Genomic DNA, 170123 nt, shown 5'->3' on the forward strand with positions numbered 1-170123 from the left:
TGAGCCAAGGTAGCACCGCAACATTTTGGCCATTGGCCAAGCGTGCCCATCCCAGAATTTTTATTGCGTAGAGTTTTTCACGAGTCAGCGCATGGTGCGCGTATAGCAGACAAAGACCCTCGTATTCTGGTGAAATACGCAGGATTTGGTGCTGCTCTGTGCGTGAATAACGCAGAGGAAAGGGGATTATCTTCGCGGACGAAGGTTTGCCGTTGTTATGTGGAGCCATAAATCATTCCTCACGCAGCGGGCGGTACATTGCCGGCGGATATTGTGCTGAGTTTTCTCTTAAGCGCAAAATCTTTCAGGAAATGGCGTATTTGAAAGCCGAGTGACACTAAACCCAGTCGCGGCGATGTCTGTTTCTGTTAAAATTACTCCCTGTTTATTGATTTGCCAAGTGTTTGCTAATGACTTCTTGCTATTTTGCTTATGGCTCAAATATGAATCCGGCTCGTATGCGGGCGCGGGGCTTAGACTTTGTAAAGGCTGAGTCCGCCACCTTGCCGGGGTTTCGACTAGTTTTTAATAAGCAGTCGCACTGCCGGCCCAGCGTTGCCTACGCGAATGTTCAGCCCTCCAGTAATCGGCATGTCGAAGGTGTCTTATACACCTTGGCTAAGATCGATGAACTAGATTTGATGGATCACTATGAGGGGACCCCGGTGCGTTATAGCCGAGAGTGCCTCTATGTTGTGACCGCTGCTGGCTTGCGTTCAAGCTGGATCTATATGGCTAATCCTGCGTTTATCAACGATAGCTTATTGCCAGAAAGCAGTTATCTTAAGCATTTACTGGCAGGTCGCGATTTTTTGTCTGCGGATTATATGCAAATGCTGATGCGCCATGAGAGCATCTTGTCTGAGCCGATTGTTGGCGAAGAGGGTTTGTTGCGAAATGCCTGATGCGCTATTGGCAGCCCCGGATAAACGGGCTAACGTCGACATAATCTGCTCAGTCTTCGAATCTTGCTTTTGGCGTGATATGCAAACCCGCTTGATGGCTGGGGGCGACGAGCCTCTGTATCTCCCTGCCGATTCCCGTTGTGACTACCATCAAATCATTTTTCGGTCTGACTACGCGGCGAGCGCGCTGCACGAGGCCGCCCACTGGTGTATCGCCGGGGAGCAGCGGCGGCAGCAGGTCGATTATGGCTATTGGTATGAACCCGATGGTCGCGGTGTGGCGCAACAGCGCATATTTGAATCGGTGGAGGTCAAGCCGCAAGCTATCGAATGGTTATTTAGTGTCGCGGCTGGACGTCAATTCCGTGTTAGCCTCGACAACTTGGGTGGCGATGATATTGATCCATTTCCATTTCAGTTAGCGGTATGGCAAACCGTTCATTACTATCTTGCGAATGGACTGCCGCCGCGAGCGGTGTGCTTTTGGGACGCACTGCAAAAGCACTTCGGCTCAGGGCGCGCTACCGATCCATATTATTATACTCTTCAACGCATAAATTTTAATTAAATCATATTCTTAGTATTTATTGTTGATGCAGAACATAATACATTTTTTGCTTAACTATTGGAGGCGCGCAAGGCTTGAAAATCTTAGTTGATGAAAATATTCCCGCTGCCGTGGCGTGTTTTTCGCAGTTTGGCGACGTCCAGCAGGTAAGCGGTAGACAGTTATCAAACGCTGATATTGGCGATGCAGAGGTCCTTATTGTGCGCTCTGTCACCAAAGTCAACGAAACGTTGCTGGCCGGAACGGGCGTTCGATTTGTGGGTTCAACGACCATTGGAACTGATCATCTCGATCTATCCTATCTTGCGTCTGCAGGGGTTCGAGTTAGCAATGCGCCGGGCTCAAATGCGGAGTCAGTGGTGGATTATGTGATTAGTGCGATTTGCCGAATCGATAATCTACTCGAGCGCTTATTAATGGGTGAGTCGGTAGGCATTGTCGGCTTCGGCAATGTCGGGCAGCGCTTAAGTAGGCGCCTGAACGCGCTGGGGATAGCGTGGCGTGCCTATGACCCTTTGCTGGATCCTGCGAGCTTTCCTGGTCTGACAAGCTTGAATGGCGTTTTAAACAGTAGTCTGCTCTGCCTGCATGCGCCCTTGACGCGCGACGGGCCTTATCCAAGCTACCACATGCTCAACGCTGATCAGCTGGCTGCCATGCCCAAAGATGGCGTTTTGTTAAATGCCGGTCGTGGCGAGGTGATTGCCACCGAGGCCTTATTGGCATTGTGCGATAAACGAGCGGATATCAGTTTGGTTCTTGATGTTTGGGAGGACGAACCTGAATTCTCCGCAGCGCTGGCTTCATATTGTCGTATTGCCACCCCGCATATCGCGGGTTACAGCGCAGATGGCAAACTGACGGGGCTAAAAATGGTTGCCGCTGAATTGGCAGATTTTTTGGGTCTAAGCCTACGGCCGTTTGCTGTCTCCGCCAATATGTCAGAGGCAAGACCAGTAAGCTGCGATGGTGTCAATGTCGCCGACTTTATCCGGCATACCGTGACCTCGGTCTACGACGTCGAGTCTGATGCCGCGCGATTTCGTGGAATTATAGATGCCGTAGACCGCGCTCAGAAGTTTGATCTGTTGCGCAAGAATTACCCCGTTCGTCGTGAATTAGCATTTAGTGCCCTCACTGCGGCTAATCCGCAATTCTCAAACGTGCTTAGCGCCCTGCAGAGCGGGCGTTAAGAGATTAATTCGCTGTTTGCGTTGTTACTCAGATAGCTGCTTGCTAGCTGCTGATACCTAAGGGATGGAATGTTTAAACTTGGCTTAGTAGTAAATCCGCTTGCCGGCCTAGGTGGGCCTATCGCAATGAAGGGTAGTGACGGTCTTGATTTAAGCCGGGTTCAAGACGGTGATTTTGGTCGATCTACCGCCCGCGCATTGCGGTGTTTAGCGCGGATTGCCGCTGGTAATATCGGCGGTATTACTGTTTATGGGTTTTCAGGGCCTATGTCTGCTCAGGCTATAGATGCTTCGGATTTGAATATGGCGGCGTTGCCGTTCGTGTCCGTCGGTAATACTGCCAACCCAAATGAGACCACCGGTTCAGACACCAAAAATGCCGCTTTAGCACTGTTAGAGGCGGGCGTGGATCTACTGCTATTCGTTGGTGGCGATGGCACTGCGCGCGATATTTGCAGCGCCGTTGGGGCTGAGGTGCCATGTTTAGGCGTACCTGCGGGGGTCAAAATGCACTCGGGTGTGTATGCGGTAAGTCCAGAGAGCGCGGCAGATATAGTCTTGGCGCTGGTCGCTGGAGGCTTGGTTGAACTCGGTGAGCGAGAGGTGCGCGATATTGACGAAGACGCGTTCCGGGATGGGATTGTTCAAGCTAAGTATTTTGGCGAATTATTAGTGCCCAGTATTGGTGGATTTTTACAGCACGTAAAATCTGGGGGGCGAGAGCAAGAAGAGCTGGTGTTGGCCGATATCGCGGACCACATTGTTGAACTTATGGATTCAGAAACGCTATACATTATGGGGCCGGGCAGTACCGCTGCGGCCGTTATGTTGGCGTTGGGGCTCGAGAATACCCTGCTGGGTTTCGATGCAGTTTGTGATTCTACACTGCTTGGTTGCGACCTGAGTGCGTCGGCGATCATGGCGCTTATCGTTAGCCATAATGGGCCTGTAAAGGCGGTTATTACCGCAATTGGTGGCCAGGGGCATATTCTTGGTCGTGGTAATCAACAGCTTACGCCCGCCGTGATTCGGAAGATCGGTCGAGATAATTTCATTGTTATTGCCACTAAAACAAAAATAAGCCAATTACATTGCCGTCCGCTACTCGTTGATAGCAATGATGCAGCGCTAGATCTGGAGTGGCAGGGCTATATTCAAGTTGTCACGGGTTACCGCGACGTGGTGATGTATCGGGTGAGTGCCAGCGGTGATTGAGTTTAGCCACTTCAACAAAATAGCGGGCTTTGCTGAATGGCTGATATCGCCAGAAAAAGGCGCTCAACGCTTGTTCCACGGTCGCGGACAATGCTTCACAGGCTATGACTTTTTTACCGTAGACTACTTTGAGCCTGTGTTATGGCTTGTATTATATCGCGAGCCCGATGCGGATTTTTGGGGTCAATTTTGCGCCGCCTTGGAGCTTCAGTTTGCCGGTATTTGCAGTGCTGCCATTGTTCAGAATAGATATGATAAATCTCCTTCAACTTATTGTTTATGGGGTATTATTCCCAAAAAATTATATGCCGTTGAAGGCGTGAATAGGTTTGTACTGGATTTAAACAACAAGCAAAATATTGGCTATTTTATGGATATGCAGCCCACTCGCTTATGGCTCTCTGGGAGAGCGGCGGGGCAGCGGATTCTGAATTTATTTTCTTATACCTGCGCCTTTTCCGTGGCGGCCGAGCAGGCCGGTGCTGAGTCTGTTCTCAATATCGACACCAGCTGGCCGGCGCTGTCTCAGGGGCGGGAAAATCATAGGCTCAATCCGGTATTGAGGTCGGCAAAAGTGAAGTTTCTTGGCCACGATATTTTAAAGTCGTGGGGGCGTCTCAAAAAGCTGGGACCTTTTGATATTGTAGTTTGTGATCCACCGTCAAGACAGGAAGGTAGTTTTAATGCCTTTAAAGATTATCGCAAGTTGGTGCGTCAGTTTCCGGCTCTATTGCCTAGCGGTGGCGACGTGCTTGTATGCTTGAATGCGCCGTATTTAGGGCAAGGATTTTTAGAAGAAACTATGGCTACGTTCTGTCCATCAGCCACGTTTGTATCGCGGCTTGCGGGTCGACTAGATTTTCCTGAGGCAGATTCAGACTCTGCGCTAAAAGTGCTGCACTATCGACTTTAAGTTCAGTGGCGGAAGGGTGACCACAGCGAAGAGTTGCTGTGGTTTGATAACCTTTTAAGCTAGTCTTTTCGCTGCAAGCTGCTTGCGATAGGCGCCTAAAAACGCAGCAAAACGTTCAATGGCGTCGGCAAGATCCAGCTTATTTGGCAAAAATACAATCCTAAGATGGTCCGGCTGGGCCCAATTAAAACCACTACCATGCACTAGCAGTATTTTTTCCTGATTCAGTAAGTCTAATACCAGTTGCTCGTCATCGTGTATCGGGTACATCTCGGGATCTAGGCGCGGGAACATATAAATTGCCCCTGCCGGTTTGGTGCAGCTTACGCCGGGGATCTCATTGAGCATCTTATAAGCTAGATCGCGCTGCTCCAGCAAGCGGCCACCAGGCAGAATTAGCTCATTGATGCTTTGATAGCCGCCGAGCGCGGTCTGTACTGCGTGTTGCGCCGGCACGTTGGCGCATAGCCGCATAGACGAGAGGATATTAAGTCCTTCGATATAGTCTCCGGCGCGATCTTTGGCGCCGGAAACGATTAGCCAGCCGCTGCGGAAGCCCGCAAGTCGATACGCTTTCGATAAACCATTAAACGTTAAGCAAAGAACATCTGCCTTCAGGCTGCCTACGGGGATATGAACCGCGTCGTCATAGAGGATTTTGCTGTAAATTTCGTCGGCAAAAACAACTAAGCTGTGCGCTTCTGCTATCGCAACCAGTTGCTCTAGCATGTCACGGCTGTAGACCGCGCCCGTTGGATTGTTGGGATTTATAATGACTATCGCTTTAGTATTTGCGGTGATTTTGCCAACAATATCTTCGATAGAAGGCTGCCAGCCATTATCTTCCTCACAGATGTAGTGCACCGGAGTCGCACCAGAAAGCGATACTGCCGCAGTCCAGAGCGGGTAATCTGGCGCTGGAATAAGGACTTCGTCGCCTTGGTTAAGCAGGGCCTGAGTCGCCATGCTAATCAGCTCGCTGGCGCCATTACCAAGATAAATATCATTGACGCCGACACCGGGAATGCCGATCTTTTGACACTCTTGCATGATGGCCTTACGAGCACTGTAAAGACCCTTAGAATCGCTATAGCCTTCGCTGTCGGGCAGCATTCTAATTACGTCTTGAATGATTTCGTCGGGTGCATTAAATCCAAAGGCGGCGGGATTGCCAATATTCAGCTTGAGAATCCGGTAGCCTTCTTCTTCGAGTTCATTGGCGCGCTGAAGCACGGGCCCGCGAATGTCGTAGCAAACGTTGTTGAGTTTTTTTGATTTTAAATGATGGCCCATGTCCCGCCTTCTTGGCCGGCAGCAAACCGGCGTCTCAGTATTCAGGGCGCAGTATACCGTACTGCTAACCCGCGCAATTCATCTTGTGTGTTATTTACAGCGGTATAAACTAAGTTGGTGTATAACGCGTAAAATATAACCAGCGGACAAGTATACGTGCTTGAGGGCGACTAGGTGGAGAGGTATTCATGGAAAAGTTAGTGAAATCTGAACAGGAATGGCGCGCACATCTTACTGAAGATGAGTTTTATGTGTGTCGTCAAAAGGGGACTGAGCGCGCATTTACCGGCGAGTACTGCGACGAAAAAGCGGTGGGCAGCTATGTCTGTCGGTGTTGTGGCCAAGCGCTATTTGAATCTGAAACTAAGTATGACTCCGGATCTGGTTGGCCTAGTTTTTATAGTCCGGTTGCCGAGGAGGCTGTGGGTGTTAATCGCGACGCTAGTCACGGCATGGTTCGCGAAGAGGTTGTATGCGCTCGATGTGATGCCCATCTAGGCCATGTCTTCCCAGATGGTCCTCAGCCAACTGGGTTGCGCTACTGTATCAACTCACTTTCATTGCGACTTGATGACTCAGCTGAGTGAATAACGCTCGATCTGGCTGTTAAGTAGTCGATTTAAGTGGTTATTTTGCTTTTTTTGCACTAACTGTTAAAAGCGACTTGACGGCAGGCTCTAAGGTTTCTAAAATTCGCGCCACTTTCAGACGTCAAGTGACTCGGAGTCTGGAAGGTTTGCGGCGTCCCCTTCGTCTAGTGGCCTAGGACACTGCCCTTTCACGGCAGTAACAGGGGTTCGAGTCCCCTAGGGGACGCCATTATTTCACATTGTTGGGGTAGCCAGCAGTGTTAAAAGAGAAGCAGAAATGCTTCTCTTTTTTTTTGCTATTTTTCCATGATTTAGTGCCAAAATGGCCTTGACGGGGTGGGGGAGTCCCTCTAGAATTGCGCCCTCTTTCAGGGACAGCAATATTGCCCTGAGAGGCTCGCGGCGTCCCCTTCGTCTAGTGGCCTAGGACACTGCCCTTTCACGGCAGTAACAGGGGTTCGAGTCCCCTAGGGGACGCCAATTTCTGCGTTATAGCGCGTAGAAAACCGTCAGAAAATGCCAGCCACGGTGTTGTTGACAGTGTGAGGAAAACTTTCTAAGATGCAGCCCGGCTTGACAGGGCAAAATTAGAAAGTGTTTTTATTAAGACTGTACGTTGGTTTTGTCTATTTTTGAAATGACAAAATACCGGAATTTGCGGGAATAGCTCAGTTGGTAGAGCGCAACCTTGCCAAGGTTGAGGTCGGGAGTTCGAGCCTCCTTTCCCGCTCCAAATTCTAAAAAGCGAAGCGTTTGCTTCGCTTTTTTTTCGCCTGCTATTTAGTGAGTTCAGTTCATGAGATTGATTTTTAGATGCAGGTTTTAAGCGCGGTTTTTCCCTAAAGCTCTTGACCATGGGTCCCAGTCATAAGTCATAGCACCATTTGAGCAGACTAATCCGATTTAATGCATATTGAACGCCTGGGCTCGAAGGTTGCGGTAGCAAGTACTGCCATTATTATTGAGCTCGTAGTAACGTTCTTCTAAGTCCTGGTATTTTTGTATCTCTTCATCGCCTAAGAAATGCAGGCAATCGCCGCCGTAGAACCAAAGCAAGTCGCGGTGAACTTGAGGGGTAATGTCTGGGTAGTGGCTGATAATACGGGTAATAATTTGTTGGCCGATAAGGGCATAATCACCATTGCTATCGAAGCTACGCTCGAGCTCTAAAAACAAATCCAATAATTCTTTATTGCTTTCTTCGCTGTGCGTGGGGTGTTGATAGACCATCTTCATGCATAGTTCGTTAAGTGCGGTATTTAGTTGACGGTAGTAATCTAATCGCGTTGTCACTGTTGCTCCATTTCCTTTAGATTTCAGACTTTAGTGTATTCCACTGCGTGAGCGTGGCAAAATGAGCGGCTTAAAGCGGCTGTTTGCCAGTGCAAATAGTGCTCTCAGTATTGTTAGTCATCACAATTCTATGAAGGCTAACCGACCAAACTGGTTCCATATATTTAAGTAGCCATCATTCAGGCAGATACTGTTTCAGGCTAAGACTATTTTAGGCGAATACTATGGCAATTGCCCTGCAAATTAAAGGCTTGCGTAAAGTCTATGACAATGGCTTTGAAGCACTTAAAGGGATTGATCTCGAAGTAAACGAAGGTGATTTTTTTGCGCTACTTGGCCCTAACGGTGCAGGAAAGTCGACTACGATTGGGATTGTTTCGTCGCTAGTAAAAAAGACGGCGGGTGATGTCTTTGTTTTTGGTCATTCCATTCAATCGGATTTGGCTGCGGCGAAGCGCGAGATCGGTGTGGTCCCCCAGGAATTTAATTTCTCCAATTTTGAAACTGTGTGGGATATCGTCGTAAACCAAGCGGGCTACTATGGTTTAAATAGGGCTATTGCCGGAGAGCGGGCTGAAAAGTATCTTAAGAGGCTCAGTTTGTGGGATAAGCGCAACGTCGCTTCCAGGATGTTGTCAGGCGGTATGAAAAGACGCTTGATGATTGCTCGTGCCCTTGTCCACGAGCCACGGTTATTAATTCTTGATGAGCCAACAGCGGGTGTCGATATCGAGTTGCGGCGCTCAATGTGGGAGTTTTTGACTGAGATTAATCGCAGTGGCACAACGATTATCCTCACTACCCATTATTTGGAAGAAGCTGAGAGTTTATGTCGTCATATCGCCATTATTGATGACGGTCAGATTGTTGAAAATACCAGCATGAAAGCTCTGTTAAGACAGCTTCATAAAGAAGTTTTTATTTTTGATACCCGCGATGTGATTTCACCTGATATAGAAATAGAGGGATTTCAGGTCCGCTATGTCGACGAACATATGATGGAGTTCGTGTTGAAGAAGGGCACCTCACTAAATCAGGTGTTTGCCGCCTTAAATAAGCAGGGCCTAGTAATTACCAGTATGCGTAACAAGTCCAATCGCTTGGAGGAGTTATTTGTATCTTTGTTAGCGCCAAAGTAAGCCGAACATTTTTTTGCTAGCGCAGGCACTCGCCGGCGTTTAACAGACGGAGTATTCAATGACATTAGCAGAGCAGTGGGTTGCCTTTTACACCATTGTCCGCAAAGAAATTCGACGTTTCCTTCGTATATGGATGCAGACTTTGTTGCCGCCTGCCATTACGATGTCGTTGTATTTTGTGATCTTTGGCGCCCTGATAGGCTCGCGTATCGGCCAGATGGGCGGCTTTTCTTATATGGAATTTGTGGTGCCGGGCCTAATTATGATGTCGGTAATCACCAACGCCTATTCCAATGTGGTGTCCTCATTTTTTGGCGCCAAATTTCAGCGCTTTGTGGAAGAAATATTGGTGTCGCCGATGTCGAATAATACTGTGCTTTGGGGGTTTGTGCTTGGCGGAGTTACCCGCGGTTTACTCGTCGGTTTGATTGTAACGATGTTGTCGATGTTTTTTACCAGCCTACATATTGAGCATATATGGATAACCATCGCCATTGTATTGATGACTTCGATTATGTTCTCGCTCGCTGGTTTTATTAATGCCGTATTTGCGAATAATTTTGATGATGTATCCATTGTGCCGGTCTTTGTATTAACGCCTCTCACTTATCTTGGCGGAGTTTTTTATTCGATCGATTTATTACCCGATTTTTGGGCGGATGTATCACGTCTTAATCCCATGTTGTACATCGTCAACGCGTTTCGCTACGGCGTGCTAGGCGTGTCTGACGTTAATGTGACGACCGCATTTTTCATGGTTGGGGGTTTTACTTTGGCGGCATACGCTTACTGTATGTATCTATTGTCTAGCGGCACGCGCTTGCGTCAGTAGTGGGGGGTTCGGTGACTAAGAACAATGGCCATGGGCCTCTCGGGGAGAAAGTCAGGTATCCCGATCAGTACGATCCTTCCTGTTTACATGCCATTGCCAGGCAACAGGGACGCGATTGCTTGGGAGTGGCCGCGACATCGGCTCTGCCGTTTAGCGGGGTAGATATCTGGAATGCCTACGAATTATCTTGGCTTAGTAAATCTGGTAAGCCTAAAGTGGCGTGCGCGGAATTTCGCTTTCCCGCTGATAGTCCTAATATCATCGAATCAAAATCCTTTAAATTATATTTAAACTCGTTCAATCAGTCGCGGATTGACGATGCAGAGACGGTTAGGCAAACCCTTGCAAACGACCTGGGGCTGGCAAGCGGCGCGGATGTTGAGGTTGCCGTGCATACGCCAACACACTGGACTCAGGCCTATCGCGTCGCTGACCCCAAGGGTGAGTGTCTAGACGAATTGGATATCAGTCCGACCACCTATACTCCGGCGGCGCAACTACTGACTTTGGAAAGTGATAACGTTGTTAGCGAAGTACTGTACAGCCATTTATTGCGCTCACGCTGCCCAGTTACCTCACAGCCTGATTGGGCGCGTGTCGATATTCGGTATCGAGGGCCGAAGATCAACCGACAGCAATTACTGGCTTATATTATATCTTTTAGAGAGCATGATGATTTTCATGAGCACTGTGTTGAGCGGATGTTTAGTGATATTAGCAAATACTGCCAACCGCAATCATTAACAGTTTATGCTCGCTATACCCGAAGAGGCGGTTTGGATATCAATCCTTGGCGTAGCAACGACCACTCGCAGACCCCCTCCAATGAACGTGACGTGCGTCAATGAGCTGCTGAAGGCGATGCGTGCCTTAAGTCCGGTAGGTAAATTACCGGATGGTTTGGCCGCTATGTATGCTCATAATAGCCCTCATTAATGGATCTGAATGAGAGTTGTGATGTTGGTAGCAAGTTATTTAGTTGGTTTTGATAATCAAGACACGGTGAGACATCTCGCTGTCGACAATATCTTGCCTGAGCAACTGCAATGCCTTGAGATACACTTATGCTCGAGAGGGCATGATGCTGACGAGATATCGAACATTGTCGATCTCGCGCTGTTGTTTCCAAATGCCGATCCGTCCTGCCATATTATATGTCTGCCATCTATTCCGCCTAATGTCGTGAGTCATTTATTAGCCGGTAAATCTTTGCAGGTCATGGACTTCGCCAGCGGTCGAAAGGTCTCTTTGTTATACCCTGTTCAGCAGCAGCGGTGCGCTTAATATGAGTTATATGCAAAAGAGTCGACCCTTAGAATCTAGGTTCTACTCAGTGCATGGTCCCCAATCAACTATCCGTCTTTGCCTGCAAGATCGACGCTTAAGTTATGGTCCAAATTTTTTAGCGCAGATTCCCGATATTATCGGTGATCGGCTAGGAAATGATTGCCGAGAAGTCGTGAGCGCTGAATTACTGAATTACTTTATTGAGTTAGGTGAAAACCTGTCTAGCTAGACTCTTTGAACTAAAAATCCATCTAATTTATAAAGCGGCAAATAGTCGCTGCTTAATAGCTCCCCCTTGTTTATCATGTGCACTCAGATTTTAGATGGGTGGATGAAATAGTGTCTTATTCAATGCGTCGACCAGCATTTATTACTATGCTGGACCTGCAAAACCGTATGAATAGTAAAGTCCATAGCGATTGGATGAATCAAGGCAATGCTTGGTATCGCGCGGTTTGGATTGAGTGTGGCGAGCTTATGGATCACTACGGCTATAAGTGGTGGAAAAAGCAGCAGCCAGATATGGCGCAGGTTCAGCTTGAAGTTGTTGATATATGGCACTTCGGCATGAGCGCTTTATTTAAAGAGGGTGTCAAGATTGAGACGCTGGCGGATGACATACTCGCCGCTCTTGAAGGGCATCGCGGGGCGGGATTAGGCCTATTAGAAGCCACCGAGGCCTTAGCTGAACATTGCTTGCGAACTAAGGGATTTTCGGTGCCTATATTTTGGGACCTGATAACGGCGGCCGAACTCAGTTTTGACGATCTTTATAAACAGTATGTTGGCAAGAATGTGTTGAATTTTTTCCGCCAAGACCACGGTTATAAAGATGGCAGTTATATCAAAATATGGCAGGGCCAAGAAGATAATGTGCACTTGGTTGATATTTTAGCCAGCGCCGATGTCCAGTCACTCAAATTTGCCGATGATGTATACCAAGGTTTAGTCGAAAGATATCCAGCGTAGGTGAACCGATTATGTCGTCAGACCAGCTTTCTACTTCAGCGTTAGCCAAGCAGGGCGAAATTTCTGTTCAACAGCTATTTTCTGTTCTTAAGGATTATGGCTGGATACGCAAAATCGATGACGGCTGGGTACTAACCAGTAAGGGCGAGTTTGAGGGCGGGAGTTATTTAACCAGCAAGCGCTATGGTCGTTATATTGTCTGGCCTCCAAACTTGCTAGACCATCAGCTATTTAAGGCGATGGAAACTAATAAGCTGCTGTCTGCTACGGCGCTAGGTCGCGTGGAAGGACTCAGCGGGCGGCAGCTGAATCGGCTATTTGTTGAGCTTGGCTGGCTTCAAGCTAGTCTGCGTGGTTGGGAGCTGACGGCCGCGGGTAGTTCACTGGGTGGTCAGGTTTTTGAAAATCAGCAGAGCAGTTTGAGTTATGTCATGTGGCCGGAAGATATCCGCGGGCGTGAGGCATATATCCGCCTGCTGCGGCAGTGTCGGCTAGACGAGCAAGCTAGCGATGACTTGTTTGAAGGGAAGGTGTCTGGCTGGGTTGCCTTAGATGGTGTGGCATGTAAAAACCGTGAACACTGTTTTATCGCCCAATGGCTTTATCTCGCTGGGATTCGCTACCATATTTATCGCTCGCTGCCGGTTGATGAGTTACAAGTCAGTGATTTCTATTTGCCGGACAGTGCGGTTTGTCTTGAATACTGGGGAGCGAATGAGCATTCAGATGGTATTTCAGCGCGTATGCGGCGAGCCGAAATATATAAGCAGTTAGGCTTGGCGGTTTTAGATATCCACCCTGAAGATATCGCCACGCTCGACGATTATCTTAGTCGCCACCTGCAGCAGCTTGGTGTGGATTTTTATTAATCGCGACATTCAAAAAAGGGCTAAGCTATACCTTGCTAACGGCCAAACTCGATTTTTATGGCTTCTGCTAACGCTAGATCTTTAGCGGTAAGGCCGCCAGCATCATGAGTGGTTAAGGCGATAGATACCGTGCTATAGACATTACTCCACTCGGGATGATGATCAATTTTTTCAGCGCGAATTGCCACCCGAGTCATAAATGAGAATGCGCTGATAAAGTCGTCAAACTTATACACGCGGCATAATTTTCCGTCTGTCAGTTCCCAGTCCTGCAAATGCTTAAGTGCATGACTAATTTCTACGTCTGTTAACTTCACTGTCATGATTTGACCCTTCTCGTTAAAAATACACCTGATTCCATATGCTGAGTGTAGGGGAATTGATCGAAAAGAGCGAAGGCATCGACGTTATGTGTTTGAATTAATATTTGTAAATCTCGATACAGCGTTTCTGGGTTGCATGAGATATACAGGATATTCGCAAAGCCGGTAATGAGATGACGAGTATTGTCGTCCAAACCGGCGCGCGGCGGGTCTACCAATACGGTATTAATGTTATAGCTGTCTAAATCTATGTGCCGTAAACGATGGAAGGTACGCACCTTATTAAGCGCCGAGGTAAGTTCCTCACTCGACATTCGCAATACCTCAATATTGGTCGCCGCATTGAGTGCAAAATTTTCATGAGCGGCTTTAACCGATGTTTTTGAAATTTCGGTTGCTAGCACTTTTCGGAATTTCGTCGCTAGTGGAATTGTGAAATTACCATTGCCACAATAAAGCTCAAGTAAATCAGCGTGGGTATTTTCGCCGACCCTAGCCTTGGCCCAGCTAATCATTGTGGCGTTTAGTTTGCCGTTGGGCTGGGTAAACCCCCCCTCATATTGATGATAGAGATAGCGTTCACTGTCGATCTGTAATTCTTCAAGGACATAGTCGCGATCAAGAACCACTTTTTGCTTCTTGCTGCGGCCAATAATTTGAATTTTCAAAGCATTGGCAAGATCTCGAGCTAGTAATTCCCATTCCTCATCTAGGCGGCGGTGATATATCAGGCTTACTAGCATGTCGCCGCTTAGGGTGCTAAGAAATTCCACTTGGAAAAGCCGCTTACTCAAAGTCTGCTGGCTATTGAGCTTTTCCAGTAGCACTGGCATCAAGTCATATATGGCTTTAGAGGCTATGGCGAACTGGTCTACTCTAACCGGTATTTTGGGCTCTGCAGGGTCAAACATGGCGTAATAAGCGGAGCCTTTGTCGTGCCATAAGCGAAATTCAGCGCGCAGTCGGTAGTGTGCCGGTTCGGATGGGAAAACAGTTGGCGTCGGCAGCGCCAAATCGCTAAATAGCGCAGTAACCGCACTGGCTTTATTTTCTAGGATGGCTGGGTAATTACTAATCTCGACGGGATTTAAGCTCATAGCGGCTCCGGTAATAGTGGCGCTTTTCAGCGTGATGCGAGGCGCTTGCGATCTCGGTTTTGCCAGATACTCTCGGCGCGATCAAAACATTGTTGTTGGTCGAGGTCTGGTGCGCGTAATTGCAGCGTGATGGCGATGGTACCTAAAATAGCTAGCCGACCATAATGGGTCATATTGTCGTTCTGCCAAGCGTTAACAAGATCGTTGACATTGAGTGTCTCGTGTTTTTCCTGACGTCCGTCGAGCAGTTTTGGCCATTCGGTTTCGGACAGCACGCCATTGTGAGCCATCCTTACTTTACAGACGGCTTCCGGCTTGCGCTCGGCTTCACCGGCTTCGCCTTTAAATACGGCTGCGTGGGGCTGACCCAGCAACACGGCGGCCTGTTGATGGTTAGCGCCATATGCGGGATGAAAAATACTCTGCAGCGAATAGGGGGCAGCTAGCGGGTTGAGTAAACGCGATAGGGTGTGCACTGGCGAGCGCAGGCCAAATTGATTGCGCAGGTCTATCATCCGCTGCAGCATAGGCGAAAATTTTGCCAAGGGTAAATAGGCAAAGTTGGATGTTTCAAGTTTGTCACGCACTTGCTGCCAGTCGGTGGCGGGCGACTCACCAATAGCGTCAAGGACATGCTCGCTGTAGATGCGTTCCGCTGTGTGTCCGGCCGCACCATGCATAAAAACGCGTAAACCACTATCGGCTAAGGCAAGAGCCGCCAGTAAGTACCACGGCAATTGACGCCGTTTGCCTGCATAGCTAGACCAGTCTAGGTCGACCGCAATGGCAGGTGCCGATAGCGTATCTCTCACCGCATTAACAAATCCGGCAAGTTCTTCATGGCTCTCCTCTTTGACGCGAAGTAGCATAAGAAATGCGCCAAGTTGCACATCTTCAACTTCACCGCGCAGTATCATTCCCATGGCATCGCGGGCTTCGGCTTGCGTCAGCGAGCGTGAGCCGGTTTTACCTTTGCCAAGGATGCGCACGTATTGCGCGAAGGGATGTTCTTCCGTCATGATCTTACTCATAGAGATTTAAAGGCAGTTGTCAGGTCTCGGGAGACCTGCAATCTTACTGAGACTTTTTGCAGGGCTATCCGGAAAATACCGCAAGAAGTAGAGACTATTGCCCTTGTCGGCACCCAGTTCTAGTTTTGCGTATTTTATCAGCGGCCGCATCGCCGGGGATAGGCCAAATTGCTGGTAAAACCGCTGCACTAGTACAATGAGCTCCCAGTGTTGATCGCTTAGCGTGATGTTGCAAGTTGTCGCTAATGCGCTGGCAACATCGGGCGACCAATCACTAAGATTTTTTAGAAAGCCATCCTTGTCGGTGGCAATGTCTTGATTGAGTGCAGAAAAATTCACCATATTACCAACTTATGCAATGTGTATGTGCGGCACATAAATCGACGAATTGTAGGTAGTCTAAGGTTTTAACATTGCCAGGCGTCTTTATACCTCTGCGTTGAACGTCATCTAACAGTACATAGACCGCAGTGCTGGTGTCGATGGCACTATATATTGAGGGTAATAAAACCACAGCGTCTTCAATTAGTATCAATGAGTCTGCATTCGTAACGCCGCTTTTGCACCTTGGCAGGCTGTCTGGGCTATTTAGTATGTGTAAGCGCATTAAAAACTCTGTATTCGATCAGCGGTGGCCATTAATTCTTCGAGCGCGACAGGTGAAATAGCCGCCGCATGCGGCACCAACTCGATCTCTTTTATATGCCGCGCTTGCCGGTCCTGCTCTAAGTAATAGATACATTCGATATCGTATAGAGGCAGGGCGTTAATTACACCCATATGCGGTTTTGCCTCAACACGCGGTGCATCGTTAGCTGCCAAGAGTTGATATATCGCATCTTGTAAAAAGACAATACTAACTTTCTGATCAAAGGCCGCCGTTGCCAAGGCCATATCTAGCGCCTCCCGTGCAAAACTATGCCCGTAAGCTTGGCGAGTAAATAAATAGAGAAAGTGCATCTAATTTCCAAACCGTATTACGCGATCTGCGTGCATGCATGCATCAACCCACTGGCCAAGTCCACCAATATTGAATCCGCTGGCCATATTATGGCCGCTGACGTTGTAGCGCTCTGCTTCTTTTTGATCGATGACGCCGCGACGCAAGGCACTAGATACACAAACGACTAAATCTAGTTCATGTTCCTGCTGAAACGCTTGCCATTGGCTAGGGATGGATTTTTCGTCTTGCGGCGGGGTAATAAATTTATTTGCGCAATGCACACCATCGTTAAAAAAGAAGACACGATAAATACGGTGTTCACGTTCAATAATAGCTTTGCAAAATTGTAGGGCGGTTTTGCTCGACTGATCAGAGTAGGGCTGACCGGTCACTAAAATAGCAAAACAGAGGCTCATAAGAGCCTCTGTTTAATGAACTGCTTGCTGTTTTTAAGCTGGTGATTAGTCGTCACCACTAAAAATACCTAATAAATGCAGTAGATGAACGAACAAATTATATATATCTAGATATAGGGACACTGTGGCGCGAATATAATTTGTCTCGCCGCCATGAATAATACGGCTAGTATCAAATAAGATCAGTCCAGACATAATGAATACCGCTGCCGCTGATATCGCTAGTGAGGCTGCTGGTACTTGAAAGAATAAATTGGCGATGCTTGCGACGACAATGACCAGTAGGCCAATCATCAAAAAACCACCCAGAAATGAGAAGTCTTTACGGGTTGTCAGTACGTAAGCCGATAAGCCAAAGAATACCAAAGCCGTGCCACCAAGGGCCTGCATCACTAACTCGCCACCATTTGGCAGAGAGAGATACATTTTAAGCATGGGCCCTAAAGCCGCGCCTAAAAGGCCTGTAAAGACGAATATCGCCACAATGCCTTTACTTGAGTCTGCCGTTTTATTCACCACAAACAGCATTACAAAGCCGAGGATCATAAGAACAAGCCCAGTGCCGTGGCCGATATTCATTGCCATAGCTAGCCCAGCACACATTGCGCTAGTCACTAGGGTCATACCCAAAAGCATATAAGTGTTGCGAAGGACCTTGCTAGTTTCCAAGGCGGCCAACGGCTGTGCGTGTGCCTGAAAGACCGATTTATCTTGCATGTCTTACTCCGTTAATTGCCAAACAAAGATGATGTAAAAAAGGTGACGTAATCAACCCTTATCATACTGGGTGTGAAGTGACTTGCAAAGGAAGATTCGATGGTTTCGAAGGGGATTGAAAAATGGCGGAGGGGCAGGGATTCGAACCCTGGGTCGGGATAAACCGACGCCGGTTTTCAAGACCGGTGCAATCGACCACTCTGCCACCCCTCCGCGGAAGCGAGGATTATACATAGCTTGAGTTGTGAAACAAGCAGTAATATAAAAAAGACTTATAAATCAGATTGATGTGGGCTTAATTGAATAATTTTTAAGCAGTCAAGGCCCAGTTTTTAGCTGGGCTTTGATTTACTTGAGGGCAAACGTTTTCATCTAACTACGCGGATCATTCGCTGCTCGTGCCACCGACGGACGGTTTGGATCCGGCTGGGCGACAACGCTGGCGTCTAATGCCGGTGGCATTGGGTTGGCAGTGTTGATCTGCACGCTTTTAACGGGCTGCGGTGCTGTGCGTGGATCATTTGCTGCACGTCCGAGCGGCTTTGCTTGCTCGACAGTGGGGGCTGCAACTGCCTCAGCTGCTTTCGCAGGTGCAGGCTTTACTGCTGCGGGTGTATCGGTCGCTTCGCTTGCGGCATCTTTTACTTCCGCTTCAATAGCTGCGGGGGCTATTTCTGCTAGCTTTGGGGCTTGCTCCTCCGCTGCAGCGGGTTTAGCTGCGCTATCGTCAGTAGTTTCGATGGGCGCAGTGGCTTCTTCTGGGATTGCTACTTTCTCGACATTGGCGGTTTCGCTGGCTGGGCTTATTTCGGCCTCGGCTGGCGACGCTAACGTTTCTGCTGGCGAGGCCGCAGTTAGCTCAGGCTGCGGCGTTTTTATTTCTGCCGTTACTTCTGGGGCCTTGTTTTCAGGTGCTGGTGTGCTGGCTTCAGATGTGTCTTCGGCGACTTGTTTCGGCTCTGCATTGCCAGCCGTTGTTTCGCTGTTGTCGCGATCCCGGTTGCGGTTGGCTGAGCGAGAAGGTCTGTTATTTCCTTGCTCGGCTTTTACCGGTGCTTCGGCTTCATTGCTAGCTGCCTGCTCATCAGAATTGCTTGCTTCTGCGGTAGTGGTATCTTCTTCAGTAACCGGCACGGGAGTGCGTTTTCGCTCTTGAGAGTTGCGCGGTTTACGGTTGCCTGGGCGACGTTTCGGTCTATTGCTGTTTTCGCTGTTGGCGTCCTGCTCCGAGCTAGCTGTAGTCGTTTCAACTTTAACTTCCGCTTCAGCTGCTGGTTTCGCTGTGACGTCTGATTTGCTAGCACGGTTGTCTGTGACGCGATCGTCGTCACGTGGTGCGCGTTGATCTGGGTTGCGACGGTTTCTGCCGCCACGGTTGTTATTGCGATTCCCCGAGCGATTATTGCTATTGCGAGTATTGTTGCTACGCGGCCGGGGTGCTGGAGTTGGCTCTGGTTCTGGCTCTGGTTCCGTGGTCTTAAATAGGTTGCTAAAAGCCTTGCTCAATTTGCTGAAGAAGCTCTCGCCGCTTTCAACTGCCTTGGCTTTAGCCTCTACTTTTACAGTGCTGGTTTCGGCGGCAACCGGAGCCTTAGGTGCGAGGGTGCGAACGACTGCGGCGGGTACCGGGTTACTGGTAGCAACTTCGTCCAGCGCTTCAGCCTGAGCTTCAAGATCAGCAACTATTTTATAGCTGATTTCACTCTCGTCGCCAATATCGCTTTCACGTAAGCGCATAACTTCAAAGTGTGGGGTGTCTAGTGCTGGCGTTGGAATAACGACAACACGCACGCCGCTACGTTGTTCAACGTCATAAATCGCGGTGCGCTTCTCGTTTAATAGATAAGAGGCGACATTTACCGGCACGATTACCCGAATTTCAGCGCTCTTCTCTTTGTTTGCTTCTTCTTCAACCAGACGCAAAATGGAGAGGGCGAGTGAGTTAGTGTCGCGGATAGTACCTTGACCGCTGCAGCGCGGGCAGACCTTGGCGCTGGTTTCGCCAAGGGATGGGCGCAAACGTTGGCGTGACATTTCTAGCAAACCAAAGCGCGAGATGCGGCCAATTTGGATGCGGGCCCGGTCTGGCTCCATGGCATCACGTACGCGATTTTCTACTTCACGCTGGTTTTTTGCCGCCAGCATGTCAATAAAGTCGACAACAATCAGGCCGCCGATGTCGCGCAGACGCAGCTGGCGAGCGATTTCGTCAGCGGCTTCGAGATTGGTCTGCAGAGCGGTTTCTTCTATATCGCCGCCTTTGGTTGCGCGGGCAGAGTTAATGTCGATAGAAACCAATGCTTCAGTCGGATCGATAACGATTGAACCGCCCGAGGGCAATTGCACTTCGCGCTGGAAGGCGGATTCGATCTGGCTTTCAATTTGGTAGCGATTAAAGAGGGGGACTTGATCTTTATACAGTCGAATCTTGTTTTTAAAGTGCGGCATAACCTGTTCAACAAAGTGCATAGCTTCGTTGTAGGATTCTTCCTCATCAATGAGAACTTGGTCGATATCATCGCGTAAATAGTCACGAATAGCGCGGATAATGACGTTACTTTCCTGCAAGATCAGGATCGGTGCTTTGCGCTCTTCAGAGGCTTGTTTGATGGCAGACCAGAGATGCAGAAGGTAGTCTAGATCCCACTGTAGCTCTTCTGAGCTGCGGCCAACACCCGCGGTGCGAACAATCACGCCCATAGTGTCGGGTATGTTTATTGAGCTTAAGGCATCACGTAATTCGGTGCGTTCGTCACCTTCGATGCGACGAGAGATGCCACCCGCACGCGGATTGTTTGGCATTAGCACCATGTATCGGCCTGCAAGACTGATAAAGGTTGTTAATGCCGCGCCTTTATTGCCACGCTCTTCTTTTTCGACCTGGACAATGACTTGAGTGCCTTCTTTGACAAGATCTTTGATCTTGGCACGGCCGCCGCTGACATCGGAAGGATTGCGATAAAAGTATTCTTTAGAAATTTCTTTGAGGGGGAGGAAGCCGTGACGCTCAGCGCCAAAATCAACGAAGGCGGCCTCTAAGCTAGGTTCTACACGGGTAATTGTGCCCTTATAGACATTGGCTTTCTTCTGCACGCGTGTACGATTTTCTATGTCCAGATCAAATAAGCGTTGGCCGTCAACGAGGGCAACGCGCAACTCTTCTGGTTGAGTCGCGTTAATAAGCATTCTTTTCATGAGCTAAAAGTCCCAAAAGCCGGGATTTGTCGCGCCACTCGTGCGATCGAGCATCTTTAAGCGGTCTGATGTACGCTGCAGTACCTTGTGGGCTTAGCAGTATTTTATGCTGCGCTGCACGGATACATCAGTGTGGCCTGTAACCTGGCCTTTATGTTCCAGTTCGCTGGGGTTGGTGTTTTTACAGCCCCGCGCTGGGCGTCTTTCATCTATTACTGTTGGGCGCGTATTTACTGCGCCAGTATTGGTAACGTTCTTTACGTCGCTTTCTCAGAGTTCTTTCACAGCCGTGGTTTAAACAAATATCGGCAGTACTGTTAATTAATATACCGACACTGCGTTAGAATGCCGCCGGTACACTGCTGTTCACTGATGGAAATAAGGCTATGCGTGAAATCCGCAGTCTTTACCTTAGTAGATGGCCAGCGGTCTTCCCTCACGTCACAGCCATGCTGTGGCGGGAACCGGACCCGGTAACTACCGGGCGATCATACCAGTATTCAATAACTAACTCAATGAGTTACGGGAGTGTAAGTGAGTTCAGAAACTGTCATCAACCCAACGGTGCGCTTGGTGACTGTCGAAGCTGATTATGCCGGGCAGCGAATCGATAATTTTTTAATGCGCGAGTTAAAAGGTGTCCCTAAGTCGCGGATTTATAACCTTTTGCGTCGTGGTGAGGTCAGGCTCAACAAGTCTAGAGTTAAGCCTGATCAAAAATTGGCATTCGGCGATGTGGTGCGTGTTCCGCCGGTAAGAGTGGCCGTCCGGGAGGGGGTGGTAGTTCCCGGTGGCTTGGATTCGAGTTTGCGATCCGCAATTCTTTATGAGGATGACGGCTTATTAATCATTAACAAGCCATCTGGTTTGGCGGTTCACGGTGGTAGCGGTATCTCCCTTGGTTTAATTGAAGCCCTGCGGCAAATGTATCCTGAGCAGCGAAGGTTGGAATTGGTTCATCGCCTGGATCGCGATACCTCTGGCTGCGTGATGGTGGCCAAAAAGCGCAGCGTGTTAAAGCAGCTCCATGAGCTACTGAAGGCGCGTAAGGGTGTCGATAAACGTTATTTAGCCTTGGTTGGCGGTAAGTGGCCGGTGAGAAAGCAGCAAGTGAATGCGCCACTGCAAAAAAATGTCCTCAATTCCGGTGAGAGAATGGTGCGTGTCGAGCTGGAGGGGAAAAAGTCGCTTACCGAATTCACGTTGATAAAGCGGGTGGCCGGTGCAAGTTTAATTGAGGCTCGGCCGGTCTCAGGCAGAACTCACCAGATTAGGGTCCACTGTCAATATGCGGGTTACCCAATACTCGGTGACGAAAAGTACGGTGATGATGAGGCAAACGCTAATTTCAAGAGGTTGGGCTTAAAACGGCTTTTTCTCCATGCGCACTCCCTGTCTTTTATGCTGGATGGCCGGCGTATTAATGTGACGGCACCATTGCCAAAAGAGCTAGAAAGTATGTTAGATGTTGCTGGTAGTGAATTGTAATGCTTATAATTTTTGATTGGGATGGCACTATTTTAGACTCCAGCGATAAGATTGTTTTCTGTATGCAGCAGGGAGCGAGGGATTTTGGTGTCGCGTCACGCGATTCTGAGGAGATCCGCAATATCATTGGTCTCGAGTTGAGTCTGGCGATTGCGTATTTGTACCCAGAGCTTAATAAAGTGGCGGTTGAGGGGGTGCGGGCGTGCTACGTTCAGTGCTTCATAGAGGCAGATAAGCAGCCATGCCAATTGTTTCCAGGGGTAGAGTCAACACTTCATACGCTGAAGGGTGCGGGGCATGATTTGTGCGTGGCAACCGGTAAAAGTCGCAGGGGATTGGATAGGGTGTTTGCGGGGCTGGGAATCAGCGCACTGTTCAGCGGGAGCCGTTGCGCGGACGAAACCGCCTCGAAGCCAGATCCGCTGATGCTTCAACAGCTATGCGGCGAGCGCGGGATAAATCCCATTGATGCGGTCATGGTGGGGGATACTGAGTACGACTTAGAGATGGCGAGTCGAATCGCCATGCCTCGCATTGGTGTTTCTTATGGTGTCCACAGCGTGGAGCGATTGATGCGCTGGAAACCGCTGTCGGTAGTGGATGAGTTTTCGATGTTGCTGTCCGTACTTGAGGGGCATCAACGGTAGCGGTAAAGGTCCTATGGCTAGATTACTGATAGGCCCTCGTTGCGCAAAAACTCACAGAGCTTTATCAAAGGTAGGCCAATAAGTGAATTTGGGTCTTCGCTGCGTATACGTTTAAAAAGGCTGATGCCCAAGCCTTCCATTTTAAAACTGCCTGCGCAGTCAAATGCTGGCTCCTTCACTATATAGGTGTCGATTTCTTGAGAGCTCAGTGCGCGAAATTCTACTAGCACGCGCTCTGTGTAGATTTGCAGTTTATTATTTCTGGTGTTCAATACACATAGCCCGGTATGAAAGATCACTTCCCGGCCGGAGCACAGTGTTAATTGTTGCTTTGCCGTTTCCGCATCGCCTGGTTTGCCAAGGATGGCGCCGTCGAAGTCACACACTTGGTCACCGGCGATAATAATCGCATTATGGTGATCTTTAGCTACTGCGCGGGCTTTTCCCGCGCTCAATCGGCTTGCCAGTGCCTCGGCGTGTTCGAGTGGATTTGGTGTTTCATCAATGTCTGGCGCTATACAAAGCGGATGCAAGCCGATCTGATTAAGTAGCTTTAATCGGTATTTGGAGCTTGATGCTAATATCAGGGTGTTAGTTAATTGGTCGCTGGGCGGCATTTTCACAGTTCCTGCATTACTGGCTTGCATGTTTTGAATTGGTTTTACGCGGTGTTGCCGTTTCTCACCATGTTGCCCGTAGTATTTTGCGGCAAACACAAGGTGTAGTGCTTTTTGTCCCTAAGCCCCCAATAATACGGGTGTTTTTGCTTTGACAATAGTCTGCTAAGTCCCTATGATTGCGCGCCTATGCAAAGACAGCCCCTGCCCAAGTTTGTAGATGCTCGTAAATTTGTTGTTTCAGGTATGGAAATTCATGCCTATCGACAAGTTGAGGGACTCGATCGTTTCGTTGCCGGCCTCGCCAATAGCCGCGGCTCGGTAGACGTAGATCTGCGTTTTTTTCGAGATGAGCAGGGGTTTAAGTGTATACAAGGTAACGCGGCTGCGCAGGTTGAAGTTCTTTGTCAGCGCTGTTTAAACCCGATGCCTATATGCATTGAAGCTGAATTTAATTTAGCTATCGTGTGGACGGATGAGCAGGCCAAGGCGTTGCCAAAATCATTAGACCCTTTGATCTTGGAGGAGGAGAGTCTAGTGCTTGCTGATTTGTTGCAAGAAGAGCTAATCATAAATACTCCCTTCGTCAGTTTTCACAGCGAAGAGTGTCGTGATTTTGTACCTGAGCCGGAGCAGGTTGAGGTCGTTCGCGACGTAGAGGAAGGTGGTAAGCCGTTTGCTATTTTGGGGCAATTAAAGCCCCGCGATTAATCTTAAGTACGAGGAATTTTTAGGCCATGGCTGTTCAAAAAAGTAAAGTCACCCGTTCACGTCGCGGTCAGCGTCGTTCACATGATTCATTGACTGGCGCAACGCTATCTGTTGATCAAACTAGCGGCGAGAAGCACCTGCGCCACAATGTTACTGCGGATGGTTTTTTTCGCGGTCGCAAAGTTGTTGCCGGTAAAGACGACTAAGTATTTGCGTGGCATCGCTGCGATTAGCCGTTGATGCAATGAGCGGAGACCTCGGTCTTCGCTCATCTATTTCTGCCTCTTTAAATGCGCTGAACCAGAATTCAGCTCTTCATATATCTTTGGTTGGTGATGAGCCTGCCATTCGTCTTGCGCTCGCCGAAAAAACCTACGACGCTACTCGTCTCCAAATTTGTCATAGCCCCGACGTTGTGGCAATGGACGATATTCCGTCTAAAACTCTTAGATACAAGAAAAACTCCTCGATGTACCGCGCCCTTGAGCTATTGCGTGACGGTGACGTTGCGGCTGTGGTGAGTGCTGGCAATACCGGCGCTCTAGTCGCAATGAGCTGTATTATATTAAAACGCCTACCGGGTGTTCGTCGCCCAGCTATTTGTGCTCCGGTCCCCGCTCGTAATGGTTATACCTTTATGTTGGATCTCGGCGCTAATATTACTTGCGACGCCGAACAGCTTTATCAATTTGCGCTTATGGGGTCGGCTTTATCTAAGGCCTTAGACGGTCTTGAAACGCCGCGCTTGGCGTTGTTAAACGTCGGTGCTGAATTGTTGAAGGGTACGTCGGTTGTTAAAGAAGCCGCCGAGCTGATTTCTGCTGATTCACGGTTGAATTATGTTGGTTTCGCCGAGGGCAACGATATTTTTTCAGACCAGATTGATGTCATGGTTTGTGATGGCTTTGTCGGTAACGTGGCGCTTAAGGTCTGTGAAGGTACGGCTAATTTCATTCGCGATCAGCTAAAAACCAAATTCAAACAAAGCCTATATGGCAAATTGGCAGGGCTGCTGGTGAAACCCGTGTTAAGTGGCTTTCAGCAAGATATAAACCCGGAGCGTTATAACGGCGCGGTCTTGTTAGGGTTGAATGGCGTTGTTATTAAAAGTCATGGCGGCTCTGGTGTGGAGAGTTTTGAGTCGGCAATTCATCAAGCCGCAAGAGCTGTTCGCAGTGAGTTAACACAATTAATTGCAGCTCAAATAAATACTACTGAATCATAAAAACTCGATATTAATAAAGGAATAGCTAATGGATACTCAGCAACTTGCACTGGTTTTCCCCGGCCAGGGTTCTCAGAAAGTCGGTATGCTGGCCGAACTTGGCGAATCATTTAGTATTGTTAAAAACACATTCGCCGAAGCATCTGACGCCCTTGGTTATGATATGTGGGATTTGGTGCAGAATGGTGAGCAATCTCAGCTTAATCTTACTGAGACAACACAGCCCGTATTATTGACTGCAAGTGTGGCGGTCTGGCGTTTATGGTGTGAGCAGGGTGGTTTAAGGCCATCACTATTAGCGGGTCACAGCCTGGGTGAGTTTTCAGCCTTAGTGTGCGCCGGCGCTATCGAATTTGCTGATGCAGTGCGTTTAGTGCGCTCGCGCGGCCAATATATGCAAACAGCGGTGCCTGTTGGTGAAGGTGCGATGGCTGCGATACTGGGTTTGGATGACGCGCAAATTGTGCAGATATGTGCGGAGGCGGCGGCAGGCTCTGGCGTGGTAGAGGCGGTAAATTTTAACTCGCCTGGGCAGGTTGTTATTGCTGGTCAAGTTGCCGCCGTGGATAAGGCCATTGAACTATTAAAAGCGGCGGGGGCGAAACGCGCCATGTCCTTACCCGTGAGCGCACCTTTCCATACCTCATTGATGCGTCCAGCAGGCGAGAAATTAGCTTTGGCATTGGCTGATATTACTGTGCAGCAACCAAGTATTCCGGTGGTTCACAATGTCCACGGCAAAACAGAATCAGATCCTGCAGCAATTAAAGCGCTGTTGGTTGAGCAGATTTACAGTGCGGTTAAATGGGTAGATTGCGTTGAGACCATGGTTTCGGCAGGGATTAACACCACGATTGAGTGCGGCCCAGGAAAAGTTCTTAGCGGCTTGAATAAGCGCATTAATAAATCATTAAATGGCCTCAATATTGAATCGCCGGCGAGTTTAGTCGCGGCCTTGGATTCCATACGCTAATTTTTTTGGCGAAGTAGATTAATAAGGAGTTTCATTATGACTGCAAAAGTTGCATTAGTTACTGGCGCTAGCCGCGGGATAGGGCAGGCCATCGCTATAGCCGTTGGCGAATTGGGTTATCTGGTTGTTGGTACGGCGACATCGCAAGCGGGTGCGGATGCCATCACTGCACATTTCAGTGAAGCAGGTATCGAGGGTGTCGGTATGATGCTCAATGTGTCAGATACCGCCTCAGTAGATGTTGTGGTTAAATCTATTAATGAACAGTTTGGTGCGCCGTCGGTATTGATTAACAACGCCGGTATTACCAAAGATAATATTATGCTGCGCATGAAAGAGGAGGAGTGGTATGACGTTATCGATACCAATCTGAACTCGCTCTATCGCTTAAGTAAAGCGTGCTTGCGTGGTATGACAAAGGCGCGCTGGGGTCGTATCGTTAACGTCAGCTCTGTCGTCGGAGCGATGGGGAATGCGGGGCAAACTAACTACGCTGCCTCAAAGGCGGGTATGGATGGATTCACGCGAGCCTTGGCACGTGAAATCGGATCAAGGTCAATCACCGTTAATGGTGTCGCGCCCGGTTTTATTGATACCGATATGACCAAGAAATTGGGTGATGAGCAGCGCAATGCGTTAAAAGCACAGATTCCATTGCAGCGCCTTGGCAGTCCAGAAGAAATTGCCGCGGTTGTTGCATTCTTAGTTAGCGACGCTGCAGCCTACGTTACTGGCGAAACCATTCATGTTAACGGCGGCATGTATATGGCGTAAACATATGTTTAAGAAGGGATTACTCTTCTCAAACATGAATTTTTCATATTTTTCTATGCACAAGCGGTGTCAGTCGCGGTAGAATGTGCGCATAAGTGCTGGCAGTATGAAACACGGTTTCGGCGGCTGCGCTTTTGTACAGGGTTTTGTCCCTTGGCAAAATATAAAGCAGGCCCAAAATTTTAATTTTAATTAGGAGTCACCAACGACCATGAGTAGCATTGAAGAGCGCGTCAAAAAGATTGTTGCAGAGCAACTTGGTGTTAAAGAAGAAGATGTGTCAGAGTCTGCATCATTCGTAGAAGACCTGGGCGCGGATTCTTTGGATACTGTTGAACTGGTAATGGCACTTGAAGAGGAATTTGAAACTGAGATTCCTGATGAAGAAGCTGAAAAAATCACTACTGTGCGTTTAGCTATTGATTACATCAAAGAAAACCTACAGTAAGCAGTGAACTAACGGCCTAGCCGTTTAAAAAGCCGTTTCTACGTAATGTAGTGCGGCTTTTTTTATGCCTGAATGTGCCATCCGTAGTATGAACATTACGTGTATGGCGCATGAAAGGAGATCGGGAGGGGTTTATGTCTAAAAGAAGAGTCGTCGTCACCGGCATGGGTATCATCAGTCCGCTAGGGAATTCGGTGGCAGAGACCTGGCGAAATATTTTGGCGGGTAAAAGTGGTATTACAACCATAGACCGCTTTGATGTATCGCAGTTTGCCACGCGTATTGGTGGCGCTATCAAGAACTTTGATATTGCTGATTATATGGCGGCCAAAGAAGCCAAGCGCTTCGATCCTTTTATACATTATGGCGTTGCGGCGGCAGAGCAAGCTCTAGCTGATTCTGGCATAGAAGTGACAGACGCGAATGCCCACCGAATTGGCACCGCGATAGGTTCAGGTATTGGCGGCATTGGCTTAATTGAACATAGCCGAGTAGTCATTGATAAAAGTGGCCCGCGCAAGTTATCGCCGTTTACTGTGCCCGGCGCCATTATTAATATGGTGGCCGGTGTTCTGGCCATTAAACATAATCTGCAAGGCCCCAGTATTGCGATAAGCACCGCGTGTACCACCGGCACCCACAACATTGGTATGGCCGCGAGAATGATTGCCTACGGCGATGCTGACGCTATGTTGGCGGGCGGTGCCGAAATGGCTACCACTCCAGTTGGTATCGGTGGTTTTGCCGCAGCACGGGCGATGTCCACGCGCAATGATGATCCGCAAGGAGCGAGTCGCCCCTGGGACAGGCAGCGTGACGGCTTTGTCTTGGGCGATGGCGCCGGCATGCTGATGTTGGAAGAGTACGAATTCGCCAAGCGCCGTGGCGCTCATATTCATGCTGAATTACTCGGTTTCGGTATGAGTTGTGATGCTTTTCATATGACGTCGCCGCCTGAAGACGGGCGCGGTGCGCAGGCTGCTATGCAAAGTGCGCTCAATGACGCCGCTTTAAACGCAGATCAGATCGATTATATTAATGCCCATGGCACGTCAACGCAGGCGGGTGATGTTGCTGAAAGCAAAGCGATCGAGCAATTGCTGGGTTCGGCGGCCGCTAAAGTGGCCGTAAGTTCTACCAAGTCTATGGTCGGACATTTGCTGGGCGCCGCCGGCGCCGTCGAGGCGATATTCTCGATCTTGGCGCTTCGTGATCAAGTGGCTCCCCCCACCATAAATCTAGAAGAGCCTGATGAGGGCTGTAACCTCAATTACGTCGCCAATATTTCTCAGCCCCGAAAGATTGCTTGTGTGCTGTCCAATTCCTTCGGTTTTGGTGGTACTAATGGCAGCCTACTGTTCGGCAATTTGCAAAATTAATGGCAAATAATGCAGTTCTAAGCTTAGTAAATGGTCAGTTTTGCGATCTGGTTTCAGCCAGTAATCGCGGTTTAGCGTATGGTGATGGTGTATTTGAGACGATTCTTGTTCGTGCTTGCCAGCCATTATGGCTAGATGACCACCTTGCTAGGCTTGCCAGCGGAGCCGGACAGCTAAATATATCCTGCGACATTTCACAAATAAGGCGAGACTGTTCGCTGCTATTAGCTGATCTAAATACTAGTGCGGCTGTTTTGAAGGTAGTGCTCACACGCGGGGCTGTTGCGCGCGGTTATACGCCTTATGCTGCAGAGTCTGATCGTATCCTCAGCCTGTCTGCTTACACGCAAAGTTGTCAATCATGGGATGACGGTATAGCGTTGGGGCTTTGCCAGACCCAGCTTTCCGCTCAGAAGCGTTTAGCGGGGATTAAGCATTTAAATCGTTTAGAGCAAGTGCTAGCAGCAGAAGAGCTCCATAGGCGCGGCTATCATGAAGGCTTGATGATGCAGGACGGGTTAATTATTGAGGGCAGTCGCAGCAATGTTTTTTTAGTTCTTGACGGCAAGTTGTTCACGCCGTCTTTGAGCCGCTGTGGGGTCGACGGTGTTATGCGTCAGCATGTATTGGCGCGTGCAAATCAATTAGGAATTAGCATTAATATTAAAGAGTTTGGCGTTTCCTTATTGCAGCGCGCCGACGAGGTGTTTGTTTGTAATAGTGTTTTCGGAATTTGGCCGGTTAGTAAAGTTGAGTGCATGCATAAGCAGATTGGGCCGGTAAGCCGCCTATTCCAGCGGGAGTTCCACAGCTATTTCTATGTTTAAATTATTTAAGGCCGCTTTAGCGTTAATTGTTCCGATCATTATCACGGTCCTTGCTGGAACCTGGTACCTCGATGATTATTTAGATCGCGAGCTTCCGTTGGCTGAGCCAACTGTGGTGTTTGTCTTAGCGCCAGGTACTGGCTTTTCTACCATGGTCAACCAGTTTAAGGAGCGTGGCTGGATAGAAAACCCGCAAGTGCTCAAGCTGTATGGTCGTCTAAATCCGACTATCACGCATATTAAAGCGGGCGAATATCTATTTGAACACGGAGTGTCGCTGGCAGAGAGTTTAGAGTTATTGCGCAAGGGCGATGTTGTTCGTCATCAGCTAACCCTGCTAGAAGGGTGGACTGTGGATCAAGTGCTCTCATACTTGGCAAATCAACCCTTGCTGGAGAAGGAGGCGCTGCAGAACGACGCTAGCTTATGGCGGTCACTTAAAATTGATGAGCCGTTTTCGGTTTTACCAGAAGGTCTGTTCTTCCCGGATACCTACAATTATCATCGTGATGATTTACCGAGCAGTATTTTGCTGCGTGCTTATAAGCGTATGCAGCGTGTTTTAAAGGACGAATGGGAAGCTCGGGATGTCGGCTTACCCTACGAAAATGCATATCAAGCATTGATCATGGCCTCCATTATTGAAAAGGAGACCGGCGTGCCGGAAGAGCGCGCTGAGATCGCAGGGGTATTTGTACGCAGATTAAAACTCGGTATGCGCTTGCAAACTGACCCTACCGTGATTTATGGATTAGGCGCTGCTTACGACGGTAATTTACGGCGTTCACACTTGCGCGACGAGTCCAATATTTATAATACCTACCGTCAGGATGGTCTGCCACCAAGCCCAATTGCCTCGGCGGGACGCGAGGCAATTCACGCGGCCCTGCACCCAGCCGAAGGTTCAACAATCTTCTTTGTGGCGAAGGGCGATGGCAGTCATTATTTTTCAGTTACTCTCAAAGAACATGAGGCGGCGGTAAAGCGCTATCAACTTAGTCAGCGTCGAGCAGATTATCGCTCTGCGCCACCTGCCTCGGAGAAATAAATGAGTGAGCAAGTAAGAGGCCGTTTTATTACGGTTGAGGGTACCGAGGGCGTCGGTAAATCGACTAATATTGCCTTTATTCAAACTTTGCTTGATGACGCTAATATTCCCCACATTGTTAGTAGAGAGCCGGGCGGCACGCCCTTAGCAGAAGAAATTCGCAATGTGTTGGTGGTGCCGCGTGAAGAGGCGATGTGCGAACTCACCGAATTGTTACTGGTGTTCGCAGCGCGTGCTCAGCATTTAAAGAATCTGATAGAGCCGGCTTTAGAGCAAGGAATTTGGGTGCTATGTGATCGCTTTACCGATGCTACCTTTGCTTATCAGGGGGGCGGGCGAGGAATATCTGTAGATCTTATCAGTCAATTACAAGATCTGGTGCAGGGAGGTATGCGTCCCGACTGCACTCTGCTACTAGATGCGCCGGTTGATGTCGGTATGGCGCGGGCTGGAGCGCGGGGTGCGCTTGATCGTTTTGAACAAGAAAAGCAGGCCTTTTTTGATAAGGTCCGCGGTGCTTATTTAGACCGTGTCGAGCAAGAGCCTGGCCGCTTTGTGGTGGTGGATGCGAGTGCAGATTTAAACACCGTTCAGACCGACATAGAGCAGGCTTTAATTTCCCAAATTAATGAGTACAGCGGCGGTCGACATGGCTGAGCCGCTGGTTGCGTATTCTTGGCAAATGAGCCAGTGGCAGCATTTGCAGCAGTTAATAGAATCTGACCGTCTACCTCATGCCTTGTTATTGGTTGGGCCGGATTCGATAGGCAAGCTGCGCTTTGCCAAAGCCCTAGCGGGATATTTACTGTGTGAATCTCCCGGTCAATTGGCGGCCTGTGGTCACTGCCGGAGTTGCCATTTTCAAATAGACGCCAGTAATCCGGATTATCGTGAGATTTGTCCCGATGAAGGCAAGCGTCAGATAGGGATAGATCAAGTGCGCAGCTTGCTGCATTTTTCAGGACAACATGCGCACCGCGATAACGGTAAAAAAATCGTCGTTATTCATCCCGCAGAGGCGATGAATGTATATACCGCCAATGCACTGTTGAAAACCTTAGAAGAGCCCAATGCTGGCACAATTTTAATCTTGGTGAGTCACAGTAGTAGTCAGTTATTGCCAACAATAAGATCGCGCTGTGTTCAGCTGCGTTTTGGGGTGCCAGATACAGCGCTCGCACAATCATGGTTGCGTGATTATGTTGGCGACGGCGAGCTAAGTAAGACCTTGTTAAGAGAGGTTGGCGGCCGCCCCTTAGCGGCGCGGCAAACCTTTGATGATGACGGTTTGGCCGTTCGTCAAAGCTTCGACTCGGCGCTGACCGCACTGTTTGAAGGCCAGAAAACAGCGCTGCAAGTCGCTGAAGAGTTCCTTGATAAAGATACCCTGCAGGTGTTGGACTGGTGGTGTAGACGACTGATGGATTTATCACGTCATCAGCTGGCTTCTCATGCCTTATCGGCGGAAAGTTGGCAGAGATTTAAGACGCTGCCGCCTGCGTTGGTCATGCAAACATTGCAGCGCGGATTAGAATTGCGATCAGGGTTCAGCCGGGGTGTGGCATTAAATAAGCGCCTTGTGTTGGAAACTCTCTTTCTTGAATGGGTGGCGCTATGCCAGCGTAATGCGGCATCATAAGATAGCCTTGCTATATTGGGTAGCGTAGATGAAATTGGCTATAAGTAAATGGTTGTGAGTAAGGGGGGAATATATGAGCGGTGCGCAGGGTGCACGTAACGGTATTTTGTCTCTTACTATTAGAGATAAGGCCGTTCTTTATGCGGCGTATATGCCATTTATAGTCGACGGCGGCTTGTTTGTGCCTACTACTAAGACCTATCAAGTGGGTGATGAAGTGTTCATGCTGCTGACTTTAATGGACGAGCCAGAAAAACTCCCGATTGCAGGTAAAGTCGTATGGATAACTCCCCGCGGTGCGCAGAGCAACCGTGCGGCGGGTATTGGTGTTCAATTTATTGGTGGTGACGGCGTTGCCAATAAAAAAATCGAGTCCTATCTTGCTGGTATTCTTGAGTCAGATAAACCCACGCACACCATGTAAACCATCGCAGGCCGATTCAGACCTGTATTTAAATCACTAAATTTAAAACGGAAGCCCCATGCTTGTAGACAGCCATTGTCATCTTGATCGCATTGATCTGAAACCTTATGGTGGTGACTTAGATTTAGCCATTCAGGCGGCAACCGAGCGCGGCGTCTCGAAAATGCTGTGTATTGGTATCGACTTAAGTAATGCGCCTGCCGTGGTCGCGATCGCCGAACGATTCCCGCAAATATACGCCTCCGTGGGGGTGCACCCCCTCGATATTAGCGATGAGATCTGTTCACTGCAGACGCTGACGGAGCTGGCAGACCACCCCAAGGTCGTTGCCATCGGTGAAACGGGCTTAGATTATTATTATAGCAGTGAGCGTAAAGTCGATCAGCAGCGCAGTTTTGCCCAGCATTTGCAGGTGTCGGCTGCCTGCGGTAAGCCAACGATAGTTCATACCCGCGAGGCCCGTGAAGATACCTTGGCGATTATTGCCGAGCATGGCGACCCTCAAGTAGGTGGTGTTTTACATTGCTTTACTGAATCTTGGGAAATGGCGGAAGCCGCTATGGCAATGGGCTACTACATTTCCTTCTCCGGCATTATCACCTTTAAAAATGCCAACGAGCTTCGCGAAGTAGTTCGTCGTGTTCCCATTGAGCGCTTACTGGTCGAGACCGACTCCCCGTATCTTGCGCCGGTGCCTTACCGCGGCAAGAAAAATGAGCCTAAATATGTCGTTGAAGTGGCCGAGTGTGTTGCGGAGTTAAAGGGCTTGTCTTACCAAGATGTATTACGCCACACCACCCAAAACTTTGAGTGTCTGTTTCCATTAGCAAAATGATCCCACGCTAGGATAACCAGTCCTTTACGCCCTAGGAGATAGTGCATTGAGCACAGAAGATTTATTAATCACCCCGTTAAATGCGCTCCATCGCGAGCTTTCTGCAAAAATGGTGCCCTTTGCGGGCTACGATATGCCAGTGCAATACCCATTGGGTGTGCTTAAAGAACACTTGCATGTGCGCGCTGCAGCGGGTTTGTTTGACGTGTCCCACATGGGTCAAATTCGGGTGAGTGGCGAAAATGTCGCTGCTGAATTAGAAAAACTAATGCCGCAGGATGTCTTGGGTCTGCCCCTTAATCGGCAGCGCTATGGCCTGCTGACGAATGAGCAGGGCGGCATTCTAGATGATTTGATGTTTGCCAATTGTGGCGATTACTTTCTTTTAATTGTGAATGCTGCCTGCAAACATCAAGATTTTGAGTGGCTGCGCAAACATTTACCGACCAGTGTCAACATGCAGATGCTCGAGGATCAGGGCTTGCTGGCATTGCAGGGACCGAAGGCGCGCCAGGTATTATCGCGCTTAGCGGCTGAGACCGCGGCGATGGTGTTTATGGATACTGCACACTGCGCGATTGACGGTATTGAGTGTTGGCTAAGTTGCTCAGGCTACACTGGCGAAGACGGATTTGAAATTTCTGTGGCGCCGGAAAAGGCCGACGCGCTAGCGCGCATTCTGCTGGCTCAATCCGAAGTCGAATTTATTGGCCTGGGCGCAAGAGATTCACTGCGGCTAGAGGCCGGCTTGTGTCTTTACGGACACGACATGAATGACACCATCAGTCCTATTAGAGCTAATTTGCTGTGGTCTATTTCAAAAGCTCGGCGACCGGATGGCGCGCGCAGCGGCGGTTATCCTGGAGCAGAAGTCATCGCTAAGGAGTTAAAAGACGGCGTAGCAGAAAAACGGGTCCTGATTGACGTGGAGGGCAGGGCGCCGGTGCGCGAAGGCGCCGATATTGTCACCGCCAGTGGTGATATTGTCGGGCGGGTGAGCAGTGGCGGTTTTGGTCCCAGTGTTGGACGGCCAATTGTTATGGCCTATGTGTCGACTGCGACGCTTAAAGCACAGCAGCCGTTATTTGCCAGTGTGCGGGGCAAACAATTGCCGGTGATGTTTAGGCCTTCACCTTTTGTGGGGCAGCGCTATTATCGCGGTTAGCCATTGTGAGGGAGGTGCTGTGAGTAAACCTTTTACAACATCGATTATCGAAGGGTTTTATGGGCGTCAGTGGACTTGGGCGCAGCGGTTCAGCTTGCCGGCTCTAGTTGCGAAATGGCGGTACAGCAGCTACATCTACGCGCCAAAGGGCGACGCCAGCTTAAGGAATAACTGGTCGCAACCTTTTGAGGCAAGTCATAGAGTTAATTTAGAGACCCTTGGCGCAAGCTGCCATGCGTCTGGTTTAAACTGGGGTTTGGGTTTGTCTCCCGTCGGTTTGCAGGCAAGTTACGGCGCGAGTGAAAAGCAGTTATTGAAATGTAAAGTTAAGGAAATTCAAGAGCTTAATCCAGATATTTTATGGATTTTATTTGATGACCTGCCGGCGGGAAACCCGCAGTTAGCGCAGAATCAAATTTCCGTGGTTAACGATGTTAAGCAGCAATTGCCCGGTGTTCAGCTGGCAATGTGCCCAAGCTATTACAGTTTTGATCCGATACTTGAAGAGTTGTTTGGTAAGTGCCCGGACCATTACTTTAGTGATCTGAATGCCGGGCTTACTCAGGATGTTGACCTGCTGTGGACGGGTAATAAAGTTATCAGTGACGGCTATACTGGCGATGATTGCCAGCGCGCAGCAGAGTTACTGGGTAGAAAACCCCTGATTTGGGATAACTATCCTGTCAATGATGGCCGTAAAACCAGCCGTTTTCTGCATTTGGCGCCGTTTACTGGTCGGTCGCCAGAGATGGCTCAGTGGTGTCGCGGTCACGCCGCTAATCCCATGAATCAATTTCATTTATCCATGTTAGTCTTGCCAGCGCTGGGAGCCGTCTATACTAGCGGGGCCAGCTACAATCCTGATGAGGTGTTTAAGGCTGCGATTGCTGGATTGCCGGTGCAGTTGAGGGTGTTAATATTGCGAGATGCATTACTCTTTCAAGAAAAAGGCCTAGACGGCATCACTGCAGAAGAGAAGGCTGAGCTGATAAATAGTTACCGTAAAATAGCCCATCCTCTGGCCGCTGAAGTTTGCGATTGGATAGGTGAGGGCTATTGTTTTGACCCCGCTTGTTTGACTGATTAAATGGCGGAGGTGCTTGCCAATATTTTGCTAATACGGTAGTTTTAGCACCCAATGTTTACATGGTAAACATAAAAGTATGGCAAATACCGCCGCCACAACTCAATTTGAGGAAAAAAAATGATTTATCAAGGCAAGGCGTTAACTGCAAAGTACCTGGAAGAAGGCATTGCGGAACTCTGTTTCGACCTAGAGGGCGACTCAGTCAACAAATTTAATCGCGTTACTCTGCAAGAGTTAGGCGAAGCGACGGCAGCGTTAGCTGCTGAAACCAGTCTGAAGGGCGTGCTTGTTACCAGCGCTAAATCAGTATTTATTGTTGGCGCGGATATCACCGAGTTCACCGAACTCTTTAAGCTACCAGACGCTGAGATTCGCGAGTGGACCTCTAAGGCAAACGACATCTTTAATGCATTTGAAGATTTACCAGTGCCGACTGTGGTGGCAATTAATGGCGTCGCCTTGGGCGGCGGTTTTGAACTGTGCTTGGCTTGTGATTTCAGAGTCATGTCAACTGCAGCGATAGTGGGCTTGCCTGAAGTGAAGCTGGGGATTAATCCAGGTTTTGGTGGCACAGTAAGATTGCCGCGGGTTATCGGTTGCGATAACGCCATGATGTGGGTGGCAACCGGTCAGCAACAAAAGCCTGACGCAGCGCTTAAAGATGGTGGTGTAGACGCCGTCGTTGCGCCGGAGGCACTTGTTGACGCGTCTTTAGATTTGCTTAAAAACGTCATTGCGGGTGATTTTGATTACCAAGCACGCAGAACTGAGAAAACCTCGCCTGTTAAATTGAATGATATTGAGCGCATGATGTCATTCACCACAGGTAAAGCCATGGTTGCACAGCAGGCCGGACGTCATATGCCTGCGCCACTTACGGCGGCTAAATCAATGGAGCGCAGTGCCGGTTTGAATCGGGCCGAAGCCATTGAGGTTGAGATAGATCATTTTATTAAATTGGTACGTACGCCCCAGGCTAGCGCCCTTGTTGGGCTGTTTTTGAGTGAGCAATCGGTGAGTAAAGCCGCTCGCGGTTTCGCCAAAACCGGTGGTGATATCAAACAAGCTGCAGTCTTGGGTGCGGGTATTATGGGCGGTGGTATTGCTTACCAGTCGGCCTATAAAGGCACGCCTATTCTGATGAAGGATATCGCTGATGCTGGTCTTGCACTTGGGATGAAGGAGGCGGGTAAATTACTTGCCAAGCGCGTGTCTCGCGGTCGCATGACGGCCGATAAAATGTCAGCCGTGTTAGGCAGTATCCGACCATCGCTTAATTACGACGGTTTTGATAAAGCCGATGTGATTGTTGAAGCGGTAGTAGAGAACGCCAAGGTTAAGCAAGCGGTTCTCTCTGAGACTGAAAAGCACATCAGTAAAGACGCTGTGCTGGCCTCTAATACCTCAACAATTTCTATTACTCACCTTGCTGAAGCGCTCGAGAGACCAGAGAACTTCTGCGGCATGCACTTTTTTAACCCAGTGCATGCGATGCCTCTAGTTGAGGTTATTCGCGGTGAGAAGACGAGCGATCTAACTATTGCAAAAGTGGTCAAATACGCTTTGCAGATGGGTAAAACGCCGATTGTTGTTAATGATTGCCCTGGCTTTTACGTAAACCGTGTGTTGTTTCCGTATTTCGCCGGTTTTGACATGCTGATACGCGATGGTGGTGATTTCCGTAAGATCGACAAAGTGATGGAAGGTTTCGGTATGCCAATGGGGCCTGCTTACCTGATGGACGTTGTTGGTATTGACACCGGTTATCACGCAGCAGAGGTGATGGCGGCAGGTTTTCCAGACAGAATGCGTCACGAATTTACCGGCATTTCTCAGCTAATGTTTGAAGCCAAGCGTTATGGCCAGAAAAACGGTATTGGTTTTTATCGCTATGAGGAAGATGCCAAGGGCAAGCCTAAGAAATGCGAAGATGAAGCTGCGCTAGCGATGGCCGAATCCGCCAAGCAAGCATCTGTTGAATTATCCGACGATGATATTGTTGCGAGAATGATGATTCCTATGTGCATTGAAACGGTTCGCTGTCTTGATGAAAACATCGTGCGCGACCCTGCTGATGCAGATATGGGCTTGATTATGGGTATCGGTTTCCCAGTATTCCGTGGCGGTGCGCTGCGCTATATCGATCAAATGGGTGTGAAAGCCTTTTGTGAGATGGCAGATCAGTACGCGGATCTTGGGCCGCTATACCACCCAACAGAAAGCCTCCGTCAAATGGCGGCTAATGGCGAATCATTCTTTAAATAATCGGGCGGAGATATAACCATGACATACAAAGCAAATGATGTAGTAATCGTCGATTGCGCCCGTACTCCTATGGCGCGCTCAAAAAATGGCGTGTTTAGAAATGTGCGAGCGGAGAATATGTCGGCATCTTTGATCGACAGTTTGTTGGCGCGTAACCCCGGTATTGATCCGGCTCTTTTTGAAGATGTGATTTGGGGCTGTGTAAACCAGACCAATGAACAGGGCTGGAACATTGCGCGGATGATCTCAGTAATGACTAAACTTCCCCATGAAGTTGCTGGTCAGACTGTTAGCCGGTTGTGCGGCTCGTCAATGTCGGCTCTGCATACTGCGGCGCAGGCAATTATGAGCGGTTATGGCGATACCTTTATGGTTGGCGGTGTTGAGCATATGGGACATTTAGCTATGAGCCACGGCGTTGACCCTAATCCGCAAGCCAGTAAATACGTTGCTCGCGCTGCCGGCATGATGGGGATGACTGCAGAAGCCCTGGCGATGATGCACGGTATTGGTCGTGAGCAGCAGGATCAATTTGGCATGCGCTCTCATCTATTAGCGGCTGATGCACGGGCCAATGGTCGCTTTGATAAGGAAATCATTGCCATTGAAGGTCATGGCGAAGATGGTCGTAAACTATTGATCAAAGCTGATACCACAATCCGTCCGGAAACGACGCTTGAAAGTCTGGCGCAATTGCGTCCGGCCTTCGATCCGCGTAATGGCACCGTGACTGCTGGTACTAGCTCGCAGATTGCTGATGGCGCCTCGGCCATGATCATGATGTCTGGTCAGCGGGCAATGGACTTAGGTCTAACGCCACGTGCGAAAGTGGTCGGTATGGCAGTGGCGGGTGTTGATCCATCCATTATGGGTTACGGTCCTGTGCCGGCAACGCATAAGGCTTTAAAGCGTCTTGGCATGAGCATGGACGACATAGAAACCGTCGAGCTAAACGAAGCTTTTGCAGCGCAGGCATTGCCAGTGCTTAAAGATCTTAAGTTGCTAGACAAGATGGAAGATAAAGTAAATCTTAATGGCGGTGCTATAGCGCTTGGCCATCCGTTTGGTTGCTCTGGAACCCGGATTGTCACTACGCTTATTAACGTGATGGAACAGCGTGACACCTCTGTAGGTCTGGCTACCATGTGTATTGGTATGGGGCAGGGCATTAGTACAATTATTGAGCGGGTATAACCCGTCTTTAAAGGCCGCTATTGTATGAATTTCATGCAATAGTAGTGTTTAGAGATAATTGTTTGCAGGTCTGCTTGATCGCGCTCATGGCCTGTGGCACAATCTCGTTCCTCGCGCAGTCATGCTGCGCGATTTCATTTGTAAACCGTGATAATTCAATACCTTAAGACGGTTTTACAGGTGTGCGGATGTGGTGAAATTGGTATACACGCCAGATTTAGGTTCTGGTGCCGCAAGGCGTGAGAGTTCGAGTCTCTCCATCCGCACCATTTCATAGAATTCTTTTAAGTGGCCACTCTATTTATGATTGTGGCCATTTATGTTTAACAGCCCTGTTTTGAGGACCCCCCATGCAAGTCTCAGTTGAAACGACTTCTGGCCTAGAGCGTCGCCTGATTGTCGGCGTCCCCGCTGCACGCATTGAAAGTGCAGTTGATTCACGCCTGCAAAATGCTGCCCGCACTGTCAAGTTAGACGGCTTCCGCCCCGGTAAAGTACCTATGCGCGTTGTTCGCCAGCGTTTCGGCGAGTCTGTGCGTATGGAAGTGCTCGGCGAGGTTATGAACGAAAGCTTTTACGAGGCTATCCAGCAACAGGGCTTAAAGCCTGCTGGTCGTCCGAATATTGAGCCTAAAAGTTTAGAGCCAGGTAAAGACATTGAGTTTGTGGCAACGTTTGAAGTTTTCCCCGACGTGGAAGCCAAAGATTACAGTTCAATAGAAGTTAAAAAGCCAGTGACAAAAATTACTGCTGCCGATGTCGACAAGATGATTGAAAATCTCCGTCAGCAACGTGCGGACTGGCAGCCAACTGATCGCGCTGCGGTTAGCGGTGATAAAGCCAATATTGATTATCTTGGTACCAAAGATGGTGTCGAGTTTGATGGTGGCAAGGCTGATGGTAGTGATCTAGAGCTTGGTTCTGGGAGTATGATTCCTGGATTCGAAGACGGTATAGTTGGTATGAGTGCTGGTGAAGAGAAAGTGCTGTCATTGTCTTTCCCTGATGATTACCACAGCGAAGATCTTAAAGGTGCCGCGGTTGAATTCAAGATTACCTTGAATAGCGTTACTGAGAAAAAGCTTCCAGAAATGGACGAGACACTGTTTGAAGCCTTTGGCGTTAAAGAGGGTGGCGAAGAAGCATTTCGCGCAGAAGTTGAAAAAAATATGGCTAGGGAGTTGAAAAACGCCACTAAGTCCCGCATTAAGAATCAAGTGATGGAAGGTGTGCTTGCCGTCCATGCTGACTTACAGGTACCAAAAGCTTTGGTATTACAAGAAATTGAAGCGTTGCGTAATCAGCAAATGCAGCAATTTGGTGCAATGGCAGAAAAATTGAATGCCGCTGACATCCTGCCTGATGAGTTGTTCCGAGAAAATGCTGAGCGTCGCGTTAAGCTGGGCTTGGTCTTAAATGAACTGATTAGCGTAGAAGGTATAAAGGCTGAAGAAGTGAAGGTGCGTGCTGCTTTGGAAGAGATGGCGGCAAGCTATGAAGATAAAGAAGAAATCATAAATTGGTATATGAGCACCCCAGAACAGCTTCAACAAATCGAAGGTATGGTTATTGAAGAAGAAGTTGTTGAAAAATTGCTTGAAAAATCGAAGGTTAGCGAAGAAACTTTAAGCTACGAAGAGGTTATGTCGCCACCAGCGAAAGAGGCAGAAGAATCCTAATCTGAAAAGGGCACTCTGTTTTTTCCGGTCAAGCGACTGAACGTAAGTTCCGTCGCTTGATTTTTTTCTGCTGGCCGTAAATTTAACGCACTAATTACGTACGGAAGAGTATTCAATATGTCCCGCAATTCGTTCGATGGTATGAGCAATAATTCTGTAACCAATCTAGGTCTAGTGCCGATGGTTGTAGAGCAAACCGCACGTGGTGAGCGTTCCTACGACATCTACTCCCGCCTGCTTAAAGAGCGCGTTATCTTTTGTGTAGGACAAGTTGAAGACCATATGGCCAATCTTATCGTGGCCCAGCTGCTTTTCCTTGAATCTGAAAATCCTGATAAAGATATCCATCTTTATATTAACTCGCCAGGTGGATCTGTTACCGCCGGCTTGTCTATTTATGACACCATGAAGTTTATTAAGCCCGACGTGAGCACAATGTGCATTGGACAAGCTGCTAGCATGGGTGCTTTTTTGTTAAGTGGTGGTGCTAAAGGCAAGCGCTTTATTGTGCCAAATGCCCGCACCATGATTCATCAGCCTAGTGGCGGAGCCCAAGGGCAGGCGACAGATATTGATATTCAAGCTCGCGAGATCTTGATTATCCGTGAAAAACTCAATCACCTAATGGCTGAACACACTGGCCAGACTTACGAAACCATCGCGCACGATACTGAGCGTGATAACTTCATGAATGCGCAGCAATCTTGTGATTACGGCTTGGTGGATGAAGTTCTCACGTCTCGCTCATAGCGAATGTGGCGGCACTATTCGGATCGAGGTTTGAGTAGTGCGAACTTGCAAAATTGAGAAAAAAGCGTCATCTTTAATGCAGGGTGCCCCTATAATCCCGCAAAATCAGAACAAGGTAGGTATGAATGAGTAGTAAAGACGGCACAGATGACAACGGCAAACTGCTGTACTGTTCCTTCTGTGGTAAAAGCCAGCACGAAGTCCGCAAATTAATAGCCGGGCCGTCTGTCTTCATCTGTGATGAGTGTGTCGATCTTTGTAATGACATCATTCGGGAAGAAGTTCAGGAAGCAGCGAGTGAGGCTGGTCGCGATAAGCTGCCCACGCCACAGGAGCTTAATAGCACGCTAGATCAATATGTTATAGGACAGGCCCGCGCCAAGAAAGTATTGGCTGTGGCTGTTTATAATCATTACAAGCGCTTGCGTTATGGCGATAAGCACAAAGACGATGTAGAGCTGGGCAAAAGTAATATTTTGCTGATAGGACCAACAGGTAGTGGTAAAACGCTGCTTGCAGAAACTTTGGCGCGTTTGCTCGACGTACCGTTCACTATTGCCGATGCGACAACATTAACCGAAGCCGGTTACGTTGGTGAAGATGTTGAAAATATCATTCAAAAGCTGTTGCAGAAATGTGATTACGACGTTGAAAAAGCCCAGATGGGTATTGTCTATATCGATGAGATCGACAAGATCTCGCGGAAGTCTGACAACCCCTCAATTACCCGTGATGTATCCGGCGAGGGTGTTCAGCAAGCACTTCTTAAACTAATAGAGGGTACGGTTGCGTCAGTGCCGCCACAAGGTGGGCGCAAGCATCCACAGCAAGAATTTTTGCAGGTAGATACCTCAAATATACTGTTTATTTGTGGCGGCGCGTTTGCTGGCCTAGATCGCGTTATACGTGATCGTTCAGAGAAGGGCGGTATTGGGTTCGGTGCTGAAATCAAAACTAAGGATGAGGCGCGTAATGTTGGTGAAATCCTTGCTGATGTTCAGCCCGATGACTTGGTTCGTTACGGCCTGATCCCTGAATTTGTTGGTCGCCTGCCGGTCATAGCAACACTTGAGGAGTTAGATGTAGACGCCCTGGTGAGCATTTTGACCGAGCCTAGAAATGCATTGACCAAGCAGTACGCTAAATTATTTGATATGGAAGGTGTAGAGGTTGATTTCCGTGACGATGGTTTGCGGTCCGTGGCAGAGAAGGCCATGACGCGTAAGTCTGGTGCACGGGGCCTCCGCTCGATTCTTGAGTCGGTACTCCTCGATACAATGTATGATCTGCCATCAATGGATAACGTGAGTAAGGTCGTTATTGATGCGTCGGTTATCAAAGGTGATTCCGCGCCAATATTGGTTTATCACAACAGTGAGCAGCGTAAAGCGGCTCCAAAAGAGTAAACCCCGCTAAATATAACGCTGCGAGAAGCTTCTTTTCGCAGCGTTCGTCTTTTTTGTTAGTTTCTTTACAAGTCAAGTCTTGTTTTTAACACTGCAAATCCCCATCTTAGAACTAAGCTGTCTTTATAGTTGGCGAAGGTCCGCTGCAAGTGGATTGGGCCAGATTAATCAAGAGGAAAAGTAATGGCTGACAAACACGAAATACTGGAATTGCCACTGCTTCCTTTGCGCGACGTGGTGGTTTATCCCCATATGGTCATTCCCTTGTTCGTAGGGCGGGATAAATCTATTCGAGCGCTCGAGCTGGCCATGGCCAGTAATAAGGAAATTGTGCTTGCCGCGCAGCGCAACCCGGATCTGGATGAGCCGGGCACCGATGATCTTTACGATATTGGTACCGTCGCAAATATTTTACAGTTACTAAAATTGCCTGATGGCACAGTTAAGGTATTGGTGGAAGGTAGCTACCGCGCCCAACTCAATGCGGTAACGGCTGAAGAGGACTATTTTAGTGCTGAAATCACTGCTTTAGAGGGTGAGCGCATTGCTGCCGATGAGTCAGAGGTTATGCTTCGCTCGGCAATTTCGCAGTTTGAGAAGTATATTAATTTAAGTAAAAAGATTCCTGCCGAAGTTCTTACCTCTCTATCGGGTATTGATGATCCCGGCCGTCTTGGCGATACCATCGCCGCTCACATGACAATGGAGTTAGAGCAGAAGCAAGCTGTTCTTGAAATGGCAAATGAGCGCGAGCGGCTGGAACACCTGATGGGACTGATGGAAGGTGAGATAGACCTTTTTCAGGTTGAGAAGCGGATTCGCGGTCGTGTTAAAAAACAGATGGAAAAGAGTCAGCGTGAGTACTATCTGAATGAGCAAATGAAAGCAATTCAACGCGAGCTCGGAGAGTCTGAAGAGGGCATGAACGAGCTGGAAGAACTTGAAAGCCGAGTTCAGAAAGCGGGAATGAGCAAAGAGGCGCTCGAAAAGGCTAAAGCTGAATTGGCCAAACTTAAAATGATGTCACCAATGTCTGCTGAGGCGTCGGTGGTTCGCGGTTATATCGATTGGTTGGTGAATATTCCCTGGCAAAAACGGTCGCGTATCAAACATGATCTTAAACAGGCTAAAGAAATTTTAGATGAAGATCATTATGGTCTTGAAGAGGTTAAAGATCGCATTCTGGAATACCTCGCAGTACAAAAACGGGTCAAGAAAGTAAAAGGACCGGTGCTATGCCTGGTTGGCCCTCCGGGTGTGGGTAAGACTTCCCTGGGTGAATCTATTGCTCGTGCCACCAATCGTAAATTTGTGCGTATGGCATTAGGTGGGGTGCGTGATGAGGCCGAGATTCGCGGACATCGCAGAACCTACATAGGCTCTATGCCCGGTAAGGTCGTTCAAAAAATGTCAAAAACAGGGGTCAAAAACCCTCTGTTTTTGTTAGATGAAATAGATAAAATGGGCATGGATCACCGCGGCGATCCCGCCTCGGCGTTGCTGGAGGTTTTAGATCCTGAGCAGAACCATTCCTTCAATGATCACTACCTTGAAGTTGATTATGATCTATCAGATACCATGTTTATTTGCACGTCGAACTCTCTTAATATTCCGCCGGCATTAATGGATCGAATGGAAGTTATTCGTATTCCTGGTTATACCGAAGATGAGAAAATTAATATAGCTCGCCGTTATCTCATACCCAAGCAATTGAAGAACAATGGCTTGAAAGTGACTGAGGCTGAGATCAATGATGAGGCTCTTCAAGATATAGTGCGGTATTTCACCCGTGAAGCGGGTGTGCGTGGTTTAGAGCGTCAAGTGGCGAAGGTTTGTCGTAAGGTCGTTAAAAATGTCGCTTTGAACGGAGACAGCGGTATTGTTTCTATTACTAGCGTTAATTTGGAAGACTATCTGGGTGTGCGGAGATATACCTTCGGCAAGGCCGAAGAAGAAAATAAGGTCGGTCAAGTGACGGGCTTAGCTTGGACGCAGGTAGGCGGCGAACTCCTCACCATTGAAGCGGTGTCGGTAGTCGGTAAGGGGCGTCACATCAAGACCGGCTCTTTGGGCGATGTGATGCAGGAGTCGATTCAAGCGGCGACTACAGTCGTTAGAAGCCGCTCTAAGCGCTTAGGCATTCCCGCTCGCTATCATGATACCCACGATATCCATATCCATATGCCAGAAGGTGCAACCCCAAAAGACGGGCCTTCTGCAGGCGTTGGAATGTGCACGGCCTTGGTTTCGGTGATAACGGGTATTCCGGTTCGCTCGGATGTGGCTATGACAGGTGAAATTACGCTGCGTGGACAGGTACTAGCCATTGGTGGTTTAAAAGAAAAACTGCTTGCGGCTCACCGTGGCGGCATAAAAACCGTTATAATCCCTATGGAAAACGAAAGGGACCTGAAAGAGATTCCGGAAAACATAATAGCCGACTTAGAAATTTGTCCAGTTAAGTGGATTGATGAAGTTCTGGATATCGCGCTGGAAAGTCTTCCCGAAGAAATTTCAGAAGAAGCCTATCTTGCTGGTATCGACGACAGTCATAAAAACGTAGACGGAAACGGTGGTATTCTCGGAGAATCGCGGGCAAACGCCCACTAAGACGCAGAGATACCTTGACCATATACGGCGCAGTTGGTATAAATCCCACTCCTTACGCAGTCGGTTTTTTTAGCCCTGCGTATTTTTGTGACGGTCACCAGTCAGTTAATGCATAAATATTTTTTATAACAATTTGAAGGGGAAGAATAAGTGAATAAATCTGAGCTAATCGACGCTATTGCAGAATCTGCGGATTTGTCTAAAGCAGCGGCAGGACGTGCACTTGATGCGGCCGTAGAAGCTATAACTAATGCACTGAAATCAGATGATTCAGTTTCTTTGGTTGGTTTTGGTACTTTTAGTGTTAAAGATCGTGCCGCGCGCACTGGTCGCAATCCACAAACTGGCGCACCAATTGAAATTTCAGCTGCTAAAATTCCAAGCTTTAAAGCCGGTAAGGCGCTGAAGGATGCCTGCAACTAAGGTATAGACTGTCATTCCCGCTCATGCGGGAGGCCGTAGGGGTAAAACCTCTTACAGAAGGCGCATCGAGAGGTGCGCTTTTTTTTTGATTCAGAATCAGGTTTAGCATCAATGCTACGAAATATTCGCAATAATATCCAAGGAACAGGGGCGAAAGTTATCATCGCGATAATTATAGTGCCGTTTGCACTATTCGGGATCGATAGCTTATTTAATAGCTCGGCGCCATCAGCGGCGGCGGTCGTTAACGGTGAAAAGATTTCGGCGGCTGAATTACAGCAGGCGATTACCCTGCAAAAGCGGCGTTTATTAAGCATGATGGGGGATCAAATCGACCCAAGCATGCTAGATGATGCAATGCTTCGGAAACCGGCCCTTAATACCCTGATCAAGCAGCAGTTACTGCTTCAGGCGGCCAAAGACGAAAATATTGAAATTTCAACTGCGCAGCTTAATGCCACGATTGCGGCAATGCCTCAATTTCATGAGGATGGTCGCTTTTCCCAAGAGCGCTATCAGCAGGTACTTCGCTTGCAAGGGTATAACGGTAGCTTTTTTAAACAGCTACTGGCCTCGGATTTAGTAATCCAGCAATTGTCAACGGCGGTGGTTGGTTCGGCGTTTATTACTGATGCTGAATTAGCTCGGTCTGTGGGCTTGTTGCATGAATCACGTGATTTTCACTTTATAAATTTGCCGCTCGCCACGTATACCCAAAATATCAGTGTCAGTGATGAGGAAATTTCGGGGTATTACGCAGCCAATACTGAGTCATTTTTAAGTGATGAGGAGGTTCGGTTTTCTTATATTGAACTGACTGAGGCACAATTTTACGAGCCCGTATCAGAAGATCAAGTACAGGCAGAGTATCAGCGTTTAGTGAATACCAGCAACGCCCAGGCTGAGCGCGAAGCTGCGCATATTTTGATTGATATTACTGATGATCGCAGTCGCGAGACTGCCTTGGCAGAGCTCCAAAAAATTCGAGCCGATATTGTCGCTGGGGCTAACTTTGGCGATCAGGCAAAGAAATACTCAGTGGATGCTGGATCTGCAACGAGTGATGGATTGCTAGGATTTACTAGCGGCGACAGTTTCCCTATCGAGTTTGAAGAGGCTTTGGCAGATTTGACCGTGGATGAGTTATCGCCGGTGGTTGAAACCGAAGCGGGATTGCATCTCATAAAGCTGGTGAGTCTTCGTAAGCCAGAGGTTCCTAATTTTGACCGGGCGCGCCTCGAAATCACAGAGCAACTTCGCGAGCAAAAGGCGCGGCCTCGGTTAGTCGGCGCTGTCGATACTTTAAAAGACTTAGTATTTAATGCAGAAAGCCTCGCTATGCCCGCTGATGAAATGCAGTTGCAGGTTCAGCTGAGCGATTGGCGCAGTCAACAGTCTGATGAAGGCTTATTTGCCTATCCAGCGGTGAAGCAAGCGGCGTTTAACGCAGAGCTTCGTAATCAGGGTTTGAATAGCGATGTAATCGAACTTTCATCTGATCGCTATGTGGTTCTTCACATTGATGAATATAAAGCGCCAGAGCCAAAATCTTTGGAGAGCGTAAAGACCGATATTGAATTAATATTGGTTGAAAATAAGGCCGAGGCGGCAGCTGAAATACAAGCGCAATCCTTGCAGGCAGCGCTTGCCGCTGGCGGCCGAGCTGAGGATGTTGCGAAGAAGCAAGGTCTAACGTGGAATGCGATAATGGATGGTAAGCGCAGCGATATTAATATCGACGCTGCGGTCCGTAATCAGGCATTTTCAATGCCTCGGTCGCAATCCCAAACGAGTGTAAGTACGCTTCGTAAAAATAACGGCGATCGAGTTGTATTACAGCTGTTGGATATCCGCTACGGTGATATTTCAACGCTGAAAGAAAATGTTGTGCTGGAAGCCAAAAAAAATGCTTACCGTAATAAGTCATCTCAGGAGTTCTCCGCTTACTTTAATAGCTTATGGGAAAACGCCGAGATTAAAATTAATTGATTTAACGTAATCACTTCGCCGCGTATTTAACGGCGTGGTGATTACTTGGGTGAATAAAAATAATGATTTCCGCTGGAGAAAAAAGGCCTTTAACGGGCCATGTCGACGTCTGGTATTGTTTTACAGATGATCACCGTCTTGATAACCGATTAGAGCAATACGAAGCGATGTTATCGTCTGCTGAGTCACAGCAATACCAGCAGCTAATGTTTGGTGGTAATGGCAGAGATTATCTTGTCAGCCGCGCTTTATTGAGAACTGTGCTTGCAGATTACTGCAGCTTGGCCCCTGAAAAAATCAGTTTTTGCGTGAATGCTTATGGTAAGCCTGAGCTAAGCAATAGCGACGAGCAGGGAGCTATCCAATTCAATACGGCACACACTAGTGGGCTCACTGTGTGCGTCGTGACTCGAGGTAATGACATCGGTGTCGATGTTGAAAGCCGCGCGGAAAGCCGCAGCGTTCTCAATATGGCTGATGACTACTTCTCGGTTTTAGAGCTGCAAGCATTGAATAGTCGCGCTGATGATCAGCAGCTTGATTATTTTTACCGTTACTGGACGCTTAAAGAAGCTTATATAAAAGCGCGTGGAGAAGGCCTCTCTATCCCTCTGCACGATTTTTCCGTGGTATTAGACGAGCAGGGTGCCTTCACTAGTTTTGTTGGTCCAGAGGCTGATCGCTGGGACTTCAGTATCGTATGTAAAAATATTAACTACACTGCGGCAATCGCAATGGGCGGAAAAATAAATGGCATAGCTTATGCTCATAGTATTCCGCTTGGGCTCAAGGTGGAGCTGAGTGCCGATGAGGCGTTTAACCATTTCCCTGTTAGTGCGAGCGGTCCTCGCAACCGCATGAACGGATAATAAATTTGAGGACTGATGTGTGTATAAAGTATTAACTTTAAATCAAATCTCTACTATCGGTTTAGACCGTCTGCCCCCTGAAAGCTATGAAATAACCAACGAGTGTGCTGCGCCCGACGCCATTTTGCTGCGCAGTCATAAGCTCCAGGTCGATGATATTGCACCCAGTGTTAAAGCGATTGGTCGCGCGGGTGCAGGAACAAATAATATTCCCGTAGCGGCATGCACAAATCTGGGTATTCCGGTCTTTAATAGTCCGGGCGCGAACGCCAACGCGGTAAAGGAGCTAGTGATTGCTGGCTTGGCCCTGGGTTCGCGCGGTATCTTACCCGGTATTGCATATGTCAATTCTTTGGGTCATATGGATGACGCAGGCGAAATGGCCAAGTTGCTGGAAAAAGAAAAGAAACGTTTTAAAGGTAATGAACTAGCCGGTCGAACATTAGGTATTATCGGTTTGGGAGCAATTGGGTCTCTGATAGCCAACGCTGCGCTTAGCTTAAATATGCACGTTATCGGCTATGACCCGGCGCTGTCAGTTGATGCAGCTTGGCGCTTACCCAGTTCTGTAAAGAAAATGGAGAATATTAACAGCCTGTTTGCCAAGGCAGATTATATTACCCTGCACTTGCCAGTATTAGATTCTACTCGCGGCTTGGTCAATACTGATTTGCTTGCGAACTGCAAGCCTGGATGCTGTTTGTTAAATTTCGCGCGTGAAGAGATTGTGGATGTTGATGCAGTGATTGCCGCGCTTGATAAGGGCCTGCTTCGTCAGTTTATCACCGATTTTCCTGTGCCATCGTTAAACGGTCGTGACGATGTGATCTTGATGCCACATATTGGTGCCAGTACCGACGAGGCTGAAGATAACTGCGCCGTCATGGCGGCAGACCAAATTGCGGACTTTCTACAGAACGGAAATATCAAAAATTCGGTTAATTTTCCAAGTCTACAGTTAGAGCGTAGTGGTCATTGTCGACTCGCTGTCGCCAATCACAATGTTCCTAAAATTCTGGGTCGCATCTTGAGTATATTGGCTGATGCCGATATTAATATTCTCGATATGTTGAATAAAAGTCGCGATGAAATTGCGTATAACCTGATAGATTTAGATGGTGAGATTAGCGTGGAACTTCTTGCTGAATTGGCAGCATTGGAAGGTGTCATTAATGTGAGAGTTATTCATTAATTCTCGTTCTATCGCGCCGCAGTAAATACTGAACTCTGGAGAATTTTTTGTGACGACATTAAATAAAATTGAATCACTATTGCGCGATCAACGTGGTGCGCCTCCGATTGCTGATTGGCACCCTGAACTGAGCGGTGACATTGATATTGTGATAAAAGCTGATGGTCGCTGGATTCATGAGGGAGGTGAGATTAAGCGCCATAAATTGGTTAAATTGTTTGCCTCAATACTGCGCAGAGAAGAAGACGGGGAGTATTACTTACTGACACCTGTCGAAAAATGGCGCATTACGGTAGAAGATTTGCCGCTACAAATTATTGATTTTGAAGTGAATGATGTAGCGTCCGGACGTCGTATTGTGGTGAAGACCAATGTTGACACTTGGGTCGAACTTGGCAAACAGTACCCACTTAGCGTTGTTACCGATGGTGCTACACAAGAACCACAGCCGGCAGTTCAGCTCAATCATGGTCTACAGGCTAGAGTGAGTAGGCCATGTTTTTACAACTTAGTCGAGCTGGCAGAGTGTCGTAATGAGACAATGATATTGTTCGCAGGAGGGCAGGAGTTTGAGCTAGGTTCGGTTTAGCTAGTTAAATTTAATTTGGTTCGATGTAGTTTGAAGTATAAAAAAGGGCAGCGAAAGCTGCCCTTTTTAATTACATATTGGGGTAGTTGGGTCCACCCAATCCTTCTGGCGTTATCCACACAATATTCTGCGCGGGATCTTTGATGTCACAGGTTTTACAGTGGACGCAGTTCTGACTGTTAATCTGGAACTTCGGCGCCCCTGCGGCGTCCTCTACCACTTCATATACACCGGCAGGGCAGTAGCGCTGTGCCGGTTCTGCGTACATAGGTAGATTGTCCCGAATTGGCAGTTCGGGGTCTTTTAGCGTGAGATGGCAGGGCTGATTTTCCGCATGATTGGTATTAGACAGAAATACCGACGTCAGGCGATCGAAGCTTAATTTATTATCCGGTTTCGGATAGGTGATTTCCTTTGAATCGGCTGCCAGTTTCATTTGTGCGTGATCTGGGTGGTCGTCGCCTATTGTCCACGGAAGTTTACCGCCGAAAATATTGATATCGATAAACGCGTAGGCGGAACCAATTAAGTTGCCCCATTTGTGCTGTGCAGGCCCAAAGTTACGTTGCTCCTTTAATTCTTTGTATAAAGATGAACTTTCAAAGGCAGTGGCGTATTCGCTCAGCTCCGCTCCCGTTGCTTGGTTCTCACTAATTGCTTTATGCACAACTTCCGCAGCAATCATGCCTGACTTCATCGCCGTGTGACTGCCTTTGATTTTAGCGAAGTTCAAAGTGCCCGCGTCACAGCCAATTAGTAGACCGCCTGGGAAGGTCATTTTTGGTAATGACTGCAGGCCGCCTTTGGTGATGGCGCGTGCGCCATATGAAATGCGCTCGCCGCCCTCCAGATATTGAGCGATAGTAGGGTGCTTTTTAAAGCGTTGAAATTCTTCAAATGGTGATAAATAAGGATTGTCATAGCAAAGATCGGTAATGAGACCAATCGACACTTGGTTATCTTCTATATGGTAGAGGAAGCTACCGCCGAGCGCGCCGTTCTCAGCAAGGGGCCAGCCAGTGGCATGAATAACTTTACCTTCTACATGCTTGGCGGGATCTATCTTCCAAAGTTCCTTGATGCCAAGGCCGTAATGTTGAGGATCTTTACCCGCATTAAGATCGAATTTTTCCATTAGGCGCTTACCTAAGTGTCCCCGACAGCCTTCGGCAAACAGGGTGTACTTGGCGTGCAACTCCATACCCAGCATATAGCTATCTTTATGGCTGCCGTCTTCGGCAATGCCCATATCGCCTGTAACAACGCCTTTTACGCTACCATCTTCATGGAATAATACATCGGCAGCTGCGAAGCCGGGATAAATTTCAGCACCCATACCTTCTGCTTGCTCAGCCATCCAGCGACACAAGTTGCCGAGGCTAATAATATAATTGCCATCGTTGTGCATCGTTTTAGGCACAGCAAAATTGGGAACCTTAATGGCCTTTTCAGCGCTGGTCATGTAATAGATGTCGTCGCCAGTGACCGGCGTGTTCAGCGGCGCTCCTTTTTCTTTCCAATCTGGAAATAATTCATTTAGGGCTGAGGGTTCAAACACCGCACCAGACACTATGTGGGCGCCGACTTCGGAGCCTTTTTCCACTACGCAAACGCTGATATCTTTACCAGTACTTTCGCTCAACTGACGAATTTTACACGCCGCTGCCAATCCGGCTGGGCCAGCCCCAACGATTAGGACGTCAAATTCCATTGATTCGCGTTCCACAGACTTTCTCCTCTGGATGGTTTAACAGCATTGCCCCTGTTCTGGGCGATTTGTGGCTGATTTCAGAAGCCAATTATAAAACTAGAGGCTTCAAAACGCTACTTTAGGTACGGTTTTATTCGACACATAGACCTTATTTCTCCGTTTTACGTCGATAAAAAATCTTATTCTAATTAAAACTTACTAAATTGGAATACGGGCATGGCTTGTTGGATGATAACTGTTTTTCGTTAAGTGAATGTCCTACTATTATTGACCTCGGGTCTCATAAGCGTCAAAATAAGTGCGTTTTGAAAAGTGGCTTTATCCGGTTGGGATCTGTTTTCGATCCTACAGCGTAACGGTATTTAGCCAATCATTTAATTTTAAGCGCGTAATGGGGAATCCATGAAGGTTCTGGTTGCTGTCAAACGAGTAGTTGATTACAACGTAAAAGTGCGTCCGAAATCGGACGGTACTGGCGTTGATCTGAATAATGTCAAAATGGCGATAAACCCATTTTGTGAAATAGCTATAGAAGAGGCTGTACGTTTAAAGGAAAAAGGCGTCATAACGGAAATAGTTGCAGTCTCTGTTGGACCAAAAGTTTGTCAGGAACAGATCCGTACTGCACTCGCTCTGGGCGCTGATCGCGGTATTTTGGTTGAAACCGATGTGGAAATGCAACCATTGGCTATCGCCAAGTTATTGAAGGCGGTTGTTGATAAAGAAGAGCCTAGTATGGTTATTCTTGGCAAGCAGGCAATTGATGGTGATAACAACCAAACAGGCCAAATGCTTGCAGCTTTAACGGGTATGTCGCAGGGGACATTTGCGTCTGAGATTGTTGTTGAAGGCGACAGCGTCACTGTTACTCGTGAAGTCGACAGTGGCTTACAGGTTGTTAAATTGACACTGCCGGCTGTTGTAACGACAGATCTACGTTTGAATGAGCCGCGCTATGCGTCACTGCCAAACATTATGAAAGCCAAGAAGAAGCCCTTAGACACAATGACACCAGAAGAACTAGGTGTTGATGTGACTCCGCGAGTGACTACTATTAAAGTAGAGCCGCCCGCAGAACGTCAAGCCGGCGTTAAAGTCGCTGATGTTGCTGAACTTGTTGATAAGCTGAAAAACGAGGCGAAGGTGATCGGATGAGTATTTTAATTCTTGCAGAACACGATAACGTCTCTATCAAAGGCGCTACCTTGAACACAGTTACTGCTGCGAAAGCAATTGGTGGCGACATTGTTGTTCTTATTGCTGGTGAAAACTGCGGTGCTGCCGCAGAAGCGGCGGCAAAAGTTGACGGTGTCAGTAAAGTCCTTGTCGCTGACAATGCGGTATATGGTCACCAACTGGCCGAAAACGTCAGCTTGCTAGTTGCCGAACTCGGTAAAGACTACGATTACATCCTGTCGCCTGCCACGACGAACGGTAAAAATACTTTGCCGCGTGCAGCTGCCTTACTTGATGTTGCGCAGATTTCTGAGATCATTTCAGTAGAAAGTGCTGACACGTTTACGCGTCCAATCTACGCAGGTAACGTTATCGCCACTGTGCAGTCTTCAGATGCCATTAAAGTCATTACGGTTCGTGCTACTGCATTTGACCCCGTCGCGGCTGAAGGCGGAAGTGCTTCTATCGAAGTTATTGCTAGTGCACATGACGCCGGTAAATCTAGTTATGTTCGCGAAGAAGTAGCCAAGAGTGATAGACCTGAATTGACTGCGGCAAGTATTGTAGTTTCAGGTGGTCGTGGTATGCAAAATGGCGACAATTTTGCCATGTTGTATTCATTGGCGGATAAGCTTGGCGCAGCAGTCGGCGCATCACGCGCTGCGGTTGATGCTGGTTTTGCACCTAATGATATGCAGGTCGGTCAGACGGGTAAAATCGTTGCCCCTGACTTATATATTGCTGTCGGTATTTCCGGCGCTATTCAGCATTTAGCGGGTATGAAAGATTCTAAAATCATTGCCGCTATAAACAAAGACGAAGATGCGCCGATTTTCCAGGTTGCAGATTACGGTCTAGTTGCTGATTTGTTCGTCGCCGTGCCAGAGCTTAACTCAAGCCTATAAATACGTGCGTTAACATAGTGCGTAAAAAGCTCGGTTTTATAACCGAGCTTTTTTTTGCCTAATTCGTAGATATTAGTTAGATAATATCTACGTCTCATTGTCCAATTTACTCCCAATATGTACGCGTTCGTAGCGCAAGATACCAAAATACATATTTCTGGGGAAAGTATTCAACGTCGTTGCAAAATCTAAAGGAGATTCTTATGAAGAAACTGATATACGCGCTTGTGCTGTCATTGCCGCTTTCCGGTTTGAATGCTCTAGAATTAAACAATGATTCGTCGGTATTAAATTTTGTTACAGTGAAGAATGATACTGTTGCCGAGCTAATGACTTTTGACTCGCTAAGCGGGACCATCAATAAAGAAACCGGCGATGCAGAATTGAGTGTCGATCTAAATAGTATTGCGAGTGGGATTAATATTCGTAACAAACGTATGCGCGAATTTCTATTTGAGATTGATACTTTTCCAACTGCAATTTTCACCACATCTGTAAAGAAAGCAAATTTGAACGACATGGTGGTTGGTGAGCAAAAGTCTCTCGAATTGAAAGGCAAGCTCGCGCTACACGGACAAACATCGCCACTTGAATTTAACGTGATAGTTACCAAACGTGAGGATAACAGTTATCACGCTGTAACGACTTCGCCGGCCTTTATTAGTGCCAACAGTTTCGATCTTGCCCCCGGTATCGATAAGCTTCGCAGTTTGGCAGCCTTAACGAATATCGACCTTGTTGTGCCAGTGACGTTCTCGGTGGTTTTCCAGTAATAAGGTTTGCGGCGGGCTTAGTCTCGCCGCAATTTATCTGATATCCCAATAGGAGTCGGGTAATTTAATACCACAATATACGATGAAACTATAAAACTAATAATCGCAGTGGCTTGAATAAGGTGTGAAGCCTCTCTGCCGATTAATACCATTTCTACCGCCACATAAGCAATAAGCAGTGAAAACTCGCTGATCTGCCCCAGCCTAAAACCCAAATCCCATGAGAGCTTTTTGGTCTCGCTCATTCCGTGTATTAAGTAACGGAAAATAATCGGCTTCAAGGTCAGCATAAGTGTGGCAAGGAGTATTGCCGGTATCAGAATGTCACCGAGTAGGCCGAGGTCAAATCTCGCGCCAAGTGAAAAGAAGAATAGTATTAGAAAGAAGTCTCTAAGTGGCTTTAGATTGATGGCGATGTATTGTGAAATGGGACTTGTTGCCAGAGTAATTCCCGCTAGAAAAGCTCCAACCTCAGCAGACAAGCCCAAACTGTGTGCGGCCTCGCTCATACCCAGGCACCAGCCAATGGCGAGCAGGAAAATATATTCGTGGAAGCGATCGAAGCGTCTTAGCATTGGCAGAAGTACATAACGTACAGTGGCGAACGCAAATAAAACCAATATCGGTAAGGCGATTAGAGTCCTCAATAAGCTTGTGAAAGAAAATTCGCCTTGGCTCATACTGAATAGAATGAGCAGCACAAAAATGGCTATTAGATCCTGTAATAACAATAGGCCCACCATGAGTTCGCCGGTGCGACGGTGGTGAAGTGCCGTTGTTGGTAACAATTTTATGCCGATAATAGTGCTCGAGAACATCATGGCGGCGCCAATCACCAAGCTTTCAGTTCGAGTAAAACCGAAACTATATGCAAGGCCGAATCCGATCGCGGCGAACGCAAGAGAGCTTGCTAGGGCCACAATAGTGGCTTTTTTTAAGGTGCTTAAAAGGGATTTCGGCTGCATATCCAAGCCGAGCAGAAACAGCAGGAAGATAATACCGAACTCGGCGATTTCAGCGAGTAACTTAAGATCGGTTACCCAGCCAGTGCCGTAAGGCCCGATTATCGCGCCCAAGGCGATATATGCGATTAATAGCGGCTGTCTGGTATAAAGGGCAATTGACGCCAGAACCGCGGCACCGCTGAATATCATGAAAAAAGACGAAGTCAGACTGGCTTCCACGCGTTATACCTCAAACTGTGGCGTATAAATCATCATCACACAGGGGTATGTAGCGAAACAATACGGAAAATAGAAAATGCCGTCCTATAGACGGCATTTTCGGTTATATCAGGTGCTTAAACACACTTTAGCGGCGACGAAACAGGGGTAATCGCTGATCAGTACTTGGTTGATATGACTCAGAAAAATCTTGGAAGCTCGCCAGCGATTCTTCAAGATCACTGGTTTCAAGTGCAAAGCTAGTGAAACCGCAGCGACTAAGGAAATAGAGCTGGTCGCGAATAAAATCGCCAATCGCGCGCAGTTCACCTTGGTAGCCCAATTGTTCGCGCAATTCGCGGCCATATGAAAATCCGCGGCCATCAGCGAATTTTGGGAAATCGACGGCAATAAGATCAAAATCCTGTATTTCAGTAGCAAGGGCTTTTGGCGATTCATCGTTGGCAAGAAAGACCGCGACAGGGCCTAAGGCTTTGAGCGAGTCTTTATTATTTTGCCACAAGATTAAGGGCACAATGTAGCCACCCGTTTTGGGTAGATCTTCAGTATTGCGCCATACTTGCCACTCGTTTGCGCAGATTTGCTGGTCTTTAATAATCTTATGCATAGGCACGCTCCTTAAAAGGACTAATGCCAACGCGACGGAATGTGTCTAAAAAGCGTTCTTCCGGCTGGCGTAGATTTACATAGGTTTCTAATACTTTCTCAATAACATCCGGCACTTTATCTTGTGCGAAGGAGGGGCCGAGAATCGATCCAATCGTGGCATTCAGGCCTTGACTACCGCCCAGTGAGATCTGGTAAAACTCCTGGCCTTTTTTATCGACACCTAATATACCGATATTACCAATATGATGATGACCGCAAGCGTTCATGCAGCCGGAAATATTAAGTTCAATCTCACCTAGATCGTATACATAATCTATATCATCAAAGCGGCGTTGAATTGCTTCGGCAATAGGAATTGATTTCGCATTAGCCAGTGAGCAGAAGTCGCCGCCGGGGCAGCAAATAATATCGTTTAGCGTGCCAACGGTCGGGGAGGCGACTTCGAGCGCGACGAGTTCTTTCCACAAGGCAAAAAGATCGCCCTGTTGTACATCCGGAAGTACTAAGTTCTGATGATGGGTACTGCGAATTTCACCAAAACCGTAGCGCTCTGATAAGTCAGCTACCGTTTCAAATTGTTCGGCGGTAATATCTCCAGGAGCAACCCCCACGGTTTTTAGGGCAACCGTGACGATGCGGTAGCCTGACACTTTATGTTCGTGGGTATTATGCTGTAACCAGCGAGCGAAGTCGGCGCTTTCCATCGCTAATGCCTGCATGTCTTGCTGCGGCAATGCCTGGTAGCTTGGCGGTACAAAGAATGATTTGGCCCGGGCGATCTCTTCTTTAGTAAGACTAAGGTCCCCGTTTTTTATATGTGCCCATTCTTTTTCAACCTCGGCTTTAAATGCCTCAGCGCCCATAGCGCGGACTAATATTTTAATTCGAGCCTTAAACTTGTTATCGCGGCGCCCCAGCTGGTTGTACACCCGCAATATTGCTTCTAAGTATGTTAGCAAGTGTTCTGCTTCGAGTTCTTCATAAATAAGACTGCCGATCACTGGCGTTCGGCCCAGGCCGCCGCCAACAAACACTTTAAAGGTGGTATTGCCCTTGTCATTGTGAGCGATTTGCAAGCCGATATCGTGCATCATTATTGCAGCTCGATCGGACTCTGAGCCGCAGACCGCAATTTTAAATTTACGCGGCAAAAACGCGAACTCAGGATGGAAGGTCGACCATTGGCGAATAATTTCGCAGTAGGGTCGGGCGTCTTCAATCTCGTCGGCGGCAACGCCGGAAAACTGATCTGCAGTGGTGTTGCGAATGCAGTTACCGCTGGTTTGAACGGCATGCATTTCAACTTCAAGTAATTCAGCCAGGATATCGGGTACTTCTTCTAGTTTTGGCCAGTTCAGCTGTATATTTTGTCGAGTACTGATGTGCGCGTAACCTTTGTCATACTTGCGGCTAATATCCGCGAGCTTGCGCAACTGCGGCGCATTCAAGGTACCGTAGGGGACGGCAATTCGCATCATGGGTGCTAGGCGCTGCACATACAGGCCGTTTTGTAAGCGCAGTGGCAAGAATTGCTCTTCCGTAATTTTGCCGTCGAGGAAGCGCTGGGTTTGATCGCGAAACTGCGCGACTCGCTGACTGACAATCTGACGGTCAAAGTGGTCGTAAGTGTACATAGAAACCTTTTTCTTAATAGTTTTGGCGGGCAAAATCGCGATTCTGCCGCGCGCAGGTAAAAACCGGTATAGAGTCTACGCTTAATACCATCCGAGTTCACGTTTTATGATGGTAATGACTATGCATTTAAAGCGCTAACTGATTTTGTGAGTAATGCTTATACGCCATTTCGATAAAGGTAGCGCCGCGTCCAGCATTTGTACAGATAGTTGTTTTGGATTGTTATTGAACCGTATTTTACGCGTTCATAAGCCCTTAAGCAGATTATCGCCATGAATTAATGCTAACCCAGTATTCATTTCTTGCTACAATGAGCGCGAATTATATGCCGACCCTCGGCGTCTTTAACTCATATTAAGAGGCTCCTATGTCTGATCAATCCAAAGAAGAGCGTGATGATAATTTTGCCGATGTCTGCGCTACGGTTGCTATTTTTGCCTTAGTTGTCGGTACTGTGTTTTATTGGTTGAGCGGTATGCCGAGCTAGCACGCCGCGAATGTAAATAAAAAAAGCCGCTTTCGCGGCTTTTTTTATGGCTTCAGGAATAGTTAAATCAAATTATTTCAAAACAATTTGCACCACTGTGAATACGCTTGCGATAAAGAGACCAACAAAGATAATCGCAGTAATGACATAGTTTCGAAATTTTCCGTGAGTGAAGTCGCGCTCACGGTTCTTGCTGCTCTGCACCCCAAACGCCGCCGACATGACGCTACCAATCACAGCTATGAGGTTGGGCTTTTTTGCTTTATCTTCAGGTTGTTCCATTGCGTGGCCCTTTTCAATAACCAAGTCGGTTGGCGCTTAAGATGAACGCGGCGACTAGGGGTCGTAATCCAGGCTGGGCGATAACCAGCGCTCCATGACCTTCATTTCCATGCCCTTGCGTTGAGCTATCGATGTAACTTGATCCTTGCCAATACGGCCGACTGCAAAATAACGCGATTCGGGATGTGAATAATAAAAACCACTCACGGCTGCGGCAGGGTGCATCGCAAGGTGCTCGGTTAATATAATCCCCGTCTCGTTAGTGGCATCTAACAATTTAAACAGCGTTGATTTTTCAGTGTGGTCTGGACAGGCGGGGTAGCCTGGCGCCGGACGAATACCCCGATAACTTTCTTTAATAAGTTCGGTATTACTCAGCTCTTCATCTGGCGCATAGTGCCAGAATTCTTTGCGTACCCGACGATGTAAGGTCTCCGCAAAGGACTCTGCTAAACGATCTGCCAAGGCTTTCACCATAATGGAGTTGTAATCGTCGTTGGCTTTCTCATACTCTGCGGCAAGTTTGTCAGCGCCTAAACCTGTAGTAACAGCAAATCCACCAACATAGTCGTTAACACCACTGTCTTGAGGTGCAATATAATCAGCCAAGCTAATCTGGGGCTTATCGTCTGGCTTCTGAGCTTGCTGGCGAAGGTGATGAAGCATGCCAAGTTGCGCCCCAGTGTCTGGGTCTAATACGGCGATATCATCACTACCTGAGCGATGAGCCGGCCAGAAACCAATAACGCCATTGGCCTGCAGTAGCTTGTCGCCTATTAAGTGATCAAGCATCTTTTGGGCATCATCAAATAGACTGCGAGCCGCTTCACCGACAACTTCATCTTGTAAAATTTTGGGATATTTGCCCGCCAGTCCCCAGGTGATAAAGAAGGGGGTCCAGTCTATGGTGTCTCGCAATTCTTCCAGCGGGTAACTGGTGAAAGTGCGCGTACCAAGGAAAGTGGGTGTTGGAGGAGTGTACTTATCCCAGTCCCATTGGTAGCCAATATCGCAAGCAGCCTCGTAAGTATGCAGCCGTTTTTTACCTTTGTTACCTTCCCGACGCGCACGCACGCGCTCGTACTCGTCTTTTCTTTCAGCTACGAAACCAGCCTTAAGATCTTGGCTTATAAGCTGAGTTGCAACCGCAACACTGCGCGAGGCGTCCGGCACATAAACTACGGCGTCATTTTTGTACTTGGGCTCAATCTTAACCGCGGTATGGGCTTTGGATGTGGTTGCCCCGCCAATCATCAGCGGTATAGTAAAACCGAGCCGCTCCATTTCACTGGCGACGTTCACCATTTCGTCTAGCGACGGAGTAATTAGCCCGCTCAAACCAATAATATCAACATTTTCGCGTTTTGCGGCTTCCAGTATTTTGTCGCAAGACACCATTACGCCAAGGTCGATAACTTCAAAGTTATTGCATTGCAGCACTACGCCGACGATATTCTTACCGATATCGTGAACATCGCCTTTTACTGTTGCCATTAGCACTTTGCCGTTGGCTTTTGCGCCAGCGCCTTTGCCTGCTTCAATAAAGGGGTTGAGATAGGCGACAGCCTGTTTCATGACGCGGGCAGATTTTACCACCTGAGGCAAAAACATCTTGCCGTCGCCGAATAGGTCGCCAACTACATTCATGCCATCCATTAAGGCGCCTTCGATAACATCTATAGGCTTAACGGCTGCGGCGCGAGCGATCTCTGCATCTTCTTCTATATAAGTCGTAATACCTTTTACCAGGGCGTGCTCAATGCGCTTATTAACTGGCAGCTCTCGCCAGCTAAGGTCCTCTTTATTCTCTGCGACACTGCCGTCGCCCTTATATTTGGCGGCAATATTTAACAGCCGCTCAGTGCTATCGCTGCGACGGTTGAGGACGACGTCTTCAACATGGTCCTTTAACTCGCTAGGTAGGTCGTCATAGATTGCGAGCTGGGTTGCGTTAACAATACCCATATCCATGCCGGCTTTGATGGCATGGTATAAAAAGACCGAATGGATCGCTTCACGTACCGGATTGTTGCCGCGGAAGGAGAAAGAGACGTTCGATACGCCGCCAGACACCATGGCGTAGGGTAGCTCTTTTTTGATGTAGGCAGTGGCTTCAATAAAGTCGACGGCGTAATTGTTGTGCTCATCGATACCGGTCGCAACAGCAAAAATATTAGGGTCAAAGATAATGTCTTGGGGCGGAAAACCAATTTCATTAACCAAAATATCATAGCTGCGCTTACAGATATCCTTTTTACGCTTAAAGGTGTCAGCTTGACCATCTTCGTCAAAAGCCATAACCACCATGGCCGCGCCGTATTTAAGGCAGGAGAGGGCGCGCTCGCGAAACTCCTGCTCGCCTTCTTTTAACGATATTGAGTTAACAATGGGCTTGCCTTGGATGCACTTTAGACCGGCCTCAATCACATCCCACTTGGAGGAGTCGACCATAATGGGCACGCGGCAAATATCAGGCTCTGTTGCCACCAAATTAAGGAAGGTGACGATGGCATGCTTTGCATCGAGCATGCCTTCATCCATATTAATATCGATAACCTGAGCGCCGTTTTCGACCTGCTGGCGAGCAACCGCTAAGGCGGCGTCGTAATCATTTTCTAGTATTAGGCGTTTAAAAGCTGCAGATCCGGTGACGTTGCAGCGTTCACCCACATTCACAAATAAAGATTCTCGGCCGATGTGGAAGGGCTCAAGCCCTGCCAATCTGCAAACTGGTTCGCGGTTGGGCAATGGTCTTGGCGCAATATCTTCCATTGCATCGCCAATCGCTTGGATGTGGGCCGGCGTGGTGCCACAGCAGCCGCCCACCAAGTTTAGGAAACCGCGCTGGGCAAACTCCGTTAGTTCCTTGCGCATATCTTCTGGTGTTTCGTCATACTCGCCAAATTCATTGGGTAAGCCGGCGTTAAAATGACCACTGAAATAGCAATTCGATGCTTCACAAAGTTCTTCAACAAATGAACGTATCTCGCTGAATCTACGACCGCAATTGGTACCGATGATCAGAGGTTTAGCGTGCGCAATAGAGTTCCAGAACGCCGTGGGCGTTTGCCCGGACAAGGTCCGGCCACTGGTATCGGGAAAAGTCACCGAAATCATAATAGGGAGCTTTTTACCGCTGTCCTCAAAATATTGTAGTACTGCGTAGACCGCTGCTTTCGCGTTCAAGCTGTCGAAAACGGTCTCAATCATCAGGATGTCAGCACCGCCGTCGATCAGCCCGCGCGTCGCAGCATAGTAGTTTTCAACAAGTTGATCGAAATTAATATTTCTGGCGCCAGGGTCATTTACATCGGGTGAAATAGATGCGGTGCGCGGGGTCGGACCAATAACGCCTGCCACGAAACGCGGTTTGGCAGGGTTTTTGGCGGTTGCAGCGTCAGCGACTTCGCGGGCTAACTCGGCGCCAACGCGGTTTAGTTCCTCGGCGATCTCGCCCAGCTCGTAATCTCCTTGGGCGACAGCGGTGGAATTAAAGGTGTTGGTTTCGATAACATCAGCGCCAGAATCGAGATAGGCTTGGTGGATTTCACGAATAACGTCTGGCCGAGTCAGTGTTAGTAGATCGTTATTTCCTTTTAAGTCCTTGTGAAAGTCTGCGAAACGTGGCCCACGGTAATCCATTTCCTCAAGGTTATAACTTTGAATCAAGCTGCCCATTGCGCCGTCTATAATTAATATTCGGTTTTGGAGGGCTTGAGTAAGTTGGGTGATACGGGACGCGGGCTGGGTCATGGATATCCTAACGATTAAATAATTAAAGTACTAAAACGTGTCTCGGACTGTGGCCGGAAAGGGCTTCGTGGTAAACTCTACTATTCTAACAGATACACAGCCCAGCATTGAAATTGTTTGGCAAAACAGCGAGATATATAGAGGTTATTATGTCAACAGAGCAAACAGCCGTTAATGTGACGATCACAGAGACTGCCCAAGACTACCTTGCCGATCTCTTGACAAAGCAGGACGACGTGATGGGCATACGAGTGTTCATCACGCAGCCAGGTACTCCAAAAGCCGAGACTTGTATTGCCTATTGCCGCGAAGGTGATATGACCGACAGTGATGAGGTGCGCGACTACCCCAAATTCAAAGCCTTCTTTGAGGGGCGCAGTATCCCCTTCTTAGACGATGCATTTATCGATTATTCAAAGGATCGCATGGGCGGTCAGCTAACGATTAAAGCGCCGAATGCGCGCTTACCTAGAGTTGATGCAAATAGTCCATTGGAAGATCAAGTTAACTATGTGCTATACAACGAGGTAAATCCGTCGCTGGCAGCGCACGGGGGTGAAGTATCACTGCAGGAGCTCACCGACGACAACTTTGCCATCTTAAAATTCGGCGGCGGCTGTCAAGGTTGCGGCATGGTAGATGTGACGCTGAAAGAGGGTGTTGAGAAGACCTTGATTGAGAAAGTGCCGGGTTTAGCGGGCGTTAAAGATACGACCGACCACAGCAACACTGAAAATGCGTATTTTAAATAGCCTAAAGCCTTAGCGCTCGACACGTCAATGCAGCCAAGCCAAGTGTTTTTTGGCTTGGTTTTTTTAGAGAAGCACAGCATGCAATTACCCCATTCGCGCATCGATATTCAGGTGCGTTTTTCTGACCTTGATATGCTAGGTCACGTATCTAATAGCTATTACGCACAGTATTTCGATTTGGCGCGAGTGACGTTTTTTAGAAATATCGAAAAATTATACGTGCGCCGCCATGTACAGTACGTTGTCGCTAGCGTAAAAATGGATATGCTCCGGGAGATTCGCTTCGACCACAGCGTAGTAGTGGATACTTGGTGCTCAAAAAAAGGTAATAAAAGCATGACCATTGAGCATGTTATTTATGCCAATGGTCAAAAAGCGACCACCTGCCAAACTGTACTGGTAGGTTTTGACCGTGAAACTCGCAGTTCAACCGGTTTGCCAAATGATTGGCAAACAACGGACCTCAGTGGTGTCGTGCCACCGTCAATAGCGACTTAGCCTTACACCGCATGACAATAGATACACTAAGCTGCTATTGCGGTAGTGCTAAACTTTACGCAAATTGTTGTGCCCATTATTTGCGCGGCGAGCAAAAGCCACCGACGGCTGAGGCGCTTATGCGCTCTCGATTTACTGCGTTTTGTTTAAAAGATGCAGATTATTTATTGGCAAGCCTTCATAAAGAGCCTCGCGCTAAGGATAGCCGCAAAGCATTGTTACGCAGTTTTGGTGGCACCCAATGGTGCTCATTAAAAGTTATTCGATGTCAGCAAGGTATCTGCGGCCAGCAGCGCGGTGAGGTTGAATTTGCCGCTTTTTATCTAGACGGTGATACTAGCGGCCAGCTCCATGAGCGCTCGCGCTTCGTTTTTGAGGAGGGGTGCTGGTTTTATGTTGATGGTGATATTTTGCCGCCTATTTCACTGGCTAGAAACGAAGCATGCTGGTGTGGTAGCGGGCGCAAGTTAAAGAAGTGTCATCCGGAATAGGGGCGTCGAATGTCGGTCTTAAGAGTGCTTTCCTATAATGTACACAAGGGGTTTTGCTCAGCTAATCGGCAGTTTCTGCTTGGAAAAATTCGTGAGAGTATTCGTGTCGTTGATGCCGATGTGGTTTTTTTGCAGGAAGTCGTTGGCGAAAATACTCAGCATGCCTCACAGATTGATGGCTGGATTGACGAGGGCCAATTTGAATTTCTTGCCGATACGGTCTGGCCACATTTTTCCTACGGTAAAAATGCGGTGTACAACCATGGCCATCACGGCAATGCCATTCTTAGCAAATACCCCATCATCAATAGTGAGAATATTGATATCTCACTCTACCGGCGTTCTCAGCGCGGACTGCTACTTAGCCTGATACAGCCAGGTATATATGTTATTTGTGTTCATATGGGTTTGTTGGGCTGGGAGCGGCGCCAACAATTTAAACGCTTAATGGCGGTGATTGAGGAGAAAGTTCCGGCTGACGCACCACTCATCATTGCGGGTGACTTTAACGATTGGAGCGGGTCACTGCATTCACACTTTAAAAATAGCCTCAAATTGCGCGAAGCCTCAGTGCAAGCGAACGGTAAACTGGCAAAGACATTTCCTGCAAAGCGACCGGTGTTGCGCTTAGACAGAATCTATTTTCGAGGGTTTAATGCGCTAGCGGCAAAACGCTTGAGTGGCGAACCGTGGCGATCATTGTCTGACCATTGCGCTTTATATGCAGAGCTAGAAATTGAAGTTTAGCGGCGTTAAACCAAACTTTGGCCAAAGGTGGGTAGAAAAAAGCCCCTGAAGTTAGGGGCAAAAAAAACCATGCATTATGGTTGTGAAACTAGTAATTGACGCAGCCGGTCTTATAACGGATAGGGTATATGGGATAGTAATGGTCAGTCCAAAAAAAAGCGCCGGAAGGCGCTTTAGGTATTATGTTAAAATACTTACCGCTTTCGACTTGGCAAAACGTCTTTTAAGCGTTCGCGCATCGTGCGCAGCGCGGTCTCTGTTTCTTCCCAGCCAATGCAGCCATCAGTAACTGATACGCCGTAGGCGAGCTTAGACAGATCTTCAGGGATACTTTGGTTGCCAGCATTAATATTGCTCTCAATCATCAAACCGATAATGGAGTTGCTGCCTTCAATAACCTGATTGGTCACATTCTCGATGACCAGTGGCTGCAGCGAAGGTTGCTTGCTGGAGTTGGCGTGACTGGTATCAACCATAATATTTAGTGGTATGCCGGATTTATCCAATTCAGCTTCACATAATTTAATATGAACAGAATCATAGTTGGGGCCTTGGCTGCCGCCGCGTAACACAATATGGGTATAGGCATTACCGCGGGTGTGAATGACGGATACTTGCCCTTCGCCGTTAATGCCCAGAAAGCGATGGGGTTTAACCGCCGAGCCAATCGCGTTAAGTGCCACAGTTAAGCCGCCGTCAGTACCATTTTTAAAGCCGACGGCTGACGATAAACCGCTAGCCATTTCACGATGGGTTTGTGACTCAGTGGTGCGTGCGCCAATGGCCGACCATGAGATGCAGTCTTGCAGGTACTGTGGCGAAATCGGGTCTAGGGCCTCGGTAGAGGTCGGTAGACCAAGCTCGCTGATATCAAGCAGGAGTTTACGCCCAATGTGTAAACCTTCTTCAATTTTGAAGGTGTCATTGAGATAGGGGTCGTTGATTAAGCCTTTCCAGCCAACGGTGGTGCGCGGCTTTTCAAAATACACACGCATAATAATCACGAGGGTATCGCTAACTTCGTCCGCTAACACTTTTAAGCGCCGAGCATAGTCCATTGCAGCTTTAACATCATGGATAGAGCAGGGACCCACTACCACGAACATGCGATGATCTTTGCCGTCCAGTATATTTCTTACTGTTTCACGACCAAGTGAAATCACTTCTTTGGCAGCGTCGCTCATAGGCAGTGCCGCTTTTAATGCCGCAGGAGTAATAAGAATTTCCTGGGCATCAACATTTACATTTTCAATGACAGTGTTAGACATAATACTTCCGATTTCGGAGACCTATAAACTCAACTTAGCTGGCTATTCTAACGTAAAAGTATGCCAATTAAATATCCAGCACCGTCCTAGGCAGGTAAAATACCCGCAAATTCTATGGAATATCGCCCTGTGCGCCCAAATAAATTCCAAGTAAATCGTCAATTGCCTATCGCTTGGCCAATATCAGTCCTAGGAATATCAATCCTACTGAGCGTTATTTTGACTGCTGCAACAGCCCATGCAGATGGCGGTGACGATTTGCCAGTTGTTAAAATGACGCCACAGATTCGAATAGATCAACTTCAAGAGCAGAGCTTTATTGGGCGATCCTGCGAGCAACTTGCCAGCGCAGAGGCCCACACTCCCGCTGAGCAGCGCGAACTAGCGCAGCGTAAGCAAGCGTGTCTTTCCAAGTACCAACAATTTATTCCTAAAAAGGCCCTTAAATAATGGCAAAACACCGCGCCATCAATACCTTTAAACCCGCAAAAAAAATCGCCACTAAACTTAGCTCGCTGCCCATAGAGCTGAAAATTGATAGTTTGGCTGACGATGGCCGTGGGGTTGCGCGCCATGGCAATAAAGTTGTGTTTGTTGCAGATGCCTTGCCGGGCGAAACGGTGTTGGCGAAAGCATCGCGTTTACATAAGCGCTTTGATGAAGCTGAGTTACTAGAGATTATAACTGCTTCAGCGGATCGGGTGGCGCCTATTTGTGCTATTTATGATCAATGCGGAGGCTGCCAGTTACAGCACTTAAATTACCCGAGTCAGCTTGCCTATAAGCGCGCCAAGTTAGATAAAGTTATCATTGCGAATGGTGGCGCTGCCGCAAAGACGGCGATGCTGCAGGCTAGCGACACACAGTATCGTCATCGCGCACGCTTGTCGTATTACAATGGTCAACTCGGCTTTAAGACTAAGTCTAGTCACAATATTGTTGCAGTTGAACAATGCCCGCTATTAGAAAATCGCATCAATACCGCCTTGGCGCAAAACCGGAATTCGATATGCCGCTACTTCGGTGACAAGGCAAAAGGGGAGGTGTCGTTTAGCGCGGATCGCGACGGACGCGTTGGTATACATATTCAGAAAGACGGATTTGTGGATTTAAAACGCAGTGAACAGCTAGCCGCTGATATCGAGGCGCCGGCATTTTTATATAGCGTCACTGGCATCAAAGGCCCAGCTTGGCTTGGCGCAAGTTCACCGCTGTATTATCAAACGCTAGACGCGCTGGCACTGCGCTATCAACCCGGGGACTTCACTCAGGTTAATAGCGCGGTGAACAGGCAGATTATTGATCTATGTTTGGGTTGGCTGGCGCCGCAGCCTGATGAGCAAATAGCCGATTACTTTTGCGGTCTTGGTAATTTTAGCTTGGCCCTGGCAAACGCCGGGGCTCGGGTATCGGGCTTTGATTCTGGCGAAAGTATGATTAGTAGCGCTTCTCAGCAAGCCTTAGACGCGGGTCTGCCGATTGACTATTTCTGTGCGGATCTTTTTGATATAGCTGCGATCACTATCCCGGCAGGCTGTCATAAAGTCATTCTCGACCCGCCGCGCGCCGGCGCGAAAATCTTGTGTGAGCAATTGGCTGCCAATAAAGTCGTCAGCAGTATTGCCTACGTGTCCTGTGATCCGGCGACCTTGGCCCGAGATCTGGCGATTTTATCTGCAGCGGACTTTAGTATTTCACAGGCCACAATGGCCGATATGTTTCCCCATACCCACCATGTAGAAAGTGTGGTTTTCCTAGCACGCTAAAGCGCATGAGCGGGCACCTGTTAGGGATTTACTGCCGCGATATAATCATCCGCATAACGTTTGATCCCGTCTATCTTCTTATCTAAATCCTGGGTGTTGCCGTGGTAGAAGGGCCAAGGTTGGGTCAGGATATGGCTAACACCGCCGTCCTCTAAGCGACGGTAGGCATCGGGAGTGAAGGCATCTGATGGTGTTGCCATTACCGAAAACGGGCGATTTTCGCGGCCGTACTCCCTGCGATACTGCTGTATTTTGGCGATACTGGCTAAGATATCTTCGCTGGTTTGTAAGTCTGTGACCCAGCCATCGCCGATTCTCGCCGCTCGCCGCATGGCCGCGTCGCTGATGCCGCCCACCCAGATGGGGATGTAAGTGCTAGGCGCCGGATTCATTTCTAAGGGTGGGAATTGATAATGTTTACCCTGATATTCGACCATCTCACCCGTCCACAGTAGGCGCATAATTTCGATCATTTCATCAGCGCGCTTACCACGAGTGTGAAAATCTTGCTGCAGCAACTCAAACTCATCCTTTGACCAACCTACACCGATGGCGGGGATAACGCGATTGTCGGAAATAATGGCGGCAGTGCTAATCGCCTTGGCCACCAAAAACGGGTTTCGCATTGGCAGTACAAATATATTGTTGGTGAATTTCAGCTTAGTGGTAATGCTTGCCAGTGCGCCTATCATCACCCAAGGGTCTGGCCAATCGGTAAATGGCTGCCAGCGGCGCTCGCCGTTTTCAGTATAGGGATAAGGCGTGTTGAGTTTTTCTGGATTTACCACATGGTCTGAGAATGACATTGCCTCCCAGCCACAACTATCTGCAGTAATCGCCAATTTTTTTAAGTCAGCGACGCTGCTAAACGACGTCGATATAACAAAGTGCATGGTAGCGTCCTATTATTTTTATGGGCCATGGCAGCGCGCCATGATCAGTGCTTCGCTGCTAAATTGTGTTTTTCACAGATATAATTCAGTAGGCCGCTTGCGGCATTTTCAATTTGCGCAATAACCTGATCAAAGGCAGCATCATCGTCATAGTAAGGATCTGCAACCTGGGTATTGCCAGCGTGGCCACAATAATCCATCAATAGCTTTATCTCACCTTGGTAGCCAACCGGTGCCCATGCAGTCACATTGGTCAGATTCATGCGGTCCATTGCGACCACATAATCAGCCCGCTCATAGTCGCCGTCATCGATTTGTCGGGCTATTTGATTGTCAATCCGGTAGCCACGCTTTAGTGAAGCCGCCGATGATCGAGAATCCGGTGATTTGCCGATATTAAATGCGGCGGTACCGCAGGAATCGACAGTGATCAAAGTGTTTAACCCGGTGTTTTGTAGCAAGTGCTCAAATACACCTTGGGCCGCGGGCGAACGGCAGATATTACCCAGGCAAACAAAAACAACATGAATTGGCATTACAATACAGGCGATCCAAATAGCAAATTTATGCCGTTAAAATAGCACTCATACGATAATGCTACATCATCCATTTGGTGGGTTGGGTATTAAAATAAGTAATTAGCGGTGGGCCAACAGAACCACAAATTTAGGGTTGGAATCAATAATGTTACAGCGCCCAAAAAGTTTTTTGAGAATGTGGTGGTAGCCCAAATGCCGATTGCCAACCACGCATAGGCGGCCGTTTGGCGCTAAGTGTTTTAGGCTGTCGCGAAACATAGCTTGGGCAATGTGATCGCCAACATGGTGGTCCTGATGAAACGGCGGATTACACAGAATCAAATCGAATGGCTCACCGTGATAATTTGATAGGCAGTCATCGGCGTTGAAGGTGCAACTGGATTCAATGTTGGGTTTTCGTGAATTTGCCTGAACTGTTCGGCGCGCGGAATCGATGGCTAGAAAAGAGTCATCGAAGAAGTGAAGCTCGGCTTCAGGCCATATAACCTGCGCGTAAACACCTAGTAAGCCATTTCCGCAGGCTAAATCTGCGACCCGCGTTGGAGCGGCTAAGGTATCCATAGCGCGCAGCATTATGCGGCTACCTTGGTCTAGCTTGTCACGGGAAAAAACGTTAGCTCGGTTGTGCAGCGTTAAGCCTAACTCTGGAAGTTCGACGATCTTGCAGTCATCGTCAAATGCGCTAGTGTGCGACGCACTTTGCAACTCGATCAAACGGGCCTTTTTACGCGCCAAGCTGGGTCCGCTTGGGGCTAAATACTTGTTAAATGTGGCTACCACATTTTGATCAATATGGCGCGCCATTGCGGCGCCAATAAACTGCTCGGGGCGGCTGAACAGGGGTGCCAAGTGTTGCAATTGATATTGCAGCAAGGATCGCGCTTTCGGAAGTTTGTATAAAATATAATCAAAACTTCCCTGTGGTATATCACTTGCGGGAATAAATTCTGGCGCCACAAGCTGATTGCGTGCGCAGTTTTCATTCGCAGAGAGTTGGCTGATAGCGGAGTCCGCCCAAAGCGTGCAGCGGTATGTGGATAGGGCCGCAGATAAGCTACCTTGGCTGTCATTTACAATCAGAATGCGGCTGTCGGCTGCGATGTTCTGGCTAGCAAGATGCTGCAGTAAATACTCGTCTGCGGCGTCCCATGGCTGAAGTGTTTCGCGGTCTCGATGGGGGCGGCGACTAAGTTGCAGGCTAGCAAATGGCGTGTCGAACTGGGCAAGCTGCGGCATCTAAACGTCGCTTACCGGCTCAAGCAATAGGGCTTGCAACGTTAAACGTTGGCTTTGAGCAAAGCCCAAGGCGGTCTCGATGTAATTATCGATGTCACCGTATTCCTCTTCAATCGCTTTAAAAGCTTCACCCAAGTAATGAGCCTGCACAGTAAAAAGGGTGCGAATAACGTCTTGATTTACCTGGTGCATGGTTTTTTCGTACACGTAATGCACAATGCTATCCACTCTTGCCGCGGTGTAGGTGTTGGTGGCGAGATAGTCCTGCAAGATAGTTTCCTGCGGCACGCCGAGAATACTTAGCAGCAAGGCGGCGCCAAAGCCGGTTCTATCTTTGCCGGCAGTGCAGTGGAATACCTGAGGGTAGCTGTCTTCGTACAACAGCGCTTGCAGCCATTGTCGATAAATAGGCGTAAAGCGTTCAACCATTTCCCGGTTAGCTTCGATTAAAAAGTGTGCCATATCATCGGCGGTGGCATTGTCTTCTTGCAGTCGTAGGGTGATGCGCTCTATCTGCGCCGCGTCCACGGTAATAGGCAACTCCTTAACCGTGATACCGCCATTGAGGGGGAGCTTGTTGGGCGAGTCCCGGCGTTCTTCATCGGATCGGAAATCGCTGACTTGGCTGACGCCTAAACGCAAAATAAAATCTTGATCTTGCTCAGAGAGCGATGAGAGTTTGTCGGAGCGATAAACGCGGCCCCACTTAAGCTGGCGTTTGTCGGCGGTGCGATAGCCGCCTAGATCGCGGAAATTATGCATGCGGTCAAACGTCAATTTACGCGCTGCTTCCCGCTCAGATTCCGGCAGCAAGGCGGGTATGACACGAGTTTTTGCCGGTATGGAATCGGCATCCGCGTACGGTGTTGCGTGAATTAAATCTATAGTATTCATCGTCTTAAGCTTGCTACCTTTTGTGATGTCTAGATTGAGATCACGTTTTATCAATGTTCATATGAGGTTGGCGGCTGGCGCGATACTCGCCGGGAGTCATTCCCGTCCATTTCTTAAAAGAGCGGTGAAACGCGCTGGGCTCATCAAAGCCAAGCAGCGCGGATACCGCGTTCACTTTAAGCTCCGGTTGATTAAGCCATCGGGTCGCGTGTTCTTGACGCAGCTCATCCTTAAATCTTTGGTAGGTCGTGTCGAGGTCTTTTAAGCGCCGGCGCAAGGTTCTTACCGACATATTTAATTGCTCAGCCATGACCACCACACTGGGAAATTCATGACTTAGATCGCTGCCGACGATGCGCTTCATTTGTGATAGCAGTGAACTGTCGTCGTCTTCCTGTGATACCAATAAATGGTAGGGCGCGTTGCGAAGAAATTTTTGCAGCGACTCTTCGGTGTGAATCAGTGGGCAGTCTAAGCAGTATTCCGCGAGTAAAAAGGCATTGTGATCGCAAGCAAAGCGGACTTCACAGCCAAACAATTGCTCAAAATATTCCGCGCTTTCCGGCGCCTCGCCTTGGAAATGGACGGCGATTAATTCAAGTGGCTTGCCTATTAACCACTGGCAGAAACGCCGCCAGATCGCCATGGTATGAGCCATCGTGGTAATAGACGCATTCGTGTCGCTCACCAGCCCGACATTCTCCGGGAAGCGGTAGAGTGCCGTGCCATCCCCCAAACGCTCTATGGGCCGTCTATTGCTATTTGATGTTTCGGTGAGAGTATGACAAAAGTTGATAAATTCGGCGGCTCGGCGCAAAGCTTGTTCTAAGGTTTCACAGTGGATGATAAACAAGCACAGCATTCTAAAGCTGCCGGCTGGAGTCCGATGGTCTAAGCCTAAGCCGAAGGATTCATCTTGCAATAGCCACATCACGCGGCGGTATATTTTGCTGTAGTAGCGGCCGTCAATCAAAGAATCCAAATCTGCATTCGGCGCGAGTGGGTCAATGGGTAAATTCAGCGACCGCAATAAATCTTCGCCGTTATAGCCCTGAGCTTCGGCAACCTGGAGCATGCTGCGCGCATATTTTAGCGGGACACAATCTTTGTGTGAGGGGTGGATGTTACGCACGCTAAACCTTAAGTCTATGAATGGGTTACACAGATCCCCAAAAAGAAACCCGCATATTTGAACTACTGTACTGACGCGGAAGAGTTTACCGCGTATTGACGGCAAGAAGGACCTTATGCGCCGCGATATTTCGCCGGTTTAACCTGGGCTTGCGCTGAGACTCTCCCAGAAATGGCAGCCAGTAAAATGCTCGCCATCCTCTGCACGCAGCAATGGCGGATCACTTTTGCATTTTGCCTGCGCGAAGGCGCAGCGCGTGTGAAAACGACAACCAGGCGGTGGTGCCATAGGAGAGGGTATATCGCCGCCAATTTGGCTAACATCCTCGGCTAAGCTGCCTAGTTTTGGTATGGCTGCCAGTAGACCTTGGGTATAGGGATGGCGGGCCTGGCGATAAATACTCTGGGCGTCGCCAATTTCGACAATCTGGCCTAAATACATCACAGCGATGCGGTCACTCATGTGCCGAACCACACCCAAGTCATGAGAAATAAATAACATACTGAGCTTGAGTTCACGCTGTATTTCTAACAGTAAATTCAAAATTTGTGCTTGCACCGATACGTCTAATGCAGAAACCGCCTCATCGCATATTAAGACACTTGGGTTCAGCGCGATGGCTCTGGCAATACCAATACGCTGGCGCTGGCCGCCAGAGAACTCATGGGGGTATTTACTGTTCGCTGAACTTGGTAAACCGACTAAATTGAGGAGTTCTGCTACGCGCCGGCGTCGACTCTCGCGATCACCAATGCCGTGGATAAGCAGTGGTTCTTCAATAATAGTAGCGACGGTGTGGCGGCTATTTAGGGATTCAAAAGGATCTTGAAAGATCATTTGTAAAGAGCGCCGGTATGCCCGCATGGATCGGTCTGAAAGACCGGCAATATCTTTGCCCTGATAGATAACGCGGCCGGCGGTTGGGCGGTGCAGATTCAATATCGCTTTGCCTAAACTACTTTTGCCGCAGCCAGACTCACCAACCAGACCGAGTGTTTCCCCAGCATTTAGTTGAAAGCTGACATTGTCGACAGCCCGAACCACGGCGCGCTCGCGGCCGAAAATACCACTGCGCTGAGAAAAATGGAGCTGCAGGTCTTGAACATCAAGAATGAGCTCACTCATTGCGCGATCTCCTGCCACCGATGGCAGGCTACCATAGTTGAGTCGCGCGTTTTGTCCTGCGGCGGGACTTCGCGATGGCAGATATCGGCAACATGGCGACAGCGATTTGCAAAGCGGCAACCCGTGGGCATATTTTCTATGGCTGGCACTTGGCCTCCGAGCGCATATAAGGCCGACTTAGGTGGATGGTTAACGCCTGGCAGCGCTGCAATCAAGCTCTTAGTATACGGGTGACGGGGGGTTGCAAAGACGTACTGTGCAGGCCCGTACTCGGCGATCTTTCCTGCGTACATCACCGCAATATGATCACTCACCTGAGAAACTAAGGCGAGGTCGTGAGTAATGAATAACATGGCCATACCATTTTTTGCCTGCAAGCCTTTTAACAGTCGAACGATTTGGGCTTGAATTGTCACGTCTAAGGCGGTCGTAGGTTCATCTGCTATCAATAAATCGGGCTCGCAAGCCAGCGCCATGGCAATCATCACCCGCTGTCGCATACCGCCGGAAAGCTGGTGGGGATAAGCTGATAGTCTTTCTTCGGGCGCCGGTATCCCGACTTCGCGCAAAAGTGATAACACGCGGTCGCGATGGATTTGGCGAGACATGGCGGGGAAGTGAATACCGAGTACTTCGATAATTTGCTGCGCCACGGTTTGCACCGGGTTTAATGCTGTCATTGGGTCTTGAAATATTACCGCGATATTCTTGCCGCGAATTTTTCGGAGGCGGGCAGGGGTCGCCGCGCTGATGTCCTCATTATTAAATAATATCCGCCCCTTGCTGCGCATAGCCTGAGGTTTTGGCAATAAATCTAGAATAGACATGGCGGTAAGACTTTTACCGCAGCCAGATTCGCCAACCAGCCCCAAGGTTTCACCGGCGCCGATATCAAAGGATATTGAGCTGACGAGTTCGCGGGGTACGCCATCGTCCCCTCGTATGGCGACCGACAGGTCTTGTACCGACAGTAAACTCATGGCGACACCATCCAGGTCTTATCTATAATCATCACTTTCGGCAGTGCCTGGTCATCTGCTTTGGCATCTAATGTGACTTGTTGTTCATCCGCATCAATCCAAAAAAGCCCGCCGCTGCCACCTAAGGGGTCAAATAAAACATCACTGGTGCGGGTGCCGTGGTTTGGCGGCAGCTTTATCCAGCGCCAAAAAGCTTCGCGGGTATACGGGACTTTAAAGGTGGGAATAAATGAGCCTTGGTCGTGAACCATTTGCTCGAGTTCATGGGCTAATTGAACCCTAGTCGTTTTTTCTGTTGCAGTCCGGTAAGCCATAATTTTTGCGTCTAGGGCTTTATTGTCGGTATTGGTGACATTGTTGGTTTGCGGTTTATGGGCATTATCTGAATGATAAAATTCCCAGTAGCGCGGAGATAAGCCACCGCCAGACCACCCCATCCACGCCGCCTGATGTTTGTTCTCCATAATTTGTTTGAATGCCGCGGAGGCATCCAGTAATTGTAATTGAAAGTCGATACCGGCTTTACGGGCTTCTTGAGCCAGGATAACCAAGCGGTCACTGTGGCCGCTGTTGTAATAGGTGATACGAATGCTCAAGGACTGGCCGTCTTTAACGCGAATACCGTCGCTGCCGCGCTCGCTCCAACCGGCTTTGTCGAGGTAATTAGCTGCTGTCTTTAAATCAAAGCTGCGGGCACGGATTATGGTGTTGCTGTAGTCGCCATAGCCATCATGCGCTGTTTGCAGTCGTTCATAATCGCCGTGTAATACTGTGTTTATGACCTTATCCACATTGAGGGCGTGGGCAATGGCATAGCGCACATTGATGTCGTCCAGGGGCGTCGCATCTTCATTTAAAAACAAGCCACTAATGGGTTGTGGTACATCGTTATAAAATTTTATTTTACCCACGTAGCCGTTTTCGTAAATATCGCCCTGTGCTTTTTTATGCCAGAAACGCGGCATCAATAAGGGGAATGTATCGAGTTGACCTTTGCGGAAGTACTGATAGGCAATGTTCAGGTCGCGTATAAGCTTTACGCGGATATGGTCTGGGTTATAGCGATGTTTGAAGTAGTGCTTGTTGTTGGCCCACCAGTCCTTTTTTCTAGTGAACTCCACATATTTACCTTTTCGAATTTCGCTAATCAGGTAGGGGCCGGTATTTGGCGCGACGCGCCAGTTGGATTCCCGCACCCAATTTTCGTCCAAGGTATGAAAATGTCGGGGCACGGGTGACACGCTGTATTCAAAGAGCATTTCGTCTTCGGGTTTGGGCGTTGCGCCCTCGATGCCAATGGTATAGTCATCGTATTTGACTAGGCCGGTGATGATTTCGCTAAAATAGTTGTTATACCAAGGTGCCAAAATGTATTTGGAGCGCATGAACTCCAAGCCGAAAACGTAGTCGTCGGCGGTCACGGGAGTGCCGTCAGACCAGCGCGCATCGGGATCTAAACGAAAATAGATACTGTGGCCGTCGCTGCCGAGCGCCCAGTGGCTTGCCAATTCAGGGATAGGTTTAAGCGTGTTGGGATGGATGCCCACCAAACTTAAATTATTCGCGCGCATATACCCTGCAAAGCTGCCATTTGAATCTGGACCAACCAAGCGCAGGGTTAGCGGGAAGGTAGTGACAAAGGTGCGGAAGCGACCGCCGCGTTGTGCTGTCGGGTCTGCAAAAATCGGGTCGCTTACATTTGTCTGCCACACCAAGTCAACGGGCAGATTATCCGGCAGTGCGTGCACGCTCAGACTGAATACTGCTATCGCGTTGATAAGAAAAAATAGTACTAACTTACGCATAATAAGACTTATTCATAAAAGCTGAATTTTCTAGGATCATAGGCATCGCGTATGGCTTCGCCAATGTAGGCGACCAACATCAAGATAACGGTCATCGCAACCACAACCGAGCCCACCAACCACAATGATTCTAAATTTTCGGTGCCTTGCTTTAGCAGTTCTCCCCAGCTGGAAATCGGCGGTGGTAGGCCAAATCCTAAATAGTCTAAGGCCGTTAGCGAGGTGATACCTGAGGCAACCGAAAAGGGTACAAACGTCACTAACGTAGACACGCTATTTGGGAGTATGTGCCGAAATACGATTCTCGGTCCTGAGGCCCCTAAGGCGCGGGCGGCCATAACGTAATCTCGAGCCACTTCTTTATAGGTCGCGGTGCGCATATACCAGGTCATACTAGTCCATCCGAAAAAAGCCATAATAAATAGCAATGTCCAGAATCCTGGGGTAATAACCGAGGCCACAATCATAATTACGTAGAGGAAAGGGATATTCGACCAGATCTCAATAATCCGTTGAAAGATAAGGTCAAAAGCACCGCCCCAAAAGCCCATCATGCAGCCAATAGCGACACCGACGGCGTAGTTGAATATCAGCAGCAACAAGGAGAAGGTAATCGCAGTTCGAAAGCCGTAAATCAGACGCGCAGCCACATCTCTGCCACTGGTGTCGGTACCCAAATAATGGCGGGTATTGAGCGATGGAGAGTGCGGGGGAAAATCCCCGGCGATTAAATCTGTTTCTAAGGGACTAAAAGGAATTGGGGGCATTAGCACCCAGCTGTTATCGGAATTTGTGAGGCTGTCTTTAAGATCGCGATAGTTTACTTCGTAGTTGTAATCTAGGTCGAAATCCTTGCCTGCAATCACATCACCATAAATAGGGAAGTGCCATTCACCTTGGTAGACGACAATTAGAGCGCGATTATTGGCCAGCATTTCTGCGCCAAAACTGCACAGCGTAAGGACAAGTAATATCCACGCTGAGTAATAGCCTCGACGAGATTGACGAAAGCGCTGCCAACGTTTTTGGGCGACCGGGTTTTTAAAAGCACTCATGCGTCACTCCGCCCGCCGAAGCGAATCCGTGGATCGACCAAGGCGACGCAGATATCCGACAAAATGTTGCCAAGCAGATACAGCAGCGATGAAATCACCAATATGCCCATTACAATCGGGTAGTCACGTTCGATAATGGCCTCGTAGCCGAGCAGCCCAATACCATCGATATTGAATATGGTTTCAATCAAAAATGAGCCACCGAGCAGCAGAGAAATATTGTTACCAAACGATGTGGCCACGGGAATCAGGCTATTGCGAAGCGCATGACCGCGAACGCTTTCGGCGCGGCTTAAGCCTTTAGCGCTGGCAGTGCGCATATAATCTGCCGACAAATTGTCCATCAGCGAATTTTTCATCATTAGAGTGGTGACGGCGAAACTGCCGGCTAGGTAAGCGATTAGCGGCAATACCGAGTGCATAAAGATGTCTGAGGCTTTGCCCCAGGTGCTGAGCTCGTCGTGATTGTCACTCACAAAACCGCCCAGAGGGAATATATCCCAATAGCCGGCAAACAATGAGATTAGGGCAATGCCGATAACATAACTGGGTAGGGCGTAGCCTAAAAAAACCACCGCCGACGACCAGCTATCTAAGGCACTGCCATGGTACATGCCTTTAGCTAGGCCAAGTGGAATACACACCAAGTAGGTCAGTACTAGGGTAGTGAGGCCGTAGTAGATTGAGATTGGGAAACGTTCTTTGATAATTTGCCAAACAGGATCTTGATAGCGGGTAGAAAGACCCAGGTCAAAGGAGACTACCTTTTTTAGCCAAATTACGTAGCTGCTAAGCATTGGTTTATCAAAACCGTAGTAGCGCTTAAGCTCTTCCATTTGTTCATCGGACAGCGTGCCGCCACCCTGGCTGCGCTGCAAGGAACCCGTTTCACCACCGAACTGAATTTGCGTCATCAGACGTTCAATCGGACCACCGGGAACAACGCGGGTAATGGCAAATACCAATAAAGTAATGCCGATAAAGGTGGGGATAATTAGTAAAAAACGGCGAACGAAATAGCCTGTCATAAACGCGTTCAAAACCTTGGCAAAGCGAAGAGGCTATACTATATCAAAACGCCGTTAAAGATCTGCGCGAGTGATATCAACATATAATGTTAAAGATTGACCGGGGCGCAAATACTGACTGGTTTTAATGGAGTTCCACTCCACGATATCGCGGATGCGCAGATTAAATCGACTGGCGATAAGTGCCAGCGAGTCGCCATTTCTGACCTTGTAGCCTACCTTGCGAATAATGCCCTTGGCAGATTGCTGCGGCGCCTTTCCCCACACCACTAACTTCTGACCGGGCTTGATAATAGAATTCGAGGCCAGTTTATTCCAAGTAAGTATCTTTTTACTGCTTACCCCGTAGTTTTTAGCAATACCACTGACGGTGTCGCCGCTACGCACTTTGTACTCTATACGAGAGGCTTCTGATGAGGCTAAACCCTGACTGACGCCTTTGTGTGGTGAGACACCATTGCCGGCGTCAGGGATAAGTAAAACATGGCCAATTTTTAAAATGTCATTATCAAGCTGATTGCTGGCCCGCAGCGTGGCAACGTCAACATGATGACGGCGCGCAATAGTCACTAAATTGTCGCCGGCTTGTATTTTATACTGCTGCCAGCGCAAGCGATCACGTGGCGGTATTTTGGCTAGGCGCGAGGCAAATGTTTTTGCTTTTGCCTGCGGAATTAGTAATCGGTGCGGTCCCTCTGGTGCGGTTACCCAGCGATTAAAACCTGGGTTCAGACGGTATAGCTCATCAACACTTATGTCTGCTAATTTAGCGGCTTGCGCTAGGTCAAGCTGGCTGCCGGTGTTCACCGCGATAAAGTGCGGCTCATTTGCTACTGGAGGAAGCGTGAGGTTGTAGGATGCCGGGTTTTTGAAAATCTTAACCAGTGCCAGCATCTTGGGAATATAGTTTTTGGTTTCTTTGGGGAGCCTCAAAGACCAGAAATCGGTTGGCAGCCCCTTTTTCTTATTGCGGATAATCGCTTTATTCACTGTGCCTGCGCCAGCATTATATGCGGCCAATGTCAGCAACCAATCGCCATCGAAGCGACGGTTTAGATCAGTGAGATAGTCAAGTGCCGAGTCTGTGGCAGTGATAACGTCACGACGGCCGTCATACCACCAATTTTGGTCTATCCCCAGATGCTTGGCAGTATTGGGTACAAACTGCCATAAGCCCGAGGCGCGTCCATGTGAATAGGCGAAAGGGTCAAAGGCACTTTCTACAAAGGGCAATAAGGCCAAGTCGCTGGGTAGGCCTCGCTCTTCGATATTTTCAATGATGTAGTAGAGATAGCGCGCTGCGCGTTTACTAATCTTGGCGAGGTAATAGGAATGCTCTGCATACCATTCTTCTCGGTCCTCAACATCGGCGTGCCCGGCGAGGGCATCAAACTGCAGCTCGGACGCTAAGCGAGGCCATAATTGTTGATATTGCTTGGTGGTTTGTGGCGTCTCGCGAGATGCTTCGGTTTTTGCCTCGGCGCTATGCTTTGCTGCCTTGGCGGTCTGCAACTTGGACTGGGACTTAAACTTGAGGCCATCACGTATTTGTTTTGCAGAGTCACTGCTCGCGTAGTCTCGTTTTACCACCTCTTGATACCGACAGAGTTCGCTACTGCGGTTTTCTACTCGATCACAGAACAGGGTGGTATTTTTGTGGCGCGCACCGTATTGATGCGGTGTTTGGGCGCAGGCTACCAGTAGCGGTATTAGCAACGCGCCAAAGGTGAACTTATTGAAGGGGCTATAGAGAGTTGTCATTATAAAATATAGTCGCTAGTGTCATTTAAAAGTCATCCTTCCAAGCACGTAAACTAGCGAAAATATCGTTTTGATTCCAATACTTAAGTGCCGCGTGCGTCGCAACTTGTTGTTGGACGGTAGCATTATCCGTTCGCAAGAATGGATTTGTTAGCAATTCGAGTGCCAGCTTAGAAGGGACTGTGGGTAAATTTGCTTGTCGTCGAGCTTGGGTGTCTTCCAAACGTGAAAGCAAATCGCGGTTTTCGGGGTCGACAACGCAGGCAAAGCGCAGATTGCTCAGGGTGTACTCATGTGCGCAGTACACCTCGGTGTCTGCCGCTAGGGCTTGGATCAGCCCAAGCGAGTTGAGCATTTGTTTTGGCGTACCCTCAAACAGACGCCCGCAACCGCCGGCAAAGAGGGTGTCACCGCAAAATAGAGCTGGGCCAGATGGCGACGTCTCAAGATAGTAAGCAATATGATCTAGGGTATGCCCAGGCACGGCAAACACCCGAAATGATAGGTCTAGAAGGGTAATTGTGTCATCGTGTTTAAGGCGCTGAGTGATACTTTTACATTGATTTTCCGGGCCGTAAACTGGAGTATTGTGGTAGCGTTCGCAGAGCAACTCTATGCCATTGACGTGGTCGTAGTGATGATGCGTAATAATGATGGCCGAGAGGCTTAAGCCGTTTTCGTCTAAATACTTTAGTACCGGCGCAGCGTCGCCTGGATCGACAATAATTGCCTTTCCTTCGTGTGCGACACACCAAATATAGTTGTCGCTGAATGCAGAAATGGGTGATATTGACAGCATAATCATTATTTTAATTTTCGGCAGAGCAGCATAAACATTCCAGAGTCTCCCTGCAATAGGTGTCGCTGGGGGCTCAGTAGGGGAAAAGCATGGCATATTGGCGTACTAAACACTCACCTGAAGTCCTTTTGCCAGCCTTGCGGCACTGGTTTCAGGGTCCAGTTGGAAGAACGGTATTAGCTGAAGAGCGGCCATTAATTGCTGACGCGATTAGTGATGCATCGACTGCAAAATACAATCTATTAAACTTGAGCGTAATACCGGAGCGCTGCCCGATCGCCAGTGACGTATTCCAACGTCAATTTTGTCTGGGTGGAATGCAGCATTATGGGCTGAGCCAAGTGCTCGATGTACTATGCGATTTTGAGCACCTACCGGTGGCCAGCGAATCACAAGATGTTGTTGTCTTACATCATTTACTAGAGTTTGTAGATAATCCTCATAAAGTGCTCCGTGAAGTGGAACGTGTCATCGTTCCTCACGGTAAAGTGGTCATCTGTGGGATCAACCCTTATTCTTTTTTGGCAATGCGCGGAGTGCTTGGCCGTATTAAAGGCAGCCCAATGTGGCAAAATCATCGATTGCCAATCCACCGCTTACAAGACTGGCTGTCGCTGCTAGGCTTTGAGGTCAGTGTGGTGGAGTATGGCTTTCATCGCCTGCCGGTAAGTAGTCCGAGTTATTTCATGTCTCATAAGCCAGCCGCAAAAAATTTACCTATGGGTGGTGTTTTTATCCTTAGCGCGACAAAATACCGCGCTCCGTTAAGTCCCTCGGCACAAAGTTTAGCTCGTCGGGCAAAAATTCTCCGTCATCCTCGGATGGCAGGAGCAACCCGAACCATAAAATCACGAGCAGATTATGAACAAAGTCCCAGAGAAAGTTGAAATCTTTACCGATGGCGCCTGCCGCGGTAATCCAGGCCCCGGTGGATGGGGTGCGTTAATGCGGTACCAGGGAAAAGAGAGTAATTTGTTCGGCGGTGAAGCAGCCACCACTAACAACCGGATGGAATTGATGGCAGCGATTGAAGGCTTGCGGGCATTGAAACGTCCCTGCGAGGTAGCTGTAACCACAGATTCCCAATACGTGCGGCTCGGGATCACTGAGTGGATGGTGAACTGGAAAAAGCGTGGTTGGAAAACAGCGGCTAAAAAACCGGTTAAAAACGCCGACTTGTGGCAGCAACTAGATGCTGCGACCCAAGGGCACAATATTGAATGGCACTGGGTGAAAGGGCATAGCGGCCACCGTGAAAACGATATTGCCGATATGCTCGCCAATCGCGGCATTGATGAATTAGAGAAAGCCTAATGAGACAAATAGTACTGGATACCGAAACCACCGGCCTAGATCATGCTTCCGGGCATCGTATTATTGAAATTGGCTGCGTAGAGCTAGTCAATCGAAGGTTAACAGGACGTCATTACCACCAATATATAAACCCAGAGCGAGAGATCGATGCGGGCGCTATAGAAGTGCACGGTATCACTAACGAGATGCTCACAGATAAGCCTCGGTTTGCGCAAGTAGCCGATGAGTTTTTTGATTTCATTAGCGGCGCCGAGCTTGTTATCCATAACGCACCCTTTGATTTAGGCTTTGTCGATGCGGAATTTGCATTGTTACGGCGCAAAACGCCAAAGATAAATACCATTTGCGGGGTGATCGATACCCTTATTATGGCTCGCCAAAAGCACCCGGGGCAGCGCAATAGTCTCGATGCATTGTGTCAGCGCTACTACGTCGATAATTCTCAGCGGGATTTGCATGGCGCATTGTTAGATGCAGAGATTCTTGCTGACGTCTATTTAATGATGACCGGCGGTCAAACCGCGCTGGCCCTGGCCGGTGATGATGGCTCGCAGCAGAACGAAGGCGGGGCGGCCAGCGATCACCGCCGTTTAGACAGCTCTCCGAGAAGCTTGCGCGTCATTCGTGCCAACACAGAGGAGCTGGTTTTACATCAAAAACAATTAGCCGAAGTCGCTAAAGCCAGTGACGGCAATTGTGTTTGGCAGCGGCCACCGCAAGAGTAATTTAAAGCCATTAGAGCGGCTTGGCGTCATAGGGGCGGCGGTATACTCAGCGCGCTACGCACAATAATAATACTGTGCTTTGCGTCCGTTTAATGCTGAGAAGGCTTTAAATAACCGTTAGTTAAGGGAGGCTTTGGAAGCGTTTTGCTAGTCTCTTTAAGGGTGCTGTAGCGTTGTTTCGAATCGCCTTGAGCGTCAAAGCTAAAACTTGATGGTAAGCCCGGACGGGCTATAAGGATGTTGTGTGGGAGCGAAAGTAGAGATCAATACCAGTTCATATGCCATGGTGGCAGATGAATTGGGTAAAACCTTGCAACAGGCCACCAATGTTTTTGAAACATTTCTGTCCGAACGCCATAATTTGGTACTATTGGAGCAGTGTGAAGCGAATTTGCGCCAAGTAGGCGGCACCCTGCGCATGCTGCAAATTTCAGGTGCGGCTTTGCTAGCTGATGAAATGCGCATGCTGTGCAGCGCTATTTTGAAAAGTGTGGTCGCCGTGCCGGAGAGCCAGTTAAACGCCTTGAGCACTGCTTTTTTCGTGCTGCCGCGGTATTTGGAGTTTGTCCAGTCTAGGCAGTCAGAAATCCCTCAATTGGTGATTTCCCACGTCAATGAATTGCGGGTCGCTCACCATCAGCTGCTGTTGCCCGATAGTTATTTCAGCAAAGATGATGCCTACTTATTCAGCCGCGATTCCAATATCACGTTGCGGACTAAGCCTTTAGTTGAGCCTGAACTTAACACCAATTTAAAACGGATTAGCCATCTTTATCAAAGTGGCTTGCTGGGTTTGCTGCGCGACGCCCACATCCCAATGCAACTGCTAATTATGTCCCGCGCCGTTAGGCGTTTACGCGGTGCGATAGTCTCAGGTCCACAGCAGCGTTTTTGGTTGTTGGCCAATGCGGTGCTAGACGCATTTGTTAATCATGGTCTGGAGCTGAACCCACATCGCAAGCGAGTATTGGCCGGATTAGAAGGGCAGATGCGAGGGCGATTAAAAAACCGACCAGCCCTTAACGAAGTATTAGAACGGCAAATAGTATTTCTTCTTAGTGTGAGTTCATACCGAGAAGGCCTTGTGGGCAAGGTAATCAAAGCGGCAAAAATTCATGTGGCTGAGGTCAATGATGAGCAGCTAAAGACTTACCGCGGCATTATGTTAGGACTGAGCTATGACACAGTGTCGTCGGTTATTCATGAGTTGCGAACTGAATTGCGACACGCCAAGGATGTTTTGGAATTATTGGCACAACACCAGCGCAGTAAAAGTGAAGAGTTATTGCCACTTACGTCAGTATTAAAACAGAGCGCTGATATTCTCGCTGTACTTAATTTACCCGCCCTTGCAGGTACCTTAACCGCCCATGTCGAGGCCTTAAATGCCCTGGTAGGCTGCGATTTAAGTAAAGAGCGCAGCAGGCTTGAAGACCTCGCCGAAACCCTACTGTTTATAGATGGCAGCCTTGCACAAATTGATCGCCGCAAATTAAACTATGAAGACCTGGGCGAAATAACCTTGGAGCGTCGTGACGAGATCAGTGCTGATAATCAGGTCAGCGAAGCACGCAGCATTGTCATTGAAGAATCGAAGGCGGCGATAAGTTTAGTAAAACGAGCGATCTCGGCATATATCGATTCGGGTTTTGACAGTCAGCATATCGCTAATCTTCCCCATTTACTTGACTCCGTGCGGGGCGCTTTTGTGATGATAAACGCGCATAAATTACCGGAACTGACCCAGGGTGCAACTGAGTTTGTCGCCAGGTTTGCCGGCCGAGAAACTGTCAATCCGGCCTCAGACGTACAAGCACTAGAAACCCTCGCCGATGCGATGATCAGCATTGAATATTATTTGAATGAGTTAGGTCGACGGCATATTGCCGATGAGAGCATTCTGCTGGTTGCAGAAGACAGTATCGCAACACTAAGGGCAATGAAGTAAGAGTATGGATACTATGATAGGGCTGGACCAACTATTACTGATAATCACGGGCGTCGGCCTGATACTGTGTTTTCTTGCTTTTATCCGCTTGCGTCGTCACGTTTTTAGCGGTCTAGTGGCGGTTTTGTTGTCCGTCAGTTTTACCGGCATGACACTTGTTGTTACCAAGGATGTTTATAGCTACCGTCATTTAGCTGATGAGCAGCTTGTCGCAAGAGTTTTTGTGTCGGGTAAAATCTCGCAACAGTTTATGGTGAGCGTTGACACCGTTAACGATGAGCCGCTGCAGACCTTCTTAGTGATGGGCGACCAATGGCAGCTCGACAGCAGGGTTGTCCGCTGGAAGCTCGCTGTGGCGCGGCTGGGCTTCAATAATCTTTACCGTCTAGAGCGCTTGTCAGGCCGCTATCAAAGTATTGAAGAAGAGCGCAATTTGGCTCGGACTATCTATCTTATCAATCTTTCCGAGCCCGTTGATATTTGGGACTGGCTGCGCAGCAATGAATATCTGCACAAGTGGGTTGATGCAGACTACGGAAATGCGGTGTTTGCGCCTATGGTCGATGGCGCTCAATACAATGTCTATCTGGGACGCAGTGGCCTGTTTATTCAGGCCGAAAACCCAATTGCGGTCAAGGCCTTAGGCAGCTGGTCGGCTTGACTTGCACCTCACTGCCATACCAATATGTGGCACTTTTAAAATCTCGGGAGTACGTAGTTGGAATTTTTACTGGAATACGGCTTATTTTTGGCCAAGTCGGTCACCATCGTTATTGCCGTTATCGTTGTGGTCAGTGCCATAGCCGTAGCGAGTCAGCGCAATAAACGTGAGAGCAGCGATGGTCATATAGAAGTCACCACCTTAAACCATAAGTTTGAGGACTGGGAAGACATGCTCAAGTTTGAAATTCTTGACGAAGACACTTTTAAGAAAGAGCATAAAGCCAGGAAAAAGCACGAAAAGAAAGAGCGTAAGCATAAAACCGAAGCGCCGCGAAAACGTTTATTCGTGCTGGATTTCGATGGTGATATGAGCGCCTCAGAAGTGGAGTTTTTGCGCCATGAAATTTCTGCAGTGTTAACCGTTGCCAAGCCTGAAGATGAAATTTTACTGCGTTTAGAAAGCCCGGGCGGTATGGTGCATAGCTATGGTCTAGCCTCCTCGCAATTGCAGCGTATTAGAAGCCAGGGGATTCCGCTGACTATCTCCATTGACAGAGTTGCCGCGAGTGGTGGCTATATGATGGCCTGTATTGGCAATAAAATCTTAGCGGCGCCGTTTGCCGTTATTGGGTCTATCGGCGTGGTTGCCCAGCTCCCTAACTTTAATCGCTTGCTTAAGAAGTATGATGTCGATATTGAGCTTCACACGGCCGGCGCCCATAAGCGCACTCTGACCATGATTGGTGAGAATACCGATGAAGGTCGTCAAAAATTTAAAGAAGAACTTGAAGACACCCACATTCTTTTTAAAGAATTTGTTAGTGAAAATCGGCCACAGTTAGACATCGATCATATCGCCACCGGTGAGGTTTGGTATGGTAAGCGTGCGTTAGATGAAAAGTTGATCGATGAGCTTTCTACCAGCGACGACTATCTGCTGAGTAAGCGCAAGGACACTGATTTGTTTTCAGTGAAGTATCGCCAAAAGCGCAGCTTGCCTGAGCGTCTTGGTTTTGCCGCAGAAAGTGCTTTTAACCGAACTTTAAATACCATGTTAGGTAAATTAAGCCAAAATCGTTACTGGGGATAAGGGGCGCAAAGCGATAGCAAATTATCGCTGTCGCCCAATTTATTGTAGATCCGGGATTCAGGCGACAATATAGCCTTATGTTTTAAGAGCGGGTAATTTTGACTGACCTACATTATACCGAAGTCGCTAGGCACAATAGCAGAATGTCGAGACACAGACAGCAGGGAATAAAACGTTGGGAGGTGCTGTTGGCCTTAGCGATTTCTGCCGCCATTGCGCTGGTCGTTGGGGTTATGGTCACTAAGCGCATCGGGTCAGCAATGAATGAGCAGGTAGATAATGATTTCCGGCGGATATCGATGGCTCTGCATCAGTATAAATTGGATAACAATCGTTATCCAAGCACTGAACAAGGTTTGATTGCTCTATTTGAAAAGCCGACAACGGCGCCGCTTGCTCCCCTTTGGAGAAGTCCGTATATAAATCGTCAAACGCTAATCTACGATCCTTGGAATAATACTTATCTCTATGAAAGCTCCGCAGCGCCGCCTGGTTTTATAGTTAGCACCTTGGGTGCCGACGGTGTATCAGGTGGTGAAGAACTTAACGAAGATAAGATTCTTAGGTTTCAGAGTGATGAAAATTATTTTGATTAAGCTGCAGTGTTAGATTTCAGTTGAATATTTTCACCTAATAAAAAAGGGCCTTTTGGCCCTTTTTTATTCACTTAGCGGTGAACGTCCTAATTAAAAAACCACACTGACAGCAAGGCGACGCTGCTCATTACGATGGTATAGGGCAGCGCCATGATAACCATCTTACCGTAAGACAAGCGAATTAGCGGAGCCAGCGCGGATGTTAATAAAAACAAGAATGCCGCTTGGCCATTGGGTGTGCCCACACTTGGAATATTGGTGCCGGTGTTAATCGCCACCGCCAGATGCTCTAATTCTTCACGGCTGATATTACCCGCATCAAAAGCGGTTTTGACTTCATTAATGTAAACGGTCGCCACAAATACATTATCACTTATGACGCTGAGTAAACCATTCGCAACGAAGAACATCACTGTACGAGTCTGTCCTTGTAGCGCCAGTACCGCATCAATAATGGGCGTGAATAAATGCTGCTCATGAATGACGCCAACAATGGCGAAGAACACAACCAGCAGAGCAGTGAAGGGCAGGGCCTCTTGAAAAGCGTGGCCAATGCGATGTTCGTCGACAACGCCATTAAATGCGGTTTGTAAGACAATCACGGTGAGACCAATCAGCCCAACTGGCGCTAAGTGCAATGCAAGGCCGACGACCAAAAATACTGCGACGATGCTTTGTATAATAAGTTCTGCAACATCGGCAGGGCTGCGTTTCTCATCTTGCTCTTGATCATATTCAAGTAAAACACTGCGCACACTCTGGGGCAGTTTTGCACCATAGCCAAACCATCCAAAAACCTCCAATAGGGCACAGGTTAGTAAACCAGCAAATAAAACCGGCATGGAAACGGGCGCCATAACTTTGAAGAAATGCAGAAAGCTCCAGCCCATTTTTTCAGCTATTAAGAGGTTTTGTGGCTCGCCCACCAAGGTACACACACCACCAAGCGCGGTACCCACAGCGCCATGCATTAGCAGGCTTCGCAAGAACGCGCGAAATTGTTCCAGGTCGGAGCGCGAATGATCAGTGACCTTGTCGTCGTAGCTATGATCGTGATCACTGTGTGAATGATGCCCGCCAGAAGCGACACGGTGGTAGACGGAATAAAAACCAATACCGACTGCAATAAGCACCGCAGTAACAGTTAATGCATCTAAGAAGGCGCTAAGAAAAGCCGCCGTACCAGAGAAGACCAGCGACAATGCAACCTTAGAGCGGATGTGCAGCAATAACTTTGTGAACACAAAGAGCAGCAAGTTCTTCATGAAGTAGATTCCCGCCACCATAAATACCAGCAGCAGAATGACTTCAAAATTATTTCTGGCTTCCATGTACACGGTTTCGGGGCTTGTCATGCCGATAACAATCGCTTCAAGCGCTAACAAGCCGCCCGGTTGCAATGGATAACACTTCAGCGCCATGGCCAGGGTGAAAATAAACTCAGCAATTAGCGCCCAACCGGCGGCAAAAGGCCCTCCAGTAAAAAACAAAAGTGGGTTAATAATAAGGAAACCAACGATGACCTTTTTATACCACAGCGGCGCATTTCCCAGAAAATTGCTCGCAAAGGCACGCACCAAATTTTGATCCATAATTATAATCCTATCTATTTATCACTCGAGCACAGATGACGTGACGTCAGCCAGGCTAATAGTCGGCGGCAATCGTAATACAGTCCGAAGCGGGTGGAGAATAAGTGATAATCGCTTCTGATGGTGGCCGCGGACTTTGTTGATTGAACGATTGCTTGCGCTCAGCGCTGTCAAATAAGAGCTGCAGAAGGGTACGCTTAATTTTGATTTCATTCCGGCTTCGCACAGGCGGCCTCTGGCAAAAAATCATCGACCGCATGCCGGTGCTTGTCTGGCCATGGAAGAACCAGAAGGGCAACTAGATTAACGACAAACCAGCATAAGATCATAGATACAAGAGTGTGGCTTAAAAAGTGATGGCCTACCGCCATTTTATATCCTCCCATCAAGGCCCCCGCAGTGATGGCAAGCATTAGTATTTGGCGTTTTCTACGCAGCGTTTTCATAAGGTATACCAGCGCAAGTAAAGCAAAGCCGCCGCTTGCGTGCCCGGCTGGAAAACATCGCTGCCGCTTATCGGGTTGTTGGTCGCTAGGGTAATGCTCAAAGACGCCAATATATGGCAGATCGCCACCGTATTGAATAAGCGCATAGGGGCAGGATACATTGGTAGTGCTTTTCAGGGATGATACTAAAGACGGTCCCAGCGGCAGGGCGATCAAGACGATTAAAATCCCCTGTTGATAAGACTTAATGAGCGCCCGCTTATGTAAAAAAACCGCTGCAATAAGTAAACTAACTTCAAAAATCACCAAGAGTTTCTTAGGGCCATCATAGAGCATGAAGTGAAGAATAGGGTGCGAGGTATCGAGTACCCAGCTTTGGGTCTGACTATTGTAAAAAAGTGACTGCACCCAGAGATCGAGATTAGTAAACTCAAAAGTCAGCAGCACCGCAGCTAGAACAAGAAGCGATATAGCAATATGTTTAATGGGAGACATTTGCGGTTTACTCATCCTCCTCTGGCTTGAGCATAACCAGCTTAGCCTCAGCTGACGGAACTAAGTCGCTTGTTAGCTCAAAAATCTCAAGCAGCGTATCGAAAACTGCATCATGAGTATTTGGCGCATCTTTCAATAGTTTGCTTTGCTCGTAGTCGATGTCGGATGTTTCGCCAATCCAGGCGAGCACCGGCACGTGTGTTTGGGCGCGGGGTGCAAAACTGTAGGGCATGCCGTGTAAATACACACCGGACTCCCCCAGTGACTCACCGTGATCACTTACATAAAACATCGATGTCTCGTAGCGATTAGCGTTTGATTGTAAGAAGGCAATCACTTTCGATAGAAAAAAGTCGGTATACAGGATCGTATTATCGTAGGCATTAATAATCTCTTGCTGGCTGCACTCGGAGAGCTCCCCAGACTGGCAGGCGGGTGTAAATGCTTCAAATTCGGCAGGATAACGACGTGCATAGGCAGGCCCGTGACTGCCCATTTGATGGAGCACAATTAAAATATCCCCCGTTCGGCCGTCGACATAAGATTGCAATCCATCCAACATGCCAATGTCGCGGCACTCGTGACCGCATACCGGGTTGCGCTCAGGTGAGCGAAAATCCTCAAACGGAACCCGGTCAGCGACGCCCTTTGAGTCGGAGTTATTGTCACGCCAAAGTATGTTAACTCCCGCTGATTGGAGCAAGTCCAGACCGTTTTCGGTGTTGCGGGCACGTTCAACGTCAAAGCTATTGTGGCTTGAATAAGAGAACATACACGGCACCGAAATAGCCGTAGACGTGCCGCAGGATTGGATCTGGCTATAACTTATTAAGCGATCGATTTTGGTAAGCTCGGGATTAGTATTGCGGGCATACCCATTTAGTGAAAAATGATCCGCTCTCGCGGTTTCTCCCACCACTAGAATAACCAGCTCTGAATGTGCGCTCGGGGTCTCTAAAATATTGGCGAGTGCGCCTAGCGATTGAAAGGGCAGTGGTGCGCTCTTTGGTAGTGAGCTAGCAGCAAGTTGCAATGCAGAATACAGCGGGTAGGCAGGGCTTATATAGTAGCGAACCTGTTTGTGCTCTCTGAAAAAGCTAGCGTATTGACTACTAAACATAGAGATACTGGCGGCAACCATGATCAAAGCACCGACGGCAGTGGCGGAGTTGCTTAGCAGCGAATGAGTGAAGCCTTTATAGCGTGGACCAAATCGCCATGCAATGATCGCTGGCAGTATTCCCGCTAGAAGAAGCCTTGTTGCCAGCGAGACTGTTATCAGATCAGCAGATTCCGATGGGTTGGTCTCAATAACACTGCGTAGCATATCGACGTCGATGACTGTCCCAAAGCTATCGGCAAAATAAGAACTCATGGCGCCTGCGATCAAAAATACAATGGCGGTGATTCGTGCAGTCAGTACCAAACTGAATAGAGCCGCTAGAAATAGCAAGCTGGCAAAAGTGGCAAGGCCTAAGAAGCACAGAAACGCAGCATTTCCTACCCAGGGGTAAATTTCTAGCACATGCGTGAAGAACGTCAGATTAGCGGTGGCTGTTAAAAACAGCGTGATGACTATTAGCAGCTGATAAGACTTTAAGCGAAAACCGGGTGCTCGATTAATTTGGTATTTCATCGGTTTTAGTTGTCTCTTAGTTAGATGGACCTGAATTTACAGCGCATGAATATACTAGGTGGGTAGAGTTAAGAAAGTCTTAAGAATTGCCGGCATCTATGCCGTGGTCGCGAACATCCCCCAATCTGGTGAAAGCCTAGCTAAGTTCTGACATCGCGCATTCTTTTGCATCGGTAATGCGTTCAGATCTTCGGGGCAGGCTCTATAGCGTGCGGCCTCGCTCAATTCCGATATGTATGCGTACCGGGTAAGTGATGTCTAGACCGCGTGCCGGTGCGGATCTGAATATCAACGATGGTCTGCGGGCGTGTAGTCAGTTGCTGCGAATAGCCCGCTAACCACAGCAAAATCCGTTGGGGTAGTGAGGGGCGGCCAAGTTTTAACTTAGGAAAATGAGTCTTGTCCAGAATTTAGGTCACTCACTTAGCTATGTCGTCCTGACCCTCAAAGTAGATCTTAGCTATTTCATCACGGTGTGCCGCACGGGTGGCGTCCCAATAAATGCCGTGGCCATAATTAGCCGCGCAGCAAGAATTTCGTAAATTGTCCTTAGTGGAATGGCAGATTCCCTATGATTTACTATATAAGTTCGGGCCTTCCATTGACTCATCATATGATAATCATTATCATTACTATTCGTAAGTGGATGTAATGAGTAACATTAAAAGGATGGGGTTAGGTGTGAAGAAGTCGCTATTATCTACGTGTATTATGTTGTTGCCCGCAGTTTCTGCATTCGCAGATATAGACAGTATCGAAAAAATGCTCGTCATTGGTAGCATTGAAGGGGCGAGAAGTTTGCCTGGCTCAGGTGCTGTTATAAGTTCAGAGCAGTTGAGAACTGAAGTCACCACTGACATTAATCAGGTACTTAAAACTATTCCCGGTATCTATATCCGCGAAGAAGACGGCTTAGGTCTTCGTCCTAATATTGGTATTCGCGGCGCGACCAGTGAGCGCAGCGGTAAAATAACCTTAATGGAAGACGGCGTGTTAATCGCACCTGCGCCGTATTCAAACCCAGAAGCATATTATTTCCCAACGGCGCTTCGCATGTCGTTGTTTGAAGTGCTGAAGGGCGCGCCCTTGTTACGTCATGGCCCTCAAACTACTGGCGGCATTGTAAATATGTTGTCTACACCGATACCTGAGAAAATGAGTGGATCGGTGTTAGTCACCGCCGATCAACGCGGCTCTACAGATATTCATGCTTATTTTGGTGGCCAGAACGCCGATTGGCGCTTTTTGCTCGAAACCGTTCAGCGTAATGGCGAGGGCTTTAAGGATATCGACCGCAGCAGTCAGAATCCAGGGTATGACATTTCTGACTATGTATTTAAGCTTGGCTGGACCGGTGAGCGTCAGGATGTCTTATTGAAATTACAATCTTCAGATGAAATTTCCAATGAGACCTATCTTGGGCTTAGCGATAAGGACTTCAATGAAGATCCTAATCGACGTTACGGTTTAAGCAGTATTGATGAGATGGATAATGATCATCAAGCACTCAACCTAAGCCACGTTTTTAAGTGGTCTGATACCGTGACGTCCACCGCAACGGTATATAGAAATGACTTTGCTAGGAATTGGTTTAAGTTAAGTGGTGGCGGAGATATCGTTAGCGCTGCTAATGAGGGCGGAGCGCTTGAGCAAGCCATATTAGATGGTAGCGCAGAAAAAGATGGTCTGAGCTATAAGAACAACAATCGGAAGTATATTTCGGAAGGTGTTCAGCTTAATTTTGATATCGAAGCGGGCGCTCATCAGTTCGCTGTAGGGTTAAGGCGTCACCACGACGAAATGGATCGTTTTCAAGTAGTAGACACCTACAAGCAAGAATCAAACGGTGACTTAGTATTTCAATCTAGCAGCATTGATACTGGTGAGGTTTCCGGCAGTAACAACCGAGAGGAAGAAGCTGACGCTCTTAGTTTTTGGTTAACCGATTCATGGCAAGTAAGCGACGCCTTAAATATTAATTTGGCCCTGCGATACGAAGATGTTGAAAGTAGCAGACTAGAATATTCTGATACCGCTCGCACTACGTTTGCCACTAATAAAAATCGCCAAAACGACACGGCTATCTGGTTGCCCGGGGTATCATTTAGCTTCGACGTGAACGACCAAATACAATTATTAGCCGGTGTTCACAAGGGTTTTTCGCCACTAGGTGGTGGTGCCAAAGTATCGCAAGATCCGGAGGAAAGTAAAAACTGGGAGGCGGGTGTTCGCTTTAATAACGACCATATATTTATCGAAACAATAGCATTTTACAGTGACATTACCGATACCACTGAAAACTGCTCAGTGGCTGCGCCATGCAGCAATGGTGATGATTCTGGTTCTTTCGCCCTTGGCGAATCGGCGGTGTCAGGTCTTGAACTACAAATAAGCGCAGTGACTACGATCGGTGCTTTTCAGATTCCACTGGACGCAGCGTTCACTTATACCAAGGCCGAAATCACCAAAGACAATGCCGTTTCTGGCTTTGAATCAGGCGACGATCGAAAAGATATTCCTGGGCGGGTCTTTAGTTTACGGGCAGGCTTCGAGCACCAAAGCGGCTGGAATAACTACATTGTGGCTAAGTATATTGATGAAATGTGTTCTGTTGCCGGCTGTAATCGGACCAATGGTAATTATAAAAAGACTGAAGAACTATTTGTGATGGACTACATCAGTCGTTACCAGCTCACGCCAGATGTTGAAGTGTTTCTGAAAACTGAGAACATCTTTGACCAGCAGCGAATAGTGTCACGCAACCCAGACGGCGCCCGGCCGAATCGACCGCGCACCACACTAGTTGGTATCCAGTACGGTTTTTAATACCAGACTCTGGTAATAACTTCTGCGCAATAGCCGGCGTGTTTTGATCAAGCATCTGTAAAGTTCGCAGATGCTTGATCGCTTAACACGGGGTTAGTGACACAGATCTATAATCGTTTGATGTGGGTTATCCAACGTGAGGTGGCTGACGATTTCAGGGTCAAAACTCTTGCTAGATACGATAACCAACTGAAATTAAATAATAAATAACTTTTTTGTACAGGTGATAACGTCAAGCGGTAGCGAGAGCGGTGCCTTAAAATCGCCCTCCAACCGGCCCATAGAGGAACTCACTGCAGCTATAAACATATATTCCACAAAGCGCCGATCAATATTACCTGCCATACCTTTCTTCACAGCTTCGCGATCCACCTATTGCTGCAAGCACGGCCGCTGAAAATCTTCAGCCAGCTTTTGGGGCATAAGTCGATATAAAGTACCGAGATCTATACCAATGTGCTCACCGTGGAAGGTGGTGCCCATTGCTGATTTCGTAACGGGCTTGTCCGTGTAGACCCATTACGTTAGTTGCTGTTGAAGCGCTTGCCGGTAAGCACTGATACCGGGAATGATGCCAATAGCAAGTGTACAACCAATAATGACTGGTAGATAAAGCAACGATTGGAGAACGAGAAAATCGCTCCGAATATATAAACTGAATTGTTCTGCTAGGAAATTGCTTGATAAAGTCGTAAATAAACCGAGTAGTGCGATAGCAAGTAATGTTCCGCCAAGACTGATCAATAAAGCCTCAGCCTCGATAAGAGCCAGTAAAAACCACGGTGAAGCACCTATGGCACGCATTACAGCGATTTCTTTCTGGCGCTCGCGGATAGAGCTCAACAGCATCGCTGAGAGTCCTAGCAGCGACGCGAAGAATACTAGAGCGGAAATCAGGCGCAGGGTGCTTTCCATGACGGCCATGGTCTGCCAAAGCTGAGTGAGGGTGACGCCTGGGAGGATGGCTAGCAGGGCTTCGTTACTGTTTGTATTGATTTGTCGTTGCAACTTAAAACTCGCGAGTTTTGATTTTAGGCCCAACATCACGGCAGTAACACTGTCTGGTGTTAGGTTTGGTTGCGTTTTTGTGTGAGAAGCATGGCCGCTTGGTAATTTAATACCTTGTTGCCAATCGACGTGGACAGCCTCCATACCTTGCAAGCTAACGTGCAGTGTTTGATCGACTGGCGTACCGGTGGGTTTTAAAATTCCGGTTACCTTAAAGGGTTTGTCCTTGTGATGACTAAAGCTGGTATTGCCTAAGCCATGGGCTAGTACTAACTTGTCGCCGATTTGATAATCAAGCTTGTACGCTACCTCACTGCCGAGCACGACGTCGAATATATCTGAAAATGGCTTTCCTTCTGCGAGCACTAACAGCGTGGCCTGGCCATAACGAAAGTAGGTGAAATAATCTGTGGTTGTTCCCATCACCCGATAGCCCTTGTGGGAGTCTCCTAGCGAGATGGGGATAGTCCATGCAACATTTGGGTCTGCCGCGATGTGTTGATAACTTTGCCACGATATATTATTCGTTGCATTTCCCAGCCGGAAAACAGAATAAAGTAAAAGGTTGATATCGCCTGTGCGGGCGCCAACGATAAGGTCTACGCCAGAAACCGTGTTGTTAAAACTGTTCTTAGCCTGGTGGCGAATTTGTTCTACGCCCAACAGTACAAAGACGCTCACTGCTATCGCTAGGAGTGTGAGCAAGACAGACCCTTTACGGCTCCAAACACTGGATAGGGCAAGACGTAAAAACATTAGTACTTATCCTGAGCTTGATTTAAGTCTGCGAGTGCTTCCACCCTGTGAAAGGCATCTGCCAAAGCTAGATCATGGCTGACAAACACCAGCGCAGTTTGATGTAGCTTCGCTTGATCAAATAGCAGCGACATAAACGCATCACGGTTTTGTTGGTCTAGGGCTGAGGTGGGTTCATCTACTATCAATAATTCCGGGCTGTTAACTAGGGCTCGTGCAATAGCGACCCGTTGTTGTTGGCCAATACTTAAGAGGCTGGCGGCTTGGTTATGTAAGTTTTGGTCAATTCCCAGGGCGTTGAGTAGTTCGAGTGCGCGATGCTTGGTCTTTTTGGTTCCGGCAAAGTGCGCAGCCAATGCAATATTACTCACTGCGTCCAAGTAGGGGATGAGGTTAAATTGCTGAAATACAACGCCGATATGTTGCGCCCGCCATTTATCACGTTGGCGCCCGCTAAGCGTATTGAGTCGTTTGCCGAGGACGCAGATTTCGCCGGTATTGGGTAACAAAATACCCGCCAGTAAATTCAGGAAAGTGGACTTACCTGTTCCAGACGGGCCATATAAAAACACCTGCTCACCTGGCTCAAGCGACCACGCGGGAATGTCCAGCATTGATGAGTTGTCAGTGCTGTAGCGAAAGTGTAAGTCCTTAACTGACACCAACAAATTGCAAATTCCTTTATATAAGTGACCGCGAGAAATATGTTATAACATATCATTATTGTCGGAGATATTGCTACTGACTGTCATTACTTTATTTGTGGAGCTGATTTTGATCTACCTTAGTTACTTTTCGTCATTCAATAGAATCAGTTTCTTGGTAGTGTTGCTGTTAAACGCTGAATTTGTCTTTTCTCAAGATAGCAACGTAGCGCAGGTCGGCAGCTATAAAAATATCGAATGGACCGACTTGATGCCGCAGGCTGACCTTGAGGCTTTGCTCAACCCCCCAGAGTCTCTCGATGACATCGCCGATGGCTCTCTGCAAGACGAAATAGCAAGTCAAATTAAAGTGGCAATTGAGAAAGCCGGAGATAGCCGCTACCAACAGGCGTTGGTTTCGACACAGATAGTGGGGAGCTTTGAAGGTCAGGCGATTCGTTTACCTGGCTTTATTGTCCCCTTAGAATTTGGCAAAGACCGGCATCATGTTACCAAGTTTTTTTTAGTGCCATATTTTGGCGCCTGCATTCATGTCCCGCCGCCACCGCCAAATCAAATAATTTATGCTGATTATGAAAAAGGCTTTAAGCTAACTTCTCTGTATAATCCATTTTGGTTATCGGGAGTGCTGCACACCACATTAATTGAAAATGATACCGCAACGTCAGCTTATGCAATCGTGGTGGATAGCATAGAACCCTATATAGAATAAATAAACGCTAGTTACTACTTGGCACCCCTGTGTGAGTTGCTTGTAGCTATACGTCGGAAAAATTTGCAGTACGGCAATGAGATATTAAATATACCTGCTTGCCAAATTACTCTTTTAAAACCGCTTGAGTGTCAGGTTTCGATTTGTTCTGCGCCGGACTGTAAATAGTCAAACTAAAGTGCGGTGAGTGCTTCGAGCAATGAATTGTATTACTTGCGAATGGCGTGTCTTAATTGGTCAATTCCCGAAGAGTACATTGTAATAAACGTCTCGCTGATTTCTTCACCTGCCCCCTCTGGGGAACATGCATTGCAAGATGGTTGCGGATCGTACTCGATATAAAGCTGCACCGCTTTGACATAGACTTCGGTAGTCAGCTTAGCGACGGTTAATAAGCCATAATCGATGCCCGCTGAAACACCTGCGGCGGTAATGAATTTTCCCGCTGACGATATTTGAATTAGCCCGAAGAGCCCGAGAAGTGAGGCCAGTTTAAGCATGAGGCAAGTGTTCTGTTTGAGGTAAACGGGACATTAGAGTGGAAACCGTTTTCTCAGTCAATGCGGTGTTTTGTTGCAGGGGCTGAGAAAAGATAAGTCTGACATTTTATATTTTCTGTATGTCCGTAGCGGTTTTGCCTGCCGATTCATTTTGGCTATCGGGCGTGCTGCGCACCACATTATTTGAAAATGATACTGCCACGGCCGCCTATGCAACAAAGGTCGACCGAATTGAGCACCATGTCGAATAAATTTCACTCAGCAATAATACAATCAAACAAGGCGTCTTCCAAATTTTCAAGTGATTGCTTATTGGAGCTGATACATTCAATGCGACTATCTAGGCAATCGTCCAGCTGTGATTCAGTCAGCACATCATCGGCTTTGTTATAGGCGACAATGCCTTGATCGGTGATAAATATGCCTTTGATACGTTCCGCGTTCACACCGAGTAATAGGGTGTACAATTTACGTGCGTCGAATACCCAGTCAGCTTTGAATATCCAACCTCGGCTGTAAAATCCCTCGCCTTCATTGTCGATGCTAAGGTAGCCAGCGTCGGGAAGGATACGGGTTTCGGGTAGTGATTCATTGCTTTGTGCGTTGTGGTGATGGTGTTCGTGATGGTCTATTGGTTTGTGCTTCCCCATAAGCCAGTCTATTTGTAAAGCACCCTGACTTACTTGGAAAACGGATTTACTGTTTAGGTGTACGCTGTTTTCCAAAAAACTAAGCAGCTTCGGAAAATCTTCAGACTGGTATTGGTCTGCCTTATTGGCCACGATCACATCGGCAATGGCCAGTTGCTGGTTAAAGATAGGGTGCTTGGTATAGCGCTCGTCCTGAACTTTACGGGCATCTACCAATGTTATCGTGGCGCGTAGGTCCAGTACATCTTTGTAATGCTCAGCAGCCAGTACGGCTAATACCTCCCTAGGGTGACCAAGACCGGTGGGTTCTATTAATAAGCGATGTGGCTTGGCGCGGGCGAGCAACATATTTAATGCTATTTGCATGGGTAGTCCGGCGGCACAGCACATACAACCACCGGATACTTCGCGAATAAACACACCGCTATCCTCTGTTTCAGTTCCCGTAAACAAGCTACCGTCGATGCCGACCTCGCCAAATTCATTGACCAAAACCGCCCAGCGTTCATGACTGGGCTTTTGTTTGAGTAGGTGAAGTATCGCAGTGGATTTCCCAGCGCCTAGAAACCCAGTGATGATATTGGTGGGGACCGAAAGAATTTTCGAATGGTTAACGTTCATTGGCCGAGCCCTTATAGCTTTGTATTAGCGTATTGTTTGCAGACACAATTGATTCTGAAAAACTAGAATATTCAGGAGACACCTTCTGCAATCGTAGGTAGGTGACATATTGGGTTTTTAGATAACATGTATATTTCTTTTTTCATACCCAGTGACTATAGATTTAGAATAGTTTCGGTTCTACAGCAACTTACGTCTATAGAGTATCGTTATAGCGATTGCCCACAACATTTTTTAAATTTACGGCCATTGCCGCAAGGACAAGGCTCATTGCGCCCAACTTTGGGCGCTGTGCGTGTAACGGGTGTTGTTGAGCTACAGCACGTTCTGTCGCTACAACCAGACTCGATATTCGTCAGTGTCTGCGGTATGGGGGTGTTAATTTCATTGCTCATTAAATTGCTATCTCATTGCGGGTTATGTTTTCGATTAATTACGACGGCATTTTGGGTAAGCAGGTTTTATTGAAGCTCGACTTTAAGCCAGCAGTCTTTGATCCATGGCAATTGTTCGAGTATCGCTTTGATGCTTTCGCGGCTTCTACCAAAACATCAGATTTTCAGTATTAATATTGCCTTCGGTCATTGGGCGTGCATTTTTGATTGAAGTGCAGCGCACTTTCAACTCTTTCTCCCATAAGTAAAAATAGATTTCTTTGTGGGGTCTACTTTGAGATAGAAGCAATTTGGGCGGTTTTATCCATGATAGTCTGAGAGACTGACAAACCGGTTGCTGCATCAAATGTCTTGGTCGGCGCTAGCGTCTCGACAGATCCGGTGTGCAGAGTGCACCGATCGATCATACCGAGGGTGTCAAGCCGCTGGCGACATACCTCCAACACCACGTCCGACGGATCCACGGCGATAAAAGTCCACTGCGGAAATGTTTGCGCTAGTTGGATCATCTCTGCTCCAGTACCGGCACCGACACAGAGAATGTTGTCTTCGTGCATATTGTTCTCCTAAGTCAGTTTGCTCCACAGCGACACTGAGCGTGTTTGCATAGGGTGTGATTTTTAAAGTGACCAAGGGCTATTAGTGACGCGCCCAATACAGAGGCTATTTTTTCGCCCATATCACCGAGTAGATCATGACCAAAAAAGATAGCCAGGCTAAGTGTTGTTAAACCGAGTAGGCCGATGATGAGAACGCTTTTATTTTGGTGTTGGCGGCAGCCCATCGCTAAGGCAATTAGGCTGGTGGGTAATACGGCTATTAACATCCACTGGTGGAAACGCTCATCACCAAAGGTACTTGCCGCCAGTGTTGGGACCATAAGGAGGGCAATGGGAAGTAATAGGCAATGGACAGTGCAAACAAAGGAAAGACCGATGGCTGCTTTGTCGATATGAGTGGATACAGGTGTCACGCTTATTCCTTAAATGTGTTGTTATGCCGCTGTTTTGGCGCAATCTTGGCAGAGACAGTGCAGCTCCAGTTGTGGGCTTTTGAGAATATACCCCGATTTTTCAACATTGACTTTCAACGTGTTAATTAAGGCTTTTTTGATGCCAATTTCCTTTACATTGCTGCATTCATCGCAAATCAAAAATTGAGGTACTTCGTGGGCGTGGTTGCAGCTGATGTGCGAGCACGCCACATATTTGTTGGCTAAGTGTAATTTGTGGACTAGGTTTTCTTCTGCAAGGAAGTCGAGGATGCGGTACACCGTGGTGGGTGGTAGCGATTCACCGAACTCCTTATGCATATAGTTAATTAGCTCGTAGGCAGACTGCGCCTTTTCGGACTGCAGTAAGCCGCTGAGTATGCGCTTACGCTTTTCGGTCAATCTGGCACCAGTGGCGCGGCAACTTGCTTCTGCGTGAGCAAGAACGTGTGCAATGTTGGTCATAGTTTGTTTACCTAAAGGCTCTTTACCTGAAATTAACGTTAAGCTGGTTATTATCCAGTGTTATTGCGCCTTGTCGACTTTTCACTATCCACTGTACCTGTAAGAACTGAATATTTGGAAACTCAAGGAGGATAGTTGTTGTCAGCGACGTTAATTGCTCGGGACGTTGGCAGCGATAATGATAGAGCGCTTCAATATCGCGATGATCTGCACTCTTTTTGTGAGGCTCGTGGTCATGCTGGTGATCATCAAGTGTGTTATTTGTATTGTTGTCGGCGACAGTTTGGCTGACGCCGCCATAATTGAGGTCGTAATCGATTAACTCGCATCGTGCAGCATCTAGTAGGAATAGCGTGTCGGCTGCGGCGAGTGTGTTTTTCATTTTGTTTACCGCAGCCTGCTGTTCGGAGTTTTTCGCGCGATGCTCAAAGCCAAGTATATTCACTGCAGGAGAGCGAAACTCAATTTCGAGCTGCTCTCCTTCAAGTGCGACAAACAAGATTGCTATCCCATGGGTATGAGCCGCTAAATTAGTAGCTGCGCTTAGCTCCTGCTCTTGAGCATTTACAAAGGCGACTGCTGTCAATAGAAACAGCATTGTTAGCACATACCGACAATATGCAATCATCATGTTTTTCTCATCGTTTATCGTGGCAATTTACTGATATTTAAAATACTCCGCGGAGGCCAATACTAAATCCACGCCCTGGAAGGGGGGCGAGATTTTTCAGGAAAGAGGAGTGCACGCGTGCTTCTTCGTCACTTAAGTTGCTGGCCTTCAGATAAATTGTCATATCACTACTATTGCCAGCGACGGTATAGGCCAGTTCCGCGTCTACCAAGGTATATCCATCGGTCTCAGTTTCCCGCTGGGCGTTGTTTTGCTGCTCAAAGTAGCGAGCAACGCCGATTTCCGCTTCCCAGCCCTGGCTTTGATAACGCAGTTTACTACCCAGCCGCACTGGAGGAATGCGGGGCAGATTACCGCCATTGTCCAGTTTGCCGCGAATGCTGTCGCCCCACAAAGTCAGAGTAAAGGGCTCGGCAAACTGCCAGGCAAGCTGGGCCTCAATGCCGTAAAGGATCGCGTCGTCCTGTTCGAACACATAGACCGGCAGGGCACCATGATCATGCTCTTCGTGCTCGCCTTCTTCCTCGCGATCGTGGCCTTCAATATCGTCGCTGTTGAAGCCAGTATTACGCTGGTAGTAAAAGTTGTTCACTTGGTTGTAGAACACGTTTACCACCCAGCCGATATTGCCGGAATGCTTGCGCAGGCTCAGGTCGATATTGGTAGAGACTTCTTCCTCGACATCGTTGCCATCATTGAAATGGGGGTGCTCGCCATCGTGTAACGAGAACAGCGCGCCCACCTCAAAACTGCCCGTGCCGATATGGGCGCCGTAAGAAAATAGTTCCGAGGCGCTAGGTGCCCGCTGGGCGTGGGTCAGGGAGAGCGCGGCGTTATAGTCATCGGTAAAATCCCAAACTACCCCAGCAGACAGGCTGTAAGGGTCAAAGTCTAGGTCATCGAAATACAGCAGATCTTCCTCGTCATGGCCAAAGGCGATGGGGTCAGCTTCAAGGCTTACTGTTTCGATTCGGGCGCCCAGCTGCCACAGAAAATCGCCAAAGTGCTTTTCTTGCATCAAAGCAAGGGCGTAGCTGTCAGTGCGATTAGGTGGGGTGAAGGCTTCTTCACCGACGGCTTCAAAATCTGATGTTTTACCTTCGAATGACAAAGCACCGCGCCAGCCAGCGAACTCTTGAAGCAGCAAGTCGACCCGAACTTGCAGGGTTTCGTTACGAAATACCGTGCCAAAGTCGCCGTTTTCGATCTCGGCGTGTTCGTAGTCGGTGTAACCGATACGAGTGTTAACGCCGCTGAGCCAAGGGCTGTCTAGAGACAGTTCACTAAGCAGTTGCCAGCGATCCTGCTTCAGATCGGAGAGAACACCTACTTCCTCTTCCTCATGTTCGTCGTGTTCTTCGCTCATCTCCTCATGGCCTTCTTCATGTTCCTCTTCATGATCATCGCTATGTCCAGGAATACCATTAAGCCGTTCCAAACGGCCGTAAGCCAAACCAATATAGCCATTTTCCATTAATAGGCTGCCGCCGATATTAAAACCCTTGCTTTCCGAGGCGCTGTTTTCCAGAACGCCGTCACGGTGCTCTTCGTGCGCTTCCTCTTCGTGTTCTTCCGCGGTTTCTAGAACGGCTGTGCCCGGAATATCGTAATTACCGCCATCTCGCCAAAAGCCATCAATATGTACAGCAAACTGGTTGTTGCCGCCGGTGTACGCTATTGAGGCGTGATCTTCATCTGCCACCATATTATGGCCAAGAGAGAACGCCCCTTTTGGCTCACTGGAGGATGGCACCCGATCATCGACGATATTTACCACGCCGCCAATAGCGCCAGAACCGTAGAATAAGGTGGCCGGGCCGCGTAGAATTTCAATCTGCTCAGCGGTGCTGGCCTCGATGGCCACCACATGATCTGGGCCGACCCGGGAGGCATCACTCACATCTAGTCCGTTCTGGGTGATCAGCACTCTGGGGCCGTTCATGCCGCGAATAATAGGGCTACTGGCCACTGGTCCGAAATAGCTGGAATGCACACCCACTTCGTTTTTCAGGGTTTCGCCCAAGGTCGACGCCTGCTTGCGCCGCAATTCATCCCCAGCCACGACAGTCACCGGCTGGGCGGATTCCATAATGGAGGAGTGAAAGGGGGTGGCCGTCACGTCAACCTGCTCAATAGCCGAACGCCGTAACACAATGCTTAACAAGATCTTTTGGTCCGACTTCAAACGCAAGGTCTTGTGGCTATAGCCAGGGGCGTTGATATGGAGCTCATCCAGCGTCGCATCGCCTGTCTCCAGGGTAAATTGTCCCACTGCATCGGTGCGGGTTTGCAGGGTGCTGCCCACAACCTCAATCTCGGCGTTACTGATCGGCTGGGCATTGGCATCAGTAACCTTTCCCGACAGGGCGTGCGCCATACTGGGAAAGACCAATCCGGCCAGAGTGGCAATGACGATAGCGCTGGGTGTGTATTTCAATTTTTTACTCCGAGTTTGTTTTTCTTTAATTTACTGAAGACTTATAGTTAATTGCGCAACAATAAAGCAATGATATAACATATCATTTTATGGCGCAATGAGTGATGATTCAATAAGGCTGCCGCATTTAAGAAGATTGCTATGTCGCAAACAACTATTTCTATTTATTAAGGAAATTTTATCAATGCGTCAGAAGAAGTTTATTTATGTTTCGATTCTAAGTGCCAACTTGCTTTTTCCGTTATCGATTTTCGCCCAATAAGCGCGTCTTGAAGAGATAACGGTTCATGCATTGTATGGACCGAATTGTTTATATATCCCTTCAAATTTCAACGATATATCTTTTTTCATAGTTATTTTTTGAGGGCTTGTAAACGAAGTCAACGTCCGTCATCTGAATTTTCAGCAATGACTTGTGAGAGGTATATTTAATAAACTAAGTCTATTTTCCTGCGGTAATAATTAACGTAATTTATGATGTCATAAGAAATCCAACGTCAGTAATAGCCGCTTCTGGCCATTGGCGATAGGAGGCGAACGGTGAACAAGACCCGCACCTTCGTTGCCCTCCCAAGCTTCGCCCTTGAGCAGGGCGATGTCGCCAGTAGTTATTACTTGAATTGTGTGTGGACCTGAATACAAACCACTTTCTGCGTCACTTAGCCCCTTGCTGCCAGCGCCCAGTTTACTCCTGTCTACCGTGTGATGAGGAATCCAATCCGTGCCTACGCCTACATAGGTGGTGATAAGCCGGCAGGGCACGCGATCGACATGGAATTTTGGGCACATGGCGTTATCGAGGGCGGTAAGTCGAATGCCTACGCCGTTTATATCGAATAAACAGCTGAACATTTCTGCAAGTAATTGTATGTCTGCACTCAGTAAGGGGTAGTCTGTTAGCTCTGGAATATGCTTTTTTAAGGTAGCTATCTTTGAATTTGGATACGTATGACGGATACCCATGAAACCTTTTTTATGTAGCAAGTTTTGGCATTCTGCAATGAGATCCGGGGTGTTTTTACGCTGCCAGACGGCTAACGTTACCTCGCTCTGATAGATGGCCGCGAGAGTGTCGGCTGTGTTTCCAAACGCAGCGCTATCAGTATCTTGCGTGTTAGCCAACGGGGGCATTACCAGTGCTGCCGTCATGCAATAGCCTCCCATGTTGGAAACGGATCAGGTAATTTTTCCCAGCATTCGCGACCCGCGAGTAACTCTGTTTCGCTTATTAGGCAGTCGTCTAACGCTTTGATGACGTTGTCTCGATCCAAATTTTGTCCGATAAAAACCAATTCTTGACGCATATCGCCGAAGGGTTCTTGCCAGCTTTTTTTGATTGATGCTAAGTAGTCTTCGTCTTTTGGCCATTGCGCTTCGGGAATCGCCTTCCAGAACATGCCTGCAAATCCGAAGCGAGCCATACCGCCTGCTTGACTCCATTGCCCAGCAAATTCAGGACGACTGGCCAACCAAAAGTAGCCTTTGGAACGGATAAGTTTTCCTTGAATAGCGTCGCTATGGAGAAAGTCGTAAAACTTTTGAGGATGAAAGGGTTTCCGGGCGGTATAGCTAAAGCTGGCGATACCGTATTCTTCGGTTTCTGGCACGTGCTCACCGCGCATTTCCTTAAGCCAGCCCGGCGCTTGTTGAGCACGTTCAAAACTGAACTTGGTGGTACCTAGCACTTTATCAATGTTGACCTGTCCGTTGCGAATGGGAACAATCTCGGCCTCGGTATTAAGAGTCTTCAGCACTGCGATTAGTCGCTGTAAGTCGGCATCATCGACTAAATCGGTTTTGCTTATGAGCAAGACGTCGGCAAACTCGACCTGATCTACCAGTAAATCTGCGACGCTACGCTCATCTCCTTCGCCTAAATGTTCTTCAGTTTCCTGAAGGTATTTCGCTTCATCAAAATCGTTTAGAAAATTCAAGGCGTCTACCACCGTGACCATGGTATCTAGACGGGCGACGTCAGATAGGCTCACACCATCTTCATCTGCAAAGGTGAATGTTTCTGCTATTGGAAGTGGTTCAGAAATACCGGTGGATTCGATTAACAAATAGTCAAAGCGACCTTCGCTCGCCAGCTTTCGGACTTCCAGCAAAAGGTCTTCTCGCAAGGTGCAGCAGATACAGCCGTTGCTCATCTCTACCAGTTTTTCTTCACTGCGGTTCAATTGCACGTCATTTTGTATTGCATTGGCATCGATGTTGATTTCGCTCATATCATTAACAATGACAGCGACCCGTCGGCCCTCTCGATTGTTTAGAATATGACTTAGTATCGTGGTTTTGCCTGCACCAAGAAATCCCGACAGTACCGTTACTGGCAGCTTTTTAGCGGCGTTTTCCATAGTGCTTTTCCTTTTCTTCCATTTGATGTTTAACCTCAGCGCAATATTCAGCGGTAGGGCGTATTGATAGCCTATCGACACCAATGGCTTCACCACTTTCAAGACAGTAGCCGTACTCACCATCACGGATTCGCTTCACTGCGGCATCGATTTTTGGTAACAGCTTGGTCTCCCTTTTGACGCTGCGTAGCGCAAGGCTTAGTGTCTCTTCATGCTGAGCGAGGTCGGCTTCGTCTTTTAATTCTGGCCTTTCACTCAAGCTACCTTGTGCATTTTTTATATTTCGCAACGTTTCTTCTTTAAGCGCTTGTAAACGTGCTTCAAAAAACATCAGCTGCTCGCTGTTCATGTAAGGCATTGATGCAAGGCCACTCGGTAGCTCGGTGTACCCCTCACTACAAGGGTTATATTCGAGAAAACCATTGCTCACCCATTCAATGTTAAATGATATAACATATCATATATTAGCTTGGCTGTTTTACGCAACCAACATCAATAAAGATAATTAGGAGTAGGGTGTGAAAGTAAATCTGAGCAGAAAGTGCGTTGCCAACGTTATCGCGTCAACGTGTAGTGCGCGCCAAAATCGGGCTTTTCCAACGAGGGTAAGCAGAACGTCAGCACTATTGAAACCGTAATAGTAATTGTAACCCGAACAAGAAAATCACTTTAAGACGTACCAGTCTCTATTAGTGTTCAGGACATGGCCGTGTTGCGAAAGAATGGCTTCACCTAGGGCACCAATGAGTTTCGAGGTGTTCCTGGCGTGTCATTTCGACGTGGTGAGGGCGATGGCGATTTGGATGCCGTGAAGGATACTCGCAACGGTATTCCATTGGACAATAACGGTAATCTTTCACCGGTACCAAGAGGGCGAAGGCCTTTTTGGGCTTTGGTTCCCCAGAGGACGACCAACAGCTGTAGCTAGGCACACTAAAAGTAGACCATGTCATCAGTTCTTCTTTATCGCTATCGGCGGACTTACAATTGCGCCACAACGAGCGTGAGAATAATCATAAATTTTTATGATTACTTTTGCTTCGCGTCGGAAAAAATATCAACGCTAAGCTTGCAAACTATTGTCATATGGTTTGTTTGTGAGCAGTTTTTAAGCCAATATTTTGATTTGCATCGGAATTTCAACCAATTATTATCAAGATTTGGTGGATGATCTGACCCACGTCTGGGCACGAAAGACGCAGGGCGCTCAATGGCTTAAGCTTTAATGCTGGGTCGCCTTTTCTTGCAACTGGGCCAATATTGGGTGCAAATCTATAACTCGATTGGTTCAGCGGAAGCCCGCATTGAGGGAGGGGAGTAAAAGAAGGGTGTAGCGCATTCAAAAAATCCGATACGGTGACGTATTGGACATAGCGGGCATGGGGCGCTAGAATACAGATATTCGACTATATACACTTATATGTAGATATCAGGAAAATCCATGGCCATTCCTAAACCCGTCCCGCTGTACCCAACATACAAAGATCTCAAAGATGTAAAGTTTGAAGAGTTTCCTGATCTCGCCACCGTGTTAGCCGATACCTGTAAATGGAAATCTAAGGCGTGGCTATGGGGCCAGGAATTTCTATCTTATATTGGTCGCAACAAATCAGAACACACATACACGCGATTTCGTTCTGAAGTCGAGAAATTTCTGCTCTGGGCATTTCTTATCAAGGATAAGCCTATCGACCAATACCGAAAAGCCGATATTTTAGAATATGCAGATTTTTGCTGGCGACCGCCATTAACGTGGATATGTTTGTCGAATGTTGATAAATTTATTATTAAAGGCGGTCTTTACACAAGTAACACTGAATGGGCGCCATTCCGGTTGATGACTGCCAAAGGTGATACATCAACGCCAGACAAGAAAAAATACCGTCCCTCGCAAGAAACCTTACAAGCAACGTTTACCGCTGTTAATGCCTTCTATAAACATCTAACTGATGAAGAATACTGTTACGGAAACCCTGTGCAATTAGCAAAAAAAGATTGTCGATATTTGATCAAAGATGCACAGGTCAAGGACGTAAAGCGCTTAACGGAAGACCAGTGGAATTTCCTGCTGGAGATTAGTCATACCATGGCCGATGACGACTCCCGGTATGAGCGAAGCTTGTTTCTCATCGCATCATTAAAAACCCTATTTCTCCGCATTTCAGAGTACTCAGATCGTTCTGAGTGGTCACCCACAATGAGCCATTTCTGGAAAGATAATGACAATAATTGGTGGTTGAAGATCTATGGTAAGGGCAGAAAAGTCCGCGATATTACGGTTCCTTCGAGCTTTCTAAGCTATTTAACACGCTACCGGCTATATCGAGGTTTAAATAAGCTACCTGTGCCTGGTGAAAACCACCCTATTATTGAAAAACTCCGAGGCCGTGGTGGAATGACTGCGCGGCAGTTATCAAGGTTAGTACAAGAAGTATTTGATCAAGCTTACGAACAAATGAAGGCACGCTACGGCGAAGATAATGCCAGTAATTTTAAAGAAGCGACTTCACACTGGTTACGACATACCGGTGCAAGTTTAGAGATAGAGCGTGGTCGTTCACTAAAAGATGTATCCGAGGATCTGGGGCATGCAAGCATGTCTACCACCGATACGGTGTATGTACAGACCGATGACAAAAAGCGGGCCGCTAGCGGTAAGGAACGCAACGTTTAACCGACTACAAACAATTACGAGAAAGCTCTACTTTTCGCTTTAGCTATTTACCACGTGCTGGCTGGAAAGACGTCGAACTCATCATAGGAGATTTAACTGCTAAAGGTCATATTTCAACTCTCTCCATCAGTGCCTCCCATAGCAGCATGACTTAACGGTGAATTGAAATTCACATTAGATGTGGCCGTGTGTTTGAGTAACCGGGCTTAGTAAGAGTGGATTCTTCCTAGTGCGGCAGCTACGCCAACGCGCCCTATTATCACTTTGAATCTACCGCAACAAAGCGGATATATATCAAGCCAAGAACTGCGGAAGTAACCGAGGCAAGCAAAATTGCCGTTTTGGCTATTTGAAGGTTTTCCGCTTGCGCATCAAATCCAAGGGCGGCAATAAATGTAGACATAGTGAAACCAATACCGGCAATCAGCGAAATACCCATTACATGCTGGAGACTAACGCCAGGCGGCAGACGGCCTATGTTATAGCGGAGGCCTAGCCAGCAGGCGCCAGAAATACCAACAAACTTACCGATGACGAGCCCAGCAATAATTCCTAAGCCTGTTGGATGCATAAGACTAATCAAGATTGAATCAAAACTAATTTCAACACCTGCATTTGTTAACGCAAACAACGGTAATATAAATAACGCGACCGGCAAAGTTAGTGCATCCTCCCAACGACGAAGAGGTGTGCTGGCGCGCTCTGCAATATCCCGAACCTCAAGTATTTTTTCGTGGTCTTCTCTGCTGCCGAGAACATCTACTGATTCTGTTTTTTGATGCATTGCAGCTATTTTTAAGTTTGTATTGTCTAGCAATTCCCCTGAGGCAACCTTAGGCCTTGCTGGCACCGTCAAGGCAATGGCGACACCTGCAACGGTTGGGTGAACACCGGACTTGAGCATCGCCCACCACGCTGCGACACCAATGACGACATAAAATAAAGGTTGGCGTATTCCCCCATAGTTGGCCAGTGCCAAAACTGCAATTAGGCCGAAAGCACTTAACAGATGTAGTAGTGATATTTCCTGAGTGTAAAATACTGCTATGACAATGATGGCGCCAACATCGTCGACAATGGCAAGGCCGACGATGAAAGCAAGGAGGCTAACGGGTATATGTTTTCTTACAAGGGTAAGGGCGCCCAAGGCAAAGGCGGTATCGGTTGCCATTGGTATCCCCCACCCTATTTGCGATTCAAGCGACCAGTTGAACAGCGAATAAATCAGTGCTGGAACAACCATCCCACCAACTGCACAGAGTATGAGTATCCGGCTATTCTCAGGTTGAGCAAGGTCACCCGCAAGCACCTCTCTTTTTATTTCGAGGCCAAGTAGGAAAAAAAATATGACCATTAGACCATCATTAATAATGTGTTTAAGTGAAGCCCTTACTTCATAGTCATCGACAAAAAATCCAATCGAGGTGTGTACCAAACTCTGGTAGGTCGATGAATATGCCGAGTTGGCCCACCAAAGTGCTACCAATGTGGCTATTAATAGAAGTACGCTAGATGTTGTCTGGGCCCGTATAAAGTTTGAGAATGGATCGTGTATATTCTCTAATCCACGTTGCAATACGTTTTTTGAATCACTTGGCATATCAATATTCCGTAAGCAAAACTATGGTGGATGTTGCCAATAATTTGATTATTTGTAGGCAATATAAAAGCTTTATTGCAACTGCTGCGGCAGGACCAAGCCTTATGATGTGTTTTAAAATTATGATTCTACGTTTGGTCTGCGTAACATCGCGTCTAGCTGATCAACTATTTCAGCCCAGTCTGCATCATCATCTTTTGATTGCTGCAAAAATGAAGATTGTGAGGCGCTCCAGAAATTTGCTTTATGCAACTCTACCTTACTGGACAGAGGGGTATTCTTTTTTATAAATCCTTGAATAGCCTGCTCTGTATTGTCTAGCCCTAGTTGTTTAAATAGATTGGCTAAAGAATGACCTTGTGCTTCCATAATTGCCTCTTTCATCAGTTGCATGCAGAACATTTCAATAATGAGCAAACCCTAAGTATCAGCGAAGGCGATCTACTAAAACCACCATACTTGGTTTGTGAGTAAATAGCGCGGTTCACGCTATTTAAGACCAATACCCTGCTGGTATATCAATTATTTATAAATTACGAAAATTAAACAGACTATAAACATCTATATCGCCCAACAGATCCGATGCCAGTTTTACTTGACCACTATAGCTTTGACTTTATAACTCTATGGCCTTGGTAATGTCGAAAATCTTGCCCCCGCCGCCTGAAGTAATATATCGCGTTTTAGTGGTCAAAGAATAATGGTAAGTAGCCAAGTGTTGTGAAGAAGGAGTTCAATATTTAAACAAGTCATCGTTTTGACCGAGCAGATTAACGCTGATCAATAAACAGAAAGGGTCAACTCACTGTCTAAAGCACACCGGTGCCAGCATGGAAATAGAGCGCGGACGCACTCATAAAGACGTGTCTGAAGATTTGGGTCACTCAAGTATGACGACCACTGATATACCGGGTATGTGTAAACCAAGAATCGCGTTAGGACGCTAAGTGGTGCGCTGCGCAAAGTAGATTAAGCTAATTATGCAGCTGGCCTGCTCCCTTCTCAGCCTTCGCCAATCGCTTCATTGCGAAGGCTGAGCGGGAACATTTCGCTAATAAACTATTACTGTTTCGCGCCTAGCTGTGTTGCTAAGTGAGCACGATGCGCTGTGTCATCGCAAGCCGACCAGCCATGCAAGTGCTGCTCGATCAACTCTGCGATCATATCGATATGACCGGCTTCAGCGTTAAGTGCAGGTATATATTCATAGCGTTCGCCACCGGCTTCTAGAAAATAGTCGCGATTTTCAATGCCGATTTCTTCAATGGTTTCCAAGCAATCCGCTGAAAAACCAGGGCAGACTAACTGAACTGATTTTACGCCTTCCTGCGGAAGCGCCATTAGCGTTTTATCGGTATAGGGCTGTAGCCACTCTTCCCTACCAAAACGAGATTGAAAGCTGACCAGGTACTCGTCTTTAGTTAAGCCAAGGTTTTCGGCTAACAGTCGCGCGGTTTTATGGCATTCACAATGATATGGGTCGCCATTAAGCAGATAGCGTTTCGGAATGCCATGATATGTAAATATCAACTTATCTGCTCGGCCATGTTCTTCCCAGTGCCGCCGGATTTTATCTGCCACCGCTTGAATATAGGCTGGTAAATCATGGTAGTGATTAATGAAGCGTAATTCAGGGATCAGCCTTTGTTTCAAGAAGCTGGCGGCCACAGCATCAAAAGTAGATGCTGTTGTAGAGGCGCAGTACTGTGGGTACAACGGTAAGACCAATAGCTTACGAACGCCTTGTTTGAGCATTTTCTCGATTACGGAATCAACTGACGGTGAGCCATACCGCATGGCAAACTCGAGCACTACGTTATCGCCGTGAGTTTGCTGAAATTTTTGTCGCAGGGCGTCGGCTTGATCTTGAGTATGGAATAAAAGCGGCGAGCCACGCTCTGTCCAAACTGTGCCGTATGCCTTGGCGGAGCGCCTGGGACGAATGTTTAAAATGATTAGATTCAGAATCATCCACCATAATAGGCGTGGTATCTCGATAACTCTGGGGTCGGACAAAAACTCTCGAAGATAGCGTTTTAAATCTGCTTTTTTTGGGGCGTCTGGTGTGCCCAAATTGGTTATCAAGATACCAATTTTGTCGTGTTGATTATGGGAGAATTCTGGGTTGCCTTGGTATTTCATGTAATAACTCTTAGATGCATTTAATACGCTAGATATTGAAGGTCAGTGGAGTCAGAGCTTTGAATTAGTAGGTCAGGGGTTAATGGGTTTAGATCTTTGATACTTTGAATTCCAGCTCGCGGTCCAGTGAAGCAAACTAGGTGCCGACTTTGTCGAGAGTATAACCTTCACTGTGGTGTGCATCAAATATCTCAAGCGGCTCACCTTCAAGGGCGAATTTGTGGCCTTAGATTTTGTTCGGGAGGGAATTTACGCGCGCCAAGAGCTAATGCAGTGCGCAGAACAGAGAGCAGAACAGAGAGCGGTCGTGTACCTTCTGAGCGCCGAGCCCGCAGTTTCGAATAATAAGCCTAAAGGCCTGCTTTCTGGGAAAGAAGTGAGTCATGCAATACCCGCTAGCTACTGCTCACCTTACAAAAACTTTTTGCTGGCTATTGACGGTGTTTTTATTACTCTAATCGCCGTCTGAATCAAGGCTAGCACCAAGAAAATCGTTTGAACAGTCATGACGATTTAAGTGCTGGGGCTTGTTAGTGTTAACACTGTCAGGTTTTTGCTGCTCTTATTTGCGTAGACTGTACGGCTATTTAATTAACCATTTTTAAATTCGCCTTTTAGACTGAGTCATATAATGAAGCACCGCATAGATCCAAATTTTCCGGCTAGCAATGAAGATGCCTCAAAATTGGATAGTCTAAGCCAAGTGCCGGTAAGGCCTGTGTTTATCATGGGGCTACACCGGTCTGGGACGACATTTCTCTACGACTGCGTTGCAAAGTCATTTCCCCTAGCGCACTTAAGTCTTTACCACTTATTGTATTTTGATCGTCTTCTCACTAATAAAGACCAGGCGACAGAACAGCAAGACAAAGACAGACTCAATCAGTATTTCGCCGAACGTGGCATTAGCGATAGAAACATCGACGGCACCACTATTGATGCCGATGCGGTGGAAGAATATGGCTTTTTACTGCGCAAAAAAACCGCCACGTTTAAATTGTGCGACCAGAACACGGCATTCTTTGCCACTGTCTGTCAGAAATTATTGGTCGTTCAAAGCGATAAGCAGGCGGTGTTGTTAAAGAATCCTTGGGACACGGGCAATGCCAAGAAAATTCTAAGCTACTACCCCGAAGCGCGCTTTATTTATATTTCCCGCGAACCCATTGCGGTGCTAAATAGTATGTTAAATGCCCTCCTCGCCTACCTGGAGGGACCGCAAGACTATCTTGAGGTTTTATTAGACAAGGGTAAAGGCCGCAGCGGCTACCGCAGTGGCTATATTGCTTGGTTAATATTGCGGGGTTTGCGCAAAGTACTGGGGCGAACCAATAGTGCTAGATTAGCTCGCAAGATGTTAGCGAAAGATGTTGCACGGCAGGTCGCTATTTACCGCAAAGAGTTAGCTGAAATGCCCGATAGCCGGGCAATAGAAGTAGATTATCTGGATTTAATTGCCGATCCTGAGGCAACGATGCAGTCACTTAAAGCATTGCTAGATTTGCCTATTACCGATATGCAGGAAAGTCTTGAAGTGAAGCAGCGCAATAATATAAACCCGGTATTAAAAGACTTCCAAGAATCACTGGATCACTTAGTAGAACAGGCGATGCTATACCCCCTTGGCAAGTGATTCCCGAGGTGTAACCCGGGCTGGGTATCACCTAATCCACGTTTAGTTTTTGCCCTCAGCGGCGCTCGCCGCGAAAACGGGCTGAGACCTAAGACCTTCAATCACGTGCATATACTCGTATTGCCGCCTAATTATAAAGTGATCAAAACACGCTTAATTCTTCGTGCCTTTGGGCCTGGCGACCCTGTCTTTATTTGTCTCTATGACACACTCCGCTATTACACATATCGTATATTTGGGCACTTCACAAACTGTATTTATTGAGTAATACAGGGTATGTGTGGCCAAAAATGGCATCATTAAAATCTGTTCATGTGAGCTATGTCACACAAAGGCATAAGAATTGGTAAGTATAAATACGTATTATGTACTGACAGCCAAGAGTAGGACAACGGGTAGTGAGCCGGGACGTGCTAAGGCTGTAGTTAATGTTTTTGGCCTTACATTTACCACGATGTGAGGCGCGAGGGTAAAACATTACGGCCCATCAAGTAGGTGTTGATCTGCGCGTTTATTGATTTCCCTGCCCCCTTTTCTTTTGCCGCTGTCGTCTTGGCTGGAAATTATTCATTTAACGTCTAACGCCTTATTTAAACGCAAATATACTGCTACAGAGAATAATCGAATGACCGAAAGCATTGCCGCAAAATTACGTTCTCCGGCAGTAGCTCGCGCCGGTAGTGACTATGATTACGTTGACCTCAACGCAAAATCCTATAACGCCCTAAAAGTTCAGCGTCCGACTCATCGTACGGTAGTGTCACCTGAGGCTAAGTTTCTACCCTTGGCGCAATCGCAACGCGGCCTCTGGTTTGGCGAGAAAATCGGTCCTAGAGACGCTATCTATAATATTGCCGAGTACTGCGAGATTCTTGGTGCCATAAACGTCGACATATTCATGTCTGCACTCAAACAGATTACCTTGGAAGCAGAAACAACCCGGGTGGAAATACATGACACCGAAGACGGCCCTAAGCAAATAATACTGAATGAATATAAGGGCGAGTTCGCATTTGTAGATCTATGCGAGGCTGCTGACCCCCGCGCGGCGGCTGAGGCGTGGATGATGAACGAGCTAAGCCAGCCAGTGGATCTCGCCTGTGACCCCCTTTGGGTTTGCGCCTTATTTAAAGTCAGTGAGAACGATTTTTTTTGGTATCAGCGCAGCCATCATATTGTTCTAGATGGTTTTGGTGCGGGTATCATCGCTCGGCGCTGCGCGGATATTTATAATGCTTTGCTAGAGGATCGTGACATAGGTCCAAGTCCGTTTTTACCCCTAGAAACTCAGCATCAACAAGAAACCCAATACCGTGAATCGCCCCGCCATGAACGCGATCGAAGCTACTGGCTAGATCAACTTACGTCTCTCCCCGACCCCGTCTCTTTAACGCGCCATAACGCGATTCGCGCTGGCGGTTTACGTCGCAGCACTGCCCGGTTGTCAGCCGATACCAGCAGAACATTGCGGCAACTAGGAATGCAGTCGAAGGCAAGTCTTCCACAAGTGCTCATTAGCCTATTTGGGGCTTATATCTATAGGATGACGGGTGCGGAGGATCTGGTGTTTGGTATGCCGGTGACCGCCAGAGCCAATCGCGATATGCGCAGTGTGCCGGCCATGATGGCCAATGCGGTGTCAATCCGTTTGGCCATGAGTGCAGAGCTCAATCTGTATGACTTACTTGGCCAAGTAAGCAAGATTGTCCGTCAGTCTTTGCGGCATCAGCAGTTCCGCTATGAAGATCTTCGCCGCGAGCTAGGTCTGCTCGGGCAGGGTCAGCAAATCTCATGGGTTGGGGTAAATATTGAACCCTTTGACTATGATTTGCGGTTTGGCGGCCATCAATGTCTTGCGCATAATCTGAGTAATGGCACTGTCGAAGATCTGACCATCTTTATCTATGATCGCGGTGATAACGAAGGTCTGCGTATTGATTTAGATGCTAACCGGGCGCTTTACAGCCAGGGCGAGTTGGATATTCATCGCGATCGTTTTGTGCGTCTTATCAATGCGGCAATTAATGAGCCGAGCATCGCTGTTAGCGAATTGAGCCTGCTTTCCACGACTGAGAAGCACCAATTACTTCATGAGTGGAATCAGACTGACAAGCCAATCCCCGATACCAATTTACTCGCGCTGTTTGACGATCAAGCCCTTAAGTCCCCTGACGCGATTGCGCTGAAAAGTGGCGACAGATACCTGAGTTATCAAAGCTTGAAAAATAGTGTTGACCAGCTCGCGCAGCGGCTCATCGCCCGCGGTATAGGCCCCGGCAGTATCGTTGCCATTGCCCTGGATCGAGACGAGTCAATGCCGACGGCATTACTGGCGGTGATGAAATCTGGCGCGGCGTATTTACCATTAGACCCGAACGCCCCGGTCGGGCGCTTGGCCCTCATCATGGAAGAGAGCCAGCCCGATCTTATTATCTCTTCCTCTGATATAAGTCCCCGTTTACTCGGAAGTAATACCTCAATACTTGAGCTAGATGTGGCTGAACCTAGTTTTGTGTCTGAGGCGGCGTCAGCGCCACAGACTTTCGTCCCGCCGATTATTAACGGCGACACCAGCGCTTATGTCATCTATACCTCGGGATCAACCGGGCGCCCCAAGGGCGTCGAGATAAGCCATGCTGGCTTGTTGAATTTCCTTTTGGCAATGCAAGACGAGCTGAATATTCAGCCCACTGATAAGTTACTGGCCTTAACCACCGTGGCTTTCGATATTGCCGCTCTGGAGCTTTATCTTCCTCTACTTGTAGGCGCACAGGTGGTGATCGCCAGTCGTGAGGTGGCAATAGATCCAGCAAAGCTTGCCCAGCTAATCAGTGCTGAGCAAATCACTGTTATGCAAGCTACACCATCGCATTGGCAAGCATTAATGCAGGACCACGCTGAGCAGTTACATCAGCTCCGGCCGCTAGTCGGCGGCGAAGCGCTACCGGCACAGTTGGCCCACAAAATGCGCACGCTAGGCCACCCCATCGTCAATCTCTATGGCCCAACCGAGACCACCATTTGGTCAACAATAATGCGTTTAGATGGCGACGATTTAGATTGTCCGCCGATCGGCCGGCCAATAAGAAACACCCAAGTGTATGTGCTTGACCAAACTATGAAACCAGTGCCATTGGGCGCCATTGGAGAGCTGTTTATTGGTGGCGCAGGGGTTGCCAAAGGCTATCTGCATCGACCAGAACTAACGGCGGAACGATTCCTTAGCAACCCCTTTGGTGAAGGTCGCCTTTATAAAACCGGTGACTTGGCTCGCTGGCGTTCAGACGGGGTCTTGGAATACTTAGGCCGCAACGACTTTCAAATAAAAATTCGTGGGTTTCGAGTTGAAGCAGAAGAAGTCGAAGCAAATATTCAACGATGTGATGGCGTGCAGTTGGCGGTGGTGACGTTGCGCGAACATCCCTGTGGCGACAAGAAACTCGTCGCTCACATCATAGCTAGCCAAGGTGAAGATGGCATAGCTCCAGATATAGATACGGTATTGTTGCGCAAACAACTTGAGAAGACTTTGCCCGACTATATGATTCCGTCAGTCTTCGTGTTTGTAGATACCCTGCCGACTAACGTCAATGGTAAGTTAGATCGCACGGCGCTTCCCGAGCCTGTATGGCAGCATACTAGTGAGTATGTTGCCCCACGCAATCCTGTCGAAACTCAGCTAGCTGAATTGTGGTGTGATGTCTTTCAGCTTGAGCGGATCAGTGTCCATGATAGTTTCTTTGACTTAGGGGGCGACTCGCTCACTGCGGCAAAAATGGTGTCCCGGTTACGAGAACTAATGAAGCGAGATATCCCTCTCGCCGCCATCTTCGAGGCGAGCACAATTGCGGAGCTTAGCGACCAGCTACAACATCAGCAAACTGTAGATCCTCTCGGCATCATGCTGCCGCTTAAGGCGACTGGGACTGCATCGCCTTTATTCTGTATTCATCCAGTGATCGGATTAAGTTGGGCCTACAGTGGCTTAACTCGGCACCTAGGTAGCGAACAGCTCTTGTATGGCGTGCAGGCACGAGGTTTAAGTGCCGAGTTCCTATCCGACGATGCCAGCGCTCTGCCACAGAGCATTGCGGAAATGGCTAGCGAGTACATTGAACACTTGCGTCAGGTTCAGCCGAAGGGACCTTATAAATTGCTGGGCTGGTCTTTGGGCGGCTTACTAGCGCATGAAATTGCCCGACGCTTAGAAGCCGATGGCGAAGAGATTAGCTATCTTGCCGTGCTAGACGCCTACCCCTATGTGCAGGGTGAGGACCAGCAGACCGATGAAGTTCAGCTGGTGAAAAGCGCCTTGAACTTTATGGGCTTATCTGCAGATTCGCTTCCGCCGGGCTCAGAAAATATGGCTGAGCTAACCGAGTTGCTATGCCGTGAGTACGATATTTACAACCTGCCCTTTGTGAAAGAAATGCAGCAAAGCAACGGCAATATCATTGAGGGTGTTCGCCAAATTATTGAAAACAATCTGGCGATATCCCGAGATTTTGTGCCGGGTAAAGTCAACGCCGATATGCTGTTTATTGCCGCTGCCCAAACCGCAGAGGTCAATATGAATAATGTGCTGCAGAATAATGCTGAGGTCTGGCGTGACCACGTTGGCGATCTCAATATTTACAGTGTGGATTGCCATCACCAACAAATGTTTGATGTAGCACCTCTAGAGTTGATTGGGCCCTTAATAGCCGATTCACTCAAAGCCTAAAGTATTGATATGACTATCACTAGAATATGCGTTGACGGGCAGGCAGGCGATTAATGAATATCACAATTTTTAGTATTGGCACCCAAGGTGATGTTCGACCGTTTATTGCTCTGGGTCTGGGCTTGCAAGCCGCCGGTCATAAGGTTTGTATTGCCAGTGGTAAAACCTGCGAAAACCTAGTTACCCAGCATGGCCTCACTTACTCGGCACTCACTGCCGATTTTCTCGAAGTGATGGCGAAAGATCCCCGCGCGATTCAGCGGGGCTTAAACCCCTTGGCCTTAATGACGACGGCGCGCCGTCATCTTAAAGATATGTCGCAGCACTGGGCCACCGAAGGCTTGGCGGCGGCAAAAGGGGCCGACCTGCTCTTAGGCAATGGCATGATGGCGGTATTAGCAAACTCACTTGGTGAGGCGTTAAATATTCCGGCAGTAGAAACTCACTTGCAGCCGGTCACCCCCTGCCCTGACATTCCGCCAATGATGCTCACGCCGCCAGAAAAGCCGCGTATTGGCACTGTAAATGAAATACTCTACCACGTGCTTCGAGTCATCACATGGCGAATGCTTAGCGCCGCTTATAGCCCGGTTCGTAAATCGCTGAAGCTAAGTGCGCTGCCGTGGTATGGCCCTTATTATCGTCAAAAAACTGAACATCGTCGTATTCTTTATGGCTTCAGTCCCGCACTCCTTCCGGCCTCGCCAAGTTGGCCAGCGGGTGTGCAAGTCTGCGGAAATTGGTTTCTTAATGGTGAGTCACAGTGGCAACCATCCCAGGATCTGGAACAGTTTTTAGCTGATGGCGACAAGCCAATTTATATCGGTTTTGGCAGTATGCTAAGTGATGACACCGACAATCTCAGCGCCATCATTTATGACGCCATAGCTAAAACCGGTCGCCGCGCTATCTTAGCCACTGGCTGGGGCGGACTGACCGCACAGACCCAGAATAATCCTAATATTTTCGTTATTGACGGCGCGCCGCATGATTGGTTATTTCCTCAGGTCGCTCTAGCTGTGCATCACGGTGGCGCGGGAACAACTGCCGCCACTATTCGAGCCGGCATTCCCTCGGTTGTTGTGCCGTTCTTTGGTGACCAGCCGTTTTGGGCGTGGCGACTAGAGCAAAATGGCGTCGCACCCAATATGCTTAAACGCAGCGCGCTGACGGCGCTTGCGCTAGCACAGGCCATCGGCCTAGCAAGTAGCGATGTGATGCAAGCAGCTGCAGTTAAACTCTCACAAAAAGTAGCCAAAGAAGATGGAGTGCAAACTGCAATGGCATTGCTAGAACAATGGGGTTTGTTGGAGCAAATTGCGACTCATGGCAATGATAAAGCGATAGATACTGAGGCTAGACGGCGGGACCAAGCAAGTAGCGTCAAAAGTGGCGTAAATAGCGACGGATCAAAAAATACCGCAAGCACGCATTCCGCAAGTACCGTTTAGTGCAACCCAGGTGACGGCCGCCTATACGCTGTCCCAGTTTGTAAGTTCAGCAAATTATTTGACGCTCCCCAATTTTGAGGGTGTTTGTGCCAGCTGTGGATTTGACATCAAATACTATAGCGATTCCCTGTATCGCCATTACAAAATTCACTTCCCTGCAGCCTTGCAGACTGCGCCAGTTCAACGCAAAGCCGAGTTTTTAGCAGGTCGTATTACCGCAAATTTGGCTTTTATAAAATTAGGGTTACGCGCGGAAGTCATTGAAATTGGAAAACATCGTAATCCGGTTTGGCCACCTGCAGTGCGGGGATCGATTACCCATCACAACAGCAGCGCCTACTGTATGATGATACCGAGCTCGACCGGCGTGTCGGCTGGAATCTCCCCTGGAATCGACCTTGAATCTTATCTTACTGCGAGTGAATCAACTTCATTAGCTAGCGGTATCGCATCGTCAATAGAGCTGGAATTAGTATCGGCGCACTTCCCAAAATTCGAGCGGGGATTAACGCTGATCTTTTCCGCCAAAGAATCACTTTTTAAAGCGTTTTATCCCGCAGTCGGTCGCTATTTTGATTTTCTCGATGTGCGGGTATCATCCATCAGTGTTGAGAACCGCGAATTGCAGCTGATATTGCTGTGCGACTTATCACCCACTTGCTTAACAGGCGACACTATAACGGTTTATTGGCAAGAGAATGCCGAGACCATACTGAGCTGGGTGCTGCCCAATTAGTGGAGTATCGCCGCTACAGCCCGCCAGTGGCCGCAAGCACAGCAGAAATTGCGCTGACAGACAGCGCATAAATTATCAGCCTGTAATTGCTGACACTGCTATATTTTTCGGGTCTATGTTTTAAGCTTAAATGGGGTCCCTGCAGATTAAACTGCAACATCAAACACAAGGCCTACTATGGCGGTTACGGCCATTGCCAGTGTTCCCCAAAAAGTAACTCGCGCTACACCAGTCAGTATTTTTGCGCCACTCAATACTGCAGAAACTGCCCCGAGCATTGCCAGAAATACTAGCGACAACACCGCTACCACTATCGGCAAATTACCGCCTTGATATAGGTAGGCAGTCAGTAAGGGCAGCATTGCGCCCAAGGTGAAACTCAGTGCAGAGGAAATCGCAGCGCTTATGGGTTGCGCAGCGCTTATTTCGGAAATCCCTATTTCATCTCGTGAATGAGCGGCGAGCGCATCGTGCGCCATTAATTGCCGCGCAACTTGCTCAGACAATTCTGCCTCAAGGCCACGCTGCTGATAAATTTCTGCCAACTCGAATACTTCACCTTCATAATTTTGTTCTAGTGATTCTTGTTCCTGCAAGAGATCTGACTTTTCGGTGTCTGCCTGCGAACAAACAGAGACGTATTCACCCGCGGCCATGGAGATAGCGCCTGCAACCAGTCCGGCGGTGCCAGCGACTAAAATGGCGTTATGTCCTGAGTTTGCCGAGGCGACGCCAATAATAAGACTTGCCGTTGATACGATGCCGTCATTTGCGCCTAAAACAGCGGCTCTTAACCAACCAACGCGATGTTGGCGATGATATTCCTCATGGGACATATGATCTTTTCCTTTACCATATTGGTCGTCTAAGCGCACCAACACGCCGCGGCATCGTGTTAACTTTTACTGTATTGCCGGTGCTCTAGTTTGAGCTAGGTCTTGCCGATCCAGCCTTTGCGCTTAAAGAAAAATAACATCCCTGCGGTCAGCAAAGTAAACACCACCCACAGTGCGGGATAAGCCCAGCGCCACGTTAGCTCGGGCATATTCTGAAAGTTCATTCCATAAACACCGGCAATAAATGTCAATGGAATAAAGATCGTTGCAATAATAGTGAGAACCTTCATCACTTCGTTCATGCGGTTTGACATGGCCGACATATAAAGTTCGGTTAGACCGCTTGCCATCTCCCGATACAATTCTATGATCTCAACTATCTGAATAGTATGTTCGTAAACATCGCGCAGATAAGGCCGCGTTGAATCCTCAATTCTGTCACCCTCTTCTCTGTACAGCTGGTCGACTAGCTCGCGCATAGGCCAAACAATTCGCCGTACTAAGGCAAGCTCGCGTTTAACGGAGTGAATACGATGCAATACCTGCGGGCTAGGGTTTTCTAGGGTAATAAGCTCGAGCTCTTCGAGTACGTCGCCGTACTTTTCCAGCACCGGAAAGCAGTGATCAATAACCGCGTCAAGCAGCGCATAAAGCAAATAGCCAGTGCCGCTTTTTCTAATACGTCTGCCCTCGTTTTGCAACCTGTCGCGAATGGGTTGCCAAATATCACCGGGCTTTTCCTGAAAGGTGATTAGTACTTTGTCATAAAGAAAAAGACTGACTTGCTCTGTATCTAAGCTCGAATCACTCAGTGGATCTGCTAATTCATGCTGCACAAGCTGAAGCATGCGCAGTACCACAAAAATATGGTCATCAAATATTTCAATGCGCGGTCGCTGAGGAATATGAAGCACATCTTCTGCCGCCAAAGTATGAAATGCATAGTGATGCCGAAACAGATTAACAACGTAGGGGTTCAAATTGCTGACATTCAGCCACCGCACTTTCACCCAGTCAGGCACGGGCTTTTCTAAGAACTCATCTAGGTCAGCGATATCACCACTTTCGATCCGCGTTGCAGAGTAGTCGGTATAGCTTATCGCGACGCTACCTGGGGCCGGCGGCTCCAGAATATTGTCAATATGATCAATGCCCGGCAATTCACCCGGTGTGACTCGGCGACTGTGTTTACGATCGCCGCTGATGCCAGACAAACCCAAAGTTGAGCGCAGCAACTGCCCTCCTCGCCCCACAGTCGCCATCGCGCTGTCGATAGCTCGTCCTATCGTAAGGTGCGCGTCTTTGGCCATAGTCACTCCTAATTTGTCAGGAAAACTCTAAATCGCTGGGTGCGGGTGTTTCTAGTGTTTGTTGCAATTAATATGGACTAACTTGTTGGTAAAGTCGCCAAAAGTCATCTGGCTGGAAGATGCTGCTGCCAGCCGTGATTTATACGATGGTGGCATTGTGCGCCCAGCGAGGTCGATATCGGTATAGATATTCTTTAAGCAACGACAAAAAATGCAGCTTGGATTTGAACCGACAATACCGTGCCTCCCACAATTGGTATCGATGGCGCCGCTGATATCCAAGCTAACCTTGATCTCGATCAAGGTTTACCTGCCCTATGACAACGATGGGCCCAAACAGGTCAGAACATCCCCATCGATTACTATAAAACGAGATCGTCACTAAAATCAGTTAGAACGCGATGAGGATGGACGAGCGATAGCCAGATATTATCAATAGAAACTACTTTTATAGGCTCTTGAAACAGCTTACCCTCTGGCACGTAGCTGCGCGGCACACTCATTTTTACGCTCTGGAGCGGCAATAGTATGCACGACCACCATCATCACCATACGGTGTCTGAACGCTTAGGCTGGGCCTTTGCACTGAATTTCTGCTTTACCATTATTGAATTCATTGGCGGTTGGTTAACCAACAGTACTGCGATTATGGCTGACGCGGTACACGACCTGGGCGACTGTCTTGCTATTGGTATGGCATGGGGGCTTAACAAGCTTGGCGACAAAGAAGCCAGTACCCGTTTTAGCTATGGCTTTAGTCGCTTCTCACTACTGGGCGCCTTAATTAACGGCGTGATTTTAGTGCTGGGCTCTGTGTGGGTCATGAGTGAGGCGATTCCCCGTTTGGTGAACCCGGAGATGCCAGACGCCACTGGTATGCTCGGTCTGGCTATTTTGGGGATCGCAGTGAATGGTTATGCCGCGTATAAACTCAGCGACGGTAAAACCCTTAATGAACGGATGCTGAACTGGCATCTGATGGAGGATGTTCTGGGATGGGTCGCAATATTCCTAGTGTCTATCGTTCTCATGTTTGTAGAATTGCCGATACTTGACCCTATCTTGTCGATCGGCTTTACGCTCTTCATCTTATTTAATGTTGTTAGAAATCTTACTGAGACACTGCGCTTGTTTTTACAGGCAACCCCAGACCATGAGTTGCGCGAGCAACTTCAGCAGAAATTATCGACGCTTGAGCATGTCAGCGACATCCATCACCTCCACCTCTGGTCACTTGATGGTGAGCAGCATGTGCTGACCGCCCACCTACTCTTAAATCAAAATTATGAACAGGCGGAGTTAGTGAAGTTAAAGTCTACTATTGCCGAGCTAATGAGTGTTCATTCGCTTAGCCATACAACAATAGAATTTGAATTTCCGGATGAGTCCTGTCGCGATGATTCAGCGACACTTAAAATCCATGATCATCAAAACTGATCTACTCCGCTAGCTCATACCCATATGAGCGAATAATGTGCTTGGCCTTTGCCGACCTTAAAAAGGCCATAAATTCCTGAGCAGCGGCATTATGCTCCGACGCTTTTAACAACACCGCATCTTGTTTTATGGGCCGATACAGGTCTTTGGGCACAATCCAAGCGGAGCCACTTGAAAGGCGACCTTGCTCCATAATTTGCGATAAGGAAACAAAGCCAAGTTCGGCATTGCCAGTGCTGACAAATTGATAGGTTTGGGCAATGTTTTCGCCGGTTACCCAAGACGAGCGTGTTGACGCTTGCAAGTTTAAATGGCGTAAAACGTCAAGCGCAGCGGCGCCGTAGGGTGCTAGCAAGGGGTTGGCGATGGCCAATTTACGATAGTTGCCACCGCTTAAAACATCGCCACTTGCATCAACAAACTCGGTATTTGGTGACCAAAGCGCTAAGGCGCCGAGCGCGTAGGTAAAGCGGCTGGCCGGTGCAACAAAGCCAGCCTTAATAAGTGCCTCAGGCTTGCTTTGATCAGCGGAAAGAAAAATTTGAAATGGTGCGCCATGAATAATTTGGGCATAAAATTTACCCGACGATCCAAAGGAAATGTTCAGGGTATGCCCCGACTCCTTGGTAAATGCCGTGCTAAGTTCGTGCATCGTCGGAGTAAAGTTTGAAGCAACCGCGACCATAAGTTGTTCTGCCGTACTGACCCCTGCGGCAAACAGCAAGTAGAGCGTGCCTATTAGCTGGGCGAACTTAGTCATTGTTTTCCTTATTTGTGGCCGTGCTTAAAACCAATACGTTTTCTAGTATTGCTAGGGTCTAATTACCACACAGTGCTTGTAGGTATCTACTACTGTCGCCAAGTTCAGGGGTATTTACAGCATCTCCTGGCGGTTCCAAAGTTCGATTTGGTCAGTATACGCCGCTGAGTCTGTGCAGCCGTCCAGCCCGCCAAGCATAGTTAACCAGTTCGAATCGACATGGCCAAGATCAAAGAAGTATCGGGCTGTCGAACTCATGCCAACATAATGTTTGCCCCTTGCAAAACTGTGAGGCAGATTTCATCAAGGTTTTATTGACGCCTGCCACTGCGGATTTACCAAAGCGCCAAAAGCCCCAGTATTTAGACACAATGGGACTTTACTTTAACAGAGTACTTTAGTCGGTAAGGTAAGGTGTTTCCTAAATGTGACGTATTGCCCAATATGCTTGCTGGCTAAATTAAAATGGAAATAATTTCCACAATACTGGCGCATTCACACATCTGTTTTTACACTGTTTACCTGCAAAAAAACTGCTGGTTTTTCTATTTAATAGCCTGACCTTATTGTGTGCTCAGGTCAGCCATATATTAGTGTTGTAAAATAAACGTCTGTTGCCTACCCATTGGTGCTTGACCCTCCCACTGTTGGAGACATTACTGTGGTGAGTATAAAATCTTAAGGTGTTTATGGAGCAAAAGACCATGACCAGTGACAACCCCGTAATCAATGAAAGGCCAGTGCTCAGTAAAAATACATCGACAACACATTATGAGTTGCCTATTGAGGGCATGACGTGCGCCTCATGCGCGGGTCGAATTGAAAAATTACTAAGTGGTTTAAGCGGCGTAAATTCGGTGCAAGTAAATTTGGCCACAGATTCTGTGCATATCGAGTTATCTGATGATGTAGCAATAAATACAGTCTGCGCTGCCATAAATAACTCTGGCTACGCTGTAGCAGAGGAGGAGTTTCAATTAAATATTAGTGGTATGAGCTGTGCATCTTGTGTGGGACGTATCGAAAAAGCGCTGAATAAACTTAGCGGGGTCCGCGCCGTGAGTGTCAATTTAGCCGCTGAAGCAGCGCGTATTAGCGCAATCAAAAACCACCTCAACATCTCCCAACTCATCGCTGCAATTAAAGATGCTGGATACACTGCAAGCTCAGTGGATGAAACTGAGGCTGGTGTAGATGGTTCGCTGCAGTCGTCCCAAGGCGAAGCCAAGACCAAGACAAGTAAAGAAAGTCGACATTTAATGATTGCTGTGGCGTTGTCGGCGCCAATGCTCTTGGGAATGATCTTTTCGGTGTTTGGATTAGATCTTATGCCCCCGCCCTGGCTGCAATTCATGCTCGCCACACCCATACAATTTTGGTTGGGCGCGCGCTTTTATCGCGCGGCGTGGTTTGCTCTAAAGGCCCGTACTGGCAATATGGATTTACTCGTCGCAATGGGTACCACCGCCAGTTATGGCTTGAGCGTCTTTGAGTTATTCTCGCAGTATTTGAGTCAAAACACCCAGCAGGCGATGGGACACTACTATTTTGAAGCCTCAGCTGTGGTGATTACTCTAGTGCTTCTGGGTAAATGGTTGGAGCGCCGAGCCAAGCATCAAACCACTGCTGCTATTCAAGCCTTGCAGGCTTTGCGGCCAGAAGTGGCAAGGGTTAGGGCTAGTAACAAAGATAGTGATGTCGCCATCGAAGCCATCCAAGCTGGCGATATTGTGGTGGTAAAGCCAGGTGAGCGTATTCCCGTCGATGGCACCATCGTTGAAGGGGGTGGGCATTTAGATGAATCGATGATTACCGGTGAGAATATGCCGACTTACAAGTCCGTCGGCGATGCCGTTGTCGGTGGCGTCATCAATACCGACGCCCTACTTTTAATAAAAACTACTGCTGTGGGAACAGAAACCACTCTGGCTCGTATCATTCGGTTGGTTGAAAGTGCGCAAGCCGCCAAGGCGCCGGTGCAACGTCTAGTCGATAAAGTCAGTATGGTATTTGTGCCCGTGGTGATAGCAATAGCCATAGCCACTGTGGTGGGCTGGTACCTACATAACGGTGATTTACAGGGTGCAATTATTAATGGTGTGGCGGTACTTGTTATTGCCTGCCCGTGCGCGCTTGGGCTTGCCACACCCGCCGCTATTATGACCGGGACAGGTGTGGCCGCTAGCCACGGTATTTTAATCAAAGACGCCCAAGCACTTGAGATTGCTCATAACATCACCGTAGTGGTGTTTGATAAAACCGGCACCCTAACAGTGGGCAAACCCAGTTTGCGCGAATATATAGCCTGCGATAATGACAGCAAACACTTACTCGCCTTGGCCGCGGCCGTGCAGCAAGGTAGTGATCATCCCTTGGCCCAAGCGGTACTAAATCAAGCAAAAGCCCAGCAGATCACGGCAATAGAAGCCAGCGAGCTAAAAACGTTGGCCGGTCGCGGCGTGTCGGCAATCGTCCAAGAAAGGCTCTTAATACTGGGCAATACCCGCCTAATGAAAGAATCTGGGGTTTCTCTCGCGTCGTTAGAACAGCAAGCACAAGATCTAGAAAATGACGGCAATACTGTTTCTTGGCTTGCAGAACTAGGTGATGCGCCGAGTTTGATTGGCCTGCTAGCATTCGGCGATGAAATTAAACCATCGGCCAAGTCGGCCATCGAGCGCCTGCAAAATAAGGGGATAAAAACCCTGATGATTACCGGCGACAATGAGGGCAGTGCGCGCGCCGTTGCGGCAAAATTGGGCCTGCAAGATTACATTGCCAATGTACTCCCAGACGGTAAGTCAGAAGAAATTCGTAAATTACGCAGCGCTAATACTATTGTCGCCATGGTGGGCGATGGTATTAATGACGCCCCTGCCCTCGCGGCGGCTGATGTTGGTATTGCCATGGCTACCGGCACCGACGTGGCAATGCACACAGCGGGTATTACCTTGATGCGCGGTGATCCTGATTTAATTGCCGATGCGATTGATATCTCTAGACGCAGTTATCAAAAAATACGCCAAAATTTGTTCTGGGCCTTCATCTATAACTTACTGGGTATCCCCTTGGCCGCTAGTGGTTTGCTAAGCCCGGTGGTGGCCGGCGCCGCAATGGCATTTAGCAGTGTCAGCGTCATAAGTAATGCTCTATTGTTGAAACGTTGGAAACCCAAAGCATAGGCTAGGCCATATAGAAGATTAGGGGGCTAGGCGAGGTAGAGCAATGCCGGAACAAAAACCAAGAAACATAGAAAGAAAAACAGAAAAACTGGAGAGAAAATGAACATTGGTGAGGCCGCAAAGGCCAGCGGCATCTCAGTTAAAATGATTCGGCATTACGAATCATTGGGCCTAGTTAGGGAGGCAGCGCGTACCTCGGCAGGATACCGACTGTATTCTGCCAGTGATGTGCACAACCTAAGTTTTATAAAAAGTGCGCGCTCCTTGGGGTTTTCACTCGCGCAAATCCAGCAGCTGCTGTCGCTGTGGCTTGACCGTGATCGTGCCAGTGCTGATGTTAAAGCGTTAGCAATGGAGCATATTGAAGAACTGGATAGCAAAATACGTGAACTAAGTGCAATGCGAAATTTATTGGCGGATCTCGCTTCAAGTTGTCACGGTGATAGCCGTGCTGACTGCCCTATTTTGTCGGGTTTGGAAAAAGACTCTAACTGCAAAGGCCGCTAATAAACGCAATGAACATGACGATGAGTTTGAGCATGAAAATAGCCTACTGAGTTTTGCTGATGTTTTCAGCAAGTTGGCTTTCGCTGCCGGCCACCCGATGAATATAATCAGCAACACGTCATCATTTTTATAAGGCATATCATAATATGACGGCTCTCTTGAAATAGTCCTGTTAAATTGACTAATTTCCTAGCGCCGCTGCAGGGTGCGCCCGATGTTCGCTCCCGTGGGTGATTTCATTCTGTAAATCCCTAACTTTCTTGTAGTGCCCCTCTACTTGCCTCCGCCCCACCAGTACCACTTTAATTTTGTTCCTCGCGGACATTCAGCGCTTAACACGATACATTAACGTCTGACACTTTAGCTGCAAGTGTCGTGGAATATTATCCATAGTGCTCAAGGTGACCTCTCTGTTAATGGTCTACTCAATGAGCAAGTGGTGGTGTCTAGACATCGATTGGTCCGCTGGGCAGTGGTTGCCGTAGACATCTTTTATTATTAAGTCATTAATAGCCGCCGCGCTGCTAAAATACGCAAGTGTCTGATCGCCGTTACCGAAATTGTCTTTGCTAAACCCCAGTTAAGACAGAATGTCAGTACGTGAAATAGAATAGCGATACGCAAGACTCTGAGTTCACAATATTTGAGGAAGTGGAAATGGGCCCGGGGCCAACAGTAAGAAAAAAACCTATCATAGGCCTGCTGCAAGCTGCTGGCGTTGTTGTGCTAATGCTCTTGGCGTTCATTTATTCGAGGCCTCCGGGTGTGCCGGATGAGGCATCGGCAGCGAAAGATCTTGCCGCTGCGCCGGGTAAATCGGCTCCCTTGGTTTCGGTTGTTCGACCCTCGGCTTTACCAGGGCAACTCGCGGTTACTTCGACCGGTTCTGTGGCTGTGCGCAGCTACGTCACATTAACGCCTCAGGTTTCTGGGCGAGTTGTGGCAACTTCTCCGGCTTTGCGCAGTGGCGGTAGCTTTGCCGCAGGCGAAACATTGGTAACGCTCGATCAGCGCGACTTTATTCTGGCTCTCGCTCAGGTGCAGGCCGATGTCACTTCAGCCCAAGCATCACTGCAGTTGAGCCAAGCGGAAGCATCAGCGGCAATCGCCAATTATCAAATGCTGAGTCCGGGTAAAAAGACTCCCCCGCTGGTCGCTAAAGCCCCACAAATCGCTCAGGCAAAAGCGCAGTTGCAAGCCGCTATTGCCCGTCGTGATATTCAGCAAGTTAATCTTGAGCGCAGCGTTTTTTCACTACCCTTCTCGGGCCTAGTGGTTGAAAGCTCTGCTGATGAAGGTCAAATGCTTAGTACCGGTCAATCCTTTGGTCGAGTCTACGCTTTAGATGCGGTCGAAATTGTTATTACATTGGCACCTGAAGAACTCGCAAAAATAGCGCCTGCAGAAGGCCGCGTGGCGATGATCACCGCAGATGGCCTTAACTTTGAAGGTCGTATTGCCAGAGTTGCCGCCGAGCGCGACCCACGCACACGCTTCTCGAAGGTTTATTTAACGGCAAGCAATAGTGAGTCCTTAACGCCGGGAACCTTCGTTTCCGTGAAATTGAACGGACCAGCCATCGAAAACACGTTTAAGCTTCCGGAAAGTGCGCTTCAGGTAGGTCAGTCTTTTTGGATTGTAAAAGACGGTGCTATCACTGGGGTGGACGCAATTATTTTGGGGCGTAGCAATGGCCATTATCTGGTTGAAGCCTTTGACTATGGCGATGGCATTGTTACTGGCGCCGTGCCCGGCGCCCGCGATGGACTTCCGATTCGCTTGGCAGAGACAGACTGATGGCTGACCCGAATAAGGTGCTCCCCCCTACTCCCTCTGGCGATAACTACCGTGGGCTTTTGGCGTATTTTGCTAAGAACCCAGTTGCCGGTAATCTGCTTATGGTGATCTTGCTTGTGGGTGGTCTGTTGTCCGGCCTGGCTTTGACCGCGCAGGTGTTTCCAACCATCGATCCCGGCACCGTGACCATTTCAGTTGCCTACCCCGGCGCAACGCCAACCGAGGTTGAGGAAGGCATTACTAGGCGAGTCGAAGAAGCGGTTTTCGGTATTGATGGCGTTGATCGAGTTATTTCCCGAGCTTCAGAAAATCTCGGCTCGGTTACCCTTGAGCTGAAAGATTTTGTCGATGCGGATAAGGTGCGTGATGATGCAGAAGCTGCGGTGCAGCAACTTGTCGACTTTCCGCCGGAAGATGCAGAGCAGCCTAAAATTGTTCGTGCTGAAACCCTATCAGACGTTTTAACCATTGTTGTCAGCTCGGAGCTGGGCGAGCGTGACCTTCGGCGTGGCGCTGAAATAATTGAGGAAGAATTATTAGCGCTGCCCGGCGTCTCCTTGGTGTCACTGCTGGGGGCCAAGGATTACGAGATAGCAATCGAGATTAGCGAGGATTCCCTGCGGCGCTACGATCTGACAATGACGGACGTCGCCAATACCATCAGGCGCTCGTCTATAAATCTGTCATCCGGTGAGATTAAGACCCAGGGCGGCGATCTCCTACTTCGCACTAATACCAAGCGCAATACCGGTGAGGCCTTTGAAGATATTGTATTGCGCGCTGGTTCCGACGGTAGTGTTCTGCGGGTATCCGATGTCGCCACCGTCCGCGACGGCTTTACTGACACCGACCTGATTAACCAATTCAACGGCCGCGATAGTGTGCTGTTAAAAGTGCAAAAATCCGAAGCCGAAGATGTGCTTGTGATCGCCGGAACGGTGAAAACATTTTTGGCAGATTATACCCCACCACCCGGTGTTGATTTATCGGTGTGGGACGACCAAACAGACATTCTGCAGGATAGGATTAGTTTGCTGTTGCGAAACGGTCTACTCGGCTTTGCGCTAGTTTTCTTGTTCTTGGTGGTCATGTTGGATTTGCGACTCGCGTTGTGGGTTGCAATGGGTGTGCCGATATCCTTCCTTGGAGCGTTTCTGTTTTTTGACGTTTTTGACGTCAATATCAATATGATCTCGCTGTTCGCGCTGATCATTGTGCTGGGTATTGTTGTTGATGATGCGGTGGTGGTTGGCGAGAATATTATATCTGAACAGGAGCATGGCAAGACTGGTATACAGGCTGCAATGGACGGCGTTAACGGCGTGTTTGGACCGGTTATGGTCGGTGTTTTAACAACCATGGCGGCCTTTGCGCCACTGCTGTTTGTTACCGGCAGCTTTGGCCAGATCCTTGGCGTGGTGCCAGTGGTGGTTATCCTGGTGTTGGCGATGTCGTTGATTGAAGCCTTCCTGATCCTGCCATCACACCTTGCCCACGGTGGTAAGTGGAGTCGCTGGCCACTGGATCAAATGCAAAACGCGGTGTCTGTGCGAGTTGATCGTTTCCGAAACTTCATTCTGGCACCTGCAGTCGCTCGAGCGGTTCGCCATCGCTATTTGACACTGGTGGCCGGCATTGGTCTGTTAGTGTTGGCTGGATTACTGCTAACCACCGGCGCAGTGCGATTTATCTTCTTTCCTGCACTGGAGGCAAACTCCATTCGTGCCACCCTAGAATTTCCCATCGGCACGCCCTTTGAGTCAACCCAAGTCGCGGCTGACAGAATCGTTGTTGCGGCAAATGTGGTGAATGCACGCCTAGACGGCAATGCATTTGAATCTATTAGCGTTACCGTTGGCGGACTGTCGAGATCAGCCGGTGGCCCCGGTGGCGGCAATTCGATGACGGTTGCCAGCCACTTGGCGTCGGTGCAGATAGAGCTAGGTCCTGAGCCACCACGCACCCTTTCTGCCAAAGCACTGGAGCGCTTGTGGCGAACTGAAGTTGGCGATATTCCCGGCGTGGAAAGACTTTCTTATGTGGCCGATTTTTTTGGTGGTCAGGCTGATTTAGAATTTGAGCTCGCCCATCAAAACAGCGACATTCTTGAAAAAGCAGTCAGCAGCTTACGCGAGCGCTACGAAACCATTGAGGGCGTATACGAAGTTCAGGATTCCAACAGCATTGGTAAACGCCAGTTTGATATTCATTTAACCCCTGCAGGCGAAGCTGCAGGACTGACACCGACCGACATTGCACGTCAGCTGCGCAGAAATTTCTTTGGCGAGGAAGTGCAACGTATTCAGCGTGGCCGGGAAGAGATAAAAGTGATGGTTCGATACCCGGAGAGCGATCGAAGCTCTACCGCAGATCTATTTGATGCCCGTATTCGCCTTGCCGACGGCAGTGAGGCGCCGTTGTCCAGTGTTGCTCAGGTGACAGAATCAAGAAGTCTGTCTGCGATTAACCGGGTGGACGGCCTACGTATTGTCTCCGTCTCGGCTCAGGTTGACGAAGCCGTGACCACACCGAGCTTAGCTAACGCGGTGGTGTTGGAGCAATTTGTACCGGAATTTAAACAGCAGTTTCCTGGTTTGCAGATTCGACAAGCGGGCGAAGGTCGTGAACAGTCTAAAGATCTGTCGGCCTTGGGTAGACTGACAATGGTGGCCCTGCTCATTATTTTTGCGCTAATGGCATCGCAATTAAAAAGCTATACCCAGCCACTCATCATTCTCGCGGGGGTACCGTTTGGTGCGGGCGGCGCGCTAATCGGACATTTTTTACTTGGTTACAACCTTTCCTTTATCTCTCTTTTCGGCATCGTGGCCCTGAGTGGTGTTGTCGTTAACGACGCATTGGTATTGGTTGATCGCTATAACAAACTACTTGAGGAAGGTTGGGATAACGACAAGGCGATTGTTGAGGCCTCCCGCCGCAGGTTTCGCGCTATTTTCCTCACCACGGCAACTACTGCACTTGGTTTAGCACCCATGCTGTTCGAAACCAGTACCCAGGCACAATTTTTAATTCCCATGGCAGTGAGTTTGGCAACGGGTATTGTGTTTGCGAGCGTCATTATCTTATTTTTAATACCTGCACTGGTAATGATTCGGGAGGATCTACGGTTTAAATCCAGAAAGATTTAGGACTTTTCGCTATGTTTAACCGGCTCAGAAATAAGTTAAAGTTGATAAGAATGGCGCTCTATTAGACAGGTGGTGGAAGCATATCGTATTGCTCACTTGGTAATAAGGCGTCTCGTAAGCTCAGAGTGACGCAATGACGTCGGCGTTTCGGGACCTCGGAAAAGGAATCCCGGAAGTGCTAAGTTATTCATTTGGAAAAGACGCTGGTATTTATAGGGGCAATGCCAATGACGCACTTATCGCTGAGTTCTGAAATGCGGCGGACTTGAAGGCCTACGTTGTTCACCCAAGCCATCAGGCACTTTTATCAACGTTGACTGGCCTATTCTTAAAGCCATTCCAATCCATTGAATTCTGGGTTTGAGACTGAGCTTACAGGGCTAAACCGCGCACTACCTTGTCTTTACGGGTGACTTATTCTTTTTAGGATTATACCTCACTAGCTGATGACACTCGTGTTTAGTGCATAGCCGTGTTCGCTCCATCTATCCATTCGTCGCTGTTATTAAAATCAACATTATCACCGTGGGTGGCAAGGCCCAATGCAGTCTCAGTAAACACGGGGCCTTTGCGGCTCTGCGCGGCTAAGGCGCTGCTCGCCGCCACTAAACGCTGGCCTATTACTTTTGCATCGTCTTCCACGGTGTCATGAAGTAAAACTAAAAAGGTATTGTCGTTATAGCGACAAATCATATCGCCCGCCCGCAACTTGCTTTGTAATTCCTGGGCTTGCGCGGCGAGGAAGGTATCGCTTTGATCCCCGAGAACTTTACGCAGTGTTTTAATATTTTTAATTTCAATTAGTAAAACACTCAAGACTCGCCCCGCTCTGCCAGCTAGGTTAAAGGAGTCAAGTAGAAAGCCATTCATAAACTCCCGGGAAAACACCCCAGTGACCGGGTCGTGACGTTTCTCGTGGTCTATTTTAGGCGCTTTTTTAGCTTGGCCGCGGCTGCGGCTCAGGTTTTGCAGATTCAATTCTGCCAGAGTCTCGTTAGCTTGCTCTAGCAGGTCTGACTGATTGGCGCTTTCCGTGAGTTTTACATCGAAGAGACTTTCCATTTCTGGAATTTGCTCATGTAAAAAAGCGATTAAATCATCAACTTTACTTGCGCTAAGCCCCAATACTCGCTGAGCTTTTAAATACAGTTGCTTGCGGGCATCGACTGGCTCGCCAAGTATAAGATAGTCGGCGACGATGCCTGATAAACACACGCAGCGCACAAATTGACCGTCGATATCGCTTAGGGCAAAGGTATTCGGGCGATGGCTGGTGGCGATGGCTAAGGTGGTTCTGGCCGCTAGTCCCCAATGTTTACTCAGCCACGCGCCAGCTTCGGCGTGATCACCGCCCATGCGTTCAATTTCGTATTCACGCACCCGCTCGTGGAAGACCTGGTCACTGCGTAAATCGGTATAAAAATCTGGGTAGAGTCGATCTATGGCTATCATCCCGATGTCTTGCAGCAGGCCCGCGAGAAATAGTTCCTCTAAGGCCCGCTCTTTAAGTGATCGACCCAGTTCTCGCGCGGCGGCTGCCGCAAGCAGGGAGCGGCGCCATAGTAATGGATAATGTAAACCGGATTGGGTTTGTTCTTTTAATGATGACGTCAGCGAGAAACTCAAGGCCAGATTGACCGTGGTGTCTAAACCCAAAAGCACAATGGCGCGGCGCAGGGTTTCTATCTTCTGCTCGTTGGCATACATGGGCGAGTTCGCGAATTGCAGTGTCTTGGCCGTTAGCGCGGGGTCACTGGCAATAAGCCGGGCAAGGCTTTGAATATCGACATCGCCGGAACGCGCCAACTCGACAATTTTAGTCATCACGCGGGGAATTGATGGTAGCCGTGCGGTATTGTCGGTAAAGGGGCTGAGGTCAATAGCCATGCACTGTCCTAAATTGAGTTTATCGGCTATCTAAACCCACTTGCCGGTTTTGGGCAATACGGGTAAGCCGCGACCAAGCATAGACTTCTGCTGACTACGCCCTATTTTTCAAAGACAGTGGCAACCTGCCGGCTAAACATAATGGCATTGCCGTCTGCACCCCAGACTGTTGCGTAGTTATTAAAGTAGCCATTTCCGGCGGCCTGGCTACGGTAATCATAAAACCACCAGTCTGACATATCGGCTTTTGGAAATTCGCTTGGGAACTCTAAATACCAGCTCAGGGAGCTACCAATGCCGGGCTGTTTAATCATATTTAGTCCCGGCATGGGCGGTAAATCGCCGAGCGCGACTAAGGCCGTTAAATCTAAATCCCCCGCTTCTTTGAAACGCATCCACAGGGAAAAGTCTGGCGAGTCGGCTTGACTAAATGGCAGCGCGCCTGCGCACATCCGCATATCAAAATACTGCGTGAAACTCGGTGTTAAGCCTTCGATATAAGGTAAAGACTCCAAAGTGTCTGGCAGAGGTGCGGCAGGTATTGTTGGGGCCTTTAACGTAACAGTTGACGGCCGGTCTTTACCGAATGCGGCGCTCGCGGTGGCAGCGACCTCGCCGTTGCAGAGAATTTCACCTTGAATATGAGTGACAGAGCCGCCGACCCTTAATTCCCGGAGAATAATTCGGTGCTCTCCTGCCGGCACCGGGCCTACAAACATAACGGAGAGTGAGCGCAAGCGCCGGTCTGTGGGCACTTGATTAAACATGGCTTTTACTATCAAGGCTGCGCTTAATCCACCAAAGGCCGTTCTACCCTGCAACCAGGTTTCATCGACATAGGCGGTATATTCGTTGGCGTGTTCTGACGCGCGGACACTGCTGAGCAGCGCCTTAAAATCCATCATTTTCCATCCTCAATGTGTGCATAAATATTGATTCACCCATAAGTTGTCCACTTTTGACAGCTTATGGTAAAAAGCAGACGCTCATAAATCCCGACCTCAATGGAAGTAGGTAGATTTTCATACGGCCTCAACTCCTTAATTCAGCGGAATTTTAGGCGACGCTTATTTTTGCGTCAGCAAAAATGGGTGGCGGGTCAAATGTCCGCGACAAAGGTTTACTCGCGTGATGCTTCACAGGCCTGACGCATGGGCCAACATTAGTAGCGTTGATGCAGTTAGGTGCATCGAAAATTCAGCCATATATGGCGGCACGGTTCTTGGAGTGGCACCTTGACCGTGACCTGCCATTTTATTCCTAACCGAAGGGACGCCCGACTCCAGTAAAGACTGGAGCGTATTCAGCTGATTTTGCATAAAGCTCGGCACCAATCCGTTGGACAGGGCTACCGCTATAAGCTTTTTCGCTGTGTCAGTCGCAGCGTATTCCCACCCCTTCTCGTCAGCAATCACCTTAAGCATACTCTCAAGGCTCTTGTTTGCCTCAACCATGCTTGCCTCGTAACTTGCATGCCGGTAATTTTCGTGGGCAAGTAGAAATTCTTGATTGACTGTAGCGAAAATCGGCTTGCGCAACAATGCGAGCAAGGGTTTTACAGCTCCGGAATGCAAAATTTCCGAATCCACGCGAATCAGCTCGCCGGATTCGAACTGGAAGCCGATCCCAGCTTCCTTGAATCGCCCGTTGAGCTCCTTAATTACAGCATCAACATCGACCGAAGGGTTGAAGGGATAGCGATCTTTCCTTATTGAATTATCAGCAAACCGAAATAAGATTTCGACGACGTCAAGCACGCACTCGTGCTCTTGTGCCTCAAGCAGAAACTTTGCGATCGATCTATAACCAGTTTCATATTGATTTACCAAGTGAAATAGGCCGTACTCTCTGCAGAGTACTTGTTCAGCCTGTTTCAGAACCTTATCGGCATGTTCGGTTAAATGGTCACCTTGAAAGTAGATCTCTTTTATTAGGTGAATAATTTGCACGCGGAGGCTTTGAGGAATCTCATCGTACTTGTATACATCCGGAAACCCACCTCGCTCTCGCCGCTTCCGTTTTGAGTAGAGCTCGAACAATGCCATGCTTTTAAATCCCTCTGAGCCCTCATTAAGGGCAATCAAATAGTTGGCTAAAATAAGCGGGGAAGGAGCAAAAGCCAACTGTTTTCTTGTCCTTTTAAACACTTATTAAATGTATATTTAGCCAAGCCAATTTTTATAAAGAGCCAATATTAATGCGTTAGCCAATGTAAAAAGTGAACCCCACCGTTTAATTTTATTTCCATTCTCTTTGATCTTTATTTCTCTCTCTTTAAATTCATTTTCTTTACCTTTTTCGCGCTCTTCTAGTTCATGTGTTAATAGAGCCTTTAAGGTTTCTTCAGATACCCCATTCACTCCGATTCTGACTCCTATAGCCAAACCGTCATTAATAAAGGTATATAAAAAATCATTTGTTAGGGCTTTAATTTTTGGGGAAATAGCTTTAATGATTCTTTGCTCTTTTACGGAGCCTTGAGTAGCTCCTTGATTTTTAGCTAAATCAAAATAGCAGTTATAACCTTGCCATAATATTTCTTTTAAATGTTCACCTTCTAGTAAAGAGAGCTCCTTAAAGAGTGAAGCCCGATGCGCACAAGATACAGCCATGAGAGCATCACCACTTTCTATTGCTTCATAGCAATTACGCAAATTACTAGATCTAGCTAAGTTATACCAATAGGTTGTTAATCCTTCTTGTCTTAAAATTTTTCCTGCTTCATCAACGCCTTCATTAGTTTCTAAGTCACAATGTTGAATGCAATCTAAACCATTTAACTCAGCATCAATATTAGTTTCTAACTCTTTGTACCTTTCAACTAGCTCATCATCAGATACTATTTTCTCGATAAAAATTTGTTTGAGAAAAAGCTCAAGGCCGGTTCTATAAAAACGACCATTATCATTAGGTTTTAATGTCATAGTTAACGGTGGTATGTGAAAAATGTCACCTTTCTCTATTCGAATCCCACAATCTTCGGCTCTTCGAATAACGAAAATATCTTTACCGCAATCGCTACATGATCTGCTAGTGCAGAAAGACTCAGGTTTCACCAAAGATTGACCACAATCAACACAAAAATTGGGTTTATATTCTTCAACTTCCTCTGTCATAAGTTACCTATTCTAGAAACAAACTCAAATTATTTATTTATACACATTACTCCGTTGTAACCGGTTGACGAAACGCGTAGCGGTTTGGCGATCCGCGTTGACAACCTTGTTAAGTGTCTTTCTTTGATACAAAGTTAGTTACTGTCATGCCAAGAACACTCAAAGCTATGGTGAACATTAAGCCAATAAACCATTTATTTTGATCATAGATTCGATCAATTTCTGCTTTTGATTGCTTAATTTCACTCTCAAGTGATTTGTTAATATTATCAAGATCTTTACGTAAAATAGGAACAGCCAAAGCCTTTGCCGGGTCTACTGTAAGCGCTGATTCTAGAGCACCCAGCTTCTCAGAAACAGTAAGAAGCTGCTGATTCATTCTACTAGCTTCTGCTTTCCATTCTGAGCCCTCTGGTAGATCAGTAATGGCAGTAAGCTCGTGCCGTATCGTAAAAATTGAATTTTCGATATTACTCAGCTTGGCATTAGTTTCTTGAATTTGAAATTTAACAGTCTCTAACTCTGATGTTAGACCGGAATTATTAAGTGTCGTTCTTTGGTCAAAGATTAAACCGAACATCATAGCTGCTGTTATGGCAACAGCAATAGAAGAGGTCATTCCTGAAACAATCGTTGACCACTTTCTAGCTTTCAGCGATTTCTTTTCTGCCTCAATCATGGAATCAAAGAATTTATCATCTCTTATATTTTCGGGCACAGCGATCTCCATTAATGTGACACTTAACAGTTTATTATAACGACTCAGGCCATATATCACTTTGGCCCCCTTATCACGGAACTGGCTTTTACGTTGATTGAAAAATTATTGGGAATTCAATGAGATAGCGGCCTAGCTATTAGCGAGTGCCGGTCAAACGAAGACTAATTCCCTTTATTTCTGCCAGATATTCCTTTCCCCTGATCATATCGAGTTTTTTAGAAATTTCAATGAGGTAAGTGATTCACCAATGTGTTGATGGGACGTACTTTCTTGTTCACTTGTCTCGACGACTTGGAAACAGTGACTGACCGCTAATGTGACGCAAGAGCCTTTCGTGCTTGCGTTTCATATCGTATGTCCTAGTCAGCAATAACCGGAAAGAAGTTCGTAGGTTTATCTACAATCTTAACGCCTAGTTTAGGGGCAAATATTGCCGACAAAATTTAGAAACGAACGCGAAATAGTCAACTATATTACTGTCCTTTTGAACGACTTCTTACCACTACGCCGCTCCAGAATATTTATATGCCTTACTGACAGAAATACTCTCAAACCCTGAAACAATATGAAAACAAAGTTTCTCTACGTCAGCTACTCGCTGAGTGAGTGTTTGTGCCGTATAACGCCCGCCAATATTCGCCGCTTTTTCTCTGCCATGTGCAATAGCATTACGATGATCTTTTATTTCCTTTAAAATCCAGGCATTTACATCTGTAGGAATAGCATCACCTGACAAGTGAAAAATTTGCCAAATATCTTTAATCTGTTGTTCAGAAATATTAATCCCATCGGTCGGAAAAACTGAGTTGTCTATTATTGCTGGCTCAGAAGAAAATAAAGCATCAAAAAGTTCTTTTTTCTTATTCCATACTGTTTTCTTGCTACTGTCTAATAAAGCATTAAATTTATCATTTAACACAGTACACAATAAGTACCTTTTAAACTCCATTGGCTTTAGTTCTTCTTGCTTAACCAACTCTAAAAACCTAGAAACAACAGTCGTTATTGTGTATTCGATAGAAGAATATAGGGAAACAAAAAGAAAGCCTTTTTGTATTTTTAATAAGTCAGTGCTTTGTTCAACTGTTTCTAAGCTAGAGATGTGAGCAATTAACTCTTTTGATTGATTTAATCTATCTCTAATTTCTAACTCTACAGTTTGATACATTCTATTTGAACCTATCGTAGGAATATGTAATGCGAGCTTTTAACTTTGGTTTCGAGTTAGTTGCGGAAGAAGTTAATTTTGTAAGTTCATCATCGTTAATCCAATTATCGACGTTTTTACCAAGTATGTTTAAACCATTTTCAATTGCGTCCGCAGCACCAATAGTTATAGCTTCGAAAAGGTTATAAGGTGTAGTGCTTCTGCTTCCTCTTTTTATTCCATCTGGCAACTCATTTGCTAGTGCTTCAAAAGTTTTTTCAAACGTCGATCGATTCTTTTTATAATCAAATGAAATAGAAGCATCTGACATATAATCATTAAGAAAATTAACCACGCTATGGTCAAATTTATCTCTATTATTTTTATAAGCAAAAAATTTCAGAATCAATTCATTCTTAGTGCCATCATTACTTTTTGCTTTTGGAAGATTTACGACAGAGTTGAAATGCTCATTTTCAGACAACTCTGTAATAAAATCATTAAATCGACCTCTAAATACACAAGATCGTATTTCTTGATCAGTTAATTTAATGCCACCAGTATTTAATCTTTCAAAAAGGTCAAAGCGAACTTTTAAATCACTTTTATCACTTAAAGTAGTAACTTTAAGTGGCCTTAAATTAAATTTCAGTTTTAAAGTTTGAGGAAAGTCTTTAAAACTTGAATTATTGAACTCCGTTAGAACCTCTAGGTCCTTTAAAACTAAGTTTGATTCAAAACCAAATTTATTAAGTTGCTCATCATTTCCAACAAAATGTATTAACGAGTTTAATCTCTGAACGCCATCTATAAGCTCCCAAGAGCCATCCTTATTTGCAGCCATAAACAAACTAGGCACAGGAATTCCTAAAAGAACTGATTCGATCAACCTAGATTGATTTTCATGAGGCCATCTAAACTGCCTTTGATACTCTGGGGCAATATCGACTATACCTTCATCTGACATTGAAACTAACTCTTTAACTGATATATCAAATGAGTCGAAATCTACTTTCCGCGTTTCCTTGTCTAGCTGATTTACATAATCTTTCATTTTTTTTCCTAAAGTCGTGACTTATATACGATGATAAAATAAGTAGTGCCGACAGTATTATTAAGAAGACTTGCGCCGTATATCACTTTGGCTCGCTTATCACGGAACTTGCTTTTACGTTGACTGGAAATTTTTGGGGAATTCAATGATGTAGCGACCTCACCATTAGCGAGCGCACGACAAACGAAGACTAATTCCCTTTATTTCTGCCAAATACTCCTTCCCATTGATCATATCGCGTTTTGTATAAATTTCAATAAGTTAAGTAACACATCAATGTGTTAATGGGACGCGCTCTCTTGTTCACTTGTCTCGGGAACGCGGAAACAGCGACTGACCGCTAATGTGACACAAGAGCCTTTCGTCCTAGCTTTAATTCCGTACTGGTAAAAAGCGGACGGTCCAAAAACCGGCTTTGATGGAAGCGCGTAGGTTTATCTACGAGCATCAACGTAAAGTTATCAGGAACTGGGCGGCTTTATGACTTAGCGTCCTGAGGCTCGATTTTCTGAGCCCTGCTTATTCTGTGGCCTCAGCCATATCCAGTTCGTCATCGTTAATGGCAACAGGAGAGAAAAACCCTTCTCTTTCAGGTTCTTCTTGTGCAGCACCCACTAAAGCGTCCACAGATGTTCTATTGCTATCTGCTTTGGGGGGTTGTATGCGAGGTGCCTTGGCTACCCAAACATTGAGATGCTCACCTACTGTGTCGTAAAAGTGCAACAGCGCTTTTTCTGTTTCTTCTATAAACGTTTTCGAGCCCCGAAATCTTCCAGCTAGGTCAATCACAACACCAATTTCAAGTTCTTTGGGTATATCTTTAATACCGGCTGGAACAAGCAGGTCGGGGTTTTCCAATACTTGCTTTAAGGATTTCATGGTCATAGTTGTACGTTTTGGCCAGTAGGCCTTAACCATAATATTTTCTGCTTCAGTCGAATCCTTAAGTTGTCGTGTGAGCCAGTTAATCGCGGCACTTGGCCGTTTAACATCCTGTGGTGACGTAAGCTTCATGTCCAAGCTCACAGTCCTGCGCATAAAGTCTGCAGTAATCTGTATGGGCCCGGCTGCATTTGGCACCTCTAGCCGCGCTGTCAGCAGGCTAGACTTCAAAACTGACTCTACAGCGTCCTTTACCTGCTCCTCGGGGCAGGCTTGGAGTTTTTTCGGGAGCTGAATACTTACTGCGCTTCGCGTAGCCATGCTTAGCTGTAGGCTTAAGTACCTCAATAGCTGATTCCAACTGCCAACCGCACCCTCGACATCTTTTAACTGACGCTGAATGACAGCACCCTGCTGGATGTGATCACATACTTCCCGCCATTCTTGGCTCATTTTCGTCAATGCAGATACGCCTGATGAAGTGGCTCTGAAATAGCGGATAAGCTCACCAAGTAAAAACGCCTGTTCAGGGTCATTGACGACTTTATTGTCTGAGAGTAGTACGGCCTTTGATATAATCGAAAGCCAGGAAAAGTGGTATAACTCTACTTTCTTGACAGCTTGTTTTGAGACTATTAACGGATGATGGGTCGGCAAAACAGCATAATCGTTTGATATTGTAATCAGGGCATCTATACCAAGTGCTTTTGCGGCACCAAGGTACTTTTCTACCTGTTCAACTGAAAGGCTGGCATTTCCAATCTTAGATTCCACAAGAGCTGACCATTCTTTTTTACCGGTATTGACCACAATTAACCCATCGGGCCGCATATTCTTTAGTTCGTCAGATTTAAACACTACCTCGGTATAGCAGTCGATTTTTGCTCTTGAACCAACGGTTGCGCCTGCTTCTGATAAAACAGCCTTCGCAAACTCCGGGATAACACGGAACGTAGCAAGCAGCGCTGATGTCGCTTTCTCCTCTTTCTTAGAATCAGGAAGTGTGGAAATTAGCCTGGCGTGCTCACCGGTTTTCAAGTGATTTACGATTGTCATTTTATCTCTCCATGTATTTATTTGACTTCCAGTCGGTAGTTTTCGAATCCAACAACGTAAAACTGTCAGATATAATGGTCAAGTAATTTAAGGGGCATTTAGATAAATGCGACTGCTTAGATTAAACATAACGCCCTGCGGCAGGGGCAGACAATAAACGCAGCGTTTTAACTGTCCAGCCACGCTTTTCAGTGGCAACTGCCCGCGATTGTTATGTTTCTTTATTTGCACTGAAACTTATCCTTTTTGCTCATGTTCTTGCGAGGACTCGACTTTATCTTTTACAGCCGTGTAGGCTCTTTGAATCGTCATAAAAAGACAGACCACCGTGGCTATTCCACAAGGAAAAAGCAGAAGGGCAATCTTGGCTTTGTACCCCATAAATGCAAATACACCGAGCAAAAAAACTATAAACAGCTCCGTAATAATCGACTCCCATTCGAGAGCGAAGCCGATCTTTATGGTCTTCGACGCAAAGTGCCTTACTTTCATTACTCGATGACCCTATTAAACATAACGCCAAAAGAAGCGGCGGTGAAACCGTCCGCTTGCTTGTTTTGTTATGACTTTTTTAGTTTCTTTAGTATTGGTAGTGAATACTCTTCGGTTTTACGATGAAAATTCTCTCGACCTGAAACCATAGCAAAGCCTGGCACTGCAAATGCTCCTGTCATTTCTTGCCCATACTCAAAATAGTAGATAGTTCCAGCTTTAAGCGTAATAATTGAACGAAGATCCTTATCTGGTTCCCATGTCCCTTTATCAAATAGAACGAGGTGGTCACCCGGTTCAAGGGTGACCTCAAAATAACCACCATTTTTAAGGCAGCCTATTTCTTCTTCATCAATGACTAAGTCGGGACATGTTCCCGAACCATAAAATGCTGCTTGCCTATAAAAATATGCAACTGCTTTATCTGGATTAACTTTTGCTACCCCGTTAAATATCGGACCGGTTGCGGTGCATCCAGCTAACAGAAGGCCTGCTAGTAAAAGGGTAAGATACTTCATCGTCGATCCTTGGTCATAACACTAAATTCAAATGCGCTGCGTTTTATAACTCTGGTACATAACGAGTCTAAGCTTTGAGGTGATTAAGCAGAATTATTCTATTTAAATTAGAGTGATAGTAAGTCTGAAATGATTTTTTCATTAGTGTGCATCCTGCATTTGATGTGGAATCCCTTAGCTCTGAGCATAATCACTTATCAATAAAAATCAATTAGTTAAATGATTCCCCTCAGGATTAGTGAGCGCAATGCTGCTGAATACGAGTTTGACAGCTTTAGTTGGACGTCCCCGAGTCGAGCGACTGACCGCTAATGACAATTCGGCCATCTTATGAGTAAGGCGGTGGCCAAGTTATGGGTGAATCAACATAAAATAGCTACATGGCACCGCGAGTGCCATGTTTTTAAATGCCGCGAATGAGCGATAAACAATAGTCAGAAGCTATTCGGGCCAGCTGAAACCTGCGTATTCCGTACGGATGTCTTTTTTACTGAGTTTACCGGTCGCCGTATGGGGTAGTGAGTCGACAAAGAGGCACTCCTCTGGAATCCACCATTTAGATACTTTATCGTCGAACCATGACAGCATCTCTTCACGGCTGAGCGTTTCGCCCTCTTGCAGTATCACTAACAATAACGGGCGTTCGCTCCATTTTGGATGTGGCATACCAACCACGGCGGCTTCGGCCACTTTGGGGTGATTGACCGCGCAATTTTCCAGTTCAATTGAGCTAATCCATTCCCCGCCAGATTTAATAACATCTTTCACACGGTCGGTGATTTGCATATAGCCGTGTTCGTCCATGCAGGCAACGTCGCCGGTTTCAAACCAGCCATCATCATCAAGGGTTTGTCCGTCGTAGCGATAATATTCATTGATTATCCAGGGGCCGCGCACCTTAACGGCGCCCGCGCTTTTGCCATCCCACGGTAGTGATTTATTGTCTGCATCCACAATTTTTAATTCCACGCCAAAGACCGGACGACCCTGCTTCAAACGCTTTTTGTCGTATTCTTCTGGAGAAAGGTTTGCCACTGGTGGTGGCACAGTACCGTTATAGGTACCCAGTGGGTTCATTTCTGTCATTCCCCAGCCCTGCTGTACGTCTACGCCATATTTTTCGCGGAATACATCTAAAATATAAAACGGACAGGCCGCGCCACCGACGGTAACTCGGTTGAGGCTTTCGATGGTTTTTCCAGATTTATTAAGGTAATCCAATAAGGCCAACCACACTGTTGGTACGCCGGCTGACGCGGTGACCTTCTCTTCGTTGATCAGGGTGCATAGGGTTTCACCACAGCCCATTTTGGCGCCAGGCATAACCAGCTTTGTGCCGGTCATTGGTGCGGCGTATACCAAGCCCCAGCCATTTACGTGAAACATTGGCACTATCGGAAGCGCGACGTCTTTGACAGATAGGCCGATAACATCAGGCGCGATAATCGCATAGCAATGCAGCAAGGTAGAGCGATGGGTGTACATGACGCCTTTGGGATTGCCGGTTGTTCCAGAGGTGTAACACAGCGCAGATGGCGTATTTTCATCTAGTTCTGGCCACTCGAACTCCGATGTTTGCGCGGCAAGTAAGGTTTCGTAGCAATGCGCATTGGCAAGACTGGTCTCCGGCATATGTGCTTCGTCAGTCATTACCACAAAGCCCTTAACGTCTGGCATCACATCCTTTAACGACTCGAGCAGTGGCACCATAGTCAAATCTAGAAAGACCCACTTGTCGCGACCGTGGTTAACAATGTATTCAATTTGCTCCGGGAACAAGCGCGGGTTAACAGTGTGGCAGATCATGCCGCTACACGACACCGCGTAGTATATCTCTAAGTGGCGATAGTCGTTCCACGCAAATGTGGCGATGGTGTCGCCCTGCTCCAAGCCAAGTGCATCAAGTGCATTTGCCAACTGCCTTACACGAGCAAAGGCATCTCGGTAGGTGTATCTGTGGCGAGGGTTGTCGGCGGTGACGGATACCACTTCCACTGAGCCATTGATTTGCTCCGCGTGTTTCATTATGGAGGTGATTGTGAGCTGGGTGTTCATCATCGGAGTCATTTTTATTTGCCTTTATTAGTGTTGAGAAAATATGGCTCGGCTCTTGCGCGGCAAAGTATGTCGGCAGAAAATACATTAGACATCAATCTTATGTGCTTGCGGCCGATATTGGCAATACAACCATCGCACAATATTGTGATTAGGCATATCTGCTAATTGCACATAAGGTGCAAATAACGCCAATAAATCAGTCCGAAATATTAGCTAGCAGCACCTTTTACGTGACGCGAGAATTTGAGGTCTGGCAAGAAACACGCTGGCAAGGCATTACTTTAGACAGATTAATAAGCGCTTGTGCTTGTTTATTATCTACAGCGGATCAAAACCAGCGTCACCGACGTATAAAGAGCTATGAATGACGTAGGTAAGACCTTATGAGCACTACGCTATTAAGTAGTCGCGATCTTGATTTCTTGCTATACGAGTTGCTGGATACCGAAGCGTTGCTAAACCGTCCGCGTTACCAAGACCACTCCAGAGAAGTCTTTAACGCCAAGCTCGATACCGCACACACTATTTCACAGCGTTACTTTGCTAATCACAATGCCAAGGGCGATGCCAATGAGCCGCATTTTGAAGGCAAAGATATTCACATGATTCCAGAGCCCTCAGTAGCCTTAATACCGTGACCAAGACGCTGATTGGCAACATGGCTGAGAATACCGACCTGAGTTTGGCTAATGCTACGGTTTACCTTGATTTGTTCGGGCGGGTATTAGTGTCGTGGTTGTGGATAAAGCAGGGCCTAGCGGCCGCGCGCGGGCTGGCAAAAAAGGAGCTTCATGAAGCGGATCACAACTTCTACAAAGGAAAGCTGCAGGCTGCTCGCTACTGTATTCAGTGGGAGTTGCCGCAAATTGGGCCGCAGGCAGATTTACTATGCCGTTTTGATGACGTGCCGTACGCCATGAAAAATGAGTGGTTTTAGATGTTAGGCTCACTGCCGAGACTGATATCTAAACATCGATATTTAAATATCAGTCGGAGTAATACTCAGCTATTGAATGCAGGATTTATGATGTCTTCATATTCTCTTCGCCCCAAAATGCTTTCATGGCGATAACTTTGTTGTCGTCATTGAAGGTGAACTGATCTATGACGTCAATTCGCATTTCACCATTGCCGGGGTTTAGTTCTACCACAAAAGGAAACACCGCGTGATTGGCGGCGATCCTTACTGGACCGTCCAGCCGGGCAGAAATTCCGGAACTAAAAGCGACTTCATAGAATCGTATGATGGCGGCCTTGCCGCTTAGGGGTTCAGAGCCGACGGGATCCTCAACTGTGGCGTCGTCAGCATATAAGTTTCTAATAGCCGCCATATCGTGCTCAGTTAAGGCGCGTATATACTGTTCTACCATGGCTAGTTTTGGGTTTTTGCTCACGTAAATTGCTCCATTTCACTCGTAAATTGCGTATATAGGAAGTGTAACGCGGGAATTCAATTAGGAATATGTCGATTTTGTTAATAAAAATCGTCTACAACAACGCTAAACTTCTACGCTGAGGCTCGCGTAAGGTTTGATTTACGCGCTGGGCCTGCATTCAGTAGGCTTGCGGTGTAACATAGTAACGTCCACCTAGACTTTGAGATGCGGTATTCAATGTTAATTATACAAGCTCTTCGCAACGGCAAATCGAATGGCGCGGTAATCGTTGCCACACTATTGGCTTTTTTCAGTCTCTCGGTATTTGCCGACAGCGCGCTCACCGCCCTAAAACCAGATAAAACGCATACCGCGGCCATTCACGATATGGTGGAGCAACTTGATAGTCGCCACTACGTGAAGCTAGCTTTGAATGATGATCTTTCGGGCAAGTTACTCGACGCGTTTCTGGACGACCTGGACCCTAATCGCTTGTTTTTAATTGCCAGTGATATCGCTGATTTCCAAAAGTATCGCAGCAAACTCGATGATGAACTGAATAAATCTAGCGTCAGCGCGGGTTTCATTATCTTCAATCGCTACCGCGAACGCATGGTTTCCCGCATGGAAAACACCATAGATACCTTGCCTGCGCAGATTGCGGCAATGGATTTTAGCGTTAAAGAAGATATTGAACTTGATCGCAGTAAAGCTACTTGGCCGGCCAACAATGCTGAAGCGGACGAAGTTTGGCGCAAGCAAATTAAAAATCGCGTCCTCGGCCTGCGGCTTGCAGATAAAGATGATGAAGGCATAGTCGAATTACTCAGTAAGCGCTTTAAAAACCAAATTAAGCGGATGACACAGCTGGAAGCCGAAGATGCGTTTCAAATTTATGTGAACGCATTTGCGTCTCTTTATGACCCCCACACCGATTATTTTTCGCCACGTATCTCCGAGAACTTCCAGATTAATATGAGCCTCAAGCTGGAAGGCATTGGCGCCGTTTTACAGATGGAAGACGACTACACCAAGGTGGTTCGCTTGGTGCCCGCTGGCCCGGCTGACAAACAGGGACAGCTGCAACCTGCGGATAAAATCATCGGCGTTGCGCAAGGTAAAAAAAGCGAAATGCAAGATGTTGTCGGCTGGCGTTTGGATGATGTGGTTGACTTAATACGCGGCGCAGCGGGATCGTTTGTGCGTCTAGAAGTGATCCCAGCGATTGCCAAGAGCGACGAAGCCCGTCGTGAGATCACCATTGAACGCAACGAAGTAAAACTTGAAGACCAAAGTGCTGCGGGTGAAATGATTGATATCATTGATAGCGACGGCGAAGCACACCAAGTTGGTGTGATAGACGTTCCGATGTTTTATCTCGACTTTGAAGCCTATCGCGCCGGTGATACCGAATTCCGCAGTACCACCCGCGACGTCCACCGTATTTTAGGTGAACTGCTGAGCGAAGGTGCTGAGGGCATTATTATTGATCTTAGGGATAATGGCGGCGGCTCCTTAGCTGAAGCCAATGCAATGGTCGGATTATTTATTGAATCCGGACCGACGGTGCAAATCCGGCAGTCTAACGCGAAGATAATTAAGGAAGGTAAGCGCCGCAGTTCACCCTATTACACTGGGCCACTAGTGGTGTTAATCAACCGCATGAGTGCCTCGGCCTCTGAAATTTTTGCCGGCGCGATACAGGACTATCAGCGCGGTATAGTTGTGGGCACCCAATCGTTTGGTAAGGGCACGGTGCAGTCTGTGAATCCGCTAAGTCACGGCCAGTTGAAACTGACTGAATCTAAGTTCTACCGCGTGTCAGGTGACAGCACTCAGAACCGTGGTGTTATTCCTGATATTGCATTCCCGCCTTTGTATAATATGGCAGAGATAGGCGAAAGTGTTCTCGATAACGCCCTGCGCTGGGATCGGATTCGCGAGGCTAATCACCGTTATTATTTCGACTTAAAGTCAGGAATGGCGACCTTGCAGCGCAAGCACGACAAACGCATTGCTAAAGATCCCGATTTTCAGTTTCTGCAGGAACAAATTGCGGTGATTGAAACTATGCGCAGTAAGACCCATATGTCATTGAATATTGATCTGCGGAAATCCGAGCGCGATGCCCAGAAGGTGCATTTATTAGCGATGGAGAACCGCCGTCGCGTTGGCAAAGGGGAAGAACCCTTGGACGCGCTTGAAGAAAACAGTGAAGACGACATCGCGATGACCGATGAAGAATCAGACGCGATCGTTGAAACGGAGGAGGATGGCAAGAGTAAAGACAAGGAACGTGATCCGCTGTTAACTGAAGCGAGTCATATTCTGGTTGATGCCCTGCCCTACTTTTTGCCTGAGCGCTTAGCCCGACGCCCATAGGGCGGGCTAAGCCGAGTTGGCTAGCTGCTCTTAGCGGCTAGCGTTTCTCATGGTGACAAACTCTTCGGCAACCGTGGGGTGAATGCCAATAGTCGCGTCAAAATCGGCCTTGGTGGCCCCCGCTTTAATTGCCACAGCCAAACCTTGAATAATCTCCCCAGCATCGTCACCCATCATATGCGCGCCAACAACCTTGTCACTGGCCTTATCTACTATCAGCTTTAAAAAGGTCTTGGTTTTATTGCCGCTTAGGGTGTGCTTTAAATGGGTGAAGCGCGAGGTGTATACCGCGATATCGCCGAAGCGCTCGCGCGCATCTTCTTCGTTAAAACCGACAGTGGCCAAATTGGGATTGGAAAAAATCGCAGTCGGGATAAAGTTGTAGTCTAGGACGCTGTTATCACCATCAAACAAACGCTTGGCGAGGTTCATGCCTTCGGCTAGCGCGACCGGGGTTAGCTCCATACCTCCGATAACATCGCCGACGGCGTAAATAGATGGCTCACTTGTTTGAAAGCCCTCGTCAACGGCGATATAGCCTTTGTCATTTAGACTAACCTTAGTATTTTCTAAGCCAAGACCTTCGAGCATGGGATTGCGCCCGGTAGCATATAGAACTTTGTCGGTAATAAGCGTTTCACCGCTTTCGAGTTCCAGCGCGTATTGATCGCCCCGCTTAGTGATAGCGACCACGTTTTCATTGAAACGCAGCTTGACGCCCTTGGCTTTCATTTCTTCAGCCAACTCTTGGCGGATCTCAGTATCGAAACCGCGCAGAAATAAATCGCGGCGATAAATCTGCTCAATTTCTACCCCTAAGCCGTGCAGTATTCCTGCAAATTCGGTGGCAACGTAGCCGCCGCCGACCACAACAGCGTGTTTGGGTAGCGTGTCTAAATAGAATAACTCATTGGAGCTAATAGCGAATTCCCGGCCCGGAATGTCAGGAATAAAGGGCCAGCCGCCAACTGCAATAAGAATATTTTTTGCGGTGAACTTCACGCCCTCAACTTCGACCGTATTAGCGTCTAAGATTTTAGCGTGACCATTGATTAACTCAACGCCGGCGTTACTTAGCAGATTGCCGTAAATGCCATTGAGGCGTTCGATTTCCTTGGTTTTATTATCTCGCAGACGCGGCCAATCGAGTTTTTCTACGACGCTATCCCAACCAAAGCCTTTGGCATCGCTAAAATCTTCACGATAATGCGCAGCGTAGCTAAATAGTTTTTTTGGTACACACCCTACGTTGACACAGGTGCCGCCTAAATACCGCGACTCAGCTATGGCGACTTTGGCGCCAAACCCTGCCGATATCCTGGCAGCGCGGACTCCACCTGAACCCGCTCCGATAACAAATAGATCGTAAATAGTCTCGCTCACGCTGACTCCTTGTACATTAATGTCTAGATAAAATGTTTTATATGTCTACTTTGGTCAAGTCGTATTTCTCGTACCAAGCCAGTTTTTCTCGTAATTTAACCACCTCGCCAACAATAATTAAGGTGGGTGCCCGCACAGGTTCGTGCTTTAACTTTTCAACCATCGTTGCCAGCGTGGCCACCACCACTTTTTGATCTGAGGTGGTGCCTTGCTGAATAAGGGCAATTGGGGTGTCTGCTGGGCGACCAAATTCGATTAGTTTTTCGCAAATACTTGGCAGACCAATCAGACCCATATAAAACACTACGGTTTGTGCTGGTTTTGCTAATTCTTCCCACGGTAAATTAATGCTGTTGTCTTTTAGATGACCAGTAACAAAGCGCACTGACTGGGCATAGTCACGGTGAGTAAGAGGTATACCCGCGTAACTTGCACAACCCGCCGCTGCGGTTATGCCAGGTACAACCTGAAACGGGATTTTGTGCTGCGCTAGCTCTTCTATCTCCTCGCCGCCGCGACCGAATATAAAGGGGTCGCCACCTTTTAAGCGGGCGACTTTTTTTCCCTCTCTCGCGTACTTCACGAGCAAGCTATTAATATCTTGTTGAGGAACAGCGTGGTCTGAGCGCGCTTTGCCGACATAGACGCGCTCCGCATCTTTACGACACATATCGACAATCGCAGGGGCAACCAGACGGTCGTACAAAACCACGTCCGCGCGTTGCAGCAAGCGCAGTGCCTTAAATGTCATTAGGTCTGGATCGCCAGGTCCGGCGCCAATTAAATAGACTTCGCCGCCATTGTCGATGCTGCCATTTTTAATGGCGTCTTCCAGCATGGTTGCTGCGGCTTTATCGTTGCCGGCAAATACCATTTCTGCCACCGGCCCCTGCAGGGCCTTCTCCCAGAAATGACGACGATCTTCAATGTTTTCAAAACGTTCTTTTACAGCATCCCGGAACTGGCTAGCTAAATTACCTAAGCGGCCGTACGCGGCGGGGATACTGGCCTCTAAGCGCGAGCGCATCATGCGCGCAAGGACCGGACTTTTGCCGCCGCTGCTTATGGCAATAATCAGAGGGGAACGGTCGATAATTGCCGGTAAAATAACACTACACAGTGCTGGATCATCAACCACATTGACCGGAATATTCCGCTGGTGACAGGCGGCCGAGACGCGACTATTGAGAGCTTGGTCGTCGGTTGCGGCAATAACCAAAAACACATTGTCTAGTAGATGATCGCCGTAATCTCCACGAATACATTCGCCGCCGGCATTCAAAACCAATGACGACAACTCCGGCAAGATTTCGTGGGAAACCAAACGCACTTGCGCGCCCGCCTTGCAGAGTAAGCGAGATTTACGTAACGCAACCTGACCACCGCCAATTAATAAACACGGTTTGTTGCGAAGGTCAGTGAATAGTGGAAGAAAATCCATTCGCTCAGAACTCTCCAACTTTTAGCTGAGTTATGCCGCCCATATAACTATGAAGTACCGTCGGCACAGATAGCGAGCCATCTGCTTGCTGGTAATTTTCTAGAATGGCCACCAAAGTGCGCCCTACCGCCAGCCCAGAGCCGTTTAGGGTGTGTAACAGTTCAGGCTTGCCGGTTTCGGGGTTGCGCCAGCGCGCTAACATCCGACGCGCTTGGAAGTCACCAAAATTACTGCAGGATGAGATCTCGCGATACGCACTTTGGCCTGGTAACCACACTTCCAAGTCGTAGGTTTTACGCGCCGAAAATCCGAGGTCGCCACCGCATAAAATCACTTTACGATAAGGCAGGTTTAACTTTTGCAGAATGGCTTCGGCGTGCCCGCATAGGGCTTCCAATGCCGCATCGGACTCGCTTGGACGTACAAATTGTACGAGTTCAACTTTCTCAAATTGATGCTGACGGATCATGCCTCGGGTATCGCGGCCATAACTACCCGCTTCGCTTCGGAAACAGGGGGTATGGCAGGTAAAACGCAGTCCTTGTTCTAATTCTGTCGGCTCGACAATGGTGTTCCGGTATAAATTTGTGACCGGTACTTCTGCCGTTGGAATCAGGTAGTAACCGGAATCTCCCTGTAATTTAAATAAATCCGCTTCGAACTTAGGCAGTTGGCCTGTGCCACGAAGTGATTCTGCATTCACCATATAGGGAACGTAAACTTCCTGATACCCGTGTTCAAGGGTGTGAGTATCTAGCATTAATTGTATTAGGGCGCGATGCATACGGGCTAAACCACCGCGCATTACCGCAAAGCGACTACCGGTAATTTTGGTGGCAACTTCAAAATCTAAGCCGCCGAGATTCTCACCAACGTCAACGTGGTCTTTTGCGTCAAAGTCAAAGTTTCTTGGCTCGCCCCAGCGCAATACTTCTATATTGCTGGCCTCGTCTTTGCCAGCCGGCACCTCATCAGCCGGTAAATTGGGCACCGCCATTAAAAGATGGTCTAGCGCGTCGTTGGCTTCCTTGGCTTGATGTTTTAGTGCTTCAAGCTCGGTTTCAATTTTTGCTAGGCTTTCGTTCACTTGGGCTTTGGCGTCATCGACATTGAGGCCGGACTTGATGAGCTCGCCAACTTGCTTGGACGCTTTTTTCCGCTCTGCTAATAAATTTTGGCTATTGATGTCTGCCTGCTTACGCAAGGCGTCTAAGGCTTCGAACTCAGCGACGTCAAACGTGTATTCTTTTTTGCTCAGCGCGCCGGCAATAGCCTGAGGATCGAGCCGAACTTTCTTAACATCTAACATTTAAATCAATCTCCAACGATCTGTATTTAATACTACTTTATAATCTAGCCAATCCCATTCCCAACCAGCAGCCAATAACGCAGGTGGCCAGTGTTGCAGACATATACAGCATTGCCATGGCGATTTTACCCGCCTCAAGCATTGCTACCGACTCTAATGAGAAGGTTGAAAAGGTGGTAAACGCACCTAGAAAGCCCACTATCAGCACGTAGCGCCAGTCGTCGTGCAGCGCCGACTTCTCGGTGATGACAACATAGAGCGCGCCGATTGTGAATGAGCCGACAATATTGATTGCAAATGTACCCAAAGGCCAGTGAACCTGCGCCAAATAAATGTTCACCGCGCGACCGATGCCATAACGGCTCAATGCACCAAAGGCGCCGCCTATGGCAATTAGAAAATACACTTGCACGAATTTAGTCTCCGATTTGAGGCGCTCTATTCTACCGCATTCGGCTTAACGATAGCGTGTGTGCGGCGATGCCGCATCTCGTTCTCGTAAATAACGCATTTTTTCAGCGATTTTTTTCTCTAAACCGCGTTCAACCGGCTGATAGTAGATCGTGTCTTTAATCTCTTCTGGCAGGTAGTTCTCACCGGCGGCGTAGGCATCAACTTCATCGTGGGCATAGCGATAGCCGTCGCCGAAGCCCTGTTTCTTCATCATGCCCGTTGGTGCATTGCGCAAATGCATGGGCACGCCATAACTTGGCATGGCGGCAATATCGCGGCGAATATGATTGTAGGCGGTGTATACCGCATTACTTTTGGGTGCGGAGGCTAGGTAGCAGACGGCCTGCGCCATGGCCAACTCGCCCTCAGGGCTACCCAAGCGCTCTTGGGCATCCCAAGCGTCTAAACAGATTCGCAGTGCTCTTGGGTCGGCATTGCCAATATCTTCACTGGCCATACGAACCAAACGTCTTGCGATGTACAAGGGCTCGCAGCCGCCGTCAAGCATACGGGCAAACCAATATAGAGCGCCGTCAGCTGAGCTACCGCGCACAGCCTTATGCAGGGCTGAAATTTGCTCATAAAAGAGATCGCCACCCTTATCAAAACGGCGCGGCTGGCCGTTGAGAACTTGAGCAATTACTTCTTCGCTGAGGGTTTTTCCCTCACTCCGGCTTTTTACCATATCGCCAGCGAGTTCAATAAGATTTAAAGCGCGCCGGGCATCACCATCGGCATGGGCGGCGATCAGCGCGACTTGGGCGGGATCTATTTCCCAGCCTTCGCGTTCAGCGGCGTGTTTAACGATATTGATTAGGGCATCGTCGGTCAGGGCGTTTAACTGATAAACCCGCGCCCGCGACAACAATGCATTATTGATTTCAAAGGATGGATTTTCGGTAGTGGCACCAACAAAAATTACGGTGCCATCTTCAACATAGGGCAAGAAGGCATCTTGTTGGGCTTTATTAAAGCGGTGCACTTCGTCGATAAATAATATTGTTCTACGCTTAAAAAACTGCTGCTTTTTGGCTTCTTCGACGGCTATGCGGATATCTTTTACGCCGGCTAAAACCGCAGAAAGACTGATGAAATGAGCATCACAGAGCTGGGCTATCAATTGCGCTAAGGTGGTTTTACCCACGCCCGGTGGGCCCCAAAATATCATCGAATGAAGCTGGCCCGAGTCCAGTGCCCTGCGCAGTGGTTTGTCCTCAGCCAATAGGTGCTCTTGGCCAAGATAGAATTCCAGTGTCTGCGGCCGCATCCTTGCCGCCAATGGCATTGCTGCTTGGGCGTCACTCAAGGCTGGCGTGCCGCAGATTCATTAAATTCGAAGGTTTTAGGGTCGAATTTAATGTTATATTTTGCGTCGACGAAATCAATCTGAGTGGTTTGTTCTAGGGTGTCGACCAAACGCATTCCGGTCAGCTTGCCCATATTGAATACGAGTCGCATTTCTGAAAAAGTGCCCTGCTGCTTTGGAATTAACACAAATTCACGAGTGCTAGCTGATTTAATCACTCTGACGTCATAGTCCGCAGCAAGTTGATCAATAGATGCGCCAATAATCATTGCCGGGGTTTGTGACATTTGAGAATCAAAGGGATCAGTATTCAACTGTTCAAGGTCAGCGTCATAGCGCCACACGGTTTCGCCATTACTTATCAGCAGATAACGAAACGGTTCAAGGCTTTCCCAGCGGAGTTTATTTGGCCGGTTTAAGGCAATTGTACCCTTGCTTTCCTGCAGTAATTCGCCGCTTACGTCGCGAACCTGCTGAACAAACTTGGCCTTCAGGCTTTGGGCGCCGGAAAGATGCAGATGCAGCTGGGCGACATCGCCTTCAGCAAAGGCGGGAAGTTGCAGCAGAGACAAACAAAAAAACACAAACAGCTGACGCATAGAAGTCTTTGAACGCGTCAAAATCTCACTCATTGAAGAGGAAAATGTGCGGCTAATCAGTTGGTTTGTCGCCATAAATAAGCGATTGAGTGCTCTGGTGCCGCTGTCAGAGGGCCAAGGTACAGTTGTGTCTCGCATAATTTTCACTTCTAATCGCGTGGAGGTGGCGCCAGTACTTCTCGACTTCCGTTGCTGGCCATCTCAGTTACGACACCGGCGACTTCCATTGTTTCAATTAATCGTGCCGCGCGATTATATCCAATGCGTAATTTACGCTGAACGGCGGAAATTGATGCCCGCCGACTTTGGGTTACGTATTGAACGGCTTCGTCATAGAGCACATCACCTTCACCGTCATCGCTGCCTTCGGCAGGCATTCCCGGCATGGCATCGGTGGTGCTGCCCTCTTCTAGCAGGCCATCGATATATTGCGGTTCACCGCGGCGCTTCCAGTCTGCGACCACTCTATGCACTTCTTCATCGGACACAAAGGCGCCGTGGACTCGAATCGGGATACCCGCCCCTGGCGGCAAGTACAGCATGTCGCCGTGCCCTAAAAGCTGTTCTGCTCCGCCTTGATCCAAAATAGTTCGCGAGTCGATTTTAGAAGACACTTGAAAACCGATACGCGTTGGCACATTGGCCTTGATCAAACCGGTAATCACATCAACCGAGGGCCGCTGCGTAGCGAGTAGTAAATGAATACCTGCCGCTCGCGCTTTTTGTGCGATACGGGCAATTAATTCTTCGACCTTCTTGCCGACGATCATCATCATATCGGCAAACTCATCGATCACCACCACGATCGATGGCAGCACGATTAAGTCGGGAGCCTGGGCCTCTTCCAATCCAGCCTGATAATGGTCTTCTGGCTTCCACAATGGATCTTTAATAGGCTCGCCAGCGAGAATGGCGTCTTTGATCTTGCGATTAAACCCTGCCAGATTACGAACGCCCATCTTAGACATTAACTTATAGCGGCGCTCCATCTCAGCCACACACCAGCGCAGGCCATTGGCGGCATCTTTCATATCGGTAATAACGGGGGTCAATAAGTGCGGAATACCATCGTATACCGATAGTTCCAGCATCTTGGGGTCTACCAGCATCAAGCGTACTTCTTCCGGTGTCGATTTGTATAAGAGGCTTATCAACATCGCATTTACGCCAACAGACTTACCTGAACCGGTGGTGCCCGCCACGAGCAAATGAGGCATTTTGCCGAGGTCGGCGCATACCGGTTCGCCGGAAATATCATGCCCTAGGGCAAGCGTTAGCGGCGATTTACTGGCTTCAAACACCTGGGATGCCAGCACATCATGAAAGTTAACGATTTCGCGATCTTCGTTGGGGATCTCTATGCCCACATAGGGTTTACCGGGAATAACCTCGACCACCCTTACGCTCACCACTGCGAGGGAGCGGGCTAAATCTTTTACCAAATTAGAAATTTTACTGACTTTTACGCCGGCGTCAGGCTCTAGTTCAAAGCGCGTGATAACCGGCCCAGGGAACACCGCAATGACTTTTGCGGACACACCAAAATCTAGTAACTTGATTTCAAGTAGACGCGACATCGCTTCCAGGGTTTCTGGCGAAAAACCGCGCTCTGGATTATGAACCGCTCTATCTAAGAGATTTAACGACGGTAATGTGCCGGTTACCGGTCCGTCGAACAATGAGGTTTGGCGCTCTTTTTCTGGACGCGACGACTTTGCGACGGGTTTTGGCGGCGGCGCTATTTGCGGTGGAATACGCGTCTTCTGAATTTCAGTTTTGGTCGTAAACGCTTCGTGACGCGCCTTGCTTGCGGTGGCAGCTTTTTTACGTTCTGCCCGGGCTTGGCGATAGCGATAAACAGCATCAGTGGCTTGCTGACATAAACGCAGGGTTGAGGCGCCAAGGGAGTCCATGAATTTTATCCATGACAGATCAGTGAACACTGTTAAGCCAAATAGTAAAATAGCAATTAATAGCAGGCGACTGCCAAATTCATTAAAAGACGCTAGAGTAGCGTGCCCTACCGCGTCCCCCAGCACGCCGCCGGCACCAAACGGTAGGCCGCTATTGCCATAATCGCCATTTGCTGCCAGTCCGGTACTAGATATCATGACCAGCACTAAACCAATAACACGCAGAGAAAAAACCAGGGAGTCAAAGTCGGCTGGACGATAGCGCGACTTAAATAAACGCCAGGCCCGAAACGCTAACATACTGGGGAAAACGTAGGCCATAAAGCCAAACAAGGCAAAGAATACATCGGCCAGCCACGCACCCACCGGACCGCCAGCGTTCATCACGCCATCGCCATTGCCTGTTCTAGACCACCCAGGGTCATTGCCGCTGTAAGTCAGTAGAGACACGAATATATAAATGCACACGGCAACGAAGCCAATTAAAAGGCCTTCACGGAGGCGCAAATGCAAGACTTCGCGGTTATCTGGCGCTAATTTTGTTGTCGGTTTAGGCAAAAGAAAACAATTTCCTAGTTACTTCTAGCTTAAACGGCCATTGACACATTCTATGATGCCGTTACGAGAAAGAGTGGTATGTTAATGACGCTAAAGATGAGGCTATTGAAAATACCAAATCGGACCCAATATTAGCACTATGTCTAGGTATTTGTCGCCGCGAAGACATTTTGATGCGGATAACAAATTCCCCTATGATATGCGCCTTATATCAGTCAATTCGGAGTGCAGTACGTTCACTCCCCTGAATGGAATACACTAATTTTATGAGCGACAGTCAACACCATCGTCTAATTATTCTAGGTTCGGGCCCTGCCGGCTATACCGCAGCTGTTTACGCTGCCCGCGCCAATCTTAACCCCGTGGTTATTGCTGGTATTCAGCAAGGTGGTCAGCTCACTACCACCACCGATGTCGATAACTGGCCAGGTGATCAAAACGGCGTTCAGGGACCAGAGCTGATGGTTAGGATGCAAGAGCACGCTGAGCGCTTTGATACAAAAGTTATTTCCGATCATATTGAGTCTGTCGATCTGAAAAACAGACCGTTTACGCTGAAAGGTAGTAAAACTTATACCTGTGACGGTTTAATTATTGCTACTGGCGCTTCTGCTCAATACTTGGGCCTAGCCTCCGAGGAAGCGTTCATGGGTAAAGGCGTTTCAGCCTGCGCGACCTGCGACGGATTCTTTTATCGCGGCAAAAAAGTCGCCGTTATTGGCGGTGGTAATACCGCCGTCGAAGAAGCTTTGTATCTATCTAATATTGCTTCTGAGGTGACACTGATACATCGTCGCGACACTTTGCGTTCTGAAAAAATATTGCAAGATAAACTGCTTGAACGCGCAGCCAATGGCAATATCAATATTTTATGGCACAACACCCTAGATGAAGTATTGGGTGACGATAGCGGCGTAACTGGCTTGCGAATAAAAAGCACCAAAGATGGCAGTACCCAAGAGATTGATGTTGCTGGGGTGTTTATTGCTATTGGTCACAAGCCAAATACCGATATTTTTGATGGCCAGTTAGATATGAAAGACGGTTATTTAACTATAAATAGTGGTACTCAGGGCAATGTAACCCGCACCAGTGTTGAGGGTGTGTTTGCCGCTGGCGATGTCGCTGATCATATTTACCGTCAAGCAGTTACCTCTGCCGGCTTTGGCTGTATGGCCGCACTTGATGCTGAGCGCTATCTCGACGATTTAGTCTAAAGCCTGGCGGCTTATCTTATGGCGACTATTCCTTGGCTCGATATCGATAAGCTGGATTTCCCCAACGTCGAAAATGCCCTAGATGACCCCAACGGCTTGCTAGCCGTTGGCGGTGACCTTACTAAAGATCGAATTTTGGCAGCGTATCGACAAGGTATTTTCCCTTGGTACGAGGAATCGCAGCCCATTCTTTGGTGGTCTCCGCAGCCACGTGCCGTTTTATATCCGGATCAGGTGTACATCAACCGTAGCTTGCGTAAGACACTGCGTCGTGCTGCTTATTCGGTCAGTTTCGATACTGCGTTTAACGAAGTGCTAGAGGGCTGCGCCGAGCTAAGTCCCAAGCGCCAAGGCACCTGGATAACAGACGATATGCGCGCAGCGTATCAGGCGCTCCATCGAGCCGGCTGGGCACATTCTGTTGAAGTTTGGCGGGATGGTGATCTCATTGGTGGTCTTTATGGCATAGCGATCGGTCAGATGTTTTTCGGTGAGTCGATGTTTAGTCGCGAGGCCAATGCCTCGAAAATTGCACTGGTACATCTTTGCGGACAACTTCAACAATGGGGGTATCCACTCATTGATTGTCAGGTTGGAAATGACTACCTTGACAGCATGGGTGCACAAGAAATACCTCGCGGAACCTTTAAACAGCATCTTGAGCAATACACCAATGCCGTCGGGCAACCGCCGGAGTATTGGGTAATGAATTGGGCTTACGGAAAGTCCACGCCCACGGATTAGGTATGACAGATTCAAAGGAAATAAAACTCTACGCTACGCATCCTCACCCCTGCAGCTATTTCGACGATCGAGAGGCAAAGACTATTTTTATCGATCCTGATATGTCGCCTTCACACGCGGTATACAGCGAGCTATCTCGACGTGGATTTCGGCGCAGCGGAAATCATATTTATCGCCCCGACTGCAATAGCTGCAATGACTGTATTTCCAGCAGGGTGCCGGTGAGCACTTTCGTGCCAACGCGTAGTCAGCGTAAAGTTCTCAATCGCAATACAGATTTAACAAGCAAAATAATGCCAACACTCTGTGAACAGGCATACGACTTATACGAGCGATATATTAATATCCGCCATCGCGACGGTGATATGTTTCCGCCATCGAGGGAACAATTTAATAGTTTTTTAGCTTCAGGCAACGCGGCGACTGAATACCTACATTTTTATGACGACAGTGTTCTGGTGGCCGTTGCGGTCACCGATGTGTTAGATGACGGTTTATCGGCGATCTACACATTTTATGATCCAGAATTAAGCCGACGCAGTTTGGGTGTTTACGGTATTCTTTGGCAAATTAAATACGCAAAATCCCTTAATTTACCGTATACCTATCTTGGATATTGGATCCGTGACTGCCAAAAAATGGCGTACAAATCTGATTATCGCCCTATAGAACTGCTAATAAATAGCCGTTGGGTACAACTAGACTGAGTTTAAACTTTAGTATTGGGCTAACAATCTACTATGGAAATTGCCAAGCACAGTAAATTAAGGCAAAATGCGCGCAGTTTTGATAGCCCGTCGTGGCCTCAGTGCTTTTCAATTATTAATTCTTAAAGACTTTCGAGGATAGTTGCCGAATGGCGAAAGAAGACCAGATAGAAATGGAAGGCGAAGTCATTGATACTTTGCCAAATACCACGTTTCGCGTGCGCTTAGAGAATGGCCACGTAGTGACCGCTCATATCTCAGGCAAAATGCGTAAGCATTACATCCGGATATTAACCGGAGATAAGGTCAAGGTTGAATTAACCCCCTATGACCTCAGTAAAGGCCGCATCACTTTCCGCGGCCGCTAAGCGAATACCTTATTCGCAGGTCTGGCTCTCCTCTTCATCCACTGTGTCTGCGGTAAGAGCTAGGCCATCACCTTCAACCGTGATGCTGACCGTCCCGCCCTGCTTCTCTAGACAACCGAACAGCACCATCTCAGCGAGCGGCTTTTTGATATGCTCCTGAATAATGCGAGCCATCGGCCTTGCGCCCATAGTCTTGTCGTAGCCTTTGTCGACTAACCATTGCCGTGCGGCGTCGTCAACTTCCAGCACAACTTGTTTGTCGTCTAATTGAGCTTGCAGCTCGACTAGGAACTTATCGACCACGGTTAATATCACATCAGCTTCCAGCGGCACAAATGTAATCACGCTATCTAAGCGATTGCGGAACTCGGGTGTAAACAAGCGGTTAATCGCCTCGCTAGAGTCGGTTTGGTTATCCTGCTCAGTGAAGCCGATTGAGCGGCGGCTCATGCTCTCGGCACCAGCGTTGGTCGTCATCACGAAAATCACATTTCGGAAATCCGCTTTTCGACCATTGTTGTCAGTGAGTGAGCCGTGGTCCATCACCTGTAATAACAAGTTAAATAAGTCAGGATGCGCTTTTTCAATCTCATCCAACAACACCACTGAATGCGGATGCTTGGTAACCGAGTCGGTTAGCAAACCACCTTGATCAAAACCAACATAGCCTGGCGGTGCACCAATTAACCGTGACACGGTATGACGCTCCATATACTCGGACATATCGAAGCGCAATAACTCCAAGCCGAGCAGTTTAGCAAGTTGTCGGCAAATTTCAGTTTTACCCACTCCTGTTGGGCCTGCCAGTAAGAAGCTGCCAATGGGCTTTTCTACTGACTTCAGGCCTGCGCGAGCAAGTTTGATCGAAGCGCTTAGCTCGGCCACCGCTTTATCTTGACCGAAAACCACCATTTTCAGATTGTCTTCAAGCTTGGCAAGTGATGCACGATCGTCCGACGACACACTTTTAGGCGGTATACGGGCAATCTTAGCCACTATCGCTTCGACTTCGGCGATGTCTATTTTTTCAACTCGATTTTCAGGCTTCTGCAAACGCTGATAGGCACCCGCCTCATCGATCACGTCGATGGCCTTGTCCGGCAAAAAACGGTCGTTGATATAACGCGCTGATAACTCAGCTGCTGAACGCAGGGCACCGTCGGTGTACTTGAGTTCATGGTGGCTTTCGAAGCGTGAGCGCAGCCCTTTTAGAATTAAAAAGGTATCTTCTACAGACGGCTCATTGATATCGACCTTCTGGAAACGGCGACTCAAGGCACGATCCTTATCGAAAATCCCACGATATTCTTGGAAAGTAGTGGAGCCGATACAACGCATTTGACCGGAACTCAGCAATGGCTTTAAGAGATTGGACGCATCCATTACTCCGCCAGACGCTGCACCCGCACCAATGATGGTATGGATTTCATCGATGAACAAAATGGCGCCTTCGCGTTTTTTAAGGTCTGAGAGCAGGCCTTTCAAGCGCTTTTCAAAGTCGCCGCGATATTTAGTGCCCGCGAGTAAGGCGCCCATATCAAGGGAGTACACTACGCTGCCAATGAGCACGTCAGGCACTTCACCATCGACAATACGTTTTGCTAGGCCTTCTGCAATCGCGGTTTTGCCAACACCGGACTCGCCCACTAATAGCGGGTTATTTTTGCGGCGTCGGGTAAGAATTTGGGCAACCCGTTCCACTTCGTCAGCGCGACCAATAAGCGGGTCTATGCGACCGGCCTTTGCTTCTTCATTTAAATTAGTAGCGAAGTTGTCTAGCGGACGCTGCTCTGGATCAGTATTTTCTGCGTCTTGATCTTGCTGCTCTTGATCAGGACCTTCCGCACCGGAGACTTTAGAGATCCCGTGGGTAATGTAATTAACCACATCAAGACGATTAACGTTTTGCGACTTCAAAAAATAAACCGCTTGGCTCTCTTGCTCACTAAACATGGCCACAAGCACATTTGCGCCAGTCACTTCCTGTTTGCCGGAGGACTGCACATGGAAAACAGCGCGCTGCAGTACCCGCTGAAAACCCAGAGTTGGCTGGGTGTCGCGTTCGGCATCATCTTCAGGGATGCGAGGCGTCGTTGCCTCGACAAATTCCTTAAGTTCACCTTTAAGCTGGGTCAAATCCGCACCGCATGCCAACAGCACTTTCACGGCGGCCTCATTATCGGCCAAGGCCAATAAGAGGTGTTCGACGGTCATAAACTCATGCCGACGACTGCGAGCCGATTTAAATGCCTGGCTCAATGTTGTTTCGAGATCTTTGCTCAACATAGATTACATCCGCATTTTGACATTAAAAACTTCAGGCATCGCTATCTTCTGTCTCAGCAAGTAGCGGGTGCCCATTATCTCTTGCGTATTGGTTTACTTGTGCCGCCTTAGTTTCGGCGATATCTTTAGTAAACACACCGCACACGCCTTTACCTTTGGTGTGCACTGCAAGCATTACTTGTGTGGCGCGTTGCCGATCCAAGTAAAAGAAATCTTCTAAAATTTCAACTACAAACTCCATTGGTGTGTAGTCATCATTTAATAACACCACAGCATACATACGTGGCTTTTTTAATTCCGGTTTTGACTCCTGAATTGCCAAGCCGCTGCCGTTGTCTTCGTCGGGCTTATCGCCTGAATTTCGGATATTAATATGCATATTCACTCGCTTTACCTGAGCTTATCACCACTTTAACCTCGCGCAATAGGGAAATTCACCAACTTCACCCCTTACGTCTTCTTAACTTGACGGCGAGGCCGGACTGTTTTAAAAATGGGGGCTAAGTCGTAAAATACAAGGCTGTTTTCGTAAATTCGACCATAACTATAACTATAACTAGGGAAGTAAAGCTATGCAGCAAGGTGTTGTAAAGTGGTTCAATAACGCCAAAGGCTATGGTTTCATCGTCGCGGAAAATAGTGAAGAAGAAATTTTTGCGCACTATTCCGCCATTACGATGGAAGGTTATAAAACTTTGAAGGCGGGACAAAGCGTGAAGTTTAGCTCCGAGCCGGGCCCCAAGGGGCTGCATGCTACTGATATTCAAGCGTCTGACGAAGCCTGAAAGAAAAAAGATTACCTGCTAAAGAATATCGCCACCGACGAGCGCCGGTGGCGAATAGACACTATGCCATATGTTTAACGATTGCGTCGCCAAACTCTGAACATTTCAGCAAGGTAGCACCTTCCATCAGGCGCTCAAAGTCATAGGTCACAGTCTTAGCTTGAATTGCGCCATTCATACCGACAATGATCAAGTCTGCAGCTTCATTCCAGCCCATGTGACGCAGCATCATTTCCGCAGACAAAATCAGTGATCCGGGGTTCACTTTGTCTTGGCCTGTGTACTTGGGCGCAGTGCCGTGTGTCGCTTCAAATAGAGCAATATTATCACTCAGGTTTGCTCCTGGCGCGATACCAATACCACCGACCTGCGCAGCAAGCGCATCAGACAAGTAATCGCCGTTGAGGTTGAGTGTCGCGATAACGCTGTACTCGTCCGGACGCAACAACACTTGCTGAAGCATGGCATCAGCGATGACGTCTTTAACGACGATATCTTTGCCGGTGTTTGGGTTCTTAATGCTTACCCAGGGGCCGCCGTCGAGCAGTTCGCCACCAAATTCTTCCATTGCTAGCTCGTAAGCCCAGTTTTTGAAAGCACCTTCGGTGAACTTCATGATATTGCCTTTGTGCACGATGGTCAGTGACGGCAAATCTTGGTCGATGGTGTACTGAAGGGCTTTACGTACTAAGCGCTGAGTACCTTCTTTAGAAACTGGCTTGATACCAATACCGCATTCTTGTGGGAATCGGATTTTGGTAACGCCCATTTCTTCCTGTAGGAATTCAATCACCTTAGCGACTTCAGGAGTGCCGGCTTTCCACTCAATCCCTGCATAAATATCTTCAGAGTTTTCGCGGAAAATAACCATATTGGTTTTGCCTGGCTCTTTCACCGGAGACGGCACACCTTCAAACCAGCGCACTGGACGCTGACAGACGTAAAGATCTAATTCTTGACGCAAGGCGACGTTTAAAGAACGAAAGCCACCACCAACTGGTGTCGTTAGCGGACCTTTAATGCCAACGACGTAATCTTTAATTGCATCTAGAGTTTCTGCCGGGAACCAATCACCGTCATACAGCTCTGCCGCTTTTTCGCCGGTGTAAATTTCCATCCAGCTGATTTTCTTAGTGCCTGAGTAGGCTTTTTCAACGGCTGCATCAACTACGTTGATCATCGCCGGAGTAATGTCTGCTCCGATGCCATCACCTTCGATAAAAGGAATAATTGGCCGATCGGGTACATTGAGGGAAAGATCCGCATTAACGGTAATTTTCTCGCCCGCAGTAGGTACCTTGATATGTTGGTATCCCATTTTTGACTCCATGGTTTATCAGTTAATATCTGTGCTCGTGCTCGCTCACAAACGAAATAAACTGCAATTTGCTACAATGCAGCTTCAGCAAAAAGCAAGTCATCATAACACTTTATACCCAGATTTCTTCTATGAATGAGCCTATTTTAGCGTGAGTGATATTTTTTTATTTAATAAGCCCTTTCAGGTCATGAGTCAGTTTACTGACGCTGATGGCCGAGCCAACCTATCTGATTACATCAGGATACCCTCGATATATCCAGCCGGCAGGCTCGATTATGATTCCGAGGGGCTGATGATTTTAACCGGCGACGGCGAACTGCAGCATCAGATAAGTCACCCACGGCATAAGTTACCCAAAACCTATTGGGTACAACTTGAAGGTGATGTCAGCGATGAGGCCTTGGCCGCGCTGAAAAAAGGCGTGCAGTTAAACGATGGTCCCACTTTGCCGGCAATAGTAAAGCAAATGGATGAGCCTGCAGGGCTCTGGGGCCGCACGCCGCCGGTCCGTTTTCGCGCCAATATTCCTACCAGCTGGATAAGCCTGACAATAAGTGAAGGCCGCAACAGGCAGGTTCGACGTATGACTGCCGCGGCCGGCTTCCCTACCCTGCGCTTGATACGCGCGAGCATTGGCGACTGGAGCATTGAAAGCCTGGCGCCAGGGGAATATACCCCACTCACCCTAGGGCCTGAATTTGCTCGTTATAAGCCTCGCAGGAGCGCCAAGCCGAAGCCTGCTGGCGGCAAAACTCATAAGCGGTGGCCTCGTAAGCGTAGTTCTTAACGCATTGTGCCTGTTACAATTACCACTTTAGCAAGCGGAAGACCCTATGGATTGGCAGCCCCATGTAACCGTCGCGACTTTGGTTGAAAACGATGGTAAGTTTTTATTCGTTGAAGAAATCAAACATGGCCGCAGAGTAATAAACCAGCCGGCGGGACATCTTGAAAAAGATGAGAGTCTAGTGGCAGCGGCGCTGCGAGAAACACTGGAGGAAACTCAGTGGCGGGTAGAGATTTTAGGGGTCATAGGTGTCGGTCTGTACACGGCGCCGGAAAATGGCGTGACTTATCAACGCACCAGTTTTTTTGCTCGGCCTATCGCATTTTGTCCAGAACAAAAACTCGACACTGACATTGAGCAAGCAATTTGGTTAACTCCAGACGAACTGCGAGCACGCACTATTGAGCTTCGCAGCCCCTTGGTACTGGAATGCTTAGAGCGATACTTGCGGGGGCAGCGCTACCCACTATCACTGA

153 protein-coding genes, 5 tRNA genes and 1 pseudogene are annotated in these 170123 nt (G+C 47.9%); 83 read left to right on the forward strand and 76 right to left on the reverse strand.

Features of this window, described 5'->3' with window-relative positions:
• Positions 1-229 (reverse strand): annotated as a pseudogene (locus tag ACI955_RS03670) (hypothetical protein); the annotation flags it as partial.
• Positions 230-410: 181 nt separating this feature from the next.
• On the opposite strand from ACI955_RS03670, the gene ACI955_RS03675 reads away from it, so the two are divergent.
• The 5 genes from ACI955_RS03675 to ACI955_RS03695 all read left to right on the forward strand — a co-directional run bounded on the left by ACI955_RS03675 (position 411) and on the right by ACI955_RS03695 (position 4794).
• On the forward strand, positions 411-905 hold the full coding sequence (locus ACI955_RS03675) for a gamma-glutamylcyclotransferase family protein (RefSeq protein WP_415242386.1): 495 nt from the start codon (positions 411-413) through the stop codon (positions 903-905).
• Complete coding sequence (locus ACI955_RS03680; protein WP_415242387.1) at positions 898-1473, forward strand: elongation factor P hydroxylase; 576 nt, start codon at positions 898-900, stop codon at positions 1471-1473. The genes ACI955_RS03675 and ACI955_RS03680 overlap by 8 nt, the downstream gene beginning before the upstream one ends.
• A 74-nt stretch (positions 1474-1547) precedes the next feature.
• The gene (locus ACI955_RS03685) at positions 1548-2666 is read left to right on the forward strand and encodes a 4-phosphoerythronate dehydrogenase (RefSeq protein ID WP_415242388.1); all 1119 of its coding nucleotides are present in this window, start codon (positions 1548-1550) and stop codon (positions 2664-2666) included.
• Positions 2667-2735: 69 nt separating this feature from the next.
• The gene (locus ACI955_RS03690; RefSeq protein WP_415242389.1) at positions 2736-3881 is read left to right on the forward strand and encodes an ATP-NAD kinase family protein; all 1146 of its coding nucleotides are present in this window, start codon (positions 2736-2738) and stop codon (positions 3879-3881) included.
• Complete coding sequence (locus tag ACI955_RS03695) at positions 3874-4794, forward strand: class I SAM-dependent methyltransferase (RefSeq protein WP_415242390.1); 921 nt, start codon at positions 3874-3876, stop codon at positions 4792-4794. The genes ACI955_RS03690 and ACI955_RS03695 overlap by 8 nt, the downstream gene beginning before the upstream one ends.
• Positions 4795-4848: 54 nt before the next feature.
• Here the strand turns inward: ACI955_RS03695 and ACI955_RS03700 are convergent, their stop codons facing one another.
• Complete coding sequence (locus ACI955_RS03700; protein WP_415242391.1) at positions 4849-6087, reverse strand: pyridoxal phosphate-dependent aminotransferase; 1239 nt, start codon at positions 6085-6087, stop codon at positions 4849-4851.
• 188 nt (positions 6088-6275) lie between these two features.
• Here ACI955_RS03700 and msrB point away from each other — a divergent pair, with 188 nt between their 5' ends.
• The 4 genes from msrB (at position 6276) to ACI955_RS03720 (ending at position 7410) form a co-directional block, all read left to right on the forward strand.
• Positions 6276-6674: a peptide-methionine (R)-S-oxide reductase MsrB gene (msrB, locus tag ACI955_RS03705; RefSeq protein WP_415242392.1), complete on the forward strand. Its 399-nt coding sequence runs from the start codon at positions 6276-6278 to the stop codon at positions 6672-6674.
• A gap of 156 nt (positions 6675-6830) precedes the next feature.
• Positions 6831-6906, forward strand: a tRNA-Glu gene (locus ACI955_RS03710).
• Between the two features lie 175 nt (positions 6907-7081).
• Positions 7082-7157: transfer RNA gene (locus ACI955_RS03715), tRNA-Glu, on the forward strand.
• 177 nt (positions 7158-7334) lie between these two features.
• Positions 7335-7410: transfer RNA gene (locus tag ACI955_RS03720), tRNA-Gly, on the forward strand.
• A gap of 170 nt (positions 7411-7580) precedes the next feature.
• Here ACI955_RS03720 and ACI955_RS03725 read toward each other — a convergent pair.
• Complete coding sequence (locus ACI955_RS03725) at positions 7581-7970, reverse strand: PA2817 family protein (protein ID WP_415242393.1); 390 nt, start codon at positions 7968-7970, stop codon at positions 7581-7583.
• A gap of 224 nt (positions 7971-8194) precedes the next feature.
• Here ACI955_RS03725 and ACI955_RS03730 point away from each other — a divergent pair, with 224 nt between their 5' ends.
• From ACI955_RS03730 to ACI955_RS03760, 7 genes are all read left to right on the forward strand, one after another.
• Entirely contained in the window at positions 8195-9109 is a 915-nt protein-coding gene (locus ACI955_RS03730) for an ABC transporter ATP-binding protein (protein WP_415242394.1), read from the forward strand.
• Positions 9110-9167: 58 nt separating this feature from the next.
• The gene (locus ACI955_RS03735; RefSeq protein ID WP_415242395.1) at positions 9168-9941 is read left to right on the forward strand and encodes an ABC transporter permease; all 774 of its coding nucleotides are present in this window, start codon (positions 9168-9170) and stop codon (positions 9939-9941) included.
• A gap of 11 nt (positions 9942-9952) precedes the next feature.
• A complete protein-coding gene (gene queF / locus ACI955_RS03740) occupies positions 9953-10789 on the forward strand; it encodes an NADPH-dependent 7-cyano-7-deazaguanine reductase QueF (protein ID WP_415242396.1) in 837 nt (278 codons plus the stop codon).
• Between the two features lie 109 nt (positions 10790-10898).
• The gene (locus tag ACI955_RS03745) at positions 10899-11225 is read left to right on the forward strand and encodes a hypothetical protein (protein WP_415242397.1); all 327 of its coding nucleotides are present in this window, start codon (positions 10899-10901) and stop codon (positions 11223-11225) included.
• A 1-nt stretch (position 11226) separates the two neighbouring features.
• Positions 11227-11457: a hypothetical protein gene (locus tag ACI955_RS03750; RefSeq protein WP_415242398.1), complete on the forward strand. Its 231-nt coding sequence runs from the start codon at positions 11227-11229 to the stop codon at positions 11455-11457.
• 167 nt (positions 11458-11624) lie between these two features.
• Positions 11625-12197 (forward strand): dUTP diphosphatase, encoded by a 573-nt coding sequence (locus tag ACI955_RS03755; protein ID WP_415242399.1) that lies wholly within the window; start codon positions 11625-11627, stop codon positions 12195-12197.
• An 11-nt stretch (positions 12198-12208) separates the two neighbouring features.
• Positions 12209-13066 (forward strand): hypothetical protein, encoded by an 858-nt coding sequence (locus ACI955_RS03760; protein WP_415242400.1) that lies wholly within the window; start codon positions 12209-12211, stop codon positions 13064-13066.
• 35 nt (positions 13067-13101) lie between these two features.
• Here ACI955_RS03760 and ACI955_RS03765 read toward each other — a convergent pair whose 3' ends face one another.
• The 10 genes from ACI955_RS03765 to rne form a co-directional block, all read right to left on the reverse strand.
• Positions 13102-13389, reverse strand: coding sequence for a 4a-hydroxytetrahydrobiopterin dehydratase (locus ACI955_RS03765; protein WP_415242401.1), 288 nt, complete (start codon positions 13387-13389; stop codon positions 13102-13104).
• Positions 13386-14486 (reverse strand): tRNA (uridine(54)-C5)-methyltransferase TrmA, encoded by a 1101-nt coding sequence (trmA, locus tag ACI955_RS03770; RefSeq protein WP_415242402.1) that lies wholly within the window; start codon positions 14484-14486, stop codon positions 13386-13388. Before trmA ends, ACI955_RS03765 begins: the two co-directional genes overlap by 4 nt.
• 26 nt (positions 14487-14512) lie before the next feature.
• Positions 14513-15505, reverse strand: a complete 993-nt coding sequence (locus tag ACI955_RS03775; RefSeq protein WP_415242403.1) for a glycosyl transferase family protein — start codon at positions 15503-15505, stop codon at positions 14513-14515.
• A gap of 18 nt (positions 15506-15523) precedes the next feature.
• A complete protein-coding gene (locus ACI955_RS03780; RefSeq protein ID WP_415242404.1) occupies positions 15524-15859 on the reverse strand; it encodes a TusE/DsrC/DsvC family sulfur relay protein in 336 nt (111 codons plus the stop codon).
• 1 nt (position 15860) lies between these two features.
• Positions 15861-16124 (reverse strand): sulfurtransferase complex subunit TusB, encoded by a 264-nt coding sequence (gene tusB / locus ACI955_RS03785; protein WP_415242405.1) that lies wholly within the window; start codon positions 16122-16124, stop codon positions 15861-15863.
• The gene (locus ACI955_RS03790) at positions 16124-16477 is read right to left on the reverse strand and encodes a DsrE family protein (RefSeq protein WP_415242406.1); all 354 of its coding nucleotides are present in this window, start codon (positions 16475-16477) and stop codon (positions 16124-16126) included. The genes tusB and ACI955_RS03790 overlap by 1 nt, the downstream gene beginning before the upstream one ends.
• Positions 16478-16876 carry a sulfurtransferase complex subunit TusD gene (gene tusD / locus ACI955_RS03795; RefSeq protein ID WP_415242407.1) on the reverse strand — a complete coding sequence of 133 codons (399 nt, stop codon included), beginning with the start codon at positions 16874-16876 and terminating at the stop codon, positions 16478-16480.
• Between the two features lie 45 nt (positions 16877-16921).
• Positions 16922-17593, reverse strand: coding sequence for a Bax inhibitor-1/YccA family protein (locus tag ACI955_RS03800; RefSeq protein WP_415242408.1), 672 nt, complete (start codon positions 17591-17593; stop codon positions 16922-16924).
• Positions 17594-17716: 123 nt separating this feature from the next.
• Positions 17717-17806 (reverse strand) — tRNA-Ser (locus ACI955_RS03805).
• Positions 17807-17965: 159 nt separating this feature from the next.
• Positions 17966-20788 (reverse strand): ribonuclease E, encoded by a 2823-nt coding sequence (gene rne, locus ACI955_RS03810; protein ID WP_415242409.1) that lies wholly within the window; start codon positions 20786-20788, stop codon positions 17966-17968.
• Positions 20789-21322: 534 nt separating this feature from the next.
• On the opposite strand from rne, the gene rluC reads away from it, so the two are divergent.
• Entirely contained in the window at positions 21323-22276 is a 954-nt protein-coding gene (rluC, locus tag ACI955_RS03815) for a 23S rRNA pseudouridine(955/2504/2580) synthase RluC (RefSeq protein ID WP_415242410.1), read from the forward strand.
• Positions 22276-22923: an HAD-IA family hydrolase gene (locus ACI955_RS03820; protein WP_415242411.1), complete on the forward strand. Its 648-nt coding sequence runs from the start codon at positions 22276-22278 to the stop codon at positions 22921-22923. The genes rluC and ACI955_RS03820 overlap by 1 nt, the downstream gene beginning before the upstream one ends.
• 17 nt (positions 22924-22940) lie before the next feature.
• On the opposite strand, the gene ACI955_RS03825 is transcribed toward ACI955_RS03820, so the two are convergent.
• Positions 22941-23540, reverse strand: a complete 600-nt coding sequence (locus tag ACI955_RS03825; RefSeq protein WP_415242412.1) for a Maf family protein — start codon at positions 23538-23540, stop codon at positions 22941-22943.
• Positions 23541-23729: 189 nt separating this feature from the next.
• On the opposite strand from ACI955_RS03825, the gene ACI955_RS03830 reads away from it, so the two are divergent.
• The 27 genes from ACI955_RS03830 to ACI955_RS03960 all read left to right on the forward strand — a co-directional run bounded on the left by ACI955_RS03830 (position 23730) and on the right by ACI955_RS03960 (position 51041).
• Positions 23730-24251 carry a YceD family protein gene (locus tag ACI955_RS03830; RefSeq protein WP_415242413.1) on the forward strand — a complete coding sequence of 174 codons (522 nt, stop codon included), beginning with the start codon at positions 23730-23732 and terminating at the stop codon, positions 24249-24251.
• Positions 24252-24277: 26 nt separating this feature from the next.
• Positions 24278-24457, forward strand: coding sequence for a 50S ribosomal protein L32 (gene rpmF / locus ACI955_RS03835; RefSeq protein WP_368375934.1), 180 nt, complete (start codon positions 24278-24280; stop codon positions 24455-24457).
• An 8-nt stretch (positions 24458-24465) separates the two neighbouring features.
• On the forward strand, positions 24466-25476 hold the full coding sequence (plsX, locus tag ACI955_RS03840) for a phosphate acyltransferase PlsX (protein ID WP_415242414.1): 1011 nt from the start codon (positions 24466-24468) through the stop codon (positions 25474-25476).
• A 28-nt stretch (positions 25477-25504) separates the two neighbouring features.
• The gene (fabD, locus tag ACI955_RS03845) at positions 25505-26449 is read left to right on the forward strand and encodes an ACP S-malonyltransferase (RefSeq protein ID WP_415242415.1); all 945 of its coding nucleotides are present in this window, start codon (positions 25505-25507) and stop codon (positions 26447-26449) included.
• 36 nt (positions 26450-26485) lie between these two features.
• The gene (gene fabG / locus ACI955_RS03850; protein WP_415242416.1) at positions 26486-27223 is read left to right on the forward strand and encodes a 3-oxoacyl-ACP reductase FabG; all 738 of its coding nucleotides are present in this window, start codon (positions 26486-26488) and stop codon (positions 27221-27223) included.
• A gap of 211 nt (positions 27224-27434) precedes the next feature.
• Positions 27435-27671, forward strand: coding sequence for an acyl carrier protein (gene acpP, locus ACI955_RS03855; RefSeq protein ID WP_103684682.1), 237 nt, complete (start codon positions 27435-27437; stop codon positions 27669-27671).
• A 134-nt stretch (positions 27672-27805) separates the two neighbouring features.
• Complete coding sequence (fabF, locus tag ACI955_RS03860) at positions 27806-29050, forward strand: beta-ketoacyl-ACP synthase II (RefSeq protein ID WP_415242417.1); 1245 nt, start codon at positions 27806-27808, stop codon at positions 29048-29050.
• Positions 29050-29877 (forward strand): aminodeoxychorismate lyase, encoded by an 828-nt coding sequence (pabC, locus tag ACI955_RS03865; protein WP_415242418.1) that lies wholly within the window; start codon positions 29050-29052, stop codon positions 29875-29877. The genes fabF and pabC overlap by 1 nt, the downstream gene beginning before the upstream one ends.
• Positions 29870-30925, forward strand: coding sequence for an endolytic transglycosylase MltG (gene mltG / locus ACI955_RS03870; protein ID WP_415242419.1), 1056 nt, complete (start codon positions 29870-29872; stop codon positions 30923-30925). Before pabC ends, mltG begins: the two co-directional genes overlap by 8 nt.
• Positions 30926-31582 carry a dTMP kinase gene (tmk, locus tag ACI955_RS03875; protein ID WP_415242420.1) on the forward strand — a complete coding sequence of 219 codons (657 nt, stop codon included), beginning with the start codon at positions 30926-30928 and terminating at the stop codon, positions 31580-31582. It begins immediately after the preceding gene.
• Positions 31575-32564 (forward strand): DNA polymerase III subunit delta', encoded by a 990-nt coding sequence (locus ACI955_RS03880; protein ID WP_415242421.1) that lies wholly within the window; start codon positions 31575-31577, stop codon positions 32562-32564. Before tmk ends, ACI955_RS03880 begins: the two co-directional genes overlap by 8 nt.
• Before the next feature lie 73 nt (positions 32565-32637).
• Entirely contained in the window at positions 32638-32988 is a 351-nt protein-coding gene (locus tag ACI955_RS03885) for a PilZ domain-containing protein (RefSeq protein WP_415242422.1), read from the forward strand.
• Positions 32989-33046: 58 nt separating this feature from the next.
• Positions 33047-33823, forward strand: a complete 777-nt coding sequence (locus ACI955_RS03890) for a TatD family hydrolase (protein WP_415242423.1) — start codon at positions 33047-33049, stop codon at positions 33821-33823.
• Between the two features lie 46 nt (positions 33824-33869).
• Complete coding sequence (gene gcvT, locus ACI955_RS03895; RefSeq protein ID WP_415242424.1) at positions 33870-34988, forward strand: glycine cleavage system aminomethyltransferase GcvT; 1119 nt, start codon at positions 33870-33872, stop codon at positions 34986-34988.
• Positions 34989-35007: 19 nt separating this feature from the next.
• Positions 35008-36075 carry a beta-N-acetylglucosaminidase domain-containing protein gene (locus ACI955_RS03900; protein WP_415242425.1) on the forward strand — a complete coding sequence of 356 codons (1068 nt, stop codon included), beginning with the start codon at positions 35008-35010 and terminating at the stop codon, positions 36073-36075.
• 117 nt (positions 36076-36192) lie between these two features.
• On the forward strand, positions 36193-38340 hold the full coding sequence (gene fadB / locus ACI955_RS03905; protein ID WP_415242426.1) for a fatty acid oxidation complex subunit alpha FadB: 2148 nt from the start codon (positions 36193-36195) through the stop codon (positions 38338-38340).
• Positions 38341-38358: 18 nt separating this feature from the next.
• Positions 38359-39534 carry an acetyl-CoA C-acyltransferase FadA gene (gene fadA, locus ACI955_RS03910; protein WP_415242427.1) on the forward strand — a complete coding sequence of 392 codons (1176 nt, stop codon included), beginning with the start codon at positions 38359-38361 and terminating at the stop codon, positions 39532-39534.
• 184 nt (positions 39535-39718) lie between these two features.
• Positions 39719-39803 (forward strand) — tRNA-Leu (locus tag ACI955_RS03915).
• 81 nt (positions 39804-39884) lie between these two features.
• Entirely contained in the window at positions 39885-41213 is a 1329-nt protein-coding gene (gene tig / locus ACI955_RS03920) for a trigger factor (RefSeq protein WP_415242428.1), read from the forward strand.
• A gap of 117 nt (positions 41214-41330) precedes the next feature.
• On the forward strand, positions 41331-41963 hold the full coding sequence (clpP, locus tag ACI955_RS03925; RefSeq protein ID WP_368375950.1) for an ATP-dependent Clp endopeptidase proteolytic subunit ClpP: 633 nt from the start codon (positions 41331-41333) through the stop codon (positions 41961-41963).
• A gap of 125 nt (positions 41964-42088) precedes the next feature.
• Positions 42089-43369 carry an ATP-dependent Clp protease ATP-binding subunit ClpX gene (clpX, locus tag ACI955_RS03930; protein ID WP_415242429.1) on the forward strand — a complete coding sequence of 427 codons (1281 nt, stop codon included), beginning with the start codon at positions 42089-42091 and terminating at the stop codon, positions 43367-43369.
• A gap of 183 nt (positions 43370-43552) precedes the next feature.
• Entirely contained in the window at positions 43553-45979 is a 2427-nt protein-coding gene (gene lon, locus ACI955_RS03935; RefSeq protein WP_415242430.1) for an endopeptidase La, read from the forward strand.
• Positions 45980-46129: 150 nt separating this feature from the next.
• Positions 46130-46402, forward strand: coding sequence for an HU family DNA-binding protein (locus ACI955_RS03940; RefSeq protein ID WP_103684697.1), 273 nt, complete (start codon positions 46130-46132; stop codon positions 46400-46402).
• Positions 46403-46513: 111 nt separating this feature from the next.
• Positions 46514-48391: a SurA N-terminal domain-containing protein gene (locus tag ACI955_RS03945; RefSeq protein WP_415242431.1), complete on the forward strand. Its 1878-nt coding sequence runs from the start codon at positions 46514-46516 to the stop codon at positions 48389-48391.
• A 62-nt stretch (positions 48392-48453) separates the two neighbouring features.
• Positions 48454-49260 carry a 4'-phosphopantetheinyl transferase family protein gene (locus tag ACI955_RS03950; RefSeq protein ID WP_415242432.1) on the forward strand — a complete coding sequence of 269 codons (807 nt, stop codon included), beginning with the start codon at positions 48454-48456 and terminating at the stop codon, positions 49258-49260.
• Positions 49261-49279: 19 nt separating this feature from the next.
• On the forward strand, positions 49280-50452 hold the full coding sequence (locus tag ACI955_RS03955) for a 3-phosphoglycerate dehydrogenase family protein (RefSeq protein WP_415242433.1): 1173 nt from the start codon (positions 49280-49282) through the stop codon (positions 50450-50452).
• A 49-nt stretch (positions 50453-50501) separates the two neighbouring features.
• Positions 50502-51041, forward strand: coding sequence for a DUF1285 domain-containing protein (locus ACI955_RS03960; protein ID WP_415242434.1), 540 nt, complete (start codon positions 50502-50504; stop codon positions 51039-51041).
• Between the two features lie 70 nt (positions 51042-51111).
• Here ACI955_RS03960 and ACI955_RS03965 read toward each other — a convergent pair whose 3' ends face one another.
• Positions 51112-52767: an electron transfer flavoprotein-ubiquinone oxidoreductase gene (locus ACI955_RS03965; protein WP_415242435.1), complete on the reverse strand. Its 1656-nt coding sequence runs from the start codon at positions 52765-52767 to the stop codon at positions 51112-51114.
• A 387-nt stretch (positions 52768-53154) separates the two neighbouring features.
• Between ACI955_RS03965 and ACI955_RS03970 the strand changes: the two genes are divergently transcribed.
• The 3 genes from ACI955_RS03970 to ACI955_RS03980 all read left to right on the forward strand — a co-directional run bounded on the left by ACI955_RS03970 (position 53155) and on the right by ACI955_RS03980 (position 55606).
• Positions 53155-53907, forward strand: a complete 753-nt coding sequence (locus ACI955_RS03970; protein WP_415242436.1) for an electron transfer flavoprotein subunit beta/FixA family protein — start codon at positions 53155-53157, stop codon at positions 53905-53907.
• Positions 53904-54833, forward strand: a complete 930-nt coding sequence (locus ACI955_RS03975) for an electron transfer flavoprotein subunit alpha/FixB family protein (RefSeq protein WP_415242437.1) — start codon at positions 53904-53906, stop codon at positions 54831-54833. The genes ACI955_RS03970 and ACI955_RS03975 overlap by 4 nt, the downstream gene beginning before the upstream one ends.
• 203 nt (positions 54834-55036) lie before the next feature.
• Entirely contained in the window at positions 55037-55606 is a 570-nt protein-coding gene (locus tag ACI955_RS03980; protein ID WP_415242438.1) for a YceI family protein, read from the forward strand.
• Between the two features lie 17 nt (positions 55607-55623).
• Here the strand turns inward: ACI955_RS03980 and ACI955_RS03985 are convergent, their stop codons facing one another.
• From ACI955_RS03985 to metH, 5 genes are all read right to left on the reverse strand, one after another.
• Positions 55624-56790 (reverse strand): cation:proton antiporter, encoded by a 1167-nt coding sequence (locus ACI955_RS03985; protein ID WP_415242439.1) that lies wholly within the window; start codon positions 56788-56790, stop codon positions 55624-55626.
• Between the two features lie 127 nt (positions 56791-56917).
• Complete coding sequence (locus tag ACI955_RS03990; RefSeq protein WP_415242440.1) at positions 56918-57397, reverse strand: DUF934 domain-containing protein; 480 nt, start codon at positions 57395-57397, stop codon at positions 56918-56920.
• Positions 57390-59033 (reverse strand): nitrite/sulfite reductase, encoded by a 1644-nt coding sequence (locus tag ACI955_RS03995; protein ID WP_415242441.1) that lies wholly within the window; start codon positions 59031-59033, stop codon positions 57390-57392. The genes ACI955_RS03990 and ACI955_RS03995 overlap by 8 nt, the downstream gene beginning before the upstream one ends.
• Positions 59034-59593: 560 nt before the next feature.
• Entirely contained in the window at positions 59594-59803 is a 210-nt protein-coding gene (locus ACI955_RS04000) for a DUF2970 domain-containing protein (protein WP_415242442.1), read from the reverse strand.
• Between the two features lie 54 nt (positions 59804-59857).
• Complete coding sequence (metH, locus tag ACI955_RS04005) at positions 59858-63556, reverse strand: methionine synthase (RefSeq protein WP_415242443.1); 3699 nt, start codon at positions 63554-63556, stop codon at positions 59858-59860.
• 149 nt (positions 63557-63705) lie between these two features.
• Between metH and nfuA the strand changes: the two genes are divergently transcribed.
• From nfuA to ACI955_RS04025, 4 genes are all read left to right on the forward strand, one after another.
• Positions 63706-64308 carry a Fe-S biogenesis protein NfuA gene (nfuA, locus tag ACI955_RS04010; RefSeq protein WP_415242444.1) on the forward strand — a complete coding sequence of 201 codons (603 nt, stop codon included), beginning with the start codon at positions 63706-63708 and terminating at the stop codon, positions 64306-64308.
• A gap of 78 nt (positions 64309-64386) precedes the next feature.
• The gene (locus ACI955_RS04015) at positions 64387-64806 is read left to right on the forward strand and encodes an acyl-CoA thioesterase (protein WP_415242445.1); all 420 of its coding nucleotides are present in this window, start codon (positions 64387-64389) and stop codon (positions 64804-64806) included.
• A gap of 11 nt (positions 64807-64817) precedes the next feature.
• Positions 64818-65297: a YchJ family protein gene (locus tag ACI955_RS04020; protein ID WP_415242446.1), complete on the forward strand. Its 480-nt coding sequence runs from the start codon at positions 64818-64820 to the stop codon at positions 65295-65297.
• 9 nt (positions 65298-65306) lie between these two features.
• Positions 65307-66044, forward strand: a complete 738-nt coding sequence (locus ACI955_RS04025) for an endonuclease/exonuclease/phosphatase family protein (RefSeq protein WP_415242447.1) — start codon at positions 65307-65309, stop codon at positions 66042-66044.
• A 194-nt stretch (positions 66045-66238) separates the two neighbouring features.
• On the opposite strand, the gene ACI955_RS04030 is transcribed toward ACI955_RS04025, so the two are convergent.
• A complete protein-coding gene (locus tag ACI955_RS04030; protein WP_415242448.1) occupies positions 66239-67312 on the reverse strand; it encodes a 3-deoxy-7-phosphoheptulonate synthase in 1074 nt (357 codons plus the stop codon).
• A gap of 114 nt (positions 67313-67426) precedes the next feature.
• Between ACI955_RS04030 and ACI955_RS04035 the strand changes: the two genes are divergently transcribed.
• Together ACI955_RS04035 and ACI955_RS04040 are read left to right on the forward strand one after the other, a co-directional pair.
• Positions 67427-67762 (forward strand): hypothetical protein, encoded by a 336-nt coding sequence (locus tag ACI955_RS04035; protein ID WP_415242449.1) that lies wholly within the window; start codon positions 67427-67429, stop codon positions 67760-67762.
• The gene (locus tag ACI955_RS04040) at positions 67762-69078 is read left to right on the forward strand and encodes a class I SAM-dependent RNA methyltransferase (RefSeq protein ID WP_415242450.1); all 1317 of its coding nucleotides are present in this window, start codon (positions 67762-67764) and stop codon (positions 69076-69078) included. Before ACI955_RS04035 ends, ACI955_RS04040 begins: the two co-directional genes overlap by 1 nt.
• 20 nt (positions 69079-69098) lie before the next feature.
• On the opposite strand, the gene ACI955_RS04045 is transcribed toward ACI955_RS04040, so the two are convergent.
• The 12 genes from ACI955_RS04045 to gloB form a co-directional block, all read right to left on the reverse strand.
• On the reverse strand, positions 69099-69971 hold the full coding sequence (locus ACI955_RS04045) for an LLM class F420-dependent oxidoreductase (RefSeq protein ID WP_415242451.1): 873 nt from the start codon (positions 69969-69971) through the stop codon (positions 69099-69101).
• Positions 69972-70015: 44 nt separating this feature from the next.
• Positions 70016-70507: a low molecular weight protein-tyrosine-phosphatase gene (locus ACI955_RS04050; RefSeq protein ID WP_415242452.1), complete on the reverse strand. Its 492-nt coding sequence runs from the start codon at positions 70505-70507 to the stop codon at positions 70016-70018.
• Positions 70508-70609: 102 nt separating this feature from the next.
• Complete coding sequence (locus tag ACI955_RS04055) at positions 70610-71746, reverse strand: methyltransferase (protein WP_415242453.1); 1137 nt, start codon at positions 71744-71746, stop codon at positions 70610-70612.
• Positions 71747-72640 (reverse strand): tyrosine-protein phosphatase, encoded by an 894-nt coding sequence (locus ACI955_RS04060; protein WP_415242454.1) that lies wholly within the window; start codon positions 72638-72640, stop codon positions 71747-71749.
• 40 nt (positions 72641-72680) lie between these two features.
• Positions 72681-73715: an AraC family transcriptional regulator gene (locus ACI955_RS04065; RefSeq protein ID WP_415242455.1), complete on the reverse strand. Its 1035-nt coding sequence runs from the start codon at positions 73713-73715 to the stop codon at positions 72681-72683.
• Between the two features lie 195 nt (positions 73716-73910).
• On the reverse strand, positions 73911-74897 hold the full coding sequence (locus tag ACI955_RS04070) for an ABC transporter ATP-binding protein (RefSeq protein ID WP_415242456.1): 987 nt from the start codon (positions 74895-74897) through the stop codon (positions 73911-73913).
• Positions 74894-75877, reverse strand: a complete 984-nt coding sequence (locus tag ACI955_RS04075; RefSeq protein WP_415242457.1) for an ABC transporter ATP-binding protein — start codon at positions 75875-75877, stop codon at positions 74894-74896. The genes ACI955_RS04070 and ACI955_RS04075 overlap by 4 nt, the downstream gene beginning before the upstream one ends.
• Positions 75874-77682 carry an extracellular solute-binding protein gene (locus ACI955_RS04080; protein ID WP_415242458.1) on the reverse strand — a complete coding sequence of 603 codons (1809 nt, stop codon included), beginning with the start codon at positions 77680-77682 and terminating at the stop codon, positions 75874-75876. The genes ACI955_RS04075 and ACI955_RS04080 overlap by 4 nt, the downstream gene beginning before the upstream one ends.
• 8 nt (positions 77683-77690) lie before the next feature.
• Entirely contained in the window at positions 77691-78737 is a 1047-nt protein-coding gene (locus ACI955_RS04085) for an ABC transporter permease (RefSeq protein ID WP_415242459.1), read from the reverse strand.
• Positions 78734-79765: an ABC transporter permease subunit gene (locus tag ACI955_RS04090; protein WP_415242460.1), complete on the reverse strand. Its 1032-nt coding sequence runs from the start codon at positions 79763-79765 to the stop codon at positions 78734-78736. The genes ACI955_RS04085 and ACI955_RS04090 overlap by 4 nt, the downstream gene beginning before the upstream one ends.
• 54 nt (positions 79766-79819) lie before the next feature.
• Entirely contained in the window at positions 79820-81526 is a 1707-nt protein-coding gene (locus ACI955_RS04095; protein WP_415242461.1) for a LysM peptidoglycan-binding domain-containing protein, read from the reverse strand.
• A 25-nt stretch (positions 81527-81551) separates the two neighbouring features.
• Positions 81552-82331, reverse strand: coding sequence for a hydroxyacylglutathione hydrolase (gloB, locus tag ACI955_RS04100; RefSeq protein WP_415242462.1), 780 nt, complete (start codon positions 82329-82331; stop codon positions 81552-81554).
• Between the two features lie 83 nt (positions 82332-82414).
• Here gloB and ACI955_RS04105 point away from each other — a divergent pair, with 83 nt between their 5' ends.
• The 7 genes from ACI955_RS04105 to gspG all read left to right on the forward strand — a co-directional run bounded on the left by ACI955_RS04105 (position 82415) and on the right by gspG (position 88661).
• Positions 82415-83212, forward strand: coding sequence for a class I SAM-dependent methyltransferase (locus ACI955_RS04105; RefSeq protein WP_415242463.1), 798 nt, complete (start codon positions 82415-82417; stop codon positions 83210-83212).
• A complete protein-coding gene (gene rnhA / locus ACI955_RS04110) occupies positions 83187-83639 on the forward strand; it encodes a ribonuclease HI (RefSeq protein WP_415242464.1) in 453 nt (150 codons plus the stop codon). The genes ACI955_RS04105 and rnhA overlap by 26 nt, the downstream gene beginning before the upstream one ends.
• Positions 83639-84364, forward strand: a complete 726-nt coding sequence (gene dnaQ / locus ACI955_RS04115) for a DNA polymerase III subunit epsilon (RefSeq protein WP_415242465.1) — start codon at positions 83639-83641, stop codon at positions 84362-84364. The genes rnhA and dnaQ overlap by 1 nt, the downstream gene beginning before the upstream one ends.
• 244 nt (positions 84365-84608) lie before the next feature.
• Positions 84609-86312, forward strand: a complete 1704-nt coding sequence (locus tag ACI955_RS04120) for a hypothetical protein (RefSeq protein WP_415242466.1) — start codon at positions 84609-84611, stop codon at positions 86310-86312.
• Positions 86313-86316: 4 nt separating this feature from the next.
• Positions 86317-86973 carry a cation/multidrug efflux pump gene (locus ACI955_RS04125; protein WP_415242467.1) on the forward strand — a complete coding sequence of 219 codons (657 nt, stop codon included), beginning with the start codon at positions 86317-86319 and terminating at the stop codon, positions 86971-86973.
• A gap of 57 nt (positions 86974-87030) precedes the next feature.
• Positions 87031-88065, forward strand: coding sequence for a protease SohB (sohB, locus tag ACI955_RS04130; RefSeq protein WP_415242468.1), 1035 nt, complete (start codon positions 87031-87033; stop codon positions 88063-88065).
• A gap of 143 nt (positions 88066-88208) precedes the next feature.
• On the forward strand, positions 88209-88661 hold the full coding sequence (gspG, locus tag ACI955_RS04135; protein ID WP_415242469.1) for a type II secretion system major pseudopilin GspG: 453 nt from the start codon (positions 88209-88211) through the stop codon (positions 88659-88661).
• A gap of 86 nt (positions 88662-88747) precedes the next feature.
• Here gspG and nhaB read toward each other — a convergent pair whose 3' ends face one another.
• From nhaB to ACI955_RS04150, 3 genes are all read right to left on the reverse strand, one after another.
• A complete protein-coding gene (nhaB, locus tag ACI955_RS04140; RefSeq protein ID WP_415242470.1) occupies positions 88748-90253 on the reverse strand; it encodes a sodium/proton antiporter NhaB in 1506 nt (501 codons plus the stop codon).
• Between the two features lie 209 nt (positions 90254-90462).
• The gene (locus ACI955_RS04145) at positions 90463-91194 is read right to left on the reverse strand and encodes a phosphatase PAP2 family protein (protein ID WP_415242471.1); all 732 of its coding nucleotides are present in this window, start codon (positions 91192-91194) and stop codon (positions 90463-90465) included.
• 7 nt (positions 91195-91201) lie between these two features.
• Entirely contained in the window at positions 91202-92830 is a 1629-nt protein-coding gene (locus tag ACI955_RS04150; RefSeq protein WP_415242472.1) for a phosphoethanolamine transferase, read from the reverse strand.
• A gap of 651 nt (positions 92831-93481) precedes the next feature.
• Here ACI955_RS04150 and ACI955_RS04155 point away from each other — a divergent pair.
• Positions 93482-95656 carry a TonB-dependent receptor family protein gene (locus tag ACI955_RS04155; RefSeq protein ID WP_415242473.1) on the forward strand — a complete coding sequence of 725 codons (2175 nt, stop codon included), beginning with the start codon at positions 93482-93484 and terminating at the stop codon, positions 95654-95656.
• A 519-nt stretch (positions 95657-96175) separates the two neighbouring features.
• On the opposite strand, the gene ACI955_RS04160 is transcribed toward ACI955_RS04155, so the two are convergent.
• Together ACI955_RS04160 and ACI955_RS04165 are read right to left on the reverse strand one after the other, a co-directional pair.
• Positions 96176-97420, reverse strand: coding sequence for an ABC transporter permease (locus ACI955_RS04160; protein ID WP_415242474.1), 1245 nt, complete (start codon positions 97418-97420; stop codon positions 96176-96178).
• Entirely contained in the window at positions 97420-98082 is a 663-nt protein-coding gene (locus tag ACI955_RS04165; protein WP_415242531.1) for an ABC transporter ATP-binding protein, read from the reverse strand. Before ACI955_RS04165 ends, ACI955_RS04160 begins: the two co-directional genes overlap by 1 nt.
• A gap of 112 nt (positions 98083-98194) precedes the next feature.
• Between ACI955_RS04165 and ACI955_RS04170 the strand changes: the two genes are divergently transcribed.
• Positions 98195-98797 carry a DUF3299 domain-containing protein gene (locus tag ACI955_RS04170; RefSeq protein WP_415242475.1) on the forward strand — a complete coding sequence of 201 codons (603 nt, stop codon included), beginning with the start codon at positions 98195-98197 and terminating at the stop codon, positions 98795-98797.
• A gap of 209 nt (positions 98798-99006) precedes the next feature.
• Here the strand turns inward: ACI955_RS04170 and ACI955_RS04175 are convergent, their stop codons facing one another.
• The 11 genes from ACI955_RS04175 to ACI955_RS04225 all read right to left on the reverse strand — a co-directional run bounded on the left by ACI955_RS04175 (position 99007) and on the right by ACI955_RS04225 (position 108202).
• Positions 99007-99297 (reverse strand): hypothetical protein, encoded by a 291-nt coding sequence (locus tag ACI955_RS04175; RefSeq protein ID WP_415242476.1) that lies wholly within the window; start codon positions 99295-99297, stop codon positions 99007-99009.
• 254 nt (positions 99298-99551) lie between these two features.
• Positions 99552-100568, reverse strand: a complete 1017-nt coding sequence (locus ACI955_RS04180; protein WP_415242477.1) for a CobW family GTP-binding protein — start codon at positions 100566-100568, stop codon at positions 99552-99554.
• Positions 100569-100777: 209 nt separating this feature from the next.
• On the reverse strand, positions 100778-100963 hold the full coding sequence (locus ACI955_RS04185) for an SEC-C metal-binding domain-containing protein (protein ID WP_415242478.1): 186 nt from the start codon (positions 100961-100963) through the stop codon (positions 100778-100780).
• 269 nt (positions 100964-101232) lie between these two features.
• The gene (locus ACI955_RS04190) at positions 101233-101520 is read right to left on the reverse strand and encodes a class I SAM-dependent methyltransferase (protein ID WP_415242479.1); all 288 of its coding nucleotides are present in this window, start codon (positions 101518-101520) and stop codon (positions 101233-101235) included.
• Between the two features lie 14 nt (positions 101521-101534).
• A complete protein-coding gene (locus tag ACI955_RS04195) occupies positions 101535-101936 on the reverse strand; it encodes a MerC domain-containing protein (protein WP_415242480.1) in 402 nt (133 codons plus the stop codon).
• Positions 101937-101957: 21 nt separating this feature from the next.
• A complete protein-coding gene (locus tag ACI955_RS04200) occupies positions 101958-102419 on the reverse strand; it encodes a Fur family transcriptional regulator (protein ID WP_415242481.1) in 462 nt (153 codons plus the stop codon).
• A 22-nt stretch (positions 102420-102441) separates the two neighbouring features.
• Positions 102442-103050, reverse strand: a complete 609-nt coding sequence (locus ACI955_RS04205; protein ID WP_415242482.1) for a ZrgA family zinc uptake protein — start codon at positions 103048-103050, stop codon at positions 102442-102444.
• Positions 103051-103087: 37 nt separating this feature from the next.
• Positions 103088-105487, reverse strand: a complete 2400-nt coding sequence (locus ACI955_RS04210) for a TonB-dependent receptor (protein WP_415242483.1) — start codon at positions 105485-105487, stop codon at positions 103088-103090.
• 480 nt (positions 105488-105967) lie between these two features.
• A complete protein-coding gene (locus tag ACI955_RS04215) occupies positions 105968-106636 on the reverse strand; it encodes a DUF1826 domain-containing protein (protein ID WP_415242484.1) in 669 nt (222 codons plus the stop codon).
• Positions 106633-107844, reverse strand: coding sequence for a zinc metallochaperone GTPase ZigA (gene zigA, locus ACI955_RS04220; protein ID WP_415242485.1), 1212 nt, complete (start codon positions 107842-107844; stop codon positions 106633-106635). The genes ACI955_RS04215 and zigA overlap by 4 nt, the downstream gene beginning before the upstream one ends.
• The gene (locus tag ACI955_RS04225) at positions 107828-108202 is read right to left on the reverse strand and encodes a TraR/DksA family transcriptional regulator (RefSeq protein WP_415242486.1); all 375 of its coding nucleotides are present in this window, start codon (positions 108200-108202) and stop codon (positions 107828-107830) included. Before ACI955_RS04225 ends, zigA begins: the two co-directional genes overlap by 17 nt.
• A gap of 1083 nt (positions 108203-109285) precedes the next feature.
• Between ACI955_RS04225 and ACI955_RS04230 the strand changes: the two genes are divergently transcribed.
• Positions 109286-110518 carry a tyrosine-type recombinase/integrase gene (locus tag ACI955_RS04230; RefSeq protein ID WP_415242487.1) on the forward strand — a complete coding sequence of 411 codons (1233 nt, stop codon included), beginning with the start codon at positions 109286-109288 and terminating at the stop codon, positions 110516-110518.
• A 259-nt stretch (positions 110519-110777) separates the two neighbouring features.
• Here the strand turns inward: ACI955_RS04230 and nhaA are convergent, their stop codons facing one another.
• From nhaA to hemH, 3 genes are all read right to left on the reverse strand, one after another.
• Positions 110778-112118, reverse strand: a complete 1341-nt coding sequence (nhaA, locus tag ACI955_RS04235; RefSeq protein WP_415242488.1) for a Na+/H+ antiporter NhaA — start codon at positions 112116-112118, stop codon at positions 110778-110780.
• Positions 112119-112238: 120 nt separating this feature from the next.
• On the reverse strand, positions 112239-112487 hold the full coding sequence (locus ACI955_RS04240) for a DUF2789 domain-containing protein (protein ID WP_415242489.1): 249 nt from the start codon (positions 112485-112487) through the stop codon (positions 112239-112241).
• A 693-nt stretch (positions 112488-113180) separates the two neighbouring features.
• Entirely contained in the window at positions 113181-114260 is a 1080-nt protein-coding gene (hemH, locus tag ACI955_RS04245) for a ferrochelatase (protein ID WP_415242490.1), read from the reverse strand.
• Positions 114261-114891: 631 nt separating this feature from the next.
• On the opposite strand from hemH, the gene ACI955_RS04250 reads away from it, so the two are divergent.
• The 4 genes from ACI955_RS04250 to ACI955_RS04265 all read left to right on the forward strand — a co-directional run bounded on the left by ACI955_RS04250 (position 114892) and on the right by ACI955_RS04265 (position 122803).
• Positions 114892-115893: a sulfotransferase family protein gene (locus ACI955_RS04250; protein WP_415242491.1), complete on the forward strand. Its 1002-nt coding sequence runs from the start codon at positions 114892-114894 to the stop codon at positions 115891-115893.
• Positions 115894-116518: 625 nt separating this feature from the next.
• The gene (locus ACI955_RS04255) at positions 116519-120616 is read left to right on the forward strand and encodes an amino acid adenylation domain-containing protein (protein WP_415242492.1); all 4098 of its coding nucleotides are present in this window, start codon (positions 116519-116521) and stop codon (positions 120614-120616) included.
• A gap of 53 nt (positions 120617-120669) precedes the next feature.
• Positions 120670-122067, forward strand: a complete 1398-nt coding sequence (locus ACI955_RS04260; protein ID WP_415242493.1) for a glycosyltransferase — start codon at positions 120670-120672, stop codon at positions 122065-122067.
• A gap of 10 nt (positions 122068-122077) precedes the next feature.
• Entirely contained in the window at positions 122078-122803 is a 726-nt protein-coding gene (locus ACI955_RS04265; protein ID WP_415242494.1) for a 4'-phosphopantetheinyl transferase family protein, read from the forward strand.
• A gap of 146 nt (positions 122804-122949) precedes the next feature.
• Here ACI955_RS04265 and ACI955_RS04270 read toward each other — a convergent pair whose 3' ends face one another.
• Positions 122950-123639, reverse strand: coding sequence for a VIT1/CCC1 transporter family protein (locus tag ACI955_RS04270; protein WP_415242495.1), 690 nt, complete (start codon positions 123637-123639; stop codon positions 122950-122952).
• Positions 123640-123734: 95 nt separating this feature from the next.
• Complete coding sequence (corA, locus tag ACI955_RS04275; RefSeq protein ID WP_415242496.1) at positions 123735-124949, reverse strand: magnesium/cobalt transporter CorA; 1215 nt, start codon at positions 124947-124949, stop codon at positions 123735-123737.
• Between the two features lie 528 nt (positions 124950-125477).
• Here corA and ACI955_RS04280 point away from each other — a divergent pair.
• Positions 125478-126386, forward strand: coding sequence for a cation diffusion facilitator family transporter (locus tag ACI955_RS04280; protein ID WP_415242497.1), 909 nt, complete (start codon positions 125478-125480; stop codon positions 126384-126386).
• Between the two features lies 1 nt (position 126387).
• Here the strand turns inward: ACI955_RS04280 and modA are convergent, their stop codons facing one another.
• Positions 126388-127146 (reverse strand): molybdate ABC transporter substrate-binding protein, encoded by a 759-nt coding sequence (modA, locus tag ACI955_RS04285; RefSeq protein WP_415242498.1) that lies wholly within the window; start codon positions 127144-127146, stop codon positions 126388-126390.
• Positions 127147-127850: 704 nt separating this feature from the next.
• On the opposite strand from modA, the gene ACI955_RS04290 reads away from it, so the two are divergent.
• From ACI955_RS04290 to ACI955_RS04305, 4 genes are all read left to right on the forward strand, one after another.
• A complete protein-coding gene (locus tag ACI955_RS04290) occupies positions 127851-130328 on the forward strand; it encodes a heavy metal translocating P-type ATPase (protein WP_415242499.1) in 2478 nt (825 codons plus the stop codon).
• 99 nt (positions 130329-130427) lie between these two features.
• A complete protein-coding gene (cueR, locus tag ACI955_RS04295; RefSeq protein ID WP_415242500.1) occupies positions 130428-130835 on the forward strand; it encodes a Cu(I)-responsive transcriptional regulator in 408 nt (135 codons plus the stop codon).
• Between the two features lie 657 nt (positions 130836-131492).
• A complete protein-coding gene (locus ACI955_RS04300; protein WP_415242501.1) occupies positions 131493-132632 on the forward strand; it encodes an efflux RND transporter periplasmic adaptor subunit in 1140 nt (379 codons plus the stop codon).
• Positions 132632-135781: an efflux RND transporter permease subunit gene (locus ACI955_RS04305; RefSeq protein ID WP_415242502.1), complete on the forward strand. Its 3150-nt coding sequence runs from the start codon at positions 132632-132634 to the stop codon at positions 135779-135781. The genes ACI955_RS04300 and ACI955_RS04305 overlap by 1 nt, the downstream gene beginning before the upstream one ends.
• Positions 135782-136240: 459 nt before the next feature.
• Here ACI955_RS04305 and ACI955_RS04310 read toward each other — a convergent pair whose 3' ends face one another.
• From ACI955_RS04310 to ACI955_RS04355, 10 genes are all read right to left on the reverse strand, one after another.
• Positions 136241-137668, reverse strand: a complete 1428-nt coding sequence (locus tag ACI955_RS04310; protein WP_415242503.1) for an HDOD domain-containing protein — start codon at positions 137666-137668, stop codon at positions 136241-136243.
• A 101-nt stretch (positions 137669-137769) separates the two neighbouring features.
• Positions 137770-138573, reverse strand: a complete 804-nt coding sequence (locus tag ACI955_RS04315; protein ID WP_415242504.1) for an acyl-CoA thioesterase — start codon at positions 138571-138573, stop codon at positions 137770-137772.
• Positions 138574-138804: 231 nt separating this feature from the next.
• The gene (locus tag ACI955_RS04320; RefSeq protein WP_415242505.1) at positions 138805-139791 is read right to left on the reverse strand and encodes an STM4504/CBY_0614 family protein; all 987 of its coding nucleotides are present in this window, start codon (positions 139789-139791) and stop codon (positions 138805-138807) included.
• A 39-nt stretch (positions 139792-139830) separates the two neighbouring features.
• The gene (locus tag ACI955_RS04325) at positions 139831-140784 is read right to left on the reverse strand and encodes a hypothetical protein (protein ID WP_415242506.1); all 954 of its coding nucleotides are present in this window, start codon (positions 140782-140784) and stop codon (positions 139831-139833) included.
• Positions 140785-140893: 109 nt separating this feature from the next.
• Positions 140894-141502, reverse strand: a complete 609-nt coding sequence (locus ACI955_RS04330; protein ID WP_415242507.1) for a hypothetical protein — start codon at positions 141500-141502, stop codon at positions 140894-140896.
• A gap of 505 nt (positions 141503-142007) precedes the next feature.
• Entirely contained in the window at positions 142008-142673 is a 666-nt protein-coding gene (locus tag ACI955_RS04335; RefSeq protein WP_415242508.1) for an MAE_28990/MAE_18760 family HEPN-like nuclease, read from the reverse strand.
• A 1-nt stretch (position 142674) separates the two neighbouring features.
• Entirely contained in the window at positions 142675-143706 is a 1032-nt protein-coding gene (locus ACI955_RS04340; RefSeq protein WP_415242509.1) for a DUF262 domain-containing protein, read from the reverse strand.
• A 519-nt stretch (positions 143707-144225) separates the two neighbouring features.
• A complete protein-coding gene (locus tag ACI955_RS04345) occupies positions 144226-145644 on the reverse strand; it encodes a hypothetical protein (RefSeq protein ID WP_415242510.1) in 1419 nt (472 codons plus the stop codon).
• A 560-nt stretch (positions 145645-146204) separates the two neighbouring features.
• Positions 146205-146654 carry a DUF2846 domain-containing protein gene (locus ACI955_RS04350; RefSeq protein ID WP_415242511.1) on the reverse strand — a complete coding sequence of 150 codons (450 nt, stop codon included), beginning with the start codon at positions 146652-146654 and terminating at the stop codon, positions 146205-146207.
• 441 nt (positions 146655-147095) lie between these two features.
• Positions 147096-148721, reverse strand: coding sequence for a long-chain fatty acid--CoA ligase (locus ACI955_RS04355; RefSeq protein WP_415242512.1), 1626 nt, complete (start codon positions 148719-148721; stop codon positions 147096-147098).
• Positions 148722-149095: 374 nt separating this feature from the next.
• Here ACI955_RS04355 and ACI955_RS04360 point away from each other — a divergent pair, with 374 nt between their 5' ends.
• Entirely contained in the window at positions 149096-149350 is a 255-nt protein-coding gene (locus tag ACI955_RS04360) for an acyl-CoA dehydrogenase N-terminal domain-containing protein (RefSeq protein ID WP_415242513.1), read from the forward strand.
• Positions 149347-149649 (forward strand): acyl-CoA dehydrogenase C-terminal domain-containing protein, encoded by a 303-nt coding sequence (locus ACI955_RS04365; protein ID WP_415242514.1) that lies wholly within the window; start codon positions 149347-149349, stop codon positions 149647-149649. The genes ACI955_RS04360 and ACI955_RS04365 overlap by 4 nt, the downstream gene beginning before the upstream one ends.
• 85 nt (positions 149650-149734) lie before the next feature.
• On the opposite strand, the gene ACI955_RS04370 is transcribed toward ACI955_RS04365, so the two are convergent.
• On the reverse strand, positions 149735-150106 hold the full coding sequence (locus ACI955_RS04370; RefSeq protein ID WP_415242515.1) for a nuclear transport factor 2 family protein: 372 nt from the start codon (positions 150104-150106) through the stop codon (positions 149735-149737).
• Positions 150107-150325: 219 nt separating this feature from the next.
• Here ACI955_RS04370 and ACI955_RS04375 point away from each other — a divergent pair, with 219 nt between their 5' ends.
• A complete protein-coding gene (locus ACI955_RS04375) occupies positions 150326-152470 on the forward strand; it encodes a carboxy terminal-processing peptidase (protein WP_415242516.1) in 2145 nt (714 codons plus the stop codon).
• Positions 152471-152500: 30 nt separating this feature from the next.
• On the opposite strand, the gene gorA is transcribed toward ACI955_RS04375, so the two are convergent.
• The 7 genes from gorA to ACI955_RS04410 are packed head-to-tail and all read right to left on the reverse strand — an operon-like array spanning position 152501 to position 161432.
• Positions 152501-153853, reverse strand: a complete 1353-nt coding sequence (gene gorA, locus ACI955_RS04380; protein WP_415242517.1) for a glutathione-disulfide reductase — start codon at positions 153851-153853, stop codon at positions 152501-152503.
• 37 nt (positions 153854-153890) lie between these two features.
• A complete protein-coding gene (cysG, locus tag ACI955_RS04385) occupies positions 153891-155294 on the reverse strand; it encodes a siroheme synthase CysG (RefSeq protein ID WP_415242518.1) in 1404 nt (467 codons plus the stop codon).
• A gap of 4 nt (positions 155295-155298) precedes the next feature.
• Entirely contained in the window at positions 155299-156603 is a 1305-nt protein-coding gene (serS, locus tag ACI955_RS04390; RefSeq protein WP_415242519.1) for a serine--tRNA ligase, read from the reverse strand.
• Between the two features lie 37 nt (positions 156604-156640).
• A complete protein-coding gene (gene crcB, locus ACI955_RS04395; RefSeq protein WP_415242520.1) occupies positions 156641-157015 on the reverse strand; it encodes a fluoride efflux transporter CrcB in 375 nt (124 codons plus the stop codon).
• Between the two features lie 45 nt (positions 157016-157060).
• A complete protein-coding gene (locus ACI955_RS04400; protein ID WP_415242532.1) occupies positions 157061-158341 on the reverse strand; it encodes a replication-associated recombination protein A in 1281 nt (426 codons plus the stop codon).
• Positions 158342-158358: 17 nt separating this feature from the next.
• Entirely contained in the window at positions 158359-159099 is a 741-nt protein-coding gene (lolA, locus tag ACI955_RS04405; RefSeq protein WP_415242521.1) for an outer membrane lipoprotein chaperone LolA, read from the reverse strand.
• Between the two features lie 11 nt (positions 159100-159110).
• Complete coding sequence (locus ACI955_RS04410; protein WP_415242522.1) at positions 159111-161432, reverse strand: DNA translocase FtsK; 2322 nt, start codon at positions 161430-161432, stop codon at positions 159111-159113.
• A gap of 266 nt (positions 161433-161698) precedes the next feature.
• Here ACI955_RS04410 and trxB point away from each other — a divergent pair, with 266 nt between their 5' ends.
• From trxB to infA, 4 genes are all read left to right on the forward strand, one after another.
• Complete coding sequence (trxB, locus tag ACI955_RS04415; RefSeq protein WP_415242523.1) at positions 161699-162649, forward strand: thioredoxin-disulfide reductase; 951 nt, start codon at positions 161699-161701, stop codon at positions 162647-162649.
• A gap of 18 nt (positions 162650-162667) precedes the next feature.
• The gene (gene aat / locus ACI955_RS04420; RefSeq protein WP_415242524.1) at positions 162668-163393 is read left to right on the forward strand and encodes a leucyl/phenylalanyl-tRNA--protein transferase; all 726 of its coding nucleotides are present in this window, start codon (positions 162668-162670) and stop codon (positions 163391-163393) included.
• Between the two features lie 2 nt (positions 163394-163395).
• The gene (locus ACI955_RS04425; RefSeq protein ID WP_415242525.1) at positions 163396-164100 is read left to right on the forward strand and encodes an arginyltransferase; all 705 of its coding nucleotides are present in this window, start codon (positions 163396-163398) and stop codon (positions 164098-164100) included.
• Positions 164101-164249: 149 nt separating this feature from the next.
• On the forward strand, positions 164250-164468 hold the full coding sequence (infA, locus tag ACI955_RS04430; protein ID WP_008247839.1) for a translation initiation factor IF-1: 219 nt from the start codon (positions 164250-164252) through the stop codon (positions 164466-164468).
• Positions 164469-164477: 9 nt separating this feature from the next.
• On the opposite strand, the gene clpA is transcribed toward infA, so the two are convergent.
• A complete protein-coding gene (clpA, locus tag ACI955_RS04435; RefSeq protein WP_415242526.1) occupies positions 164478-166754 on the reverse strand; it encodes an ATP-dependent Clp protease ATP-binding subunit ClpA in 2277 nt (758 codons plus the stop codon).
• A gap of 31 nt (positions 166755-166785) precedes the next feature.
• Complete coding sequence (gene clpS, locus ACI955_RS04440) at positions 166786-167133, reverse strand: ATP-dependent Clp protease adapter ClpS (RefSeq protein ID WP_415242533.1); 348 nt, start codon at positions 167131-167133, stop codon at positions 166786-166788.
• Positions 167134-167326: 193 nt separating this feature from the next.
• Here clpS and ACI955_RS04445 point away from each other — a divergent pair, with 193 nt between their 5' ends.
• Entirely contained in the window at positions 167327-167539 is a 213-nt protein-coding gene (locus tag ACI955_RS04445) for a cold shock domain-containing protein (RefSeq protein ID WP_415242527.1), read from the forward strand.
• Between the two features lie 61 nt (positions 167540-167600).
• On the opposite strand, the gene icd is transcribed toward ACI955_RS04445, so the two are convergent.
• Complete coding sequence (gene icd, locus ACI955_RS04450; protein ID WP_415242528.1) at positions 167601-168857, reverse strand: NADP-dependent isocitrate dehydrogenase; 1257 nt, start codon at positions 168855-168857, stop codon at positions 167601-167603.
• A 151-nt stretch (positions 168858-169008) separates the two neighbouring features.
• Here icd and ACI955_RS04455 point away from each other — a divergent pair, with 151 nt between their 5' ends.
• The gene (locus tag ACI955_RS04455) at positions 169009-169647 is read left to right on the forward strand and encodes a pseudouridine synthase (RefSeq protein ID WP_415242529.1); all 639 of its coding nucleotides are present in this window, start codon (positions 169009-169011) and stop codon (positions 169645-169647) included.
• 46 nt (positions 169648-169693) lie between these two features.
• The coding region (locus ACI955_RS04460) for an NUDIX hydrolase (protein ID WP_415242530.1) at positions 169694-170123 on the forward strand (430 nt) is incomplete at its 3' end.

The organism is Zhongshania sp. (assembly GCF_047636175.1).
Lineage (GTDB): Bacteria > Pseudomonadota > Gammaproteobacteria > Pseudomonadales > Spongiibacteraceae > Spongiibacter.

What these genes read in the sequence shown, in the direction of transcription:
- ACI955_RS04345 (WP_415242510.1), bottom strand. Translation starts at nt 145,644, where the DNA reads ATGACAATCGTAAATCACTTGAAAACCGGTGAGCACGCCAGGCTAATT.
- clpP (WP_368375950.1), top strand. Translation starts at nt 41,331, where the DNA reads ATGTCCCGCAATTCGTTCGATGGTATGAGCAATAATTCTGTAACCAAT.
- zigA (WP_415242485.1), bottom strand. Translation starts at nt 107,844, where the DNA reads ATGGAAAACGCCGCTAAAAAGCTGCCAGTAACGGTACTGTCGGGATTT.
- ACI955_RS04085 (WP_415242459.1), bottom strand. Translation starts at nt 78,737, where the DNA reads ATGAGTGCTTTTAAAAACCCGGTCGCCCAAAAACGTTGGCAGCGCTTT.
- ACI955_RS03765 (WP_415242401.1), bottom strand. Translation starts at nt 13,389, where the DNA reads ATGACAGTGAAGTTAACAGACGTAGAAATTAGTCATGCACTTAAGCAT.
- clpX (WP_415242429.1), top strand. Translation starts at nt 42,089, where the DNA reads ATGAGTAGTAAAGACGGCACAGATGACAACGGCAAACTGCTGTACTGT.
- ACI955_RS03885 (WP_415242422.1), top strand. Translation starts at nt 32,638, where the DNA reads ATGAGCGGTGCGCAGGGTGCACGTAACGGTATTTTGTCTCTTACTATT.
- tusB (WP_415242405.1), bottom strand. Translation starts at nt 16,124, where the DNA reads ATGCGCTTACACATACTAAATAGCCCAGACAGCCTGCCAAGGTGCAAA.
- ACI955_RS04325 (WP_415242506.1), bottom strand. Translation starts at nt 140,784, where the DNA reads ATGACAGAGGAAGTTGAAGAATATAAACCCAATTTTTGTGTTGATTGT.
- gspG (WP_415242469.1), top strand. Translation starts at nt 88,209, where the DNA reads ATGTCGAGACACAGACAGCAGGGAATAAAACGTTGGGAGGTGCTGTTG.
- corA (WP_415242496.1), bottom strand. Translation starts at nt 124,949, where the DNA reads ATGGCCAAAGACGCGCACCTTACGATAGGACGAGCTATCGACAGCGCG.
- ACI955_RS03950 (WP_415242432.1), top strand. Translation starts at nt 48,454, where the DNA reads ATGATTTCCGCTGGAGAAAAAAGGCCTTTAACGGGCCATGTCGACGTC.
- ACI955_RS03690 (WP_415242389.1), top strand. Translation starts at nt 2,736, where the DNA reads ATGTTTAAACTTGGCTTAGTAGTAAATCCGCTTGCCGGCCTAGGTGGG.
- ACI955_RS04335 (WP_415242508.1), bottom strand. Translation starts at nt 142,673, where the DNA reads ATGTATCAAACTGTAGAGTTAGAAATTAGAGATAGATTAAATCAATCA.
- ACI955_RS04350 (WP_415242511.1), bottom strand. Translation starts at nt 146,654, where the DNA reads ATGAAGTATCTTACCCTTTTACTAGCAGGCCTTCTGTTAGCTGGATGC.
- ACI955_RS04270 (WP_415242495.1), bottom strand. Translation starts at nt 123,639, where the DNA reads ATGTCCCATGAGGAATATCATCGCCAACATCGCGTTGGTTGGTTAAGA.
- ACI955_RS03995 (WP_415242441.1), bottom strand. Translation starts at nt 59,033, where the DNA reads ATGTACACTTACGACCACTTTGACCGTCAGATTGTCAGTCAGCGAGTC.
- msrB (WP_415242392.1), top strand. Translation starts at nt 6,276, where the DNA reads ATGGAAAAGTTAGTGAAATCTGAACAGGAATGGCGCGCACATCTTACT.
- ACI955_RS03830 (WP_415242413.1), top strand. Translation starts at nt 23,730, where the DNA reads ATGCAAAGACAGCCCCTGCCCAAGTTTGTAGATGCTCGTAAATTTGTT.
- ACI955_RS03775 (WP_415242403.1), bottom strand. Translation starts at nt 15,505, where the DNA reads ATGACGGAAGAACATCCCTTCGCGCAATACGTGCGCATCCTTGGCAAA.
- ACI955_RS03980 (WP_415242438.1), top strand. Translation starts at nt 55,037, where the DNA reads ATGAAGAAACTGATATACGCGCTTGTGCTGTCATTGCCGCTTTCCGGT.
- ACI955_RS04280 (WP_415242497.1), top strand. Translation starts at nt 125,478, where the DNA reads ATGCACGACCACCATCATCACCATACGGTGTCTGAACGCTTAGGCTGG.
- ACI955_RS04190 (WP_415242479.1), bottom strand. Translation starts at nt 101,520, where the DNA reads ATGCACGAAGACAACATTCTCTGTGTCGGTGCCGGTACTGGAGCAGAG.
- ACI955_RS04360 (WP_415242513.1), top strand. Translation starts at nt 149,096, where the DNA reads ATGAGCACTACGCTATTAAGTAGTCGCGATCTTGATTTCTTGCTATAC.
- clpA (WP_415242526.1), bottom strand. Translation starts at nt 166,754, where the DNA reads ATGTTGAGCAAAGATCTCGAAACAACATTGAGCCAGGCATTTAAATCG.
- cysG (WP_415242518.1), bottom strand. Translation starts at nt 155,294, where the DNA reads ATGGATTTTCTTCCACTATTCACTGACCTTCGCAACAAACCGTGTTTA.
- fadA (WP_415242427.1), top strand. Translation starts at nt 38,359, where the DNA reads ATGACATACAAAGCAAATGATGTAGTAATCGTCGATTGCGCCCGTACT.
- ACI955_RS03780 (WP_415242404.1), bottom strand. Translation starts at nt 15,859, where the DNA reads ATGGTGAATTTTTCTGCACTCAATCAAGACATTGCCACCGACAAGGAT.
- ACI955_RS04020 (WP_415242446.1), top strand. Translation starts at nt 64,818, where the DNA reads ATGACAATAGATACACTAAGCTGCTATTGCGGTAGTGCTAAACTTTAC.
- ACI955_RS04080 (WP_415242458.1), bottom strand. Translation starts at nt 77,682, where the DNA reads ATGCGTAAGTTAGTACTATTTTTTCTTATCAACGCGATAGCAGTATTC.
- ACI955_RS03755 (WP_415242399.1), top strand. Translation starts at nt 11,625, where the DNA reads ATGAATAGTAAAGTCCATAGCGATTGGATGAATCAAGGCAATGCTTGG.
- ACI955_RS04055 (WP_415242453.1), bottom strand. Translation starts at nt 71,746, where the DNA reads ATGCCGCAGCTTGCCCAGTTCGACACGCCATTTGCTAGCCTGCAACTT.
- trmA (WP_415242402.1), bottom strand. Translation starts at nt 14,486, where the DNA reads ATGAGCTTAAATCCCGTCGAGATTAGTAATTACCCAGCCATCCTAGAA.
- ACI955_RS04180 (WP_415242477.1), bottom strand. Translation starts at nt 100,568, where the DNA reads ATGAACGTTAACCATTCGAAAATTCTTTCGGTCCCCACCAATATCATC.
- tusD (WP_415242407.1), bottom strand. Translation starts at nt 16,876, where the DNA reads ATGAGCCTCTGTTTTGCTATTTTAGTGACCGGTCAGCCCTACTCTGAT.
- trxB (WP_415242523.1), top strand. Translation starts at nt 161,699, where the DNA reads ATGAGCGACAGTCAACACCATCGTCTAATTATTCTAGGTTCGGGCCCT.
- nhaB (WP_415242470.1), bottom strand. Translation starts at nt 90,253, where the DNA reads ATGGATCAAAATTTGGTGCGTGCCTTTGCGAGCAATTTTCTGGGAAAT.
- ACI955_RS04035 (WP_415242449.1), top strand. Translation starts at nt 67,427, where the DNA reads ATGGAATATCGCCCTGTGCGCCCAAATAAATTCCAAGTAAATCGTCAA.
- gloB (WP_415242462.1), bottom strand. Translation starts at nt 82,331, where the DNA reads ATGATTATGCTGTCAATATCACCCATTTCTGCATTCAGCGACAACTAT.
- ACI955_RS04000 (WP_415242442.1), bottom strand. Translation starts at nt 59,803, where the DNA reads ATGGAACAACCTGAAGATAAAGCAAAAAAGCCCAACCTCATAGCTGTG.
- ACI955_RS04315 (WP_415242504.1), bottom strand. Translation starts at nt 138,573, where the DNA reads ATGATGGATTTTAAGGCGCTGCTCAGCAGTGTCCGCGCGTCAGAACAC.
- ACI955_RS04160 (WP_415242474.1), bottom strand. Translation starts at nt 97,420, where the DNA reads ATGTTTTTACGTCTTGCCCTATCCAGTGTTTGGAGCCGTAAAGGGTCT.
- ACI955_RS03675 (WP_415242386.1), top strand. Translation starts at nt 411, where the DNA reads ATGACTTCTTGCTATTTTGCTTATGGCTCAAATATGAATCCGGCTCGT.
- ACI955_RS04290 (WP_415242499.1), top strand. Translation starts at nt 127,851, where the DNA reads ATGACCAGTGACAACCCCGTAATCAATGAAAGGCCAGTGCTCAGTAAA.
- ACI955_RS03975 (WP_415242437.1), top strand. Translation starts at nt 53,904, where the DNA reads ATGAGTATTTTAATTCTTGCAGAACACGATAACGTCTCTATCAAAGGC.
- ACI955_RS04045 (WP_415242451.1), bottom strand. Translation starts at nt 69,971, where the DNA reads ATGCACTTTGTTATATCGACGTCGTTTAGCAGCGTCGCTGACTTAAAA.
- pabC (WP_415242418.1), top strand. Translation starts at nt 29,050, where the DNA reads ATGGCAAATAATGCAGTTCTAAGCTTAGTAAATGGTCAGTTTTGCGAT.
- aat (WP_415242524.1), top strand. Translation starts at nt 162,668, where the DNA reads ATGGCGACTATTCCTTGGCTCGATATCGATAAGCTGGATTTCCCCAAC.
- hemH (WP_415242490.1), bottom strand. Translation starts at nt 114,260, where the DNA reads ATGAAATACCAAGGCAACCCAGAATTCTCCCATAATCAACACGACAAA.
- ACI955_RS03820 (WP_415242411.1), top strand. Translation starts at nt 22,276, where the DNA reads ATGCTTATAATTTTTGATTGGGATGGCACTATTTTAGACTCCAGCGAT.
- ACI955_RS03825 (WP_415242412.1), bottom strand. Translation starts at nt 23,540, where the DNA reads ATGCCGCCCAGCGACCAATTAACTAACACCCTGATATTAGCATCAAGC.
- ACI955_RS03700 (WP_415242391.1), bottom strand. Translation starts at nt 6,087, where the DNA reads ATGGGCCATCATTTAAAATCAAAAAAACTCAACAACGTTTGCTACGAC.
- ACI955_RS03800 (WP_415242408.1), bottom strand. Translation starts at nt 17,593, where the DNA reads ATGCAAGATAAATCGGTCTTTCAGGCACACGCACAGCCGTTGGCCGCC.
- rne (WP_415242409.1), bottom strand. Translation starts at nt 20,788, where the DNA reads ATGAAAAGAATGCTTATTAACGCGACTCAACCAGAAGAGTTGCGCGTT.
- ACI955_RS03730 (WP_415242394.1), top strand. Translation starts at nt 8,195, where the DNA reads ATGGCAATTGCCCTGCAAATTAAAGGCTTGCGTAAAGTCTATGACAAT.
- ACI955_RS04300 (WP_415242501.1), top strand. Translation starts at nt 131,493, where the DNA reads ATGGGCCCGGGGCCAACAGTAAGAAAAAAACCTATCATAGGCCTGCTG.
- ACI955_RS04355 (WP_415242512.1), bottom strand. Translation starts at nt 148,721, where the DNA reads ATGACTCCGATGATGAACACCCAGCTCACAATCACCTCCATAATGAAA.
- ACI955_RS04090 (WP_415242460.1), bottom strand. Translation starts at nt 79,765, where the DNA reads ATGACAGGCTATTTCGTTCGCCGTTTTTTACTAATTATCCCCACCTTT.
- metH (WP_415242443.1), bottom strand. Translation starts at nt 63,556, where the DNA reads ATGACCCAGCCCGCGTCCCGTATCACCCAACTTACTCAAGCCCTCCAA.
- ACI955_RS03680 (WP_415242387.1), top strand. Translation starts at nt 898, where the DNA reads ATGCCTGATGCGCTATTGGCAGCCCCGGATAAACGGGCTAACGTCGAC.
- dnaQ (WP_415242465.1), top strand. Translation starts at nt 83,639, where the DNA reads ATGAGACAAATAGTACTGGATACCGAAACCACCGGCCTAGATCATGCT.
- icd (WP_415242528.1), bottom strand. Translation starts at nt 168,857, where the DNA reads ATGGGATACCAACATATCAAGGTACCTACTGCGGGCGAGAAAATTACC.
- ACI955_RS03790 (WP_415242406.1), bottom strand. Translation starts at nt 16,477, where the DNA reads ATGCACTTTCTCTATTTATTTACTCGCCAAGCTTACGGGCATAGTTTT.
- mltG (WP_415242419.1), top strand. Translation starts at nt 29,870, where the DNA reads ATGTTTAAATTATTTAAGGCCGCTTTAGCGTTAATTGTTCCGATCATT.
- ACI955_RS03890 (WP_415242423.1), top strand. Translation starts at nt 33,047, where the DNA reads ATGCTTGTAGACAGCCATTGTCATCTTGATCGCATTGATCTGAAACCT.
- lolA (WP_415242521.1), bottom strand. Translation starts at nt 159,099, where the DNA reads ATGCGAGACACAACTGTACCTTGGCCCTCTGACAGCGGCACCAGAGCA.
- clpS (WP_415242533.1), bottom strand. Translation starts at nt 167,133, where the DNA reads ATGCATATTAATATCCGAAATTCAGGCGATAAGCCCGACGAAGACAAC.
- ACI955_RS03880 (WP_415242421.1), top strand. Translation starts at nt 31,575, where the DNA reads ATGGCTGAGCCGCTGGTTGCGTATTCTTGGCAAATGAGCCAGTGGCAG.
- lon (WP_415242430.1), top strand. Translation starts at nt 43,553, where the DNA reads ATGGCTGACAAACACGAAATACTGGAATTGCCACTGCTTCCTTTGCGC.
- ACI955_RS04340 (WP_415242509.1), bottom strand. Translation starts at nt 143,706, where the DNA reads ATGAAAGATTATGTAAATCAGCTAGACAAGGAAACGCGGAAAGTAGAT.
- ACI955_RS04150 (WP_415242472.1), bottom strand. Translation starts at nt 92,830, where the DNA reads ATGAAATACCAAATTAATCGAGCACCCGGTTTTCGCTTAAAGTCTTAT.
- ACI955_RS04230 (WP_415242487.1), top strand. Translation starts at nt 109,286, where the DNA reads ATGGCCATTCCTAAACCCGTCCCGCTGTACCCAACATACAAAGATCTC.
- ACI955_RS04240 (WP_415242489.1), bottom strand. Translation starts at nt 112,487, where the DNA reads ATGGAAGCACAAGGTCATTCTTTAGCCAATCTATTTAAACAACTAGGG.
- ACI955_RS04125 (WP_415242467.1), top strand. Translation starts at nt 86,317, where the DNA reads ATGGATACTATGATAGGGCTGGACCAACTATTACTGATAATCACGGGC.
- ACI955_RS04375 (WP_415242516.1), top strand. Translation starts at nt 150,326, where the DNA reads ATGTTAATTATACAAGCTCTTCGCAACGGCAAATCGAATGGCGCGGTA.
- ACI955_RS03945 (WP_415242431.1), top strand. Translation starts at nt 46,514, where the DNA reads ATGCTACGAAATATTCGCAATAATATCCAAGGAACAGGGGCGAAAGTT.
- ACI955_RS04310 (WP_415242503.1), bottom strand. Translation starts at nt 137,668, where the DNA reads ATGGCTATTGACCTCAGCCCCTTTACCGACAATACCGCACGGCTACCA.
- ACI955_RS04205 (WP_415242482.1), bottom strand. Translation starts at nt 103,050, where the DNA reads ATGATGATTGCATATTGTCGGTATGTGCTAACAATGCTGTTTCTATTG.
- ACI955_RS04200 (WP_415242481.1), bottom strand. Translation starts at nt 102,419, where the DNA reads ATGACCAACATTGCACACGTTCTTGCTCACGCAGAAGCAAGTTGCCGC.
- ACI955_RS04030 (WP_415242448.1), bottom strand. Translation starts at nt 67,312, where the DNA reads ATGTCTAACACTGTCATTGAAAATGTAAATGTTGATGCCCAGGAAATT.
- fadB (WP_415242426.1), top strand. Translation starts at nt 36,193, where the DNA reads ATGATTTATCAAGGCAAGGCGTTAACTGCAAAGTACCTGGAAGAAGGC.
- ACI955_RS04250 (WP_415242491.1), top strand. Translation starts at nt 114,892, where the DNA reads ATGAAGCACCGCATAGATCCAAATTTTCCGGCTAGCAATGAAGATGCC.
- ACI955_RS04025 (WP_415242447.1), top strand. Translation starts at nt 65,307, where the DNA reads ATGTCGGTCTTAAGAGTGCTTTCCTATAATGTACACAAGGGGTTTTGC.
- ACI955_RS04185 (WP_415242478.1), bottom strand. Translation starts at nt 100,963, where the DNA reads ATGAGCAATGAAATTAACACCCCCATACCGCAGACACTGACGAATATC.
- ACI955_RS04445 (WP_415242527.1), top strand. Translation starts at nt 167,327, where the DNA reads ATGCAGCAAGGTGTTGTAAAGTGGTTCAATAACGCCAAAGGCTATGGT.
- ACI955_RS04015 (WP_415242445.1), top strand. Translation starts at nt 64,387, where the DNA reads ATGCAATTACCCCATTCGCGCATCGATATTCAGGTGCGTTTTTCTGAC.
- ACI955_RS04040 (WP_415242450.1), top strand. Translation starts at nt 67,762, where the DNA reads ATGGCAAAACACCGCGCCATCAATACCTTTAAACCCGCAAAAAAAATC.
- ACI955_RS04175 (WP_415242476.1), bottom strand. Translation starts at nt 99,297, where the DNA reads ATGCTTAAACTGGCCTCACTTCTCGGGCTCTTCGGGCTAATTCAAATA.
- ACI955_RS04075 (WP_415242457.1), bottom strand. Translation starts at nt 75,877, where the DNA reads ATGAGTTTACTGTCGGTACAAGACCTGTCGGTCGCCATACGAGGGGAC.
- ACI955_RS04105 (WP_415242463.1), top strand. Translation starts at nt 82,415, where the DNA reads ATGGCATATTGGCGTACTAAACACTCACCTGAAGTCCTTTTGCCAGCC.
- ACI955_RS04065 (WP_415242455.1), bottom strand. Translation starts at nt 73,715, where the DNA reads ATGCTCCAGGTTGCCGAAGCTCAGGGCTATAACGGCGAAGATTTATTG.
- tig (WP_415242428.1), top strand. Translation starts at nt 39,885, where the DNA reads ATGCAAGTCTCAGTTGAAACGACTTCTGGCCTAGAGCGTCGCCTGATT.
- fabD (WP_415242415.1), top strand. Translation starts at nt 25,505, where the DNA reads ATGGATACTCAGCAACTTGCACTGGTTTTCCCCGGCCAGGGTTCTCAG.
- ACI955_RS04425 (WP_415242525.1), top strand. Translation starts at nt 163,396, where the DNA reads ATGACAGATTCAAAGGAAATAAAACTCTACGCTACGCATCCTCACCCC.
- ACI955_RS03760 (WP_415242400.1), top strand. Translation starts at nt 12,209, where the DNA reads ATGTCGTCAGACCAGCTTTCTACTTCAGCGTTAGCCAAGCAGGGCGAA.
- acpP (WP_103684682.1), top strand. Translation starts at nt 27,435, where the DNA reads ATGAGTAGCATTGAAGAGCGCGTCAAAAAGATTGTTGCAGAGCAACTT.
- infA (WP_008247839.1), top strand. Translation starts at nt 164,250, where the DNA reads ATGGCGAAAGAAGACCAGATAGAAATGGAAGGCGAAGTCATTGATACT.
- ACI955_RS03735 (WP_415242395.1), top strand. Translation starts at nt 9,168, where the DNA reads ATGACATTAGCAGAGCAGTGGGTTGCCTTTTACACCATTGTCCGCAAA.
- ACI955_RS04050 (WP_415242452.1), bottom strand. Translation starts at nt 70,507, where the DNA reads ATGCCAATTCATGTTGTTTTTGTTTGCCTGGGTAATATCTGCCGTTCG.
- ACI955_RS04095 (WP_415242461.1), bottom strand. Translation starts at nt 81,526, where the DNA reads ATGACAACTCTCTATAGCCCCTTCAATAAGTTCACCTTTGGCGCGTTG.
- rpmF (WP_368375934.1), top strand. Translation starts at nt 24,278, where the DNA reads ATGGCTGTTCAAAAAAGTAAAGTCACCCGTTCACGTCGCGGTCAGCGT.
- tmk (WP_415242420.1), top strand. Translation starts at nt 30,926, where the DNA reads ATGAGTGAGCAAGTAAGAGGCCGTTTTATTACGGTTGAGGGTACCGAG.
- ACI955_RS03990 (WP_415242440.1), bottom strand. Translation starts at nt 57,397, where the DNA reads ATGCATAAGATTATTAAAGACCAGCAAATCTGCGCAAACGAGTGGCAA.
- ACI955_RS04255 (WP_415242492.1), top strand. Translation starts at nt 116,519, where the DNA reads ATGACCGAAAGCATTGCCGCAAAATTACGTTCTCCGGCAGTAGCTCGC.
- ACI955_RS04260 (WP_415242493.1), top strand. Translation starts at nt 120,670, where the DNA reads ATGAATATCACAATTTTTAGTATTGGCACCCAAGGTGATGTTCGACCG.
- rnhA (WP_415242464.1), top strand. Translation starts at nt 83,187, where the DNA reads ATGAACAAAGTCCCAGAGAAAGTTGAAATCTTTACCGATGGCGCCTGC.
- fabF (WP_415242417.1), top strand. Translation starts at nt 27,806, where the DNA reads ATGTCTAAAAGAAGAGTCGTCGTCACCGGCATGGGTATCATCAGTCCG.
- nfuA (WP_415242444.1), top strand. Translation starts at nt 63,706, where the DNA reads ATGTCAACAGAGCAAACAGCCGTTAATGTGACGATCACAGAGACTGCC.
- ACI955_RS04225 (WP_415242486.1), bottom strand. Translation starts at nt 108,202, where the DNA reads ATGCCTTACATGAACAGCGAGCAGCTGATGTTTTTTGAAGCACGTTTA.
- fabG (WP_415242416.1), top strand. Translation starts at nt 26,486, where the DNA reads ATGACTGCAAAAGTTGCATTAGTTACTGGCGCTAGCCGCGGGATAGGG.
- serS (WP_415242519.1), bottom strand. Translation starts at nt 156,603, where the DNA reads ATGTTAGATGTTAAGAAAGTTCGGCTCGATCCTCAGGCTATTGCCGGC.
- ACI955_RS04155 (WP_415242473.1), top strand. Translation starts at nt 93,482, where the DNA reads ATGAGTAACATTAAAAGGATGGGGTTAGGTGTGAAGAAGTCGCTATTA.
- ACI955_RS03745 (WP_415242397.1), top strand. Translation starts at nt 10,899, where the DNA reads ATGTTGGTAGCAAGTTATTTAGTTGGTTTTGATAATCAAGACACGGTG.
- ACI955_RS03970 (WP_415242436.1), top strand. Translation starts at nt 53,155, where the DNA reads ATGAAGGTTCTGGTTGCTGTCAAACGAGTAGTTGATTACAACGTAAAA.
- ACI955_RS04400 (WP_415242532.1), bottom strand. Translation starts at nt 158,341, where the DNA reads ATGCCATTGGCGGCAAGGATGCGGCCGCAGACACTGGAATTCTATCTT.
- ACI955_RS04305 (WP_415242502.1), top strand. Translation starts at nt 132,632, where the DNA reads ATGGCTGACCCGAATAAGGTGCTCCCCCCTACTCCCTCTGGCGATAAC.
- ACI955_RS04215 (WP_415242484.1), bottom strand. Translation starts at nt 106,636, where the DNA reads ATGACGGCAGCACTGGTAATGCCCCCGTTGGCTAACACGCAAGATACT.
- ACI955_RS04060 (WP_415242454.1), bottom strand. Translation starts at nt 72,640, where the DNA reads ATGAATACTATAGATTTAATTCACGCAACACCGTACGCGGATGCCGAT.
- ACI955_RS03750 (WP_415242398.1), top strand. Translation starts at nt 11,227, where the DNA reads ATGAGTTATATGCAAAAGAGTCGACCCTTAGAATCTAGGTTCTACTCA.
- modA (WP_415242498.1), bottom strand. Translation starts at nt 127,146, where the DNA reads ATGACTAAGTTCGCCCAGCTAATAGGCACGCTCTACTTGCTGTTTGCC.
- ACI955_RS04070 (WP_415242456.1), bottom strand. Translation starts at nt 74,897, where the DNA reads ATGAGTGAGCTCATTCTTGATGTTCAAGACCTGCAGCTCCATTTTTCT.
- nhaA (WP_415242488.1), bottom strand. Translation starts at nt 112,118, where the DNA reads ATGCCAAGTGATTCAAAAAACGTATTGCAACGTGGATTAGAGAATATA.
- cueR (WP_415242500.1), top strand. Translation starts at nt 130,428, where the DNA reads ATGAACATTGGTGAGGCCGCAAAGGCCAGCGGCATCTCAGTTAAAATG.
- ACI955_RS04145 (WP_415242471.1), bottom strand. Translation starts at nt 91,194, where the DNA reads ATGTCTCCCATTAAACATATTGCTATATCGCTTCTTGTTCTAGCTGCG.